Origin of the sequence: Paenibacillus sp. USDA918EY (genome assembly GCF_009870825.1) — a bacterium.
In the GTDB taxonomy this organism is placed as follows: Bacteria; Bacillota; Bacilli; order Paenibacillales; family Paenibacillaceae; genus Paenibacillus_AQ; species Paenibacillus_AQ albilobatus.
The window spans coordinates 286,021-489,711 of sequence record NZ_WTWY01000003.1; the positions used below are offsets into that span (position 1 = coordinate 286,021).

Annotated in this window: 167 protein-coding genes, 3 pseudogenes, 2 riboswitches and 1 other annotated feature (1 of these 173 only partly in view); of the genes and pseudogenes, 44 read left to right on the forward strand and 126 right to left on the reverse strand. The window is 53.4% G+C overall.

From position 1 onward, the window contains the following. The 4 genes from GQY55_RS09090 to GQY55_RS09105 form a co-directional block, all read right to left on the reverse strand. On the reverse strand, nt 1-345 hold the beginning of the coding sequence (locus GQY55_RS09090; protein ID WP_160040350.1) for a LacI family DNA-binding transcriptional regulator. The gene continues 660 nt to the left of window position 1, outside the view; 345 of the gene's 1,005 nt are visible here — the first part of the coding sequence; the start codon lies at nt 343-345; its stop codon lies beyond the left edge, outside the window. Between the two features lie 180 nt (nt 346-525). Beyond that, a complete protein-coding gene (locus GQY55_RS09095; RefSeq protein WP_160040353.1) occupies nt 526-1,095 on the reverse strand; it encodes a spore coat protein in 570 nt (189 codons plus the stop codon). A gap of 56 nt (nt 1,096-1,151) precedes the next feature. After that, complete coding sequence (locus tag GQY55_RS09100) at nt 1,152-1,508, reverse strand: hypothetical protein (RefSeq protein WP_236575504.1); 357 nt, start codon at nt 1,506-1,508, stop codon at nt 1,152-1,154. Continuing rightward, nucleotides 1,483-1,620 carry a hypothetical protein gene (locus tag GQY55_RS09105; protein ID WP_236575505.1) on the reverse strand — a complete coding sequence of 46 codons (138 nt, stop codon included), beginning with the start codon at nt 1,618-1,620 and terminating at the stop codon, nt 1,483-1,485. Before GQY55_RS09105 ends, GQY55_RS09100 begins: the two co-directional genes overlap by 26 nt. 277 nt (nt 1,621-1,897) lie before the next feature. On the opposite strand from GQY55_RS09105, the gene GQY55_RS09110 reads away from it, so the two are divergent. Beyond that, nucleotides 1,898-2,572, forward strand: a complete 675-nt coding sequence (locus GQY55_RS09110; protein ID WP_160040363.1) for a Crp/Fnr family transcriptional regulator — start codon at nt 1,898-1,900, stop codon at nt 2,570-2,572. An 83-nt stretch (nt 2,573-2,655) separates the two neighbouring features. After that, entirely contained in the window at nt 2,656-3,216 is a 561-nt protein-coding gene (locus GQY55_RS09115; RefSeq protein WP_160040366.1) for a peroxiredoxin family protein, read from the forward strand. Here GQY55_RS09115 and GQY55_RS09120 read toward each other — a convergent pair. Then, on the reverse strand, nt 3,158-3,856 hold the full coding sequence (locus tag GQY55_RS09120; protein ID WP_160040369.1) for an O-methyltransferase: 699 nt from the start codon (nt 3,854-3,856) through the stop codon (nt 3,158-3,160). The two genes, GQY55_RS09115 and GQY55_RS09120, sit on opposite strands and share 59 nt — an antisense overlap. Nucleotides 3,857-4,030: 174 nt before the next feature. Between GQY55_RS09120 and GQY55_RS09125 the strand changes: the two genes are divergently transcribed. After that, nucleotides 4,031-4,921: a LysR family transcriptional regulator gene (locus GQY55_RS09125; protein ID WP_160040372.1), complete on the forward strand. Its 891-nt coding sequence runs from the start codon at nt 4,031-4,033 to the stop codon at nt 4,919-4,921. A 49-nt stretch (nt 4,922-4,970) separates the two neighbouring features. Here the strand turns inward: GQY55_RS09125 and GQY55_RS09130 are convergent, their stop codons facing one another. From GQY55_RS09130 to GQY55_RS09140, 3 genes are all read right to left on the reverse strand, one after another. Next, nucleotides 4,971-6,203, reverse strand: a complete 1,233-nt coding sequence (locus GQY55_RS09130) for an MFS transporter (protein WP_160040375.1) — start codon at nt 6,201-6,203, stop codon at nt 4,971-4,973. 157 nt (nt 6,204-6,360) lie between these two features. Next, on the reverse strand, nt 6,361-8,025 hold the full coding sequence (locus GQY55_RS09135) for an FAD-dependent oxidoreductase (RefSeq protein ID WP_160040377.1): 1,665 nt from the start codon (nt 8,023-8,025) through the stop codon (nt 6,361-6,363). Between the two features lie 227 nt (nt 8,026-8,252). Next, nucleotides 8,253-9,167 (reverse strand): LysR family transcriptional regulator, encoded by a 915-nt coding sequence (locus tag GQY55_RS09140; RefSeq protein WP_160040380.1) that lies wholly within the window; start codon nt 9,165-9,167, stop codon nt 8,253-8,255. A 399-nt stretch (nt 9,168-9,566) separates the two neighbouring features. Between GQY55_RS09140 and GQY55_RS09145 the strand changes: the two genes are divergently transcribed. Further along, nucleotides 9,567-9,779, forward strand: a complete 213-nt coding sequence (locus GQY55_RS09145; protein WP_160040383.1) for a DUF2905 domain-containing protein — start codon at nt 9,567-9,569, stop codon at nt 9,777-9,779. Here GQY55_RS09145 and GQY55_RS09150 read toward each other — a convergent pair. Beyond that, nucleotides 9,776-11,392, reverse strand: coding sequence for a response regulator transcription factor (locus GQY55_RS09150; protein WP_160040386.1), 1,617 nt, complete (start codon nt 11,390-11,392; stop codon nt 9,776-9,778). The two genes, GQY55_RS09145 and GQY55_RS09150, sit on opposite strands and share 4 nt — an antisense overlap. Next, complete coding sequence (locus GQY55_RS09155) at nt 11,385-13,157, reverse strand: sensor histidine kinase (RefSeq protein ID WP_160040389.1); 1,773 nt, start codon at nt 13,155-13,157, stop codon at nt 11,385-11,387. Before GQY55_RS09155 ends, GQY55_RS09150 begins: the two co-directional genes overlap by 8 nt. A 239-nt stretch (nt 13,158-13,396) precedes the next feature. Between GQY55_RS09155 and GQY55_RS09160 the strand changes: the two genes are divergently transcribed. From GQY55_RS09160 to GQY55_RS09170, 3 genes are read left to right on the forward strand one after another with little or no spacing between them, the layout of a single operon-like run. Beyond that, complete coding sequence (locus tag GQY55_RS09160) at nt 13,397-14,338, forward strand: ABC transporter permease (protein ID WP_236575506.1); 942 nt, start codon at nt 13,397-13,399, stop codon at nt 14,336-14,338. Between the two features lie 15 nt (nt 14,339-14,353). Next, the gene (locus GQY55_RS09165; RefSeq protein ID WP_160040392.1) at nt 14,354-15,316 is read left to right on the forward strand and encodes a carbohydrate ABC transporter permease; all 963 of its coding nucleotides are present in this window, start codon (nt 14,354-14,356) and stop codon (nt 15,314-15,316) included. A gap of 56 nt (nt 15,317-15,372) precedes the next feature. Further along, nucleotides 15,373-16,872: an ABC transporter substrate-binding protein gene (locus GQY55_RS09170; RefSeq protein WP_160040395.1), complete on the forward strand. Its 1,500-nt coding sequence runs from the start codon at nt 15,373-15,375 to the stop codon at nt 16,870-16,872. Between the two features lie 250 nt (nt 16,873-17,122). Here GQY55_RS09170 and GQY55_RS09175 read toward each other — a convergent pair whose 3' ends face one another. From GQY55_RS09175 to GQY55_RS09195, 5 genes are all read right to left on the reverse strand, one after another. Beyond that, nucleotides 17,123-18,796 (reverse strand): glycoside hydrolase family 13 protein, encoded by a 1,674-nt coding sequence (locus GQY55_RS09175; protein ID WP_160040398.1) that lies wholly within the window; start codon nt 18,794-18,796, stop codon nt 17,123-17,125. Nucleotides 18,797-19,038: 242 nt separating this feature from the next. Then, nucleotides 19,039-20,049 carry a LacI family DNA-binding transcriptional regulator gene (locus GQY55_RS09180; protein ID WP_160040401.1) on the reverse strand — a complete coding sequence of 337 codons (1,011 nt, stop codon included), beginning with the start codon at nt 20,047-20,049 and terminating at the stop codon, nt 19,039-19,041. Between the two features lie 267 nt (nt 20,050-20,316). After that, nucleotides 20,317-20,940, reverse strand: a complete 624-nt coding sequence (locus GQY55_RS09185; protein WP_160040404.1) for a GyrI-like domain-containing protein — start codon at nt 20,938-20,940, stop codon at nt 20,317-20,319. Nucleotides 20,941-21,076: 136 nt separating this feature from the next. Further along, nucleotides 21,077-22,039 (reverse strand): helix-turn-helix transcriptional regulator, encoded by a 963-nt coding sequence (locus GQY55_RS09190; protein WP_160040407.1) that lies wholly within the window; start codon nt 22,037-22,039, stop codon nt 21,077-21,079. Continuing rightward, complete coding sequence (locus GQY55_RS09195) at nt 22,036-22,578, reverse strand: GNAT family N-acetyltransferase (protein WP_160040410.1); 543 nt, start codon at nt 22,576-22,578, stop codon at nt 22,036-22,038. Before GQY55_RS09195 ends, GQY55_RS09190 begins: the two co-directional genes overlap by 4 nt. Nucleotides 22,579-22,763: 185 nt before the next feature. Here GQY55_RS09195 and GQY55_RS09200 point away from each other — a divergent pair, with 185 nt between their 5' ends. Next, a complete protein-coding gene (locus tag GQY55_RS09200; RefSeq protein ID WP_160040413.1) occupies nt 22,764-23,933 on the forward strand; it encodes an oxalate decarboxylase family bicupin in 1,170 nt (389 codons plus the stop codon). Nucleotides 23,934-24,096: 163 nt separating this feature from the next. Here the strand turns inward: GQY55_RS09200 and GQY55_RS09205 are convergent, their stop codons facing one another. From GQY55_RS09205 to GQY55_RS09275, 15 genes are all read right to left on the reverse strand, one after another. Continuing rightward, a complete protein-coding gene (locus GQY55_RS09205; protein WP_236575507.1) occupies nt 24,097-25,548 on the reverse strand; it encodes an MATE family efflux transporter in 1,452 nt (483 codons plus the stop codon). Next, complete coding sequence (locus tag GQY55_RS09210) at nt 25,505-26,527, reverse strand: LacI family DNA-binding transcriptional regulator (protein WP_160040419.1); 1,023 nt, start codon at nt 26,525-26,527, stop codon at nt 25,505-25,507. Before GQY55_RS09210 ends, GQY55_RS09205 begins: the two co-directional genes overlap by 44 nt. 21 nt (nt 26,528-26,548) lie before the next feature. After that, a complete protein-coding gene (locus GQY55_RS09215; RefSeq protein WP_160040421.1) occupies nt 26,549-27,271 on the reverse strand; it encodes a glycerophosphodiester phosphodiesterase in 723 nt (240 codons plus the stop codon). 61 nt (nt 27,272-27,332) lie between these two features. After that, nucleotides 27,333-28,331, reverse strand: coding sequence for a CehA/McbA family metallohydrolase (locus GQY55_RS09220; RefSeq protein WP_160040424.1), 999 nt, complete (start codon nt 28,329-28,331; stop codon nt 27,333-27,335). Next, nucleotides 28,312-28,794 (reverse strand): hypothetical protein, encoded by a 483-nt coding sequence (locus GQY55_RS09225; protein WP_160040427.1) that lies wholly within the window; start codon nt 28,792-28,794, stop codon nt 28,312-28,314. The genes GQY55_RS09220 and GQY55_RS09225 overlap by 20 nt, the downstream gene beginning before the upstream one ends. 17 nt (nt 28,795-28,811) lie before the next feature. Beyond that, a complete protein-coding gene (locus GQY55_RS09230) occupies nt 28,812-29,705 on the reverse strand; it encodes an ABC transporter permease (RefSeq protein WP_160040430.1) in 894 nt (297 codons plus the stop codon). Beyond that, nucleotides 29,702-30,892: an extracellular solute-binding protein gene (locus GQY55_RS09235; RefSeq protein ID WP_160040433.1), complete on the reverse strand. Its 1,191-nt coding sequence runs from the start codon at nt 30,890-30,892 to the stop codon at nt 29,702-29,704. The genes GQY55_RS09230 and GQY55_RS09235 overlap by 4 nt, the downstream gene beginning before the upstream one ends. 27 nt (nt 30,893-30,919) lie before the next feature. After that, nucleotides 30,920-31,960 carry an ABC transporter ATP-binding protein gene (locus tag GQY55_RS09240; protein ID WP_236575508.1) on the reverse strand — a complete coding sequence of 347 codons (1,041 nt, stop codon included), beginning with the start codon at nt 31,958-31,960 and terminating at the stop codon, nt 30,920-30,922. A 15-nt stretch (nt 31,961-31,975) separates the two neighbouring features. Beyond that, on the reverse strand, nt 31,976-32,800 hold the full coding sequence (locus tag GQY55_RS09245; protein WP_160040438.1) for an ABC transporter permease: 825 nt from the start codon (nt 32,798-32,800) through the stop codon (nt 31,976-31,978). Between the two features lie 395 nt (nt 32,801-33,195). Further along, entirely contained in the window at nt 33,196-35,031 is a 1,836-nt protein-coding gene (locus GQY55_RS09250) for a UbiD family decarboxylase (protein WP_160040441.1), read from the reverse strand. Nucleotides 35,032-35,278: 247 nt separating this feature from the next. Next, nucleotides 35,279-35,908 carry a nitroreductase family protein gene (locus GQY55_RS09255; protein WP_160040444.1) on the reverse strand — a complete coding sequence of 210 codons (630 nt, stop codon included), beginning with the start codon at nt 35,906-35,908 and terminating at the stop codon, nt 35,279-35,281. Between the two features lie 184 nt (nt 35,909-36,092). Next, on the reverse strand, nt 36,093-36,710 hold the full coding sequence (locus tag GQY55_RS09260; protein ID WP_160040447.1) for a LysE/ArgO family amino acid transporter: 618 nt from the start codon (nt 36,708-36,710) through the stop codon (nt 36,093-36,095). Between the two features lie 192 nt (nt 36,711-36,902). Next, nucleotides 36,903-38,096, reverse strand: a complete 1,194-nt coding sequence (locus GQY55_RS09265) for an acyl-CoA dehydrogenase family protein (protein WP_160040450.1) — start codon at nt 38,094-38,096, stop codon at nt 36,903-36,905. A gap of 289 nt (nt 38,097-38,385) precedes the next feature. Further along, a complete protein-coding gene (locus tag GQY55_RS09270; protein ID WP_160040453.1) occupies nt 38,386-39,618 on the reverse strand; it encodes an amidohydrolase in 1,233 nt (410 codons plus the stop codon). Between the two features lie 49 nt (nt 39,619-39,667). Continuing rightward, nucleotides 39,668-40,903: an amidohydrolase gene (locus GQY55_RS09275; protein ID WP_160040456.1), complete on the reverse strand. Its 1,236-nt coding sequence runs from the start codon at nt 40,901-40,903 to the stop codon at nt 39,668-39,670. 176 nt (nt 40,904-41,079) lie between these two features. Here GQY55_RS09275 and GQY55_RS09280 point away from each other — a divergent pair, with 176 nt between their 5' ends. Next, nucleotides 41,080-41,961: a LysR family transcriptional regulator gene (locus tag GQY55_RS09280; RefSeq protein ID WP_160040460.1), complete on the forward strand. Its 882-nt coding sequence runs from the start codon at nt 41,080-41,082 to the stop codon at nt 41,959-41,961. Between the two features lie 192 nt (nt 41,962-42,153). On the opposite strand, the gene GQY55_RS09285 is transcribed toward GQY55_RS09280, so the two are convergent. From GQY55_RS09285 to GQY55_RS09355, 15 genes are all read right to left on the reverse strand, one after another. After that, complete coding sequence (locus tag GQY55_RS09285; protein WP_160040463.1) at nt 42,154-42,711, reverse strand: NADPH-dependent FMN reductase; 558 nt, start codon at nt 42,709-42,711, stop codon at nt 42,154-42,156. 72 nt (nt 42,712-42,783) lie between these two features. Beyond that, nucleotides 42,784-44,190 (reverse strand): MFS transporter, encoded by a 1,407-nt coding sequence (locus GQY55_RS09290; protein ID WP_160040466.1) that lies wholly within the window; start codon nt 44,188-44,190, stop codon nt 42,784-42,786. A 140-nt stretch (nt 44,191-44,330) separates the two neighbouring features. Continuing rightward, nucleotides 44,331-44,885, reverse strand: a complete 555-nt coding sequence (locus GQY55_RS09295) for a TetR/AcrR family transcriptional regulator (RefSeq protein ID WP_160040784.1) — start codon at nt 44,883-44,885, stop codon at nt 44,331-44,333. 198 nt (nt 44,886-45,083) lie between these two features. Then, a complete protein-coding gene (locus GQY55_RS09300) occupies nt 45,084-46,457 on the reverse strand; it encodes a sulfatase-like hydrolase/transferase (RefSeq protein WP_236575509.1) in 1,374 nt (457 codons plus the stop codon). A gap of 87 nt (nt 46,458-46,544) precedes the next feature. Then, complete coding sequence (locus GQY55_RS09305; RefSeq protein WP_160040469.1) at nt 46,545-48,845, reverse strand: glycoside hydrolase family 3 N-terminal domain-containing protein; 2,301 nt, start codon at nt 48,843-48,845, stop codon at nt 46,545-46,547. Nucleotides 48,846-48,972: 127 nt separating this feature from the next. Continuing rightward, complete coding sequence (locus GQY55_RS09310; protein WP_160040472.1) at nt 48,973-50,586, reverse strand: extracellular solute-binding protein; 1,614 nt, start codon at nt 50,584-50,586, stop codon at nt 48,973-48,975. A gap of 46 nt (nt 50,587-50,632) precedes the next feature. Continuing rightward, nucleotides 50,633-51,541, reverse strand: coding sequence for a carbohydrate ABC transporter permease (locus tag GQY55_RS09315; protein ID WP_160040475.1), 909 nt, complete (start codon nt 51,539-51,541; stop codon nt 50,633-50,635). A 15-nt stretch (nt 51,542-51,556) separates the two neighbouring features. Beyond that, on the reverse strand, nt 51,557-52,519 hold the full coding sequence (locus tag GQY55_RS09320; RefSeq protein ID WP_160040478.1) for an ABC transporter permease: 963 nt from the start codon (nt 52,517-52,519) through the stop codon (nt 51,557-51,559). A gap of 415 nt (nt 52,520-52,934) precedes the next feature. Continuing rightward, complete coding sequence (locus tag GQY55_RS09325) at nt 52,935-53,762, reverse strand: C40 family peptidase (RefSeq protein WP_160040481.1); 828 nt, start codon at nt 53,760-53,762, stop codon at nt 52,935-52,937. A 372-nt stretch (nt 53,763-54,134) separates the two neighbouring features. After that, nucleotides 54,135-55,721, reverse strand: coding sequence for a glycoside hydrolase family 43 protein (locus tag GQY55_RS09330; RefSeq protein WP_160040483.1), 1,587 nt, complete (start codon nt 55,719-55,721; stop codon nt 54,135-54,137). Then, entirely contained in the window at nt 55,694-56,692 is a 999-nt protein-coding gene (locus tag GQY55_RS09335; protein ID WP_160040486.1) for a pectinesterase family protein, read from the reverse strand. Before GQY55_RS09335 ends, GQY55_RS09330 begins: the two co-directional genes overlap by 28 nt. A gap of 79 nt (nt 56,693-56,771) precedes the next feature. After that, nucleotides 56,772-58,142, reverse strand: a complete 1,371-nt coding sequence (locus GQY55_RS09340; RefSeq protein WP_160040788.1) for a glycoside hydrolase family 28 protein — start codon at nt 58,140-58,142, stop codon at nt 56,772-56,774. A 67-nt stretch (nt 58,143-58,209) separates the two neighbouring features. Then, nucleotides 58,210-59,328, reverse strand: coding sequence for a glycoside hydrolase family 88/105 protein (locus GQY55_RS09345; RefSeq protein WP_160040489.1), 1,119 nt, complete (start codon nt 59,326-59,328; stop codon nt 58,210-58,212). 156 nt (nt 59,329-59,484) lie between these two features. Next, nucleotides 59,485-61,002, reverse strand: a complete 1,518-nt coding sequence (locus GQY55_RS09350) for an extracellular solute-binding protein (protein ID WP_160040492.1) — start codon at nt 61,000-61,002, stop codon at nt 59,485-59,487. 47 nt (nt 61,003-61,049) lie between these two features. Then, entirely contained in the window at nt 61,050-62,018 is a 969-nt protein-coding gene (locus GQY55_RS09355) for an ABC transporter permease (protein WP_442953609.1), read from the reverse strand. A 292-nt stretch (nt 62,019-62,310) separates the two neighbouring features. Between GQY55_RS09355 and GQY55_RS09360 the strand changes: the two genes are divergently transcribed. Beyond that, on the forward strand, nt 62,311-63,195 hold the full coding sequence (locus tag GQY55_RS09360; protein WP_160040495.1) for a carbohydrate ABC transporter permease: 885 nt from the start codon (nt 62,311-62,313) through the stop codon (nt 63,193-63,195). A gap of 80 nt (nt 63,196-63,275) precedes the next feature. Here the strand turns inward: GQY55_RS09360 and GQY55_RS09365 are convergent, their stop codons facing one another. Further along, on the reverse strand, nt 63,276-65,519 hold the full coding sequence (locus tag GQY55_RS09365) for a helix-turn-helix domain-containing protein (protein WP_160040498.1): 2,244 nt from the start codon (nt 65,517-65,519) through the stop codon (nt 63,276-63,278). 162 nt (nt 65,520-65,681) lie between these two features. On the opposite strand from GQY55_RS09365, the gene GQY55_RS09370 reads away from it, so the two are divergent. From GQY55_RS09370 to GQY55_RS31280, 6 genes are all read left to right on the forward strand, one after another. Further along, the gene (locus tag GQY55_RS09370) at nt 65,682-66,677 is read left to right on the forward strand and encodes a LacI family DNA-binding transcriptional regulator (protein ID WP_160040501.1); all 996 of its coding nucleotides are present in this window, start codon (nt 65,682-65,684) and stop codon (nt 66,675-66,677) included. A 44-nt stretch (nt 66,678-66,721) separates the two neighbouring features. After that, on the forward strand, nt 66,722-68,170 hold the full coding sequence (locus tag GQY55_RS09375; RefSeq protein ID WP_328803732.1) for a tagaturonate reductase: 1,449 nt from the start codon (nt 66,722-66,724) through the stop codon (nt 68,168-68,170). 10 nt (nt 68,171-68,180) lie between these two features. Continuing rightward, the gene (locus GQY55_RS09380) at nt 68,181-69,668 is read left to right on the forward strand and encodes a UxaA family hydrolase (RefSeq protein WP_160040507.1); all 1,488 of its coding nucleotides are present in this window, start codon (nt 68,181-68,183) and stop codon (nt 69,666-69,668) included. A gap of 224 nt (nt 69,669-69,892) precedes the next feature. Next, nucleotides 69,893-71,302 (forward strand): glucuronate isomerase, encoded by a 1,410-nt coding sequence (gene uxaC, locus GQY55_RS09385; RefSeq protein WP_160040510.1) that lies wholly within the window; start codon nt 69,893-69,895, stop codon nt 71,300-71,302. 13 nt (nt 71,303-71,315) lie between these two features. Beyond that, entirely contained in the window at nt 71,316-72,092 is a 777-nt protein-coding gene (locus GQY55_RS31275) for an alpha/beta hydrolase (RefSeq protein ID WP_236575510.1), read from the forward strand. After that, the gene (locus tag GQY55_RS31280; protein WP_236575511.1) at nt 72,082-72,798 is read left to right on the forward strand and encodes a rhamnogalacturonan acetylesterase; all 717 of its coding nucleotides are present in this window, start codon (nt 72,082-72,084) and stop codon (nt 72,796-72,798) included. Before GQY55_RS31275 ends, GQY55_RS31280 begins: the two co-directional genes overlap by 11 nt. Before the next feature lie 413 nt (nt 72,799-73,211). On the opposite strand, the gene GQY55_RS09395 is transcribed toward GQY55_RS31280, so the two are convergent. The 6 genes from GQY55_RS09395 to GQY55_RS09420 all read right to left on the reverse strand — a co-directional run bounded on the left by GQY55_RS09395 (nt 73,212) and on the right by GQY55_RS09420 (nt 82,786). Beyond that, nucleotides 73,212-75,620: a penicillin acylase family protein gene (locus GQY55_RS09395; RefSeq protein WP_160040513.1), complete on the reverse strand. Its 2,409-nt coding sequence runs from the start codon at nt 75,618-75,620 to the stop codon at nt 73,212-73,214. Between the two features lie 233 nt (nt 75,621-75,853). Beyond that, the gene (locus tag GQY55_RS09400) at nt 75,854-77,920 is read right to left on the reverse strand and encodes a HelD family protein (RefSeq protein WP_160040516.1); all 2,067 of its coding nucleotides are present in this window, start codon (nt 77,918-77,920) and stop codon (nt 75,854-75,856) included. 463 nt (nt 77,921-78,383) lie between these two features. Beyond that, on the reverse strand, nt 78,384-79,565 hold the full coding sequence (locus tag GQY55_RS09405) for a NupC/NupG family nucleoside CNT transporter (RefSeq protein ID WP_160040519.1): 1,182 nt from the start codon (nt 79,563-79,565) through the stop codon (nt 78,384-78,386). 54 nt (nt 79,566-79,619) lie between these two features. Continuing rightward, the gene (gene deoD, locus GQY55_RS09410) at nt 79,620-80,330 is read right to left on the reverse strand and encodes a purine-nucleoside phosphorylase (RefSeq protein ID WP_160040522.1); all 711 of its coding nucleotides are present in this window, start codon (nt 80,328-80,330) and stop codon (nt 79,620-79,622) included. Nucleotides 80,331-80,462: 132 nt separating this feature from the next. After that, entirely contained in the window at nt 80,463-81,902 is a 1,440-nt protein-coding gene (locus GQY55_RS09415) for a helix-turn-helix domain-containing protein (protein WP_160040525.1), read from the reverse strand. A gap of 59 nt (nt 81,903-81,961) precedes the next feature. Then, the gene (locus GQY55_RS09420) at nt 81,962-82,786 is read right to left on the reverse strand and encodes an alpha/beta fold hydrolase (RefSeq protein ID WP_160040528.1); all 825 of its coding nucleotides are present in this window, start codon (nt 82,784-82,786) and stop codon (nt 81,962-81,964) included. A 160-nt stretch (nt 82,787-82,946) separates the two neighbouring features. Next, a riboswitch (cyclic di-AMP (ydaO/yuaA leader) is annotated at nt 82,947-83,108 on the reverse strand. A 74-nt stretch (nt 83,109-83,182) separates the two neighbouring features. Beyond that, nucleotides 83,183-83,368, reverse strand: a riboswitch (cyclic di-AMP (ydaO/yuaA leader). Between the two features lie 449 nt (nt 83,369-83,817). Here GQY55_RS09420 and GQY55_RS09425 point away from each other — a divergent pair. The 4 genes from GQY55_RS09425 (at nt 83,818) to GQY55_RS09440 (ending at nt 89,653) form a co-directional block, all read left to right on the forward strand. Continuing rightward, complete coding sequence (locus GQY55_RS09425) at nt 83,818-84,669, forward strand: ABC transporter permease subunit (protein WP_236575523.1); 852 nt, start codon at nt 83,818-83,820, stop codon at nt 84,667-84,669. Between the two features lie 12 nt (nt 84,670-84,681). Next, nucleotides 84,682-85,548 carry a carbohydrate ABC transporter permease gene (locus GQY55_RS09430; RefSeq protein WP_160040533.1) on the forward strand — a complete coding sequence of 289 codons (867 nt, stop codon included), beginning with the start codon at nt 84,682-84,684 and terminating at the stop codon, nt 85,546-85,548. 31 nt (nt 85,549-85,579) lie between these two features. Continuing rightward, nucleotides 85,580-87,133: an extracellular solute-binding protein gene (locus tag GQY55_RS09435; RefSeq protein ID WP_160040536.1), complete on the forward strand. Its 1,554-nt coding sequence runs from the start codon at nt 85,580-85,582 to the stop codon at nt 87,131-87,133. 312 nt (nt 87,134-87,445) lie between these two features. Continuing rightward, nucleotides 87,446-89,653 carry an AraC family transcriptional regulator gene (locus GQY55_RS09440; protein WP_236575512.1) on the forward strand — a complete coding sequence of 736 codons (2,208 nt, stop codon included), beginning with the start codon at nt 87,446-87,448 and terminating at the stop codon, nt 89,651-89,653. A gap of 105 nt (nt 89,654-89,758) precedes the next feature. Here GQY55_RS09440 and GQY55_RS09445 read toward each other — a convergent pair whose 3' ends face one another. The 4 genes from GQY55_RS09445 to GQY55_RS09460 form a co-directional block, all read right to left on the reverse strand. Further along, nucleotides 89,759-91,999: a helix-turn-helix transcriptional regulator gene (locus tag GQY55_RS09445; RefSeq protein WP_160040539.1), complete on the reverse strand. Its 2,241-nt coding sequence runs from the start codon at nt 91,997-91,999 to the stop codon at nt 89,759-89,761. A gap of 119 nt (nt 92,000-92,118) precedes the next feature. Beyond that, a complete protein-coding gene (locus tag GQY55_RS09450; RefSeq protein ID WP_160040542.1) occupies nt 92,119-93,774 on the reverse strand; it encodes an extracellular solute-binding protein in 1,656 nt (551 codons plus the stop codon). 29 nt (nt 93,775-93,803) lie between these two features. After that, the gene (locus tag GQY55_RS09455; protein ID WP_160040545.1) at nt 93,804-94,715 is read right to left on the reverse strand and encodes a carbohydrate ABC transporter permease; all 912 of its coding nucleotides are present in this window, start codon (nt 94,713-94,715) and stop codon (nt 93,804-93,806) included. Nucleotides 94,716-94,726: 11 nt separating this feature from the next. Then, nucleotides 94,727-95,659, reverse strand: a complete 933-nt coding sequence (locus tag GQY55_RS09460) for an ABC transporter permease (protein WP_160040548.1) — start codon at nt 95,657-95,659, stop codon at nt 94,727-94,729. Between the two features lie 528 nt (nt 95,660-96,187). On the opposite strand from GQY55_RS09460, the gene GQY55_RS09465 reads away from it, so the two are divergent. The 7 genes from GQY55_RS09465 (at nt 96,188) to GQY55_RS09495 (ending at nt 103,275) form a co-directional block, all read left to right on the forward strand. Further along, nucleotides 96,188-96,535, forward strand: coding sequence for a DUF2294 domain-containing protein (locus GQY55_RS09465; protein WP_160040551.1), 348 nt, complete (start codon nt 96,188-96,190; stop codon nt 96,533-96,535). A 176-nt stretch (nt 96,536-96,711) separates the two neighbouring features. Continuing rightward, the gene (locus GQY55_RS09470) at nt 96,712-97,782 is read left to right on the forward strand and encodes an ABC transporter substrate-binding protein (protein WP_160040554.1); all 1,071 of its coding nucleotides are present in this window, start codon (nt 96,712-96,714) and stop codon (nt 97,780-97,782) included. 112 nt (nt 97,783-97,894) lie between these two features. Next, entirely contained in the window at nt 97,895-98,827 is a 933-nt protein-coding gene (locus GQY55_RS09475; protein ID WP_160040557.1) for a nucleoside hydrolase, read from the forward strand. A 25-nt stretch (nt 98,828-98,852) separates the two neighbouring features. Continuing rightward, a complete protein-coding gene (locus tag GQY55_RS09480; RefSeq protein ID WP_160040560.1) occupies nt 98,853-99,674 on the forward strand; it encodes an ABC transporter permease in 822 nt (273 codons plus the stop codon). Between the two features lie 6 nt (nt 99,675-99,680). Continuing rightward, on the forward strand, nt 99,681-100,469 hold the full coding sequence (locus GQY55_RS09485) for an ABC transporter permease (protein WP_160040563.1): 789 nt from the start codon (nt 99,681-99,683) through the stop codon (nt 100,467-100,469). A gap of 16 nt (nt 100,470-100,485) precedes the next feature. After that, complete coding sequence (locus tag GQY55_RS09490) at nt 100,486-101,541, forward strand: ABC transporter ATP-binding protein (protein WP_160040566.1); 1,056 nt, start codon at nt 100,486-100,488, stop codon at nt 101,539-101,541. A gap of 18 nt (nt 101,542-101,559) precedes the next feature. After that, nucleotides 101,560-103,275 carry an adenine deaminase C-terminal domain-containing protein gene (locus tag GQY55_RS09495; protein ID WP_160040569.1) on the forward strand — a complete coding sequence of 572 codons (1,716 nt, stop codon included), beginning with the start codon at nt 101,560-101,562 and terminating at the stop codon, nt 103,273-103,275. A 122-nt stretch (nt 103,276-103,397) separates the two neighbouring features. On the opposite strand, the gene GQY55_RS09500 is transcribed toward GQY55_RS09495, so the two are convergent. The 10 genes from GQY55_RS09500 to GQY55_RS09540 all read right to left on the reverse strand — a co-directional run bounded on the left by GQY55_RS09500 (nt 103,398) and on the right by GQY55_RS09540 (nt 115,546). Continuing rightward, a complete protein-coding gene (locus tag GQY55_RS09500) occupies nt 103,398-104,192 on the reverse strand; it encodes a DUF2935 domain-containing protein (protein WP_160040572.1) in 795 nt (264 codons plus the stop codon). 142 nt (nt 104,193-104,334) lie between these two features. Continuing rightward, complete coding sequence (locus tag GQY55_RS09505; RefSeq protein WP_160040575.1) at nt 104,335-105,405, reverse strand: bifunctional 3-deoxy-7-phosphoheptulonate synthase/chorismate mutase; 1,071 nt, start codon at nt 105,403-105,405, stop codon at nt 104,335-104,337. Nucleotides 105,406-105,837: 432 nt separating this feature from the next. Next, on the reverse strand, nt 105,838-106,026 hold the full coding sequence (locus GQY55_RS09510; protein ID WP_160040578.1) for an aspartyl-phosphate phosphatase Spo0E family protein: 189 nt from the start codon (nt 106,024-106,026) through the stop codon (nt 105,838-105,840). Between the two features lie 538 nt (nt 106,027-106,564). Continuing rightward, nucleotides 106,565-107,413, reverse strand: coding sequence for a carbohydrate ABC transporter permease (locus tag GQY55_RS09515; protein WP_160040581.1), 849 nt, complete (start codon nt 107,411-107,413; stop codon nt 106,565-106,567). A 24-nt stretch (nt 107,414-107,437) separates the two neighbouring features. Continuing rightward, nucleotides 107,438-108,295: a carbohydrate ABC transporter permease gene (locus GQY55_RS09520; RefSeq protein ID WP_160040584.1), complete on the reverse strand. Its 858-nt coding sequence runs from the start codon at nt 108,293-108,295 to the stop codon at nt 107,438-107,440. Nucleotides 108,296-108,439: 144 nt separating this feature from the next. Further along, nucleotides 108,440-109,777: an ABC transporter substrate-binding protein gene (locus tag GQY55_RS09525; RefSeq protein ID WP_160040587.1), complete on the reverse strand. Its 1,338-nt coding sequence runs from the start codon at nt 109,775-109,777 to the stop codon at nt 108,440-108,442. A 231-nt stretch (nt 109,778-110,008) separates the two neighbouring features. Continuing rightward, the gene (locus tag GQY55_RS31285; protein ID WP_236575513.1) at nt 110,009-110,317 is read right to left on the reverse strand and encodes a hypothetical protein; all 309 of its coding nucleotides are present in this window, start codon (nt 110,315-110,317) and stop codon (nt 110,009-110,011) included. A 29-nt stretch (nt 110,318-110,346) separates the two neighbouring features. Then, the gene (locus GQY55_RS09530) at nt 110,347-111,567 is read right to left on the reverse strand and encodes an acyltransferase (RefSeq protein WP_160040590.1); all 1,221 of its coding nucleotides are present in this window, start codon (nt 111,565-111,567) and stop codon (nt 110,347-110,349) included. Nucleotides 111,568-111,768: 201 nt separating this feature from the next. Continuing rightward, a complete protein-coding gene (locus tag GQY55_RS09535) occupies nt 111,769-112,248 on the reverse strand; it encodes a GlcG/HbpS family heme-binding protein (RefSeq protein WP_160040592.1) in 480 nt (159 codons plus the stop codon). A gap of 109 nt (nt 112,249-112,357) precedes the next feature. Next, complete coding sequence (locus tag GQY55_RS09540; protein WP_236575514.1) at nt 112,358-115,546, reverse strand: polysaccharide lyase family 8 super-sandwich domain-containing protein; 3,189 nt, start codon at nt 115,544-115,546, stop codon at nt 112,358-112,360. 605 nt (nt 115,547-116,151) lie between these two features. Between GQY55_RS09540 and pdxR the strand changes: the two genes are divergently transcribed. Further along, nucleotides 116,152-117,588: a MocR-like pyridoxine biosynthesis transcription factor PdxR gene (gene pdxR, locus GQY55_RS09545; protein WP_160040598.1), complete on the forward strand. Its 1,437-nt coding sequence runs from the start codon at nt 116,152-116,154 to the stop codon at nt 117,586-117,588. Nucleotides 117,589-117,673: 85 nt separating this feature from the next. Here pdxR and GQY55_RS09550 read toward each other — a convergent pair whose 3' ends face one another. The 4 genes from GQY55_RS09550 to GQY55_RS09565 form a co-directional block, all read right to left on the reverse strand. Next, complete coding sequence (locus GQY55_RS09550; protein ID WP_160040601.1) at nt 117,674-117,880, reverse strand: hypothetical protein; 207 nt, start codon at nt 117,878-117,880, stop codon at nt 117,674-117,676. Nucleotides 117,881-117,981: 101 nt separating this feature from the next. Further along, complete coding sequence (locus GQY55_RS09555) at nt 117,982-118,644, reverse strand: L,D-transpeptidase family protein (protein ID WP_236575515.1); 663 nt, start codon at nt 118,642-118,644, stop codon at nt 117,982-117,984. Nucleotides 118,645-118,831: 187 nt separating this feature from the next. Next, nucleotides 118,832-120,091 (reverse strand): tyrosine--tRNA ligase, encoded by a 1,260-nt coding sequence (gene tyrS / locus GQY55_RS09560; protein ID WP_160040607.1) that lies wholly within the window; start codon nt 120,089-120,091, stop codon nt 118,832-118,834. A 92-nt stretch (nt 120,092-120,183) separates the two neighbouring features. Continuing rightward, nucleotides 120,184-120,416: a binding site (T-box leader), on the reverse strand. A gap of 74 nt (nt 120,417-120,490) precedes the next feature. Next, on the reverse strand, nt 120,491-121,372 hold the full coding sequence (locus GQY55_RS09565) for a helix-turn-helix domain-containing protein (protein ID WP_236575516.1): 882 nt from the start codon (nt 121,370-121,372) through the stop codon (nt 120,491-120,493). Between the two features lie 187 nt (nt 121,373-121,559). Here GQY55_RS09565 and GQY55_RS09570 point away from each other — a divergent pair, with 187 nt between their 5' ends. After that, nucleotides 121,560-123,167: a glycoside hydrolase family 43 protein gene (locus tag GQY55_RS09570; RefSeq protein ID WP_160040610.1), complete on the forward strand. Its 1,608-nt coding sequence runs from the start codon at nt 121,560-121,562 to the stop codon at nt 123,165-123,167. A 216-nt stretch (nt 123,168-123,383) separates the two neighbouring features. On the opposite strand, the gene GQY55_RS09575 is transcribed toward GQY55_RS09570, so the two are convergent. From GQY55_RS09575 to GQY55_RS09660, 18 genes are all read right to left on the reverse strand, one after another. Further along, complete coding sequence (locus GQY55_RS09575; protein WP_373309171.1) at nt 123,384-124,229, reverse strand: carbohydrate ABC transporter permease; 846 nt, start codon at nt 124,227-124,229, stop codon at nt 123,384-123,386. A 49-nt stretch (nt 124,230-124,278) separates the two neighbouring features. Then, nucleotides 124,279-125,160, reverse strand: coding sequence for a carbohydrate ABC transporter permease (locus tag GQY55_RS09580; RefSeq protein WP_160040616.1), 882 nt, complete (start codon nt 125,158-125,160; stop codon nt 124,279-124,281). Between the two features lie 102 nt (nt 125,161-125,262). Continuing rightward, nucleotides 125,263-126,588 carry an extracellular solute-binding protein gene (locus tag GQY55_RS09585; protein ID WP_160040619.1) on the reverse strand — a complete coding sequence of 442 codons (1,326 nt, stop codon included), beginning with the start codon at nt 126,586-126,588 and terminating at the stop codon, nt 125,263-125,265. A 111-nt stretch (nt 126,589-126,699) separates the two neighbouring features. Continuing rightward, entirely contained in the window at nt 126,700-127,488 is a 789-nt protein-coding gene (locus GQY55_RS09590; RefSeq protein WP_160040622.1) for a response regulator, read from the reverse strand. Further along, on the reverse strand, nt 127,485-129,182 hold the full coding sequence (locus tag GQY55_RS09595) for a cache domain-containing sensor histidine kinase (RefSeq protein ID WP_373309173.1): 1,698 nt from the start codon (nt 129,180-129,182) through the stop codon (nt 127,485-127,487). Before GQY55_RS09595 ends, GQY55_RS09590 begins: the two co-directional genes overlap by 4 nt. A gap of 50 nt (nt 129,183-129,232) precedes the next feature. Continuing rightward, on the reverse strand, nt 129,233-129,463 hold the full coding sequence (locus GQY55_RS09600; protein WP_160040625.1) for a hypothetical protein: 231 nt from the start codon (nt 129,461-129,463) through the stop codon (nt 129,233-129,235). Between the two features lie 65 nt (nt 129,464-129,528). Next, nucleotides 129,529-130,542: an endo-1,4-beta-xylanase gene (locus GQY55_RS09605; protein WP_160040628.1), complete on the reverse strand. Its 1,014-nt coding sequence runs from the start codon at nt 130,540-130,542 to the stop codon at nt 129,529-129,531. A gap of 26 nt (nt 130,543-130,568) precedes the next feature. Then, the gene (locus GQY55_RS09610) at nt 130,569-131,528 is read right to left on the reverse strand and encodes a carbohydrate ABC transporter permease (RefSeq protein ID WP_160040631.1); all 960 of its coding nucleotides are present in this window, start codon (nt 131,526-131,528) and stop codon (nt 130,569-130,571) included. Between the two features lie 2 nt (nt 131,529-131,530). Then, nucleotides 131,531-132,496, reverse strand: coding sequence for an ABC transporter permease (locus tag GQY55_RS09615; protein ID WP_160040634.1), 966 nt, complete (start codon nt 132,494-132,496; stop codon nt 131,531-131,533). An 84-nt stretch (nt 132,497-132,580) separates the two neighbouring features. Further along, nucleotides 132,581-134,278, reverse strand: coding sequence for an ABC transporter substrate-binding protein (locus GQY55_RS09620; RefSeq protein WP_160040637.1), 1,698 nt, complete (start codon nt 134,276-134,278; stop codon nt 132,581-132,583). Nucleotides 134,279-134,403: 125 nt separating this feature from the next. Further along, on the reverse strand, nt 134,404-135,945 hold the full coding sequence (locus GQY55_RS09625) for a response regulator transcription factor (protein ID WP_160040640.1): 1,542 nt from the start codon (nt 135,943-135,945) through the stop codon (nt 134,404-134,406). Between the two features lie 2 nt (nt 135,946-135,947). After that, a complete protein-coding gene (locus GQY55_RS09630; protein ID WP_160040643.1) occupies nt 135,948-137,765 on the reverse strand; it encodes a sensor histidine kinase in 1,818 nt (605 codons plus the stop codon). A gap of 15 nt (nt 137,766-137,780) precedes the next feature. Next, entirely contained in the window at nt 137,781-139,328 is a 1,548-nt protein-coding gene (locus GQY55_RS09635) for a response regulator transcription factor (RefSeq protein WP_160040645.1), read from the reverse strand. A gap of 470 nt (nt 139,329-139,798) precedes the next feature. After that, the gene (locus GQY55_RS09640; RefSeq protein WP_160040647.1) at nt 139,799-141,529 is read right to left on the reverse strand and encodes an ABC transporter ATP-binding protein; all 1,731 of its coding nucleotides are present in this window, start codon (nt 141,527-141,529) and stop codon (nt 139,799-139,801) included. Nucleotides 141,530-141,733: 204 nt separating this feature from the next. Beyond that, nucleotides 141,734-142,597, reverse strand: a complete 864-nt coding sequence (locus GQY55_RS09645; protein ID WP_160040649.1) for an RNA polymerase sigma-70 factor — start codon at nt 142,595-142,597, stop codon at nt 141,734-141,736. Beyond that, on the reverse strand, nt 142,566-143,876 hold the full coding sequence (locus GQY55_RS09650; protein ID WP_160040651.1) for a phytoene desaturase family protein: 1,311 nt from the start codon (nt 143,874-143,876) through the stop codon (nt 142,566-142,568). Before GQY55_RS09650 ends, GQY55_RS09645 begins: the two co-directional genes overlap by 32 nt. Before the next feature lie 126 nt (nt 143,877-144,002). Next, a complete protein-coding gene (locus tag GQY55_RS09655; protein WP_160040653.1) occupies nt 144,003-144,761 on the reverse strand; it encodes an arylamine N-acetyltransferase family protein in 759 nt (252 codons plus the stop codon). 129 nt (nt 144,762-144,890) lie between these two features. Further along, on the reverse strand, nt 144,891-146,375 hold the full coding sequence (locus GQY55_RS09660; RefSeq protein WP_160040655.1) for an alpha-N-arabinofuranosidase: 1,485 nt from the start codon (nt 146,373-146,375) through the stop codon (nt 144,891-144,893). A gap of 127 nt (nt 146,376-146,502) precedes the next feature. Between GQY55_RS09660 and GQY55_RS09665 the strand changes: the two genes are divergently transcribed. Beyond that, a complete protein-coding gene (locus GQY55_RS09665; RefSeq protein WP_160040657.1) occupies nt 146,503-147,282 on the forward strand; it encodes a helix-turn-helix domain-containing protein in 780 nt (259 codons plus the stop codon). A 7-nt stretch (nt 147,283-147,289) separates the two neighbouring features. Here the strand turns inward: GQY55_RS09665 and GQY55_RS09670 are convergent, their stop codons facing one another. Next, entirely contained in the window at nt 147,290-148,141 is an 852-nt protein-coding gene (locus GQY55_RS09670; RefSeq protein ID WP_160040659.1) for a helix-turn-helix domain-containing protein, read from the reverse strand. Between the two features lie 227 nt (nt 148,142-148,368). Here GQY55_RS09670 and GQY55_RS09675 point away from each other — a divergent pair, with 227 nt between their 5' ends. Then, nucleotides 148,369-150,642: a glycoside hydrolase family 127 protein gene (locus GQY55_RS09675; protein ID WP_236575517.1), complete on the forward strand. Its 2,274-nt coding sequence runs from the start codon at nt 148,369-148,371 to the stop codon at nt 150,640-150,642. A gap of 291 nt (nt 150,643-150,933) precedes the next feature. After that, nucleotides 150,934-152,001, forward strand: coding sequence for an acyltransferase family protein (locus GQY55_RS09680; protein WP_160040661.1), 1,068 nt, complete (start codon nt 150,934-150,936; stop codon nt 151,999-152,001). Between the two features lie 95 nt (nt 152,002-152,096). Here the strand turns inward: GQY55_RS09680 and GQY55_RS09685 are convergent, their stop codons facing one another. The 3 genes and pseudogenes from GQY55_RS09685 to GQY55_RS09695 form a co-directional block, all read right to left on the reverse strand. Continuing rightward, nucleotides 152,097-153,056 carry an NAD-dependent epimerase/dehydratase family protein gene (locus GQY55_RS09685; RefSeq protein WP_160040663.1) on the reverse strand — a complete coding sequence of 320 codons (960 nt, stop codon included), beginning with the start codon at nt 153,054-153,056 and terminating at the stop codon, nt 152,097-152,099. Nucleotides 153,057-153,179: 123 nt separating this feature from the next. Then, nucleotides 153,180-153,701, reverse strand: a complete 522-nt coding sequence (locus tag GQY55_RS09690; RefSeq protein ID WP_160040665.1) for a TetR/AcrR family transcriptional regulator — start codon at nt 153,699-153,701, stop codon at nt 153,180-153,182. A gap of 146 nt (nt 153,702-153,847) precedes the next feature. After that, nucleotides 153,848-153,958 (reverse strand): annotated as a pseudogene (locus GQY55_RS09695) (formylglycine-generating enzyme family protein); the annotation flags it as partial. Nucleotides 153,959-154,144: 186 nt separating this feature from the next. Here GQY55_RS09695 and GQY55_RS31915 point away from each other — a divergent pair. Beyond that, nucleotides 154,145-154,609 (forward strand): annotated as a pseudogene (locus tag GQY55_RS31915) (hypothetical protein). A 239-nt stretch (nt 154,610-154,848) separates the two neighbouring features. On the opposite strand, the gene GQY55_RS09705 reads toward GQY55_RS31915, so the two are convergent. Then, nucleotides 154,849-155,433 (reverse strand): LysE family transporter, encoded by a 585-nt coding sequence (locus tag GQY55_RS09705; RefSeq protein ID WP_160040669.1) that lies wholly within the window; start codon nt 155,431-155,433, stop codon nt 154,849-154,851. Nucleotides 155,434-155,594: 161 nt separating this feature from the next. Between GQY55_RS09705 and GQY55_RS09710 the strand changes: the two genes are divergently transcribed. Then, complete coding sequence (locus GQY55_RS09710; protein WP_160040671.1) at nt 155,595-156,158, forward strand: helix-turn-helix domain-containing protein; 564 nt, start codon at nt 155,595-155,597, stop codon at nt 156,156-156,158. 279 nt (nt 156,159-156,437) lie between these two features. Here the strand turns inward: GQY55_RS09710 and GQY55_RS09715 are convergent, their stop codons facing one another. From GQY55_RS09715 to GQY55_RS09730, 4 genes are all read right to left on the reverse strand, one after another. Then, a complete protein-coding gene (locus GQY55_RS09715) occupies nt 156,438-157,634 on the reverse strand; it encodes a DUF4179 domain-containing protein (protein ID WP_160040674.1) in 1,197 nt (398 codons plus the stop codon). After that, the gene (locus GQY55_RS09720) at nt 157,609-158,193 is read right to left on the reverse strand and encodes an RNA polymerase sigma factor (RefSeq protein ID WP_160040677.1); all 585 of its coding nucleotides are present in this window, start codon (nt 158,191-158,193) and stop codon (nt 157,609-157,611) included. Before GQY55_RS09720 ends, GQY55_RS09715 begins: the two co-directional genes overlap by 26 nt. 201 nt (nt 158,194-158,394) lie before the next feature. Beyond that, nucleotides 158,395-158,817 carry a VOC family protein gene (locus GQY55_RS09725; protein ID WP_160040680.1) on the reverse strand — a complete coding sequence of 141 codons (423 nt, stop codon included), beginning with the start codon at nt 158,815-158,817 and terminating at the stop codon, nt 158,395-158,397. Nucleotides 158,818-158,887: 70 nt separating this feature from the next. After that, nucleotides 158,888-159,718 (reverse strand): AraC family transcriptional regulator, encoded by an 831-nt coding sequence (locus GQY55_RS09730; RefSeq protein WP_160040683.1) that lies wholly within the window; start codon nt 159,716-159,718, stop codon nt 158,888-158,890. A 162-nt stretch (nt 159,719-159,880) separates the two neighbouring features. Here GQY55_RS09730 and GQY55_RS09735 point away from each other — a divergent pair, with 162 nt between their 5' ends. Further along, nucleotides 159,881-160,288, forward strand: a complete 408-nt coding sequence (locus tag GQY55_RS09735; protein WP_160040686.1) for a VOC family protein — start codon at nt 159,881-159,883, stop codon at nt 160,286-160,288. 117 nt (nt 160,289-160,405) lie between these two features. Here the strand turns inward: GQY55_RS09735 and GQY55_RS09740 are convergent, their stop codons facing one another. The 6 genes from GQY55_RS09740 to GQY55_RS09765 all read right to left on the reverse strand — a co-directional run bounded on the left by GQY55_RS09740 (nt 160,406) and on the right by GQY55_RS09765 (nt 167,219). After that, nucleotides 160,406-161,209, reverse strand: coding sequence for an AraC family transcriptional regulator (locus GQY55_RS09740; protein ID WP_160040689.1), 804 nt, complete (start codon nt 161,207-161,209; stop codon nt 160,406-160,408). 104 nt (nt 161,210-161,313) lie between these two features. Then, nucleotides 161,314-161,823, reverse strand: coding sequence for a DinB family protein (locus GQY55_RS09745; protein WP_160040692.1), 510 nt, complete (start codon nt 161,821-161,823; stop codon nt 161,314-161,316). 243 nt (nt 161,824-162,066) lie between these two features. Continuing rightward, nucleotides 162,067-163,074 carry a 4-hydroxythreonine-4-phosphate dehydrogenase PdxA gene (gene pdxA / locus GQY55_RS09750; protein ID WP_160040694.1) on the reverse strand — a complete coding sequence of 336 codons (1,008 nt, stop codon included), beginning with the start codon at nt 163,072-163,074 and terminating at the stop codon, nt 162,067-162,069. Between the two features lies 1 nt (nt 163,075). Beyond that, entirely contained in the window at nt 163,076-164,374 is a 1,299-nt protein-coding gene (locus GQY55_RS09755) for a four-carbon acid sugar kinase family protein (RefSeq protein ID WP_160040696.1), read from the reverse strand. Nucleotides 164,375-164,389: 15 nt separating this feature from the next. Next, complete coding sequence (locus GQY55_RS09760; protein WP_160040698.1) at nt 164,390-165,352, reverse strand: 2-keto-3-deoxygluconate permease; 963 nt, start codon at nt 165,350-165,352, stop codon at nt 164,390-164,392. 172 nt (nt 165,353-165,524) lie between these two features. Then, nucleotides 165,525-167,219 (reverse strand): sigma-54-dependent transcriptional regulator, encoded by a 1,695-nt coding sequence (locus GQY55_RS09765; protein ID WP_160040700.1) that lies wholly within the window; start codon nt 167,217-167,219, stop codon nt 165,525-165,527. A 268-nt stretch (nt 167,220-167,487) separates the two neighbouring features. Here GQY55_RS09765 and GQY55_RS09770 point away from each other — a divergent pair, with 268 nt between their 5' ends. Further along, entirely contained in the window at nt 167,488-169,059 is a 1,572-nt protein-coding gene (locus GQY55_RS09770) for an ATP-binding protein (protein WP_160040800.1), read from the forward strand. Nucleotides 169,060-169,247: 188 nt separating this feature from the next. Here GQY55_RS09770 and GQY55_RS09775 read toward each other — a convergent pair whose 3' ends face one another. The 11 genes from GQY55_RS09775 to GQY55_RS09825 all read right to left on the reverse strand — a co-directional run bounded on the left by GQY55_RS09775 (nt 169,248) and on the right by GQY55_RS09825 (nt 184,547). After that, nucleotides 169,248-170,330 carry a glycoside hydrolase family 172 protein gene (locus tag GQY55_RS09775; protein WP_160040702.1) on the reverse strand — a complete coding sequence of 361 codons (1,083 nt, stop codon included), beginning with the start codon at nt 170,328-170,330 and terminating at the stop codon, nt 169,248-169,250. A gap of 126 nt (nt 170,331-170,456) precedes the next feature. Then, on the reverse strand, nt 170,457-171,881 hold the full coding sequence (locus GQY55_RS09780) for a family 43 glycosylhydrolase (RefSeq protein WP_160040704.1): 1,425 nt from the start codon (nt 171,879-171,881) through the stop codon (nt 170,457-170,459). Nucleotides 171,882-171,930: 49 nt separating this feature from the next. After that, nucleotides 171,931-173,679, reverse strand: a complete 1,749-nt coding sequence (locus GQY55_RS09785) for a glycoside hydrolase family 2 protein (RefSeq protein WP_160040706.1) — start codon at nt 173,677-173,679, stop codon at nt 171,931-171,933. Between the two features lie 30 nt (nt 173,680-173,709). Continuing rightward, nucleotides 173,710-175,494 (reverse strand): glycoside hydrolase family 2 protein, encoded by a 1,785-nt coding sequence (locus GQY55_RS09790; RefSeq protein ID WP_160040708.1) that lies wholly within the window; start codon nt 175,492-175,494, stop codon nt 173,710-173,712. 338 nt (nt 175,495-175,832) lie between these two features. Then, nucleotides 175,833-176,735: a carbohydrate ABC transporter permease gene (locus tag GQY55_RS09795; RefSeq protein ID WP_160040710.1), complete on the reverse strand. Its 903-nt coding sequence runs from the start codon at nt 176,733-176,735 to the stop codon at nt 175,833-175,835. A 15-nt stretch (nt 176,736-176,750) separates the two neighbouring features. Further along, nucleotides 176,751-177,725 carry an ABC transporter permease gene (locus tag GQY55_RS09800; RefSeq protein WP_160040712.1) on the reverse strand — a complete coding sequence of 325 codons (975 nt, stop codon included), beginning with the start codon at nt 177,723-177,725 and terminating at the stop codon, nt 176,751-176,753. 186 nt (nt 177,726-177,911) lie between these two features. After that, nucleotides 177,912-179,642 carry an extracellular solute-binding protein gene (locus GQY55_RS09805; protein ID WP_160040714.1) on the reverse strand — a complete coding sequence of 577 codons (1,731 nt, stop codon included), beginning with the start codon at nt 179,640-179,642 and terminating at the stop codon, nt 177,912-177,914. A gap of 358 nt (nt 179,643-180,000) precedes the next feature. Then, nucleotides 180,001-180,954: a glycoside hydrolase family 43 protein gene (locus GQY55_RS09810; protein ID WP_160040716.1), complete on the reverse strand. Its 954-nt coding sequence runs from the start codon at nt 180,952-180,954 to the stop codon at nt 180,001-180,003. Nucleotides 180,955-181,187: 233 nt separating this feature from the next. Then, on the reverse strand, nt 181,188-182,021 hold the full coding sequence (locus tag GQY55_RS09815) for a helix-turn-helix transcriptional regulator (protein ID WP_236575518.1): 834 nt from the start codon (nt 182,019-182,021) through the stop codon (nt 181,188-181,190). Between the two features lie 51 nt (nt 182,022-182,072). Next, nucleotides 182,073-183,023, reverse strand: a complete 951-nt coding sequence (locus tag GQY55_RS09820; protein WP_160040720.1) for an ArsR/SmtB family transcription factor — start codon at nt 183,021-183,023, stop codon at nt 182,073-182,075. A gap of 90 nt (nt 183,024-183,113) precedes the next feature. After that, nucleotides 183,114-184,547 carry a PAS domain S-box protein gene (locus tag GQY55_RS09825; protein WP_160040722.1) on the reverse strand — a complete coding sequence of 478 codons (1,434 nt, stop codon included), beginning with the start codon at nt 184,545-184,547 and terminating at the stop codon, nt 183,114-183,116. 262 nt (nt 184,548-184,809) lie between these two features. On the opposite strand from GQY55_RS09825, the gene GQY55_RS09830 reads away from it, so the two are divergent. From GQY55_RS09830 to GQY55_RS09840, 3 genes are all read left to right on the forward strand, one after another. Next, on the forward strand, nt 184,810-185,553 hold the full coding sequence (locus tag GQY55_RS09830; RefSeq protein ID WP_160040724.1) for a GntR family transcriptional regulator: 744 nt from the start codon (nt 184,810-184,812) through the stop codon (nt 185,551-185,553). A 188-nt stretch (nt 185,554-185,741) separates the two neighbouring features. Beyond that, the gene (deoD, locus tag GQY55_RS09835; RefSeq protein WP_160040726.1) at nt 185,742-186,461 is read left to right on the forward strand and encodes a purine-nucleoside phosphorylase; all 720 of its coding nucleotides are present in this window, start codon (nt 185,742-185,744) and stop codon (nt 186,459-186,461) included. A 27-nt stretch (nt 186,462-186,488) separates the two neighbouring features. Continuing rightward, nucleotides 186,489-187,823: an MFS transporter gene (locus GQY55_RS09840; RefSeq protein ID WP_160040728.1), complete on the forward strand. Its 1,335-nt coding sequence runs from the start codon at nt 186,489-186,491 to the stop codon at nt 187,821-187,823. A gap of 110 nt (nt 187,824-187,933) precedes the next feature. On the opposite strand, the gene GQY55_RS09845 is transcribed toward GQY55_RS09840, so the two are convergent. Together GQY55_RS09845 and GQY55_RS09850 are read right to left on the reverse strand one after the other, a co-directional pair. After that, nucleotides 187,934-188,443 (reverse strand): SRPBCC domain-containing protein, encoded by a 510-nt coding sequence (locus tag GQY55_RS09845; protein WP_160040730.1) that lies wholly within the window; start codon nt 188,441-188,443, stop codon nt 187,934-187,936. Nucleotides 188,444-188,463: 20 nt separating this feature from the next. After that, nucleotides 188,464-188,796 (reverse strand): ArsR/SmtB family transcription factor, encoded by a 333-nt coding sequence (locus tag GQY55_RS09850; protein ID WP_160040732.1) that lies wholly within the window; start codon nt 188,794-188,796, stop codon nt 188,464-188,466. A gap of 324 nt (nt 188,797-189,120) precedes the next feature. On the opposite strand from GQY55_RS09850, the gene GQY55_RS09855 reads away from it, so the two are divergent. Next, complete coding sequence (locus GQY55_RS09855; protein WP_160040802.1) at nt 189,121-190,455, forward strand: catalase; 1,335 nt, start codon at nt 189,121-189,123, stop codon at nt 190,453-190,455. Between the two features lie 166 nt (nt 190,456-190,621). On the opposite strand, the gene GQY55_RS09860 is transcribed toward GQY55_RS09855, so the two are convergent. Together GQY55_RS09860 and GQY55_RS09865 are read right to left on the reverse strand one after the other, a co-directional pair. Then, nucleotides 190,622-191,851, reverse strand: coding sequence for an MFS transporter (locus GQY55_RS09860; RefSeq protein ID WP_236575519.1), 1,230 nt, complete (start codon nt 191,849-191,851; stop codon nt 190,622-190,624). A gap of 82 nt (nt 191,852-191,933) precedes the next feature. Then, complete coding sequence (locus GQY55_RS09865; RefSeq protein ID WP_160040734.1) at nt 191,934-192,593, reverse strand: GNAT family N-acetyltransferase; 660 nt, start codon at nt 192,591-192,593, stop codon at nt 191,934-191,936. Between the two features lie 194 nt (nt 192,594-192,787). Between GQY55_RS09865 and GQY55_RS09870 the strand changes: the two genes are divergently transcribed. Both GQY55_RS09870 and GQY55_RS09875 read left to right on the forward strand, forming a co-directional pair. Next, the gene (locus GQY55_RS09870; protein WP_201452126.1) at nt 192,788-193,546 is read left to right on the forward strand and encodes a 3-oxoacyl-ACP reductase family protein; all 759 of its coding nucleotides are present in this window, start codon (nt 192,788-192,790) and stop codon (nt 193,544-193,546) included. A 194-nt stretch (nt 193,547-193,740) separates the two neighbouring features. Beyond that, the gene (locus GQY55_RS09875) at nt 193,741-194,331 is read left to right on the forward strand and encodes a TetR/AcrR family transcriptional regulator (protein WP_160040736.1); all 591 of its coding nucleotides are present in this window, start codon (nt 193,741-193,743) and stop codon (nt 194,329-194,331) included. A 406-nt stretch (nt 194,332-194,737) separates the two neighbouring features. Here the strand turns inward: GQY55_RS09875 and GQY55_RS09880 are convergent, their stop codons facing one another. The 7 genes and pseudogenes from GQY55_RS09880 to GQY55_RS09910 form a co-directional block, all read right to left on the reverse strand. Further along, nucleotides 194,738-196,093 (reverse strand): hypothetical protein, encoded by a 1,356-nt coding sequence (locus tag GQY55_RS09880; protein ID WP_160040738.1) that lies wholly within the window; start codon nt 196,091-196,093, stop codon nt 194,738-194,740. A gap of 42 nt (nt 196,094-196,135) precedes the next feature. Further along, nucleotides 196,136-197,212 carry an LLM class flavin-dependent oxidoreductase gene (locus tag GQY55_RS09885; RefSeq protein ID WP_160040740.1) on the reverse strand — a complete coding sequence of 359 codons (1,077 nt, stop codon included), beginning with the start codon at nt 197,210-197,212 and terminating at the stop codon, nt 196,136-196,138. Nucleotides 197,213-197,304: 92 nt separating this feature from the next. Next, nucleotides 197,305-198,258, reverse strand: coding sequence for an aldo/keto reductase (locus GQY55_RS09890; RefSeq protein ID WP_160040742.1), 954 nt, complete (start codon nt 198,256-198,258; stop codon nt 197,305-197,307). 60 nt (nt 198,259-198,318) lie between these two features. Continuing rightward, entirely contained in the window at nt 198,319-199,515 is a 1,197-nt protein-coding gene (locus tag GQY55_RS09895; protein ID WP_160040744.1) for an MFS transporter, read from the reverse strand. 246 nt (nt 199,516-199,761) lie between these two features. Further along, entirely contained in the window at nt 199,762-200,334 is a 573-nt protein-coding gene (locus tag GQY55_RS09900) for a TetR family transcriptional regulator (RefSeq protein WP_160040746.1), read from the reverse strand. A 261-nt stretch (nt 200,335-200,595) separates the two neighbouring features. Next, the gene (locus GQY55_RS09905) at nt 200,596-200,757 is read right to left on the reverse strand and encodes a hypothetical protein (RefSeq protein WP_160040748.1); all 162 of its coding nucleotides are present in this window, start codon (nt 200,755-200,757) and stop codon (nt 200,596-200,598) included. Between the two features lie 154 nt (nt 200,758-200,911). After that, a pseudogene (locus GQY55_RS09910) lies at nt 200,912-201,457 on the reverse strand (IS110 family transposase); the annotation flags it as partial. A 275-nt stretch (nt 201,458-201,732) separates the two neighbouring features. Here GQY55_RS09910 and GQY55_RS09915 point away from each other — a divergent pair. Further along, complete coding sequence (locus tag GQY55_RS09915) at nt 201,733-202,731, forward strand: sigma-70 family RNA polymerase sigma factor (protein ID WP_268895001.1); 999 nt, start codon at nt 201,733-201,735, stop codon at nt 202,729-202,731. A gap of 75 nt (nt 202,732-202,806) precedes the next feature. After that, entirely contained in the window at nt 202,807-203,394 is a 588-nt protein-coding gene (locus GQY55_RS09920; protein ID WP_160040752.1) for a dihydrofolate reductase family protein, read from the forward strand. A 46-nt stretch (nt 203,395-203,440) separates the two neighbouring features. Here GQY55_RS09920 and GQY55_RS31290 read toward each other — a convergent pair. After that, the coding region (locus tag GQY55_RS31290; RefSeq protein WP_212957743.1) for a hypothetical protein at nt 203,441-203,691 on the reverse strand (251 nt) is incomplete at its 5' end.

The following is a 203,691-nucleotide window of genomic DNA, read 5'->3' on the forward strand; positions in this document are numbered from 1 at the left end:
CTTTTCGTGAAAAGCGTCGATGTACGACAGCAGCCGATGCCGGTCCCTGTCCGTGTTGCAGATCATCAGGCTGTACCCCAGCTTAATGCATGCATCCTGCATGCCCCGGATGATGCCGGTGTAGAATACGTTTTCGATATCCGGAATCAGCAGGCCGAAAGTAAAGGATTTGTTGTAAATCAGTCCGCGCGCAAACGAGTTCGGCTGATATTGAAGTTTCTCAATCGCCTCCAAAACGCGGATCCTTTTGCTCTCGTTGACCGACTCAGGCGCATTCATCACCCGGGAGACGGTGCTGATGGATACCGCCGCCATTTTGGCAACATCTCTAATTGTTGGCTTCATCGTCAAAACTTCCTTTACAAGAAAACCTTTTCAAGGCGATTATAGCAAGGGATTTTATCATTGGCAACACATTTTTTAAAGCGCTTACAACAATCGGGAGTCCTCTTCCCTCAAACGCAAAAAAGGCCCCGTATATGGGACCTTGGCATGACCGCCGTGAAAACACGCTGCGCAAATGCTTCAGCTATACAGCCGGCCCGGCTGATGTTCCGGCACCGATTTGTACATTTGCTGCATCGGCTGCAGCACATCCTGCGAAGCGGGAGCGGTCGCATAGTAACCTCTGGAAGCCATGTACTGCCATACTTCGAAGGCTTGATGCGAGCACATTTGGAACGCGCTTTCCAAAAACGAGCGGAGCTGCGGCGTGGAGCATTCGAAGGCGGACCAGGCATATTCACGGCCGGCGCGTTTTAACGTCAGCAGGTACGAAGTCGCGATCGCGCGGTCGTCCAGCTGATGAAGCTTGACCTGCGGCTGCAGCGGCGGATACGGCTGCGGATTCATCGTCGGCATCGGCGGATTCATCGGCATGGACGGAACGTTGAGCCGATCCGGCGAACTGAAGCGGTTTGCGTATTCGACCTTCATGTTATAGTCCTGGACATGCACGGCATAGTGGCGGGTAATCATGTTCCTTAACACGGGATCCGTCGCCTGATCGATGAAAAGCGCCATGCTTTGGATGGAATTCGTGCAGCTGAGAAGCAGCTCGTTGAGCTCATGGGCTTCGTGTGAACCTAAAGGCATCGTTTATTCTCCTTTGCAATTTCTGGATCGAGTTACCGTCCTATAAATTTCGCTTTTTATCCCGAAATTATGCATGGGATAGGCCACACCGTGGCCGAAGCCGCGCTGACAAGCAGCCCCATCAGGCTCGTGCCCGCAAAAAAATCCGTTCTCCGTACGTTGAGTCCCAAAGCAAACGGAAAGCTCTGCCCCTGAACGATCAAACTGCACACAAAAATATAAATATATATCGAAGAGATCCTGCCCGAAGTGATATTTTCTTCACCATGGGTTAATACGCCTATGAACAGGTTGACCACAAAGCTGAACAATAAAATGACCCACGGGATATAAATCCAACTCCATTTGTCCTTCCAATGCATTTTTTCATAACCCCTGCCATCCGGTTCATCCCAGTTCAGCCACCTTTCCATTCGTTTTGCCGTTCGTCAAATGAACAATAAGCTGCTGCAGCGATACGGAGACCAGTTCAATGCCTTGCGCTTCCGCCTGCCGCCGCTCCGCCGCGCTTACATTTCCCAGCACGGACACCGACGCCAGCCCGCCGATCGACTCCCGTTGTATGATCTGTTTCCCTGCCGCAAAAGCGCTGACGGCAGCTCGATGTATGCCAAAACCATCCTTTTGTCAACCGGGAAAATAAAAAAGGGCTGAGCCGCGTCAAAATTGACTTGGGCCAACCCACACATTTGTCTGCAGACAAAAATAATCATCAAGTTCGTCCTGCACGTCATGATATGATAGAAGCAAAGTTTACCGGCGCCATCCCGGATCATCCAAACAATCGAAAAGGTGGGAAAAGATGAGCATAGAGATAATAAAAGATACGAACCTGCTGGAGGTTTTCCCCTGCCTTGGCGGTCTTTCTCAGGAGGAATGGACAAAAGCGCAGCCGTTCGCAAAACGGTTCCCAGCGAAATCGAAAATATTCCAGCGGGAGGATGCGGCGGTGTACGGCATGTTTCTGCTCAGCGGAACGGCCCGGATTACGGTGATTCACGAAAACGGGGACGAATCGGTACTAAACAGGCTTTCTGCGGGAGAAATCTGTTCGCTGCTTGTGCTTAGCGGTCTGAGCGGGCGGGATTATCCCGGCTCTTTGATTGCCGAAACGGACGTGGACGCGCTGTTCGTACTTCGAAGCCGTTTCTTGCACTGGGTACAGTTCCACGAACCGTTCCGCAGCACCGTTTTCGGAGGTTTGCTCGAAGGTACGCTCCGGATGATCGACATGATGGGGGTAAAGGAGCGAATCCCCGTAGAAAAGCGGCTCGCCAGAGCGCTGTTGCGCGTTACCACGGATCAGGAGCCGCTCGTAGCCGCGACGCATCAGGAGTTGGCCGATGAAATCGGTTCGGCGCGCGAAGTCGTGTCCCGAACCCTGCTAAAGTTTGCACGCAGCGGCTGGATCGAAACCGGACGGGGCTGGGTGAAAATCATACAGAGAAACAAGCTCGACCATCATCTTTGTGACTAAGTCACAGAAGGAGCGGCAACTTCTTTGATAATTTTAGTGCACGGGCCAAACGCCTACAACCGATCATCAAGGAGGAATTCACGATGAACAATCAGCTCCGTCCAGGAGACGCCGCCCCATGGTTTGAAGCAGCGGATCAGAACGGCAATCCCATCACGCCGGGCACCTATTCGGGCCGCAAAATTTTGCTTGCCTTTTTCCGCAACTCCGCTTGCGCTTTATGCAATTTACGGGTACAGCAATTTATCCGGCGATATGAAACATGGAAGCGCCAAGGGATGAAGATCGTCGCCTTTTTCGAATCTCCGGAGGCAAACCTCCACAAATACGTGGGGCAACAAAATGCCCCTTTCCCGCTTATTGCCGATCCTCAAGCGGAAATCTACGCGCGGTATGGCGTCGAGTCTTCGGAAGCGAAAATGAAGGCAACGTTAGCGCAGCCGGACATTCACGAAATTACGGCCCGGGTTGAAGCAGCCGGATTCAAACTGATTCCGGAGGAAGGCTCCAACTTCAACCGGATTCCGGCCGAATTTCTGATCGATGAACAAGGGATCGTTCAGGTCGCCTACTACGGCAGTCTCATTACCGATCATTTGCCTTTTGAGGCGATTGACCGGTTTGCTGCACAATCCCGATCATAAAACCGTCATACCCTTTGCTGCCCACCGTCTGAATCGCGGTCGCCGATATGCGCGGGTCCCCGGCGATCATATCGAAAAACGTTCTTACCCCTTTCACCCGGGGATCGGTGCTGTGGCGGTTCGCAACTTCCCCGTCCCGGACGACGTTGTCCCCGAAGATGACGGTTCCGGGACGGGAGAAATGCAGCGCCCACTTCAAATATTGGGGGTTGCTCGGCTTATCCGCATCGATAAAAATGAAGTCGAAAGGCTCTTCGCCCGCTTGCGCCATTTTTTCCAACGAATCCAAAGCGTTTCCCGTCCGGACCTCGATGGTTTGCTCCAACCCCGCACGTTTAATATTGGCTTTTGCCACCTCGGCATGACGGGGCTCCAGCTCCAATGTGACGATTTTTCCGTCGTCAGGCAATCCTCTCGCCATCCAAATGGTGCTGTATGCGCCAAGCGTCCCGATCTCCAAAATGCGCTTCGCTCCCTTCATTTGCACGAGAAGCTGCAGCAGCTTCCCTTGGGTTCCCGTGACGTCGATCTCCGGCAAATCCGCATTTCGGTTTGCGACAAGCACGTCATCCAGCACATGATCGTTCGGGCACAGCAAATCCGTCATATACTCATCCACTTGCTCCCAGGTTTGTTTCATGTCCTAACTCCTCCTCGGGTATCGATTATTAGAAAAAGCCCCTCCTCTTCACCGCAAGATTGCCGTGAGGAATCGCTTTTGATTTTATTGTATCGGGAATATAATGATATGAATAATATATCTTTCTACCGTTCTCATATATTTAAGTTATGAATCATTCGAGGTGGAAATACGATGAATTTGCATGCCTTGCGTTTGTTCCATGAGATTGCCAAAACCGGCAGCGTCACCCGCGCCTCCGAGCTGCTGAACATCAGCCAGCCGGCGATTACGGCCCAGATCAAAAAATTCGAAAAAGAGCTGGCTTTAACGCTTCTGGTGCCGCAGGGCCGCGGCATCGCGTTGACCGATGCGGGGGAACAGGTCGCCGTTCTGGCCAAGCGCCTGTTTGCCGTCGAGCAGCAAATCGAGCAGTTTGCCAAAGATTACGGCCAGGGAACGTATGGGCAAATCCGTTTGGCGGCGACCTACCTCCCGGCACAATTCCTGCTTCCGTCCTGGCTCGCCAAATTCAAGCAGCAATACGAGCATGTCGAGATGTCCATTACGACGACCAATTCCAGCGGAGCGCTGAAGCAGCTGCTGAGCGTCGATGTGGATTTGGCGATTTACGGCGGGCTGCCGGAAGATTATCCGGATTCGGTGCACACCGAGGAATTGTTCGAGGACGAGCTGTGGTTCGTCGTGTCGCCGAGCCATAAATATGCCGGCCGCCGTGTCTCGCTTCATGAAATGATGAGGGAGCCTTTCGTGATGCGCGAGGAAGGAAGCTCCACCCGGGAAAGGCTGCTGGCATTATGCCGGACGTACAGCGCGCCCGCGCCCAAAATCGCCCTGCAGTTCAACGGGCTGCATGAAGCGATTACGGCCGTCATTGCCGGATACGGAGCCAACTTCGTATCTTCCTTGGTCGTTCGCGAGCATGTCGCGCGAGGCGAATTGTGCCGCGTCTATGTCGAAGGCATCGAGCTGAAAAACGTCATCGCGATCTGCACGCGCAAAAACGAGCCGCTAAACGCAGCGGCCCGTCATCTGGTGGAGCTGATTCGCAAAAATCCGCTGTAATCCCGTCCGGGAGCGAACTTGCGTTTTGAGCGAAGGATTATATACCGCCTCATCGGTCCTCCTCGGTGCTATTCGCATCCCTGCCGACACGATAAAGCGGAAGTACAGCCAAACAACCGGCCGCCAGGAGTAAGCCCGCGAACCCGTATACCGATTCAAGCGGGAACATGTTTTTGAAAACGCCCGACAATCCCGTCATAACAAGCATCGCTCCCGACATGAGCGGCGTGCGGATGCCCGTGACCCGGCCGATGTATTCGGCTTCGGTCTGCTGCATCACCAGCGTCTGATTGCCGATAAAAATCGCCGGCTGAAGCAGCGCGATGATGAATTGGGCGAGCATGGTGACCCATAACATGCCGGATAGACCGGTCAGGACAATGCCTGCGGCGTCGACCAGCAGTCCCAGCATCAGCAGCTTGCTCGGCGCAATCCGGCTCGCCACGGCAAAAGTGGCGATTCCGCCGACGATCTCGCCGATGCCGTAAGGAATGGACAGCCATTTCAAATTCGATGCCGGAAGGGCCAGTTTCTCCGTGACGACAAAAATGCCAAGCGGCGTAATCAAACCTACGCCCAATCCGACCAACAGGAAACAAACGCTGAGCATCAGGAGCGTTTTACGACCGGCGACATACCGAATGCCTGCTTTCAGGTCCTGAATCCATGACCCCGCAGCGGCGTTTGCCTGCGCATCATCGGGGCTGTCCGGCGGAATCCGCAGCAGCACCGCGGCCGACAGCAGGAATGATATGCCCGTGACCCCGATCGCCGCGTGGATCCCAAACGTCTGATATACCGCCGTGCCAACGACCGGCCCCATCACCATAAAGACGGCGAACAGCGCCTGCAAAAGAGACATCGCCGGCTGGGCCAACTCGTCGGCGACGTGGATTTTAAACCATTTCATCCCCGACGGCTGCGAAAACTGGGAAAGGACGGAGGACACAAGCGTCGCGAGGAACACCGCCTCCCAGATGCCGCTAAGGAGCGCAAGCCAAACGGCGCCCGCCGATGCCGCGCTCAGCAAATCGCAGCCGACGAGCGTTTTCCGGGGCTTCCACCGGTCGGCAAACACGCCGCCGATCAACGCAAAAATGAACATCGGCGCGTATTCGGCAACCGAAACAAGCGATACGTAAAGCGCATTTCCCTCCGTCTTGTCCATTACGTAAAGCAGGATCGCAAAATTCCGCACCCAGATGCCCAGCTGTGAAAAAACGTTGGAAATCAGGATGGTGCGGATAAAGCGATGACGAAACAACTTCAATGAAGATAACACAGGTTCGACTCCTCCCTTGCCGGATCTTAGGACTCCATCATGAGGCCTCCTCCAAGGTAAGAGTCAAATGAAAAAATGCCGGAATTGGACGGTAACCGTAAAAAAAACCTGATCCTACATCGAGGATCAAGGCTAAAAGGGCCGAATGCCCGCCTGTTTATGGCTTTTGTTCGGCAAGGTACGAAGCTGCAACATACCCAAACGTCATGGCCGGTCCAAGCGTTGCGCCCGGGCCGGGATACGTTTCGCCCATGACGGCGGCCGAGCAGTTGCCTGTCGCGAACAGCCCTCCGATCGGCGTGCCGTCCTCTTTGAGCACGCGCGCATATTCGTCGGTCACGAGCCCGCCTTTGGTTCCGATGTCGCCCGGTACGACGGGAACGGCATAAAACGGTGCCTTGGCGATCGGCGCCAGGCTCGGATTAAGCAGCGTCGGGTCGCCGTAATACCGGTCGTAAGCGCTTTGTCCGCGCCGGAAATCTTCGTCCACCCCTCTTTCGGCCATCCGGTTAAACCGCTCGAACGTCGCCGTCAGCTTGGCGGGATCCATGCCGATTTGCCCTGCAAGCTCGGCCGGGGTGCCGCCTTTTTTCACGAATCCGTTGTCCAGCCACCGTTTCGGAAACGGCTGGCCCGGGAACAAGCCGAGGAAGATGTAGCGATTTTTCGCCCGCTGGTCCAAAATCATCCACGATGGAGTAGTTGGGGCCTCCGGCTTGTTTTTGGCATACATCGTATCGACGAATTCATGATAAGGCACCGCTTCGTTGACGTACCGCTCTCCGGCTCCGTTTACGACCATCATGTTCGGAATGCCGCGGTCGGCCACGAGGAAAAACGGCTTTTCCCCGGGCGGAACCGCCGAAGGGGCTCCCCAAACGCGATCCATCAAATCGATGCCCGCTCCCAATCGAAGCGATGCGGCAAGAATGTCGCCGGTTTGGCCTTCGGCCGCCGACGTCCACTCCGCCGAGGTCGGATGGGGCAAATACCGTTCCCGGAGCGGCTGGCTGTGCGAAAATCCGCCCGCAGCCAGGATCACGCCCCGCTTGGCTTCGATCCTGACCGTTTTTCCGTTTCGTACCGCAAGCATGCCGGTGACGCGTCCCCCTTCGGTGACGTACTCCGAAAATGCGGTCGACAGCCATACGTCGCCTTTTGCCTCCATCAGCGACAGCCTCAACCTTCCGATCAAGGCCTCTCCCAAAGCGGCGGGACGGTATCCCGTAAAAATCGAGCGCATGAGCCGCATCCCGATTTTCAACGACGTTTTTTTGCCGATCCAGGTTCGGGTGATCATGTTGACTTTATGGAATTCGTACGCGTTCATGACCATGCCGTAGGTCGGAAGATTTGCGCGGCGCATGTTGTTACGCTCTTCCCCGAGCTTCTTCAGGTCAAACACGATCGGCTCCACCGACCTTCCTTGCGGAAAACCGCCGGGCGCTTCGGGATAATAATCCGAATAACCCGGAATGTATTTAAAGCGGACATGGTTTGTATGCTCATGCAAATATTTCACCATTTCGGGCCCGCGGGTCAAATAGGCGCGTTTTCTCGCTGCCGGCACCCGGTCGCCGACGGTCGCATCAATGTAGGCTTCCGCCTTTTCCATCGTATCCTTCAACCCGGCCTGTTCGAGATATACGTTGTTCGGAACCCAGATCGCTCCGCCGGACAAAGAACTGGACCCGCCGAACTTATTCGTTTTTTCGACCACAAGCGATGTAAGCCCTTTCAATCGTGCCGTCAACGCGGCCGTCAAACCGCCCGCCCCGGAACCGACAACCACGACATCGTAACTTGCATCCCATTTCTCCATTTCGCATCCCCCTTATCACGTTTTCTTCAAAATACGCGCAATCGTCCATGAAGCGATATGTACCTGTTTATTTTCTCAAACTTCGTTTTTTCCACACATCATTGTGTGTCTATTTCATGAATTTATGGTCACAATGTAAATATAACAAAAGACGATCGACAATGGAAGCAAAAAAGCCTTCAGCCCGGGAGGCTGAAGGCGGGATATGCGGCTGAAGACGTAATTTTCTAATCTTGATGATTATCCCCGATGGCTTCGTGAAGGGCGTCGATGTACGCCAAAGCCAGCTTGGAGAGAGCGGCGTTCTGGTGGCAGATCCAGCCCACGTTGATCGATTCCTCGCAGTCCAGCGGGACCGGGATGATTTCGTTGCCGTTTAAATCCGCGCTCAAGACGCCGGTTGAAATCGTGTAGCCGTTCAGCCCGATCAACAAATTGAACAAGGTCGCCCGGTCGTTGACGCGGATGCTTTTCGGATGCGACAGGGTGCTCAAAATTTCCTCCGAAAAATGGAACGAGTTGTATTCCCCCTGCTCGAACGACAAATACGGGTATTCCTCCAATTGATCGATCGTGACGATCGATTGTTTGGCGAGCGGGTTGTGGATGCTGATGAAAATATGCGGTTTTGCCGTGAACAGGCTCGTAAATTTCAAGCTCGCGTCTTTCAAAAGACGATTGATGACCTTGCTGTTGAATTCGTTTAAATACAAGATGCCGATTTCGCTGCGTTGGGTTTTGACGTCTTGAATGATTTCGTGGGTTTTCGTTTCCCTAAGCGCCAGCTCGTATTCCTCCTGCCCGTATTCCCGGACCAGGTTCACGAACGCGTTCACCGCAAACGCATAATGCTGCGTGGAGACGGAAAAATGCTGCGGCGCCGGTTTGGCATTCAAATATCTGCCCTCCAAAAGCTCGGCCTGCTCGATGACCTGGCGGGCGTAACCGAGAAATTCGGCCCCTTCCTTCGACAGCGTAATCCCTTTGTTGGTCCGCTCGAAAATGGTGATCCGAAGCTCCGTTTCCAGCTCCTTGATCGCATTGGACAGGCTGGGCTGGGAGATGAACAGCCGTTTGGCGGCTTCGTTCATGGAACCCCGGTTCGCGACCTCGATGACGTATTTCAACTGCTGCAGTGTCATGGATTATAATCCCTTTCCTGATATACTATAAGGGTAAAAATGCATAGCGAAATTTTTGCTTGGTTTTGGCTTAAGATCATAATAGTAATTTACAAAAAGCAAAAGTAGCGGAGGGGACGGAATCGATTCTTACGAAGCTAAAAGCTTTTTGAAAAAAAGCTACTTCGGAAGCATATGCAGCGGTCGCCTAAGAGCTTGCCGAAGGAAAGCTAGCATCGGAAGCATAATCTGTCTCCGAATTTCTACATACAAAAAAACTATGATCATGGAAATTTGGAGGCGGGCAGCGATCGGAAGAACGATCCGTAACTGCAGCGGCCACTTTGTACTCATGAAAAACAAATTATGATCTTAAGCAAATATTATACCAAAATGTACGTCTGTGAGGTGAATCCCGTCATGCCCAATGCATCCAAAATCCTGATTATCCTCGGCCTCGTCCTGATTGCGGCCGGCTTGATCTGGTGGCTGGTCGGACGCTGGCTCCCGCTCGGACGTCTGCCCGGGGACATCGTCTACGAAAAAGACAACGTCAAAGTTTATTTCCCGATCGTCACCTGCCTCATCATCAGCGTCGTCGGCTCGCTGCTTCTGATGCTGTTCCGCCGTTAGGCCTGCTCGTCGCGGCACGCCGACATTTTCACCATATTGCGGAATTCGGTCGGCGACATGCCGGCATATTTTTTGAATTGCCTGTAAAAATACCCCGGCTCCAAATAACCGACGCGCCGCGAAATTTCGCTCGTTTTCAGCAGGGTGTCGGTCAGCAGCGCCTTCGCCTGCTTGACGCGGTGCGAGTTCAGATAGTCGCTGAAGCTGACTCCCGTCTCCTTCTGAAACAGCTGCCCCAAATAAAACGGATGCACGTTAAATTCATGCGCAAGCGTCTTGAGCGACATTTCCTCCGCATATTTCGTGCGGATCTGATGCAGCACCTGCTTGATGACCGGACTGAATTCGTCCTCCTCGACCGACAAATAATCGATGGCCGCATGGGCGATGAATTTGACGTGCTGCGCCAGCCTGCCGAGCGTCTGGGCTTTGAACAGCGCCGTGAACAGCTGCTTGTATCCGCTCGTCGCCAAATCGTAATTCAGCTTGTTTTCCTTGACGACCTGCTTGGTGCAAAGCACCAGCTCGACGGCCAAGTTACGGATATGGACCGGGGATACCCGGTTTGATTGTCTCACGGCAAACAAATGATCGATATATTCGTCGACGGCCGCTTTGTTTCTAGCAAGCAGCCTTTTTTCGTATTCGAGCGTATCCGGCGCCGTGCAAGCCATGGCGTCGTCCGGCGGGGCCATGCGGCTTGCGGTAATGATTTCGCCTTCCTCGTCCGTCAGGAAAAATTCCTGCAGCCGTTTGGCCAGGGCGTAGCTTTGCGGCAATCCCTGATAACCGGATTCCATGCCGCCGAGCGTTATCATGACGCGGGTCCCCCGCTCCTTCAGGGCGGAACGCATTTGTTCCAGCTGCTCCAAAATCCCGGCCTGCAGCGTCTTTGGATCAGATCCGGAATAAACGATGATCACATCCCCCTCCAAATCGCAAAAACAAATGCCCGGCCTGCCGTTTCCCGCGCTTTCCGTCAGCTCCCTGCACAAGGCGTACACCTCGCGGTTATTTTGGCGCGCTTTGTACCACGGGGACTCGCCGGCAGGTTCCTCCATTTCGGCGATCTCCCTGACGACGGCGGCTGCGTAGCAGGACAAATCCGACGGTATGTCGAGGAAATCCAGCCGGTTTTTCAGCTCGGCCGGATCGATCCGTCCCGCTGCCCAGCGGTTCATGACGTTGTCCCGCAAAATGTCGAGCTCTTCCGCGTTCAAACAAGCCGAGCGCTCGGCGTTGTTTATTTTTTGGACGGTGCTTTGTATCGTCTCCGCAAGCTCCTTCATGTTGACCGGCTTCAGCAGGTAATTTTCGATGCCGAGCTTCATCCCTTCCTTGACGTAATTAAACTCGTTGTATCCGCTCAGCACGATAAATTTCATGCCCGGGTAAAGCGGTTTCAACTTCCGGATCAGCTCCAGGCCGTCCATTTCGCGCATCATGATGTCGGTAATCAGTATGTCGCACCCGGTTTCCCGAAGCTGCTCGTAAGCCTCCTTGCCGTCGTACGCCTTGCCGCACAGCGTCGTCCCCAGCTCCTCCCATTCGACTGCGTTGTTTAAGCCTTCGAGTATAAACGGCTCATCGTCCACAATAAACACGCTACGCATACAATCGTCCTCCTTGCACCCTAGATGGCAGTTTCATGGTGATGACCGTTCCCTGCCGGTTTTCCTCCGAAAGCTCCAGCCCATAACGGTCACCAAAGCAGATTTTGATCCGTTCATGCGTATTGATCAGCCCGATCGAGGCCGAAGGCTCGGCCGGCGCCCCTTGCAGACGCCGCCTGATCTCCTCCCGTTTCTCCGGCGGGATGCCTCTGCCGTTATCCTGTAAGGTAATGACCAGATCGCCTTCCCGAAGCTCGGCCTGGATCGAAATCCGGTTATCCGATCGCGACATGACCAAACCGTGGACGATATAGTTTTCAATAAGCGGCTGGATGGACAGCTTCAGGACCGGCATATTCATCAGTTCGGGCTCCGCATCGATTTCGTACGCAAAATTGTTCACGTACCGGATGCGGAACAGATCCAGATACAGGCTGCAGTATTCGAGCTCATCGGCCAGCGTAACGACCGTATCGCTTTTGACCGAATACCGGAACAGCGTGGATAAAATATAAATCATCTCGCCGACGTCATCCGCTTTTTTCGAAAGGGCGCGCATGCGGATGGCTTCCAGCGTATTGTACAGGAAATGCGGCTTGATCTGCGCCTGGAACGCCACGAGCTCGGCCTGCTTCTGCTTGATCTCGGACACGTATACCCGGTCGATGTATTTCGTCAGATCCGCGCACATCTGGTTGAAACGGTCGGAAATTTCATACAGCTCATCTTCCTTTTCCACCGGAATCCGCACCGACAAGTCCCCGTTTCTCGCCTTTTCAAGCGCCTTCATAATCGATCTCGTCCGCCGGGAAAAGTTGACGATCGTAAACCGGGTGAGCACCATCGCCCCGACGATGCATATGCCCGTCACCAAAAACAGCGTATTCCGAAGCCCTCTCAGGCTTTTCGCGATTTCGGCTTTGGGAATGACCCCGATCACGTAATAGCCGAAACGGTTCGACACCTGAACGTTCGTATAGGAAGGCTCTTCAAAGTTCTGAACGTCGGACGAAGAAGAAAGCCTGGACAGATAGGGATATTTTTGACCGTAATAACGGCTGGACGAATCAAACAGGACTTCTCCCCCGGGCGTGACCACCGCAACGTATCCTTTCAAGCCGCCCCAATCCGTCACGTATTCGCCGTACATGCCGCTCAGATCATAATCGATGATCAGGTTGCCGATGCTCTCCTGCTGGGTGAGGCTGTTGATGTTGCTGACGGTCGTGAAGCTTTTGTCGGAAATGACGTACTGCTTCAGCGCCGACTGCAGGTCTCCGTTCACGTAGTAATAGTTTTGGGTATCCCGGGTCAGGAGCAAAATGAATTTTTGGTTTTCGCTGTACAGCGCGACCATGCGGATATCCGGGTAGTTGTTCAGCTGCAGCCGCAAATAGGACATGATGTCCCGCCTCCGGACACCGGTTTCGCCGTATTTTTCGAGCCGGTCGTCCAAATACTCGGCAAAATCGCTCCGCAGGAACGAATAAACGTCCTCCAGCAGCGTTCCCGATTCATCCCGGTAGATTTGCTGCACGATCTGCTGCGAGGTGGCGTACCGCATGTCCAGGTATTTGCTGATGTTCGACAATATGCGGTTGTTGAATTCCAGCTCCTTGGTCGCCTGCACCTTCAGCTGGTACATGTAGACGAAGCCGGACAAGCTGGCCAGCGACATCACGGTGATGATCGAGTAGATAAACACGATTTTGTTGAACAGTTTTTTCCTGAAATGTATTTTATAAAAATCCACCAGCTTCTTCATGCCGAAAACATCCTTTTCCTTGAAGTGTCCGTTTTATTGAATGCGCTTTCAACAAGGCGATGGTTCCCGTTTCGCTTCATCTATTAACTTACCATAACTTGGTCGCGATCGGCTCATGCCCACCGAACTAATCTTTGCTTTGTGCATCATATGTTTGTTTTTTTCACTTTAGGGAGCGCTTACACCTGCGGTAGATTAGGGTTATCAACCAACTCACATCAAAGACAGGAGGAGCTCTCATGGAAAAGGGGCCGATGCGCTGGCTCAGGACGCTCAGCCGCAACAAAGCGCTGCTGCTCATGGTGCTTCCGGGAACGGTATGGTTCATTCTCTTCTGCTACCTGCCCATGCCTGGCGCGGTCATCGCTTTCAAGGACTACCAGTACGACACCGACGGTTTTTTGGCGAGCATACTGCACAGCGACTGGGTCGGGTTCAAAAATTTTGAATATTTGTTCAAAACGGAAGACGCCTTCATCATCGTTCGGAACACTTTGCTTTACAACGCCGTCTTTATCGTGCTCGGGACGGTTCTCTCGGTGCTGGTGGCCATATTGGTCAACGAGATCGCCAGCAAAAAAATGGCGAAGATCTATCAGACGGGCATGTTCCTCCCCCACTTCCTTTCGTGGGTTATCGTGAGCTATTTCGTGTTCAGCTTTTTAAGCGTGGACAAAGGCGTACTGAACCAACTGCTCAAATTTTTCGGCGCCGACCCGGTATTCTGGTACTCCGAAACGAAATACTGGCCGTACATTCTCGTCATCGTCAACCTGTGGAAAGGCGTCGGGTACGGAAGCGTCGTTTATTTGGCCGCCATCGTCGGCATCGACAAATCCTATTTTGAAGCCGCCATGATCGACGGCGCGAGCAAATGGCAGCAAATCCGCAAAATCATGATCCCGATGATCACGCCGATTATCGTCATTATGTTCATCCTCGCCATCGGCGGCATATTCCGGGCGGACTTCGGGCTGTTCTACCAGGTTCCGCGGGATACCGGCGCCTTGTATCCGGTCACGAACGTCATCGATACTTTCGTTTACCGCGGTTTGAAGGTGACCGGCAACATCGGGATGAGCACCGCCGCAGGTTTGTACCAATCGGTCGTCGGCTTCGTGCTCGTCATCGCCACGAATTTTATCGTTCGAAAAATCAACAAAGAACAGGCTTTGTTCTAAAAGGAGGCATGCCGCATGGAAAACAGCGTAATCTCCCGGCAGCCTGCAAGCAAGCCGGCCAACCGCTTCAAAAAAACCCGGGATTTCCACCGGCTCTCGCCGTTTTGGAACGCGGTGGCGCATCTGGTCATCGGGCTGTTCTCCCTCGCCTGCGTGTATCCGTTTCTGTTCGTGGTCGTCATCTCGCTGACGGACGAAAAAACGCTGGCGCTGAACGGGTACAGCATTTTCCCGGAAAAATGGTCGTTTGACGCGTACCATTATATTTTCAAAACGGGCGACCAGCTGCTCCGCTCTTACGGAGTTACGATTTTTATCACGATCGTCGGCACGCTGATAACGGTGGCGATCGTCTCGCTTTACGCTTACGCCATATCGAGGACATACTTTAAATTCCGCGGCATCTTTTCGTTTATCGCGTTTTTCACGATGCTGTTCGGAGGCGGCCTCGTCCCTTCCTACATCGTCGTTTCCCAGGTGCTGCACCTGAAGGATACGATCTGGGCCTTGATTTTGCCGATGAGCGTCAGCGCGTTTTCGATCCTGATCATGAGGACGTTTTTCAAAACGATGGTTCCCGACGCGATCATCGAATCCGGTAAGATCGACGGGGCAGGCGAGTTTCGCGTATTCTTGCATCTGGTCCTGCCGATTTCCCTGCCCGGACTCGCCACGATCGGCCTGTTTGCGGCGCTCGGATATTGGAACGACTGGTTCAACGCGCTGCTCTACATCGATAACGCCAAGCTGCTGCCGCTGCAGTCGCTGCTCATGAAAATCGAAACCAACATCCAGTTTATTTTGCAAAATTCCGCGATCGGCAGCGGCACGGACCGTTCGGCCATCGCCCAAAGCATGCCGGCGGAAACGACCCGCATGGCCATGGTCGTGCTTGCGACGCTGCCGATCATTTTCGCGTATCCGTTCTTCCAGCGCTATTTCGTGCAAGGGCTGACGATTGGCTCTGTGAAGGAATAGTCATCACATAGATCCACTTTTTAAAAACACTATCGAAACAAGGGGATGAAAAAGAAATGAAAAAAAGAAGAGGATTGACGCTGCTGCTCAGCCTGTTTCTTCTGACCTCCATGGCCCTCGCCGGCTGCGGCGGCAAGGATAACGGCGGCTCCGGGACGGCAGGCACCAAAACCGAAACCGGCGGCGAAACGAAAAGCACCGAAAAAGAAAAACCCGTCAAGCTGATCTGGTACACCATCAGCGGACCGCAAAAGGATCAGGACAAAGTCATGGCCGAAGTCAACAAATACGTCGGCGAAAAAATCAATGCCGAAATCGACCTGCGCCTGATCGATTGGGGCGACTACTCCCAGAAAATGCAGGTCATCGCCGCTTCCGGCGAACCGTTCGACATCGCCTTTACCTCCTCCTGGGCGTTCAATTACGTAGAAAGCGCAAGAAAAGGTTATTTTTACGAGCTCGACGATCTGCTGGCGAAATACGGCCAAGGCATCACCAAAGCGCTGAACCCCGCTTTCCTGGAAGGTTCGAAAGTCAATGGACACAACTACGCCATTCCGACGAACAAGGAGCTGCCGGCTCAGGCCGTATGGCGCTTCAACAAAGTGCTCGTCGACAAATACAAGCTCGACGTTTCGAAAGCGAACACGCTCGAAAGCCTGGAGCCGATGCTGAAAACGGTAAAAGACAACGAGCCGGACGTATACCCGATCCCTTCCAACATCGGGCCTTACCTGCCGTATGACTTCGCGCTCGAAGGCCTGCCGGTCGGCGTGTCGATCGACGCAAAGGATTTTAAGGTCGTCAACGTATGGGATACGCCGGAAGCGAAGCAGGTATTCGATACGATGCACAAATATTACCAAGCAGGCTACCTGCCGCCGGACGCCGCAACCAAACAGGGCAACGAGCATGAAAAAACCGGCAAATGGCTGGTCGATAAACAACATACCGTGCCTTTCGCCGACATTTTGTGGTCCGATTCCCTTGGTTATCCGATCGTTTCGTCGCCGATTCACGAGCCGATGGTCTTCAACTGGTCCGTCACCGGTTCGATGCAGGCCATTTCCGCCAAATCCAAACATCCGGAAAAGGCGATGGAGTTCCTGAACCTGCTGAACACCGACGCATACCTGCGCAACCTGATCAACTACGGCCTGGAAGGCGTTCATTACAAAAAGCTGTCCGAAGACACGTACGAGCCGATCCCGGATTCCGGTTATTCCATGCCTTCCTTCACCCTCGGCAACATGTTCCTGCTTTATAAGCTGAAGGAAGATCCGAAGGATAAATGGGAGCAGTACGAAAAATTCAATTCGTCCGCAACCAACGCGCCGCTGCTCGGCTTCCAGTTCGATCCGACGAACGTGCTGACCGAAATCGCCAACGTCAAAAACGCCGTGGACGAATACGGTCCGTCCCTGAACACCGGTTCCGTCGATCCGAACAAGGTGCTTCCGAAAGCGATCGAAAAGCTGAAAGCGCAAGGCATCGACAAAATCATCGCCGAGTGCCAGAAGCAGCTGGACGAATGGAGAGCGCAAAACAACAAGTAACATGCTGATGGATTCATGGGAAGCAAATTAACCCGTTAGGTTGGCCTCGGCTTCAAAGCCGATCCTGGTACTTCGCGGGGCCCTCCGGAAATTATGCATTGTTATAGATAAATAAAGCCAAGCGGCAAGGCAACTTCGCAGCCTGCGGAATGAAAGCATTCATTCTTTTCGGTGCGGACAGCCTGTGTCCCTTGGCTTTTCCTTCGATTAAAAACCAAATTTAATGTTTTCCGATCCCCCTATTGAATCGTTAATTCAATTTCAACACCTGGGCTTCAAACGGCCGCAGCTGCAAACGTCTTGGATCCGCTTCTTCCGGCCATGCATAGTTCCCGATCAATCTTTCATACGAGTCAAAAGCAACGGCCTCCGGGAGTTCGAACGTGACCGGATCGGCAAAAAAGTTAAGGACGATCAGCAGCCGCTCTTCTCCCAAGGTCCGTGTATACGCATAAATGCGCTCGTCTTCCTCCAGAAGGACGTCATACCGGCCGTATACGATCACCTCGTGCCGCTTGCGCAGCTCGATGAGCTGCCGGTAATAATGAAAGACGGAATCCGGATCGCGAAGCGCTTCTTCCGCGTTAATTTCCTTATAATTCGGATTGATCTTCAGCCATGGCGTCCCTGTCGTAAAACCGCCGTGCAAAGAGGCATCCCACTGCATCGGCGTACGCGCGTTGTCCCGGCCTTTGCTGTAAATCGAAGCCATGACGTCTTTTTCCGCACGCCCGGCTTCAAGATACTCCTTGTACATGTTGATCGTTTCGATGTCGCGGTACTCGTCGATGCCCGCGAACTTCACGTTGGTCATCCCGAGTTCCTCGCCCTGGTAAATATAAGGCGTTCCCTGAAGCGTATGCAGCAGCGTCGCGAGCATTTTGGCCGATTCCTTGCGGTATTCGCCGTCGTCGCCAAAACGGGAAACCATGCGCGGTTGGTCGTGGTTGTTCAGGTACAGGCTGTTCCAGCCTTTGCCGTCCAGCTCGACCTGCCATTTGCCCATGATCCGCTTGAAGTCGACGAGCTTCCAAGGCGTGACGTTCCACTTGCCTCCCGGCCCGGCATCGATGTCCATCAATTCAAACTGGAACACCATGTTCAGCTCGCCCCGATCCTCGCCCACATACAAGGACGCCTCCCCAGGCGAAACGCCCGGCGTTTCCCCGACGGTCATGATGTCGTATTTGGACAGCACTTCCCGGTTCATTTCCTGCAAAAACTCATGGATGCGCGGGCCGTTCATAAAAAATTCGCCGCCGAAGTTGTATTTGCCGTCGCCTTCCGCGTCCGGCAGTCCCTCCACCTTGCTGATCAGGTTGATGACGTCCATGCGGAAGCCGTCGACGCCTTTTTCCAGCCACCACGTCATCAAATCGTAAACTTCGCGGCGAACCTTCTCGTTTTCCCAATTCAAGTCGGGCTGCTTCGAAGAAAAAAGATGCAGGAAATACTGCCCAGTCGCTTCATCCCGCTTCCATGCCGATCCGCTGAAAAAAGACGCCCAGTTGTTCGGCTCTTTCCCGTCTTTGCCGTCCCGCCAAATATAATAGTCGCGATAAGCGTTGTCCTTGGATTTGCGGGATTCGACGAACCAAGGATGCTCATCGGAAGTATGGTTGACGACCAAATCCATGATCAGCTTCATCCCCCGGCCGTGCAGTTCCTGGAGAAGCCGTTCCCAGTCCCCGATCGTTCCGAATTCGTTCATGATCGCTTGATAATTGCTGATATCATATCCGTTGTCGTCGTTCGGCGATTCATAAACAGGACACAGCCAGATGACGTCCACGCCCAGCTGTTCCAAATAATCCAGGCGGGAGATGATGCCCGGAATGTCGCCGACGCCGTCGCCGTTGCTGTCCTGAAAGCTCCGAGGGTAAATTTGATAAACGACGCTTTCTTTCCACCAAGTTTTTTTCATGTTGATTCTCTCCTTTTTCCTATCATATTGTTCCGAATATGAAGCTGCAGCAAAACGTAACGTAAACGTTTACTACCCATCCAAAAGCAACTGCCGTTTCGTTTCCGGCAATCACCTCCTTTATGGAATTCGATTTTTGAAACAAAACGTTGGCAACTCGCCAATCGAAATTGTATTGATTCGTCATGCATTATTTCAATTTGCGTAAACGTTTACTAAGCCATTGAAAAAATCGGCCTCGTTTAAGGCCAATTCCGAACGGTTTGCCTTTCGACAAGGCGATGGCTGACAATGCGGCTGGACACTTGTCCCGCTCCTTCGATCAACGAAATCAGCATGTCGGAGGCAAGGCGCCCCATCTCCGTCAATGGCTGATGAATCGTTGTGAGCGGCGGAAAAATCATCCTCGCGATGCTCAAATCGTCGTAACCGATGACCGATATGTCCTCGGGAACCCGGATTCCCCGTTCAAGGGCAAGTCCCATCGCCCCGATGGCCATTTCGTCGCTGGCCGCAAACACCGCCGTAAACGGCGGCGCTTCGGCAAGCAGCTTCTCCATCGCCCGGCGTCCGCTGTCCAAGGCGAAATCGCCGTAGGCGACCCTCGACTCCGCAAAGCCGATGCCGTTGTCTTCCAATGCCTGCCGGTACCCCTCCAGGCGGGGAATCCCGGCAATTTTGTCCGTCTTGGTTCCGCCAATCATCGCGATTTGGCGATGTCCCTTCTGAATGAGGTAATCCGTGGCCTGATAGGCTGCCTGGCGGTCGTCCACCTTAACGAACGGGATTACGTGCTTCTGCGACTGCGTACTGACGAGCACGACGGGAACTCCCATCGCCTTGATCGCCTCGTAATACTCTTCCTTCAGAAATTCGCTCGTAAATACGATTCCGTCGACCTGCTTCTCGCGAAGCACCTGAAGATATTTCATCGTTCGCTTCCCGTCTTCGGCCGTATTGCAGACGATGACGCTGAACCCTTTATCGTTCGCCACATCTTCAATGCCGCGCAGCAAATCCGACGAGAAGCTGCTGGACACGTCCGGGAACAAAACCCCGATCGTCTGGGTGCGTTTGTTGACCAGCCCCCTGGCAATGGCATTCGGTTGATAACCGAGTTCTTCCACGGCCGCCAGCACCTTTTGTTTCGTTTTGTCCGAGTAGCCGGCAAGATTGTGCAGCACCCGGGACACGGTCGCGACCGACACGCCCGCCGCCTTGGCTACGTCTTTGATCGTTGGAGGATTCACCATGTTTTTATAACCTCCTTTGTCAAAATCCCGTTATGCAATAAAAACGTCTGTCGACGTACGTTGTCCGTAAACGTTTAACTAAAGCCAGTATACGAACCCTTTGGAACCTTGTCAACGTCCTTGCAACGGTTATTAAAGTTCCCCGGACTGGTGCGGAAATGCCCTGATGTTGATTTTTAGGCAAAAGAAAAACCACCTTGTAAGGCGGTTTATTCACATAAATCTTCCGTAAGCAGAAACACGCTGTCGAATTCAAAATTCCGGATCTCAGGCTTTGTTTACAGGGAATCTTAACACCGTTTTCATCTTTGAACGTTCAGTCTTGCGGGGATCCGACAAATAAATTTCCCGATGCATTTTGCTTGAACGGATAAATCCATGTTCGGTACAAAAGGCTTCCATCCGCGAAAAACTTTCCGGCTCATCGTCAAAGCTTCCCATATGCATCATCTGACAGCTCAATCCATCTTCCACATGCTCGAACCGGACTTTGTCAAGGAACGGATTTGGTTTTTTCCTTTTTGTCTGTTCCAAAAATCGCTCGAACATTTCTTCCGTCAAAAAATCGGGTTGGCGTATCATGATCGTATACTTCAAATTGTTTTTGTCCGTTGAGGGTTTGGACCGATCGAGCAAGTCCCATTCGCCTTCAAGCGGAAAAACCGTATATTCATAATATCCGGCGGGTACATCTCCGCTTTTGTAAGACATTCGCACGGCATAACTCATGCTGTACAAAGCTTCTGTCGCCTTCGCGAATTCTTCGCCGTTCGGATCCCCGGATCCGCTGACCATAAAAAACGGCATCTTCGGTACGACTACAATTTCCGGCACCGTTTTTGGCAGATAGAGCTCCTTATAATCTTTTTTGTAATCTACCTTCGTACTCATAACATGCATCTCCTTCTGAATATAATAAGCCGGCATTTCCCGATGCCATATGCCGCGGCAAACACCTGGGATGCTGGGATTCAGCCTTGCTCTAATATTACACAAACATCCCTGACAACAAGGCTGTCAGGGATGTTTAGGATGATCCGTAATATCGGGACAAGTCTGCCGCGAGCTCCGCCATAGCCTGCTTGAGACGGAGCGGTTCCATGACCTGAACCTGCCTGCCGTAGGACAGCAGCACATGCGGGAGCCACTCAAGCATCAAAGCTTCGGGCATCGCCATGTCGAGAAAATGATGTTCCCGCCCGATGCGGCACCCCTTTAAAAACCACAGGCCGGCAATGGAGTCCAGCACGTCGCTTTCGCCGCGCAACCGGACGGCGGCCTCCCGTTCTTCGGGCCGGGCCCGCATCGCAGCTTCTTCGATGTATTGCCGGATGGAGAAGCTTTCCGGTTTCGCAAAGCGCTGCCCGGTTTCGGCCGCCGCTTTGATCCGGTCGGCGCGAAAAATACGGATCGCCTGCCTTGCATGGCAATACGCGGCCAGATACCATCGGTTCGGACGGTAAAAAAGCCCGTAAGGGTCTATCCGCCGTTCTTCGCCGGAATCGCTGCTTTGCTTGACATACAACAGGGTCAGCGTCCGGTTGTCCGCAACGGCTTGTTCCAACGTCCGCAGCATCTTCTGCAGTTCGGGGGAGGGCTCGGCATGCTGAGCCGCAAATCCCGACGTATGGCGCCGCAAATCCTCCTGCTGGTATTCGTTCAAGCGCTGCTTGACTTTGCCGAGCGCCCGCTCCAAGGCATCCGCATAGGGATCTCCCGCCTGGCGGGCCAGCTCGACCCCATGCGCCATCGCCTTCAGCTCCGACAGGTCGAAAAACAGCGGCATGGCCAAAAACGAATCCGGCAGGCTGAAGCCTCCACCGTGCCCCGCCTCGGATATTAGAGGCACTCCGCTCAGGCCCAGCACGTCCATGTAACGGTAAACCGTCCGCACGCTGACCTCAAGCTCCGCGGCGATTTGTTCCGCGGTCAATTTTCCCTTTGTCCGAAGCAGCCATAAAACGGACAGTATGTAATCCAGCTTCGTCATGCCAACCCCCGGTCTCCCGGCAGGAGAGAATACGCATACGTATCATGCGATACGCCTGATTGGAACATGTAATGCCGAAGGAGGCCTTCTTCCCGAAAACCAAGCTTGATCAGCATCCGGCTTGAGGCCGCGTTTTCCGTATATACAACGGCACCGATGCGCGCCAGGTTCAAAGCTTCGAACCCATAGGCAAGGATGCATGCCACAGCCTCCGAAGCGTACCCCTTACGCCAATGATCCGGGTGGATCTCATACCCGATTTCCGCGCGCCGGTGCTTGGGCGACCAAGCATTAAAACCAACCGTGCCGATCAAGCCCGGAGCGTCTTTTCGCTCGATCCCCCACCGGATGCCGCGTTTTTCGCGGTAGCTGTCGGCGAAAAAACCGATAAGCCGCTCCGCTTGTTCGCGTTGTTCAAAAGCTTCCTGACCATAATAACGCATCGCTTCCCTGTCCGAGAAACACGCGAAGATGCTTTCCGTATCCTCTATCGTGATTTCCCTTAAAACCAACCTCTCCGTTTCAAGCATCGGAAACATGTTCTGCACATCCTTTATGAAAATGAGCGTATATTTACCGAATATGATGCCACTCCTCGGCAACTTTTGCAAAGGTTTTAAGGAGCGTGCACGCTTGTTCAGTCTCATAATGGCCGGGCCTTCGTCATACACATCTCACATCCAGGCATAGCGAAACCATGTACTTCCTCAGGAGGAATGGACCGATGAGAGACAACCCGGAACATCCGGCCGGCAATAACGGACAAATCCCCCAGCCCATTCGAAGCGATGGCGCGGGCGGACCGGACTGGGGACCCCGAGATGTGTTAAGGGATATGGAAAATCCCGATATGTTCGTCCCCCCGGCCACCGATGAAGGGCTTCTGCCGAACCTTAAGTTTTCCTTTTCCGATACCCATATGAAGCTGGATCAAGGCGGCTGGTCGCGGGAAGTGACCGAGCGGGATCTGCCCGTCGCCAAAACGCTTGCCGGCGTCAACATGTATCTTACGCCGGGCGGCGTCCGCGAAATGCACTGGCACCAGCAGGCCGAATGGGCTTACATGATCCTGGGCAGCGCCCGGGTGACGGCCGTCGACCAGAACGGCCGGAATTTCATCGCCGATATCGGCCCGGGCGATTTATGGTATTTTCCGGCCGGCCTGCCGCACTCCATTCAAGGGCTTGAGAAAGGCTGCGAATTTCTGCTTGTGTTCGATGACGGCAGCTTCTCCGAATTGAACACGCTCTCCATTTCGGATTGGATGGCCCATACGCCCAAAGACGTGCTTTCCGCCAATTTCGGCGTGCCCGAACATGCCTTTAACCGGCTTCCGGACGAACAGGTTTACATGTTCCAAGCCCCTGTCCCGGGATCCCTGGAAAGCCAACGCGTCGAATCCCCATACGGAACGGTGCCGCTCAGCTTTAAGCACCGGCTGCTCGCCCAACCGCCGATCGTGACTCCGGGAGGAAGCGTGCGGATCGTCGATTCCTCGAATTTCCCGGTATCCAAAACGATCGCGTCCGCCTTGGTCGAAATCAAACCCGGCTGCATGCGCGAGCTTCACTGGCATCCCAACCAGGATGAATGGCAGTATTATTTGACCGGGCAAGGAAGGATGACCGTATTTGCCGGCAACGGCGCGGCAAGAACCTTCAATTACAGGGCGGGTGACGTGGGCTACGTTCCTTTCGCCTTCGGGCACTACATCCAGAATACCGGCACCGAAAGCCTGTGGTTTCTGGAGATGTTCCGAAGCGACCGGTTCGAAGATGTGTCCCTGAACCAGTGGATGGCGCTGACGCCAAAGGAGCTTGTCGGCGAAAACCTGCATGCCGGCCCCGAGCTGCTTGATGCGCTGCGCAAGGAAAAATGGCCCGTCGTTAAATAACCGTCTGACCGGCATGTTCCAGCGCGGCCACCCTTTGCTTCTGCTGATGCAACATTTAAGACGATCGGCATTCCATGGCATTGGCGCAACTAAAACATCGCCGCCTTCGAAGCGGCGATGTTTTTGCGTTCGTTTCGCGGAGTCCGCAGCAGGCTGCCGGCAGTTACAGCGAAACCTCTCCGCTCACCACGGCATGCCGGATGCGCCGCCATTTCTGCGAACGCCAGCGCAGCACCATCGCCGCGCCGCGCAGCCATTCGTCGGCGATAAATGCCAGCCAAATGCCCGGAATGCCCAGACGGCAGACGATCCCAAACAGGTAAGCAAGCGGGATGCTGATGCCCCACATGGAGACAAGCCCGGCGTACACCGGGAATTTGACGTCGCCTGCGGCGTTGAGCGCACTGATCACGATGACGTTGCAGGCGCGTGCCGCCTCGAGAACCAGCGACAGCAGCAGCAGGGTTCGGCCGAGGCGGATCACCTCCGGATCGGCCGTAAACAAGCCCAGGAGCGGCTTGGAAAAGATGACGAGCAAGCTGCCGGCTCCGAACGCAATCAGCAGCCCGGTCCGCAAATGGCGGTAACAGACGCGATATGCATCATCCTGCCTGTTCCCGCCGATCAGCCGTCCGATCAGGATCGATGTCGCCTGTCCGATGGAAGCCGAAAACAGAAACACGAATGTCGTCATATTCTGCGTGTATATTTTCGTTGTAAGTGCGGATGCGCCGAGCATCGATACGAAATACGTGATGAAAATTTGCGAAACCTGATACGAAATGTTTTCCCCTGCCGACGGGATCCCGATGCGAAGCAAATCCTTGATCACGCTCCGGGGCATCCGGAGGGCGGCACGGAACGAAAGCGGATGCCGCAGCATTTTGACCAGCATGATGGCCGCGATGGCGACCCCGATCAACCGGCTGGCGTCCGTGGCGATGGCCACGCCGTGGACCCCAAGCACCGGTATGCCGAGCGGACCGTACAAAAATAAATAATTCCCGGCGATATTCAAGAAAATGACCGTGAAGGTCAGCAGCAGCATTTGTTTTACGTAACCGTGCATCCGCAAAATCGTATCCGCCGTGAGGATCAACGCGGGGGCGAAGGAGCACATGCCCGTCAGCGTCAGAAACGCGGCGCCGTCGGCCATCAGCTCGGACGGCAGCTTCAGCAGCTGCAGGAGCGGTTTCGCAAAAACGGGCAGGGCGACGCTGACGGCGATTCCGAGCCCCAGGTTCAGGCCGATCGATAACGATGCAAGTGTGGACGCCTCCCGCTCCTTGCCCGCCCCCAGCAGTTGGGAAATCAGGATGCCAAGGCCAAGCGTCACGAACCCGAACAGCAAATTCGCCGCGGCGATGATCTGATTGGCGACGCCGACCGCGGCCACCGCTTCGTCCGAATAGTTGCCCAGCATCAGCGTATCGATATTCAAAATGATAGCTTGCAAAAACTGTTCCAAAAAGATGGGCCAGGTGAGTCCCCATAACGTCAACGTTTGTTCTTGTTGTTTTTTCATACCGCCCGCCTTTTGTTTCTTGTCCTGCACGAATTTTTGGCGCTTCTCACGCTTCGATGCGGCGGCAGCTGCCCCGCTCCACCAGCTCATGGCCGAGGACGACCGTCTTCATCCGGTCCTTTCTCCATGACTCCCCTTCATCCTCGATCATCTCCAGCAGCAATTCGACGGTACGCTCACTGATTTGCTCCACGGGCTGGCGGATCGTCGTCAGCCTCGGCCTCACGATATCGGCGATTTGGCTGCCGTCAAAGCCGATGACGGAGATGTCGCCGGGGACATGAAGCCCATGGTCCCGGATGCAGTTCACGGCCCCTGCCGCCATGTCGTCGCTTGCCGCCAAGACGGCGGTGAATTCGCCGCGCGCTTCCCCAAGCAGTTCGGCCATTAACCGGTAGCCGGTGTCCAGCTTGTAATCGCCATGGCGGATCAAGGTTTCCTTCGACCCGATTCCGTGATCCCTGCACGCGGCCGTATATCCCTCCATCCGCCTCAACCCTGCGCACACATCTCTCGGATCGCCTGCGATCATCGCGATTTTTCGGTGTCCCTGGGCAATCAAATAAGAGGCTGCATCGTATCCCGCCTGAAAATCATCGATGATGACGGTCGGCAGATTCATGCCCAAATCGGCGTGAACCACGAGCGGGATATCCGTTTTGTTCAAAAAATTTTCGATGTCCCCGTTCAGTTTTTCATGCATGAGGACCATGCCGTCCACGCGCATCTCCTGATAAATGTTCAAATATTTCACGACCTTGCCGGTGTCCTCGACGATGTTGGACACGAGCAGGTTGTAACCCCGTCGGCCGGCTATCTCTTCGATCCGGCTCAAAATCATTGCCTGAAAATTGGACGTTATATCCGGTATGATGACGCCGATCAGATTGGTTTTGTTCCGCTTCAAGCTTTTGGCGATCAGGCTCGGCGAATAGTTCAGCTCTTCGATCGCCCGGCGCACTTTCTTCTCCAGCTTTTCGCTGACGTGTTCGCCGTTGTTCAGCACGCGGGAGACGCTGGTGACGGAAACGCCCGCCGCGCGCGCCACGTCTTTGATTTTTACAGCCATATCAACTTCTCCAATTGTTCATCATCGTAATTCCCGATCGGGAGCCCACTGCCTTCTTAGCGCAGAGGCACCCGATACGTCAAGCACGGACACCGCATCCACGCCCATGTCCGCAAAAGCCTTCATACTCCCGACGTCCTGCAGCGTATAAATCCACACCCGGAGGCCGTACTCATGGGCAATCCGCACAAGAGAATCGCGGCAGGAAGGGAAATCCGCGTTGATCCCGGCGCATCCGACCTGTTTCGCCCGGGTGCATATCTCTTCGGCGGCCGCCTCATAGACGGCAGAACCCAGCTCGCTTAAGCTTTCGGGCGTATTCCGCATCACCCGGGCATGAAAAGGCGTCTTCACAATCCGGTCCGTCGCGCCGGTAAAATAAATCTGCTCCCGCATGTCCAAGGTCTCAAGCAGCTTTACCGCAGGCAGGGCGGCCGCGTCATTTTTGATGTCCAGGTTAAACGATGCGGTCGTCCTTTTAAAGCGGACGAGCACATCCTCCAGTTTCACAAGACGTTTTCCCGCCTCTAGCCGAAGCGGATTTTCCTCCACCAACTCTTCATAAGTGCAGGACGCAAATGCGGGATGATCGTCATGATGCAACACGCATACGCCGTCTTTCGTCGCTTGAACGTCGACCTCCAGCACGTCGGCACCGGCATCCCATCCGGCAAGGCAGGATTCCAGCGTATTGTCCGGCGTGCCTTCGCACCCGGTATGCGCGATAATCAGCGGCACATTCATGAAACAGCCTCCTTTACATCCCCGCAAAGCGGGGCTTTTGCGCTGACGATGATTCAGGTACTTATTTAAAATAAACGGGATTTGTAAAAGCAATGGTCGCCAAGGCTCCGTTCAGCATGCCGGAAAGACGGATCCGCATCCACTTCAAGCCTTTGGCGCCGAAGGAACATCGAATTTCGTCCGCTTCTTCCTTGACCGGCAGCCGCAGCATTTCCCCGGCATCCGTTTCGACGATGATGACTCGTCCTTGCTCATCCGTGCCCAACCGGCGGCCCGGATGCGCCGCTGGGGTCACCCGCACCGTCAGCTCGCAGCTTGCATCCGCCCCGGCGTTTTCCGCGTCGACGACGTCACCGATTCCGTAACTGCCTTCGCCGCACGTCATCTGCAGCTCAAGCAGCGGCCCCATGCTCACGCAAATCCGGCCGGAGCGAATCGCGTCCACCACGTCCTCCGTGCCGGGCAGCCCGGCTTCACGGACTAGTCCGAGGAAGGTAAATGCCGGCGGATCATCCTCATCGGACGAACGGTGCCAATCCCGCCCCGCCGTCCCCGATATCCGGTACCCTTCGTTGAGCAGCCGGGTCCACATGTCGAACGCAGGCGCGTTATGGTTCCGCATCGGAGGCAGCGTTTCGTGCCATACCTCCATATAATCGATCCGGCTCCAATCCTGCACGGCATACTCCCAATGGCAGCCGGTGCAGATCGGGCTCCCCAGGCTGAACGGATGCGCAATGCCCACAATGCCTCCCTGCCGATGCACCCTGTCGATTCCTTTATGAATATCGGTCGGTCCCAAATCGCGCCATTCGGAATAAGGAACGCCAAGCGTCAGCATATGGCCGTAAAAGGTCGTCCACTCGAGCCCGGGAATCACGGCGACGCCCGTTTCTGCCGTGACCGCAGCCGCATCGGCCATGCCCGACGTGGTGTTATGGTCCGTCAGCGCAATGCCGCTTAGGCCGAGCTCCCGGGCTTTTGTGCACATTTCGAGCAGCGTATGCGTGCCATCGCTGTGTGGCGTATGGGTATGCAGCTCAAACGGAAGCCATTTCATGGTTCTCTCCCCCTTCCCAGATCCGGAGCCGATACCGGCATTCCGGCGTTACGACGCAGTGAACGCTGATCGTCACCTTCCACACGCCCTCCGCTACCTTTCCGGCGAAAAAACCGGGCGAAGCGGTTTGCGGCGACAACACGTGGCGCTGGTGGTTCGGATGACGGTGCGCCGATCCCCGGAATCCGTCCGGATCGTCGACGGAAAGCGTCAACAGGTTTTGCAGCGGATGGAATTTTTCCCACTGCGGCAAATAGATTTCTTGAAGCGCCGGAGCGACGTATTTCCGGATCGCTTCCTCGATCAGCGGTTTGGAGGTTTCCTTGTCATCCATTGTTTTCGGGTCATACGCGAAATCAATTTCCAGATTGTCGATTCCTTCGGGAATATACAGCTGGTACGTGATGTGCGTTTTGGAACTGAGAGGAGTCAAAGCCCCTTCAACCGCCAGCAACTCTCTCATGCTTGCTTTCCACCTTTCTACCTTTCTTCCTTCATCATATTGCGGATATAAAAATATCCGACCAAGGAACAAATCGCGAACATAAACACGGCGCAGGCGCTGGCAATGCCCGTTTCATAATAAACCGAAAACTGCTGCTGCATCGCCACGCCAAGCACCTGCGGCGCATTCGGCCCGATGAGGAATGGCGCAGTGAAGCTGCCGATGACGCCCATCACGACAAAGGTCGCGGCCACAAGCATCGATTTGAACGTCATCGGGAAAATAATCCGGAAAAAAATTTGCATTTTTCCCGCTCCGATATCCTTGGCGCTTTCGATGACCGAATTCGGCACGCCGGACAAAGCCGAGCTCAGCATCATCGTCGCAAACGGGATGTTAAACCATAAATTCGCCAGCAGCAGCCCTTTGTAGTCGTACAGTATTTTCATAAAAGGCGCGTCCGTGAAAAGCAGCAGGATGCGCGCCAGCCAGCCGTGATTCCCATACATATTGATCATCCCGTACGTGGCGATGACGGAAGGGATAAACATCGGGATGTAGTACAGCTTTTCGATCCATCCCGCGAGCCTGCCCGTCGAAAATCTTAAAAACACGGCCAGCATGTACGCAATGACGAGCACGATCACCGACGAGACCACGGTCAAATTCAAGGTATACAGAATATTGGCTTTCATGCCCGGATCGGTAAACAAATATTTGTAATTGTTCCACGTAAACGCGCCGTCGCTTCCGGTCAGGCTCTCCCGAATCGAGGTCGCGATCGGCACCACGATCATAAAAAGCAGCAGGAGAAACGAAGGAATCACCATGGCGAGGCCCAGCGCGGAGCGCTTGGCTCCGCGGCCGTTCCACGCCGTTTTCAGCGGTTTTCCCGTTTCGAGAGGCATGTTCAGTCCTTGCCCGCTCATTGTCCGGCGACTTCCCTTTGCCAGCGTTTCATCGCTTCGGACTCCAGCTCGCCGAGGTTAAAGGAACGGTAACTGACGGAAACGCCCTTGAATTTTTCCTGCAGCTCGCTTGGCATATGGGACCATTCGATGCCCGGGAAGCCGTAAATTTCGTTCACCACTTCCGCTTGGGCTTCCGGACTTAACACGAAATCGATGAAATCGTAAGCCGCTTCTTTATGCTTGGACATGCTTGGCACGGTCAAAAGCCCCGGTCCGCCCGTAAAGGCAGGTTCGATCTGGGCCAGCTTGGTCGTCTCCGGCAGCAGCTTTTTGTTGATCTGCTCAAGCGCCATATCGGACCAGGCCGGGATCATGTCGACTTCCCCGTTCGCAAGCAGGTCGAGCGTTCCCTGGTTTTTCTTCGGATAAACGCCCTTCTGATACATGTCTTTGCCAAGCGCCTTCAGCTGTTCGAATCCTTTGTCCCATTCCTTCATGATGTTGGGATCCTGATTGTGGATCGCGTCTTCCGGCAGGGACTTGTACAGCGTCGTCAGCACGAACGATTCGCCGGAGCCTCCCGTTGCCGGATCATTGTAGGCAAACCGCCCCGGATGCTCATGGATCCACGCGTACAAATCGTCGAGCGTTTTCGGCGGGGAAGGCACCTTCTCGCTGTTATAGGCCAGCAGGACCGAGGAGGAGCGGTAAGGAACGGCTTTATAGTTCAAATCCTTCATGTTCGCCGGGTTCATCAAGCCGAGGTTCGGAATCTGCTGCTCGCTCAGGCTTTCGAACACCCCGTCTTTTTTGTCGGCGGCCATGTCGGATCCCCCGTTGGCTTCGTACAAATCGACGTCGACGCTGTCTTTCCCCGCGCGTTTGGCGGCAACGATGCGGTTCATCGTCGCCTGCTCGCCTTGACCGGAAGGAATGTACACCAGCTTGACCTTCACCTTATCCTGCTTTTGTTCGTACATGTCCTTCAAATGTTCCCACAGCTCCTGCACGTTTTGCGAACCGCTGAAATAAAACGAAATTTCCGTCGGGCTGCCGGAGCCGCCGCCCGAAGCGCCCTCCGCTGCGGAGGCGTCCGCGCCGTTTTTGCCTGCTCCGGAAGAACAGCCGGCAAGTAGCGTCACGGCCGCCAAAGTTGCAAGAAGCATTGCTTTCCCTTTACGTTTGATTCCACGGTTCATACTCATCGTTAAAGTTCCTCCTAGTCAGCTCGTTTAATGGAATGTTTTTGCAAATGCCTTGCATTTGCCGAATGTCAAGGATACCGCTTGTCCGCCGGTCAGCCGTCCCGCTTCCTCGCGGGGCAGGAACATCCTCAGCATGCCGGACTCCGTCAGGAGCGTAATTTCCGCGTAATGTCCCAGAATCATCACCTGCTTGACCGCAGCGGCCAGACCGGGACGGGAAGGATCGTCCCACTTGACGTCTTCGGGACGGACCGCAACGACAACCTCTCCCCGCAATCCGTCCGGATTGGCGAGGCGGTACCGGTTCAGCCGGATGCCTTCCTCGTCCGCCATGCCGTCCAGCATGTTCATGCGGCCGATGAAATTGGCGACGAACAACGTCGCCGGCGCATCGTAAATATGCTGCGGGGACGCGGATTGTTCGATGTTTCCGCGATTCATGACGATGATCCGGTCGGACAGCGACAACGCCTCCTCCTGGTCATGCGTGACGAACATCATCGTCAGCTTGGCAATCGATTGGATTTCGCGCAGTTCCTCGCGCAGCTCGCTTCGCAGCTTCGCATCCAGCGCGGAAAAAGGTTCGTCGAGCAGCAGCACCGCAGGCTCGAGCAGCAGGGCGCGGGCGACGGCCACCCGCTGCTGTTGGCCGCCCGAAAGCTCGCCTGGCCGTTTCTTCTCCGTTCCCGGAAGCCGGACGAGGCGCAGCGCGCGGTCTACTGCTTCCCGGATTTGCTCTTCGCTTTGTTTCCTGATCTTCAAACCGAAGGCCAAATTTTCATAGACGGTCATATGCGGCCACAGATTGTAGCTCTGGAACACCATCGCCGTCGGGCGTTTTTCCGGCGGGAGGTGCAGCACGCTTTTGCCTGCGATTTGAATGTCCCCGGAGTCCGGCTCGAGAAATCCCCCGACGGAACGGAGCACCGTCGTTTTGCCGCAGCCGGAAGGTCCGAGCAGCGTCACAAGCTCCCCGCGGGCGATTTCGAGCGAAATCCCGCTTACGCCGTCGCCGGTTTTATAACGTTTCGTTAAATTTTGGATCGATAATTGAATCGGTGCAGTCACTTCCATCCCTCCCTGCTATTTCATGGTGAAGCCGCTGGACATGACGTCCGCGCTGACAAAGCGCCGCGAGACAAACAACAGAATGATCGTCGGCAGCGTGAGCAGGATCGAAAAAACGGCACCTGCGGTGGCCGGATAGTCCTGAACGGCTCCGTACATAATCAGCGGCATCGTTTTGTAATCGGGCATGCCGACCATAAACGTTCCTTGCGCTTCATCCAGCGAAGACAGAAACGTGAAGATCGACGCGACGATGATTCCCGGCATGGCCATCGGCAGCGTTACGCTCCGGAACACGCGCAGCGGACCCGCTCCCGCATCCCGCGCGGCCTCCTCCTGCGCTTGATGCACGCTTTTAAAGGAAGCGGACGGAATCCAGGTCATGTACATCAGCGTATTGACGATATGGATCAGCACGACGCCCGCGAACGTGTTCATGAGGCCGACCTTGAAAAAAAGCACCGCGATGGCGACGTACAGGCCCATCTTCGGAAACGCGTTGGTCAGCAGAAACGAAAACAAAAACCAGCGGCTGAGCGGAAACCGGATGCGCGCAAAAGCGTAAGCGGCCGGCACGCAGATGACGATGGACAACGCGGTAACCACGCTCGCAATGAGAAACGACAGACCGATCGATTTCAAAATTTCCGGCTGAGAGAGCACGTATTTCCACCAGGTCAACGACCAGCTTTGGGGGAGCGCCGCCGGAAACTGCCATTGCCCCGAGAAAGCGAGCAGCGCCAGATTGATCAGCGGCCCCAGAAAAAAGAATATGAACAGGGCGAATATGATGAATTCCAGCATTTTCCTTCGGCCCAGTTTTTTAAAGTACCAGCTCAAGAACGATCACCTCCAACAATTTTCAAATTGGTATCGATACCAATTTGAACAAACATAATCCGCATGTTTCGCTTTACCCTTTTCGCCGTCTGGCGGCGATTCCGGCATCGTGCAATGAACGAACGGCCGGGCGGATGCATCCGGCAAAACGTTGGGTTCGAACATTGGTATCGATACCAATTTCATCTTGGAACGTCTTCTCTTGTTGTCCCAGCCTCCTTGTCGCTTATTCCTCCTTAAGCTTAAGGACCGAATGTTAAATCCGTTCCGTATTCCTGTTAACGGGAAGGGCGATTTTTGTTCGGGCAACGTAAGAAACCGCCGAAACAAAAAAAAGATCCCACGGCTTTGCATCGCCATGGGATCTTATCTCCAAGTCATTTTTTAAGTCGATGTCATTTCAGTTTCACGTTTTCCAAGCTTGCGCCCTTCGCAAAAAAACGCTCGATGTTTTTTTCCACGCCCGGGTCGGGCACAAGCGGCGGCGCCTGATGCGGTTTGATGCGGGCGTCGATGATCATGTTGTCGCAGCCCCAATGCTTGTGCTCGAAGCCGCTGTTTACGCCGTGCATGTCGTGCGACGGGTTGCTGCGCGTAAACGTCACCCACAGGAAATTGGACAACGTGTCGGAAACGAACGTACTGTCGTCGCACAACACGATCATCGGGCAGCCTTCAAGCGGGCCTTGGGCCGCCAACGCTTCGCTCAAAGCTTTCATTTCCCGCTCCGCCTTGTCGTAACTCTCGAAAGCAGGGCCTTGAATCGCAACGACGCCCGGCATGACCAGACGCGGATTTTCATAGCCGCGCAAACCTTTTAGCCCATCGGGCGCTTCGCGGCATAATTCCCGCTTGGCATCCCCGTATGCCGCCAAAACCGCCTTGCTGCCCGTGTTTAAGCCGGTTCCCGAATAATCGAGCGTGTCGATCGTCGTATTCGTATAAAAATGAATGTCCCGGCGCAGATCGATCCGCTCCAAAATATAAGTCATAAATCCGACGATATCATGGGTATCGAGCGGGCGCTTTTCTTCGGCGGTAATAAACAGGTATTTGGCGAGGCTCAACTGTCCCGTTCCCAAAATCCGGTTCGCCAGCGTCAGCATCTCCGTCGGCTGCTTCACGCGCTGGAAAGGCGTATACCGCTCGCTGCCGATGGCCAACAAAAGCGGGTGAACCCCGGCCGCGTCGACGGCATGCACTTCCTTGACCCCCGGAATTTCCTGCTTGATCGCGTCGCCCGTCAGCTCGTGAATAAGCTCCCCGAACGCCGTATCCTCCTGGGGCGGACGCCCGACGACGGTGAACGGCCAAATCGCGTTTTGCTTCGCGTACACTTTATGGACCTTCATCACCGGAAACGGGTGCGTCAGGCTGTAATAGCCCAAATGGTCGCCGAACGGCCCTTCCGGTTTCGTGTCGTCCGGGTAAATGTCGCCGGTAATGACAAAATCGGCGTCATGGCTGATGCAATAGCCGTCGACGTAGCTGTACCGGAAACGGCGCCCGGACAAAAGACCCGCAAACAGCATTTCGCTCAAGCCTTCCGGCAAAGGCATGACCGCCGAAAGCGTATGGGCCGGAGGACCGCCGACAAAGATGCTCACTTTTAAAGGCTCTCCCTTTTTGCTTGCCTTTGCCTGATGAACGCCGATGCCGCGATGGATCTGGTAATGCAGGCCGATTTCGTGATCCGGTTCGTAGTCGTTGCCGCTGAGCTGAATCCGGTACATGCCCAAATTGGAGTTCATGAGCCCCGGCTTGTCCGGGTCTTCGGAATACACCTGCGGCAAGGTCACAAAAGCGCCCCCGTCCATCGGCCAGTGCCGGATCTGAGGCAGGTCCGAAATCCGGATTTCCCGAAAGCCGGCGGGGACGCCGCTTCCTTTTTTCATCGGCAAAGCCTTCAACGCTCCGATGCCGTTCCCGATATTTTGAAAGGGATGCTTCAGCGCCTTCATCGGGTCGTCGCGCAGGGCAATGATCTTTTGGGTGCGATCCCAGGTGCTCCGGAACATGAACTTGCTGCGCGCAATATCGCCGAACAGGTTGGAAACCGCCTTAAATGCCGAGCCTTTGACGTTTTCGAACAATAAAGCGGGGCCGCCCTCCTCGTATACCTTCAAATGAACGGCGGCCATCTCCAAATAAGGATCGATTTCTTCTTTGATCCGGACCAAATGTCCGTGTTTTTCAAGGTCAACGATGCATTCTTCCAAATTCCGATACAATGGTATGACTCCAATCTCCATGAGAGTTTGTTCCAGCTTATGACTGGTCGTGCGAAAATACGTTTATTTTAGTTAAAACAAAACTCAGGATGGATGTCAAACGATAACCGCACTTACCGATCTCCAAGGACGGCATGTTCATCATTTTGTAAAATCGGCGCCCGTCGAAGGGCTATTCATCGTCTTCAAAAATGTTCCTTTCGTTCAACATGCCTTTAGAAGCCGGTTCGCATGTCTTCCGGTCCCCTCATATTTCGTTATACGTCACGAATTCGCCAATCGGCTTGCGGTATCCGCGCGGCCTTTGCTTTTCCGTGTTTTCTTTTCCGATCGTAATCATCATAACGGGGACGTAACGGTCCGGAATGTTCAGACCCTGCCGCAGCCGTTCGGGATCAAAACCGATCATCGGGCACGTATCCCAGCCTTTGTCCTTGGCGATCAACATGAACAGCATGGCGGACAGGCTCGCGTTGCGGATCGCCTCATCCCGTTTGAACGTGTCGCCGCCCTCCTCGTACATGCGGGTAACGTCCGCAACCGCGGCGTCGAATTCGAATTGGTCGATGACACCCAGGTTCAACAATCCTTCGTTGATCTGCCCGACATTGCGGTAAGCTTCGAGATCCCCCAGCACGACGATGGCGGCGGAACTTGTCAGCACCTTGTGCTGCTTGTTTGCAGCCTCGTAAATGACGTTGTTTTTGATCCCGGGATCGGTAACCGCCAAATAATGCGTATGCTGCAAATTAAAAGCGGAAGGCGCAAATTTGACGAGATTAAACATGTCTTGAAGCTCCTGCTCGCTGATCCGGATATCCGGATGGAACGTATTGGCTGACCTTCTGGCCTGCACCAAATCTTGGAATTGGCTCATGTCAATGACTCCTCTATGTATATTTTCACTGACCAAATATTGCTTATTTTGTGTCACTAGCTTAATAAAAGTAAGTATTTAAGTCAAGGGGATAGCTTCCAGCCATCGGCTAAAAAAGCCACCCGCGAAATTCAAATGATTTCGGGATGGCTTTTGGGCATGGTTGCACAAAATCTTTTCAGTGTTAAACCAGCTTAAACAGCTTCAAAGCAATGTAAACGGCGACGCCCCAAATGACCAGGGCCGACAGCTTGTTGATAACGATTAACAACCGGCCGCCGGAATCCACCTTTCCGACCATTTTTCCCGCGATCGCCAAAGCGAAAAACCAGATCCAGGATACCGCTATCGTGGAGACGGTAAACAGCAGTTTGTCCAAGCCTGCATAACCGAGCGAGCTCGTCCCGATCACGCCGACCGTGTCGAGGATGGCATGAGGGTTCAGAAGGGATACCGACATCGCAAACATCATTTGCTTTTTGGGCGACATCGCCGCTTCACGCCGATCCAGGCCGGCAGGTTTGCTTTTCCAGATCGACCACCCCATGTATAGCAAAAAAGCGAGCCCGACGATGAAGATGGCCGTTTGCAGCACGGGAATCGTAAACACGACGACGGACACGCCGAGGACGGCAAGCAGGATAAGCAGCGTGTCGCAGCATGCGGCCGTAACGATGACCGGTATGGTTCCCCTTAGTTTCGGCTGCGATGCGCCTTGATTAAACACAAACACATTTTGCGCCCCAAGCGGAAGTATGAGCCCCAAAGCCAGCAGAAATCCATGAATGATTGCAGTAAGCATGCGGGCAACAATCCTCTTTCTGTCATAGTGTCAAAAATCATGTAACCTATATCCTATCACGCAATTCCCGATCTGTGTATAGCCGATTCGGATCAAACCGCATCGTCCGGATATCCGCTCTAGACTGTACCACAAGCCAAGGAAAAAAGCCCCGGCATTGTGCCGGCGGCTTTAGGGTGTATGATTCCGCGCTTAGGAGCGGTTTTCCGCATCCTGAATGGCGCGATGGGCGAGCATGGCCATGACGGAGTCGTCCATCGGCGGGTTATGCAGGCCGGCGCGGACGTCGCGGTACATCCGCTCGAGCGGCAGGCTGCGCGATAAACTCGAACCGCCCACGATCCGCATGGCCAAATCGACGATGCGGATCGCTGCATTCGTCGCCACTGTCTTCGCGAGGCCGAGCTCCGGCTTCATGGAAGCGCGCTCCCCGGGCAAGCGGTCCCAGCGGTCGGCGACGCTGTACAGCAGCGTACGGGCGGTGATCCGCTCCCGCTCCATCTCCCCGATTTTCTGCCGGATATGCGGCAGCTCCGCTATCGGTCCGGGCAGGCTGCTCGGCCGGTAGTCCGCGGCAAATTTCACCGCAAAGTCGCGCGCCGACCAAGCAATGCCCAAATAACAGGCGGGGATGTGCAGCAGTGCGCCGCCATGATCGGACGTTTCCGCCCCACCGTTCGGGACTCCTTCGCACGAGTCGATCCGTGCCTCCTCCGGCACGAACACCCCGTCCAGAAGCAGGTCATGGCTTCCGGTTCCCCTCATGCCAAGCGTATCCCACGTTTCGTCGATGCCGACGCCGGGACCTTTGCGGGCGAAAAACGTGCCGATCCTTTCCTCATCCTCGACGAAAGCGGTGACCGTAAACTGATCCAGCACCGGAATGAGCGAGCAGAACGTTTTGCGGCCGGTTAATACGTAACCGCCTTCGGTTTTTGTCGCCGCCGTTTGCGGGCGGCCGCCCCGGCTCGGGCTGCCCGTGGTTGGTTCGCTTGCGAACTGGTTGATCATCGCGCCCTTTTCCGCGACGCTTCGGCAAAAATCCTCGTACAGCTTCGGCGGCCACGACTGCTTGATTCTCATCTGCAGCACTTGGCTGACATGCCAGCCGACGGCCAGCGCCGTCGACCCGTCCCCTTTTGCCAGCCGCTCCTGCGCCAGCAGCATTTCATATAATGACGCTTCTTCCCCGCCGAACTCCTCCGGCAGCGTCAGCGCCAAATATCCCGCTTCCCGCAAATCGTCAAAGTTTTCAAAGGGAAACGAGCCGTCGCGGTCATGGACTGCGGCCCGTCCCGCAAAGACCGCCGCGAGCCGGTCAGACCTTTCGGCGATTTTTTCTTCGCGCTCATTTCTTACAAACGGATCCGATGACAAGGAATTCATGCGGCATTCTCCCCTCTGCTGCTTTCATTCCTTTTATTGTATACCCTTTTAGTCGGAATTTCCAAAGCCGATAAGGATTTTTCTCCGAAAACGTTTCGCTAGGCCGAAAGCTGCCCGTCGTCCGCCATCCGATCAGGACAGCGATGCGGATTCCGGCTCGTAAGCTACTTAACAAAATCACCCTGGGTCCCGACGGCGAAGAGTAAACAAAAGACCAAAAAGCCGCAAACACAGGACGTGTTTTGCGGCTTCTGACTTCTTTTGCCTTTATATGAGAAACATGAAGATTTTATCGATCCCGTTCCAATGAACCGGCCACGATAGTCCCTTTGTACAGCGTTGCCGCCCTTTTGGACCTTCTGGCGATGGCTTCGGCGGAGCAAGAGGCCTCCACCAGGACGAGGCTCGCTTCATCCCCTGCTTTCGGCCATGCCTGGACCCCGGTTTCGTCCAGCGGCGTCAAGCCTCCCGTAATGTACCCCAACGCCTGCCCGAGCGAACGCTCGTCCGACCAGCCCGAGATTTCGGCCAAGCGGCCAGCCCGTTCCATGATGTCCCCGTTTCCGAAGGGCGACCATATGTCGAATACGTTATCGCAGCCGACGGCAACCGAAACGCCGTGGTCATGCAGCAGGCGCACGGGCGGAAACTTTCGGCCCATCGGTACGCTCGTGATGATCGAAATCCCCGCTTCCGCCAGCATATCCGCCATTTCGGCCGCCTGAGAGGCGGGAATATCCCCCAAGCTGAATGCATGGCTGACGGCGACCTTTCCTTGAAGTCCGGCTTCAACGGTAAGCTCCGCCAGACGTTTGATCGTAAAGATGCCCAGGCGGTCCGGGTCATGCAGATGCAGGTCGATGCCCGCATGTTCCTCGGCGGCGATCGTCACCATTGCCTGGAGCGATTGTTCCAAGTCCCCGTCCACCGTCGCCGGGTCGACGCCGCCGACAAACGCGGCTCCGTTCCGCACCGCTTCCCTGACCAGCTTCTCGGCGCCGGAACGAAGCAGTCCCTGCTGCGGAAAAGCCACGATCTCGCAGGACAGCTTGTCCTTGTACAAGCCCAATGCGTGCTGAATCTCCTCCAAATGCGAAAGCCCGACCTCCGGAAAAATGTCCACATGCGTGCGGATATGCGTTGCGCCCGAGCGGAGCGAAACCTCCAAATAATTCGCCGCGCTTTCCCGGATCGCGATCGTACGCGATGGGTCAAAGCTTTTCTCCTCGTCCAGCCGCCCGATAATCGACTTCACCGGGGTCACCGCCCTCCATCGGCCGCCAAGCAGCGTTTTGTCCAGGTGGCAGTGTTTTTCAATGAAAGAAGGCAGCGCCAGACGGAAGCCTGCGTCCAGCTGCGGCAGCCGATCCTCGATCGGGTCGTCCGCGGAAGCGATTTTCGTTATTTTTCCGTCTTCGATCAGAAGATGCCCCACTTCCGTCTTCGTGCCTGCGACGGCGTTATCCTCAACCCGATAGCCGCACTCCAGGCGGACATTGATAAGCCAATAACGTTGTTCCATTGTCGATCATCCTTTCCGTGAGCCGCAGGGCTCCATAAATAAAATGGGTTTAACGAGCAGCGGGGATCGCCCCGGCAGCCAGACGGCCTTTAAAAAAGACCGCTACCCGCTGCGCCCTTCTGGCCACCGCTTCCGCCGAGCAGCTTGCATCCACGAACACGACGCTTGCTTCATCCCCGACGCGCGGCCACGTTTGCTCTCCGCCCCGGTTCAGCGGCGTGACGCCACCGGTAATGCAGCCCAGCGTTTGTCCGAGTTCCACTTCGTCCACGAAATGAAAACGTTCCGCCAAATTTCCCGCCTTTTCCAGCACGTCTCCCCTGCCGAACGGGGACCAATGGTCCGTAATGCTGTCGTCCCCAAGCCATACCTTCACGCCCCGCTCGTGGAGCAGCGGAATCGGGATCGTCCGCCCCAGCGGTACGGAAGAAGCGATCGAAATTCCCAAGCCGGCCAACCGTTCGGCGTGGGCCGCGGCTTTTTCCCGGGGGATATCGGCCAGCGCGAGCGCATGGCTGATGGTCACTCTCCCCTGCCAGCCGGCTTCTTCCGTCAAATCGGCCAGTCGCTGGAATGTAAAGAGGCCCAGATGCCCGCCGTCATGAATATGCAGATCGATGTCCGCATTCGCCTCCACCGCCAGCTCCATCGTGGTTTGCAGCGATTTTTCGACGTCGCCGTCCACGGTGGCCGGATCGACGCCGCCAACCAGCGACGCGCCGTTTCTGAGCGCTTCCCTCATGAGGGAAACCGATTGGCTGAGGAGCAGCCCGTGCTGCGGGAACGCCACGATTTCAATCTCCGCTTTTCCGATGAAGTCTTCCGCGGCTTGAAGCGTCGCTTCCAGGTTTTTCAGCCCGATGGAAGGGTCGACGTTGCAGTGGCTGCGGATCCGCGTCGTTCCGGCTTGCAGCAGCAGCTCGATCAGCTTGCCTGCGCGTTCCCGGGCCACCGGAAGCTGCCTTGGGAGCAGCGCCCTTTCCTCTTCGAACCGCGTAAAAATGCCGTTCCTCGCGATGCTCGGGGCCTTCCACGGCCCGCCGTAGTAGGTTTTGTCCAAATGGATGTGCATGTCCCGGAACGAAGGAAGCATCAGCTTGCCGTTCATATGCATTTTGGGCAGGTCGTCTTCGAAAACGAACGTTTCTTGTTCAATTTGCGCTATGGTTCCCTTCTCGACCCTGATGTGGTAGATGCCGGTTTCCGTCCCGGTTACCGCTCCGTTTTCCATTTGAAAGCCGGTTTCAAGACGGACGTGGGACAGCCAAAAATGGTCGCTTCGCATCGGTGTATCCTCCATTCTCTTCTAAGGAAGTTTGGATCCGTTAAAACTATCGGATTGCGTATAAACTATGCTAACATGGGGGGTAACTATATGAAAAATATTTATTAAATTGCGATGATTAACTTTTTTCATATATATTTTTAGCAGAATGGATGCGAAGCATGGAGGGGAAAGGGATGGACATCAGGCAGTTGAAATATTTTATCGCCATTGTGGAAGAGAGGAAAATATCCGCAGCCGCCCAAAGATTGCATATGTCCCAACCGCCGCTGAGCCAGCAGCTGAAGGCGATGGAAGACGAACTGGGAACGCGCCTCGTAGAAAGAAGCGGAAAAACGCTGGAGTTGACCGCCTCCGGAAAAGCGCTCTACCAATACGCCCTGCAAATGACGCAGCTGATGGACGAGGCCGTGTCGGAGGTCAAGGAGGTCGGCAGGGGCGCCAAAGGCAGCCTGAACATCGGGATCAACACGTTGTCATCCGTTGAATTGCCCGAACTGCTGCACCGATTCCAGGCCCGTCACCCGCATGTAACCTATAAAATCCAGCAAAACGAATCGTCCCGCCTGTGCGAACTGGTCAAAAGCCGGGTGCTGGAGCTTGCGATCATCCGCCTGCCCTTGGAGCTGGACGCTTTTTCGGTCATCCACCTGGCTACGGAGCCGTTTTATTTTCTCGCTTCAATGGAGAAGCCGGGAATCGGCCCGGAAATCGACCTCTCCGACCTGCGGGAGGAGCCGCTGATGCTTCCGAGCACGGAAGGGCTGGGCGTCCACTACACCATCCATATGGCGTTTACCGCCCGGCAAATCAAACCGAACATCGTCGCCGAATGCTCCGACATTCCGCTGCTGCTCAAGCTGGTATCTTCGGGTTTCGGCACGGCGATCGTGCCCGAAACGGTCGCCCGCCAGCTTGAAGGCCGGAATATCCGCGCAAGCAAAATAACGGATCCCCGGCTGTCCGCGGCGTCGGGTTTGATATGGCTTAAAGGGCATCATCTGTCCGCGACGGCCCAGCATTTTGTCGAGATGATGAAAGAACGGCATACGCATTGAAATGTACGGCGCATGAAATGAAACCTTCCTACAGGAGCGCAATCTCCTTTGGAATTCTGTAGCGGAAAAATAGCCGGCGCCAATCATTGACAAAACACCGTCAATGTCATTTTGAAGAAGGCTGGTCGCTTCCCGATATCCTAAAAAAGCGAAAACACGCCGCTGCCGGCGTGTTTTCGCTTTTTTCTGCATTTATCGGCGAAGCGTTCCGAGTGCGCCGCTCCAGGCTATCACCTGGTCCAGCATGGTATTCAGGACGCCTTCCTGATAAGGCGCAGGTTTAAAGACGGTGTAGTTTTCAAAATCCCCGTTAAAGGTCAAGCCGACCTGGGCGCGGACGACGGCCAGCATCAGCTCGCCGGCGATCAGGCGAAGGTTTTCGGCGGCGCGCACCCCGCCTCCTCCGCCGTATCCTACGATTCCCGCGGCCTTATTGTTCCATTCGTAATATAAGTAATCGATCGCGTTTTTGAGCGCGCCCGAGATTGCATGGTTGTATTCCGGCGTCAGAAACACGTACCCGTCAAAGGATTTGATTTTCTCCGACCAGGCGATCGTATGGGGTTTCGTGTATTGGCCCGATGCGGCCCCCATCGGCTCATCCAGCAGCGGCAGGTTGTAATCCGCGATGTCGACGATTTCGAATCTGGCGTCCTCCCGCCGCTTCGCGATCTCGTACACCCATTCCGCCACGGCCTTCCCGTTGCGCCCCGGGCGCGTGCTTCCAATGATAATGGCAATATTCAACATATGTTTTCTCCTCCTCGTTTGTATTGGATGATGCTTATGAATAAATAGGCGAATCGCCTTATCGAAACCGTTTCAGGCTTTTCCCTGCGGCTGCGCCGCCGCGCCGGCCGGCTTGATGCCGGGAAGGCTTCCTTTTTTCAAATACCAATGTCCCGCGATCAGCAGCACGACATGAACGGCCGCAAGCACCAGGAATATATTCGAATAAACATAAGCGCCGCCGGTGCTGAAGTTCAGCGGGTTCCAGGCGCCGCTCGCGCCCATGTCGATGATTTTGCCGTTAATGGCTACGGCGACGCTCCCCGAGATGAAATTCATCATGGAAAACATGCCCATACCGACGCCCGTTTGCGACTTCGGAAGCGTTTTGGACGCCGAGCTGGCGAGCACGATGTTCATGAAGGATTGACCGACGTTTCCCAGCACCAATATAAAGGCGATGGCGACCGGCGATGCCCCCGTGAAGACCGACATCAAGGCAAAGCAGGACAGCAGCATGACGGAGGCGATATGAAATACAAACGAAACGCCTTTCGTATCGGCGAGCGTGCCTCCTTTTTTCCCAAGCAGCGCCGAACATAAAGCTGCCGGAACAAGGGCGAGCCCGATCCAGCCGGACGACAGCCGCTGTTCTCCCGCCAGCAGCAGCGGGCTTAAAAAGATCAGCGAATACGATATGCCCGTGATCAGGAATGTGGCCGCCAAGTAAACCATATAGCTTTTATTCTTCAAAAGCTTCGGCTGAATGAAAGGTTCTTTGGCCAATCCGATCCGGAGGCCGAACAGGATAAACGCAGCAGCGCCTCCGGCCATAATCAGCCACGAATCTTCCGATAATCCGAACAGCAGCATGCCTACTCCCGCGCCCAGCAAAACGGCTCCCGGCCAATCGACCTGCCCCGCCGCTCCCGGCTCGTCGTTCAAAAATTTGCGGTACCAGGGCAGCAACAGCAGCGTCAGCAGCGGGATGCAAAACAACCAGCGCCAATCCGCCACGCTTGATACGAGCGCCGAAACGACGGGACTGAGCGCGTTGCCGATGGCCAGCCCTACGGCCGACATCCCGAGGGCGGTTCCCCTTTTCTCCACCGGAAAGTAACGGACGGGGATTAACGTCGCCGTTGCCGGGATAACCGCAGCACCAGCCGCCTGAAGCGCCCTGCCGAAGATAACCATGCCGAATGTCGTCGAGCAGAGCCCGAGCACGGAACCGGCGGCAAAAATGAACAGGCCGACGGTCAGCAGCTGCTTCAGCCTGTATTTATCCGCCAGCTTGCCGTAAATCACCGTCCCGATGGCATAAATGAGCGTATATACGGACGTCATCCAGCTGACCTGCGAAAGGGTCAAATGGAACTGCTCCCGGATTTGCGGAAGCACGACGTTGAACATCCCTGCGCTCATGACGGATATAATCAGGGTGCAGGCCAATAGGCGAATCAGTTTCATGGCCTGGGCTTGCTGCGCTTCATCTTGCATATCCACCATCCTCCTCGAATGAACGTCAGTACTGACTGACATTTAATGCAAAAGAAAAACGTCTTATTGACGTATTCTTATACTGCCTTGCTGCCTAACATTAATCTTGCATAAATTACCGGAATGCTTGCCGACCGGAATCAAGGGGCCAGCGCTTTCGCAAAAATCCGGACGCTTTCTTCGATAAACGCGTCCAAGGTCACGCCGGGGAAGTTTTCGTCTTTCTCCAGTTCATTCAAAAACGCGCCGAAATGCATCATCAAAAAGGACAACGCCTGGATTTCCGGATTTGTCCGGGCCATTTTCCCCTTCTCGGCCATCGCCACGAAATACTGCGTCAAAAACTCCATCAGCCGCAGCGGATGCTGCTGCGTTTGCTGCCGAATGCCGGGAAGATGCGCCTCGTCCTTGATGCTGATCAGAATCATTTTCCGGTTGCGGTTCATCGTCTCGTGGTATTTCCGCGCGATCAGCAGCAGATCGGCATGCAAATCCCATGTGATCTGTTCTTGAAAAAGATTCGCCATTTCCCCGGTGTAATGGAAACGTTCGAAAGCCTCGTCGATCAGCTTCCGCTTGCTGCCGAAATGGCGGAACAGCGTCTTTTCGCTGACGCCGGCAGCCGCGGCGATTTCTTGGGTGGTGACTCCCTTATACCCCTTCTCGGAGATCAAATCGATCGCGGACAGCAGCATTTTATCCCGGTTGCATAATGATTGCTCCACTACGGCTCATCTCCTTGCGAAAGTATGTCAGTGAGTACTGACAGTCATTATATTATGCCAGAAAATTCTAGATGTCAATGCCGCTGATAAAAAAATGTCCCCTACACCTCCCGGGTACGGTACCCAAAGATGGATGCAGAGGACAAAACTTCCGAACGTTATCCCTGTCTATGCCGGCAAAACGGGCACTTCCTTCATAATGTCGCCGCCCTCCTCCATCCAGCGCTGCAGTTCTCCCGCCAAACGCCTGATGTGAGGTTCGTTTGCCGGATCGTCCGACACGTCGCGCGTTTCCCATGGATCGGCTTCCAGATCGAACAGCTGGATCCGATCCGTTCCCGTATCGGTCACGGGCGAATGGTAATAACGGATCAGCTTCCATCTGCCGTCTTTAACCATCCGCTGCACGTCCCGGTAAGCGGTGCATACGACAGGGCGAAGCCGCTCCCGTCCTTCGAGGAGCGGAACGAAGCTGATTCCTCCCGCGCCGGAAGGCATCCGGAGTCCGCACAGCTCGGCGAGCGTCGGGAACATGTCGATGTTGCTTGCGGGCGCCGAAATCCGGAGCCCTTGCGGAACGCCCGGTCCCCGCATGATAAACGGAATCCGTATGCTGTGATCATACACGTTCTGCTTGCCCATCAATCCGTGCTGGCCGATCGCTATGCCGTGATCCGCCGTATAAACGATGATGGTCTCTTCGTATATCCCTTGATCCTTCAACGCGGAGACCACGCGTCCGATTTGGGCGTCCATATGGGTAATCATCGCGTAGTAGTCGGCTATATGGCGGCGGATTTCCGCTTCGCTCCGGGGAAGCCGCGCCAGCTTTTCGTCCCGGACCTCCATGTCCCCGGTGTCGAACGGATGGCGCTCCATGAAATTGGAAGGTAACGGAATCGCCTCCGGATCATACATCCCCGCATACGGCTCCGGTGCGGTGCGGGGATCATGCGGCGCGGTATAAGCCACATACAAATAAAACGGCCGTTCCCGATCATGATTCCGGATAAAGTCGACGGCAGCGTCGGTAAACAGCTCCGTCGAGAAAGCTTCGCTGATCCGCTCGCGTTCCTGGGGATAACGGCCTTCGGGATCAAACGGCTGCACCGGAACGCGGTCATGGTCGCTCATCCCGTAGAAAAACAGCTTGTCGCCGCCTGCAAAGCTCCGGGCGAAACTCCCCTTGTCATTATGCCACTTGCCTACGGCGTATGTATGGTAGCCGCCGTCTCGGAACGTTTGCGGCATGAGCGGAACGTCGGGACGAATGTTCACGGAATGCTCCCAAACGCTGACGTCGCTGCCGATCATCGACTCGAAGATGGGCCGGCCCGTGTTCACGCATGCCCGGCTGGGGGCGCAGACCGCCCCCGTCAGCCCTCCGAAGATGTGCATCCCTTCCAGCGCCGTGCCCTCCGCCGAGAGCGCGTCCAGCGTCGGCGTGCGAACGACGGCGTTGCCCGAGGAACGGATCGCCTCATATCGATGGTCATCCGCAATGATGAAGACGACATTAGGCTTTTTCATGCTGTATTTCATAATGCGGCACTCCCTTTTCATAACGAATTTCTAATGAAACCGCAACGGATGATTCCGGCCGGCCGTAAATCGCGGTTCGGCGCTTGCTTATACTCCTCTTACGCGTAATATTACGCTTTGAACATCCGCCGAATGGGGGCCGACCATGATGTCGAAATCGCCTTCTTCAACGGTCTCTTCCAAGTCCCTGCCGACAAAGGACAGCTGCTCCGCATCGATGTCGAACGTCACCTCCCGGGTTTCTCCCGGCTCCAGGAAAATCTTCGAGAATCCCTTAAGTTCCTTGGCCGGACGGGTGATGGAGCTGACTTTGTCCCCGATATAAAGCTGCACGGTTTCGGCGCCGGCCCGTTCGCCCTTATTCGTGACGCTCACCGTTGCGGAGACGCTCCCGTCGGACGTCATTTCAGGAGCCGAGAGGGAAAGCGCCCCGTATTCGAATTCGGTATAGCTGAGGCCGTACCCGAACGGATAGGCGGGCTGCATATCGGTTTCGAGGTAACGTTTGCCGACCGTTCTTTTGCCATTGTAACGAACCGGCAGCTGACCGACGGATTTAGGGATCGATACGGTCAGCCGTCCCGAAGGATTGGCGTCGCCAAACAACATGTCGGCCACGGCGTTTCCGCCCTCCTGTCCGGGATACCACGCCTCCAATACGGCGTCGGCATGCTCGTCGATCCACGGCTCCGCCACCGGCCGCCCGTTGATATAAACGACGACCAGCGGTTTGCCAAGCTTCGCGAGCTCTTCGGCAAGCTCCCTCTGCACGCCCGACAGCCCGAGCGTGGAACGGTCGATTCCTTCCCCGCAGTCCATGTCGCTGTGCGGGCTGTCCGTGACGACCGATGCGCCGGTACGGAGGTCGATCGTCCCTTCGCCGAAATCGCGTGCGCTCGAACCGCCCAGCACCAGCACGATGACGTCGGCTTTCCCCGCCGTCTCGACCGCCGTTTCGAAGCCTTCCCGGCTGTCATCCTTGATTCTGCACCCCGGGGCGTAAAGAACCCTTTCCGGGGCATGCGACAATTGGTTTCGGATGCCGTCGAGCACGGTCACGACGCTCCGGCGGGGCTGCGGCGACGTATAATCCCCAAGCTGGTTGTAAATGTTGTCCGCGTTCGGGCCGATGACGGCGATTTTACCGGCGCCATGTTTGCTTAAAGGCAGCGTACGGTCCTTATTTTTCAACAGCACGATGCCTTCAAGCGCGGCCTGCCGGGCCAAAGCGATATGCTCGCGGCTTCCGATGACCCGGGCCGCGCGTTCGGGATCGGCGTAAGGCCGCTCGAACAATCCGAGCTCGAATTTGATGCGCAAAATGCGGGATACCGCTTCGTCCAGCGTCTCCATGCCTACTCGCCCGTTCAACACTGCATGCTCCAGATGGGCCCGGAACATGTCGCCGGACATTTCCATATCCACGCCGGCGTTCAGCGAAGCCGCGGCCGCTTCCTCCGGATTTGAGGCCGTATCATGCCCCCACACCAGCATGTTGATCGCCCCGCAATCGGTAATGACAAAGCCGTCGAAACCCCACTGCTTCCGAAGCACATCCGTCAGCAAATACGGATCGGAGGTGCACGGAACGCCGTCGATTTCGTTGTACGCGGTCATCACCGATTTCGCCCCGGCCCGGACGGCCGCACGGAACGGCTTCAAATCCACCTCGTGCAGCTCGCGCAGCCCCATATGGACCGGCGCGCTGTTGCGCCCGCCTTCGGAGCTGCCGTATCCCGCAAAATGCTTCAGCGTGGCGATGACGCTGTCATCGGCGTCCAGCCGGCTACCCTGCAGGCCGCGGACGGCCGCTTCCGCCATGGCCGAGGCCAGGTACGGATCCTCGCCGTACGTTTCCTCGGTGCGTCCCCAGCGGGGATCGCGGACGACATCCAGCACCGGGGAATACGTCGCGGCCCCGCCTTGGCTGCGCGTCTCCAGCGCGATAGCCCGGCATACCTGCTCGTACAGCTCCCGGTTCCACATGCTGGCCAGCGACAAAGGCACCGGGAAGACGGTCGCCCCGATCGCCATATGGCCATGCGAGCATTCCTCCCCGAACAAAATCGGAATGCCGAGCCGCGAATGCTCCATTGCGTAACGCTGGATGGCGTTTATCGTTTCGGCTCCCTCCCGCGGAGAGAGTCCCGTCTCAAGGGTGACCTCCGTCCAAGGATCGGCGCGCAAAACGCCGTAAAGCGAACCGACCCTTCCTCGGGCCGCTTCCTCCTTGAACGCTTCGGCTAACCTGATTTCGCTTCCGTTTCGCTCGTACACCTTCCAGCCGAACAGCTGCACAAGCTGCCCGACTTTTTCTTCCAGCGTCATCAGCCGCAGCAGATGCTCCGTTCTTGCTTCGATGCTTAATGATGCGTCTTTGTAACTCATTGGCTGCGTTCCTCCTCCATCCCCCGCTTTTTCCTGTCATGCAATGTTTCCATGAAATTATAAAGGCAATAGCCAACCCCCGGCGAAAACGCCGGAGATGTTGGCTATTGCGGCTTGGAACGTCAGGTTATTTTCCGGTGTTCCAGCGGTCGTATGCTCCTTGGTACAACTCGACGATGCGGTCGGATCCCATTTTCTTGAGCTGGGCGATGTAGTTGTCCCAATCGGACAGCGGCACTTGCCCGGTCACGAATTTGGCTTCCATCTGCTGCACGTACGTATCCAGGTCGGAGAACAAAGCGGATGCTTCGGTTTGCTCTTCGTTTGTCAGATAGACGTTAGGGAAAGGCGTTTTGCCGATCGGCACCAATTTTTCTTTGTTTTCTTTGTCGATCCAATCGTCGAAGTCGGTCCGCAGCCCTTTCGATACTTCAGGATCGCCGATGCCCGGCGTCAAGATGCCGAAGTTAGGCGTGATCGTTCCGCGGTATTCCTCGCGGTCGCCGCCGCCCGGCACCGGCAGCCATTCCTTCACGTGGTTAGCCTTGTCTTTGTATTTCCACAGCGTGCCTTCAGGTCCCTGGTTGAACAAAGTGGAACCTTCATAGCCGTACAGGTAATCGATCCAACGCATCGTCGCTTCCGGGTTAGGGTTTTTGTTCGTGATCGCGAACGTGCCGTTGGCGGACATCCCCGGATGTTTGCCGTACACCGGCGTTCCCGGAATTTCGCTTTGCACCGGCGTCATGAGCGGGTTGTCCCCGCTTGGTTCGCCGCCGAGCGTGAAATACGGATAATAGTCGTTGAACAACGCGATCCGGTTGTCCTGCCCTTTCGCTTTTTTCTGGTCCGGCGTTTGCGAGAACGTTTCGTGATCCAGCAGGTCTTCCTTCCACAGCTTGTTCATGAACGTCAAGTATCCTTTGTAACCTTCCTCCTGAGGGGAGTAATGCACCTTGCCGTCTTTGTCGGCGTAAATTTTTTCGTCGTACATGCCCCAGAAGCCGAAGAAGTACATCCGCAGATCATCCAGTTTGACGGAAGTCAGCGGGATTTCGTCCTTTTTGCCGTTGCCGTTCGGATCTTCTTCTTTGACGCGTTTCAGGAACGTATACAATTCGTCGGTCGTTTTCGGCAGCTGCGTGACGTGAAGCGCCTTCAGGAACTTGCCGTTGTACCACATCGGGCTGCGGTACCAGACGGCGCCGGTATCGATGAACGGGAGCGCATACATATGTCCGTCAGGCGTCGTAAAGGATTTGCGGACATCCGGATGCTCGTCGAGAATTTTTTTGAGGTTTGGCGCGTAACCTTCGTCGATGTATTTTTCAAGCGGCAGCAAAATGCCCTGCGTACCGTAAGTCACCTGCTCCGCAGGCTTCAGGTCGGCTGCGTACAGCATATCCGGCAAGTCGCCGCTCGCGAACATCAGGTTTTTCTTCGTGGCGAAGCTGTCGATCGGCGAAAGCTGGGGTTCCAGGTGAATGCCGGTCAGTTTCTCCATCTCTTTGAGGACAGGCATCGTATTCCAGTCCGCTTTCCCCGCATCCTGCGACATCACTTTCAGCGTCAACGGCTTGTCGACGATCGGAAAGCCATCTTTCTTTACCCCTTCCGTCGTTGAAGAAGCCGACGATCCTTTGCTGCCCTCCCCATCCTTGGACGATCCGCATGCCGCCAACAAGCTGGCGGACACCGCGAGGCAGAGCAAAATGGATGAAGCCTTGCGAATCTTGTTCATGACAACAACTCCCTTTTGAATGTAAGTTATTGAATTTATGGCAAGATCAGCCCTTGACGGAACCGATCATGACACCTTGCACAAAGTAACGCTGAAGGAAAGGATAAATGACGATGACCGGCACGGTTGCCACGATGATGACCGCGTATTTGACCAGCGCCGCGATTTCCGCTTTGCTGTTCATCGCCGCCGCCGTCGACGCGTCGATCGCCCCGCCGCCTTGCGCCGCCATCTCCTGCAAAACGAGAATTTGGCGCAGCACCAGCTGCAGCGGATATTTGGCGGAATCATTCAAATAGATAAGCGCCGAGAAATAGCTGTTCCAGTTGCCCACGCCGTAAAACAAGGCCATGACCGCAATGATCGGCATCGACAGGGGCAGGATGATTTTGACGAACAGCCGCATATTGGTGCAACCGTCGATTTGGGCCGCTTCCTGGAGCTCCTTCGGAATCGAGCTTTGGAAGAACGTGCGGGAAACGATGATGTTCCAGATTGAAGCGGCCGACGGTATGACGATCGCCCACATCGTATTGATCATGCCGAGCTGTTTCACCAGCAGGTAGGTCGGCACCAGCCCGCCGCCAAAAAACATCGTCACCATGAACATGCCCATAAAGAAGTTGCGTCCGACGAAATCCCTGCGGCTCAGCGCATATGCCGCGGGCAGCGTTACCACGAGGTTGATGGCGGTCCCTACCGCCGTATATAAAATGGTGTTCGCGTATCCGGTCCAAATGTTCGAATTTTCAAACACCCGCTTGTAACCCTCCAAGGTGAACCCTTTCGGCCACAGCCACATTTCCCCGGAGCCCACGAACTTCGGATCGCTGATCGATGCGCTGATCATGTAGACGAGCGGATAAAACACGATCAGAAAAGCCAGGAAAACGTAAAGATAGTTGAAGACGAGAAACGCCTTGTCGCGTTTGGTTTCGCTTACGCCTGAAAGCATCCGTGCAGCCTCCTTTTACCACAAGCTGTTTTCGCTCGTCCGCCGTACGATTTGATTCACGACGATCAGCAGCACGCAGTTGATCACGGAATTGAACAAACCGATCGCCGTCGAAAAGCTGTACTGGGCATCCACGAGCCCCGAGCGGTAGACGAACGTTGAAATGACGTCGGAAGAACTCATATTTAACGGGTTTTGCAGCAGCAATATTTTTTCGAAGCCGACCCCGAGCAAACTTCCCATATTGAGAATCAGCAGGATCGTCATCGTCGGCACCAGCGTCGGAATATTAATGTGGCGAATGCGCTGGAACCGCGAGGCTCCGTCGATGATCGCCGCTTCGTGAAGTCCCGGATCCACGCCCGAAAGCGCCGCGAGGTAAATGATCGTCCCCCAGCCCGCGCTTTGCCATACGCCGGATAGCACGTACATCGTTTTGAACCATCTCGGATCCGTCAAAAAGTCCGGCGATTTGAACCCGAACCCTTCGATGATGTGCGTCACGATCCCAGTCGACGGGGACAGGAACGAAATGATCATCCCGGCCATGACCACGACGGAAATGAAGTGAGGCGCATACGTGACCGTCTGGGCAAGCTTTTTAAAGAAGCCGTTCCGGACTTCGTTAAACGCCAGCGCCAGAATGATCGGGATCGGAAATCCGACGGCGAGTTCGTACAAGCTGATGCTCAGCGTGTTCCATAACAAGTCCCAGAAATAATAAGAATGAAAAAAGCGAGTGAAATGGTCGAAGCCGACCCACGGGCTGCCCGTGATTCCTTTGGTAGGAATGAAGTTTTTGAACGCGATTTGAATGCCATACATCGGTCCGTAGGAGAAAATGAGAAAGTACAGAAACGCCGGCGCTATAAAGATGTAAAGCTCCCAGTTCTGAACTACCCTTTTCCAGACGCCTTTGCCGGTTTTTTTCGGTTTCGGCGCCGATCCTAGCGGAATGGCGGTTTTCGTATCCTGCATAGAACCACTCCCTCATCCACTGAACGTTCTTGCCGGCCGCAGCGCCCGGGTTTGGCCACCGGCACGCTGACAGCGCTTACAACCCAAAAGATATCCGACCGCGGGGAAACCGTAAATATGCCATTTTTGCAGACGCCTGAAAGCGGCTACAATCCTGAATGAAAACCATGCCAAAACATGTACGGCCAATCGCAAATATGTCATTTTTGCTGCGATTGTCGCCTATTTAACGCCCGCACCGCAAAAATGACAATCGGCGGACAACCCCTGCGGCGCCTTGTTTAAAGCTGACATCAAAAACGCCATGTATACGCTTACAACGAGATGTCGGGTATTTCATTGACGCGGCAGCGACAATCGCTTGTCCCGAAGCAAAAAACACGCCGTTTCCGGCGTGTCGGTTCGGGCTTGTTTTTTATTTCAATGCGCTGCCGCCGTATAAAAAGCGGTATTTCCACGAATTTGTAAAATCCGTCACGACGACGCCTCCCGCTTTTTGCGAATAGGTATGAAGGAGTTTGCCGTCCCCCAGGTACAACGCGACATGCGTGATCCGCTCTTTGGATTTGTTGATGCCTTGGTACGCGGCGCTGCTGGAACCCTTGTAGCTCATGAAAAAGAGGATATCGCCGCGCTTCAGTCCGCTCACGTCATAGACCGGCGTGCTGTTGTCTTGAATCCAGGTTCCCTGCTTGCGGGAATCGGCCGGAAGCACCAAACCGGCTCCTTCCTTGAAAATTTGGCGGATAAAATCCGAGCAATCGAAGGTCGTCGTCGTATTCCGGTCGGAGCCGAATTCATACGGCGTACCCAAGTATTTCATGCCCGTTTGGATGACCTTTTCGATCGCTGTGGACGCGTTTTGGGATGGCTTCGGCGCAGGCTCGTTTTGGGATGGCTTCGACGATCCTGCCGATCCCGCGCTCTCTTTGATGTATTGGCTGGAGGCGCTGATGTATCCGACCTTGCCGGACGACGTTTTCACTTTGTAGTAATAAGGCGTGCTCTGGGCCAAAATCGTTACCTGCTCCCCGCGCTTCAAGTAACCGAGCACCTGGCTGGACAGGGAGGGCTTGTCCCTTAATCGGACCGAGGCTTGAATCAAGCCTGTCTGAAGCTTTGCTGCCGATTGAACCGAAGCCGTCGCCGCAGCCGCATGGGACGGGGACGGAAGAATGAAGGCTGCCGATAGCGCCGCCGATGCCGCAAGAAAGCCGAGTATACTTTTCTTGATGTTGATCATGTTGTTTCCTCCTTGAAAAATTACATCTTTGTAACATTTAGGATATAATTCTGCCTCAGGCAGCGTATTTCTTGTGCTGTCCCCCATTATGTCAAAGCTCGGGTGAGGAGACATGGTCAATATTTCACAATAAAACTCTCCAAATTATGGTTAAATATAGGTCTTTTGTCCTTTTTAATCCTTAAAAATGGTTTATAAGGAATAATAAGGATTTGAAATTAAATATCCTTCAAAGTTGTAACCAATAAAGCAGCGCATCTATTGAGACATTAGTGGCGGGAACCCCTTGAATATACAAAAAAACGGCGCGCGATACGCGATCGCAAACGCCGTTTCCATGGCGCATGTCCGCAAGTGGCGGTTAGCGCGGTTTTATTCGTCTTTTCCTTCGTAGCGGAAGCAGGCAAAATCGGCATGGATGCCCTCAAACCGCTGCATGTCGTGAACGGCGACGGCTATAAAATTGCCGGTAAAACCTCCGCTCAAAAAGCCGATGTCGATCGTCTCATGCAGCGGCCGCCACTCCTCCCCGTTTCCGGCGCGGTAATAGAACCGCGCTGTTGTACCGTCCACAGCGACGGACAGATGGACCGGTTCCCCGTTCCCTGCCGGAACGACGACCGGAAGCAGCGTAAATTCGTCCGCCGCGCAGCGCATCATCCGCAGCACCTTGCCCTGTCCTTCTTCGTGGGTGGCATAAGCGTACAAATAATTGTCTTCGTTCAGGTACAGCAGCAGCCCCGCCATTTGTAAATAACTTTCAGGCGCAAACTCAAACGCGGTTTCGGCAAGGAAACGGACGTCCGTCTGCCGGATCGCCACCATATGCTGGCGAAACAGGCTTTGCGGCGACTCGCCGGCGCGGATCCGCAGGAAACCGGGGCGCTCGCGCAGGGAGCACCAGCTTTCATCCGCCAAAATCCGCAGCGTGTTCCACGTTTTGTCCAGCCGCTCGCCGTCGAATGCGTCTTCGAAAATATGCCGTTTCGCCTGCTTTGCCCTCTCCATGCCGAGCGGCGCAGGCACCTCCGTGCGCGGGTCGCTGCCGCCGCCGGTCAGGCGCAGCCAGCCTTCGTCATCCCAATACACGCTCTGCAGCGCCGTTTCCCGCCCCAAAATGGCGTATTGGCCCTCAACCGGACGCGTGCAAAGATGGGCCATGTACCATTCGCCTTGCGGCGTTTGCACCAGGCTGCCATGTCCCGCGCATTGGAGCGCAAGCTCCGGCCGCCCGCGCGAGGTCAGCATCGGATTGCGCGGATCGACTTCGTAGGCGCCGAGCAGCTCCTTCGAGCGCGCCACCGTCACCGCATGACCGGAGCCCGTTCCGCCTTCGGCCGTTATCAGGTAATAATATCCGCCCCGTTTGTAAATATGGGGAGCCTCCGTCTTTTTCAGCCACGTGCAATCGAACAGCTTATGCGGCTTTCCGACGAGCCTTCCCTTTGCCGGATCGTATTCCTGAATGACGATGCCGCTCGATTTGTTGCCTTCCGGAATGCGGTAATCCCACAAGGCGTTCAGCAGCCATTTGCGCCCGTCCTCGTCATGGAACAAAGACGGGTCGAAGCCGCTGCTGTTCAGATACACCGGTTCGGACCACGGCCCTTCAAGGGACTCCGCGGTGATCAAATAATTATGCGCATCCTTAAACGGGCGTTTCGTGCTTTTGACGTCGGTGTACACCAGGTAAAAAAGACCGTCGCAATAGCTGAGCTGCGGCGCCCATATGCTGCAGTTTTTCGGGTTGCCCCGCAAATCGACCTGGTCCGTCAGCAGATCGGTGAAATGCTCCCAGGAGGCCAAATCCCGGGACCGGTACACCCTTAGCCCCGGAAGCCATTCGAACGAAGACACCACGATGTAATACATGTCCTCCACGCGCAATATGCACGGGTCCGGATTAAATCCTTTCAAAATCGGGTTTTGGATCACGCCTCTTTCCGTCGTCGCTGCCATGTTCCGTTCTCTCCTCCCTGAATCCAGAAATCCGTGCCTTGGAACACGTCTTGTTTAGCCGGAGCCGCATCAAGCGAATCGGTGCAAAGCGCCCATGGAACCCGCCGCTCCCGCAGCGCTAGGGCGCCGGAAACGCCGAATTCCCGGTAACGGACCTTCGTTTCGTTGGCGGGATTGTCCCAGTTATGCCAACCTGCGGGAACGATATGCCCGCCCAGCTTGCAGCCGACGAAATCCGTTTTGGCATGTTCCCGCCAGGGACGGCCCAAATAAACGTCCGAAACGCCCTGCTCCGCCGTCAACAGGCAATCCCGGAACACGTAACCGTGTTCCGCTCCCGGCGGCGTCGAAGCCGCCGTCACATACCCGCTCCCCCGCTTCGCATGCCGCAAGCTGCGAATCTCGCACTGCTCGAAATAAGCGGTCGCTCCGCCGAAAATAAAATCGACGGTGCCTTCGATCCGGCAGTACCGGTACAGCTGGCGGCAGCGGTCATGATGCTCCCGAACCGGGATTCCGCCAAACGAACCTCCCTGCTTGGTCGCCGGGGGCAGCGGACCGGTAAAAAGCGTGTCCTGATGACCCTTGAAGGTGCAGCAGCGAAAAACCGCTTCGTCGCAATACGCGGATACCGCAACCGCCTGCCCGATGTCGTCCCCCTGCCCCGCCGCATTGGTCACGGTGAGGTTTTCCAGCATCAGCCGCCTGCCTCCCAAAAACAAGGTCGGCGTCGCAAAGGTTCCGATTTCCTCCCCCTTCTCGTCCTTTTGTTTCGCGTAACGGCTTCTCGTGATCTCCACGCGCCCGATGCCGACGATGCGCAAATTCGAGCGGTAGATGCGAACGGCCTCTTCATAAACGCCGGACATGATGTACAGCGTTTCCGGCTGCTCATTGGGCAGCCGTTCCAGGGCGTCCGCCGCTTCCCCGATCGTATGATAGTCGCAAAAGCTTTCCTTTCCAACCAGCATGCATGGCCGTCCTTTCTTCGCCCTCTTCAATCGAATTCAGCCGTCGATATCCAACCCTTCGGCAACCCCCCTTAAGGTTCTACGCTTCCGTCTCGCTAAGCTCTTCCACCGGCGGAGCCGCCGTAACCTGCTCCACCAGCTTTTCCGGCTTGCGCGTGTTTCGCGAGCGGCAGTCCACCACCTCGACGTCTTCCCCGTTTTCGATATAAAACGCAGGTCCCTCGTGATTTTCGATCGTGACGTGGCGGAACCGTACGTCCCGCACGTTACCGAGGTAAAACCCCCGGTTATTCATGTCCTCGATCCCGGCCATCATCGCCGGTTTACCCGGAACGGCCCGTTCGGCCATCGAAATGTCGATGTCCGCAAACGTCACCTCGGCAACGTACCGCTCGGCGAGTCCGTACAAAAAGCCGGCCGCCGCATGGACGTTCCGGGCCGTAACGTTGGCAAAATGAATCCGCCGGAACGTCGGCGTCTCCTCCGTTACCGGGTACGGGCGTTTATCCCATACGTATTTGTCTTTGCCGCGCGGGCCGCAAAAATAATACAGGTTCATAATAAACGGGCAAATCACGTCCTCCATCACGATATTGCTGACCCGTACATCTTCCACGGTTCCTCCGCGGCCCCGTCTCGACTTGAGCCGGATGCCGCGGTCGGTTTGCTTGAAGATGCAGTTCGCGATGGTCACGTTCCGAATGTCCCCGCTCATTTCGCTTCCCATCACCACGCCACCATGGCCGTGGATCATCGTGCAATTGGTGATCGCAATGTTTTCGCACGGAACGCGTTCTTTCGTGTCCTCGGTTCCGGACTTGATGGCGATGCAGTCGTCCCCGACGTCGATATGGCAGTTGCTGATGCGCACGTTGCTGCAGGATTCCGGGTCGATGCCGTCGGTGTTCGGCGAATCGGCCGGGTTCCAGATCGAGACGTTGTCGATCGTCACGTCGTTGCAGCGGATCGGGTTGATCGTCCAGCTCGGGGAATTCCGCAGCGTCACGTCCTTGACGGTGACCCGGGAGCAGCCGTCGAGGCTGATCAGCTTAGGCCGCGGATACTTCAGTTCTTGCCTCCGGTTGCGAAACAAATCCCACCACGCCTGGCCGTTGCCCTCAAGCGTCCCGCTGCCGGTAATCGACACGTTGACGACGTCTTTGCCGAAAATGCAGGAGGCGTGAACCGGACGCTGAACGCCTTCCCAGCGGGATTCCACGGCAGGATAATCGCCGGGATCCGTCGTAAAGGAAAGCACCGCCCCCGGGCTCAGCCGCAGCTCGATATGGTCCTTTAAAAAAATCGCTCCCGTCCGAAAGGTTCCCGCCGGGACGTATACGGTGCCGCCGCCGGCTTCGCTTGCCGCCGCGATGGCGGCATGGATCGCTTCCGTGGAAGGTTCGGGACTGTTGCGGCGCGCGCCGTAATCGATAATGTTATGCACTGGGATGCCAGCTCCTCTCCGTTAAGTTGAACTCCGGCCAACCATAATCATCGGGGCCGACGCCCGCAATTCCTTATGGGCGGGGCAGCGCTTCATATTCGGCGCACGCCTGCAAAAAAGCGCCCAGCCCTTTTTGATCGTTCGTTACGATCGGCTCGCTGATGTAATAGGCGTACGTGCCGTCCCGTTTGTCGGCGCCGCCGAGTCCGGCAACCTGGCAGTTTTTGTTCAGATTGACCCAGCCTTCCTTCGTTTCCAGCACGAATTCGGAAATCAGCCCGCGATACGCTTGATCGAGCGTTCCCCGCCAGCTTTCGTCCAGCGCGCCCAGACGGATTCCTTTGGCCATCGCATAGGTGAACATGCTGGAAGCGGAAGCCTCCAAATAATTGCCCTTCCGGGCTCCCTGATCCACCACCTGATACCAGACGCCGCTTTCGGCGTCCTGGAATTGGCGGATGGCCGCCAACGTATCGTTCAGGATGCGGACAATCTCGTCGTAATCGGCATGCTGCTTGGGCAAAATGGCCAGCACATCAACCAGCGCCATCACAAACCAGCCGAGGGAACGGCCCCAGAAGTTGGCGGACAGCCCGGTTTCGGGATCGCACCAAGGCTGCTCCCTTTTTTCGTCCCATGCATGGAACAAAAGCCCCGTCTTGTCATCCTTCGTATGCCGCTCGCACAGGATAAACTGCTTCGTGACGTCGCCGATGCCTTTCCCGTCCTCAAACGTGAGCAAATATTCGAGATAAAACGGGGAGCCCATGTACAAACCGTCGAGCCAGATTTGATAAGGATAAATTTGCTTGTGCCAGAACGCTCCCTCGGATGTGCGCGGATGCGTCTGCAGCTGCGTTCCGAGCAGCTCCGCCGCTTTTTTGTATTTATCCTGCTTCGTTTCGGCATACAGCACGAACAGCAGCTTCCCGTTATTGATATGATCGATGTTATATTCGTCGAGGCGGTACCCCCGGATCATGCCGTCTTCCTGAATAAATGCGTCCATGTTGTCCCGAATGTACTGAAAGTACGCGCGTTCTCCGGTTTGCCGCCAGAGCAGCTCGAAGCCTTTCAGCACCACGCCGTAATCATAAGACCATTTGCCGTGATATCCTTTGTCCTCATACAGTTTCGGGGTGCGCTCCATGATGGATTCGGCCGTTCGCCCGGCCCAGTTTGCCTGTTCCATGATGACCTCCTGCGGAATAAACAGGCCCTAACCCCGGGTTAGGCGGATAGGGCCTTATTTTTGATATGGGTTATATTGCTCCATACTGAAATTAGACGATGAATGCCAAGCAGCCGCTACGGTTACGGATCGTTAAGGATTGAAAACCGTTAGCCATTATTTTTTCGCTTCTTGGTAAGCGGCTTCGTATTCGGAAATGATTTTGCTGCCGCCGGATTTTTTCCAGTTCTCGACCGCGTCCTTAAAGCCGTTCAGGTCGATTTTGCCAAGAATGTATTTGTAAGTCGCGTCGGTAATGATTTTCTGCAGCTCGGAGCCCTGCGTGGAGAAGGTTTCCGATTCCAGCGAATAAGCAGGGTTCAGCACCGCGTAGTTCGCGTTTTCCTTGATCAGCTTGTCGGATTCGGCCTTCAGCGGATCGGAATCGTGGATTTTATAACCGGTTTCGTTCGGACGGGAAGACGCGAATGGCTGCACTTCCTGCTGCCACAAATCCTGGTTGATGATCGTGGCCGCATCGTTTTCGTCCACTTTGTAGTGAACGTCCTTGATGCCGTACGTCATCAGCGCGTACGTATCGTCATCCATCAAATCGTTGACGAATTTCAGCACCCGCTTCAGCTCCGCTTCGTCCTTCACTTCGGATTTCGGGAAGGCCAGCAGGCCGCCGATGCCGTTGTTTCCGGCCCAAATATGGCGCTCGGATTCGCTGCCGGTCGGCGTAATGTTGTTGACCAGCACGAGCTCCATGTTGTCCTGAACGCCTTTGGCCATGTTTTTCAGGTTTTTGCTGTCGAAGAGGGCTCCCACGTAAATGCCGGCTTTGCCCTGCGCGAATTTTTGCTGCTGGTCGGTTTTCGCCGTCACGGCAAAGTCCTGGTTGATGTAGCCGTTATCGTACAGCTTTTTCATGTAATCCATCGTTTTGACGTATTCCTCGGTATCGAACTCCGGCGTCATTTTGCCGTCTTCGCTTACTTTCCAATAGTTCGGGACGCCCATGTAGGAGCCCAGCGTTTTGAAGGCGCCGTAAACAAGATCGCTGCGGTCCATAAAGCCGGTCGTGTCTTTTTTGCCGTTGCCGTCCGGATCTTTTTCGGTAAACGCTTTGGCGACCTCCATCAGCTCATCCATCGTTTTCGGCACGGGCAGGCCGACCTTGTCCAGCCAATCCTTGCGAATGACGACGCCGTTGCGGGCCAAGTCCTTCTGGAACGGGATGCCGTACAATTTGCCGGCGATGGAAGCGGATCTGCGCGTATCCTCCGAAATTTTGGCCAGGTTCGGGAACTCGTTGAGATACGGCTCCACCTCCCAGAACACGCCCGATTTGAGCGCATTGCGGACGGAAGAGTTGTCAAGAATGGTCAGGGTAACGATATCCGCCAAAGAGTCCGAAGCAAGCGACGTATTGATGCGCTCTTCCTTGGAAGCGTCCGGAATCCAGGAGAACTTGACCTCCGCGTTCGTTTTTTCTTCGATCTTCTTGATGATCGTATCCGTCGGAGGCGACGCCGTATGCAGTATGTTGAGCCAGGTAATGGTGGTTTTTGCGTTCGGGTCGGCGCCGCTGCCGGTCGTCGTTCCCCCCGTTTTCGTCTTTTCGCCGCATGCCGTCAGCACCAGCGTGGAGCAAATCGCAAGCGCAGCCATGGTTTTGACCATCTTTCTCATCTTCATTTCCCCTTTGTAAAAAGATAGAGTGGATCTCATCCGCTTGCTTAATAGACGCCGTCTTCCCCGAATTTTTTGGCGAGCCGGTTGGACAGCATCACCAGGATCAGCCCTACGAGCCCTTTGAAAAGGCCTACGGTGGTGCTGAAGCTGAGCTGGCCGTTTTTCAGACCGGCGGTGTAAATGTAGGTGTCGAAAATTTCGGCGACCTCGCGGTTGAGGGAATTAAGCAGCAAGTACATATGTTCAAAGCCCAGATCGAGCGTGCTGCCGATTTTTAAAATCAGAAGCGTAATGATGACCGGACGGATGGCCGGCAGCGTCACATGCCATGTTTTGCGCAGCCTGCCCGCGCCGTCCATTTCAGCGGCCTCGTACAGTTGGGTGTCCACGACGGTGATTGCGGCCAAATAAATGATGGTGGACCAGCCGAGCTCCTTCCAAATGACTTGTCCGATGTATACGGTCCGCAGCCATTCGGGAGAGGTCAGGAAGCTGATTTTCGGCAGCCCGAGCGCGGCGAGCATTTCGTTGAACACTCCTCCGTCTACCGTGAGGAACACATACGTAATGGAGACGATGATGACCCACGACATAAAATGCGGAATGTAAATGATCGTTTGAACCGCGTTTTTGAACAGCTTGTGCCGGACTTCGTTCAGCATGAGCGCCAAAAGGATCGGCAGCGGAAAAAAGATGAGGATGTTCAGCGCAAACAAAATCAGCGTGTTGCTCAGCAGCATGAAAAACGTCGGCTCCGTAAACAAACGGATAAAATGCTTCCATCCGACCCACGGGCTGCCCGCGATGCCTTGGTAGGGCTGATAGTCCTGGAACGCGATCACCAGACCGCCCATCGGCAAATATTTGAAAATAATGAAGTAAAGCACGCCGGGCAAAATCATAAGGTACAGCAGTTTGTTGCGTTTCAGGCTTTCCAGGCGCATTCGCGCGGGCCGCTCCTTTTTTGCGGTTGCCATGTTCATGTTCACTGCGGCGGTACTTGAATCCTTCACCGAGTCGACCTCCTTGTCAGCGTGTTGACGTCTACGTTGTTCAGCTTAGGATCTTTTCGGCATTCCGTACATAATCATTTCATGACAGCGGTTGCAAAACCGCGTAACGACGCCTTTTCCCGCCGCTCCATCTCATCTGATGATCACGATGCAACATAATGATTATACGGCCCGTCCGGCCGAATTTGCCCGCGGTTTGACGCCCGCATCAGCATCTTAGCATTTGATTATATACGTAACTCTTCCGTCTTGGTACAGTGTCCATGAAACCGACTACAAGGAGGACAAACTTATGGCACGATCCCTTAGAAAAAAAGAATCCGCAGGCAGCATCGCATTTACGGTTGTAAACAGCACGTTATTGATTTTGATCGCGCTTGCCTGCCTGCTGCCTTTCGTGAACGTGATCGCCAGTTCGTTTGCATCGACGCAGGAAGTGGTGGCCAAAAAGTTCATTTTGTTCCCGACCACGTTCTCTTTGGATGCCTACCGTTACATCCTGTCGACGCCGACCATTTTTAAAAGCTTGGCCGTATCGATCGGCGTGACCCTCGTCGGCACGCTGGTGAGCATGGCCCTGACCGCGCTGATGGCGTACGGCCTGTCACGCAAATATTTATATGGAAGAAATGCGATCAACTTTATCGTCGTGTTTTCGATGCTGTTCAGCGGGGGCATGATTCCGACGTTCCTCGTCGTCAAAAGCCTTGGGCTGATCGATTCCTACTGGTCGCTCATTCTGCCGGTCGCAATCAACGCCTTCAACCTGATCATCATGCGGAACTTCTTTCAGGCGCTGCCGGACAGCCTGGAGGAATCGGCCAAAATGGACGGCTGCAACGACTTCGGGGTGTTCTTTAAAATCATGCTTCCGCTGGCGCTGCCCTCCATCGCCACCATTTCGCTCTTTTACGGCGTGGCATACTGGAATACGTACATGAACGCCATCCTGTACATTACCGATTCCGTCAAATGGCCGATCCAGGTGCTGCTGCGGCAGATCGTCATCGTTTCAAGCGGCATGCAGGCGGAAAGCACGTCCGTCGACGTCATTCCTCCCGCGCAGACGATCAAAATGGCCGTCATCGTGATCGCGACGGTGCCGATGCTGATCGCTTATCCGTTCGTGCAAAAACATTTCGTCAAAGGCGCGCTGCTCGGCTCGGTCAAAGGATAACCCCGTCTTAAAAACGAAGTCTTGCTTTCCCCGCAGCGTTGGAGATGCGTGAAAACAAGACTTCTTCGCTTACGCCCGAATTATTGCGCCTGCTTCAGCTTGCGGTACGACCCGGGGGTGACATGTTCTTTTTTGCGGAACGAACGGATGAAGTTTTGGGAATTGTGGTACTGCAGCCGCTCGGCGATGTCCTTGATCGTCATGTCCGTCTCCACCAGCCATTTTTTGGCCATTTCGAGCCGGTAATTCATCAAATATTCGCTGAACGTCATGCCGAATTCCTTTTTGAAAATGCTGCTCAGATAGTTCGGGTTGTAATGAAGCCGGTCGGCGATCCACTCGAGGGACAATTCCTGGTCGTATTCGGCCCGGACGATGGCGGCGATTTTTTCGGACAAGGAACGGAACTGCCGGTTCGTTTTTTCCTTCATGCTTTTGACCATCGGCAAAATGACTTCCTGCACCAAAATGCGTTCGATTTCTTCCGGATTCCGAATGTCGAGCAGGCGGTGGTACAGCGCGTGATTGTCCTGCGTCATCAGCACCTCGACGCCCAGCAGCTGCTCCAGCTGGATCAGGTTGTTCACGAATCGCACGAGCGCCACTTCGAAGTTCATCGATTGTTTGTTTTTTTTCATCATTTCCGCCAGCAGCGGATACAGGTAACGGGGAACCTGCTCTTCGTCGCCCAGCCGGATCGCGTCGAACAATTGGGATTCCAGCTCCGACGGATAATGAAGCAGCGCCGGTCCCGACACAAGCATGGCCATGTCTTCGTAGAAAATGATCGATTCCTTGCCGAGGTTGAGGCGATGATGCAGCGCCTGCTTGCTCATCTCGCACGCTTCCTTGCTTTCCCACAGCCGCCCGTACGTTTGGCTGATGCCGAAGCTGACCGACACCTTCAAATATTCGCGGACCGCTTTCATGATCGTTTTGGCGTAATCCAGCACCTGCTTCCGGATCTCCTGCTCGCCGGTTCCGTTAAACGCCAGAATCGTCGCTTGCGTTTTGTCGTTCAACATGATCGGCAAAAGCCTCGATTCCTTCGGCACGATTTCTTCGACCATTTTGTTGATGGCCAGCAGCAGCAAATCTTTGTCCGCCGCTTCCCGGCCTCCGTAGCTGTCCAGTTGGATCAGCATCGTGACGTAGCGCGGATCTTCGATCGGTTCGTATCCGAAACGAGGCATGATCCGCTCCAGCTCTTCCGGCGTAACCCTGTTGCGGAACAGGTTGAGGATCAGCTGCGTCTCCAGCTGCGGCATTTCGGCTTCGATCAGGTTTTCCAGATTTTCTTTTTCGGTAACGATCCGGTTGATGGAATGCAAAATCCATTCGACTTCGTTTTTGAAGGACGAATGCGGAGGTTTGGGCAGGCTCCGCTGGATTTGCTGCAGCGGCTTGTTGAAATACACGGCGATCATGTATGCGATGATAACGATAAATACGGTAATGACCAGGCCCATCATGATCAGGCCGAACTTGGTCGTCTTCAGCGCCGTGGAAATTTCCTTCTGGTCGAGCAGCGTTACGTAAATCCAGTTGTTGTACGTCGATCGGGCGTATATCGCTTTGACGGGTCCGGTGCTCGCGTTCGGTACCGTAACGATCCCGGTGCGGTGCTCCGTGCCGACGGATTCCACGATGTCCGCAAGCTGCTCCTTCGTCAGCCGCTTGTCTTCGGGACCTGTCTCATACATCAGCTCGCCCTGCTTGTTCAGAATGATGATCGGCGTGTTCTCTTCGGTTTTCAGCGTATTGTCCAAGGTGGCGAGCGAAATGTCGGACAAAGCGATCGCCTGCTTTTTGGTCGAAAAGGCGGGCAGCGTATTGACGAAGCGGATGCCGTTATCCGTCTTCATCCAAAAGAGTCCCCGGTCCTTGCCGTTAATGTAAGCGTCGTAGAGCGCCTTGCGGTCCTTCTCCGTTAAAGAGGTCAGTTTGCCGTTGGAAATTTTCCAATTCTGCACCAGGCTGATCAGCGAATATTCGGTGCCGTCCAGCCCCATCGTGGCAATATAGTTCAGCTGCGTGTTGACGTTCCGGTACGCCTCGAAATCCTTTTCCGTGATCGGGTTTTTGACGACGGATTCGAATGAGCTGGTCGTGCTGTATGTATTAAAGGCGTATTCGATCGTTTGGATTTTTTGCTCCAAGGAATTTTTCGTTTGGGAGATGAAGCTTTGCTTGCTGCTCGAGACCCTGTCCACGACCGAATGCGTCGTATTTACGTATATATAGGCTCCGAAGCTGACGACAAGCCCGACGCCAAGCACCAGAATCGGTATGAAGGTTTTGTAAAACATGCGGCCTTTTTTCATCGAAATGCTCCTTTACCTGCGTCTTTAGTTCCAATTATAGCGTTTACATCATGATATTGACAAACGATTTTTCACGTGTGCAATTTCTTGGATTTCCCTTGACTTCCCAATTTGTAGAACTTAAACTGAAAGCGTGAACAATAGAAATGACATGAGGTTCCAATGATAACGATAAAAGATATTGCGCGTGTCGCGGGCGTTTCCCACACCACCGTTTCCAGGGCGCTGAACGGAAGTTCCCTCATTAAAAAGGAAACCCGCGACAAAATCGAAAAAATCGCCGCCGAAATGAACTACATACCCAACTACAGCGCCAAAAGCCTCGTGATGAAAAAGTCGTACACGATCGGATTGTTTTTTTCGAGCATCGAACAGGGAACATCCGCCAGCTTTCTCGTCGACGCCATGAAAGGCATCCACCATGTCCTGGACGAGAACTACAATCTGACCGTGCACGGCATCGACGGCATCAAACATTTTGACGCCATTTTGCCGCAGCGCTTCGACGGCATCCTCGTCATGAGCCAAAGCGATGCGGACAACGCCTTCATTTATCACGTCAAAAAAATGGGCATCCCGCTTGTCGTGCTGAACCGGCAGCTGGAGGACCCCAGCATTATGAACGTCGTTGCGGGCGACCGCGAAGGCGTCAAGGAAGCGATCGATTACGCCGCGGCGCAGGGGCACCGGAAATTTGCGATCATCGAGGGAAAAGCGGGCTTCAAATCCGCGGCGGAACGCAAACAGGGATTCATCGACAGCCTGATTGCCAACCGGCTGCCATTAGTCCCCGAGTATTTCGCGTCGGGCGACTACGGCATCGAAAGCGGGTATGAGGCGATGGCTTTGCTGCTCTCCCTTCCGGATCCCCCTTCCATCGTTTTTTGCGCCAACGACGACATGGCGATCGGGGCGATGAACGCTTGTTACGCCAACGGAATTCCGGTTCCGGAGCGAATGTCGCTCATCGGCTTCGACAACATCGTCTTCTCCCGCTACACGAACCCGGCGCTGACGACGATCCACCGGCCCGTTGCCGAAATCAGCAAGCTCGGCACGACGAAACTGATCGAACTGATGGATCATCCCGGCGCCGAACCCGAGCGGATTTTCGTCAAAACGTCGCTGGTGGTGCGTCAAAGCGTGGCTTCTGTATAACATCTTCATCAGAAGCCATTCTTTTTTAACCAAAATGTTAACGTGTGCATAAACAAAACATCATGAACCAGGAGATGATTTTCATGGCGGAACAGCTTTCCAGAAGGCTTTTTCCGGATCTGCCGGCATATCCCGAACGCGTCATTCAGTTTGGCGCAGGCAATTTCATGCGCGCTTTTGTCGACTGGCAGCTGCAGCAGATGAACCGCCAGGGCCTTTTTCAAGGCAGCGCAATCGTCGTGCAGCCGACCCGAAACGGGCAAGCCGAAGCAATCAACAAGCAGGACGGGCTTTTTACCGTGCTGCAAAACGGCATTTACCAAGGGCAAACCGTCGATTCCCGGGAGATCGTCGCTAGCGTCAGCCGCGTCGTCAATCCGTATACGCAATTTGAAGATTTCCTCGCTTTGGCCGAAAACGACGCCTTGGAATTCATCACCTCGAATACGACCGAAGCCGGAATCGCCTATGACGCCGCGGACCGGGCCGGGGACGCGCCGCCCCTCAGCTTTCCGGGGAAATTGGCGGCCTTGCTGTTTAGGCGTTATACGCTTGGCAAAACAGGATTCGTCATCATCCCTTGCGAGCTTGTCGACCGCAACGGCGAGCAGCTGAAGCGGATCGTGCAGCGGTATGCGCGGGAGTGGCGGCTCGGCGACGGTTTCATGAAGTGGCTGGAAGAGGAAAATACCTTTTGCTGCAGCCTGGTGGACCGCATCGTTCCCGGGTATCCGCGCAGCAAAGCGGAAGAACTCGGGAATGAGCTCGGCTACAAGGACGAACTTATGGTTACCTCCGAACCTTATCTGCTGTGGGTCATCGAAGGCCCGGATTGGTTAGTCAATAAGCTGCCGCTTGACCGAGCGGGGCTGAACGTCGTCTTTACCGGCGACATGACGCCTTACCGCGAGCGCAAGGTCCATCTGCTGAACGGTCCGCATACGGCGATGGTGCCGCTGGGGCGGCTTGCCGGACTGGAAACGGTTGAAGAAGTCATGCGGGACGAATGTTTTTCCCGGTTCGTGCGGGAGCTGATGGAACGCGAAATCTCCCCCATGCTCGACCTGCCGCTTCCCGAAGTGTTAGCCTACGGCGAAGATATCCGGGAGCGGTTCCGCAATCCGTTTATCCGGCATGAACTGGCGTCCATATCGCTCAACAGCATCGCCAAGTTCAAAACGCGCCTGCTGCCGATCCTGAGCAAGTACCGGCATAAGAACGGAACGCTTCCTCCGCTTTTGACGCTTTCTTTTGCCGCACTCTTGCTGAGTTACCGGGACGACCGCATACCGCGCCAGGACCTGCCGGAGGTCGCGGCCGCTTTTGACGAGGCGTGGAGCCGGCCTGAAGCCTTTGCCGAAAACATCTTGAAGAACAAAAGCTTATGGGGAGAAGATTTGACGCGCATCCCGGACCTCGTTCCGGCCATAACGGAGCTTATCCGCGAATTGGAGCGTGCCGGCAGCCGTGCAGCGTTACAACAACTGGTATAGGAGGATCCCTATGAAACAATGGCTAAAATTGAACCCGCGGGACACGGTTGCCGTCGCCCTCCGCCCGATTGCCGCCGGCGAACCGATCATCGGCTTGGACCGGCCGCTGACCGCCTTTTCGGACATTCCCCAAGGCCATAAAATCGCCCTGGACCGTTTCGAACCGGGAGCGATGATTACGAAATACGGTTATCCGATCGGCCATGCCACCGCTGCCATCGAACCCGGCGAATGGGTCCATACCCATAACATCGCGACGAATCTGACCGCCGAGGAGGAATACGAATACGTGCCGGATCTGAACCCGGTCACCTTTCCGCAGCGCGGGCTGACCTTTCAGGGATATCGCCGCAAAAACGGCAGCGTCGGCATCCGTAACGATCTGTTTATCGTTCCGACGGTCGGCTGCGTAAACGGCATCGCCGAGCAGATGCTGCAGGAGTTCAAGGCGATGCATCCCGATTTGGGTCCGTTCGACAACGTCACCATCCTCAAGCATCCCTACGGCTGCTCCCAGCTTGGCGACGACCACCGGCAAACCCGCAGCATTTTGCTGGACGCGGTCAAACATCCGAACGCCGGAGGCGTCCTCGTGTTCGGACTGGGATGCGAAAACAACATCGTGGCCGAATTCCGCAGCCTGCTCGGCGATTATGACGGGGAACGCGTCAAATTTCTGGTGGCGCAGGAGGTCGGCGACGAGGTCGAAGCCGGGCTTGAGCTGCTGGAAGAGCTGTACGAGGCCGCAAAAACGGACCGCCGCGTGCCGGTGCCGATCGGCGAATTGAACGTAGGCTTGAAATGCGGGGGCTCCGACGGCTTTTCGGGCATTACGGCCAACCCGCTGCTCGGAGCTTTTTCCGATTTTCTGATCTCCCAAGGCGGATCGACGGTATTGACCGAGGTGCCCGAAATGTTCGGCGCCGAAAAAATGCTGATGGCCCGTGCGCAAAACGAAGAGGTTTATCGATCCATCGTCGAACTCATCCAAAATTTCAAACAGTATTTTTTGTCGTACGGAGAACCCGTATACGAAAACCCTTCCCCCGGCAACAAAGCGGGAGGCATCAGCACGCTCGAGGATAAATCGCTGGGCTGCACGCAAAAGGCCGGGACGGCGCCCGTCGCCGACGTGCTGCAATACGGCGAAAAGCTCAGGAAGAAAGGCTTGAGCCTGCTGCAGGCGCCGGGCAACGACCTTGTCGCCTCCTCGGCACTGGCGGCTTCGGACTGCCATCTCGTGCTGTTTACGACCGGGCGCGGCACGCCGTTCGGCAGCTTTGTGCCGACCGTGAAAATCGCCACCAACAACGAGCTGTTCGCCAAAAAAGGCCATTGGATGGACTTTAACGCCGGGCCGCTGCTGAACGTCCCGATGGCCGACATATTGGAGGAATTTATCGCATATGTCATTGATGTCGCCAGCGGCCGCAAAACCCGAAACGAGCAAAACGACGTGCGCGAGCTGGCTATTTTCAAAACCGGCGTCACGCTATAAGACACCCCGTAAAGTGAAGTTAATGCTTCGAAGCTTATTCCGATTACTTTACGGGGACCCCGGAAAAACAAAGACACCCCACAAAGTGAAGCCGATGCTTCGAAGCTTATTCCGATTACTTTGCGGGGACCCCGGAAAAACAAAGACACCCCACAAAGTGAAGCCGATGCTTCGGGGGGAATTCCGATGTTTCCATCACATCTACATAAAGGAGATGCGCTATCATGTTTTTAAACGATAACTTTTTGCTGACGACCGAAACCGCACGCACGCTGTTCCATCAACATGCCAAATCGATGCCGATCATCGATTACCACTGCCACCTCGACCCGAAGGAAATTTACGAAAACAAGCCGTTCCGCAACCTGACCGAAGCCTGGCTTTCCGGCGACCACTACAAATGGCGGCTGATGCGCGCCAACGGCATTCCCGAATCGCATATTACGGGGGATGCCCCGGATTACGACAAGTTTATGGCCTGGGCCGTCACCGTGCCCAAAACGGTGGGCAACCCGCTGTACAGCTGGACCCATCTGGAGCTTCGCCGCTTTTTCGGCATCGATGAGCTGCTGAACGAAGAATCGGCGCCGCGGATTTGGGAGGAAGTGAACCGTCAGCTGGCTACCCCGGCGTTTAAGCGCCGCAGCATCATCAAAAATTCGAACGTCAAAATCGTATGTACGACAGACGACCCGGCCGATTCCCTGGAATATCACCAACTGCTGAAAAAAGAGGAACAGGACTTCCAGGTGCTGCCTGCATTCCGACCGGATAAGGCGCTGAACATCGACGCGCCCGGCTTTATCGACTGGCTTCAGCGTTTGGAGCAGGCGGCGGGCGTGCAGGTTCGGTCTTATGGTGCGCTTGTGGAAGCGCTGAAGCAGCGCGTGGACTTTTTCCATGAGCAAGGCTGCCGCCTTTCCGACCATGCGCTTGACGTGCTGCGCTACGAAGCCGGCGACGCTGCGGCCGTGGAAAGCATTTTCGCCAAGCGGCTGGCCGGATCGGAGCTTAGCCAAGCCGAAATAACCGTGTACCGGACCGAGCTCCTGTCGGCATTGATCGGCATGTATCATGAAAAAAATTGGACGATGCAGCTGCATATTCACGCGTATCGCAACAACAACACACTCATGTTCAAGCGTCTCGGGCCGGACACCGGATACGACGGCTTAAACGATCTGCCGCTCACCGAATCGCTGTCCCGCCTTCTCGACCGGGCCGAAAGCGCACAGGGGCTGCCGAAAACGATCCTGTATTCGCTCAATCCGAACGATTATCCGTCCCTGCTCGCGCTGATGGGCTGCTACCAAAAAGATACGCCGGGCAAAATGCAGCTCGGCTCCGGTTGGTGGTACAACGATACGCGCAGCGGCATGCGCCATCAGCTGACGATGTTTGCCGACAACAGCCTGCTTTCCCGTTTCGTCGGCATGCTGACGGATTCCCGCAGCTTCCTGTCGTATACGCGCCACGAATATTTCCGCCGGGTATTGTGCGAGCTGATCGGCGAGTGGACGGAGCGCGGCGAGGCGCCGGACGACATGGCGCTGCTTGGGCAGATGGTCGAAGATATCGCCTATCATAATGCCGCGGCGTATTTCGGATTCCCGGCCGCAGTGGCCGCCGAATAAGGAGGATTCAGCCATGCTGCACATTCGCCATCATCTCGAAGGAGCAGCGGAGACCCAAACGTCTCCGGGCTCCTCTCTTTGGCTCTATCCGGTTGAAGAAGCATCCGGCCTTGAGCTTCCGTTTATGCTCGTCCTCCCTGGCGGCGGCTACCAGCATCTGGCCCAGCACGAAGGCGAAACGATCGCGAAGTGGTTCAACGCTCTTGGCATGCATGCCGGTGTGCTTCACTATCAGCTGGAGCCGATTAATCCGGCTTCATTAATACGGGACGTCGCTGAGGCGATCGACTGGGCCCGGAACACGGCCAAACCATTTCGTGTAACCCCGGATAAAATCGGCATGATCGGTTTTTCCGCAGGAGGACATTTGGCTTCGATCACGGCTACGACCGCTTCGTCCAAACCGGATCTTCTGATCCTGTCGTACCCGGTCATCACGTTCGAGGAGCCGTACACGCATCAGGGAAGCCGCCAGCGGTTTTTGGGAGCCGATCCTGCCCCCGAAACGGTTCAAAGAAACTCCTCCGACACCCGGGTAACCGCCGATACGCCGCCAACCTTCCTATGGACGACGGCGAATGACGCGGCCGTGCCGGTGGAGAACAGCCTGCGTTTTGCCGCGGCTTTGTCCAAAGCCGGCGTTCCTTTTGAACTGCATGTGTTCGAGGACGGACGCCACGGTCTCGGGCTGGCGGAGGATCATCCCCATTGCCGCCAGTGGGTCGAATGCTGCCAAAAGTGGCTGCAGCGGCATCATTTTGTTAAGGGAGATGAGCCGAATGGCGCCTAAACTGTTTATCGCCGGCGATTCAACGGCGGCGGCCAAGGATCCCTCCCAAAAGCCGATGGCCGGCTGGGGGGAATACCTTGGCCGTTTCTTGAAGCCGCCGCTCGTGATCGACAACCGCGCCGTCAACGGCCGCAGCACCAAATCTTTTCTTGACGAAGGCCGCTGGGCGGCCATCGAGCAGGATCTTCGGGCGGGCGATGCCGTGCTGATCCAGTTCGGCCATAACGACGAAAAAAAGGAAGACCCTTTACGCTATACCGATCCCGATACGGAATACCGCAGCAATTTGCGACATTTCATCGAATCTACCCGGGACCGGGGAGCGACGCCGGTTTTGCTTACCTCCGTCAGCCGTCGGCGTTTTACCGCCGATGGCCTTCCCGATCCGCTCGCGGTCGGTCCCTATCCGGCTGCGATGAGGGAAGTTGCGGCGGCAACCGGGACGCCGCTGCTTGACATTTTTGCCGCGTCCCAGCTTTTATACCGCGATTTGGGACCGGAAGCATCCACAACTTTGTTTTTGCACCTGCCCGCCAATCAGCATCCCAACTACCCCGAAGGAGTCGCGGACGATACCCATTTTTCGGAGGAAGGGGCGCGTCAAATCGCGAAACTCGTGGCTGACGCGATTGCGTGTTCCGACTCGCTCTCGAGCTTTCATCGGTATTGCGTAGGTTTGGATCGAGTCGGCGATTTAGAGGTATAACGTGAAAGTGTTCACATAATAGAAGTAAGATATTTACACATATGGTAACGGAAAAGAGGGTTTCTCCGTAGGTAAATCGGCCTAAAGGAACCCTCTTTCTTTATGATATAAGAAACTATAAATTTCGGAGCCTCCCTTCTTTATAACTCAAGAAAAATATCTGCTAACCTCGTTCTGCCTACTTTCAATGTACGTCGATGGACATTTCTTATGTTTCAACAAAAAAAGGATCGAATGCTTCGAATTATTTCCGGGGAAATTGTCGTTTCGCCATTGTTTCTTGTCGGAAGCGTTGAAGATGATATGGAATCGTTGCAAACTACGATGATTCGGTTTTCTTTTTTCGTATCCCCGCTTTTATTAAGACGCCCAAAAAGCAGCCCTTCCGGGCTGCTTACAATGACCTATATAGTTCACTCCGGAATGAGTTTCAGCTCGTTTCCGGCTTGGCGGTAAACCGCCGGATCGATGCTGGTGACGTGATAATTCCCGGTGGTCCAATCGCCTATCTGATTATGGTACCACTTGCTTAGCAGATGCCCCGATTGTCCCGGTCCGACCACGTTAACCGACTGCATCGGGTCGGAAAGGTCGATGACCGTCCGCCAGGCAGCGCCATGATCCACTTCCCCGGTTGCGGAATTCCAGCCGGCCGCCCCGACGGTAACGCGGCCCCCGCCCATGGCAACGGGTTTTGCGTTAAAAATGAGATTCAGCGGCTTTACCGCTCCAAGGGGATGGGCAAAATCGACTTGATGGAACTTGCCCCACCGCCACTTCGCCGGATTTTTGCCCTGAAGGGAGACCGCCTGATCCACTGCCAGCTGGAACGCCTGCAGCGCCGTCTTGCCGATGCCTCCTTTTTCGTCGATCCACGGTTCCTGTTCGCCGTGCAGCGTTTTTCGCAGCATTTCATCCTTGACGGTGGATTTGTTGTTAAAAAGCTTCATCAGGTCGTCGCCGATCTCGGGCTTGAATACCACGTCGTCGAATTTCTGGATCCACAGCTCGTAAATGAGGGGCGCGGCTTGATCCGGGTCGTTCACTTTGTTCCAAGACTCCAGCAGCGCCAACGCTTCCTTGTCCATCGGACGCAAATCGGCGGCGTTTTTCACAACCCCGGTCAGTCCGTCCAGAAACTCTTCCGCTTGAAGATTGTGGCGGTCGAACTGCAGCTTCTGCAAATCCTCCACGGTCAGCTTATCTTTGGCGGCCAGCACCTGCTGGATGCGCTTTTCCCGGTAAGGCTGAGCCCACGTATCGGTAATATGGTGGGGATAACCGTTGCCGATGACTTTATTGTTTGCCGTCGCAATAAACCCTTCCGAGGGATTTACCGTTGTCGGAAGTTCATCCCATGGAATATACCCTTCCCATTCGTATTCGTCCGTCCACCCCGGCACCGGAACGGAACCGTCTCCGTTTTTGCGGATCGGAATCCGCCCGTTGGCCCGGTACGCGATCGTCCCGTCTTCAGACGCAAACACGAAATTTTGCGCAGGCGCGTCGAAGTGCTCCAACGCTTTTTTGAATTCGTCCCAAGTCGCCGCTTTGGCGAACATCTGAATGGCTTCGAGCTCCGTCGTCGCCTCCAGCGCAGTCCAGCGCATCGCCAGCGCCGTGTCCTGCTGCTGATCTTCGGCGAACTCGGAAATGACCGGTCCGTGCCGGGTGACGACGACCTCATAAGGCACCGCCGCTTCGCCTTTGACTTTAATTTCTTCCTGATATATTTTGGCGTCTTCCCATTTTCCTTGGTATTCGAATTGCTGCGGGTTGTCAGGGTTTCGCTTTTCGATGTACAGGTCCTGCACATCCGGACCCAAATTGGTCACACCCCATGCGATATGCTCGTTATGTCCGAGAATGATCCCCGGCACGCCCGCAAAAATGACCCCGCTCACATTAAGAGCCGGCGCTTTGAGGTGAGTTTCATACCAAATCGCAGGCGTTGCCAGGCCCAAATGCGGGTCATTGGCCAGCATCGGTTTGCCGGATGCCGACTTGTCGCCGGATACGACCCAATTGTTGCTGCCGTTAAACGGATCGGGCGTAACCGCCGCCGCAGCGAGTGCCGTCAAATCCACCGGATGATCCTTTAATGCCTGGATAATGGTCGCCCCGTCTTTCGGGTACGTCGGCATCAACGACTCGAATTTTGCGGGAGAGAGCTGCTGCGCCATCGCGTACCGGAACGCCTGCCCTTCCCAACTGCCTGCAAGATCATAGGCCATATATTTTCCGATCGTCAAGGAATCGACAGGCTGCCATTCCGCGGGTTCATAACCCAAAATCGTAAATTCGACCGGCAGCGAATGGGATTGTTTCGCTTGTTTTATGTATTGGTTCACGCCATCCGCGTACCATTCCAGAACTTTTTTCGATTCTTCCGAATAGGCATCGAGCGAAACCTCCGCCGCACGCCACAGCCCGAAGGTCCGGAAAAATTTATCCCGGTCCAGCGCTTTCTCCCCGATGACTTCGCTTAACTGTCCGGAAGCCTGCCTTCGGCTCAAGTCCATCTGAAACATGCGATCCTGCGCGGTCACAAACCCTTGGGCGACGTAAAGATCATGTTCGTTGTCCGCCTCGATATGCGGCACGCCCGATTCGTCCCTCCATACGGTCACCGGCTTTTCCAATCCGGAAATTTGGAGTTCACCTTTGATGACGGGCAAACTTTTGTTCATGAGCCAATAGGCGTATCCCCCTGCGCAGGCAATCAAAAGCACGATCGCGAGAGCGACGATTCCGACCGCGCGCGGCCAGCGTTTTTTGCGCCGTTTCACGCTCGGAACGGTCACTGCGGCCAAAAGCTTCATGCAGGACTCCCCCCAGACATTATTTGGTTATATTTGGATTCCAATCCATTATAGGTCGTGAAGCGCTTTCATTCAAGACGGTCTTCCATGCTTTTCATTCCGAACCTGCCGTCATTTTTCGAACGCTGAACCCTGTACTTTATCGGCTCCGTAATGATGCTTTTCCGTGGATGTAAAAACCGCATGCCCGCCGGTGATTCCGGGGACATGCGGCATCTTTCTGTTTTATGCCGTTATTCGCCTGCTTGCTCCAAAAAAGGAGCGATCTCCCCCGTGTACGTCAGGCGCAGCCGGTGCATCGCCCTCGTGCAGGCCACGTACAGCAGACTCCGGTCCATTTCCGATCGATAGTTTTCACGGTCCGCGAACGGGACGATGACCTGGTCGAACTCGAGTCCCTTGGCCATATGGGCAAAAGTCACCGTGATGCCTTCATGAAAAGCGGCGCTGCTGAAGTCCAGCAAATGCACGTCCGTTTGCAGGTCTGCGATCGCCTGAGCGATCTGTTCCGCCTGCGCTTTGGTTTTGCACACGATCCCGAGGGAATGAAGCTTCGAATTCAAAAATTGCCGGCATAATTCGCGGATCCCGCCGATTTCTTCCTCCATGTTTTCATACCTTAACACCTCCGGCCGTTCCCCATGCCGCTCGATGGGAAGCAGCCGGCGATTCGGCTTGATCCGCAGCGCAAAATTCGTGATTTCCAGCGTGGAGCGGTAGCTTTTTAACAGTTCCATCGTTTCCGCCCGGGGAAACACCGCTTTGATGTCGGCAAGCGATGTCGACGAATACGGGTTCACCGATTGGGTGGCGTCGCCGAGAATCGTCTTTTTGCACGGAAAACGTTGGGCCAGCACGGCGTACTGTACAGGGGTGTAATCCTGCATTTCATCCACCAAGAGATGCTTTACGAGCTGCACCGGTTCCGCCCCCTCCACCAGCAGCTTCAAATAAATGAGCGGAAAAACATCCGCAAACTCGATCCATTTTTTCCCAAGCGGCTTGTACATCTCCGGTCTGCCGATATGATTGTAAAATTCCTTGTACAGGTTTAGCAGGTTGGGGATTTTGAACATTTTTTTGACGGCCGCTTTGATTCGTCTGACCGCATCCGGTGCCAGTCGCTCCCCGTCCTCGGTCCGGCTTTGCCCGCCGATGATTGCCGCCGCTTTGGCCAGCCGCTGCTGAAGAGGCATTCCCGTCGCGGCTTGGTAGCTGTCCAAAACAGCTTCTTTGGGGATAACCGTTCGCTCCAAAACAATATCCTCCGCCTCGAAAAAATGCGTCTCCGCATGTTTTAAATACGTTTCCAGCTCTCCAATCAAATCCAACCGCGCTTTGAACCGGATCCGCTCGGCAAATGCCTCGTCCCGCTCCTCCAGCAAAGCCGCCGACTGTTCATAAAACGTCTGAAATCGGCAGAGGTTCCCAAGCTCCTGTGCAGCGAATTCCTCCATGCTCGCTTCGAGAATCATTTCTTCCCCGAGTTCGGGCAGCACGTTCGAAATATAATCGGAAAACGCCTTATTGGGCGAAATGATCAGCACATTGCTGGACGTCAGCGTATCTTTAAACCGGTACAAAAGATAGGCGACAGAGTGCAAGGCGACCGACGTTTTGCCGGAGCCCGCCACCCCTTGAATAATCATCTCGCCTGCCGTTTCGTTGCGGATGATCCGGTTTTGCTCCTGCTGGATCGTTGCCACGATGTTTTTCATTTTTTCGTCCGAGCTGCCGCTGAGCTCTTTTTGCAGCACGTCGTCGTTAATGTTCATCGAGCTTTCGATCATGTAGTCCATGACGCCGTCTTTGATTTTATACTGTCTTTTCGCCGTCATTTCGCCTTTCACTTTGCCCATCGGGGCTTCATAGTGGGCTTTGCCGACTTGAAAATCATAAAACAGGCTCGCAATCGGCGAACGCCAGTCGTAAATCAGGTTGCGCTGGCTTTCCTCTTCGCTGAACGCGTGCACGCCGATGTAACAGGCGTCGGCTTCCGGCCGATCCCAAGCCTTGAAGTCCACCCGGCCGAAATAAGGCGAGCTGACCAGCTTGCCGATCCGCTGCCGCTTGGCGGCGGCTTTTTCCCCCGCATCGATCGATAACGAGATGTCCACCCGGTTTGCCGCGCGTTCCGCCGGGTCCAGCTGGGCCATATTCACCCAGAGATATTTTTTGGCTTCGATGATGTCCCGGTACGAATCCGACACTTTGTCCTCCATGGCCTGCAGCGCGGTTCGCAGCTTTTTGACAATGTCCTGCAAATGTTCCCGTTCCGCCGCTTCGCTTTCGTATAACATCGGTATCGCCTCTCCTCATCTTAAGAATGAATTTAAGTATAGGGAAAAACGAAAAAAAATATAGACTTATTCTTTCCGCTGTAGTATTATATTTTTATCGTGGGTCCAAAAATAGGCGTACGAAATATGTCGAATATTACATATAAAACCAGACTGCTTTTGCCGGCAGATCTGGTTTTTTTGCTTGCTTAGGCGGCTTTCCCCCCTATACACACAAAACCCCGGCAGCGACGAGGAGCTTTGCTGCCAGGGTTTTGAAATGCTTGCTTCTATATATATTTAGTTCAAAAAAGTGAAGTGAGTTAGCGGAGGGAAGCGGAATGGCTTCGAAGCATAGCTGTCTCCGGATTTTACCATTTGAAAATAGATTCAAAAAAATCTGGAGACAACAGCGATCGGGAGAAACCGTAACCATAGCGGTTGAACCAAATTTTTATTGAAACTAAATCATATCGGGCCCACCTTAAAACACGATACTAATAATCGTCGCCGACAAAAAGCTCACCAACGCCGCCCCATACAACAGCTTCAGGCCGAAGCCGGCCACCACATTGCCCTGCTTTTCGTTCAGGCCTTTTACGGCGCCGACGATCGTGCCGATCGAGCCGAAGTTCGCAAAGGAAATCAGGAAGACGGACACGATCGCTTTGGTGCGTTCGCTGAAATCCCCTTGGATTTTCACGAAATCGAGCATCGCCACAAACTCGTTGGCCACGATTTTCGTCGCCATAATGCTTCCGGCCTTGATTGCTTCATGCCACGGCACGCCCATAAGAAACGCAAACGGAGCGAGCGCGTAGCCGAGAATGTTTTGGAACGAAATGCCGAACACGCCGCTGAAAATGCCGTTGATCATGGAGATCAGGGCGACGAAGCCGACCAGCATCACGCCGACGATGACGACCACCTTAAAGCCGTCCATAATGTATTCGCCAAGCATCTCGAAAAACGTTTGTTTCCTTTCTTCCTGCACTTCGAGAATATCCTCTTCAGGCTCCACCTTGTAAGGGTTTACAATCGAGGAAATGATGAACCCGCCGAACAGGTTCAAGACAAGCGCAGCCACGACGTATTCCGGCTTGAGCATCGTCATGTACGAGCCGACGATCGACATCGACACGGTCGACATGGCGGACGCGCACAGCGTATACAGCCGCTGCCGCGGCAGCAGGCCGATTTGCTTTTTAAAGGAAATGAACACTTCGTTTTGTCCGAGAATGGCCGAAGCGACCGCGTTATACGATTCCAGCTTGCCCATTCCATTGATCTTGCTGAGCGCAAGCCCGATATACTTAATAATAAACGGCAGTATTTTATAATGCTGCAAAATCCCGATAAGCACCGACATAAACACGATCGGCATCAGCACGTGGAAGAAAAACGAATGGATGCCTTCGTTGACGATCCCGCCAAAAACAAAATCGGTGCCCTCATTGGCGAAGTTCAAAATTTTCGCAAAGCCGTCGGCAAAACCTCTGACCAGAAACTCCCCGATGCTTGTCTTCAGCAAAATAAGCCCCAGCACGATCTGCAGCGCAATCATGATGATGATCGGCCGGAATTTGATGTTCTTTTTATCCGAGCTGACGAGCCAGGCAAGCGCAAGGACGACGACAAGTCCAATCAGAGCGATCACATATTTCATGATGTCTCCCCCATTTTACGTGAAATGATTCACAATATTTTCGGATTCAAAACCTTACTCATCCGCGATGATGGTCTCGAGCGCGATTTTCGCCATTTGATTAAACGACTGCTCGCTGTCTTTATGCGCGGAACGCTCGTTCGTCAGCAGCTGGCTTCCCACCGTCAGGATGGACAATGCCCGAACTCCGTATTTTGCGGCCAGCGTATACAGCGCCGTGCTTTCCATCTCCACCGCCAGAACGCCGAACTCCATAAACTTATGGAGCCTTGCCAGCGTCTCCCTGTAAAACTCGTCGGAATTGTACACGTTCCCTACATGCACGTTTGCGCTGCGGCGAACGGACTCCTGATACGCCTTCAGCAGGAGGCCGAAATCGGCGGACGGCGCATAATTGCAGCCGAGGAAAATTTTCTCGGTCATGTTGCTGTCCGAAGAAACCGCCTGCGCAAGCACGATGTCCCGGATTTGCAGCTCCTTCTGCATCGCGCCGCATGTGCCGATCCGGATCAGCTTTTTCGCCCCGTAATCTTGAATCAACTCCGTGACGTAAATGCTTATCGACGGATTTCCCATGCCCGTCCCCTGCACCGAAACCGGCACTCCTTTATACAACCCGGTAAAGCCGTACATTCCCCTAACCTCGTTGTAACACCGAACGTCCTCCAGAAAATGTTCCGCCACGAATTTGGCGCGGAGCGGATCGCCCGGCAGCAGAACCCGTTCCGCGACGTCTCCGGCTTTGGCTCCCAGATGAATACTCATGCTGTATTTCCCCCTTGATTAAACTGGCGAGCGATTTCTGTTATCGCTTACAGTAGTCATCATAAAGGGATTCAGGCGCCGAAACTAGTCCAATTGCTGCCGTTGGAAACGGAAGAAAAAGGACCAGCCGTTTTACGCCATCAGCTCCTGGCGGATATTTTCCAGGTCCCTTTTCGTCGGTATCGTGGAAATGAGCACGACCGGCACGCTCGTCAACGAAACGGGCATCGTGCTGATCACGAAATCGATTTGCTGCTGCCTGATAATGTCATCGGTCAGCCCGTGCAAAATCGAGGTTTCGATCGTCAGGTCGTCGCCGATTTCCCGTTTGATCAAGTTTGCGACGTAATGCCGCACCGAAAATTCCTCGCCGATAATGAGAAATGCCTTTTTGCTTTTATACCGGAGGCTTGAACTGATCATAAACGTCAGCTTGGTCAAATGATAGTCATTGTACGCCAGCCCGGGAAAAAGCAGCTGCCACTCGCGCATGCATGCCGTTACCGCCGCGAAAATGGGCTGCTCGTTCTCCCGGATATACGCGGTCAGGTGGCTGTGCGAGACGGCCATCAGCTCGGGAATGGCGTTGTCGATGCGCAGCTTCTCCATGAATTCCCGGATTTCGGCCAAGAAACGGGGTCCGATGTTCAGCGCCGGGAAAGTTTCAGCCAAAATCGGAATTAGCAGGCCGGACATGCGGCTCTCTTCATCGTCTCCGCTTTCGGTTCCACCAGATTCTTCGTCCAGATGAGCAAAGCCGTCTTTGCCATGATACTGGCTCAAACTGAACATCGACTGTAAAAAATAAACCTCTTCGCGGGGGATAGCGACGCCGTACGTCTCCTCAAGCTTTTCCGACAGCTTCAAAACCGGATGAAAAAACGGATGCCGTTCCCACGCATAACCGCCGCTTTGCAGCGCGACCCGGTGCCCCTGCTTGACCCTTTCGAGCACGATCGCGATCAGGAAAGACAGGCTGCGTTTGGCATTCAAAAAATAAATCATGCCGTTTTCCCGCTCGAATGCCGAGACCCAGCCGTCGAGCCGTTCAAAATCGGCATTTGAAAAAGGCCATCCGGTGTAAGGACAAGCCTCGGTAAACAGTTTCCATAAAAAATACCGCACGTGGATTTCGTTTCCTTTCAGCGCCGGCGCGGAATACGTCATCCGAAGCTGAAACGGGCGCAGCTCCTCCCGGTTCAGATGGACGATCCATTTTTTGAAGGAAGAAAAGCTCATAAAAAGCTCTTCCGCGACCTCCTCCGCGGAGGTTTTGCCGTCATGCTCGAACAACAGCTGCATCAATCGAAAATAAGGCGTTTCCCGAAGCAGCGGTTCCAAAACTTCCTGAATGCTCGTGCCGTGCCGGTCCCGGCGGAACATGATGCCTTTTCCTCTGGATACCTCGATCCGCATGGACGGAGGCAGCAGGGAAACGGCCTCTTCGACGATTTTCCGGACGGATTTGCCGGATACGCCCAGCACGCTTTCCACCTCGGCGAACGTAAACCACCGCTCCTCCCGGTCCAGCAGCTTCAGCAGCGATTTCAGCTGCATATATTCTTTATTCATATCATCACCCTTACCGCCGATCATGCGTACCTTTTCATTGTTGCCGCCCAAGGCGGCTTTCAGCCCGAATGCTGCTGTTCCAACCGGAAAAGCTGCTGGTCGATCAAAAAATTAAGCAAAATGCGGTTAAACTCCAACGGCTGGCACAAATGGCTCGGATAAATCGCGTCCTCAATGACCGCTTTCTGGGCGCACGCGAACCATTCCACCGCTTTGTTCATCTGGTTGACGAACCATTCGCTTTGCCTGCCGGCCACGCATAAAACCGGCATCCGCAGCCGGGACAACCCGGAGTTGAAATCGGTCCGAAGCAAAGCCATCCGCTGTTTAACCGACTCGGTCGGCCGTTTATGAAACAGCTCGTTCCTCAATATGCTGTAGGCCGGAACCCACCGGTGATACGTTACGCGCAGCGACCGGAGAAAAAATTCGGCCGGTAGATAGTAGGAAATCCAACTGCAGGCCTCCAGCAGCTTCCAGATGCCGTTTTTTGTGCCGAAGGGTCCGCAAGGGCCGTAAAAATAACTGTCGACAAGCACCAGCGCGTTGACGCTGTCCGGGTAGGCTTCCGCAAACTTTTGCACAAGCAGGCTCCCGCTGGAACACCCGACAAGCGTCACTTTCGGAAGATTCAACTTATCCAGCAGCTCCTTCAAATCCCTGCATTGGGTGTCCACGATGTCCTCGACTTCAACATCTAATTTGCCCGAATTGCCGTAGCCCCTCAAATCAAGCACGATCACTTTCGCTCTTTTGCTGAAATATTCCACCTGCGGTTCGAACATATGATGGGATGAAAGATGACCGTGGATAAAAACGATCGGCACGCCGCTGCCATGCGTCTCGTAATAAAGCGATGTTCCGTTCACTTGTATGTTAGGCAACTTTCTTCTCCTCTCCGCGATCCGTTGTCTGACGATATCCTTCTCTATTCCAAACGAAATCTCGTTAATAATCGGCAAAACAAAAAAGCATGGAAAAGAGGAACCCTCTTTCCATGCTTCTTCAGGCAAGGCAAATAGACCTTGCTGCGCATGTATAAAAGCAGCCTCTCTTCTAACGCTTACGAGGTTAGCTGTCGGATTCGGACCCAAGAGTAGCCCTACTCGAATGCGATTTCGAGATTCACCCCATGTGACGAATGGCTGATCATCACGGCCGGTTCCCCCGTTTTCCGCCGAAACGGAAATTCAGCGAATCAAATGACGTTCAATTCGATTTTACGCACAGAAAAACACAGAGCAGGTACCCTGTGTTCGTTGACAACTCACAGTTTCACTCCTCTCTCATAGCGACGCTTACGAGGTTAGCTGTCGGATTCGGGCTGTGAGAGTTGCCCTACGGATTGGAATCTTTCCATCCGATTCACCCCAAGCATCCGGCTTCATCCCTTCATAAAGGATTGCATGCCGATGCCGATATGGTTCCCCCGCTTTTCGTGATTGAAAATTCAGCGTAATTCATCCATGAATCAAAGATATTACATAATGAATTGAATATACGCCTGAGCCGGCGAACTGTAAAGGTTGGTTACAATAGAATTCATGGCCTTTTTTATAGGTTTCGCTGGTTTCCGACCGCTAATCCTGCGTAATCATTCATTTACAACCGATAGCTTCTGTTTGCTTGGTTTATAATTCGTTCCTCTTTGTTATAACCAAGCGCTCTTCCGAGATCGATACAGAACTTGGCGGGAAAAATGAATACCTCCCCATCAGCCATATGAGAACTCCTTCGTACCAATCAGAACTATTCAAGGCTGTTGAACCGCTGCTACGATAATGGTGTCAAAGGGCATGTTCATCCAAATGGATCGCGGGGAGGTGAATGATTGAAACACTATCAAAGAGGGCAGCACGGATTTATTCATGAAGTCGTAAAGAACCGTTATCTGTATCTGCTTGCGCTTCCAGGCATGCTGTTCCTGCTTGTCTTTGCGTATACGCCGATGCTGGGACATTTGCTTGCCTTTCAGAATTACCGGCTTTCAGACGGTCTATTGGGAAGTCGATGGGTGGGATGGAGAAACTTCGAGTTTTTCTTTTCAACCAATGACTGGCTGCGCGTCACATGGAACACCGTATTTTTGAACGGGCTGTTTCTGGTGTTCGGTTTGGGGACGGCCGTCGTGCTCGCGGTGCTGCTGAATGAAGTCACGGTCAAATGGTTCAAAAAAACGGCACAGTCTTTCGTATTTTTGCCATACTTCATCTCTTGGCTGGTCGTTAGCATGATGGTGCAAACGATGTTCAGCTCATCCGAAGGGATGGTGAATCAGGCACTGGCCGCTCTCGGATTTAAAGGGGTGGATTGGTATCTGACTCCGGGGGTATGGCCCTATATTTTGACGTTCGTTTACGTGTGGAAAATAGCCGGCTACAATTCGATCATCTTTCTTGCTTCGATCACGGGCATTTCTTCCGAGTATTATGAAAGCGCCAAGCTGGAAGGGGCAAGCCGCTTTCAACAAATCCTATACATCACGCTTCCACTTTTGCGCCCCATTATCATCATTATGCTGCTTCTTGGGATCGGACGGATATTTTATGGAGACTTCGGCATGATCTATGCCCTGATCGGCGATGTCGGCGTCTTGTTCCCGACTACCGATGTGATCGATACGTATGCATACCGCGCACTACGGCAGATGGGCAACTTCAGCATGTCCTCCGCCATTGTTCTTTACCAGTCGTTTATGGGGCTCATCGCCGTTACGCTCTTCAATTGGCTGGCGCGTAAGATCGACCCGGACTCTAGATTGTTTTAAGGTGTGATAGAAATGCGAGAACGATTGTTTCTAGGTTTTGTGTATGTGCTGTTAAGCGGGTTTGCCCTGATTTGTTTCATCCCGTTTTGGATCGTATTGGTGAACTCCTTTGCCAATGAAACGTTCATTCAAACCTCCGGATATCAGCTGTTTCCGACTTCATTCAGCTTGAATGCCTACAAGATGCTCTTGTCGGGAGATCAGGTATTCCGAAGTTATGGCGTTACCTTGTTCGTTACGTTGACGGGAACGGTGCTTGGCGTTATTATTACGGCGTCCTATGCGTATGTTCTCAGCCACCCGAAGGTGAAATATCGGCATATCCTTTCCTTTTTAACCTTTTTCACGATGTTGTTTGGCGCAGGAATCGTTGGTTTTTACATACTCATCGCCAATTGGTTAAGCCTGAAGGATTCGTTGTGGGCGCTTGTCCTTCCGTATTTGCTGAATCCTTTTTATGCGTTCATTCTCGTATCTTATTTCCGTTCCTTGCCCTATGAACTCAATGAAGCGGCTACCGTGGACGGAGCGAATGATATTCGTATTTTCTTTCGCGTGATCTGGCCGATTTCGTTGCCCGTGATCGCCACGGTCGCATTGTTTTATGCGCTGCAATACTGGAATGACTGGTACCTGTCGCTTTTATTTATCGATAACTACAAGCTGCACCCGTTGCAAATGATGATCAGGCAGCTGATGTCCAACTTGAATGCGATGTCTTACGTCGGCGGCAGCCGGACGGAATATAACATTATCGTTCCGACGTACGGCATGCAGCTTGCCATTGTATGTATTACGATTGGTCCGATCGTATTCGTCTACCCGTTCGTGCAGAAGTATTTCATTAAAGGCATGACGCTGGGATCGGTTAAAGGTTAGGCCAGAATAATCATGTAGGGGGACCCGAAAAATGCGGTTGAAACGTTGGCTTTCGCTTTCATTCGTGCTGCTGTTGTCCTTATCTCTGATCATGGGCTGCTCGAAAGGGACAAATGAAACATCCGGCACGGACAACACAAAAGGAACTGAACCTGCAAGCACAAAATTGGAACCGGTTACGCTCAAAATCATGATCCCGGGCGACCGTCCGCCTGATATGGATCTTGTCATTGCAGAAGCCGAAAAACGGATGAAAGACACGATCAATGTCAAGCTGGATATCGTATTTGTGCCATGGGCCGACTTGGCGCAGAAGACGCAGGTAACGCTGGCTTCCGGGGAAAATATCGATCTGATCTTTGATGCGCCGTGGCTGCACATTAATCAAATGATTGCCGACGGTTACTACGAACCTCTCGACGACCTGCTCAAACAATATGGGAAAAATGTACTGGACAAACGTCCGCAGCAAATGTGGGAGGCAAACAAATACAGCGGTAAAATTATGGCTGTTCCGCTCGGGCTCTCTTATATGGAAGGCAACGCCTATATCATACGGAAAGACATTCGTGAGAAGTTAGGCATACCGCCGATCAAAACCTACAAGGATTTAATCGATTTTGCTTACAAGGTAAAGGAAAAGGAACCCGGCATTGCGCCGTTTATGGCAGCGGGAACGACGGGACAACAGACGTATTCCATCGTGGGTCTGCGAAGCCTGAACGATTATGATACCCATGTGCGCTTCACGCATGCGCTAGGAAGCAGCCTGGCCTTATACTACAAAAATAACGATGGCAAGGTTTACAACCTGTTCGAGGATCAGGAGCCGGTTTTGTCATGGATGAAGGATGCCAGACAGTTATACAAGGACGGGCTGGTATATAAGGACATCCTGGCCGCAAAAGACTTCATCCAGCCTTTTATGAGCGGGAAAGCGGCCATCGTTACGAAAGGTTCGTTTGGCACGGGGCTTTCCTTTGACCAACAGTTCAAGAGCAATGTTCCAAACGGCGATCTGGAAACCGTTACGTTCTTCAATCCGGCGAAAGGGGCCAATATTTCGAACTTCAAGCAGTGGAATTTCCTTGCGGTGCCGAAAGTCAGCAAAAACAAGGAACGTGCGGTCATGTTCCTGAACTGGGCCAATGAGAAGGAGAACTATGATCTGCTGTCCTACGGAATTCCAGGCAAGCATTGGGAGCCGGTTGGCGATAAGGAATATAAAATACTCGATACGAAGGGATATTCGCAGTTTGGGTATGTGTGGGTATGGAATCCCGTCGACGAGCGCTCGGATGCGGATGGAGACAAGACGTATGCGGACTTCGACGCCGTGCTCCGCGATGCCGACAGCTTTACGAAAGATATTTTGACCGGATTCGAATTCGATTCTTCCGCGGTTCAGAACGATCTAAGCCAATACAATACGGTCGAGGCCAAATATTATCCTGCACTCGTCAATGGCGTTCTTGATCCGGAGGAAACATTGAAGAAATTCGAAGCCGAAGCCGGCCCTTCCTTAAAACGCATCCAACAGGAATTGCAGAAACAAATCGATGCTTTCCTGGCGGCCAAAAAGTAGTTGCTGATTTTCCAACCATACACAAATGGAACCCTCCATAGAAGATGCGGGGATGATCCGCATGACCGGCACCTCTTCTTGCTGCCGAACGTCGCCAACCAAGCCGCCGGCACCAGCCGAAGAACCGCGCGTTCTTCCTGGTGTCGGCGGCTTTTATGGGATTCCCTCCCTTACATGCTCCCGTGGATCGGTCAAACGAGAACTAAAACAGGCAAACGAGAACTAGGCAGAAACTCAGGACTAAGCTATGATAAAACTCAAACCGAATGCAACTTTTCTTGGCGAAGTGGGAAGGGAGGCGACAATCGCGACATGAGACCGCTGTTCAAATCGACGTATGTGCGCATTTTTTTATGGAGCTGCATCTTGATTACCGTCATTATCATCCCGTTCTCGTTGTTCCTCGTTCAGCGATTTTCGGATTATGCCTCCTCGCAGATCGGATATATCAACCGGGACAGAATCGAAGAAACGTTGGACCGGACGGAATTCATCCTGGCGAAACTGAAATGGTACGGCTTGAACATGTACGAAGATCAGACCATCCAAAACTGGATTTATTCCAAGGGCGACGATCCACTGCTCGATGCCGCAGCCCTTCAAACTTTGTCGAAGTATTTATCGAAGGAATCTTTTTTTGAAGGCGCTTACCTTTTTAATATGCGCCGGGAAAAAGTGATGGATTTCAAAGTCGGCCTTCTTCCGTTCAGCGAGTTTTCCGATCAGGTCATATTGGAGCGGGTTAAACGGCAGGATCCTTTCCTGCTTCGCTACTTTCATTACGAATCGGGAGGAAAATCGTACATATCATTGGTGATCCCGCCATCATACGTCAAGAAGGAGCATTACGGATATTTGGTCGTGCTGTTGAACGCTCAAGTATTGCAGAACTATCTCCTATCAGGGGAAGGTTCGGAGGAAAGCGACACGGATTATCGGGTGACGCTCATCGACCGTTCCGGGCAGGCCGTTCTGGGGCAGACGGATGAAAACGTAATGGAAAGCGTTAGAGATGCGCGAACGGGGGCCAAAAAGGGCTCATACGAGCTGAAAGCGGACGGACAGACGTTATACGTGAACTATGCCGATTTGGATTCCCAAGATTGGACGCTGTACTCCTTGTCCGGGATGGAACAATTCCGCCAGCAAGTAACCCGCTTTCAAGAGACGATCGTGTTGGGATCGATCCTCCTCCTGATCGTGCTGCTGCTCGCCGTGCTTTGGAATTCGCATGTTTTTTTCAAACCTTTCCGGACTCTGGCCGCTCAAATCCATGGCAAGCACGGCGTTCAGGCCAAAAGCGATATGGACGCGATCCGGCAAAGCGTCGTTTTATTGCGGGATCATTCCCCGCTGATCAAGAGCGAATATTTGCGGCGATGGATTCTGCAGGGCAGGCTGGGCAACAGTGCATGGGAGACCCTTTCCCGCGAATCCGACATCCTCGAATTCGAATGGATCCGGATGGCCGTCGTCAAAATCGATGCTTTTTACGAAACGACGGAGCGTTACGATTTTGCCTCCCAGAGGCTTTTGAAATACGCCATCGGCAACATTGCGGAAGAAGTGTTAAGCGCTAAGGACCGCGCGATCGAGGTGGTCGATTTCGGCGACGATCACCTGCTTCTCCTTGTGGGCATGGCCGATCAAGCAGCTGACTTCATGGATGATTTGGGCCAACTGAGCCGGATGGTAAACAGGTTTATTCAGCTCAAAATTACCATTGCATGCAGTTCCGTCAGGCATGTCCGCGATGACCTGCGCACCGTTTACGACGATTTATGCGAATTGACGTTGCTTAAATTCTTAAGCGGCGACGACAAAATCTACACCGAACAAGAATATGAGCGCTACGCGGATTTGCCTTATCAGCCGGACGACACCTTGCTGGACCTCCTCATTCAGTCGATTCGCTCCGGCAAGGAGGAATCATCCTTCCAACTGCTGGAGCAGTGGTTTGCTCGTTTGCAGACGATGAAATATTCCGAATGTCAATTCCAATTGAAATTGATGTTTTTTTCCTTCGTCAAATCCTTTAGCAAACTCACTACCGTACATAACGTCAAGGGCATAGAAAATCATCTCAAAAAATTCGCGACGCTCGAAGACATCCATCTATGGATGAAAACCGAAATTTCCCGCATCATTTCCCTGCTCGGCGACCAGAAAAGCTTGAACCGCAAAGGAAAAGTCGTGGAGGAAATGATCGAGTATATTCGATACCACATTCACGATCCAAGACTATCCGTCGAAAGCATCGCCGATCACATCGAGTTGTCCGCCAAATACTCTCGTCAGTTGTTTCTCGACCATTACGGGATGTCGCTATCCAATTATATTTTGAATATGCGGATCGAAAAGGTAAAGGAATTGCTCACGAAGACCGACATGAGCGTTGCCGAAATCGCGCAGCAAGCCGGGTTTCAGACGAAAAGCCATTTTTTTACCGCCTTCAAAAAAGCGACCGGCATGACGCCGGCCCAATATCGTTGTCGGCGGATGGACGAGGTGAGCGGTTAGGCGGTTAGGGGGGAAAATAAAAACAACGCAAGGCCCTCCCCCAAAAGGGAGCGGCTTTGCGTCGTTTTTTTTTGCTAGCTCCAGCCTTCCTTTCTTATCGCCCGTTTACATCGCCGAATCCACGTATTCATCCGGCTTGATCCCTTCATACCGCGCGAAGGCGCGTTTGAACGAATAGACGTTTTCGTAGCCTACCCGGCGGGCGATGACGTCCATGCCGAATTTTTTCTCCCGCAGCAGCTCCTTGGCCGTTTCCATCCGAAGCCGGCACACATAATCGTAAAAGTTGATGCCGGACACCTCCTTGAATATTTTGGAGACGTTCGAAACCGACATGCCGCACATTTCCGCCAGCATCTTCAGCGAAAGATCGGGGCTCGTGTAGTTTTGGTTTACGAATTGCAGAAGCTCGCTGCCGACGGCAAGCGACGGGGACGTATTGGCATACCGCTTCCGCTCGCAGATCAACGTGCCGACCTCCAACACGCAGCTCCACATCTCCTCCATTTCTCCCGCTCCCGCCCTGCTTGCGAATTGTTTGGCGTAAATGCATGTATCCAGATTCAGCTCATGAAGGACCCTCAGCAGCGTTTCCATCAATAACGAGACCAGTTTGACCTCGCTTGATTCGGGCAGCTCCCGTTTTTTGTTTTCCGCAGCGATTTCATGCAAAATTTGCATCGTGGTATCCAGGTTTCCGATCTTCAGGTTATTGACCAGCTGGACTTCCCAATCCGTCGGGTAATAGTAATCGACACCCGCTTGAACCGCCTCCTCCTGCTGCACCGGAAGGTGCTCCCGCGAAAAAATCGTATACTGCAATCTTTCATTGGCCGCATAATACGATTTGCTGATGCCGACCACCCCCTTCTCCACCGTTCCGCAGAAGACATCCGGCCGAAAACCGCAAGCCTGCTCGATCTCCCCCGAGATTTCGGACGCGATCCGTTCCAGCAGACGATCGTCCCCGAACGGGTTTACGGAGGAAAGAATCAGCGCTTTATCCGCATTGGTCACCTCAAACAGCTCGTAATCCACACGATGACGCTTCATCGCCTGTTCAACGATCACGATCGTGATCATTTCGATTTTGCGGATTTTTTCCATGTCGGAAACATCGCGGATGGCGTAAAAGCTGACCAGCATCGTGCAATAATGCATGTCGTCGGTATACCCGATGCCGAATTTTTTCAATCCGTTCATCTGCTGATCGTCCGCAAAGTACCCTTTCAGCAGGCGAAGAAACAGGTTCGACCTCGCGGCGCTTTCGTAGTCCTGCATCGTTTGCTGAAGGTTTTTGTTTTCGAGCAGCAGCCGGTCAAACGATTTTTCGATATAGCTGTATTCCGATCCGGAAATTGAACCGCCGTTTTTGCCCTCTTCAAACCGGACCGCCGCGGAAAGCTTGTTCAGCAGGGCGCCGAGCGGACGGTAACTGACCTTGGCCAGCAAAAAGGCCGCCAAAGCCCCAAGACCGGCGGAAATGGCAATGGCAAGCAGCGAACCGAATAGATTGTTGATGCCGATCACGCCGGTATCCGCGTAAGTGATCGCATACCGCAAATCGCTTGCCCTGGAAGGCAAAACCAGCTCATAACTGCGCGAACGTTCCGGATGGCCGGCGGAGTCATTCCGCGTCTGACGGTAAAGCAGAGAGCCTTGCGACGAAATGGCGATGGCCTTCGATTCGATCCCTCCGAAACGATGCATATAGTCCGAGAAGTAAGCGCTATCAATAAAAAGGACCAAAACGGCGCGGGGATGGTTGACGACCTCCAGGCTTTGCAGTACGGGAATGACCCGCTTGCCGTTGCCCCATAATTTCATGTCCGCAGGCGGCATGATCTTGAAATACTGCTGCTGCGACAAAACATGCTGAAGTTTTTGCTTGGTATCTCCGTCGAAAACGGCGACGCCCTTAAAAAAGTCTTCTTCCGGATAGACGCCCCATTGCGTCAAGACCTGCCGTTTCTCCGGGAAAACGACCATGCCGAAGGAGAGGATGCCAAGCGAATTGAAGCCGTTATCCAAGCTTTTGCGAATCTCCAGCATCTTGAGCATGTCGAATTCCTGATCGTATACGTTCGTATTTTGCATCAGCTTTTTGACCCAGGCTTCGTTGCCCAGCATCTTGCCCATGTTTTTCAGCTCGTTCAGCTTACTGTCGACCAGATCCGCAATCCGTTTGGCGTCGGCCGCATGTTTTTGGTGCTGCTGTTGCTTTTCCTCCATCATGTTCCGCTGCACGTTGAGCGCGCTGAACACGATGATGGGAATGATCAGGATCGCGGTATACGACAAAAAGATGTTGCGGAACGTTCCGCTTCCGAAACCTTTATAGCGCAAAACAACCCCTCCTCCGGTTGGTATGACGCGAACGCAAAAAGCAAAAGCAGGAAAACGGCCGAACTTTTCGCGTTTTTGCGAAAAACCGCCATTTTCCCCGTTGGATGTTGCCGAAAACGTTACTGGATGCTGTTGTATCTGTCAAGCAGCTGCTGGTTGATTTCAATCAAATCATCCAGCCCGAGCTTCTTCAGCTCGGAAATATATTGATCCCAATTGTCGAGCGATTTTTGACCAAGAGCAAGCTTGGTCGCAAGCTCCTGCGAGTACGTTGTCAAGTTGGTCAAAATTTTCGTTTTCTTTTCGAGCTGCTGATCGTCCGGGATGGCCAAATACATGTCGTTCATGTTGACGAAATACGGCTTATAGTTCAGTATGTTTAACTCGTTTTCCGTTTTGTACTGAGGTTTGTCGATCAGCTCAAACTCGAGGTTGGCGAATTGGACGCGGGGGAAAACGGTGTCCCCAAACAGCTGACGGCCTGTGGCCTGCCCCATTTTGGCCAGCTCTTCTTCCGATACATTGTTGATATATACTTTTGCCCCGTTGCCGTCCTTTTTGTACGTTTGACCTTCAATTCCCCAATACAGAAGATCTGCGTATTTGTCCGAGTAGATCGTGTCGAAAAACTTGATCGCGGCTTCCACATCCTTGCAGTCTTTCGTAATCGCATATTTCTGCCATACGAGGAACGGCGGTTCCAATTGTGCCGCTGGTGTGATGTTGTCAACGGCTTGGAGCGGCATGAGCGGCAGGAATTCGCCGCCGCCATTGATCGTCGGCTCCTGATACGTTTCCAAATTGTAGTCGGTTAAGGAAGCGACCTGGTTTTCCGTCATCTTTTGCTGTTTTTGCTCCCCTGTCGCCCCGATCAGGCTCGTATCGAGAACGCCTTCTTTTACTAACTGCTGCAGGTAGCGGAAGTAATCCTTAATGCCGTCTTGATACCATGGGGATACCACTTTTTTGTTTTCGACGTCCACCGCCGTAATATCCGTGCCAAGCCCGAACCATTGAGCGATAGCGCCGTTAAACGCGCTTGGATCGTAAACGAGAACTTCGTCCGGCTTGCCGTCTCCGTTGGCATCCTTATCCCGGAATGCTTTTAAGGTTTGCAAATATTCCGCGGCAGTTGCAGGAACCGGGAGATTCAACTTATCCAGCCAGTCTTTGCGGAGCAGCATGGTCAAAGAAACGGGAGCCGGTGTATTTCCCTGGTATGTTTTTTTGTGAAGATTGCTAAACCAGTACATTTTGCCGTCAGGCGATGTCGTCGATTTTTTGGCGAACGGCATTTCCTCGTTGTACATTTTTTTGATGTTGCCGTTGCTGTACTTCTCGATGAGCGGATTCAGATCAAGCAATACGCCCTGCTTTGCCAAATTCAGCACCGTCGTGTTATCCAGAGCCGAGATATTCACGATGTCGGGAAGAGAGGAGCCGGAAGCCATCCGGGTTTGGATGGTCACTTTGTATTGCTCTGCCGGAACCAGCTCGTAATCCAATTGCAAACCGGCATCGGCGAGCATCTTGTCGACTTCTTTCCATACCGGATACTTCTCCCTGTCCTCGAATTTGATATATTTGTTCGATCCGGCTGGCCCGAGCAGTCGAAGCTTGCCGGTTTTCTGCCCGGTTTCGGCGTTGCCGCCGGCTTCCTCCTTTTTGCCGTCTGCGCCGCTGCCGTTACTGCCGCCGCCATTGCAAGCGGTTGCAGATGTGATTAAAACAACCGCCATCAGAGCGGATACGAATGGTTTTTTCCACTTTTTCAATGCGTTTTCCCCCTTTGAATGGTCTCAGCCTACTCTTTCAACGAGCCAAGAAGCGCTCCTTTGATGAAATACTTCTGGAAGAACGGATATGTGAAAATGACGGGCAGCGTGGTGAACACGATGATGGCGTATTTCAACTGGATGTTGGAGAGCATGTTGGCCACCGCATGTTTCGTATCCTCCAAGGATAACATTTTCAAATCCACCGATTGCTGCACGACGACGCGGTACAAATACATTTGCAGCGGATGCAGCTTTTCGTTCGGCAAATACACAAGCGCGTCAAACCAGCTGTTCCAAATGCCGACGACCGAATAAATGGCGATCACCGCCAAAATCGGTTTGGAAATGGGCAGAATTACGCGGAATAGCAGCTGCAAATGGGAAGCGCCGTCGATAAAAGCCGATTCCTTGAGTCCATCCGGAATGGTCGTGAAAAAGGTTCTGACGAGAATGATGTTCCAAATGCTGACCATGCCGGGGATGATCACCGCAAACATCGTATTGTACATTCCAAGCTTGTTGACAAGCAGATAGGAAGGAATCAACCCGCCTCCGAAATACATCGGGATGAGCAGAAAGGCGACCAGCCATTTCCGCCCTTTCAGCGTGCGCACCGTTAGCGGATATGCGCCTAATACAGCCGTAAGGCAGTTCAACAACGTCCCTGCGGCAACGTAGATGAGCGTATTCGAGTATGCCCACCACATTTTCGTATCGCTGACGATCAGTTTATAGGAATCGAGAAAAAATCCTTTCGGGTACCAAAACACGTTCATGGCCGCCACTTCCTTCGGCGAACTGATGGACATGATGATGACGAGATAAAAAGGATACAGCGTAATGATGCAAATGACGAGCGCAAGCGCATACAAAATAATGTCGACGGCAACAGAGCCCTGCTTGATCTTGTTCGGATTTCTTCTGACCGAGGCGGCCATCGTACTCCCCCTTACCATAAGGCGTAATCGGAATATTTGCGGCTGAGCGAATTGGCGATGTACAGCAGCGTGAAGTTAATGAGCGAAATAAACAGACCGACTGCGGTACCCGAGCTGAAATTTCCGCCCAGCAGGCCGTCGCGGTACAGATATGTGCCGATGACATCCGCCGTCTCGTATACCATCGGGTTGTAGATAAGCAGGATGAACTCGCTGTTTGCCGAAAGCAGATTGCCGATCGCGAAGATAAGCAAAATAAAAATCGTCGGCCGGATGGACGGCAGCGTAATATGGAGCATTTGCTTGAAACGGTTTGCGCCGTCCATTTTGGCCGCTTCATATAAATGAGGATCGACGGAGGACATGGCCGCCAAATACAAAATGCTGCTCCATCCGAACGACTTCCAAATGCTTGTGATCGTATAAATGGCCGGAAAATATCCCGGTTCCGTATTCAGCGCCACCGGCGTCCCGCCAAACAGCTTGACGATGGCATTGACGATCCCGTCCGTATTGATGAAGGACAGCACCATGCCCGCCACGACGACGTTCGAAATGAAGTGGGGCAAATAACTGGCCGTCTGCACGTATTTTTTGAATACGCCGCTCTTCAATTCGTTCAGCAGCAGGGCGAACAGAATCGGCACCCAGAAACCGAACACGAGGAAATAAAAGCTGAGCAAAAACGTGTTCCGCATCAGTCTGCCGAAATACGGGCCGTTAAAAAAATCGATGAAATGCTGAAAGCCCACCCAATCGGTTTCATGCAGCGAGAAAAAAGGTTTTCCCGGGTAATAATTTTGAAAAGCGATGATCACTCCGTACATCGGAATGTAGCTGAATATAAAAATATGGATCAGAACGGGAAGCATTATCAAGTACAGCTGCATATTGTCGCGCCATCGGAACGACATACGCTTGCCTGGTTGTCGGACGGCTTTCATGACCTTCCCCTTTCCCTTTCCCAAAGTCTCGCGGATGAAAGCGGGCCCGCCTTCCGCTGGATTCATCATAATTGGCCTTTTCAAACGAAGGCAAGCAACATTTTTTGATCGGGTTCGCAATATTTTCGCGGGTTTGGGCGGTGGGCCAGAAGATTGCAGGAATTCCCCGTTATTTCAAGGTTTGAGGGAGATTTTAACCATTGGTGTTTTTTTGAATGCCGCTCTATTCGCTCGTTGTCCAGGATCGATATTCCTTTGATAGATGCGCATGTCCCATGTTTTAAGAAGCCGTTCGCCAAAATAAATCTGAGACTCTCGCTATCTATCCGATGGCATTCATATCGGCATAAATAGCTTCCATTGCATGGAAAGTTCGTAATTGGAACATTTAAAGGGTGCTATTTGCCGAAAACAAGTGACATAATACATAAAATCCGAACAATACCTTGATAAATCCTCGTTTTTTTTGTATTATAAATCTCGTGAACTCCTTATCACCAAAAATAATTCAAAGTTTGAAGGTGACCGATGGTTCATTCCGATTCCAATGAATTCAAACAGAAGCTGAGCCAGGTATATAATGAAGTCTCAAAGGAATTGTTTGGCTTCGGAACTTCTTTATTGAAGACAAGCGTTCAACCCGAGGCGATCACGTTATATGCCCGGCATCGTCGCTCCCCCCGTTCCACTGTGCTTGAGGGCGAGGTTCCGGCTTTGAAATACGAAGTCGACTTTTACATGTCGATGATTTACAAGAAAAAGCTGAAAACCCGCTTGGAAGACGAGCTGGGATTGCGTATCGAAGTTTTGCTTCGGGATTACGATCCCGCCACGCAGTGGGCAGTCACGAACATACTTTTACAGACCGATTCATAACCGCGGCGCTTTCCTTTTGATTTATCTTAAGGACTGCCCGTTGCCTGGAAACGAAACGGATGCCGCTCTTTCTTTGTTTACAATGAAAAAGCGCTCTAGTTAGAGATTTTTTCTACCTAGGGCGCTTTTCTTTTTTATCATAACGCTTTTTTAAAAACACATGGGAGTGAATCATTGTGAAAAAAACATGGATCAAAGGTTTTCTCGCTTGCAGCCTGTCCGCGCTCGTGCTGGCCGGATGCGGAAGCAACGGCAAAAACGGGGCTGAAGGAGATTCGTCCGGCGCCAAGCAGCAAAAACTCGTCATTTCGACTTGGGGTTTCGCGGAAGACTTCTATAATAAGGAAGTTTATGAGCCGTTCGAAAAAGCGCACAACGTGAAAATCGTGCTGGAAACAGGCAATAACGCCGACCGCCTAAGCAAAATCCTTCAGGGAAGCTCCGACGTCGACGTGATTTACCTCTCGGATTATTATGCGCAGCAGGGCATCGAAGCAGGCGCCTTCGAAAAAATCGACCGCAGCCGCTTAAAAAACCTGGACAACGTGTATGACATCGCCAAAGCGCCAAACGGCGAAGACTACGGCCCTGCCTACACGATCGGCCAGCTGGGAATCGCTTACGATCCCAAAGCCGCCGGAACGAAAATCGAGGCCTGGAGCGACCTGTGGAAGCCCGAGCTGAAAGGCAAACTGACGATGCCGAGCATTACGTCCACCAGCGGTCCGATGATGGTCGACGCCGCATCGAAGGTGGCGGGCGCCGCGGAATTTAACGAAGATCAAGCGTTCGAACGGTTGACCGCACTGAATCCGGGCGTCGTGAAGTACTACAGCAAAACTTCCGAATTCGTCAACATGTTCACGCAAGGCGAGGCGTCCGCCGGCCCGATCATGCAGATGTATGTGGGCGACCTGCAAAAAGCCGTGCCGGGCATCGAATTCGTGACGCCGAAAGAAGGCGCTTATGCCATCATCAATACGCTGAACGTCGTCAAAGGAAGCAAAAACAAGGAACTGGCGGAAGAATTCATCGACTGGCAGCTCAGCCAAGAGGTACAGGAAAAAGCGGCAAAAGCCAAAGTCGACTCCCCTGCCAACAAAAACGTCAAACTGTCGACGAAAGAAGCCGTAGGCGTAACCTACGGGGCGGATGTCGTCGAGAAGCTGCAAAAGCTTGATATGGCGTTCGTCAACAGCCATCTCAAAGCATGGACCGACCGTTTTAACCGCGAGGTTACCCGCTAAGCGGCAAGCGGTTCAATTACGGGCAGCATATACCGGCAGGGGCTGCTTGCCCCTGCCTTTTTGAAGATATAAGGGAGCCATAAGTTTACCCGGTCCAGAAAGGGGAATCCATGTGAAAAAAACGATATTGGACGTCGATACCGGCATCGACGACGCGCTTGGCATCATGCTTGCGATCCGGAGCGGCGAGCTTGACGTGCTGGGCATTACAACGGTGAACGGCAACGTGTCGCTGGAGACGGCGACAAACAATACATGCAAAATTTTGGAGCTGATCGACGCCGCGCCCTCCATCTCCGTATACCCCGGGGCATCCCGTCCGCTCATGCGCGGCAGTCTGTTCGAACACCGGGTTCACGGGCAGGACGGGCTGGGCGGCGCTTTGGCCGAAATGCGCCCTGCCGATCGCGTCGACCGGAGCCTTTTCGGTCCCGATTTTATCATCGAGCAGGTCCGGCGTTTTCCGGGTGAGGTGACGCTGATCGCTACCGCGCCGCTGACCAACGTCGCGCTGGCATTGGCCAAATATCCGCCGCTTGTCCATGAACTGAAGGAAATCGTCGTGATGGGCGGCGCGGTTCAAACGTACGGCAATATCACGCCCGTGGCGGAATACAACATGCATGTCGATCCGGAGGCGGCCAAACTCGTCTTCCAGGCAGGGTTTCCGCGCCTGCTCATGGTCGGTCTGGACGTGACCCGGACAGCCCTGCTGACCCGCGAACATATCGACGCCATGGGAACTTCCGCAATAGCCGATTATGTCCGCGCCAGCACAGCGGATTACATGAAACGCTATTGTGAGCGAAACGGCGTCCAGGCATGCGCCATGCATGACCCGCTGGCCGTCGGGGCCGCCATCTGGCCCGAAATGGTTCGTTCCGCCCGGCATTATGTCGACGTGGAGACGAAAAGCGAGCTGTGCGACGGTCAGACGGTATGCGATTTTCAAAACCGTCTGCAGCGGGAGCCCAATGTTGACGTTTGCCTGGAGGCCGATTCGGATGAATTCATAAGCCGCTTTATCGACGTTCTCCGCGGCTGATTTTATAAAACAGGAGATTGCATTCATGAAAAAGCGATACTTGTACGTGCTATTGGCACCCGGCTTGGTATTTTTGACGTTGTTCATGATCGTTCCGCTCGTCCTGACGGTCGGCTCGACCTTGTTCCAAGACGGCGGCTTTACCGCCGGGATTTACACGCAATTTTTTAAAGACGCTTATTTCCTTGATATTTTGGGCACGACTTTGCTTGTTAGCGTCATGACCACCTTGCTGTGCGTCTTGATCGGTTTTCCGGTCGCTTACTATTTTTCCAAGCTTCCGCCGCGCAAAAAAGGCATCATGCTGGCGCTGGCGATTTTTCCGTTATTGACAAGTTCGGTCGTCCGCTCCTTCAGCTGGATGATCATCCTCGGCAAAAACGGCCTGGTAAACAATCTTATGACGGCCCTCGGCATCATCCATGAACCGCTTAGCATTCTGTACACGCCGGTCGCGATGATCATCGGGCTTGTCCACCTGTTCCTGCCGCTTATTCTCATTACGCTCGTCGGCGTCATGGAATCGATCGACCACGATTTGGTGCGGGCGGCCCAAAGCCTCGGAGCTTCCAAGCTGACGGCCTTCCGCAAAATCGTCGTCCCGCTCAGCATTCCGGGGCTGATCGTCGGCAGCATTCTCGTGTTTGTCGGCAGCCTGACCGCTTATACCACGCCTGCCCTGCTGGGCGGTAAAAAACGCGTCGTCGCGACGTTTCTGTACCAGAATGCGATCACGCTGAACGATTGGCAGGCGGCGTCGGCCATCGCTACCATCATGATGATCATCACGTTTATCGTCATCGGGCTGATGAACAAAGCGGCGGCTAAATTCAAACCGAAGGAGTAGATACGGATGAAAAACAAAAACCCGGGGCTTGCCCTCTTTACCTTTATCGTCTATTTGTTTCTGCTCGGGCCGCTCGTCATCATCGCCGTCACCTCCTTTGAACCGGGGACGGTCCTGAAGTTTCCGCCGACCGGATTTTCGCTGAAGTGGTACCAGAACATTTTTGATGTCGAAATGTTTATGAGCACGTTCAAGACGTCGATCCTGGTCTCCCTTTTGGGCAACGTGCTTGCCATTCTTCTCGGGATCCCGGCCGCATATGCGCTGAACCGCGCGACGTTCCGGGGCAAGGAGACGCTGAACGCGGTATTTCTGTCCCCGCTCCTCATTCCCGGCATCGTGCTCGGGTTTACGCTGCTGAAATATGTCGTCATCGCCTTTCACATTCCGATTTATGCGGCGCTGCTGATCGGGCATACGGTCATCATGCTGCCGTTTATTATCCGGGTCATCGGCTCGAGCCTTGCAGGATTCGATTTTGCGGTCGAGGAAGCCGCGCTGAGCCTCGGTTCAAGCCGGCTGGCCACCTTTTTCAAAGTCGTCCTGCCGAACATCAAATCCGGCATCATCGCATCGGTGCTGCTTGCGTTTCTGGAATCGTTCAACAACGTCGATATTTCGCTGTTCATGACCGGACCGGGCGTCAGCACGCTGCCGATTCAAATGCTGACTTACGTGGAGAACTATTTCGATCCGACCATCGCGGCGATTTCGGTGCTGCTGATGCTGATTACCGCGGGATTCATGTTCCTGATCGAAAGGCTGCTTGGACTCACCTATTTCACCAAACAATAAATGGAGGCATAAGACGATGTCTTTACTGCAATTGGATAACGTATCGGTCGCTTATGACCAGCAATACATTTTGAAGGACTTCAACCTCTCCGTCGAAAAAGGCCACCTGATTTCGCTGCTGGGTCCCAGCGGCTGCGGTAAAACGACCACGCTCCGGCTGATCGCCGGTTTTCTCGACGCTTCGGACGGCCGGTTTACGTTCGGGGGCTCGGATTATACCCGCGTTCCGATCAACAAACGGAATTTCGGGTTCGTGTTCCAGAGCTACGCGCTGTTCCCGCACATGTCCGTCTTCGATAACGTCGCGTTCGGATTGCGGCTGCGCAAGGTGAAAGAAGACGAAATCAAAAAACGGGTCATGCGAATGCTCGAAATCGTCAGCCTGGGCGGCTTCGAGAACCGTTTCCCGCAGGCGCTTTCCGGCGGGCAAAAACAGCGGGTCGCGATCGCCCGCGCGCTGGTGATCGAACCGGATCTGCTGTTGTTCGACGAGCCGCTGTCCAATCTGGACGCCAACCTCCGGATCAACATGCGCGTGGAAATCCGCCGCATCCAGCAGGAACTTGGCATCACCGCCGTGTACGTGTCGCATGACCAGGAGGAATGCTTCTCCATTTCCGACCGGGTGGCCGTCATGAATAAAGGGATTATCGAGCAGCTCGATCAGCCTTCGGTCATATTCCAATATCCCAAAACGGAATTCGTGGCCCGGTTTATCGGCTTCAACAATTTTATCGCCTTTGATGAACGCGAAGACGAAGGCTCCTTCTACAGCCTGCGCAGCGGGGAATACCATTTCCATGCCGCGAAGGCTCCCGGGATGCCCGTGACGATGAAAGGGGCGATCCGCCCGGACGACCTCATTGCGGGAACGCCGGCGGAAATTCAGCCCGGCGACAACGTGCTGACGGGCAAGGTGAAAGTCAGCACCTATCTCGGCCGCAGCTACCAATATGTCGTCGTCACTCCGCTTGGCGAATTTACGGTAAACAAGGAAATGCAGCAGCCCTATGCCAATGGGCAGGAAATCCGCCTGTTGTTTCCATCGGAGAAGCTTGTTCTTGTCGAATAACAATAGGGGGAATTGATCATGCAGCCAGATCTGCTTCTGCTCAAACCGAAAGTGTACAACAGTTATTTCAAGCAATGGACGGAAACCAACGTCGCCGTCAAAGACGGAAAATTTATGTATATCGGCCCGCGCGGAGAAGAGTCGTTCCAGGCTGGACGGGTGATCGACGCAAGCGGCCTGTACATGGTGCCAGGCTTTATCGACATCCATCTTCACATCGAGAGCACGATGGTGACGCCCGGCTCCTTCTCGCAAGGGCTGCTCCGAAACGGCGTCACGACGATCGTGCCGGAGCCCCATGAAATGGCCAACGTCTTTGGCCTCGACGGGGTTCTGGAAATGATCAACGCCAGCCGGGATTGCGAAGTGGACATGTTCTACGCGATTCCAAGCTCCGTGCCGGCGACCTCGCTGGAAACCTCGGGCGGCTCGATCGAAATCGAAGACATGGAAGCATTGCTTGCGACCGGCGACGTCATCTGCTTGGGCGAAATCATGAACTACGTGGATATCATTACCGATCCGGACTGCAAAACGAACCGGATCTTGAAGCATATGAAAGAACATCATCCGGAGCTCGTCATCGAAGGGCATGTGCCGAAGCTGCTTGACCTCGATCTGCAGCGCGTCATCTTCGCCGGCGTCGATTCCGACCACACGCATCAAACCGTCGAAGGACTCAAGGCAAGGATCGGCGCAGGCATGTTCATCGAAATCCAGGAGAAATCGATGACGCCGGAAATTATGGACTATCTCGTCAAGCATGACGTGTCCGAACACTTCTGCTTCGTAACCGATGACGTCATGGCCGATTCTTTCGAGGCACGGGGGCATTTGAACCACATCGTCCGCAAAGCGATCGGCATGGGCATGGCGCCGGAAAAGGCCATCTATGCGGCCACCTCCTCCCCTTCCCGCCGCATGCGGCTGTATGACCGGGGAACGATCGCGCCGGGGAAAACCGCAGACTTCCAGCTGATTTCCAGCCTCTCAGACCTGAAGCTCGAAGCGGTGTACAAAAACGGCAAGGAGGCCTATACGGCGGCCGCTCCATCGCAACCGAAGACGGCCGGATACCGGTTTCCGGATCATTTTTACCGGAGCGTGCAGCTTCACGAGCTAAGCGAAGCGGATTTCGCCGCTAAGGTTGGCGTGGAAGACGGCACCTATCTCTGCCGGGTAATGACCGTTCAGGATGGCTCGACGTTTACCCAGGAAAGCCGCGTCGAATTGCAGGCGGCGGACGGATGCCTGCAGTGGGAAGGCAGCGGCCTGGGCATGATCGCCACGTTCGAGCGTTACGGCAAGCATGGCGGCAAAGCCTTCGGCTTGATCGGCGGCGACACGATCCAAAAGGGTGCGGTCGCCACGACGTATTCCCATGACAACCACAACCTGCTTGTTGTAGGGCATAACGTCAAGGACATGCTTCTCGCCGCAAACACCGTCATCCGGCAGCAGGGCGGCTTCTGCGTCGTTTCGGACGGCGAAGTGACGGCCAACATGCATCTGCCCGTCGGAGGCATTCTGACAGAGGAGCCGCTCGAATCGGCCGCCGAATCGGTCAAGCGGCTGCGCGAGGCGATGCAGGCGCTCGGCTACAAGCACTACAACCCGATCATGTCCATCGCCACCCATTCGCTGCCCGTCAGCCCGTATTTAAAAATCACCGACCGCGGCCTCATCGACGTCAACGCCGGCCAGGTAGTGCCTCTGATTATCGAAAAAAGATAAATGTGTTCAATCGTTTGGATTCCACAAAACAACAGCCCCGTGAAGAGCAGCATGAGCTTCTGCATCACGGGGCTTTCTTATGTTCGCTACGACTTAACCTCTGCTTCAAACAGCGGCCCTGCCTACTCGATCCTCGGCTTTGCCGGATCGCACTTCGGCTGGGGCACTTCCCCGGACTGGGCAAGCTTCCCCAAATAATAACATTCTTCCCGGTACATATGGTCCGGCACGAGCTTATTCAGGCGGCTTAACAGCTCGGCGCTGATATCCAGCTCCTCCACCTCCAGCAGAAACGCCATAAATGCGGACATTTCCACATCAACGTCGCCGTGAAACTTCTTGATCGAAGGATACGTCGTTTTTAACGTCCGCAGATAGCCGACCAATTCCAACGCCTTCAAATAAAATTCGTTAAAATGCTGTTCGAACTCCTTGCTCCTGCGGATCAATCTTCTTTCGACCCCGTCCAGGTCGGACGCGATCGACGCGGAGTGGAAGACCGCATCCGGCAGCCACAGCAGGTCATGGTGCAGCGGATGATAACGCGGCACCGGTTTGCCGGCAAGCAGCTCCTTCAAAATCCTTTCGTATTCTTCCAGCTCGTTGAGCATATGGTTGATGAAGGTCGGAGACAGCCCGATGACGATTTGGCCGAGCAGCGCACGGTCCAGGAGGCTGAGCTTGAATGCGCGCAGCTCGACCGTAGCTTGGTAAGCCTGTTCGTTCAGCTGCCTTAAATCCTGATCGGGTCCCAAACTCCGCGACTGCGCAAGCAGCCCGTCGAACCATTGAATAAACCGGTTCGCCTTTTGAACGTCCTCCGCTTCCTTGGACGACAGCCCGTTAAAAATAAACCGTGCATGATCCCCTAAAATTTGCAGCCAAAACCTGTGTTCAAACAACGCCTCGCCGCTCATGCGAAAGCCCCCTTCACCCTCATATTCAGCCGGGCCTTTTGCATGCATCCGTTTAGCGTTCGGCGCTCTGAACGGATGGCCGCAAAAGGCTGAACCAGCTACAAATATATGCCGTCAGGGACCGCATTTATGCGGTTAAAAATTACAGCAGGCCGGACTTTAGAACTTCCGCGTAAAACGCCTCGAACTGAGGAATGTTGAGCTGCTGCGCCGCATCCGACAATGCCGTCGCCGGATCCGGATGCACCTCGACCATGACGCCGTCCGCTCCGGCGGCCAGCGCCGCTTTGGCGCAAGGCGCCAAGATGTCTTTACGCCCCGTCGAATGCGTCACGTCGACCAAAACCGGCAAATGGGTTTCCTGCTTCAAAATGGGCACCGCCGAAATATCGAGCGTATTGCGGGTCGCCTTTTCGTAGGTCCGGATGCCGCGTTCGATCAGCATCACCTGACTGTTGCCGCGGGACACGATATATTCGGCCGCATGGACGAATTCATCAAGCGTTGCCGCCAGTCCCCGTTTCAGGAGAATCGGCGTTTGAACATCGCCGGCCGCCTTGAGCAGCTCAAAGTTTTGCATGTTTCTGGCTCCGATCTGGATCACGTCGATATAGTCGCATGCCAGTTCGATATGCGCCGGGTCCACGATTTCGCTGATCGTTTTCAGGCCGAATTCGGCCGCGACCTCTTTCAAAATCTTCAAGCCTTCCACGCCTAACCCCTGGAAATCGTACGGGGAGGTTCTCGGCTTGAACGCGCCTCCGCGCATTACGGTAATCCCCGCCTCTTTCAGCGCCTTGGCGACCGTGCGCACCTGCTCGTAGCTTTCGACCGAACATGGACCCGCGATCATCACCGGCTTGCCGCCGCCGATCGTCACCTCGCCCAGTTGGATCAGCGTGTCCTCCTGCTTCTTTTTCCGGCTGACGAGCAGATGTTTTTTATGATCTACCTGCTGCAGCGACAACGAGGCTTGAAAAATTTGTTTGAAGAGATGCCGCACCGTCTCGTGATCAAACGGCCCTTCATTGTGTGCCACCAGCTTCTCCAGCATTTCCTTTTCACGCACCGGATCGAATTTGGGAACGCCCTGCTTCTCTTTTTCGACGCCCAGCTCCTGGGCGATTGTGGCGCGCTCCGACAGAAGCGCAAGCAGCTGCAGGTTGACTTCATCCAATTTCGTGCGCAATTGCTCCAATCTTCCTTGACTCATCCCATGTCCTCTCCTTTATCCCTTATGATCTTGAAAAACAAAAAGACCCCTGTCCGTCAAGGGACGAGGAGTCGTGGTACCACCCTTATTAGACATACCCTCAGCTTAGCGGCACGTCTCACTTCTGGCCTTTTAACGCAAGGTGTACGGGTAAGCCTACTTGCCTGCGGGAAAACAGACGTTCAGATACCGGCTCCGGAATGAACTTCGGCGGGTGCGGTGATTCGGGTGCTTTCAGTCTACCGGCACGCCGTCCCTGTCAACACGTTCTCCGCTTACTCTTTCCTTCATAGCCTGTAAGTCGCAAATGATTAAATTACATGCATTGTATTACAACCTGCACCGGGTGGCAAGCATTTTATTTAACGCATAATTGCTTCATTGCAGCGAAGAAAAACCATCCTGCCCGAAAAAGAACCGTAAAAACGCTCGTTACGCTATAGGCTGTTTTTCCGCTCGTTTATCCTTGATAGCCCTGTTGTAGCAGTTGATCAGCTCGTCGAGCACCATGGACTGCCTGATCACTTTGGGGTTCCATACGTCGCCGTACCGGTTTACCATCCGATATAACCTCTGCCTGGCCTCCTCGATGGAATTTTGCGTGGATTCCGTGCTATTCATGAATTGGTTTACCTCCCTAAAATTTGGCTCAACTTGATCTGTTCACCAATGCTTCAGCATGCTCGGCTCATCTATTCTCTTCACTGGTCCAACTCTTATTCGGGCGGTATTTCCCTCCCCCTGACATCAGGCGGCAAAAAGCTATGTATGAAGCAGCAGTCCTTCTGCATCGGGCTGTAAATTTTCGTCAGTAACTGCCGTTTGCCAGCGATTCCTCCGTTGGAAGAAAAATACATATTTTAGGATATTATCTGTATACAGATAATATTATGTTGGATTTTATACGCTGGTCAATAACAAAATGAGAATCTATGAAAATAAATTTTATTTTTTCAAATGTCGGGTGAAAACCTTGTCAAACGATGTATGGCGGATTGTCATTCCATGCAAAATCCTCCCGTAAAACCGCTGCCTGCAGCCCCGCCCCGTTCAGGTAAAACTTGGTCGACATGCAATTAGACGCGAAGAAAAAAACGACATTTCTGCCGTTTTATAGTTGATCCTTTGCAAATGCATATTCGTTTTTAACACGCCATGTTTAACCTTTGACTGCGCCTTCGGTCAACCCTTTTTCGATAAACTTGGAAATGAACAAATAAATGAGCAGGATCGGCATGACCGTCAGCGTAACTGCGGTTGCCATCAGGCCGAAGTCGGTTCCGTATTGCGAGCTGATCTCGCTGAGCAGCGCGACGATTGGACGCACCTTCTCCTTGCTTACGAAAATAAGCGCGGAGAACAAGTCGTTGTACGACCATAAAAATACGAAAATGCTAACCGATGCAAACGCCGGCCTTGAAACCGGCATGAAAATTTTCGTGAACATCTGCCACCGGTTGCAGCCGTCCATAAATGCCGCTTCTTCGAGTTCCTTGGCGATCGTTGACATATACCCGGCAATGACAAGCGTCGCAAAGGTCAGATTGCCGGCCGTTTGCGGCAAAATGAGTCCCCAGTATGTATTGACCAGGCTGGTCTTGATCAAAAATTCATATACCGGTACGACCGTCGCAAAGGCGGGCACCAGCAACGTCGCATACAAAATGGAATTGATGAACCGTTTGCCCCGAAACGTAAATCTGGATAACACGTAGGCGGCCAATCCCCCGAACAGAAGCACGCACAGCACCGTGCCTCCGGACATGATCAGGCTGTTCACGTAGCTTCTGCCGATGTTGATCCGATCAAATGCGGTCGTATAGTTTATGAACACGGGTTCCAGGGCGAGCGAAAAGGATTTGTTCATCACGTCCCGGGATTCTTTAAACGAGTTGTTGACGATCCAGAACAGCGGATAAATCGTCGTCATCGCCCAGGCCGAAAGTACGATGTACATCAGCGCCGTGCCGAGTTTGAAACGATTTTTGCTCTTCATAGCTGGCTGCATAACGATTACACCCCTAATAACAGCTTAATATGTGATTTCCTCGCTTTTTAACAAACGATTGGCTACCAAAGCGATCACGACCCCAAGCACGACCATGTAAATGGCGACCGTAGAGCCGTAACCGAAATTCTGGTCGACCATCGCCTTTTTGTACATGTAGGTCCCTAACACGTCGGTGCCGTTTTGCGCTCTGGAAATGACCCACACGAAATCGAATACTTTCAAGGTGCCGGTGATCGCGAGCGTAATGACGACCTTGATGTCGCTCAAAATGAGCGGAATGGTGAGCCTGACCATTTTTTTGAAGCCGGTAATGCCTTCGATTTTGCCGGCGTCGTAATAATCCTCGGGAATTTTGGACATCGCCGTCACGAACAGGACGAAATAAAAGCCGACGTAATGCCACACGGTCGGAATCGCGATTGCTTTCAGCGCGTTGTTCTCGCTGAGCCACAGCACTTTCTCGAAGCCCAAACCGGCCAATACGTTGTTGAGCAGCCCGAAATTGTAGTTATAGAACAAAACGAACAACAGCGAAATGGCTGTGCCGGAAATGACGACGGGAAAAAAGAAGACGGATCGGAAAAAACCTTTCAGCTTCGTAATGTTGTCTACCATAACCGCCAGCAGCAAGGCGATCCCCACTTGGAAAACAAGGACGTAAAGCATAATTTCAAGCGTGTGCAGCGTTGCAGCGCCCAGCAGCTTGTCGGAGAATAAACGTTCGTAGTTATCCCAGCCGATAAACTTTTTGTCGAAAAAACCTTTGGTCCGGTAAAAGCTGAAGTACAAGCTTTTGAAAAACGGATAATACAAAAATACGGTCAAAAACGCAGCCATCGGGAACAAAAAGATCCAGATATACTTTCGATCGCCCTTCATCTTTATCACCACTTGAGTTTTAATTTTCGAAGAAGCCGTCCAGCTGTAAACCTAAAAGATGACGCCGCCTCCGAGGAGGACGGCGTATCCGGATCAAGCTTTTGGGTCAAACGTTTGGTTCAAGCTGCTTGTTAGGCTAAGCTCTTACTTTTTATTCGCATCCTCAATTTCTTTCGCTTCCTTCAGCACTTCGGCCGGGGATTTTTTGCCCGTTACGACGGCTTGAACGCCGGCACGCAACGTCGAGAACGTCTCAGGTGCAACTACGTTGTCGATCGGTCTGCTTACCGAAGGTGCGCCGGCAGCCAAAGCAAAACCGTCATTGGCTACTTGGGTTGCGCCCTTGGTCTCTACGCCTGCAGCAGCCGGGAGACCGCCGTTGGCAAGAGAGATTTTTTCGATAACATCTTTAGAAGTCATGTGTTTCAGCAATTCGATCGCCGCGTCTTTCTTGTCCGCATTATCGTATGTTGCTTTGGAAAGATAGAATCCGCTTCCGTAACCGCCGATAATTTCTTTGCCCGTGCCGACTCCGCCTGGCATGGCCGGGAATGGAAGGATTGTCGTATTATCAATAACGGCAGGTTCTTTCCATGCTCCCGACGCCCACGAACCTTCAATGATCATTGCGGCTTTGCCTTCAGCGTAATAGTTGGAAGCCATGCTGAGATCAATGGTGGCCGCATCTTTAGGGAAAGCGCCCAGATCGTACAGTTCTTTCATTGCGGCATAGCCTTTCTCCCAGTTCGGATCGATGCCGTTGGCCAGACCGCTGTCATGCCCCTTCGCACCTGCGGCCGAGAGAATAAAATGTTCGATGACATAGTGCGATTGGTCAAACGGAGCCGCAAGCGGGATGATTCCTTTTTTGGAAAGGGTCGAAACGGCTGTTTTCAGCTTATCCCAGTCCGTCGGAAGCTCCAGGTTGTTATCGGCAAAAATCTTTTTATTTACGAACAAGCCTTCATAGTAGCCCGTTAACGGAATGGCGTAAATGTTGCCGTCCTGCATTCTTGTATTTTCGAGAGCCGTCGGGTTGAAACCCGCCTTCCATTCCGGATTCGCATCCAAAATGTCGTTCATCGAAACCACTTTGCCTGCGTCCACAAAGCCTTGCGCGTCGGCACCAACGAAGTAGAAAAGCAAGTCCGGTTCATTGCCGGAGTTCATGTCCGTGTTGACTTTCGTTCTGAAACCGTCGTCGTTGGCGGACATGGTATCGTTTTCAACTTTCACGTTCGGATTTTTCGATACGAAATCGTCGATTGCGGCCTGGAAAGCCTCGCGCGCCGCGTCGGTGCCGCCGAACGTCGAGAATACGCGGAGCTTCACGTCTTTTTTCGGCGCTTCTTCCTTCGGTTTTTCCGATCCCGTTTTCGGCTGTTCGGACGCCGTGTTCTTTTCCTCGGCTTTGCCGCATGCGGCCAGGAACATCGCGAAGACGACCATCATGCTCAAAAGAATCAATGAAGACCTTTTCACTTGCCAAATCCCCCTTAAAAAATAGTTTCATGTTTCGCACAGGCCCCATAAATCGGTTCTTGATGCAACGCAAGTTGGATGCTTTGGTCAGGTCGTCTTTCGAACATGCGCTCTCCAAATTTCGATTGGATTTTTCCTCCTTATGGAAAATTCGGAGATGGCAGCTGCTTCGGAACCCTTGTCCCCTTCGCTCCCCCTGCTGCTCTTCAAGTCCTAGTTACGATGTTGAACCTATGCGCTGTTTGGCTTTTGCTGCCTGTTCTTATCATACATTAGTTGCAAATTTTGTAAGGGGATACATTCCTCTAAACGACGGGGAAATATCGCTAACCGAAGGCGTTTTCCCATACGCGGGTGCTTTTCGCCGGGCTTTCGCCGCCAGATCGGGACGCCGGTTTTCCCTGTTTTTCGCGACAAAAAGCGCCACCGGAACAGCAGCGGCACGAATCTGAATAGGTATGCCGATGGCTGTTCCCGGAAGGCGCTGAATAAGCCTAAGCCGATGCATGTTTCAAAATGCGGCAGCAGCGCCGATAACATCGGCGACAGCTTCGCCCTGCAAGATTGCACTACCTGTTGTTCGCGCTGAGATAAGCGCGGGAGTCGGCGCGGACATCGCCGTTTTTGGCGCCTCCCCGCCGCAGCCTGTTCCGTCCGGCCCCTACGATCCAGCGGCCTCCCGGCATATGCGACAGCGTATAGCTGATGCCGAGCGAAGCCACAACCGTCAGCACAAACGTCAGCAGCGTAACCGATAGATGGCTCCCCGCAAGGTACAGGGGACGGGTAAAATAGGCGATCACATAAATGACCAAAGCATGCACGAGATATCCGCCGAACGAATAGGTGCCGATCCATGAAAGCAAACGCAAACAGGCTTTGTTCCGCTCCCGCAGGAGGATCAGCAGCCCGTACAACAACAGCATTTGCGCCACGATGATGATAAACGTCGAAGGTTTAAGGTACGTGGAAATGTTCAGGTTGACGGTTTCCCCCGATCCCCGGAGCACGTCATAACCGAGCCGGATATACATCCCGAGAAAAACAAGCCCGCTCCAAGGAAGCAGCTTCGTGCACCATGACCGCCAGTTCGCGATGCTTGCGGCGCATACCGCGCCAAGCACGAAATAAAACCCGTACATCAGAAACGAATAGCTGCGGTATTCCAGCAAAGCGGCCCACGGTCCGCCGAGGTTCGCAGCCCATGAGCCCATCCGGTAATACGAAACATACAGCAGCGCGATGTAACATGCGCCGGTAACGGCGAGCAGGGCAAAGACTCCTCTTGTCCGCGTCCGTCCTTCCAGAAGCTCGAAACCGCTGCGGGCTTGTCTATAAAGGGCGGCCAACAGCGGAAAAAACAGATAAAACTGAATGATCATGATAATAAACCATAATTGGTAACCGGTTTGCGGCGTAACCAGCTCGCGGAGCAGGCTCCTCCAATCTTGTCCGCCTTTTTGCCAAAACGACGGCGTGAACACGCGGACATACAGCCAATAAATAAACGTCCAGCAAAGAAAAGGAACGTAGACGGTTTCAAGCCTTTTGCGGATGAACGCGAAATAATGAAGCCGCCCGCTGTAGTTGTAAAACATCAGAACGGCGGACAAAAAAACAAAGGTCGGCGTTCCGAAACGGGTCAGATGGTACATCATCGTCAGCATCGTGGAGTCCGCTGGTTCAATATCGGCCCTGTAAATGTACTCAGCGATCGAATGCTGCATGACAATGGCGAAAAAAGCCAGTCCCCTCAGCTGCGTCCATTCCTCAATGCGCGGTTTGCCCATGAAAACTCCTCCTTCGTTTGCAATTACGCGCAAGTATACCGTTTGAATATTAAACGAACCTTAAAGCGGGCGATAGGAAATGGCTTTTGAATCGGGGAACCGCCGCCGTGGGAGCTTGTTTCCAAGCCATGCAAAAAAAACGTACAGTCCCGTCCAGGAAGGGACCGTACGTTGAAAATTGTCCGTTTCGAGCAGTCCGGATCACCAACCGGAACTTTCCTGAAATTGGACGCTGCCGATACGGGCATTGACGTTCGGGTTGGCGTTGCCCTGCATCGACTGGAATGCCTGCACCGCCGCTGCGGCGACTTCGGCATCCTGGACGCTGGTTCCCCCGCTGACGCCGATTCCGCCGACGATTTGCTCGCCGATTTGTAGCGGAATGCCGCCCCCGAGAATGACGACCCTGCCGCGATTGGTCGTGTTGATCCCGAAAGAAGGCCCGCCCGGCTGCGCCGCCTGCGTCAAATTGGCCGTCGGCATCTGCATGGCGACACTCGTCCAGGCTTTGTCTTTCGAAATCTCAATCCCGGCGATCCGGGCACGGTCCATCCGTTGAAACGCAATCAAATGGCCGCCGTCGTCCACGATGGCGATATTGCTTGCAAGCCCCATCTGCCGCGATTTTTGCTCCGCCACGGCGATTAGTTTTTTTGCCGTCTCCAAAGATAACTTCGTCAAGCGATCACTCCTTACCCTGTGCTGCTACAGGATATGCATGCAGCCGGGAAGCGTGATATTCGACTACGGCAAAATCAGGCACGGCGGCAAAGGATGGTTTCAATGCCGCTTAAGGCGAAACCGTTTTGAATTTCACCGTATGCGTCCTACCGATGGAACCCTGGACGTTCACCTGAATCGTCGTGACGCCGCCGCTTTGCGAAACCTGGACCGAATCGTCTTTCTGAGCAACGGATAATCCCGGCTGACGAAGCTCGACCGTGACCACACTCTGTTGTTGGGTCGGATCCGATACCGCCAGCAGAAGTTCCCCGCTTGTTTCCTTCACCATAACCGCCGCCGGATTTTTGGCGGTCATGGCGCCGATCGTGCCCGAACTCCAGAAGTTCGCGGCCGTGATGCCGAGGCGTTTGTGCTTGACGGCCTGCAGCGCCGCCGTATTGCTGAGAATCTCCACTTGAGGATTGCCGCCGTAACTTGCCGTTGCCGCCGCGTCTTTGCCGGGCAGCAGAACATACGAATACGCCGCATTGTTCGGAGTCGCACCGTGCTCGAACGCCAAACTTACGTAATTGCGGGTCAATGGCGTTTTCGACTCGCCGCTGTTGATTTCGCTCCAGGAACCGGTTCTGGATTCGCGCAAAGCATAGAGATCGGACGCCTCCGGAAAATAATAACCGATGTCCGAGCCGGGCACGTTGCCGGCAAGATGTGCCCATTTGACGCCCTTCAACGTTTCCGACCAGCCGACCGCGCCGGGCTGCTTGATGCCGTTGACCGTCAGGGCGTTGTCGCCCGCATCGTTTATTTTGCGGTTATCGACGATCGTTTCGACCGGTTTGGGCCCTGCAGCCGTTTTGGTGATCCCTGCGCCAAGCGCCACGATTTCGTCATCGAACATAAACCACGATTTTTTCCCCGCCAGGCTGCTGCCCGTGACCTGCGAGAGGGAGAAATCCATGCCGGCCGTGCTGTAAAGCCCGTCGACGGAGGTGCCGCCGACCCATGTTTTGGTGTTCATGTAGCTTTTCCATTCGCCCGGCGTCATGCCTTCCCCCGAACCGTCCGTGGTCGTTCCGGGAAGCCGGAACGCATTGACGGTCGGCCAAAAGCCGTTCCGATACTGAAGGAGGTCCTGGTTATACAGATAGGTCATGCCGATCCCCGTGTACCAACCCTTCAAATTTTCGTTATTCCCTTTTTCAAACGCGGAAATCCGGTTCGAAAACATGCTGAGTCCGAATCCGTAGCCCTCCCGCAAATGAACGACCCGGTCCATGCCGGCAAAAACCTGGCTATGAACCCATTCGCCGCGGGGCTGGATCGAGGCGTCGTTCATTAACCGCTTCACAAGGATCAGATCGTAAATGGACAAACCGGCGTAATAGTCGTCATAGGTGGTGTCTTTGCCGATCCATTCCTTGGACATGCTTTGGATGGAGGCGGCGACGTCGGCCGGCGCCCCTTCGGCCAGGCGAAGCAGCGTAACGATCGTACCCCGGGCGCTTCCCGACCCTTCCCGGGAAATCCCCCGCCCGTTTACCATATCCATATACAAGCCTTTATAAATGACGGGTTCAAACGTGTCCGTGACCCAGCGGTACACATTGTTTACGTTCGGATCGGTCACCGGCCATGGAGATCCGTTCAATAGATACGTCATGTCCGCGGCGCGGCTGAGCCAAACGGCGCCGTAGCCTGCCGTATAGGCGATGTTCGAATGCTGTACGAGCGAGCCGTCTTCGTATACGCCATCCCCATGGGTGGCATAAACGAACTCGGGGCCGATCGCGTCGCGTCCGAGCGTAATTTTGGCGCTGTTTTTGCCGATCACCCCGCGCACGGTAACGACCAGCGCTTTATCCAGCAGATTGGCCCCCGTCATTTTGGTGCCTTTGACGCCAAGCACCGTCCCTTTGGCCGGGTCGGGATCAAACGCATCCACGGCTTTCATGTAGTTGCCGATCTGCGCGGGCGTCAGCTGATCGTACATCAGCACGACGGCATCGTTCAAAATTTGCGGGGCGCCGATCTCCCAATCCCACCAGTTGCCGTAGGCGCTTTTTTTCTCGTTGTACCGGTTTGCGTACATCCAGTCCAATGCGCCGATAATGGCGTCGCGCAGCTCCGGGTTACGGTAAAACCGGGAGCCTTCGGTGGCATAGGCGACGGCCATCGTCCGGATTCTGCCGTAAGCGCTTGAAATTTGGGCGGAATCGGTCGCGCTTTGCAAATCGTTCCATAGGTACGTCCGGCCTTCCGTTTTGTTCAAAAGGTCCAAATATCCGCTGCCCGCATCGTTGGACACGCTGTTATCCGTCCGGCCAACCGCCGCCCGGATATCCGGGTCGTCAGACGTGGAGCGGCTGCCTCCCGTCAATTTCTCCGTCCATTTCAGGCGGAGATTGCGGTACGCTTCGGCCGTTTCGGCCGATTCCACGTTCACCAGACATTCGGCTTTGATCCCGTCGGGCGTTGCCGCCGCAATTGTTGCCGTGCCGGCCCCGGCCGCCGTCAGCACCCCGTTCGAATCCACCGCGACGACGTCGGGCCGGCTCGAGCTCCAAATGACCGTTTGATCCGCCGCATTGGCCGGCGTGATCGTCAGTCCCAGCGCCAAAGTTTCCCCGACTCCCAGCGAGACGGCCGTTTGATCGAGCGCAAGGCCCGTAATCCTTCCATACTCCTCCAGTCTCACGTCGTCAAACCACGCCTTCCCCGTCCCCGTTTCGAGAAAAGGCTCAATGACCAGCTTGGTCACCCCCGAGGGGATGGTCATGTAGACCTGCTGCAAAGTCCAATCGTTCGTCCCGAGCAGCTTGTTCGAAGCCGGCCCGTCCCCGACCTTGCTGGAGTTGTAATATTGCGTTCGGAAATACGCCCCGGTACCGGCCACGTTTTCGGTCTTCACCCACATGCTCAGTTTATAGGACTTGCCAGCGGCAATTTTGGTCGCCTTTTGGTTGACCGACACCCTGCTCGTTTGGAGAGCATCAAACGCCATGGACTGTTTCCCTTCATGATGTACGGCCGAATCGAGAAATACGTTTACGGTCTTGCCGGGATCCTTTCCGCTTCCCGACGGAATCCATACGGCCCAATCCGCCGGAGCCGGACTGGCGATGCCGTTCCAGCTGGCGTCCGGCGCGGACGCCGTCTGCTCGAAGCCGCCGTTGTCCATCAGGTTGGCCGTTTCAGCTGTTGCCTCCGGAATCGGCGGACCGTATCCCCCCGGTAAAACCATGGATAAAACCATGCTGGTTGCTGCAAGTAAACTTAACTTTTTCACCCTGCTCACCCCGTCCACGTGTTTTTTGAAAACAAATGCTCATGCTGTTCCGACGCGTACTGCTTTCAAAACCATGGTCCCTGCCTGTTGCTTCATGTTGATCGGAGGCGGCCGAAATCCGGGGACGAATGCGACAGTACAGAAAAGAAGATGATCACGCCGCCCGTATGTAAGCGCTATCAAATGATTTGGCGGACAGCCTGGGATTCTGCCCGGATCGGGAATTCCCAGGTTCGCCTCGATTTCTGCTTTCCAAAGCCGGGAGCGGAAGAACCGCCGTACGCTCCTAAAGCCACGGTTCTGGAGGGACATCCGCTCGGCCGCAAAACCTCCCGAAACGCCGAACCGATCTTCGTGTACATTATACATTTCCCCAAACGATTTGCGAAAGACGAAAAACGTGAAAAATGTTTACCTTTTTGAAGCGCCGGCTCCCATCTTTTCGGGAAGCGCTTGGAACGACCCATCCCGCGAACGGATACGTTTCCGCCGCGAATTCGGGGGTCGAACGCAATGCGATTGTCAACATAACGATAAAAACGGTTCTCTTATCGGGTTCGACGAATGGTATGATAAAATGACAGATGAATTTTGTCCTGGGAAGTGAATACATAATGTGGAAGCCCGACCGTCACAGCAAAAAACCGCTCTATGAACAAATCGCCGATCATCTGGAGCAGCGGATATCCTACGGCGAATTTCCGCCCGGCAGCCTGCTGCCGTCCGAAAGAAAGCTGGCCGAGCAGCTCGGGGTCAACCGGAGCACGGTCATTTTGGCTTTCGGAGAGCTGCGGTCGATGGGAATCATCGAGAGCCGTCCCGGCAGCGGCACGCACGTGAGCAAATACAAATGGGGAGCCGTGCCGAAACATACCCCCAATTGGAAGCGGTATGCCGAAGGCGGGAGCTTTTTGCCGAACCTGCCGTTTCTGCGCCGGATTCGCGAAGCGCTGCAGCAAAACCCGGATCTCATCGATTTCGCCAGCGGGGAGCTGTCCGCGGACTTGTCGCCGCTCGGGGAAATTACCGAACTGATGGGAGCGCAGCCCTCCCCTTCTTATTTGGGGTATGACCACCCGCAAGGGTACATGCCTTTAAGACAAGCCGTTGCCTCATACCTGGACCGGTATCGCGGGGTCCAGACGACGGAATCGTCCGTATTGATTACTTCGGGATCCCAGCAGTCGCTGTATTTGATCACGCAGTGCCTGTTGTCCCCCGGAGACGCGGTGGCGATCGAAGACCCGTCTTATCATTATTCGCTGCCGATGTTTCAGTCCGCGGGGCTGCGGATTTTCGGCCTGCCTGCCGACGAAGGCGGCATCCGGCCCGAGGAGATTCGTTCCTTGGTTAAAAAACACCGCATCAAAATGATCTTCGTCAACCCGAATTTTCAAAATCCGACGGGAGCGCTTCTGCCCGACGACAGGCGCGGCAAATTGCTGGAAATCGCAAGCGAGCTGGGCCTGCCGATCGTGGAGGATGACCCTTACAGCCTGACGGATTACGATGGTTTGGACCGTCCTTCGCTAAAGTCCATGGATCGCGTCGGTTCCGTCCTGTATATCGGCTCCTTGTCCAAAATCGCGGCATCCGGCCTGCGCGTCGGATGGATGGTTGCCCCGCATTCGATCGTGGAACGGCTTGCGGATGCAAGACAGCAGATGGACTTCGGCCTGAGCGTCATACCGCAGCAGGTGGCGGCCCGGTTTTTGGAATCGCCTTATTTTGAGCCGCATTTGGAGCGCTTGCGCATGCAGCTGCGCCTGAAGCGGGACCTGCTGATCGATGCGCTGCATCAAGCGCTTCCGAAGCTTATCCGTTTTCACGTTCCGCAAGGCGGAATCCATTTGTGGTGCCAACTCGTGCCCGAGGTGAACGATGCCAAGCTGCTGGAAGAAGCGATCAAAAAGGGCGTCGTGTTTGTGCCCGGGAGTGTGTACGGCTCGGATTCCGGGTACGTGCGGTTTACGTTCGGACGGGCAAAAGCCGAGAACATCGGGACGGGCATCGCCAAATTCGCCGAGGCCCTGCGGGCGTTGATCCGTTAATGGCCCGGATGTTTGGTACACGAACACGAAACGGACAACGGCCGCGCTATTCGAGCTGCGCGGCCGTTGTCCGTTTCGTTCTATTTTATTTGCCGGTCCCGATCATGATCATAATGACGGCCAGCACGACGATGCAGGCGACGTAAATCCCGCTGAGACGCCCCCACTTTTTGCCCGTTTGCTTGAAATAATTCGGGTCGCTGTCTTTGTTGCTTTTGGATTGCCCGATCATCATGGTGGCGATAAATCCACCGATCATCACGGCCACGGCGATTACCAATAACCAGAACATGTTTCCCCTCCTGCCATGGGTCCTTCCTTAACATGTCTCATTATAATAAAACGCCCGCCGATTGGCACCATCCATTTCTTCGGCGGATCGGACCATCCAGTTTACTCCCACAATCCGAACTCTTCATAGATTTTCCGCGAAACGACGCCGTCCTGCCGCATCTGATGATCTCGTTGGAATTTTCTGACGGCCGCGGACGTACCCGGACCGAATCTCCCGTCGCATGGGCCTTCAAAAAATCCGGCGCTTTTCAGGCGGGACTGGATCAGCTGCACGTCTCCGCCGATATCCCCTTCGGCAAGATCCCTCGGATTTTGCTGTGGTTCTCCCAATACGTGCCCGTAAATCGTGACCTTGGTGCCGAGCGGAATCATATCGTACAATTCCAAAACGTTGGCGTTGTTCATGCGGATGCAGCCATGGCTTGCATGCTGTCCGATGGAATAAGACCTGTTGGTGCCATGAATGCCGTAAATGCCCCAAGGAACGTTTAAGCCAAGCCATCTGGGGCCGAAAGCGGGTCCCCAATTTTTCCCTTTGTATACCACTTTATACTCCCCGATCGGGGTGGGTGTGGACGGGTTTCCGACCGCAACGGCATATTTTTTGATGATTTGGCCTTTTTTCTTGACGACAAGCCGGTGTTTGACCGGATAAACCTCAATGGCGTATTCCCCTTCGTCGGCGACGATGGGCAGCGACGGCTCGGCAAATGCGGCTGCCGTATGGCCGGTCCAGAAAAGCGCAAGACATAACGCCATCATGGAAAAGGCATATTTATGTATGTTCCGATCCAACATGGTCACCACTTTACCGTTAGGTCTTTTTTTAAGTTTGCGACCAAAACGGCTTTTTATGCAAAACCGTTCAAAGAATGCTGCCGTACTAGATCAGCAAAAAGCCTCCCTTGAAAAAATCAAGGAAGGCTTTGGGAAACGGCGGAAGCTTTTTTTACGATATTTTGACCAGGCTGTAGTTTTTCTTGCCTTTGCGGATAATGATGAAGCGCCCGCCGATCGCGTGCTCCGCGGTCACTTCCAGCGCCAAATCCGTCACGCGTTCGCCGTTCATCGAAATCGCGCCGTTGTTAATATCTTCGCGCGCCTGGCGTTTGGAAGGTTCGATGCCCAGGTCCACCAGCCAGTCGACGATGTTTTTCGATTCCTTCGTCGCTTCGAACGTCGGCATTTCTTTGAAGCCCTGCTCGATCTCATCGGCCGTCAGCGATTTGATGTCGCCGCTGAACAAAGCGGCCGTGATGCGTTTGGCTTGCTCCAGCATTTCTTCGCCGTGCACGAATCGGGTCATTTCTTCGGCGAGCGTTTTTTGCGCTTCGCGTTTATGCGGCTCGGTTTCCACCTTGCGCGCAAGCTCCCCGATTTCCTCTTGGGACAGGAACGTAAAGTATTTCAAGTATTTCACGACGTCGCGGTCGTCGGTATTCGCCCAGAACTGGTAGAATTCGAACGGCGTCGTTTTGTTCGGGTCCAGCCAGATAGCGCCTCCCGCGGTTTTGCCGAACTTCGTTCCGTCGGCTTTGAGCATGAGCGGAATCGTCAGACCGAACGCTTTCGCTTCCGATCCTTCCTTTTTACGGATCAGGTCCAGGCCGCTCGTAATGTTGCCCCATTGGTCGGAACCGCCGATTTGCAGCTGCACGTCCTCATGCTGGTACAAATGGAGGAAATCCAGCGACTGCAGGATTTGGTAGGAAAATTCCGTGAAGGAAATGCCGCTCTCGAGTCGGCTCGCTACGACGTCTTTGGCCAGCATCGCGTTGATGCTGAAGTTTTTGCCGTAGTCGCGCAAAAATTCGATGACGTTGATTTTATGCGTCCAGTCGTAGTTGTTGACGAACCGGATTTGATTGTCGCCTTCGGTCATAAACAATTTTTTCAGCTGCGCTGTCAGCGCGTCCACGTTGGCCTGGACTTGTTCCAGCGATTGCAGCGAACGCTCGGTTGTGCGCCCGCTCGGATCGCCGATCGTTCCGGTGGCTCCGCCGATCAAAATGACCGGACGATGGCCGGCAAGCTGGAACCGCTTCAGCACCATGAAAGGGATCAAGTGGCCGATATGCATGCTGTCCCCGGTCGGGTCCACCCCGCAGTATAACGAGATCGATTTTTGATTTGTCAATTCCCGGAGCCCTTCGGCGTCCGTCTGCTGATTGATGGCGTCGCGCCATTCAAGTTCGTCGATAATATTCAATGCAAAACACTCCCTTTAATTTCGTAATGCCCTTATAACGAACCATTTATTTCGCGTTGAAAAACAAAAATCGTCCCTTGTCTAATTCTAGACATAGGGACGATTGAATAACCGTGTTACCACCCACATTGCATCAATGGCTTTCGCGCTGCCGCGCGCCATTCATGCCGCTCTTTTTCGCGAAATATCGTTCGCGATTCCGCCCGGCATTACCCGGGATGCTCCAGAGTGTAATTCGCTAAGCTTCGTATGTACCGGGTTCCACCACCCCCGGCTTTCTGGAACAGGGACCAAGCTTGCTACTGGGCTCTTTCAACGCATGCCGTATATAAGATTATCAAAAGTATAGTGAAATCGGATGTTCATGTCAACTATTCCTTATCCTTGCCGGCCTCGCGCCTATTTGTAATACCGGCTGCGAAACCGGCTCGGGGACTCTCCGGTCCAACGCTTGAACTGCCTGCTGAAATGCGCGATGTTTTTATAGCCGAGCCGGGCCGAAATCGCTTCGACCGACAGCTCCGGATCCATTAGCATCAGCTTCGATTTTTTCAGCATCAGCGCCGATAAATACTGCCGGGGCGACATCCCGTAGACTTGGGCGAAAATCCGGTTGAGCGCCGACGGGCTGTAGCCGACCGCCGCGGCGGCGGACGCGATCGTGTCGCCGGAGTCCCGGGCGCCGCCCTCCCGCGTCTCCTCGACCTCCCGTTCCAGAAGCGACGCCGCCCGGGAAGCGATCTGGGAGTATCGAGAATGCGAAGCGTCCGTCTCCTGCCCGGAAAGCGTCCCGCTAATGCCTGCGAACAGCTCGAACAAAGCGGACAAAATTCTCATCCGCGAGTCCACGCGCGCGGCGGTTTCGTCCGAGGTCAACGCAAGCAGCCGGTCCAGCGCGGGACGTACCGCTTCCGACAGCGGACTGCCGGCTTTATGGAAACAGGCGTGGTTCCAGCAAAGCAGCTCGCGAAACGACGGTTCGTCCACGTCGAAATGAAGGCAATAATACGTCATGTCCTCCTCGCCGATCACCCGGCTTTCATGCGGATCGCCAGGATTGAGCAGCATCAGGTCGCCCGGCTTTTGGATATAACGTTTGCCGTTCACGCACATCTCCTGCGTTCCCTCCAGCACGAGATTCACTTCGAACAGCGGATGCCTGTGAATCGGATAGCTCCAATCCCCGGCGACCGTTCGCCAATGGGCGGCAAACACGCGAAAGGTCGAATCGATGTCGGGAAGCATCACTTCCTTGCGTATGCGGTCCATCGCAAATTCCACTTGCCACCAGCTCCTTCGCTTGATTCCATAGGTGATCAAAAATGTGATTGAAATGGGTAAAAACATGCAAGCCTTGGGCATGGGATCGCCCGAAAATCATTGATAAGATGTAGTCATTATAGCATAAACTCCAATCCGTTCTCTTTTTGAGAAGAATGGGTAATTTCATACCGCGAGGAGTGTTACGATGACCATCATTCAAAATCCGATCCTGACGGGGTTTAACCCCGATCCTTGCATTTGCCGGGCCGGCGAAGATTATTATATTGCCGTGTCGACGTTCGAGTGGTTCCCCGGCGTCGGGATTTACCATTCGAAAGACTTGAAGCATTGGCGTCTCGTATCCAGACCTCTCAACCGGCTCAGCCAGCTCAACATGACGGGCAATCCGGATTCGGGCGGCATTTGGGCACCCCAATTGTCTTATGCTGACGAACGGTTCTGGCTCATTTACACCGACGTCAAAGTGACGGAAGGACAATGGAAGGACTGCCATAACTATCTCGTCACCTGCGACACGATCGACGGCGAATGGTCCGAGCCGGTCCATATGAACAGCTCCGGGTTCGACCCGTCCCTGTTCCATGACGAGGACGGCAAAAAATATTTCATCAACATGATGTGGGACCAGCGCGTCGGCCATCATCCGTTTTACGGCATCGTGCTGCAGGAATACGACGCCGAGGCGCAAAAGCTCGTCGGAAAACCGGAAATCATTTTCAAAGGCACCGACATCAAGCTGACCGAAGCGCCGCATCTGTATAAAATCAATGGCTACTACTACCTGCTTACCGCCGAAGGCGGCACCCGTTACGACCATCAGGCGACGATCGCACGCTCCAGACAACTTCGCGGCCCTTACGAGGTGCACCCGGAAAATCCGCTGATTTCCTCCTGGTCCACGCCGCGCAATCCGCTGCAAAAAGCCGGACATGCCTCGATTGTGCAGACCCATACCGATGAATGGTTCCTCGTTCATCTGACGGGCCGGCCGCTGCCGCGGGAAGGCCAGCCGCTGCTCGATCCGCGCGGGTTTTGCCCGCTCGGCCGGGAGACGGCGATCCAGCGTCTGGAATGGCGGGGCGATTGGCCTTACGTCGTAGGCGGAAACTCCCCCGCGCTGGAAATCGAAGGCCCGAACATTCCGGAAGCGCCGTGGGAACCGGACATTCCGGAAAAAGACGACTTCAACGACGACGTGCTGAACCTGCATTTTCAAAATCTGCGCATTCCGTTAGGACCGGATACGGTGTCGCTCACCGACCGCCCCGGACATCTGCGCCTGTACGGCCGGGAATCGCTGACGTCCAAATTCACGCAGGCTTACGTGGCGCGGCGCTGGCAGCATTTCAAATTTACGGCCGAAACGAAGGTGGCCTTTCAGCCGCAAACCTTCCAGCAATCCGCAGGGCTCGTCAATTATTACAACACCCAAAACTGGACGTCCTGCCAGATCACCTGGAACGAAGAAAAGGGCCGCATTTTGGAGCTCGTTTCCTGCGATAATTTTGTCTTCGACCAACCTTTGAAGGGCCGGGAAATACCGGTTCCGGACGAGGTGGAATACGTATATTTACGCGTCGACGTCGATTACGGCGATTATCGTTATTCCTATTCGTTTGACGGTAAAACTTGGTCGGCTATTCCGGTGACGTTCGACTCCTACAAGCTGTCGGATGACTACATCCAGGGCGGCGGGTTCTTCACGGGCGCGTTCGTCGGGATGCAATGCCAGGACACGTCCGGACGGCGCCAACACGCCGATTTCGATTATTTCAGCTATATCACGCGGTAAGGAAGCCCCAACTGGTTCATCGAAGACGGTCTGCCCAGGCAGATCGTTTTTGCTTGGCAGATCCTCGGTCCCCCTTTACCGCCAGTCCTCCGTTATATACAATAAAGTCCCTTCCACGTGTTATTGGAAGGGACTTTTTATGCAAGCCGCCTGCCGGCAGCATAAAAGCTTGCCCGAAGACTATAACCAATCTTCGCGGCAAGCTTTTGTTTCTTTTTAACCTTTCACCGAACCGGCGGCGATGCCTTCCACGATCCGATCGCTCAGGAACAGGAACATGACCAGGATCGGCAAAATGCTGATCATCAGCGTCGCCCCGATCGAACCCCAGTCGGTCGTGTACTGGCCGATAAAGTTTTGCACCCCGACCGTCAGCGTCTTGTACGAATCCGAGCTGATAAACGTATTGACGAAAATAAATTCATTCCAATTGTAAATCATGTTGATAATGCCCGTTGTGGCGATAACCGAGCTGGTCATCGGCAGCACGATCCGGAAAAACAAGCGGTTGACGGAGCAGCCGTCCATCACCCCCGCCTCCTCCACCTCCCTCGGCAGCGCGTAATAAAAGCCGAGCATAATCATGATCGTGATCGGCATGTTAAACGCCACATAGGACAAAATCAGCGACAGCGGATTGTTCGTCAGCCCGGCCTTGTTGAACATGCTGAACAGCGGGATCAGCGTCGAATGGACGGGAATCATCATCGCCACCATAAACAGGCCGAGCACAAGGGAGCTTCCCTTCCATCTCATCCTCGTCATGGCGAACGTCGCCAGGCTTCCCAGCATGATCGTCAGCGCCGACGCGGCGATCGTGATCCAGACGCTGTTCAGAAAATATACGCTGATGTTGCCCGCGCTCCATACCTTTTCGTAGTTCTCCCAGCGGAAATGGGTCGGGAGCGAAAGCGGCGGCAGGTTGAACACTTCCTGGTTGTTTTTCAATGAGAAAAAAAACAGCCAGACGAGCGGCAGCAGCTGCAGGGCGGCAACGGCCGTCAAAACGATGTACAGGACGCCGTTACCGATTTTTTTGCCCGTCTTGGACTTCGGCGACATCTGCCGGGCAGGCGGCAACAAAGCTTCGGACGTCATATAGCGGCCCTCCTTAAGAATATTGGATCGTATCTTTTGTGGCGGTGAGCTTTCGGATGACCCAGGTCACGATGAGGCAGATCACCAGCAGGAAAAAGCCGATCGCGCTGCCGTAACCGAAATCGTAAGCCCGGAACGCCGTATGATACATGTAGGACGCCATCACTTCGCTGGAGCCGTTTGGCCCGCCGTCGGTCATGACGTAGATCAGGTCGAAATATTTCAAGGAACCGACCGCCGCCAGCACGATCGTCACCTTGATGACTTCCATCGCAAGCGGCAGCTTGATTCTCCAGGCAATCTGCCAGGAGTTCGCCCCGTCGATTTTCGCCGCTTCCTCGAGCGAGGACGGGATGTTTTTGAGCGCGGCGTAATAGATCAAAATATAGAAACCCGCATACTGCCACAAAATCGGAACGAAGAGGGCGAACAACACCAGCTTCGGCTCCGACAGCCATGCAGGGGGATTGGCGAAACCAAGCGATTCCAGCACGCTGTTCACGATGCCGTTCGACGGGTGGTAAATCCGCAGCCACAGCTGGGCAATGGCGACCGAGGACAGCAGCATCGGAATCAAATAAATTTTCCGGAACAGATTCGCGCCTTTGATCCGGGTTGCAAGCACCATCGCAATCGCCAGGTAAATGAGCAAGCTTGCGCAGGAAAAAACGGCAAGCAGCAGGGAATGCCAGGCGCTGTTCCAGAAGGTCCGGTCCGAAAGCAAAGCCGCGTAATTATCGAGCCCGATAAACTTCATCTTGCCGATCCCGTTCCACTGGTTTAATCCATAATAAGCGGTCAGCACGATCGGAATATAAACGATAGCCAGAATAAGCAGCAGCGCAGGCAGAACGTACAGGGCAATCATTTTTTTGTTGGACATCACTTTGTCCATCGTCTCCCACTCCTTTCATGATCAAGGCTTCCGGGAAAAACTTATCCGGCCTGGCGGCCGGATAAAGTGCATTTCTGCGTTTTCCCGTCTTTTCAGATCTCGTCAGTTGCCCTTCGCAATCGCCTTGTCATGCTCTTCCGAGAATTGTTCAGGGGAGACGGCTTTGCCGAACAGCGCCTGAATATTGTTCAGATGCGTCTCGGCCGCGTTCGCCGGCATCTGTACATCGGCAAACAGGGTGATGCTGCTCGCTTTGTTCATTTCGTTAAAGAGGTCAATGTACAATTGCGGCAAATCGAGGGAAGACGTATCCACCTTGGTCGCCGGAATGACGCCCGCGCCGGTGACCGATTGCTCGCCCCATTTTTTCACGAAATACTCGACGAACGCTTTTGCTTCCTCTTTCACTTCGGAATTTTGGGACACGAACAAACCAACGCCCGGTCCGCCTACCCAGCTGTCGATATTGCCTTTGCCGCCTTCCACCGTCGGGAATTTGAAGAAGCCGACGTTGTCGCGGAATTCTTTCGGAATGTCTTCATTGGTCGTATAGTTCGGCAGCTCCCACGTGCCCATCAAGTACATGGCCGCTTTGCCGTTCAAAAATTCGGATTTGCCTTCCTCGTTGGACAATCCGTTAAAGCCCTTGATAAACGCGTTGCTGTCCACCAGCGACTGCACTTCTTTCGCGGCCTGCACCAGGCCGGGATCCTTGAACGAGCCGGAACCTGCGATCGCGTCCGCAAGCGTTTTTTGTCCGGCGATGCGGTCGGCCAGGTACATGTACCAGAGCGAACCGGTCCAGCGGTCTTTGTTGCCGAGGGCGATCGGAGCGATGCCGTTGTCGGAAAGCGTTTTCGATAGCGCCTTAAATTGTTCGTAGGTTTGCGGGACTTCGAGGTTGTATTTCTTGAAAATCGCTTTGTTGTAATAAATCGGCGCAATGTTGAACTCGAGCGGAAGCGCGTACGTTTTTCCGTCGATGGCGTAAGCTTCGGTCGTGCCGGCCACGAATTTATCCTTCAGCTCGCCGCCCAGTAGGTCGTCCAGCGGAGCAAACAGGTTGCCTTCCACGTATGGCTTCAGGAAACCGGCCGCCCAGGTGACGCCGACGTCCGGCAGCTCGTTGGAAGCGGACAGCACCTTCAGCTTGTTTTTGTACTGCTCGTTGTCGAGAACTTCCTGCTTGATCGTGACGTTCGGATGCTCTTTTTGATAGTCGCCAATAATTTGGTTCACGATTTTGTTTTGCCCGGCGGATACGCCTTCAGGCCATAAATGCATAAACTTGATCGTTACTTTTTCGCCGGCTTTGTCGCCGCCTTCGGACGGGGATGCGCTTGAACCTCCATCCTTTTGGCCGCAGCCGGCCGCAAACAACGCCACGCACAGCGTCAACAGCAGAACGCCCCATTTTTTACCGAACATCTTTCACAGCCCCTTTTCTCATTATCTGCATCGGGTTGCAACCGCTTACCTAAAGTGTATCAGCGTGTCGGCTAAGCCGTAAGGTCAGAGAGATTGGGACTCATACCACTTTTATTGGATTTTCGCGTCCTGATCCAGCCACTGCTGACGATATTGCCCCGGGCTCACGCCTTCCAGGTCCCGGAATACCTTCACGAAATATTTGGGCGTCTGATATCCGGCATGCTCCGCCACTTCGGCGATGGAAAGCCGCGTGCCGGTCAGCAGCTCCTTCGCCCGCTGCACTCTCCTTCTCGTGACGTAGTCGCTGAACGTAAGGCCCGTCTGCTCCTTGAAATGAACGCTGAAATAACTGGCATTCATGTGCAGATGTTCGGCCGTTTCGCGCAGGGATACCGACTCCGCCAAATGCTCGTCGATATAGAGCAGCGCTTTTTGAACCTGAGGGCTATAAACCTTCTCTTCCCGAACCGTTTCCAGCAGCTTCGGATCCACCAGCTTCTGCATCCGTTCGATCTTATCGTTCAACTGCTCCCGCTGCAGCGCCGTTTCCACCGCCTGTACCAGCTTCGTTTTGTCCAGCGGCTTCAGCAAATAATCGACGACCCCGAATTTTAGCGCCGTGCGCGCGTATTCAAAGTCGGAATGGCCCGAAATAATAATGACGACCGGAGGATGGGGCATGCGGCCGATCCGTTCCACCAGTTCAAGCCCGTTGATCTCCGGCATCCGGATATCGGTCACCAGCAGGCTCGCTTCATGGCTCTCCAGCCAAGACAGCGCCTCCCCGCCGCTCGCGGCGATTTCGATCCGGTAACGACCCGAAGACCACATCTCCAACGTTTTGCGTATGCCTTCCCTTGTCCGCGGCTCATCGTCTACAACAAGAATGTTTTTCATTGGGATCTCCCCTTTCCGTCATCAGGTATTTCCAAGGAAACGACCGTGCCTTTCCCTTCCTGGCTGCAAATGACAAGTCCTTCCGCTTTATCCGCATAATACAGCCGGAGGCGCCGCTCCACGTTAACGATGCCGACGCCTTTCCCTTTGGAGGAACTCATGTAGCCTTCGCGCATCGCTTCGTAAATCGAGGATATTTTCTCGGGGGACATACCCGGGCCGTCATCCGTTACGGTGATCCGCGTGTACCCAGCCCGCTCCGACGGCTGTACCTGCAGCACGACCATGCCCGGACCGGTGCGCTGTTCCACGCCGTGCAGAATGGCGTTTTCGACGAGCGGCTGAATGAGCAGCTTCGGCAGCGGAACGTAGCGGCAGTCCTCATCGGCTTCAATGCGCCAAGATAGCCGGTCAAGCATGCGCATTTTCATGATCGTCAAATACCTGCCCGCATGATCGAGCTCATCCCCGATCGTCACCCATTCCTCGTCGTCGGACCGGTTAATGACATACCGGAACAAGCCGGACATGGCTACGACGATTTGGGCCAGCTCTTCCTCGCCTTGCTCCTCCAGCGCCCAATAGAACGCTTCCAACGTATTGAACAAAAAATGGGGATTGATTTGCGCCTGCAGCGCTTTCAATTCCGTCCGGCTTTGAATAATTTCTTTCTGGTACACGACCTCGATCAGCTCGTTGAGGGAATCCACCATCTGGTTATACGTATTGTTCAGCTCCTGCAGCTCCATCGTGGAGGAGGCGATCGTATTGCGCTTCAAATTGCCGAACCTCGACCCCCGCATCGCCTTGATCAGATTCAGAATCGGCCGGGTAATCATCGTCGACAGCGTGAAGCTTAAAATCAGGAAAAGCATCGCCCCGGCAAGGCCGGACACGATAATGACCGTGCGCAGCACCGAAATGCCTTCGGTCGTATAATTGACGGGCGTCAAAATGACGAGGTCCCAGCCGGTCTTTTTGGACTGCCTTTCGACGGCGATATAGGCTTTGCCCCCCAGTTCAATCGTCTCCCCGTCATGATGGAGCACCTGCTTGGAAAGGATGGCCGGTCCGAAGCTTGAAAATATTTTTCTGCCTGCTTCGTCGAACAACCCCATCGTCTCCTGGGTTTCCGTGGCGGAGCGGATATCCGAAAGCGCAAAATAACTTTTGTCGATCCGGACAAGCACATATCCGCCATGGGCGAAAGACTGGTCCATCAGCCTGACCTGCCGGATGGCGACAACCGTATCGGGATCCAGCGGATCGAGGCCGAGCCAGACCAGCTTGCCCCCGTTTTGGTTCACCCTTTGAATCCACGTGCCCGATACGCGGTCGGTCAATTCAAGATCGTACAAAGGCACAAGGCTCCGATAGTCCGTCGTATAGAGCTCCAGGGACCGGATGCCCGTCGTGTAAGCCTCGTATTTGCGCACCTCCTGCTGCAGCGATTGGCGCATGGCGAAGCTGACCCGCTCCCCGAGCACCTCCCTGCCCAGCAGCGACTGGATCGTCGCATCGGTCGCCACCTGCGTCGTCAGCATGTCGATCTGCTGCAGCAGCGCGTCCAGCTGCCCGGCGGCCTGCACCGCGGTCTGCTGAATATGCTTCTGGGCGTTGTTGCGCAGCAGCACCGAAACCCGATCGAACATAAAAAATCCGACAAGCGCCAAAATGATGCACATGACCAGCATGAATCCAAGAAAGATTTGGTTGCGCAGCGTGTTCCTTTTCCCCAAATGAATCAACAACTGACTTCTCCCCCTTGAAGATCCCGTGTCTGCCTGCATTGTACACCAAAAATGCGCCGGATGACGAGTCCGTGATCCCGGGCCGCGCGGCGAAGCGGCACCGCTATATGCGCTCCCGGACAACCGGCATTTGGCTTGCAGGGCGTTCTGCTTCGAACGGCCATCCCAAACCAATGGAAAAAGCGCTCCACGAAAGAGCGCTTCTCCCATCTGCTTTTTATCATCCCTTCGGGCCCTCCCCTGCTGCCGCCGGGACCACCGGCCAATTTCAGTGGCGAAGCGCTGGAATTTACATTTCCGCAAGTTGCGCCACGCGGTAATAGGCCGATTTCGGAAGATGCCGTTCATCGAATAGGAACGGCCAATTTTTCCTGCCGCGCACCGGAAAATCGTCCAGCCACGTATAGTCGTCCGCCGCGCCCCAGAACGTCACGGAACTGACCGTCCCGCGGTATTCCTTGAGCAGCCGGAACACCGCTTCGTACACCTCGGCCTGCCTTTCCAGCATGCCGGGTTCGGGTTCGAGCAGGTCCGTCCGCCGGTCGTCAAAACGGAAAACCGAGACGTCCAGCTCCGTCAGCTGCAGCTCCAGCCCCAAGGAAGCATACTTCTCGATCGCCGCGCGGATATCGTCAAGCGACGGGTCGAAAATGTTCCAGTGCGCCTGCAGGCCGATGCCGTGGATCGGAACGCCCTGATCCAGCAGCGACTTGACCAAGGCGTAGATTTTGTCGCGTTTATGCGGATGGGATTCATTATAGTCGTTGTAGAACAACCGGGCGGTTGGATCTGCTTCATGCGCAAATTCGAACGCCTTGGCGATAAAGTCGGGACCCGCGATCTCCAGCCACTTCGACGGCCGGAGCAGTTCGTCGCCCTCGTCGGCGACCGCTTCATTCACGACATCCCAGGCATAAATATCATCCTTGTACCGTCCGACAACGGTTTCAATATGGGAGCGAAGCCGCTCCAGCAGCACCCCCTTGCCGACGGGGCGTCCGTCCGCCTCCTGAAACAGCCAGTCGCTGGTTTGGTTATGCCACACCAGCGTATGTCCCCGCACAGCCATGCCGTGCCGGCGCGCAAAATCGACGATTGTGTCGGACTCGCCAAAGGCGTAAACGTCCTCCGACGGATGAATATTCTCGAATTTCATCTCGTTTTCGGCCGTCAAGCTGTTAAAATGCCGCGTCAGCAGGTTCTCTTGCGTCCGAATCGTGCCGGAGCTGACCGCCGCGCCGATCTTGAAGCCGTCCGCAAACACGTCTTTTAACGCAGCCTCGGCCGTCTTTGGTTGATTCATGAACTTTCCCCCCTTACACCCATCGCTTATTCTTTCACGCTTCCCACATTCAGTCCGACGACGAAATATTTTTGCATAAACGGATAGACGAGCAATATCGGCACGGAAGCCACGATCGTAACCGCGGCGCGGATCGACAGCGGCGTCACCATCGAAACGGCCGCTTCCTGCGTCATGCCTGCGCCGTTGGCCACCGCCGGGTTGCTGTTGGCGTTCATGCTGGAAGACAGCAGCTTCATCAGCTCGTATTGCAGCGTGCTGAGCTCTTGCCGCGACGACGTGAACAGGAAGGCGTCAAACCAGGAGTTCCACGCGCCTACGGCGACAAACAGCGCGATGGTGGCGAGCACCGGCTTGCAAAGCGGAAAAATAATCCGCCAAAAAATTTTGAATTCCCCCGCCCCGTCGATTTTCGCCGACTCCACCAAGCTTTCCGGGATCGTGCCGATATACGTCCGGATAACGATCATATTAAACGCGCTGATCATCGACGGAACGACGTAGACCCAGAACGTGTTGATCAGATGCAGGTCCTTCATCAGGAAATATCCCGGAATCAAACCGGCGTTAAAATACATCGTCAGCACAAAAATGAGCGTGATCGGCTTGCGGAATACATATTCCCTTCGGCTGAGCGTATAGGCGAGCATCGTCGTCAAGAAGATGTTCAGCACGGTGGAAAGCACCGTCCTCGCCACCGAGATCAGGAAAGCGTCGTAAATCGTTCCCGAGGCGAAAACCGCCTTGTAGTTTTGCAGCGTAAACTGCCGCGGCCACAAGTAAAGTCCGCCGCGAATCGTATCGTTCCCCGCATTAAACGAAACGACGATCGTGTTCAGGAAAGGATACAGCGTCACCACGACAAGCGCAATCATGAACAGCGCATTGAATGTATGAAAAAGGATCGGCTCGGTCCGGCTTTTTCCGTTCCGTTTATAGATTGCAGCAGCCGGCGCCGCCCCCGGGGTGATGGTTTGGTTTCCCATGTCTATAACAGCCTCTCTTCCCCTAGTCGTTTGGCAATCCAGTTGGCGAACAGCAGCATCGTGACGCTGACGACGGTTTTGAATATGCCGCCGGCCGTCGCCAACGAATAGTTGCCTTGGGCAATCCCGTATTTCAGCACAAAGATGTCGATCGTTTCCGCCCAATCGACGACAAGCCCGTTGCCCAGCAAATACTGCACCTCAAAACCCGCTTCCAGGATGTGGCCGATCGACATGATCAATAAAATGACGATGGTCGGCTTGATGCCCGGAAGCGTGACGTGGAACATTTTCTTGTACCGGCTGGCCCCGTCGATTTCGGCGGCTTCGTACAGCGCCGGATCGATGGAGGACATGGCGGCCAAATAAATGATCGTGTTCCAGCCGACTTCCTTCCAGACGTGGGAAGCGCCGACGACGCCCCAAAAATAATGGCCTTCGCTAAGCCACAGGATCGGCTCCTTAATCAAATGAAGCTTCATCAAAATGTCGTTGACGATGCCGTCCGAAGCCAAGGTTGTCGCCACGATGCCGGTGACGATGACCCAGGACAGAAAATGCGGCAAATAGGAAATGGTCTGTACCGCCCGTTTCCAAAATACTTTTTTGATTTCGTTCAGCAAAAGCGCCAAAACAATCGCCGTCACAAACCCCAATACCAGATTGATGACGCTCATGGCGAGCGTATTGCGCAATACGCGCAAAAAATTGTCGTCCAGAAACAAAAACTTGAAATGCTTGAATCCCACCCATTTTTGATCCGCAAAATCGAGGGCCGGCTTGTAATCCTGGAAAGCCATCGTCCAGCCCCAGATCGGCACGTAAGAAAACAAGATGATATACGCCAGCAAAGGGACCGACATCCAGATCAACTGCCGCTGGTTTTTGATCAAGGACCAGGTCACCGGCTGCCTTCTCCCTTTTTTCGGCTTGCGGACGAAAGGCTTTTTCGTTAAGGTCTCTTCCATCATTTTTTCTCCCCACCGAGCCTTGGATTTAAGAAAGCGGAAGGCCGCATTGGCGCCTCCCGCCTCCCGCTAGCTTCTGATGCCTTACTTCACCGACCAGTTCTCGATCCGCCATTGAAGAACTTCGTTGATCCGATCCTCGTAAGCTTTAATGTTCAGCTTGTGGATCTCGTTCGTATATTCGGTCCATACGCTGTCAAAATCGGACGGGTTCGCCAAGATCGCCTTCGGCAAAAATTTGGTCGACAAGTCGTTTTGCTTCGTATTGACGATTTTGGCTTCGGAACCTTCCACCAGATCGACGCTCCATGCCGGATAATAGATCGGATTCTCCGGCGCCGGGCTGAAGAAATCGACATAGCTCTTGAAGCCGTAGGCCTTCAGGAACTTTTTGTCGTATTCTTCGAGACCTGCCTGGTACTCTTCCGGCTGCGCCGCGCCATCCGTCGCGTTGCCGTCGCTGAAGAAACCTTGCATTTTCGGGCTGAAGCTGTACAGCGTGTCCGCTTTGTTCGCCAGCTTCCAAGTAGCGTCCGTGAATTTGTCGCGCTGCTCCTGCGTTTTCATGAAACGGCCTTTTTCGTTCACGATGTAGTCCTCGCCTTCGATCCCCCAGGAGAGGATCTTCTGCCAATCTTCCTGGATCAGGCGATCCCACAGCTTGAGTATTTTCACCGGATCCTTGGCGTTCACGCTGATGCCGAAGCCGTTGTTCAGGTTCAGCGCCGGGCGGTCCAAATAATAATCCCTCGTGCTCTCGTCGTACACGAGCGGCAGCCCTACATAGGTTCTTTCGTGCTTTTTCTGCGTGATCAGGGCGTTTTCGGCGTTTTGGAAATTCCAATGCTGGTCGAACATGCCCAACACCGTTCCGCTGGAAATTTTGGCAAGGTACTGATCGAAGTTTTGCGTAAACGTTTCTTTGTCGATCAGCCCTTTGGCGTTAATTTCGTTCAGCTTTTGATAGTAACGTTTCGCATAGTCCTTGTCCGCGAAAATTTCAGCCTTGCCGTCGTTCACGACCACGCTGCCGTCGTTCGGATGGCCGATCAAATGCTGCGGCGCGTTGAACAACCCCCAGTTTTTCCAGTCGTAGTTCAAAATTTCGAATCCGATCGTCGGCTTGCCGTCGATGTTCGGATGTTTTTCTTTATACTTGGCGATCAGGTCGAAGTATTCGTCAAGCGTCTTGACCTTCGGATATCCGGCTTCCTCGAGCACCGCCTTTTGAATCCAGAACGCCGGCCCGGAATACCATGTGGAGCTCACTTCCCCGTTGTAGGCCCCGTAGTTCGGCAAAATGTAAATATGTCCGTCATTCGGGTCCTTCATCATGTTCCAGTACTTCTCGTAATGTTTTTTCAAATTCGGAGCGTATTTTTCGATGAGGTCTTCCAGCGGAATGTATGCGCCTGCCGCCGTCAATTTTGTATTTCCGGTCATAATGTCCGGGTAATCGGAACCTGCGATCATGACGCCAAGCTTCTGATTGAGGTCGCCGGCCAGAAACTCGAATTTAAAGGTCGCGCCAAGCTCGTCTTTAATCTTTTTGTAAATTTTGTTGTCCGGCGTCGGCTGCTGGCCGGCTTCGCCGATGAACGCCGTAATTTCAAACGGTTCGACTTTCCCTTCGGCATTGCCTCCCGATGCGGCCTCGCTTCCGGCCTTCGCGTCTCCGGATGTGGCCGTCTTGTCGCTTCCCCCGCATCCCGCCAGAATGAAGCTGAACGACAGCAGCATAACCATGCCGAGCCGGAGCACTGATTTTGACTTGCCCCCCATGTATAGCACCTCCGTTAAAATTTGTCACCTAAGGGATTGGAAGCCCTTACAGGTAACTTATCCTTATTGTAAAATCGCTTTCAAAGCCGAACTATATCGCAATTAAAGCATTACCCCCAAAAAGTTTAGTTTTTGGCTTTGAATTCGTTGGGGCTCATGCCCATTCGTTTTTCGAAATGCTTCAAAAATTGCCCGTAATTGGCGTAGCCGACGCTTTCGGCGATCTCGCTGTTCTTCAGCCTGCCCTCCTTCAGGAGGACTGCGGCTTCTTCAATGCGAAAGTTGTGGACAAGCTCGTTAAAGCCGATCCCGTTCTTTCGAATCAGCAGCTGGCCCAAATAGACCGGATGCAAATAAAACAATTCGGCCAGCTTGCGGATCGTCAGCGGCTCGCGAAAATGGGCGCGGATGTATTCGTTGATCTCCTGAATGATGCCTTGCGATTTGAGCGCCTGCTCGCGGGATAAAAGCTCGATGGCGTCGTTGCCGCAAACCAGCAGGCAGTCCATCAGGTCGCCGAGATGGATGACGGCCTCCGACAGCCCGAACAAAAACGGGTGGTACTCATCCAAAACCCGTTTGCTCCGTTCATCGCCCAGTTCGCTCAAGTGATCCATCATTTGATACATCAGATGAATGACGGTATTTTTCACGGTTTCCGGCTCAACCATCGCTTGGCGAAAGCTTTCGGCCGCAGACGCCACGGCTTCGCAAAAACCTGCGGCATCCAGGACGTTTAACGCCCCCGTCATGCGATCGATCAGCCGAACCTGGTCGTAATGGTACTGACAGGACCGGGCCTGCACCGATTCATACTTCCGGATACGGCCGTAGCCGGAATCGTAAAAATTGTAGCGAATCGCTTCCTTGGCGGTTTGAAGGCATCTCTCCAGTTGAGTCAGCGAACGGGCTTCCAAGCCCGCAGACATAAAAACCCGATACGGAGAGTACGCTTCCGACAGCTGCTCAAGGACCTGCAGCGATTCATTTTCCGCCCCTTTCGAAGGCGTGACCCCGTACACGATGCCGAAGCTGTGCGTGCCGATGTCGACGAGATACATCGCTTCCCGGTCCCGCAGCACGGCTGCCGCGATCTCGCGCATCCGCGCATAGACCGGCGGATCGCACTGCACCAGGCAAAAGTTCCATGCCTCCTTTGCTGCGGACAAGCGGCCGAGCACGTCCAGCTCGTCTGAAGACAAAGGCTCGTTCAGCGCCGCCTTTTTGACCAAGGTCACCGTTTCTTCACGCGCGGCGATTCGGGTGATGCGCTGTTTTTCGCGTTCGCGGCACAGCTCCCGGTAGGCGGCTTCCAGCTCTTTTTCGGCCTCCTCCTGGTCCACCGGCTTCAGCAAAAAATGGGTGATTCCGTGCCGCATCGCCCGGCGGGCATATTCAAATTCGCTGTACCCGCTGACGATGGCGAACATCACGTTTCGATCCCCTTCTTTTTGCCATGCGTCGATCATTTCAAGTCCGTCGAGCAGCGGCATGTGAATGTCGGTTACGACCAGATCCGGCTTCAGCTCCCGGATTTTGTTCAATCCGTCGGCCCCGTTGCCGGAGGTTCCGCAAACGTCGAAGCCGAGCCGATCCCAATCGATCCACAGCTGCATGCCCTCCAAGGCGCCGGGTTCGTCATCGATCAGCAGCACTTTGTAACGCATGTTCATTCCCCCTCGGCGTGTTCGTTTTGTCTGTTCAGCAGTTTCATGGGAATTTCGAATAAAACCAGCGTTCCTTCCTGCCATTTGCTTTGGATATCGAAGCGCACCAAGTCGTTGTAGTAGAGCTCCAGCCGCCGGTAAACGTTGCGGATGCCGATGCTGTTGCCTGAAACGTTTTCGATCTGGACGGCCTTCATGATTTCATTGCGCTTTTCTGCCGTGATGCCTTTGCCGTTATCCGAAACGGACACGCACAGACGCTCTTCCTCGATCCGGGCGCTCACCGTGATGAGCCCTTGCCCGTCGACGGCCTGAATCCCGTGTTTGCAGGCATTTTCAACGAGCGGCTGGATGCTCATTTTCGGAATTTTGTAGCCTAAAACCTGTTCATCGACGTCAAAAACGTACTCGAATTTGTCTCTGAATCTAAACTTCTCGATTTTGAGATACATCTCCGTAAACCGAATTTCCTCCTCCAGCGTCACCAGATCCTCCTTCCAGCCGAGCAGCCTGCGCAGCAGCTTGGACAGGCTTTTGATAATGTCCGTCACCTCGGAATATTCGTATTTGGTACAGACGACGAGGATTGCGTTCAGCGTGTTAAACAGGAAATGGGGATTCATCTGGCTCTGGAGAAAATTAAGTTCGGCCCGCACCTGTTCCATCTCCAGGCTTTTTTTCTGGATTTCAAGCTTGTACACATTATTGATGAGCGAATTGATGCGTGATGTCATCATGTTGAAATTGCGGATCAATTCCCCGATCTCGTCCTTGCCTTCATCCATGCGGATCAGCTCGAATTTTTCATTCGTTACTTTGTGCATATGCCGGGACAGCCTTTTCACGCGATAATTGTAAGAACGAAGCATGATGTAGATGAAAACGGACGTAAATAACGTAATCACCGCCGCCAAAAGCCCGACGGACCACTGCATGTCGCGCATCGCCTGGCTCACCCGCGTTCCCCGGGTCATGCCGACCAGCTTCCAGCCTTTGACGTACTTGGCCGTGCCGATCGAAACGACATGAGCATCCTTGTTTTTTTCGATGCCCGAAAGGTTAAACACGGCGTAAGCGCCGCTGTCCTCATTTTGATAGCCGCTGTCCGCCGACATGATGATTTCGTTTTTTTCGTTCACCAGATACAGGTTCAAATAATCCCGTTCCCGGATGATCACGTCATAAATTTTCCGAAGGTCGATATCGATGCGCAGCAGCTTTTCGAACCGGTCGTAATAATTGTAATAATCCATTTTTTCGATCACGCTCAAATAAGGGGCGATCACGGACGGATTTGTCTCATCGGCCGCGCGGTAGGCAGCAACGAGGACCGGTTCGTTCGAATGTTCCCACAGCTTGTACCATTCGCTGTTTTTCACCTGGTCATTGATGATTCGGTAGTTTCCTCCCGACACGATGGTCGGATTATCCGTATATATGCCGATCCGCAAAATTTGGTTGTTTACCGGAATGTAGCTGCTTACCCGGTTGCGGAGCTGCTCGTCAAACGTTTCGTAAAAATCAAGCGGATTGGCGTACGTTCGGTCCAGCATCTCGTAAAGCGCTTTGTCCGTTTTCAGGGCATGGCTGACCGCCACGCCTCCGTCCACGAAATCGTGGATGTCCTTTCGGGCCCGCTCCAGCGACACCTCCAGGTTCTGCTCCTCCCGCTGCTTGATCAGTTCGGACATCCGGTCCATGAAAATCAGATGAATCACGGCGATGGGCAAAAGAACGCCAAGCAAATAAATCAAAATGAACTTGAAATTGATCGGAATGTCGTTGACGATTTTTCGGAGTCTGAATGTTTTTGTTCGCATGCGTGCACCATCCTGCTATTCTTCCGCCGGCCGGTTTTCCCATTGATGCTTGTAAACCGAGGGCAGCATTCCCGTATGGCTTTTGAACTTGCTGATAAAATAATCCGTTTTCGGGTATCCGACCTTCAGCGCCACCTCGGAGATTTTGATCTGCGTGCGCTTCAGCAGCTTTTTCGCTTCCTCGATCCTTCTTTCGTTCACGTATTCGTTAAACGGCTTGCCTGTCGTTTTCTTGAACAATTGTCCCAAATACGTCGCGTTCATGTGGAATTGCCTAGACAAATCCCGCAGCTGCAGCTTCGTGTGGAATTCCCGGTCCACAAATTGGATGACGTGAAAAATCGTATTATTTTCGTTTTGTTTGGCAAGAAGGGAAAGATCGGCCAAAGCCTCCAGGCAAAGGCCGCGAACGTACGATTGCAAAGCCGAATATTGCTTGATTTCGCCAAGGCTCCCGTGACGTTCCCGGATGCGTGCCATCCATGCGCCGGGATCCCCGTTCATCTCCGCAACCCGCCGGCAAAACGTCAGCTCCAGGTCCGCGATGCGGGCTTTGGCGAGCTCGATATCCGGCATCCCCGAGGCCAATGAGGCCATCAGTTCCTCGACCTGACAATCGATCGCCCCCGAATGACCGGCGCAAACGCTGTCGATAAGCCGCTTGATTTTTTGGTCGGCGTCCGCGCGGTGATCCGGCGTTTTTTTGCACCAGCTGTAAAAAAACAGCCCCTCCTTGCCCTGGCAGCGTTTGGACTTGCTCACCTCCAGCGACTGCAGATAAAGGGGACGGATGGAACCCATGCCGCGAAGCGGATCGCTTAACGCGATGATCACGGGCCGGATCAGGCTTCCGGACAAATCCCGGTGCATCGCAAGCCCGATCTCCTCAAGACGATCCGAAGAACATTCATCCGTCGGCACGAAAACGCCGACTCGCCCCGCACTGTCCTGAAAAGACCGATCCGTGACGTCCGGAAAATAAGCTTGGATCCGCTCCCGCAAATTTGCCGAGCCGATGTCCGTTTCCACCAGCAAGCATCGGAGTTCGGCATCGCCTTTCAAGTTCATCGCTTCCGCGGCCTGCCGCTCAAGCCCTTCGCCGCGTTCGCCCTGGATCAGCCTGTTGACAAGATTGTTCAAAAAAAAGGAGCGCATCCGGCGTTCCGCCAGCCGCTCTGCGGACTCGGCCCGGATCGATGCGCCGACCCGTTCCAGAATCGTTTCGAACTCCTCCTCGTCGATCGGCTTCAGCAAATATTCCGCCACCTTGTGCTTCATCGCGGTCAGAGCATAGTCAAAATGATCGTAACCGCTCAAGATGACGAATTTCGGAGGACGTTTCATCGTCTTCCTGGACTGCTCCACAAGCTCCAACCCGCTTAACGCGGGCATGTGAATATCCGTGACCACCAGCTCGGGCTGAAGCCGCTGGATGATGTTCAGCGCTTCGATGCCGCTGTGCGCCTCCGCGCATACTTGAAACCCGAAGTTTCCCCAATTGACCATCGTGCGCAGCCCTTCCAGAACCCACGGTTCGTCGTCGACCAACAGCACATTCATCATTTCACCAATTCACTCCCCGGACGTGCTTTTTTCGTGGATTTTCAAAATTACGCATGCATGAAAGCGTCTTAATCTTTATGCTACCAAACTTGCCGCAGTCCTGAAAATACCGAGCGAATGCAGCGCAGGCAGCCCCGTTTCTGCCGAAGCTGCCGCAAACCTTTCATTTACACAACTAGACGTTGTCTTTATAGACCTTGATTTGACCGGATGAATCGGGGCCGCAGATCAACTGCAGGCCGTACTCTTGATGGTGGATCTATCGATTCCGGCCAGCGCAAGCGATAAATCGGGGCGCCACCCGGACCGGGAGAAAAAACGCTTCCATTTCCAATTATAAAAAAAAAGCCCTCCGAAACGACTGCGCAAACTAAAGGTGTTACCCCGAAAATTTTAGATTTTGCAAAAAAAAAGAGAGCTGTCCCTTCATGCATGCCGCTTCCAACGGCTGCCGGACAACCCCCGATATTCTAGAACTGCTTGGCGTACAACTTCGCATACATGCCGTCAAAGGACATCAGCTCGTCATGGGTCCCCTGTTCCGCGATGCCGTCCTCCGTCAAGACGACGATTCGCTGCGCTTCGCGGATGGTGGAAAGCCGGTGGGCGATCACGATCGTCGTACGCCCTTGAGCCAGTGATTCGAGCGATTGTTTTACGACGCTTTCGCTTTCGTTGTCCAGCGCGCTTGTCGCTTCGTCCATAATGACGATCGGCGGATTTTTCAAAAACACGCGGGCGATGCTCAGCCTCTGCTTTTGCCCGCCCGAAAGCTTGACCCCGCGCTGCCCGATCTCGGAATGATATCCATGGGGCAAGCCCATGATAAACCCGTGCGCATTCGCTTTGACCGCTGCCGCGACAACGTCCTCATCCGCGGCCTCCGGATTTCCGTACCGGATGTTGTCCATGACCGTTCCGGCAAACAGATAAACGTCCTGCTGAACGACGCCGACGTTTTTCCGGAGCGATTCCAGATCGAGATCGCGGACGTCGATTCCGTCCACCCTCACTTCGCCTTCGGTGACATCGTAAAAACGGGGGATCAGCGAACAAAACGTCGTTTTTCCCGCGCCGGAAGGCCCCACCAGGGCAACGTATTCTCCGGGATGGATGCGCAGAGACAAATGTTTCAACACCCGCTGGGTATGTCCTTCGTAATGGAACGAAACCTGCCTGAACTCGATCTCTCCTTCCACGCTCGCGAGCGGGGCGGCATCCGGTTTGCTTGCGATGGACGGCTTCAAATTGATGATTTCCATAAACCGCTGAAATCCCGTGACTCCTTCCTGCAGCTGCGTGCTCATATGCGTCATCCGCTGGATCGGTTCGATCATGTAACCGATATAGAGCAAAAACGTGATCAAGTCCGATAAATCAAGCGTATGGCGGACGATGTGAGCGCTCCCCAATATAACGACCGTAATCGTGATTAGCTGGAGCAACATCTCAAAACTGTTGTAAAAAATCGCCTCCGCTTTATACGTCCCCTTCCGGCTGCCAAGAAACCGGGCGTTTTCGCGTTCGAATTTTTCGATTTCCATCCGCTCGCCGGTGAACGACTGAACGACGCGGATCCCCGACAAACTGTCCTCTACCTGGGCGTTGACGTCCGAAATCCGTTCTTTGTTTTTCATTAACGCCTTGTTCAGCATTTTGTTGAAGTAGAGGGCAAAAAAGACGAGCACCGGAAAAAAGCACAACACCGCAATCGTTAATGGCGGATGGATAAAAAACAAAATGGCAAGCGCTCCGAAAAAACGGGAAAGCGAACGGACGTAATCCTCGGGCCCGTGATGATAAAGCTCGGAAAGCAGCAGCAGGTCGTTCGTGATCCGGGACATCAGCCTGCCCGTTTTCTCCTTGTCGTAAAAATCGAAGGACAGCTTTTGCATATGGGCGAACAACTCGCTGCGCAAGTCGCTTTCCATGCGGGCCCCGACCTCATGTCCCTTGTAATCGACGAAATAGCTCCCGAGGTTCTGAAGGGCCGCCAACACAAGCATCAGCCCGCCGACCCAATACACCTTTCCAAGAGCCGCGGATAAATCTCCTTCCAGCACCTGCTTGGTGATATAACGAACAAGCAGCGGAAAGATCAGGGTGATGGCGGATACGAGCAGCGCGCAGGCCAGTACGGACATAAACTGCCCTTTATACGGCTTGTAATAAGATAAAAACTTTTTGATTGGAAAACGCATATTTTACCCCTTTATACGGTTTTTGGACGCGCATGCAAGGGGGGGTTGCCGTTTAGGCGTTAAGCGACAGTTCCGCCCTTGTATGCCGGGATCACTGCAACCGTCGTTTTTTTCATGATTATTTCCTCCCTTTTCGTTATTGTTTTTATTATATTTCGACCTATGACCGCAGATCGGGTAAAAGATATTTAAATTTGTTCTTTCCTACACATGCCGCAATTTATCCGGATTGCACATGTTGTAAATGGTTTCGATCCGGCCTTGTTTAAAAGCGAACGAATAAATATACTGCACCCCGTCCTCCATTCGTACCCGGACCCCCGGCAATCCATTGACGTTCAGAAAGGAAAGATCGTATTTCCCTTCATACATGGCAAGCAGATTACGGAAAAACCCGGTGACCCGCTCGAATCCAACGACCGGAATGCGCGCGGCCGTTACTTTTCCTCCGCCGTCGGAATAAAGGACGACGTTTTCGCTGAGCAGCTCCAGCAATTTGCCTGTATTCCCCTGCATCAAGGAGTTTACGAACGCTTTGATCCGCTCCTCCGCCACGTGAACCGCAGGAACCGATTCGGGATCGAAATGAATGCCGGCTTTAGCCCGGCGGTATATTTGACGGCAGTTTGCGACGCTTTTGCCGACCATATCGGCGATTTCGTCATACGAATAATGGAAAATTTCCCGCAGCAGGAAAACAGCCCTTTCCACCGCGTTCAGCTGCTGCAGCAGCAAAAGATACGCCATCGAAATCGATTCCCGCTGCAAATAGGCGGCGGAAGGTTCCTCTTCCGCCCCCGCCCGGCCGATCAATGGTTCCGGAAGCCACTGGCCGACGTAAAGCTCCCGTTTTTTGGCCGATGAACGCAGCAGGTCCAAACAACGGTTCGTGACGATTTTGTATAAAAACGCCCTTTCATTGCGAATGGAGCCGGGATCGGGCAGCTGATCGTACGCAAGAAAAGCTTCCTGCACGATATCCTCCGCATCCATGACGCTCCCCAGCATCCGGTAAGCCAATGAAAAAAGCTCGCTTTTATAAATTCGATACAGCGCCTCCGTACTCATCTTCAGGGATTCCCTCCGTTTCTGTGCGGGCCAAAATATGCCGAACGGCCCGTTTGGCGCTTGCCGTCGCGGCGTCCACCAGCAGTTCGCCGTGCGACGCCCAATCTCCTGCCACGTACAACCCCTCAATTTCGGGCACGGCAGGACCCGGGTTTTCCTTGCGCTTGATATGCATAAAATCATGGAACACCGTGATCTTCGGAAGATATTGTTTGGCCGCCAGTTCGTTCCGCCAGCCCGGCTGCACCAAGTCGAGCGTCTGTTCAAGCTCGAGCAAATCCTGTCTTGCATTCGTTTCCTCTCCCTGGTACTTCAGCAGCGAAATCACTTGGGACCCGTCTTCGCTTAAGTAAGCCGCGCGCGATTGGTTGGATAAAAAGACGGTTTGATCGATGCCGTACACAAATTGCTGCTTCGGTTTGGGCAGGCGCCGCAAAGCCACGTCCAGACAGGCGGCCGTAACCGGAATCGCTTGTTCCTTCCACGTATGGAGCGCGGTGCTCTCGGCCCGGGGAACCAGGCGGTACGCCTCTTCAAGCGGAGCCGCGACAATGATGCTGCCAGCGATGATTTTCAGTCCGTTATCGCATAAAACATGGTTCACCTTGCCTTGGTCATGGCCGATCGAAACCGCTTTGTTGTCCGTCAGACAAGCAACGCCCAAGCGGGAGGCCAATTGCCTTAATTCCTCTACGGTTTCGCCCCAGCCCCGATCCAAATAGAGCACGCCTTTCAAAGCGTTTTTGAGCTGCCCGAGCGCCGGACCCGCGGCTTGCAGATCGGGGGCGACCACATAGCTTGCCGTGCGCAGCAGGGAATAAAAAATATGCCGGACCATCGGGTCTTTAATCTGGCCTTCGATCCATTCGCGGAGGCTGACCCGATCATAAAGACGGGTATCCAACTTTCCTAATTTTGTCAGCCAGGCGGCAAATTCCATTTTCCCTTTCCAGGACACCAGCGGGGTGGCCAACAACGACCGGACGTTCGTCGGCAGCGTCTTTAATGTTCCTTTCCATATCCCGTAAGCATCGATCGACGGTTTGTTGCCCTGCAAACTTAATCCAAACCCTCGAAACGTCTCCCACGCATCACCGAAATACAAGGCATGCCCGCCCATATTGAAATACACTCCGTTTTTTTGGTTGGTGATCGCCCGGCCCCCCATCCGCACCTGCTTCTCGATGAGCACCGTTTGTTTGCCGGCTTTGGCCGCATAGACTGCAGCCGTCAAACCCGCAATACCTCCACCTACAATCGCCACGTCCGCTTTTTTCATCCGAAAATCCTCCCTTTCCGTTTGGTTACCCGTATGACGGGGAGGGGGGCCGAAACGTGACAAGAAAAACAACTTTTTTCGGGTAACGCAAAAAGCCCTTGATACCAAGGGCCCTTGCACAACCGCTTAAATTGAAATGATAATGCCGAAGCAATCTTTGAGCACGTGTTTGATCTCATCTGGTGATGTCAGGAGAGCTTCATTTTTCCGGCCTTTCTCGGTAATGATCAGCTTTTCGCCGGATAAAGTGATCCTTCCGTCTTCCGCAGCCAAAGAAACGATCGCTTTTTTCGTAAAATGCGATTTCGGCGACTGCTGCTGATATTTGCACATCTCATGGAAATCGCTCAACCGACGCGGAAGGTTTGTAAATGCAAACTCGCTTACCCATTGATTCCCCAAAAATTTTTGAAAGAAAAAACCGTCCGATTCATCCGGATTCTTCCGGATCCGATACGTGCCGCTGACATCGCTGACTTCTTCCCCAGACATCGGCAGGGGCGATCGGACAGAGTCGCCGAATCCGACATCTACGACGTAATCCTGATCCAAACGGACAAGGATCAACATATGATCAAATTCGGGCCCGTATGTATGGTCATCGGCAGCGACCCGACCGGAGAGCAGCTCCGCTTCATAACCAAGCTCCTGAAGGAGCCGATAAAACAATCCGTTCAGCTCATAACAGAAGCCTCCCCGGCGGTTATGGACGATTTTGGCAAACATCGAATCCGGATCAAGCGTAATTTCCGTTTTGTTCATCACGTCCAAGTTTTCAAAAGGAACGGTGAACATGTGCCGTTGCTGCAGCCGGGTCAGGAAATCCAGGTTAGGAGACGACTCGCCTTCGATGCCGATCCGTCGCAAGTACGCTTGTACGTCCATGATATTCCCCCTCTCAACCAAAAACCGAAATGGTTCGTAGAGGAAGTATATCATTATTTTTGCAACTTTTGTGCGGTCATTTTGCATTCATCCTTATCGGAGAAAGACCGGTCTCTTTCCGTTTCTCCTCTACGCCAGCTCGATGACCGTAACGGATTTCGACGGCAGCTCCAGCTCAAGGCGCGACCCCTCCAGCTTATAGGCATGGAACGGCTGCGGCGCGATCCGCTCCGGCTGATCGAACGTGTTATGCGCATCCAAGTTGTCGGAGGTGAGCGTCGAGCCCGTAATTGCGGGCGCGGATGTTCCTAAGCCGCGGAGGTCTATGCTTACGGACGACGAAGACGCATGGTTCAGGTTGCACAAACTGATATGTATGCGTCCGTTCGCATCCCGGGAAGCGGAAGCCGATACTTCCGGAATTTCCCGGCCAAAAGCGCTGTAGGTGCCGGACGACAGGTTCAGGTCCAGCAGCTCCGCATCCTGATGCACCTTGTACATATCGAATACGTGATAGGTAGGCGTCAGCACCATTTTTTCGCCTTCCGTCAAAATGACGGCTTGCAGCACGTTGACGGTTTGGGCGATGTTCGCCATGCGCACCCGGTCGCAATGCAGATTGAAAATGTTCAGCGTAAGCCCGGCGACAAGCGCATCCCGCAGCGAGTTTTGCTGATATAAAAATCCCGGGTTCGTTCCAGGCTCCACGTCGAACCAGGTTCCCCATTCGTCCACGATCAAACCGACCCGTTTTTCGGGATCGTATTTGTCCATGATGGCGCTGTGCCTCGCAATCAGCTCCTCCATGCGCAGCGCTTTTTCCATCGTCACGAACCAGTCCTGCTCGTTGAAGCCTGTAGCCGACCCTTTATGCGCCCAATCCCAAGGAACCGTATAATAATGCAGCGTGATGGAATCCATGTACCGGGCGGCCTGGCGCATCACCACGTCCATCCAGTTGTAGTCGCCGGCGTTCGGGCCGCAGGCGATCCGATGGATCCGGTTGTCCCCATAATTGCGGACATACGTCTGATAACGACGGTACAGGTCGGCGTAATATTCCGGCCGCATGTTGCCGCCGCAGCCCCAGTTTTCGTTGCCGACGCCGAAATAGGTGACCGACCAAGGCTCGTTACGGCCATTTTCCGCTCGCAGCGCCGACATCGGGGACTCCCCGCCGAAGGTCAGGTATTCCACCCATTCCGACATTTCCTGTACGGTACCGCTTCCAACATTGCCGTTGATGTAAGGCTCGCAGCCCAGTTGGGCGCATAATTCCATGAATTCATGCGTGCCGAAATGGTTGTTTTCCACGACGCCGCCCCAGTGGGTGTTGATCATCCGCTTGCGGTTTTCCCGCTTCCCGATGCCGTCTTTCCAATGGTATTCGTCGGCAAAACATCCCCCCGGCCAGCGGAGGACGGGAATGCGGATCCGTTTTAATGCTTCAACCACGTCGTTCCGGATGCCGTTTGTGTTCGCGATGGGCGAGTCTTCGCCAACCCAAATGCCTTCATAAATGCATCTGCCCAGATGCTCGGAAAAATGCCCGTAAATATTTTTGTTGATCTGCCCTTTGACGATGTCCGCGTTTAATACGCCGTTTTGAGTCATCGTATTCTCCTCCCGTTTCGTCATTGAATGGATTCACTCAAAGTATAGGAGCTTGATTTCCCCGGAACAATGAATTAAACTGCCCATTAACTGACCTATCGTGCTTTATCGGGAGGAGGGAAAGAACATGATCCGCGTCATCGGTTGCGGTCACAATTACATCCATCAGGAAGGCATTATGATCGAACGCCCGTCCGGAGCGGGCAATTACGCTTTCGTTTTTTTCCGGAGCCATGCGGAGATCGTCGTTCACGGCAGGCGCCTGTCCGCGGCCAAAAACTCCTATGTTCTGTTTCGGCCCTTCACCCCGCATGCATACCGCCACGTGGAGAAGCCGTTTGTCAACGACTGGTTCCACTGCGAAGGCTCCGAAATGGAAGCGCTTTTAAACCAGCTTGGTTTCGCCTGCGACGAACCCGTGAAAGCGGCTTTCCCCGCTTCCCTGACAAGGAGCATCATGGAGCTGCAGCACGTGAACCGGCTCGGCGGCCCGCTCCGCGACGACATCGTGGATCTGGATTTGCGCAGCCTGCTCCTGAAGCTCAGCAACTGGCAGCGGCTGCCCCCCTTGCCCGAAAAAACCGAAAGGCATTACCGGCAGCTGCTGGAAATCCGCAACGAATTGTACAGCTCCCCGCATACGGCGTATTCGGTAGATCAACTGGCCGCCAAAGTCAACCTCAGCAAATCCTATTTTCAGCATGTCTACAAGGAGCTGTTCGGATGTTCCGTATCGGCCGACATGATCAACGGACGGCTGGAGCAAGCTAAATATTTGCTCGACAACAGCTCCCTTTCCGTCGGCGCCATCGCCAAAATATGCGGTTACGAAAACGACACCCATTTCATGCGGCAGTTCAAAAAATTCGTCGGGGAGACGCCCAGCGGCTACAAAAAACGGCCGTAACGCTCCCTTATTCGTAAAACAGCAACCGGTTGGCATACGCGTTGCGGTAATCCGTCGGCGTCAAGCCGGTCATTTTTTTGAAGCTTTTCATAAACTGCTGGCCGTCCGGGTATCCGAGCTGGGCCGCGATCTCGCTGACGTTTTGGTTCGTGTCGGTCAAAAGCGATTTGGCCGCCTCCATTTTTTCCTGCAGCATGTATTGCTTCAAGGAAATGCCCGCGATGCCGGAAAACAACGTGGACAAATATTTCGCATTGTAACCGAAATCCTCCGCAAGCCGGGCGACTTTCAGGTTTTCGTGCCGGTGCCATTTAATATAATCGACGAGGTCGTTGTATAGCTGCCGCTGCTTCAGCTTCCGGCCGGCCTGGTTGCGGACGTAAAACAGCTGGTTGAACAACTCGCACAGGATCGTCGTGGCCATATAGCTGCCCAGCGTCAGTTCCCTGTAGCTCCGAACCGAATCCTGCAGCTGTTTCATGAGCACGATAAGCTTATCGGGGCTGCGCAGCGCGCCGGTTGCGGGAACGACGATCCTTCCCTGCTCATAGCCGTACTCCTCCAGGTCCTGCAAAAGCTCCCATCCGCCCGGCGCCGTAAAATGAAGCCAATAAAAGCTGCAGTCGGACTTCTCGTATCCATATTGCCGCACACCGGGAGGCATCAGCAGGAAATCCCCTTCCTTCAGTTCGTAACGCTCCCCGTCGGCGGCGATATACAGGCTTCCACGGGTTTGAATAAACAGCTCGAAATCCATTAACGTCCGCTGCATATGCATCCATTCCGGAGACGGAGCGACGAATTTGCCGGTCATGTTCAGCGTCAGCGGCGCATCCACCCTAAACTGATAATATTTCATCAAACTCCCCGTACCTTTCAAACTTTTTAACACCTTAACAAAAATAGAATATCAAAATAACCCCTTTTAAACTATGGATTTTTCCAGCATGTTCTTTCCGTCTTTTTCCTTTCCCATCAAACAACTGATCTTTTACCACCAATTCGAACCTTCCGCCATTTACGCCGAAACCGCGCTTGAACTAAGCTTGTCGTAGTCGTCTTATACGAAAGGATGGGTGTGCAAATATGATGAACACGCTGCTCGGAAACAAACCGCTGAAGGATTTTTCGCTCGACCAAGTGGTCTTAAGAAACGGCGATTACGTTAACGCGTTCGAAAAAGAAATCGATTATTTGAAAAAATTCGAAGCCGACCGCCTGCTAGCCGGTTTCCGCGAAACCGCCGGGCTTGCGCCAAAGGCCGCCAAATACCCGGGGTGGGAGGATACGGAAATCCGCGGGCATACGATGGGCCACTACTTGACCGCATGCTCCCAAGCTTTTGCCTACAGCAAAGACAGGGAACTGCACGCCCGTCTGGAATATATCGTGGCGGAGCTTGCGGAATGCCAGCGCCAAAACGGATATGTCTCCGCATTTCCCGACGTGCTGTTCGACAACGTGGAAAACAAAAAACCGGCATGGGTTCCTTGGTATACGATGCATAAAATCATCGCGGGGCTGGTTGCGGTGCATGAAGCCACCGGCCTGCAAAAGGCTTATGACGTCGTGAACAAGCTGGGGGATTGGGTCGCGGGCCGGACTTCCAAATGGACGCCCGAAATCCAAGCCACCGTACTCCGGGTCGAATACGGCGGCATGAACGACTGCCTGTATGACCTGTATAAATTAACGGGAAACCCGTTGCATTTGGAGGCGGCCCACAGCTTTGACGAAATCGGGCTGTTCGAGGCCATCCGGGAAGGCAAAGACGTTCTGCAGGGCAAACATGCCAATACGACGATCCCGAAATTCATCGGGGCGCTGAACCGGTATTTGACGCTGGGCGAAAGCGAGTCCGCATATCTCGAAGCCGCCGTTAAATTTTGGGACTTCGTCGTGTACCGCCACAGCTACGTGACGGGCGGCAACAGCGAATCCGAGCATTTCGGGGAGCCGGACGTGCTGAACGCCAAACGCTCCGATATTACGTGCGAAACCTGCAACAGCTACAACATGCTGAAGCTGACCCGGGAGCTGTTCAAGCTCACAGGCGACGTGAAATACGCCGACTTTTATGAAAGAAGCCATATCAATGCCATTCTTTCCTCCCAACACCCGGAGACGGGCATGACGATGTATTTTCAGCCGATGGCGACCGGTTATTTCAAGGTGTACAGCTCGCCGTTCGAGCATTTTTGGTGTTGTACCGGCACGGGCATGGAAAATTTCACGAAATTGAACGACAGCATCTATTTCCACCGCGGCGACCGCCTTGTCGTCAATCAATATGTCAGCTCCGAGCTGAACTGGGCGGACCGGAACATCCGAATCGTCCAGACGTCCGGATTTCCGAAGTCCGAGTGGGCCGAGCTGCGGGTGGAAACCGGAGGAAGGCAGACCCTAGCGGAGATCGGTCTGCGCGTGCCTTATTGGGCCGCCGGCGGCATGGACATATTCATTAACGGCGAAACCGCGGCTGCCCAGGTTCAAGACGGTTATGCGCTTGTTTCGCGCAAGTGGAACGACAACGATACGATCCGGGTGCGCATTCCGATGAAAATAGCTTACTCCGCCCTGCCCGATGCGCCGCATGTCGTCGCCTTCCAATACGGCCCCGTCGTGCTCAGCGCCGCCCTCGGCACCGAAGACATGACGGAATCGCGGACCGGCGTCATCGTCAGCGTCCCGACCAAACGGATGCCGGTCAAGGATTACTTGATACCGAAAGACATGAGCGCCACGGATTGGCTTGAGCGGTTAAACGAACATTTGGTCCGCCAACGGGATGAACTCGCCTTCACGCTCAAGAACACCGATGAGGATGAACGTTTGGTTTTCACGCCCCATTACAAGCAGCATCGGGAACGATACGGCATCTACTGGAGCATCCTTGAAGCCGATTCGCAGGAACTCGGGGATCATCTGGAAAAAAGCCGTCAGGAACGGCTTATCAAAGAAGCGACCGTCGACAGCGTGCAGGTCGGGAACGACCAATATGAGCTGAAGCATCATGTTCAGGGAGAGCGGACGCACGCAGGTACCTGGGAAGGGCTGAACGGAAGAAGGGCCGACGCCGGCGGATGGTTCAGCTATGAAATGAACGTGCTGCCGGGCGAAAAAAATGCGCTGCATGTGACGTTCTGCAAGCTCCATCACGGCGGCGCCTTGGACATATGGGTGAATGGGCGTCTGCTGGTCTCCGAGCCGTTTGCGGAGCGGCCGCAGCGCGCCTTTTACGAAAAAAGCTACGATCTTCCGGCCGATCTGACGTCGGAGCGGGATTCCGTTTCCGTCAAATTTGTCCCCCAAGGCGCAGTGAACGGGATTTACGGCGTGCTCCGGACGCTAAAGGGCTAAGTTCGGCATATTCCATTGTCAATCCATCGGTTTCGAGCGCAAAAAACGGCTTGCTCCCAAGGAGAGGAGCCGTTTTTCTTTTAACCTGCCCGATTCGTTTCGAATTTGCGACAGTCCTTGGTCCTCCGCCATCATGGCTTAAAAACCATCGCCGCGTTTAGAAATCTTTAGATTTGCTTAAACAATATTTTCAATCTTTTTAATTGATTGCGGGTATGCTTGGTTCAAGAAAGAAACGGATCGGAAGCATCCACCCGAATCCGGCAAACTTGAATCAAGGAGAACGAAATCATGACATCCAAACCTCAATACGGTGGACTGGACTGGCTGAAATTTGCGGCCGCCCTATTGGTCATCGCCAATCACACCAGCCCGCTTTCGACGTACAACGGCACCGCCGATTTTTTGCTGAGCGGCATCCTGACCCGCATTGCCGTCCCGATCTTTTTTATGACGGCCGGATTTTTCTTCTTCCGCAAGCTGACCGGCGATCCCCTCCGCGATAACAAAGTCCTATCCGGTTATTTGCGAAAAGTCGGGGCCTTATACGGCGCCGCCATCCTGCTGTACATTCCGCTGAATCTTTACACGGGATATTTTTCCGACGGCTTTACGGTCGGCTCCTTGCTGAAAGACCTGGTGTTTAACGGCACGTTTTATCATTTATGGTATTTGCCCGCACTGATGATCGGCATCACCTTGACCGCTTTCCTTTATCGCAAAACGCCGACCTGGATGCTTCCCGTCTCCATCACGCTGTATGTGATCGGGCTGCTCGGAGACAGCTATTACGGCTTCATCAAAGGCGTACCATGGCTAAGCGCATCGTATGGGGCGATGTTTCACCTGTTCGACTATACGCGCAACGGCTTGTTTTTTGCTCCCGTTTATCTCGCGCTGGGCGCCGCGGCGGCTAAAGGACAAGGGCGGGGGACAAGCCCTGTGCTCCATGCAAGCTTGTTTGCGGTGTCGCTTGGAGCGATGTTCGCGGAAGGGCTGCTTTTGCGTTCGGCGGGAATTCCGCGCCATGACAGCATGTACGTATTTGCGCTCCCTGCCGCTTATTGCTTGTTCCGGTGGGCATTGTCATGGAAAGGAACCTCGAATAAACGTTACCGGGAATGGCGGACATGGCTGTACATTTTGCATCCGTTGGCCATCGTGCTGGTGCGCGGCGCCGCCAAAGCGGTTCATTGGGAGGCGTGGCTGGTCCGGAACAGCCTCCTCCATTTTGCCGCGGTCTGCATCGTTTCGATTGCCATGTCGGCAGGAAGCGTCTACCTGTGGAAAACGGTGTTCAGAGGACGGGACCGCCGCTTGACCGGAAGGAGCCCTGCAAGCAGGTCGCAAATAAGCTGAGCGTCGTTCCAAGCGCGCTCCTTCGTTCCAAACATTTTGATATCGGCTAAAAAAGCAAGCGGCAAGTGATTGATCAATAACCACGAAGCCTTCGTTTATGATTTTCGGTTCATCCAGGCACGCATCGTTTCGGAGATCCCCTGCTCAAAACCGGTTGCCGGGATCGGGCCGATCCGTCTTCTGTATTTTTCGCCGCTAAGCTTCAAAGGCTCCTCCGTCAAATACAGCATTTCAACAATTTCCTTCATCACCGGTTGGAACAGCCCAAGAAGGGATAGACCTGCCCGGCCAAGCGGAATGACGGGCTTCGCGACGCCGCTTGCTTTTTGCGCAAAACGAACGATTTCCTTGCCCGATATGATCCCTGCGCCCGGGATGTTCCAATTTTCCCCGTAAGCATCGTCCCGGCCCGCAAGTTCAACGATCATCTTGGCCGCGTCAGGCAAATACACATACTCCCGCGGAACCCGCATGTTGCCGATGAAAAAGGCGGTTTTGCCCGCCGCGATCGCGGCAAGCGTCGATCCCAGATAGGAGGCATCATTGGCCGTGGGACCGTAATAATCCGGCAGCCGGACGATCATTTTCCGCACGCTGTCCCAGCGCTCCTCGAATAACATCCGTTCGAAAGCAAGCCTCGTTTTCCCCTTCCTGGTATGCGGCTGCTTCGGATGCTCTTCGGTCACTTCCTTCATCTGCCTTCTTCCGTATGGATAAATGCCGTCAACGGCGACCACCTTCAGGTTGAGCCCCTTGGCCGCTTCCATCACCGATTCTCCCAGCGGAACCAGCTTTTGGGCCATCTCGTTGTAGGGGACGTTCGCGCAATGGAACAACACCTCCGCTCCGCCGGCCGCCGCCGCAATGTCTCCGGGCCGGAAAGCATCGCCGGTGGACAGCCGCAAATGCTTCGGGTTTCCAAGCTGCCGGGCCAGCTGCTCCAGTTTCGCCCGGGATCTCCCGAATGCGACGGTTTCCACTCCTCGATGGACAAGTTCTGCCGTGATGGCCGCGCCCGTGCCTCCGGTTGCCCCTAAAACGATCGTCTTTTTCATAAATAAGTCATCTCCATTACGTTTTTAGTTAGTGATTGGTCAATCACTGCTTGCGATCATCATATTACGAAGTTAGTGATTAGTCAATAACCAATTTTGAAACTGGCGGTTTCTCGATCCCGCCTATTGTTCCATCAATTCCGGCATACCAAGCGCCATGGAAATGTTGCATAACATCCCTCTGGCCAAAAATAGGAGCGTGCGCTCCTCCGGATGCGGAATTCCGGCGTTGCGGAAGGCTTCCAAAACGATAAGCCGAACCGTCCGGAACCCTTTCCGCATCTCTTCCCGAACGACTTCCGAGGAAATGGTTTGAGCCTGCATTTGAAGCAGCATTTCATTCGCGCGGTCGGCCAGAATGTTCTCGTAAGCTTCGATCAGCGCGGGCTCCAGCTCCGACGGCGGCACGGATTCCACAACGCGCTTAAACGATTGGACGATCCTCCCCCAGGAAGCCTCCAGAGCCGCAACCAACAATGCTTCTTTGGTCGGGAAAAATTTAAAAATGTAAGGCTGCGAAATGCTTGCTCTTTCCGCCACCTGCGCCGTCGTAGCGCGATAATATCCGATCTCCGCGAAAGTTGCGATCGCCGCCGAAATGATTTCTTCCTTCCGATTGACCGATGGCGCTTCATTTTTGGACATCATGTTTCCGCCTTTCCAAGTCTGAGTGATGAATCAATTAACGTCCATTATACTGAAACCTTCCCGGCATCGCAATTCGCGAATTCGCGCTGCCGGAGCAGGGCTGGGATCCCGCCCCGGAAAGGAAGCAGCTTGGATTTCGTCCGTCAACGCGAACGGGCAAGACGGAAACCAAGGTCGTCGATGGAAAACGTCGGATGGCTCCGACGACGGCACGTAGCGCCGCAGCCTCTGGCTTCTTCCGCCCAGCTGCCTCCACTTAGATTGACATTGACACAGTGTCATACTTTAGAATCGGCTTCGAATCCAAATTTGAGGAGGCCATTCGAGTGAAAAATCAAGATCAACATGCATCAGAACCAACAATCATTGAGGCAGCTTCGGGAGAAGCTAGCGAGACCATGAATCCCCGCACGCCGGTGTCTGTCATCGGCCTTGGTTCGATGGGGCACGCTTTGGCCGCCAACGGTCCTTTTCTCAACGAGGATACGGGCGTTCCCACGTTATACGACCTGGCGATGCTCGCGCTGCTTTGGTCGACATCGGCAGGCTGGCTTCGCGCGTTTGCATTGATCGGTACGGCGGGTGTCGAGGCGGCGGCGTTTCAGCCCTATGCAGATTCGTGGTTTAAAAACGTCGTTGCGACGGATCGTTCCGATAAGCTGGCGGCACAAATCGACGCAGGATAGTACCCGGATACAGCCGGTTCGTCGCTCGGACTCAATGCGGCAGGCCTGGGCCTGCTTGTCCGCGCCAGCCGTGACGCCGGCGTTGACGCCGGCATGTTCGCGGCCGTCCAGGCTTTGGCGGATCGCAGAGTTGCCGACGGCCGAGGCGCCGATGGTTTCGCCAGCCTGATCGAGGCCATTAAACATCCGGCCTTTGCCGGCGAACAAACCAATCGCTGACGGTCGTGAACGGGCAAAGCCCTTGAGCGATGCAAGAGACGGGTTCCCCCCCCTTGTGATATTGGGTATGCTTTTATTTTTCACTGGGCACAGCTTGCAAAGCTTTGAACCGTTGCAAGCTGTGCCATCCAACGTAAAGCATGCTTAATTATGATCGAACATCATATGACGCCAGTCACTCCCTTATGCAGCCCGTTGCAAAGCAGGCAACAATGTTAGCAACATGATCCCGGAGTTTTTTAATATTTAAGAATCGTATACGCGCAATATATCAACAACAAAAACATCAACAGGTTAAAAGATTTCCTATGCTTCGTCAGGCATTTGTTAAAGACCGCCCCAAAAATACTCCAGCTAACCGTTCCCGCAAATCCGATCAAGCCGAGAAGAGCGGCAAGCAACCAGAGGCCGGCGGTCGAATTGTAATTTGGAATGACAAACACGGAGACTACAGACAAGCCGTATAAGATCACTTTGGGGTTAACTAACTGCATCAGCATGCCCGTAAAAAAACGCTTTTCCCCCTCCCCATTCTTTCGATCGCCTTCTTCTTTGCTCCGAATGATTTTTATCCCCAGATATACCATGTACGCTGAACCGATGATCGACATCCAGAACTCGATTTTGGGAATGAGATCTTGCAGCCAAAGACTGAAATAACAGCATAACAAAAGTATGACGTAAAAACCGGTCCCCACGCCTAAACAAAATGTTAACGCATGGCGAAAACCATGCTTCTTGGCCAAATACATGGCCATGATGTTATTCGGACCGGGCGTGAAACTGGAAATAAACGCATACAACAGCATGGAAGTGATCAGCATGTTTTCTCCCTCCTTCATCTTCCTTTTAGTCGTTATATAATACAAATTGTGCTTCATAACGACTATAATATTACAAGATGAACGTTATCTTGTAAATGGAGGGTTGTTCCCGAATCGTATGTTATACTTTTCTTAAAATAACCCTTGAGGAGCGTATTCCTATGGCAGAAGAAATTCATCTCGTCATTGCCAGAAATTTAAAGGACATCCGCGAGCGAAAAAAACTAAGCCTGGATAAAGTAGCGGAATTAACGGGAGTCAGCAAAACGATGATCGGGCAAATCGAAAGGGGAGAATCAAGCCCTACCATTACGACCATTTGGAAAATAGCGACGGGTTTGAAGGTATCTTTTACGTCATTAATCCACGAGCCGCAGCCGGATACAAAAATCGTGCTTCGGGATGAAATCAACGTTTTGTCGGAAGACAACGGAAACTATAGAGTTTACCCCTGCTTTCCTTATCACGAGGAGCAGCGGTTCGAGCTGTACTTTATCGAGATCGAAAAGGACGGATATCATCACGCCGATCCGCATATTGAAGGTACGGAAGAGTACGTCACCGTTTTTGACGGGGAAATGACCATCGAAGTCAATCAATCGAAGTTTACGATCAGGCGCGGCGATTCGATCCGATTCAAAGCGGACCGATCCCATTCCTACCGTAATTCGGGGGATACCTTGGTGCGGGCAAGCATGACGATATATTACCCTGAGACGCAATAGCCGATCTTTTGAAAAAGGGGTCATGATAACTTAGAGCGCTTGAGATTCGGCTTTCGGCGGCTGATTGCCGGCCGACTGCCATCTGCGCGCCAAAAAATAACGGGGCCGTCCCAAAAGATCTTAGATCTTGAGGGCGGCCCCATTTTGCTGTTAAGAGACGCTGCGGATACGAATCATTCCTCCCATCGCTCTTGCGCTCCAATTTCCTGAATTGTTTCTCGTCCACGGTAGAAATCGGTTCACAAAGGTTAGAGCTACGGGTTCATGACTGCCGCGCGTTTATTGCACCGGAATGGTCATTTCAAGATCCTTGTGGTACGTTTTGACCGGTTTCCCTTTTTCATCCTCGACGACGGACCAGTCCTTTTTGACTGTCATCGTATAAGGTTTGATGGTAATGGAGGTCGGTTTTTTGGCAAACGGGCTGTAGGTTTCATCCTCATGGTATTCGGTCTTCGGATTTTGATGGAAGTATCCGATCATTTTTTGATCCAGCGGTTTTCCGTCCTGGTCCACGATATCGTAGTACATTTTGGTGGCGCTGAATTCGCCCGACTGTTCCGGGGTAGACGGCACGCTGCCTTTGCTGTCCAAAATCAGTCGCGTCGTCACCGGCGTGATCTCGATGCTTTTCACGGTGTAGCTGAACGAACCGCTGCTCTGGGTTTGGTTTGGATGCAGCACCACGTTTCCTTTAGCGAGGTTTTTGACGGGCACTTGGAATTCGAACGGTTCCTTAAAACCGCTCACATTCATTTTTACCGTCATGTTGAACTCGTTTGGAAGTTGTTTCTCCGATAACCCGCTCGTAATTTCGTACATGGCCATATTGCGGATCAGCTTGCCGTCCTCCGTTTTGCCGACCGCGTCCGTGAACGAGCCGAAAAATCCCGTTTTCCCTTGGATCGTCACCTCCGGCATAAACATATACCCTTTTTTCTGCTGCTCCACAGGTACTTTCTTCGGCGCTTCGCCGGATACGTTTGTTGCTCCTTCCGGAAGGTAAGGAGACAGGACGGTATCGTCATCCATGCCCTGGCGTTCGATCATAAACGCAAGCCTTGTTCCGTCAAACATGACTTCCTTGATGCTCATCGTCAGCCCGTCCCGGGTCACGCTCAGATTCGGCGCGGTCGTCAGTCCCGAAACGCTGGCCTGTTTCAGACTGGGGTCAAAATTGTATTGAAACACGCTGCCGATATAAGGAACGTTTTTCAGCGCGTCCGCCATTACCGGGGACACAAAACCGCTTCCGAGCACGACGCCTCCGAGAACGGCCGCCGCCGATACGCTGATGGCCGCTTTTTTGGCCCATTTTCCTTTGCGATGAGTCGTTGTTCTGCTTCGTCTATCCATTTGTTCCATCCTCCCCATAATTCGATCCGCGTAGCTAACCTCAGGCATTTTCGTTTGTTTGACCGTCCGCCGGATCTGCATCATTTGCTCTTCCTCAGTTTGATCTAACCATGCGCTCATGGGTTAGCCCTCCTTCTTTTCTTTTTTGCTGAATGAGCTTTTTGCGTATGCGCTCGTATTTTTTGCGCAGAGTTGCAGGCTTAGAGTCCATAATCTCCGCGATTTCCTCGAAGCTGTATTGTTCCACGACCTTCAGCAGCATCAAATGCCGTTCCTCCGGCTTCAGATTCATCAGCAGTTCCTCCGCTGCGCGTTCGGCGTTCGTTTGCCGGTAATCGTCAAGCGGCTGCATCTCTTTTTGGTCATCGATAAGCTTCTTGCGGCGGCTTTTTTTTCGGAGCTGATCCAAACAATGGTAGTAGGCCACTTTATACAGCCAAGAGGAAAAGGAGACCTGCCTGTTGTATTTGGTTATCGACTGATACACTTTGATAAATATATCCTGCAGCGCATCCTCCGCTTCCTCGCGGTTTTTCAGGATGTAGTAGCAGTACGTGTACATCTGATGTTCGAATGCGCGTATGATAACGGCATAGGACTGCTTGTCTCCAGATTTGACTTTTTCCACGACGGCTTCGATATCGTCCGGCCCTCCGGCCCCGGGGCTGAACCGTTCCATGGAATCACCTCCTCTTGTCCGACTTCACCTATATAACGTTTGCCAAACCGACGAATGTGACACGAACCCGGCAAAAACGAAAAAAACCCTTCGGCAATCGATGTTTGCCTGAAGGGTTTTTTCGATTCACGTGCGGCTTTCCGGGCGAAACTCTTGATTTCGCAGGCTCCGCTTCCTGGTTCCCGCTATTTCCGGCAAAGACTACTCCTCAAGCTCCCATGCCGGATTCCAGACCACTTCCCACAGATGCCCGTCCGGATCCATAAAATGCCCGGAGTACCCTCCCCAGAAGGCTTCATGCGGCGGATCAATGATTTTGGCCCCCGCCTTGCGGGCTTGCTCCATCACTTGATCCACTTCTTCCTTGCTCGCCACATTATGGCCGATTGTCATTTCCGTCGAGCTTGGGGCAGACAGCGGAATCTTGGTTTCGTGAGCGAGATCCTTCCGGCTCCACAGAGCCAGCTTGACCCCTGACTGCAAATCGAAAAACGCGACCGCCCCATGCTCGAATTCTTTCCCAACGATCCCTTCCGTCGGCAATCCAAGCCCGTCCCGGTAAAAGGCGACCGCTTTTTCCAAGTCGTCCACGCCAAGCGTAAGCACAGAAATACGAGGTTTCATCGGATGTTTCATCCTCCTTCTTTGGTAGTAAAATCATAACCTCTTTATATCATCGCCGAATTTCATCTTTTTAGGATTGTAAAAAACGGACATCCTGCTTCAAAATCCGATGAGGCGTTAATCCGTAAAATCGTTTGAACATATGGATGAAATGGGGTTGGTCGAAATAACCGTATTTGGCGGCCAGATCGGATAAAGCGGACGAAGTCCCCTTGCGCAGCTCCTGCAAAAGGCTCTGGAATTGAACGATGTTGGCAAGCTCCTTGGGGGAAATCCCCAGCTCCTTCTGGAATCTTCTCCTTACGCTTCGTTCGCTGTAACAGAGCTTTTCCGCCAGCGTACGGACGGATAGCATCCCCCGGCCGGCATACAGATGCTGCAGACCCGACCGGATGAGCGGATCAACCGGGTATTCGTGGTGCCGCAACTTCTCCAAAAGCATGGATTCCACCAACCCGATGATCGCCTGTACGCTGCCCGCTTCTTGCACTTGCTCCACGGCCAAGCTTGCTTCGGCCCCCCATACGTCTTCCAGAAATACAGTGCGGCCGGTCAACTCCGAAATCGAATGTCCGATCCAGCGGCGGGCCTGCTCGACAAAAAAGCGGATGCCGAAAGAGGCGCGGCTCTCGGTTAAATAGATCGTTTCATACGAAGTCATGAACCCGGCGACCATGGCTCCTTTGGAAAAGGACGGGGCTTTCAGGTCAAAAATGATGTCCACGCACCCGTCCGGTATAATGCGGTGCAGCCTGCGGCCATAAGACGCATCGAATTCTACGGTCCAATAGCAGGCCACGTAAGGCTCCAGCGCCTTGCACGGCAAAAATTCGCGATACCGGTAAGAGGAGTCCTGCACAGGCTCCAGAATCGGCGGCTGCAGTGGCAGATAGATCCTCATGGCGGCCTCCTCCCATCCTGTTTAAGCTCATTCTACTATACTTCCGCCGTCACGCCAAAAGAAAAACCCGTGAAAGTGAGCAATCGATAAGAAACGCCGTAAACCGTCCGGTCGTATAATAAAGCTTGTACCATTCAAAAATACCGAAAGGATGGATGTACATTGGGGACGCTCAGACCCTTTCTTCAATCGGAGGATGCCAGAAGCCAAGCCGCTTTTTACGCCGAATCGCTCGGCGGCGAAATTCTATCGGTTATTACGTACGGACAAGCCGCGGGAGCGGAAGGCGAGCTTAAAGACAAAGTGATGCATTTATGCTTGACGGTGGCCGAAGGGAACTCCATTTTTATGGCGGATGCCGTAGAACCTTTCACGCAAGGCTCGGGCATCCTATTGGATGTATCGTACAAAACGAAATCCGAAGCCGAGAGCGCATTTGCCAAACTGTCGTCCGCCCCCGGCGGGCAAATAAAGCAGCCTTTTGCGCGGCAGCCGTACGGCCTGTATTACGGTGAACTCGTCGACCCGTACGGCGTGATCTGGATGATCACTTCCGATGATGCTTCGTAAGAATGCTTTCAAGCAGGGTATACGTTTCTTTCGAAAAGCGTAATATTAGCATGTTGAACAAAAAAAGACCTCCTTTTCCGTTTTTTCGGAACCGGCGGTCTATTTATTTTGACCCGGTTATGGGCATTTCTTTTCAAGAAAAAATCGCTGCCTCGCCATAAACCGCTGCATCAACAGCGGCAGCGATATTAAAATCGGGGGATCGCCCATGCTTGGCGGATACAACGCAACCTCCTTATCGATCCGCTGATGATGGGACGATACGACAATCGGCTCGTGAAACCGGGTGCGCAGCGTACGATGCGGCAGCAAAATGTCCGTGGACCGCATGTCGGACGATACCGACGTTGCCATCAAATAATACGTTCCCGGCTTGACGTTCGAAAACCGAAAGGGCCCCGGCGACGTCAACAACGTGCCGTAAGCGGGAATTGCATCCGGAATGGGCCTCAGAAATAAACCGATAAAAATGACGCCGTGAATCGGGGATTCGGCATTAACGCGGCCGGAAATGATTGCGCCATTCGGCCCGATTTCAGTGGAAAATGGCTCGCGGCTTTCCGACAGAACCGACTGTAAACCCGTTTCGGCAAGGATGTGTTGATCGCGGAAATGGGCCGGAGTCACGCCGACCTTGTCGGCAAAACGCGTGGTAAACGTCCCGATGCTTTGCTGCCCGATTTCCAGGGCGACGTCGCGCACGGTCAAATTCGTCTGGAGCAGCAATTCCTTGGCTTTCTGCAGCCTGGCAGACGAAATATAATATTGCGGCGTCAGGCCGGTTTGCGCTTTGAACAAGCGGATGAAATGATAAGGGCTGTACCCGACATGCCGGGCGATTTGCTTGAGCGAAAGGGGATCGCAAAGATGCGCATGGATAAACAAAATAGCTTCGTCGATTTCCGGTTTTGGCTGAATCATCAGAGCCTCCCGAGCCCGAACATAGGTTCTTTTTCTGCCATTTTACCATACATACCCATCTTATTTCCAATGCTTCCAGAAGAGAAGATCCATCCCATGTTTTGTTACGGGTTAGCGCACCCCGCTTTTTGTTCCAATTCTTTCTTCTGCCGCAGGTGATGACGCAAATGCATGTCATTCAGTTCAAACCACTCCCGTGCGTTCAGCCAGCCAAAACCGTCGTGTTTTACTTTGCGGCGAGGGTTGATCGAATCGATCCGGCCTTCCCATGCCTTCATTTTTTGCAGCACTTGATCCAGTCCGCGCAAAAGATCTTCCTTGCTTTCGGAATTGCTCGGGTTGTTTTCGGGGCCGTCCGGCAATCTGATTTTAACGGGCGGGAATCCGCCGAGTTCGAACAGCCGCTCGCCCGCTTCGGTTTTTCCGAGCCATTGTTCTTCGCCTTCGGCCGCGCAAAGCTCCACTTTGTCAAAATAATCGAGGGAAGCCAGGATCAAATGGTCCAGCATTTGCCCGAGAGACCAAACCTCCGGCGCGGATTGATGCCTGAGCTGGATTAACGAATACCTCTCCAAACCTGTTTTGTACGTTTCGATCAGCATGGCGCCGTTCATGGGAACACGCTCCTTTTCCGAACTGTTCGTTTCATCCTCGCAGCCAAATAACGCCTTCGTAATTCCCTTTTTATCTTATCACGCAGCCGATCCTATAAATGCTTAAGATTTGCGGTATACGTTAAACTTCCAAATAAAAAAAGCGCCGAAAACATGCTTCGGCGCTTTGGGCATCGGATGATTGCAAGGATCGGCTGCCCGTCTTTGGCGCAGGCATCCCCATGTATGTGTCGATCGTGCGTGTTATTGTCTTTTCGGCGCAAGCTCGACGGCTTGACGGATGGCCTCCATCATGCTTTTTTCTTCGACGATGCCTTTGCCCGCGATATCGAACGCGGTGCCGTGATCGACGCTGGTGCGGATGATCGGAAGGCCGACCGTAATATTGACTCCCGCATCGAGGCCGAGCACCTTCACCGGACCATGGCCCTGGTCATGATACATCGCCACAACGATGTCGAAATCGCCGCGCACGGTGCGGAAGAACAACGTATCCGCAGGCAGCGGGCCGACGACGTTGATGCCTTCCTCCTGCGCCTTTTTCACGCCGGGAACGACCTTCTCTTCTTCCTCGCCGTATCCGAACAGGCCGTTTTCGCCCGCGTGCGGATTGATGCCGCAGACGGCGATGCGCGGATTTTGGATGCCCGATTTGGTCAACGTGTCATGGGCCAGCCGGATGACGCGATATACCCGCTCCGGATTGATCATTTTCACCGCATCGATCAAACCGACATGCGTCGTGACATGGATGACCTTCAGGTTAGGCGCGGACAGCATCATCGAAAATTCGCTCGTGTTCGTCAGATCGGCCAAAATTTCGGTATGCCCCGGATATTGATGGCCGCCTTTATGCAGCGCTTCTTTGTTCAGCGGAGCGGTGCAAATCGCGTCGATTTGCTGCTTTTTGGCCAAATCGATCGCTTTGGCCAAATATTCGAACGCCGCATGGCCGGCTTCGGCGGACACTTGTCCGAGCGGCAAATCGGCCTTCAGCAGGTTTAGATCGAGGCAGTACACCGTTCCGAATTCATACGCAAGCTGATCCAGCTGATCCTCCGTCACCGTCCGGATCTGCAGGGTGCTGTTCACGTAAGATTTCGCGCGTTCCAAAATTTTGCTGTCGCCGATGACGAGCGGATCGCACAAATCGTAAATCTCGCGGTTTTTCAAGCTTTTCAAAATGATTTCCGGTCCAACCCCGGCTCCGTCTCCCATCGTAATGCCAATCACAGGTTTCTTTTGATTCATGTTACTCATCCTCTCCACTCATATATTTCAGCGCGTTGACCAAAGAATGCCGGTGCCCGAAGCCGCCGGCCTTGGTTACGGTCCAATACATGCCCGTATCCGCCGTATCTTTTAATATACCCAGCGGGAGACCGGTCTCGACCTCGGTATAAAGCTGCATCCGGTTCATGTTCAACCGGCTGCACACGGCTTTCGCCGTGTCGCCTCCGGTCAGGACCAACCCCCGGATATCGGGGAAGGCGCGAACGGTTTCGCGGGCGATGTTCCCGAGTTCACGGGAAATCGATTCGCTGATCTCCGTCTTGCTTAATGAGAGCTCCTCTCCCAGCCGGGTCGTGGCCTCCCTATTTTTCTCCGAGGAGTCCACGAATAATACGAAATGCTTTTTGTCCGGCGCTTCCGCCAACGTATCGATAATATCCTTCGCAACGTAGGTTTGGCGGACAAGGTCCGTCGGATCGACTTCCACGAAACGCGTATCTTCCATCCGCCGCACCTGCTCCAGCTGCTCTTTGGTCACGCGGGACAAACTTGCCGATACGGTCAGCGTGCGGCTTACGTTCGGGCGCCGATCCGTGCGTTCCGTTTTTTGCAGCTGCAGCGCCTCGGGCAAAAATTCGATCAATCCGGCCGATCCGGCCCAGACCGTATGTTTCTTCGCCTTGGCGAATGCGTCCGCGATGATTTTCAGGTCATGGTCGGTTTTGGCGTCGCATACGAACCAAGTCTGCCCTTGCTCCGCATGCCGGACGATCATATCCGTCAGCCGCTCCAACGGACCTGTCAGCAGTTCCTCTCCGATAAGGCAAATCCGTTCCGCATCCGCGTAACGGCCCAGCAAATTCGGAATATAGCTGTCTTTTACCGGCGTTTTCGGGTCTCTGCCAAACTCCGTTTCGGAGACCGGCCGCCCGTTTACGTATTGGGTACCTTCAATTGTTTGGCGCTTCATCTTCGGATAGGCCGGGGCAATGACGACGACTTCCGGCCGGTGGACCGAAACGACGGCCGCCAGCTCGGCGGCCACGTTTCCCCGCAGCGTCGAGTCCATCTTTTTGTAGGCATGGACATACCCGCGCTCCCGAAGAACTTCGCTTGCTTTTGCCACCCGCTCAAAGGCTTCCCGTTCGCCGGCCGCGCGGCTGTCCGTATCGATGATCGCCACGTCGCCAGCCTGCCCCGTCCAGGAATCCTCTTTCAAATCGAGATAGACGGTAGAGGCGATCCCGATTTTCGACAGCTGCACGCCGGCATCGTTTGCTCCCGTCAAATCGTCTGCAATGATGTAAAATGGCTGCATATCCTAAACGACTCCTTAAACTTGTGCTTTTCGGCGCTGCGCCCGTTTGGCGAACCACGTCGTCAGTAGCGGCGTCAAAATGGCCGTTACGATGACGGCGGCGGTCACTTGAAGCGTTGCCGTTGCCGCGATGCCGCTGTATCCGGTATATACGGCCGCTACCGCCATCGGCACGGCGGCCGCGTTGCCTGCCGTCGACGATGCCGCAATCCCCGCGACGCCGTCCCCGCCCGTCAGTCGGTCGATCAGGAACAGCATGCCGCCCGTGATCACGACGACGCCGAGGCCCAAAATAATGCCGGATGCGCCCGCTTTCACGACGTTGGCGAGGTTGATGCTTGCGCCGATCGCCAGCGAGAACAAAGGAATCATGACGTCTTGGCCTTTGCTTAAAAACTCGCGCATTTTTTCGTCCAGATTACCCAAGATCATGCCGATAAGCAGCGGCAAAATCGCAAAAACGAAAGCCATGATCGGAAAGCTGGCCAAACCTGCGACGCCGAGAATCAGCATCGTGAAGAACGGGCCGGATTCCAGCGACATGATGGAGTACGCGGCGACGTCTTCGGCTTTTTTGCCGAGCTGGCCCATCAGCGCCATGTACAACCCGCCGTTCGTGTCGGAAAAAGCGGCGATGATGGCCAAGGCGGACAAACCGAGGAACAGGTTGTTTTGGTCCGGGAAGATGGCTTTAATCAGCAGCGCGATAATAAACGTGGTGCCGATTTTGCCGATCCACAGGCTGACGCCTTTTTTCAAAATGTAACCGGTTGCCTGAAAGCGGATGGTCGACCCCAAACAGATATAAAAAGCTGCGAGCAGTGCGGAGGTTCCGGTCAGGAGCCCGCCCGTAAAGGAGCTTTTAAATTCAGGCAAGTCGAAGATTCCGGGAAAAAACGTACGGATGATGGCACCGATCAACAGCGGAATCAGCATCATCCCGCCGGGAATCTTGTCAATGGCTGCCTTGATTTTCATAACTGTCTCATCTCCTATGTTTTATTTTGCAACAATTTCTTTAAATGATTGCGTTTTCGTTCATTATATTAATCGCTTACAAAATAAAATGCAACAGTTTTCGACATGTTAATTTGTAACATATCAAAAACGTTGCATTTTTAAACAATCAAAGAGATGTTTTTGGAATATTTTAGTTTTTCAACTTGCGCCAAAGCGTCGAGCGGTTGATTTGCAGCCGCTTGGCGGCTTTCGTCTGGTTGAAGCCCTCTTCCTCCAGAACCTTTTCGATGATTTTCTTCTCGATTTGGTCAAGCGTACCGCTCAACAGGTCGGGGGAAGCTCCCGATTCTGCTCCTTTTCGGCTAAGCAGTTGGTCAACCAGCGGTTCATCGATCACGTACCCTTTTTCAAGGATGACCGCCTCCTGCAGCAGCGCTTTCAGTTCGGAGACGTTGCCGGGCCAGCGGTAATCCGCAAGCAGCCGCAAAGCTTTTTCCGACATGCGGATCGCCGAGGTGCCGAGCGTTTGGCTGAAATGCAGCAGCAGCGCCGTGACAAGCTCCTTCAAATCCGCTTTCCGCTCGGCGAGGGCAGGGACATGCACATGGATGATTTCATCTTCGTAAATCCTATTTTCCCCGGAAACCTCTTCCTCAGTCATGCCAAAAACGAGGGTCACGCCCCGCTTCCTCAGCTCCCTGATTGTTCGCCATTCGCCCTCCTGCCAGCCGCGCTCCAGGCGGTCAAAGGCATACACGTAAATAGTACGAACCTCCGCGGCAATCTCCTCCGGGCCAAGCTCAGGCAAATCCGCCGCCCTCACCGAAGCGAAATATCCGTCTCCTTGCGTTTTTTGATCATGCAAATACCGCGCCAGCATCTTTTTCCCCGTGCCTTTTCCGCCGATAAAAACAAACTGGTCGTACTTTAAGCTGCGGCCGAGCATCGTCAAACATGCATTCATGGCTTCGCTTTGGTGAATGATGAGCGGTGCCGGCTCCGTATGGACCTGCATGGCGTCCCCTGCCTCCAGATGAAGCGGCTGCCTGTAAAATTCGCAAAGCCAGTACGCGGTTTCGCCGATGACGGTTCGCGTTCTGACGATTTTGACGGGTTGCCCGTCCGGATCGGCGGCATGGATGACCTCCCGGCCTGCGCCATTGTTATCCGGGCTTTTTTCGATCGGAACGTTGATTTCAGGTCTGGCGCCGAACGCCTTCCACTGCTCATACACGACATCCCCGCTCTCCGACAGCACCATCAGGTCCTGCGCCGCAGCCTGCAAAACGCCTTTTAACCGCTCGATCTCCCGCCTGCTTTTCGACAGCCATCTGGATACCGTCGCCGCTTCCTTAAAAGCGTCAAAGATGGACTCCCTTCCGGATTGAATCAAAATCCCGAGCAAGCCAAGCCGCGATGCCGTCTCGAACGTGACCACGTCGCCCATGATCAGCTGATAGCCGTCTTCCTTCAACTGCCGCAAAAGGGCTTCCGTTTCGCTTTCGTCCCGGATCGTAAACATATCGATCGAAATATCGAGCAGATCGACGATGGCTTTGGCTCCTCCGGTTATCGCCGGAAATCCCACGATCGCCTTTTTCCGCGGAAAATCGTTGGCGAGCGTCAGCACCCGGAGCATATCGTAGCCGGACACGCGAACGTCGATGACAGGGATATCCACCGCTTCGCCGATCAGCTTCGCCGTTCCGCCCCGGCTGATGATACAATCGAAACCTTCGGCTTCGGCCTGCTTCGCCAGCTTGACGCCTTCCTGCAAATTGCCGGTGCGAACCGTCAGCTCGAGGTCCCGCTGCTGCTTCCCGCATTCTTCTATTAAATTCTCCATCGCCGCATAAGGGGCTACGAACAGAGCTTTGATCGTCATTTTTATCCACACCTATATCCATTCAAATTAGTCGCTTTCCCCCTAGCATATCATCCGGGACGGCACAACGGAAGCAAGCCCTGCGCAGGGTCCACCGGCTCGGCGGACGCCGCAAACCTTTCATGCATGCCGCTAAGAAGGCGGCTCGAAGCCCTGAATTATATTTTGTACCTTTGACTTTGAAGATATATTAAGATGATATCATGAACACTCGGCAAGAAAGGGCTGATAAACGGTGGAACGATACCATTCGCAGCAAAAAGAAGACATGCATTTGACACAATTGGCTTCCGTCGGACAAATCGCGGCCGGCATCGCTCACGAGGTGAAAAATCCTCTGACGGCCGTCAAAGGTTTCCTTCAACTTCTGAAGGAGAAAAACGACGAAAGCTACATCGACATCGCGCAATCCGAACTGGAAAATGCCATCGAAATCCTGCAAAACTTACTACAAGTATCCAAACCCGATTTGGAGAACGAGTCCACCGAACCGATTGATTTGACCGTGGAGCTGGAATCGATCATTCAGCTGTTTCAAGATCAGTTTTATCGGGTAGAAGTATTAATGGACCTCCGGGATCCGGGGAATTTTATTTCCGGCAGACGGAATCAGTTGAAGAAGATGTTTTTCAATTTGATCAAAAACGCGTTTGAAGCGATTCCCGATCAAGGCACCATTAAAATCGGCCATCATGCGTCCGAAGACGAAATATCCGTGTACATAGAAGATACCGGCAGCGGAATCCCCCAAGAAAAGCTGGACATGTTGGGCACTCCCTTTTTTTCCACGAAAGAAAACGGCACGGGCATGGGACTCACGCTCGTATTTTCCGTCGCCTATCAGCACAACGGGGTGGTGTCTGTAAAAAGCGAGGAAGGTGTCGGGACCCGGTTTACCATCGTTTTTCCGAAGGAGACAAGCACCAAAAGTAAAAAAGAGGTGAATCGTTTGGAACTGGATACGTTCAAGGGCGTCAATCTAACCGATTTTTTCCGGCATAACCGGGACATGTTCGAACAGCGGCTGCAGATCGAAGCGGTCACCGTCAAGGATAAAATCAACGAGATTCTCGAGATCGGAAATATCAACCTTCTGGACAACGCCCATAAACTGGTGTTGTACATCGTCGAAGGCAAAGAATACGAGGTGATTTCTTTCGCTAAAGCGGAGGGCATCACCTGGGCGAAACATTCGCTGACCCTCGCCTTCAAACTGGAGTGGATTCAGGCCGTACGCCGCGTCATGTGGGATTTTCTGTACAACTATGACCGTATCAACGGCAAAACGTCAAGCAAGGAAGATTTTTACGGTTTGGAAAAGCAGATCAACGAGCTGCTGGATCTTTTTCTCAGCCACTTCTTCATGAGTTATTCCCAATTCAAGGACAATTTGATCCGGAGCCAAAGGGAGATGGTTATGGAGCTGTCGGTACCTTTCATCCCGCTTAGCCAATCGATCTCAATTCTGCCGCTGATCGGCTCGATCGATAACATCCGCTCCGATATTATGGAAGAAAAGGTTATAGATCAAATCGGCAGGGAAAACATTCAGATGCTCATCATTGATTTGTCGGGCGTCATCGGGATTGAACCGGAGGTGATCCATCGGCTGATCAACCTGATCGACGGCATTAAAATGATGGGCTGCAAAACGATCATTACGGGGCTCCGGCCGGAAACCGTCAAAATGATGATCCGAAACGGCCTGTCCTTTGAAGCCAAAGCCGTGACCAAAGGAACCCTGCAGCAAGCGCTGGCTGATTACCTTGCGAATTCGATGCGGGACATTCATTCAAACCACGAGATGCTGCCGCCTTCAGGAACTGCACTGAGCATGTAGATGATTTCGTTCGTTTGAAGCATCATGCTTCGGGATGCCGTTGCCGGAACGAAACGGGCCTTTCAACCGCGTTCATGCGGCGTCGTTATTCCCGAACGCGGGAGGATTGGGGGGACAAAAAACCCGGCTCCATGGAGTCCGGGTTTTCCTTTGCTAGAAATCGAATCTATGCCGGGGAAGCGCACGCCTTAGACAACCTCCCGGCCGTCATTGTCCGGCAGCGGCGGAAAATCGTGATGCGGTTCGGATTGGTACCAGAACGCCGTGGAGGCAATGTCGCTTTGCTGCGGCAAATAACGGTGCCCGGAACGCCAGCCGAGATCTTGGATCGTGACCTTCAAATCCCGCTCGAAGCGGATCGGATCCATGACGTGCCAGCGGTACATGCCGAAGCGCTGCTGGCTGCGGTACAAGCCGTCGGGCTTGATGAGCTGGTGCATGCCGAGAAACGCCGTCGAATACGTGGAATATTGTCCGGCCGGATGCTCCCAGTTCCAGGCACCGCCGAAATAATCCTCCGTACCCGTTCCGCAAATGGTCGGAAACTCCCGGTCTCCGTCCATATAAAACTTGATTTCCCCTTCTCCCCACCAGCCGTTATTGTTGACCTGCCAAGCCAGGTAGGTTCCGACGTAATGCCCCTTCCCTTTGACGCCGTCGAGAATGGTATGCACTTCCCGATAAGGCACCGGGTTGCTTCTTCTCCACTGCGCATGGAAATACGCCATATCCTCAGGCACTTCGGTCAAGGTGTAATTGACTTGGTAATAAAGCACCGCTTTTTCCGCCGAGGCATTTTCCATCGTGATTTTCGCGGCTTTCCGAAACGGCATCATCCAATAGCTGTTCATGCCGCCGGCGGGATTGACGGCGACGGGAAACGAGTTCACGTTCGTCCGCTCCTGCCAACCGTTGCAAAAGAAATCGCCGACCGGCACCTCGACGGAGGGCTGGTCCTCATCATCCCAGTAAAAGCGGAATATGAGGTTGCGCCAAAACGTCGGAAAGCAGGTCAGCCATATATGCTGGATCGCTCCCGGCCCCTCGATGTCCGCCATCGTCAACGTCGACCCCGGCTCGATTTCGACCGACGGCGACACTTTCCAGCCGACGCCCAAATCGCGCGCGCAAGCCGCTCCCGTCCCTTCCGCCGCCATGCCCCCTTTGCCTTTGGCACCGGTAAAATTCTCGGGACTGATCGACCTTGTCCGGGCATCCGACAATTGCGGCAAACTCCCAAGCCCCATGCCAAGTCCGTTAAATCCGTGCATTCCGCATCCTCCTTTGAGTATGTTCGCCTCATCCCAGCCTATATGCCATATAAAGTTGAACCTATGATCGGCTCGAAAGAAGACAGCCGGGCGAAATGTTCTTTCATTCCTCCCTCCTGCCTATTCCTAATCCTTTTCTTTCGTACGACTGATTTCGTCGGCCGGTTGGATGTCGAAAAAGTCGATTTCCCCGTAACCTGCGCCTTTGGAAAAACGGATGCTGTTGCTGCCCGCTAGGAGCTGGATGCGCGCCGTGGACAGCCCCCAGTTCTCCCAGCCTTTATTCGCGATGGACAAAGGGCTCGGAATGCCGGAATTGACGGCCAGCCGAAAATGGGACCATCCCCCTCCGTCCGTTCCATTGGCGGTTCGCGCCATCAATATATATTCGCCCGCTTTCGGCACGTTAACGGCAAATTCCACGTAGCTGTCCGGCGTATCGATATGCCCGGCCTTCATGCCGCCCGATCCGTTCGGACTTTGCAAAGCGTATGCCGCTCCGCCGAACGTCCCTTGTTCTGCTTCGATGCGGATACGCGGCCCTTCGCCCGAAGGCAGCGGAATCGGAACGTTGGGATCGGCCGGTACGCCCAGATTCGGCGTATGGTCGGCATGCCATGTGAATTTCTGCATCCGGATCTCCCGGTTCCAGCCGGCGCCGCTGAATTTGGCCGTATGGTACACGATCCAGTCCTCGGTTCCGTCGGGATACTGGGTAAACGAATGATGTCCCGGACCGTAAAGCCCGCCTCCCGAAGCGAAAATCGGCCGGCTGCGTTTCGTCCAAGAGGCCGGATCCAGCAAATCGCTTGACACGTTGGCCGTAATGAGCCCGAGGCAATAGTCGTTCGTCCAGCTTCCGCTCGCCGAGTACACCAGGTTGATGACGCCGCCGCGTACGGCAACCTGCGGGCCTTCGTTGACATAAGGCGTGTGGTTGGTTTCCCACGGGTAAGTCGGCCTGGCGATTTCAACGCGGTCCGAGTCGATCGTCCACGGATTGCTCATATGGGCGATATACAAGTTTTGGCTAACATTGACATCCCCCTCCCAGCCCGACCATATAAAATAGAGCTGGCCGCCTGTCTGCAGCACGGTGCCGTCAATGGACCATTTATTCGTAGGGTCGGCGATCCGACCCTTATCCTGCCAGGTTCCCTGCGTCGGGTCCGCCGACGTATTTTCCATCACGTACATGCGGTGATTGGCGTTGTCGCCGTCATCCTTGGCGTAATAGATATACCAAGCCCCGTTGATATAATGAAGCTCGGGAGCCCATATATTGCAGCAGCCCGTGTTGACGACCCTCGTTGGCGCCGCGTCGATCGTCGTCAACCGGGACGATTTCCAGATCGTGACGTTGCCGCCCGTCGTTTTCGTGAAATAGTAAAAACCGTCCGTATGTTTGTAAACCCAGGGATCCGCTCCGTCCTGCATGACGACGTTATAGAAATCATTCCGGCTGGAATCCGGCTCCGCGACCTGCCCCATGGGAACGAGCAGCAGCATGCATGACGCCAGCAGCAGCGGATTGCGCACAGCGGCCTTCATGTTCAAGCATCCTCCTCTCGGGATGTAAGCTCAAACCGCGACGTTCGCCTTAGTCTTCAATGGCCGCTTTGCGGGAATTGATGCGGCGGATCACTTCCGGATCGAACTTTTGGCGTCTGTCGTAGGTATACAGCCCGTTCACTTCCTGCTCGACGTCATACAGCTGGGTATAACAAAATCCGAACATCATCGGGTGATCGAGCAGGGCGCTCGTCAATCCCTCGTACCGCTTGAGGAACGCATCGATGGATGTCGGCCGGTCGCCGTAACCCCATGCCTTGTCGTCCTTTTGGTCGGGGTTCCACCAAATGCCGCCGTATTCGCTGATGAAATAAGGCTGCCCGCCGTAGGTCTGCCGGTTCGGAAACGTGTTATACACTTCTCCGCCGGTTTTCATCGGTTCGTATCTGGCCCGGAACGTCTCCGGATTCTGATCGTAATCATGGAGATCAAAAATATCCGTCACGACATGGAAGTTGCCGCTGGTATCGATCACCGGACGCGTCGGGTCCAGCCGCTTCGTCGTCTCGTACACGATGCGCAGCACCTCGTCGTCCTGCTTGGCGCCGTCCCGGTCCCAAGTCTCGTTGAACGGGCACCAGCCGATGATCGCCGGGTGATTGAAATCCCGCTCCACGCCTTCCATCCATTCAGGCAAAAACCGCGATAAGCTTGCGGTCGTGGTAATATCCAGCCCCCAGTTGGCATGCTCTCCCCAAACGAGGTAACCGAGCCGGTCGGCCCAATACAAGAAGCGCGGCTCGAACATTTTTTCATGGAGTCTTGCGCCGTTGAATCCGAGACCCATCGAAATTTCGATATCCTTCCGCAAATCCTCGTCCGTCGGCGCGGTATAGACGCCGTCCGGGTAAAAGCCTTGATCCAGCACAAGCCGCTGGAACACCGACTTCTCATTGATCCGGAACGCCATGCCGTCCAGCCGCACCGTCCGCAGGCCAAAATACGAATCGACCGCGTCGACCGTCAGGCCCTCCCGGCCGAGCGTCAGCTTCAGGTCGTACAGCCGGCCGTTGCCCGCCTCCCACAAATGAACTTCCGATAAAGGCAAGGTCAACTTGACGCATGGCCCTTGCACCACGGCCGCTGCTTTCCCGACGGCTTTTCCGTCAAAAAAGGCGGAAGCCTTAAGCTGCGCGCCGGAGGCGCTGCCGCTGACCTTCACTTCCAGATGCACGCAGGCATTGGCCGGATCAGCCACCGCTTTCATGTCCGACAGATAGGCTTCAGGCACCTGCTCAAGCCATACGGTTTGCCAAATGCCCGTCGTGCGCGTATAGTCGCAGCCTTGCGAATGGAAGCTTCCGCTCTGCTTGCCGCGCGGCTGCCGTCCCGAGCGGACGTCGTCCTCCGCGCAGACGGTCACGATGTTGGCGCCTTCCTTGACATGCGGGGTAATATCGAAGCTGAACGAGGAATACCCGCCGCGATGCGTTCCGACGGAGGTTCCGTTCACCCACACCTCGGTTTCGTAGTCGACCGCGCCGAAATGAAGCAGGATCCTGCCGGTCATCCAATCCTTCGGCAAGGTGAATTCCCGCTTGTACCAAACCGCGGCCATGAAGTCTTTATACTCCACGCCGGACAGCTTGCTTTCCGGACAAAACGGGACGGTGATCGTTCCTTTGAGCGCATGCTCCGGCCGATGATAGCCGCGTTCCTTCCCGCTTTTGCCGTGATCGATTTCAAATTGCCAGGCGCCGTTCAAATTCAGCCAGCGGTCGCGCACCCATTGCGGACGCGGGTATTCGGGACGGGGGATCATGACGTTGGATTCCATTGAAAAAACTCCTTTTCGCATAGATTTATGTTATAAGTCAGCGTTGCCTTCCATAATGCGGCGGATCTCCTCCAGCGGCGCCTTCGGCCGCCTGTCGTAGGTGAGCAGGCCGTTGATCTCCTGCTCCACGTCCGTCAGCTGGGTATAGCAGTATCCCTGAATCACCGGGGATGAGAACATCGGAGCGACAACCGCCCGGAGCCTTTGCAGGAAATCCTCCTCATTTTCGGCGCCGGAATATCCCCAGCCATCCCAATCGCTTTTTTTGTAGGCGATGCCGCCGAATTCGGACACCAGGATCGGCTGGCCCTGATAGGACGCCCCGCCGACGAAAATCCGCCGTCGAGCCGGCATCGCTTCCACCGCGGCGGCCGCCGAAGCATATCGTTCCTCCAGCACTTCCCGGCGGCTCTCGTAATCATGGATCGTGACGAGATCCGTGGTCATATGCTCCCAGCCGTCGTTATAAATGACCGGCCTCGTGTCGTCGAGCGACTTCGTCAGATGGTACATTGCCAGACCGTGCTGCTGCTGGCGCCGATCGACCAGAACGTTCGGAATGCCCCAGCTTTCGTTCAGCGGAACCCAGGCCACGATGCACGGATGGTTGTAATCGCGGTCCATAATCTCCTGCCATTCCCGGGTGAAGCGGCGCACATACGCTGCCGAATAATCGTAAGCGTTCGCCGCCTCGCTCCACAGCAGCAGCCCGAGCTTGTCGCACCAATAAAGGAACCGGGGATCTTCGGTTTTCTGATGTTTTCTTGCGCCGTTGAAGCCCATCAATTTCGCGAGCTCGACGTCCCGCCGCAGCGCTTCGTCGGAAGGCGCGGTGAGGATTCCGTCCGGAAAATACCCTTGGTCCAGCACCAGCCTTTGAAAATATGGGCGGTTATTCAGGCACAGGATACCGTCCTGGATGGACACCTTCCGCATGCCGAAATAACTCGTCACGTCGTCCAGCACCTCTTCGCCCTGCATCAGGCGGAGCCGGATATCGTATAAATTCGGCTTCTCCGGGCTCCATAAACGCCCCTGCCCATGATCCATGAAATCGTTCAGCCCGATCGACCGCGTCTCCTCCGCATGGTTGACGAAGTACTGATCCTCCGCCACCGCCTCGCTTTGGAAAGTTATGGTCACCTGCAGCCTTAAATCGCCGGACGGCTTCCAGCCCTGCACGAAGGTGGATAACCGGATTTCATTGCGGTCGATGTCCGGCGTAAGCTTGATCTTGTCCAGATGGGCCGGCGCCAGCGGCTCCAGCCATACGCTTTGCCAGATGCCGGTCGTGCGCGTGTAAAAAATGCTTGCCGATTGCTCCTGCCAGTACTGCTTTCCCCTCGGCAGCGTCACGTCCCGGCTGAAATCCTCCGCTTTGACCACGAGGATGTTGCCATGATCGGCGAGCGCAGGCGTAATATCCGCTTGGAAAGGCGTATGGCCTCCCTCATGCACGGCCACCAGATGGCCGTTCACCCACACCTTCGCCGCATAATCCACGGCGCCGAAATGGAGCATGATCCGCCTTCCCCTCCAGTCCGCCGGAACGTCGAAGCCCCGCCGGTACCAGACGACATCATGGAATGACGGGTCGCCGATGCCGCTCAGTTCGCTTTGAAATGTAAAGGGGACCTGTATTTCCTTCGTAAACGAACCGGCTTTATTTTCCAAATACCATCGTTCGTCCTCCCCGACGACTGCATCGTCAAACTCGAATGCCCACGCTCCGTTCAAACTGACCCATTCCTGCCGCATAAATTGCGGTCTGGGATATTCCGGGCGCGGCGGCGCTTTGCTGCATTGTTCCCCCATGTGCCATTCGCTCCTTTGGTTAACTAGAAAGTTAATTAATTATTTTAGAATGAGTCACTGAATTCTCACGTAGATATTAAAATAAACGTGATATATAGTCAACGAAATTATTATTTGATTAATTAAATAGTTATCTAAATGATCCACGTCCGTTTCCTGCCGGAGGTGGATGAGCGGATTACCGGCGGCGCCTGCCTGTTCGGCAGGTAATTCGGCAGCGACGGACAGGGTATTCATGTCCCGCATCCGCATGAAGCAGCAGACATAGGCCAGACGGTCATGTTTTTCGGAACATGCCGTTTGGCCTGCGCCTCTGTTCTGAAGCTCTTTTCGCGCACCTAGCCTTTTATTGAGCCTACATATACACCTTTGACGAAATACTTTTGCAGGAACGGGTACACGAGCAGAATCGGGATCGTCGAGACCACGATCATGCAGTACTTCACGAGCTCCCGGTACGCGGTGGAGCTGCCCGCGCTGTCGATGACCACGCCGCCGGCGCTGCCCATCGTCGTTGCGGTCGAATCGTTCGCCACCAAAATTTCCTTCATCAGCAGCTGCAGCGGGAACAGGTTCCGGTCCTTCAGCAGCACCATGGCGTTAAACCATGAATTCCAGTTGCCGACCAGATAATAAAGGAAGATGACCGCCAGCGTAGCCTTCGACAGCGGCAGGATGACGTTCCAAAGAATCCGCGCCTGGCTCGCGCCGTCGATCGTCGCCGCCTCCTCCAGCTCCAGCGGAATCGCCTGGAATCCCGTCCGCAGAATAATCATGTTCCAGGTGCTGAGCGCCGTCGGCAGGATCATGGCCCATAAATTGTTGTACAAGCCGATATCCTTCATGAGCAGGAACCACGGAATCAGGCCGCCGCCGAAAAACATCGTCACCGTGATGACGATCATGATGATGTTTTTGAAATAGAGATCGCGGCGGGATAAAACATACGCGCCCAGAACGGTCATCACCATGTTGACGAGCGTGCCCAAGCCGACGTAAATCATCGTGTTTCTATATCCGACGAGCAGGCTGTTGTCCTTGAAAATCAGCTTGTAGCCGTCAAGCGTAAAGCCAAGCGGTTTCAGCAGCAGGCCTTTATGGGCGACAAGCTTGGCCGGATCGCTAAAGGACGCAAATATGATATGCAGGATCGGATATAGACAAGCCACCGTCAGCATGGTCAGCAGCACGTAGTTGACGACGTCGAATACCCGGTTCCCGAACGTTTTGCGCTTTCTCATTTTTTGGTCTCCTTCCTACCACAAGCTGACTTCGGAGTTTCGCCTTGCGATCCGGTTCGTCGCCCAGAGCAGGGCAAAGTTCACCACGGAGCTGAACAGCCCTACCGCCGTGGAATAGCTCAGGCTGGCCTCCCTTAAGCCCCGGCGGTACACATACGATGCGATGACGTCCGCCGTATCGTAGGTCAGCGGATTATAAAGAAGGATGATCTTTTCATAACCGGACGACATGAGCCCGCCGATGGCAAAAATAAACAAGATGACGATCACGGGACTGATCTGAGGCAGCGTGATATGCCACATCTTCTTTATTCTTCCGACGCCGTCGATCTCGGCCGCTTCGTACAGGGCCGGATCGATCGAACTCATCGCGGCCAGGTAAATGATGCTTTCCCAGCCGATGCTCTGCCAGATGCCCGAAAACGTATAGATCGCCCTGAACATGGACGAATATCCGAGCAGCGACGAGTAATCCTTGCCCGTGATAAACTGCAAAATCTGGGTGATGATGCCCTCGTCCGCCGTGAAGATATGAATCATGCCGCAAACGACCACGAGCGAAATGAAGTGAGGCATATAAGTAATGGTCTGCACCGTCTTTTTGAACTTGCCGTCCCGCGCCTCGTTCAGCATCAGCGCCAGAATGATCGGAGCGGTGAATCCGAACGCGATCCCCCACACGTTCAGCAGGAGCGTGTTTTTAACGATCCTCCAAAAATATGGCCCTTCAAAAAAATCGATAAAATGCTTTAAACCCACCCACGGACTGTCGGCGAACCCGAGCAGCGGCTTGTAATCCTTAAAGGCGATCAATATGCCCCACATCGGTCCATAGCAAAAGACCAGAAACCATGCGACCACGGGAACGGCGAGCATGTAGACGAACCAGTTCTTTCTGAAGTCCTTTTTGATCACATGCCCGGTCTTCCGTTTGGGGCTGGGCGCCGTCATGCCGCGGCCATGTTCCCTGTTTTTCCGTAAAACCACCATCGTTCTGCCCCTCCTTCGCATCTCTTCGTCTTCCTCTTTCTCCGATTCCAGCACAAGCGATTTCCTTCGGCGGACGGCCATTCCCTGATTGGACGGCGATGAAGGTCCGAGCCATCCGCGGCGACCGCAGACGGCTCGGCCTTGAGAGAAACCGGCGCACGCATGCACCGGCTTCCCTGCCCGTCGCTATCTCTGGTTATAGCGGTCAAGAGCGGCCTGATGGATGCTCAGGAACTCGTCCAAGCCCATTTTTTTGGCTTCACTCAAAAACTTGTCGTAAGCGTCAACCGGCAGCTCGCCCATGATGATTTTGGCGAAATATTCGCCCCGCAGCGTCGACAGCTGATTGCCCAGTTCCGCCTCGCGCGAAGCTTCCTCCTGCGTAAACGTGATCGGCGGCACGGCCATGCTCGTGTCCATGTTCTCCGTCCAATATTTCCGGATTTCGCCGGAATAACTTCCTTTGGCGACGATCAGCGGATTGGAGTTATGCTCGTCGCGGATATCCGGCCAGCTGTGCATGCGGTATTTGAGGAGCGTCGTCGCTACGGGCTGTCCGTCCGGATCTTTGTAAATATAGCTGTCCTCCGGGAAATACGGCTTGCCGTTTTCGTCGATCAAATGCATCGTGCCGTATTCGCCGTAGTTCAAGATCTCCCAGCCTTTTTTGCTGTAGTTGAAATCAAGCCACGCCATGGCTGCCTCGACGTCCTTGCACTTGGTCGTGATCGCGGCCGCGCGGCCGGTTCTTTTGAAATTTTTATACGTGGTCGCGGATTGATCCCCGGCATTCAAGACCGGATTCAGCGCCCCTACGAAATCGATGTTGTTTTGCTGCTTCCAGTAGCTCCACATCGTATCGGGAGAGTCCATCATGACCGCGGTTTTGCCCGAGATGGCGCTCGCCATGCGCTGGTTGAAGTCGGCGGTTGCCCAATCGCGGTTCAGGAGCCCTTCCTTGTTCCATTGCTGCATGGTGGCCAAATATTCCTTGGCCTTCGGCTGGGCCGGTCCCCACGCCACCTTTCCGTTGCCGTCAAGGAAGGTCCAATCCCACACGCCAAACGCCCCGTTGATGATGCCGGTGAAGATTTGGCCGTACGTCGATCCGTAGTTCAGCGGCTCGCTATAGCCGACTTCCTTGCATTTTTTCAAAAACGCATGCCATTCTTCGATCGTGTTCGGCACTTCCATCCCCGTCTTTTCGAGCGCTTCCTTCTTGATCAGCATCCCGAACCAAGTCCATTCCGAATAAGGGGCGATGCCGTAAAACCCAAGCAGCTTGCCGCTGTCCGTCACCGTCGTTTTCCTTCTCGTTTCGTCCGAATTCCGCCATGCGGTATAGTTCGGAGCGTATTTCTCCATTTTGTCCGTCAGATCCAAGTAAGCGCCGTCGTTGACGCCCGCTTCAAGTCCGCCCGGATAACGTTCGGGATTGATGATGATGTCCGGCAGCTCGCCGGAGGAAATCATGAGCGTAAATGCGTCCGCTTCCTGACCGACCGGCGGGGTAATGAAATTGACCTTGATGCCGGTCAGCTTTTCGACCTGCTTCTGCACCGCATGATTGTTCATGTCCGGGATTTGAGGATCGGCGGGCATCCAGACGTTCAGAGTAACGTCCTTTTTGTAGGGATAAGCCGAGTAGTCTTGAGGAATCTTCTGTTCGAACAAATCTCCCAAATACGTATCGTTCATGGTGTTATTGACTTCGTCTTTTTGCTCTTGCGTCGGCGTTTTGTTGCCCCGGATGTTCGTGCTGATGTCCTTGAACTCCACCTTCTCCTTGTTGGCGACCTCCGTCTCCGGCGTGGCCGTTTCCGCCGATTCGTCCTTGCTGCCGCTGCAAGCAGCGGTCGAAATGACGATCGACGACACCACCAGCAAACTTAAAAGCCGTTTCGTGATTTTCCCCATGCAAATCCCCCCGCATATCGATTTTGGAATAATACCCGACCTCTCGTATTGCCTCATTTTCCATTTCCTGTATGTTCACACAAAGTATAATTTTGCCGCGATGTACTGTCAACGCTTTCATTTTGATTTTTTGTAATAAAATATTTTGATAATTCAAATGCACTTCGAATAAAAAATATACGAGATAACATATTCCAGATGGATAAACCTTTGGTGAATAAGGCCAATTTAGCAAAGAAGAGTTTGTTTAAGCTAATGAAACATGCACAGATCACCCATTTAGAACTATATAAAAAAGTCTAACTGTTACAATTTTCTTGTAACTATAGGCCTGGCAAAACCCGCCCCTCCGCTTGTCCTATTCGCCTGAAGGGAGCGGGAGAGCGTGCTCATCGCTGGCGGGTATCCCAAAATCCGGCGTGCCGTCCGGTTTCCACCCGAATTTTTGAATGCGCGTCGCCCGTAAAGCGGTATCTTCCCCGGGTGCGGACAATGCATGATAGACGATCCAGTCCTCCCGGCCGTCCGGGGATGTCGTGAAGCTGTTATGCCCCGTGGCATACACCTTATTCTCCACGCTCTTGCGGAAAACGGGCTCCGGCGATTTGCTCCAGGAAGACGGAAGCATCGGATCGGCCCCTTCGTCCATGGTCAGCATGCCCAGCGCATAATCCTCGGACCAGGTCGTGCTTGCCGAGTAGACCAAAAACAGGCGTCCATTGCGCCGAAGCACGACCGGACCTTCGTTAATGGCCATGCCCCCCTGCTTCTCCCAGGCCAGTGTCGGCGCCGTCAGAAGCGCATGCCCGCCGGTCAACTCGGTCGGACCCGCCATGCGCATAATATAGACGGCCGAGCCGTAATCGGGAAAATGCCCGTATCCGGCATACAAAAAATAAAGTTCTCCCCCCAGCTTCATCACGGTGCCGTCCAGTCCCGGAACCGGCGTCTGCAACGCGCCGCGCCACACCCACTGTCCTTGCATGGGATTCGCGCTTTCGTTTTCCAGTACACAGATCCGCCGGGTCGCGTCGCCGCCTCCGCCGCTCGCCGTGAAATAGACGTACCATTTTTCGTTCAGATAGTGGATTTCCGGCGCCCATAGCTCATGGCTGTATGCCCCTCCCGGCTCAGGTATCCATATCACCGTTCGATCCCCCTTGGCGATTTCGCTCAGACGGGCCGATCGGCTCAGTTCCAACCGGTCTCCCCTAGTGCACATGAAATAATAAAATCCGTCCGCATGCTTGTACACCCAAGGATCGGCCGACCCGGCCGCCACCGGATTGCGGAATGTCGTGGAATCGGTCATCGCTTCCCCATCTCTCCTTTCTCTTCGTCCCATGTTCAGGCTGATCGCTAAAGCCGAGGCCTTTGGATCTCTTGATCAGGATCATGCCCCCCTTCCATTTCTATTATCCGGGTGGCCGCGAAGCCAATCAATTGCGATATCGATTTGATTTCCTGCAAAAAAAGAATCACCTTGAATCGATTTCGACGGTCGAAAAAAAGAACCGCCCCGGGACGGTTCTGGTTCATGTCTATTCAACGCGCCTGTACTCGCCATTCGAGCGGCGTCACGCCGACCGACTTCACGAAGGAATCGTAAAACCGGCTGGAGGAGGTGAATCCGACTTCGGAGGAAATGGTCTCGATCGCTTTGTCGGTATGACGCAGCAGCCGCTTCGCTTCCGTCAGCCGCATATTGATGATGTATTGCTTGGGCGAGACGCCCACGGCTTCGGTAAATTTTTTGCGGAGATTGCTTTCGGACAAGTAATGCCGCGCGGCAAGCTCGCTGACGGTCAGCGCGGTATAGTAACGGGAATGGATCTCCTTCAGCACTTCCTGAATGATGTTCCGGTCGTTTGCGCCGTTTGGTGCCGGCAGCTCTTCCGCCCGGCTTCGCTGAAAGAGCGTCAGCGTCGTCTCGAGCGCGAGCCGCATCAAATTATACGCATCCATTCCCGGCTCGCCTGACTTCCATTCCATTTCCAGCTGCGACAAGCACATATCCGCCCAGCGAAGCCGGTCTCCATTCAGATGGGCCCACTGAATTCGATGCGGATTGCTTTCACGGGCCGCAAACAAATGCCGGCAGTGCACCGGCAGCTTGTCATGGTTAAAGTGCACGGAAATGCCCTGCCAAGGCTCGGTGCTCACGAAACCGTGATGCAGACCGGGAGGAATCAGGATCAGGTCTCCCGCGGTTACCTTGATATTCTGTTCAGCCGAGCTGTAGAACCCCTCTCCTTCCAAAACAAGCGTCAACTCATCGCTTGCATGCGCATGCGACATAAAAAGGCCTTCTCCCTGCTCCAAATGAAACATATGGGGTTTGAAGCGCTCGATGCTGACAATGAACTGCAACTCATTCATATCCATCTCCCGCAATCCTTTCAGGCATGGCTTTGCTTGGCTGCTTTGGCTTCAGTTTTCTTCCTCCCGGCCTGAAGCCATCGCGTATTTGACGTACATCCGAATATGCTGCTCGTGATCCCCGAATTCGCGGCCGAACAGGTTGACGCCGCCCTGGTTTGCCGCGTCCGGACGAATCCCGATGCGCAGCCGCAGCTTGGGGCTTTCCGACAAATTCAACTGCCGCAGCGTGACGTCGGATACCTTCTCCATATCCAGCGTCGTTTTCTCATTGTCTACCCGCCAGGTTTTCAAAAGCCCGTACTTCGTTGACCAGTCATACCACCACTCCGGGTTCAGCTTGCCGGGGCGGTCGCCGAAATCGCCCGGGCTTGTCCACATCCCGATTTCGACGCCGTTGACCCAAACCGAAATATCGGACGGCCATTCATCGTTGTAGTTCGGAACCTCGGAGCACATCTCCATCGACAGCTCCAGCGACTCGATATAGGCGCCCTCGGGGATGTCCATCGGCAGCAGGTATTCCACGTACCCTTTGGCAAACCAAATGATCTGTGCGTCGATATGCTTCGGATGATAAAAGCTTGCCGGGTCGTCCTCCTTCAAAATCATGCTCTCGGCGCTGGCCATGCCGCAGGACGGCGCCACTTCGCAGTCGCTGTAATGGCCGATGGGCATTTCGACCTCGTAGTTGTTCATATCGCTCATGGACAGCGATTTGAAGCGGTTCAAAGCGATAAAAATGCCGTCATAATTGCGGCTGCAGACCTTCATGGCTCCGCGGGAAGCCGGCAGCATTTCCGTATGTATCAGCTTGGCCGCTTCCAGCACCTTCACGTGATTCGCCACGGTCGACACGGGCAAGTCCAGCGCTTCGGCGATTTCGATCACGTTGAGCTTTTTGGTATGCAGCAGCTGCAGAATGTCAATCCGGGAACGGGTCGACAAGGCATGGGTGACGCTCACCAGCCTTTCCGGATCGTTAAAGCTAAGTTCCAGCACGAGTCCGCTCTCCTTTATACAATTAAATTACAACAATTTTACTGAATAATCCGCGCCATGACAATGACGCGCGCCTGACGGGCAAAACCGTCATGAACCATCTGTTAGAGGCAGAATGATGTCGAACGTCGTTCCTTCGTGGAGGGCGCTGTTGATGTTGATTTCGCCTTTATGATCGCCGATGATTTTGTAGCACATCATCAGGCCAAGCCCCGTCCCCTTTTCCTTGGTGGTGAAAAACGGCTCGCCCAATCGCGGGAATTGGTTTTCGCCAATGCCGACGCCCTGATCGATAAATCGGATCAGGACGCCGCTTTCCTGCAAGAGGGCAATAATGCGGATCACGCCTCCGTGCGGCATCGCCTCAATGGCGTTTTTTAATACGTTTACGAATACCTGCTTGATTTCCATTTCCGAGCATTCGACCAAGGGAATGCGTGCTTCAACCTCCATCCTGATCTCGATGTTGTTCAGCGCGGCCTGAGCCTCCAGCAAGGTGACGACGCTTTGCAAAATACGGACGAGATTTTGTTTTTGGAAGCTGGTTTGGTACGGTCTCGCTATTACTAAAAATTCGTTCACGATGCTGTTGATCCGGTCGATTTCGGACAGCATGATGTCGAAATATTCCTCTTTGTTCACCCGCCCGGATTGCATGATTTGCAAAAATCCGCGCAGCGAGGTCAGCGGGTTCCGGATTTCGTGCGCAAGTCCCGCGGCCAATTGGCCGACGGCATTCAATTTATCGGCTTTCCGGTAAAAGTCCTCCGATTTTTTTTGTTCGGATATATCCCGGGTAATGCCGGTGATGGCGATGATGTCGTCCTTGGCGTCTTTGATGGGGGAAAGCGTCAAAAAAACATGAATGGTTTCGCCGTCTTTTCGCGGCCTCACGGTTTCAAAATGGATCACTTTCTCATTATGCAGATGCTTGAAAATTTCCTCGAACCGGTTCTCCAGATGGGCCGGAAACATGGGCGCCTGCTTCCCGAGCAGTTCGCCTTCCGACCAGCCGTAAATTTTCTCGAAAGCATGGTTTATCCGAATGACTTTGCCGTCGGTATCCATAATGCAAATGCCGTCGACGGAGCTTTCGTATAACGATTCCAGCAGTTCTTTCGTTTCCCGGAGCTCTTGTTCGCGGCTCTTCAGTTCCGTAATGTCGACGCAGGAGGCGATCACTTCGACGACCTTTCCGAATCTTTTGACGGGCTGCAGAGACACCAGATAAAATACGCCGTGAAACACGCTTTCGTAAATGATCCCTTCCTTCCCATGCCATGCATCCCGGTAAAATGATTCTTTGTGGGCGGCTATGTCGGCGGGATAGAAGTCCTTCAGCTCTTTTCCCGTGACCTCCTGAGGAGTCAAGCCAATTTTGGATAACAGCCGCCCGCTGCAAAACGTATGTATGAACCGTCCATCTATTTTTTTGACTTTAAACGTCATGCCCTGCTGCTCGGACAACATTTCGATCAGTTCCGCGGAAGAATACTCCAAGAATTCACACGGCGGTTTCCCCATCTGCATCCACTCCCATCGGCCAATAATAAAATATTTACACTTCATTCGACGGTCGAACACCGGCATCCTTCCGGAAAAAAATTTAAAAGCGGCGGGATTGCGGAAAAATGAACCGGCAGCGGAGGAAGGCGACCGATTTCAATTCGGCCCGGCCATGTTATAATAATCGCAAGGTTGGGTCGAGCTTGAAACGGCGCCATCATCGGCTGGGAATGCACCTGCAGAGAATGGCAGCACAATTAATCGTTATGGGTGTGAAAAAATGGAAGTCAACCAGGCAGGATTCAAAGAAAAAAAACCGTTATATATCAAGGTCTACGACGAATTATATAAACAGATCATGAACGGCACCTATCCTTGCGACAGCCAGCTGCCGACGGAAACGGAACTGGCCAAAACATTCAAAGTAAGCAGGATGACCCTGAGACAGGCCTTGGCCCTTTTGCAGGATGACGGATTGGTCAAGAGCGTTCATGGCAAAGGAAGTTTCGTCACCAGACATCGGCAAGCGAACCAAACGGCGGGTTTGGAGAAAATCGGGAATCCGATCCATAAATGCCTGTCCGAACCCATCGACCGGATCGAATTGGATTTCCGGCTGGATTTGGAGAGCGAATATACGCAGGAAATTTTGAACCGCAAGGCCGCCGCCGTCGTCGCCATCGAACGATGGTACAAAAGCAAAGGCATCGCCGTCGCTTTTGCCTTTACGTTCATGGCGATCGAGACCGTCTCGGAATTGAATTTGGATTTGCAGGACACCGACCAGCTCCTGGATTTTCTCGAAAATAAAGTGTACGAAACGGCCCACTCCGCTACGCTTGAAATCAAGCGTTCGAGTGCGATCAATTCCCCTTCGCAAAAATACATCATCGCCGGAGGAGCCGACCAGTGCGACTTGATCCTGGAAAGCCTGTACGTCAATGACCAGCATCATCCGGTCCTCTATAATAAGTTCTATATTCCCGAAGAGTCCAGCGTCATGAAAATCAACGCAACCAAATAAGCATTCATTCCGGTAACGGCATCTTCCTTTCAGGTTGATGCCGTTTTTTGTTCTTCTCCTTCCGGCACCGGCGCTTCGTCGCCGTAATTTTTAGTTGCTATCCAGGTCGTTTGTGTGGTATTTTATCAAAGTACAAATTAGACAACATACTATACAACTAAAAAAGTTGTTATAAGGAGAATGAGACCATGAACACGCAAGCACCTATCGAAACCCCTCATATCAAGCCGAACGGAGCCGAAATCGCCGAAACGATTCTCCTCCCGGGCGATCCTTTGCGAGCCAAATTCATCGCCGAGACCTACCTTGAGGATGTCGTCCAGTTCAACGAGGTCCGCGGTATGCTTGGTTTTACGGGCACGTATAACGGCAAACGGATATCCGTCATGGGGACGGGAATGGGTACGCCCAGCATGAGTTTGTATTCCTGGGAACTCATTCACGTGTTTGGCGTCAAAAACCTGATCCGGATCGGATCCGCCGGAGCCATTCAAGATCATCTGCATCTGAACGACATCGTTTTGGCCATGGGTTCTGCAACCGATTCCAATTACATGCATCAATTTCACCTTCCGGGGCATTATTCCATTACGGCATCTTTCGACTTGCTTGAAAAAGCCAAAAAGATCGCCGACGCAAAAGGCCAGCAGGTCCATGTCGGAAATGTTCTTTCAAGCGATATATTCTATAACGTCGATCCGACCGCACTGGAAAGATGGAGCAAGATGGGAATCCTCTGCGCCGAGATGGAATCGGCAGGCCTCTACCTGAATGCCGCCTACGCCGGCGTCAACGCCCTTTGCATACTGACCGTAAGCGACCACATCTTTAGACATGAGTTCCTGTCTGCCGAAGAAAGACAGACTTCTTTTACGAAAATGATGGAAATCGCCCTCGAACTGGCATAAATGTTGCGGGAAAGGAGATGTTGACCGATGAATACGACCGTGGATTTGCACGAAACCAAGGCTTCCTCCGCGAAGAAAGCGGTTCCCATTCTGCTCATATTTTTTGTTTTTTCCTTGATCATCGACAATTCGTTTAAACTGGTCTCCGTCGCGATTGCAAAAGATTTGGGCATTTCGACGACGGCCGTCAGCTGGCAGGCCACGTTGGCCGGTCTCGTGATCGGGATCGGCGCCGTGGTATACGCCTCCTTGGCCGACTCCGTCAGCATCCGCTCGCTGCTTGCCGCGGGCATCGCCTTCATAACCGCCGGATCCGTCATGGGGTTCGCGTTTCAGCATTCGTTCCCCATGCTGCTTGTATCCAGGGTCGTCCAAACCGCCGGGCTGGCTTCCGCGGAGACGCTTTACGTCATTTACGTCGCCAAGCATTTGCCTAAAGACGAGCAAAAAAGATTCCTTGGTTACAGCACCAGCAGCTATTCGTTGTCTCTTGTCATCGGCTCCCTTACAGGCGGGTTCGTCTCGACCTATCTGAACTGGGCGGCATTGTTTTTGATTCCTTTGCTGTCGCTTATTTTGCTGCCGCTGATCCTGAAGTATTTGCCGAAAGAAGAAACGAAGAAAAGCCGCGTCGACGTGATCGGGCTGCTTCTGATCGCTTTGATCGCCACCTCGGTCATGCTGTATATCACGGATTTCAACGGGTTGTATATCGTCATGCTGGCGGCCGCGGTCGTTTTGTTCCTTTTATATATCAGCAAAAGCAAAAACTCTTTCATCGACATAACCTTTTTCAAAAACAAACGATTCGTGTCGGTGCTGGCCGTCGCTTTCATTATTTATTCGGTGCAGCTGGGTTATATCTTCCTGTTCCCGTTCCTTCTTGAAAAGGTTTACGGTCTCCACCTGGACACGATATCGCTGCTGTTGATTCCGGGATACGTGACGGCGGTCCTCGTGGGCGCATCGGCCGGAACCATATCCAAATACCTCTCCAATAAGCAGGCGGTATCGGCAGCGATGATTATGATCGCGCTCAGCTTATTTCTACCGGCAATGCTGTACGGAGGGCCCGTGATCGTGTACGTCATCTCGATGATGCTCTTTTCCGGCTCCTTTGCCTTTATGTACGCGCCGTTGCTTGATACTTGTGTAAGCGCTCTACCATCGAGCCAATCGGGAACCGTGATCGGGTTTTATAACTTGACGTTAAACGTCGCCACCTCGATCGGGATCACGTATTCGGCGGCCATGATCGAATCGGTATCGTTCAAGATGATCTTGTCGGTCCTTGCCGTCATTACGGTTGCTGCGCTGCTCATTTACTGGCTTTTGATCGGAAGAACAAGAGAGACGGCATAAAGGCGGGCATTTATGTCCGCAGCGTTATATTCCAAACGAAAAAGAGGGCGAGGCGTATTCCAGCCTCTCCCTCTTTATTAATATAAGGAACTTCCGCGTGCCAATGACGATTATCGGTTCGCCTGCAAATATTCGTCCAAACGGTCCATCGTCTCCGTAAAACCTTGCTCCATCCCCATCTCGATGACCTTCTGAAGCGCCTCGGCGGATTCGTAAACGGCTCGGTTCACGAATTTCGTCTTGCCTTCGAATTCTTCAAAGGTCAACGTGATGACAGGTGCCGGCATTCCTTCCGCTTCATTGCCCTCCGCATCCGAGAAGTAATCGATGTACACGATTTTCTCGCCGTCAACGATCTCTTGGTAAACCGCTTTGCCCCACGATTCGAATCCATAAAAATCGCCCTGGTTTTTGTCGACGCATTTCATGCAATAATGCCAGCGGCCGCCCTCGCGAAAATCCACGTTGCATACGGTCACGTCCCAGCCGTGCGGTCCCCACCACGCCTTCAAATGTTCCGCTTGCGAAAACGCCTTGAACACCAGCTCGCGCGGGGCATCAAAAACACGCTCGACAGTAAGCACGTTGCCTTCCGCCTGAAAAGTCATTTGTCTCAACATCCTTGCATCCTCCCTTGGGTTTATCCATCCGATTTCTTCTCTTGGGACTTTAATTTCTGCAAATAAAGATCCAGTTGGTCAAGCCGCTCCTCCCACATTCGGCGGTAGTCGTCCAGCCACTCGTCCAACTCATGGAACGGCTCCGGACGAAGCCTGTAGTTCCGGCGGTTGGCGACAGCCTCGACTTCGACGAGCCCGGCTTCCAAAAGGACGCGCAAATGCTTCGAGGCCTGCGGCTGGCGAAGCTGCAGACGATCCGCAATTTCTCCTACGGTCAAAGGGCCGCCCTGCAGCAATTGAACGATATTCAATCGATTGGGTTCGGCTAATGCGCTAAATGTCTTGATTTCCATGATTCATGTTCCTTTTTTACTTTATGGGCCCAACGGAATTCATCCGCCTGCCGATTTCGGTCCTGCCCCCCGTTTCTATCCGTATTCCCTTGCTATGATCAAAATATACCACGATAGGAATATTCCTGTCAAGGAATAATGAAAATATTAAAACGGGATCGCATCCGTTTCCCCAAACGTCAGCGCCCTTGCGCCAATGACGAAAGGAAAGGTTTTTGGGGGACTTTATCGCCGCTTACCGCAATATACTGTGTGTAGCGATGATTGCATCGAACCCGATCCGCCGTAAAGCGGACGAAAACTTTGAACATGGGAGGCCGAATGATGCAAGAAAATAACGGTTGGTCAAAGGACATGCCGGCATCATTGCATTCGCAGACCGTCGGTGACCGGGGGCCCGTTTTGGAGCAGGACAACATGCTTCACGAGACGCTGGAAACCTTTATACATGCCAAAATTCCGGAAAGGCCCGTACACGTCAAAGGATACGGCGCATTCGGATATTTCCAGACGGTCCATTCCATGTCGGCGTATACCAAGCTTTGCTTTCTGCAAAATCCGGGCCAGCGGGTTCCCGTCACCGTGAGGCTTTCCTTTGCCGTCAGCACGAAAGGCACCCCGGACACATCCCGCAACGTCCGCGGATTTTCCACGAAATTTTATACGGAACAAGGCGTGTTCGATCTGCTCTGCAATCATATCCCCGTATTTTCCGTGCGGGATGCCATCCGCTTTCCGGAATTCATCGAAGCGTTCCTGCCCTCGCCGAAAAGCAATCTGACCGATCCCGAACGACTTTGGGACTTCGTCGCCGGGACGCCGGAAGCCACTCATTTTCTCGTCTGGCTCTATTCCGACATAGGCACGTTAAAAAACTTCCGTCACATGAAAAGCCATAGCGTAAATACTTACGTCTGGAAAAACGCGCAAGGCGCCCGCACCTATGTGAAATACCACTGGATCCCTTTTGCCGGCGAGAAGTACATCGATCGCCATGAAGCGGCCCGGCTGGCCGGCGAGGATCCCGATATTGCGGGCAAGGAACTCTATGAATCCATCGCGGCGGGACAAAACGTCGATTACGGGCTATACGTGCAGCTGATGAATCCCGACGACGCGGCAAATCTTCCTTACGATCCGCTGGATGCGACCAAACTCTGGGATGAGCGGCAATTTCCTTTGCAGCCGGTCGGCCGTCTGGTACTCGACCGCAATCCGGATAACTATAGGGAGCAGGTGGAGAAAATAGCCTTTTCCCCATCCAATCTTTTGGAAGGAGCCGAGCTGTCGGACGACAAGCTGCTGCAGGGGCGGGCCAACATTTATTGGGATTCGCAGCGCATGCGGCTCGGGCCCGAATTCCGCAATATCCCGGTCAACCACCAGAAAAACTGGACGCCCGCATCCTTGGTGACCAGCGGCAGCGGCAAATCGGTGGAAGGACGTCTCGAGCGGTCCGATCTGCCCAATCCGGACGATTTTACGCAAGCAGGCCAATTTTACAGCGCCCTTTCGGAGACGCAGCAGGACCATCTGGTGGATAACCTTGCCGCCGATCTGAAGGGCATATCCCCTGAAACGCAGCGCATCGTCCTCAGTCATCTAAGCCATGCATCACAGGAACTGGGCGAAAGAGTCGCCCGGCAAATCGAATCGTAGTTGCGGCCGTCGCAGCGGCATAACCTGGCTTCGGTTGGTTTTGCGCGCATAACCAAAAACAAAAACACCGGAAAAAAATCAAATCCGGTGTTTTTGTCATGCCAATACAAAGACACTCTTTCTATTTTTCTCGTTGTCCGATGCATGACACAACGGCATAAATTCATTAATGCATCGCCGCTGCCCGCTGCTTCAAATAGGCCGGAATCCATAACAACGCGAGCAGCAGAAACATGCCCGATACCCCGAAATAAAGATATTCGAAGCCATGCTCCTTGGCAATGAAAAAGTAGCTGAGCGTCGGGCCCAAGGCAGCGCCGATATCCTGAACCATGGAATAAAACGTCAGGAACGTCATGGATTCGGCGGATTTCGCGACATCGCCCGCCAAAGCGTCCATCAGGGTCGTCAAAGAAGTGGCGGCCGCCATGGATACAAGCGCAATGATGATCCAAGCGGCAAAAGAAAAATGAACGGAAAGAAAGGCATACGTCGCAAAAGCCGACAGCAGCGAATAAATCAGCAGCGGAATTCTCCCTTTGCCGCCGTCGGACCATTGCCCGATCCGGCTCGCCAAAAAAGGCTCCCATACCCACCGGACGGATTGCAGCAGACCGGATAAGGCCGTTACGCTGACAAGAACGCCCAACAAACCGATCGGATTGCCGAATTGATATTGGATCAGCGTGCTTAGGGTTGAAGGGAACACGCCCTGTATAAACATCGTGACAAAAAAACTGCTGATGACGATCATCCAGATGCGGCTTTTCGGCAGGGCCGACGGGCGTTTTCCGGCTATATCCCGTTCTTCGGCGCCAGACTGGCGAATGCCGTGGTTTGAAGCGCGCATGAGCAGCGGGATTCCGACTAAATTAGCTGCCCCGAACAAAACGGAAATGGCCTGCAGCCCGAATACCGGAGCCAAAATGCCTCCAAGCAGCATGCCTGCCAAGCTCCCCGTCCGATACAAGCCGTTGTAAATCCCCATCGCTTTGCCTTGGCCGTGTTCAGAGGAATGACGAACGACCGCCGCCAATCCTCCGATGCGAAAAAATGACCAGGCAATCCCCCACAAACACCGCAACAGCACCCACCCGGCAAAACCTTTAACGACGCCGTAACCGGCCGTTGTCAACGCACCCAAAATGATGGCGACGATCAGCCCGGTCCTTAAAGGTATTCGCCGGTATAACCAACCGACCACGGGATTGGCCGGCAAACGGATGAAACGGTTGATGGATAAAAGAAACCCGACCTCCCAAAGCGACGCAAGCCCGGCCTCCTTCCAAAAAATAGGCAAGGCAATGTACAGCATGGAATCGCCAAGCAAACTTAATGCCGTAACAATGGCAACGATCCGGATCGGATCCGGCTTGCGGCTTTCTTTTGTCTCCAAATTGGCTTCCTTCCCCCCATTCCCCTGTTTATTTAAAATCATTTTCACATAAGACCGAATTCATCATGAGGTACGGTCGTTCCTAATCATTATATATCTTATTTGGAAAAAAACAGCCCCCGGCACTTTGCCGGAGGCTCGGAAAATTCCGTGCTTTTTCATGCGGATGCCGTCTGTTTTTGTGCAGCAAGGAAAAAGCGTACAGCAAACAAAGCGGATGGAAATAATAACGATAATACTTAAAATCATGTCGCTCATTCATCATATGAATCAGCAAATTTTGTTCATCAACAAGCTGGAACCCGCAGTATTCAAGAACCTTTTGAGAAGGAATATTGTTGATCGCAGCTGTTCCAATGATATATGGAATATCGTACTTTTCCTGTATCCATCCAAGGGTTCCTTTTGCAGCCTCCTTAGCATATCCTTTCTCTCTGGCGTATGGGAGGATTCCATAGCCAAATTCAGGTTCATGCAGGTCATCATGTTCTTGTGCAGCAACCTGACCAAGAATTTCACCTGTTTCCTTTTCAAAAACACCTAAGCATATTGTTCCTGTTATAATATCCATCTTCTCATAATTAGAAAGGTGCCAATCAAAAAACTCTTTTGCTTTTGGCTTCTGCCTTTGCCAACCTCCATACAAATCCAAAAGCCTTTTAAATTGCTCAAAATCCTGTTCGCCAAAAGATCTGACGACCAGCCTTTCTGTCTCGATATAAACAGTGTTTAAATCACTCATTAATAAAACCTCTCTCAAAGTGTCTGTTTATTTAAAAGTATCCGCACTTACACGTTACCAAAAGTTTACGTTAATCCGCCCGTCAACGCAGCCGTAGTGCCAAAAGCCTAAAATTAATTCTTACCTTTCTGAACCGAATGGTTCATAATTATTTTGAACTTATCGGTTCATAATATAAGAAGAGGAGTTTTACTATGCAAACGACAAGCACAATGAATAAACCCTTAGCGGGCAGAAAGGCATTGGTCACCGGAGGAGCTCGAGGCATCGGCGCAGCAATCGTTAAACGGCTAGCAGGAGACGGTGCATCGGTTGCTTTTACTTATGTGAGTGCGCAAAGTAAGGCAGAGGAATTGGTACAAGAAATTAAAAGTGCAGGCGGCCAAGCTTTGGCGATTCGCGCGGACAGCGCTGATTTTGAGGCATTGAAAGGCGCCGTCGAAGAGACGATCCAATCATTTGGCGGTATTGATATTCTTGTAAATAATGCAGGCATTACAAGTTTAAAGCCCTACGACCAATTTACCTTGGAGGAATTCGATCAACTAGTTGCGGTTAACCTGAAGGCGGTATTCGTTGCCGTTCAAGCGGCCGCTCCACAAATGAAACCAGGCGGTCGTGTCATCAATATTGGCAGTGTTGCCGCCGAATTCAATCCGTTCCCAGGAAACAGCCTGTATGTCTCGACCAAGGCCGCTGTAGCCGGATTGACACGGGCGTTGGCGCGCGATCTAGCACCTCAAGGTATTACAGTCAACAATATTCAACCGGGAATGATTGATACGGATATGAATCCGGAAAATGGCCCCTATGCTTCAGGCGCACAAATGATTCCGTTAGGAAGATACGGAAAGGCATCCGAAATTGCAAGTATGGTGGCTTATATCTCTTCACCTGAGGCCGGCTATATTACAGGGGCAAGTCTGAATATTGACGGAGGCGGAAGCGTCTAACAGAAGTTAGTTTCCCAATGAAGGCTTGGTGAAAGAGGAACGATTTATGCAAGATAAAAGATCCAATCTGTCAGGAGGTCGGCTGCCGCCGATCTTCCCTAGCAGTTTGGATCTTTCTCATATTTCCGAAACCATGACAGATTTAAAACCATGTAGTAAAATAAATAATTATCTATTGAAAAGGGGAATTGGTTATGGCAGTCGGACGTCCTCGGGCCTTTGACATTAAACAAGCACTTGAATGTGCCCTGGAGATTTTTAGGGAAAAGGGGTATGAAGGGACATCATTGTCCGACCTGACCGAAGCCATGAAGATCAACCGTTCAAGCTTTTATGCGACCTTCGGAAGCAAAGAGAACCTGTTTCACATGGCGTTTGATTTATATATGAACGAAGGGCCGATTCAAGCTTCATTGGCTGCTTTAAACGAACCGACAGCCCGCTCGGTCATCGAGAAACTTCTTCGTGCAACCGCGGATTCGGTGGTCGATCCCGATCATTCTCCGGGCTGTTTAACGGTCAAAGGAGCCCTGGCGTGCAGTGAGGAATCTGACCCGATCAAACAATTGTTAACCAATCTACGCGTTGAAATTGAAAAAGCGCTCAGTACCCGGTTGGAGCAAGCCAAGAAAGTTGGGGATTTGCCCGAGCATACCGATCCTGTCGCTCTTTCCCGATATGTCGCAACTCTCGTGTATGGCATGTCGATTCAGGCCGCGAACGGGGCCAGCCGTGAAGATCTTGAAGACGTGATTACCATCACTTTGTCAGCATTGAATATATAAAAAATTTAAGCATCTTTTCAATAGGCAATCATTGAAAATGCTACTTGAGAGGGTTGTGACCGAGTAAGCGACTTAATTTGCACTATTTTTCAAAGTTCCAATTTGAAGGTTGTTGCAATCCTATAAAAACCCAGGATCGTCGAATAACCATTAAGGAAAGAAGCTGTAGATATCTCCGCTTGAATTTTTGTCCTTTATATGCCAGGAAAAATGCACCCCTTAGAATTCCATCGGATAACCTAAGGTTTTTTCCAATGTCTATTCTAAGGGATGCACTTCATAGTTTGATCAGTGGGTTATATAATTCAATTTTCTGGGGCGTTCATCGACGTATTCTTGTAATAACTTATTTTCGTTTTTGCTGGACTTTCATACCCCACTGTCAATCTCTCTTTGACTTAGGCAATTAACAGCTCAAAGTATCATTTATTGTATAAACCCCACCTTGTCCCTCTTCTACTAAATAAACATCAAAATCATTTGATCCCCACATGACAAATCTAAATTCCTTGCCCCGAGGAGCTCTCAAATGCACGGTTTTAAAAGGGCTTGCTGTATCGCTTAATTTGCCAAGTAAGGAAACTGTACGGTCTGCACCTGCTAATAGTAAACCTTTATCCAAACTTTCGGTATCGTTATAGAAATGAAGGATATGATGCGTATCAGCAGTATTGTCCGAAACGGCTCTGACGGATACACCGCCATCCACCGTGTTAGCAATGGTAAATCTTTTGCCATCCTTCAGTTCCAAGTAATGTTCATGCTCGGAAACATACCTTTCTACACGACCGCTTTCGAGGTTGTAAAATAAATCCGCTGATAGTGTATTGGGCCACATCCCATTAACCTCGGAACCATCCGCTAATGTCGCCTTCATGAAATATAGAATCGTGGTTTCGCTGGGCATTCTCCTTGTAGGTACCAGCTTTGCGGTAACATCGCTAATCCAGTTTTTTAATGCGCTGTCGTTTAGTTTCAAGTCCTCTGATCCCCACCCTAAACGAAGCAAAGCGATCTGAGCTTGAGATAAAGCATAATACATTCCTAGCTGAGGAATGATACGTTCAAATACCGTTATTGTTTTGGCAATGGCTGTAACCGTCTCGGATGCACCTACTGCCGTGTTTCCGTACATAGAACCGACTTCTGCTTTAAAATGAGAATCAAGGAACATAAGTGAACCTTCATTCTTGTTCAATGTAACTTTCAGTGTCGAGTATGCAGTTCCTTCATTAACAATCTCTAAAGCCCTGTTAAAGGCATAAGACTCTCTATACTTGCCTGTATCGGAAATTATACCGAATCGTCTCGTCAATAAATCATTTAAATTCTCAAGCAAAAGATCTTTATTAGCTTCATTGCTTATTGAAGCGGCGTCAAGACCCAATAGTCTGACAATCCCCTCAGGCTGGAAAGGGTCAACAGGATAGTTGATCGTTTTACCAAAGTGTTCTTTAAGTCGTTCAGATAATAATATCAGTTCTGACTTCAACAACAAATTGCAAAGAGATAACACATCCTCGTTCAAGTACATATATACGAAACTTTCATTTGCAATAATCGTTTCCAGAATATCCGCAAGAAACATATCGCCTACCAGAAAATCAGACCCTACTCGCAAAGCAAGACGACCATCATCAGAAAATCCAGCTCTAACAGGCGGAAGAGAAAGTTCAACATGATGATCTAACTTCAAAGCGATTCCAGGTTCCTTGGATGTATCATCATGTTTATCAATCGCTGACCTTAGTCTCATACTCATCTAAACTCCTTTATACATGACTCCTCTGTTGGGAAGGCTATTTCAAATGGTTGTTTGCTTGCTCTCTCGAGCAATCTCTCTTCGAACGATCGGTGCGACGCGGGTGCCAAACAACTCGATGGCGCGCAAGACTTCGCGATGCGGCAATGTGCCGATATTTAGATGTAAGAAGAAACGGTTCGTTCCTAGATTCTTTCGAACGAGAAGAATCTTCTCCGCGACATATTCAGGATCGCCAACATAAAGGGCTCCATCAATACTACGCGCAGCATCGTAAGATGTACGGCTGTATGGCGGCCATCCTAACACTTTGCCGAGTTCATTCATTTGAACCGACGTGTAAGGATAGTGTAACTCGGCAGCCTGCTTCGTTGTTTCTCCAACGAAGCCGTGTGAGTGTGTCGCAATTCTAAGTTTACTCGCATCGTGACCGGCCTCGGCGGCAGCTTGTTTATACAATTCGACTAACGGAGCAAATCTCTCCGGCATTCCGCCAATGATGGCGAAGACGATGGGCAGCCCCAGCGCTCCGGCTCGAATGGCCGATTCAGGGCGCCCACCGGTTCCGACCCACACCGGAAGCGGGTCTTGGACGGATCGCGGATAGACGCCAAGATTTTGGATCGCTGGTCGATGACCACCTCGCCATGTGACTTTTTCCGAAGCTCTAATCTTTAGAAGCAACTCAAGGTGTTCTTCAAACAATTCGCTGTAGTCATTCAAGCTATAGCCAAACAATGGGAACGAATCAATAAAGGATCCTCGACCTACCATAATCTCCGCCCTGCCGTTACTGATGCTATCCAACGTGGAAAAAGATTGGTATACGCGAACCGGATCATCCGAGGAAAGAACGGTAACGGCACTCGTGAGCCGAATTCGCTTGGTTAAAGCTGCAGCCGCTGCAAGAACTACGGCTGGCGATTCAGAGGCATAATCAAACCGTTGATGCTCTCCGATTCCAAACACATCAAGGCCGACTTGATCGGCAATAACGATCTCTTCGATCCCGTTCCGGATCCGCTCGGGATGGCTCATCCTCTTGCCCGTTACGGGATCCGGTGAGTTCTCTAGAAAAGTATTGATGCCTATTTCAAAGTTGTCTGTGAATTCAGCCATCGTTGATCCTCCTTCATTTCCTGCTGCAAATACCTTAAATGGGTTAATTGCTAATTGATGGTAAAAACTGCTGTAGATCGCAGGCAAAAATATTATCGATGTCCTGCAGCAACGTTTTTTGGCGCTACTTCATGGATACGTTTAAGATCCGATTCCGTAAGCTCAACCTGCAAGGCGCCAATATTCTCTTCTAAATATTTTCTTCTTTTCGTTCCCGGAATAGGCACGATATCGCTGCCTTGCATCAATATCCATTTCAACGCCAGTTGAGGGGCGGTGCATTCTTTTTCAGCAGCCATCTCTTGAATACGGGCGACGAATTGAAGGTTTTTCTGTAAGTTTTGTCCTTGAAATCTGGGGAAATTACGTCTAATATCGTCGTACCCCAAATCCTCGTATCGTTGAATTGTACCGGTTAGGAACCCACGTCCAAGCGGGCTGTAGGCTACAAAACCGATGCCTAGCTCTCTGAGGGTAGGGAGAACTTCGTCTTCAATGTCTCGGGACCATAAGGAATATTCCGTTTGCACTGCCGATAATGGGTGAACTGCATGTGCTCTGCGTATCATATCTGGCGAGGCTTCTGAAAGGCCGATATAACGAACCTTCCCTTCCTTCACCAGATCAGCCATTGCCCCCACAGTCTCCTCGATTGGTGTATAGGGATCGATACGATGCAGATAATACAGGTCAATGTGGTCAACGCCTAATCTGCGCAAGCTTGCTTCGGCGGCAGTCTTAACATATTTCGCTCTTCCGTTATATTCCCACATCGGCCCTTTGTCGCGTACTACACCGAACTTGGTAGCCAAAGTGACTTCATGACGTCGATCTTTGATCGCTTTTCCCACCAGTTTTTCATTTTCGCCGACACCGTACATATCTGATGTATCCAAGAAGCCTACACCAAGTTCTAATGAACGATGAATCGTCCGTATGGATTCTTGTTCATCCCGGTCACTGCCGTAAAAATCGGACATAGTCATGCAGCCTAATCCCAGAGCAGATACTTCCAGCCCGCTTGACCCAAGCGCTCTTTTCTCCATAAAAAATCACTCCTCATGTTCAATGTTGAAATCACAATATGGTATGTTTTGCCCATTTTCTCATACGCTTTTGAGTTGTTCGGCTACATTCTGTTTATTTTTCAAAGCAATCGAAATTACTGCAAATACGGTTGCAAGCAATACGATTAGTCCTCCGACCCAACCAACCGATGATAGAGAGAGTTGTTCCACAACCACTCCACCTAGAACTGCTCCCAAGGCGACACCAAGATGGAATGCAGAGGAATTCAAACTCAAAATAATATCGGTTGATTGAGGAGCCATAGTAACCAGGTTAAACTGCTGTGCTGGGGCCGTTGTCCAAGCTCCAAGCATCCAAAGAGCTAGTATGAACAAGGCGCCTGCAAAGGTAACGGCAGCAACCGGGAGAAAGAACAGGGCAATCACATGGAGGAGCAGACTTGCAATCAATGTACGAGCAATTCCCCATTTATCGGCTCCGTATCCTCCTATACGTGCTCCTACTACAGCCATAAGTCCCATACCTAGCAAGACAAGGCTGATTGTGTTGGAGTTAAGACCTGCGTTTTCACGCAGCAATGGCGCTAGATACGTAGAAACAACAGAATAACCTGTAATAAAGAATAAAGAAGTTAACAAGCCACTTATGACTTTGAATTCTTTGAGTACGGCCAGTTGTTTAGATAGCGAAATCGCTTCTTGACCGGATAACTTAGGAACGGCTTTTGCGATGGGAACAGTCGTTATTATGGTAATTACGCCAAGTATGGCGAAGATCCATCTCCATCCCATATACTCTCCGATCAAAGTGCCTAAAGGAAGTCCGATGACGAGTGAAAGACTTGTTCCCATTAAGACAGTACCGATCGCACTTCCTCTTCGCTCCGGCGGAGCTATTTGTGCGGCTACACCCAAGGCAACTACGGCGAAAATACCTGCGCTCACTCCCAAGACAGCCCGGGAAGCCATAAGCAATGCATAATTAGGACTTAGAACAGCAATGATATTGCCAATAACGAAAGTACATAGTGCTGCCAGTAATAGCACTTTTCGATCTATTTTTGATGTAATTGCGATCAAAATCGGCGTACCCACTGCGTAGGCAATGGAATACACAGTAACTAATTGTCCTGCAAGACCTATGGATACGTTTATATCTGAGGCAAGCATGTCAAGAATTCCAGTAATAATCGATTCGGCCGTACCGACCACGGTCGCTCCTAATGCAAGAAAATAAATAATCAAATTGTAGCTCTTCATGTTGTAGTCCTTCATAAATGCTTCATTTCCCCCGTTTTCCTAATATAAAATGGATATTGAATCTAAATGAATAAAAACAATTCCTCAACAAGTTTTCCTACACATCCGGATGCCCTTGTCCTTTGTTTGAAAGCATACGATGTTCACCTCCTTTCAATCGAACGATCGATCAATTTACTTTAAAAAAATATCGACTGTTCGATCGGTATATCCCAAAATTTATCGAACGTTCGATCAAATTACTTCAAAAAAATGGGCTGCTTATGCTTTAATAGCATCCCAGCTCATTTGAATCATTTTATCGATATTAGCAGAACTGAATTCATATTCGCCATTTATATACTCTTTCCCCATTTGGACAAATGGCAGACAGGAGTAGGTAACCAAAAGATTGGTCTCCAAATCCTTGAATAGTCCTTCTCTGATCCCCCTCTCGAATAGAGCATACATCGGCTTGAACACACCACCGTTTTGATCTTTACAGCTTTTACGTATAAACGGAGAGTCAAGAAACTGTTCCATTAACAAAAAGTTAGCTTTATTATTCACAATATAATTGGAATAATTACGCAAGATCTTCTCAAAACCATCCTTGACTGACATATCCGCCGTTACACCTCTAAACATCATCTGATGCATTTGATCCTTGAGGTTAAAATATAGTTTAATCAGCAAGTCTTCTTTACTTTCAAAATAAAAGTAAATGGATGATGAAGAGATGCTTGCCCTCTTCGCAATTTTGGACATGGATATATCGGATAGCCCTATTTCGTTGAGAAGTTCAATGGTTGTCTGATAGATAAGTTCCATTTTGTTTTCGGATTTGTTTTTCATGAACCGATTATAATCGATCGTTCGTTCAAAATCAAACTTTTTTCACTGATCAACCCCAATGACTTGCAATCTCTCCCCATGTAAAATGGCCCTCCTCTACAATGCCCACATGTAAAGTCGGATGGAACGCTCGGATCTCGACTTTTCATTCGGACGGACTCCTGCAGCAGTCCACAGACTTCTACGAAAATTTCTTAAGTGATTCGCTATTATCCTAACTTCATTTTCGCAGATTGAAATCGACCTGAATCTCCGCGCCGCCTAGCTCACGTCCTTCGTCTCCAGGCGAAGCATCGACAGCCAGGCAATCCACAAGCCGACGGCTCCAAGCAACAGGTGGATCGCCAAGTTGGAGTTAATGGATACCAGCGGTCCGTTAAAGCCGGAACATACGATGAGCACCAGCAGGATGGAGGAGACCATCGTGGCCGTAACCGAATGCTTGCGCATGCCGAATAACAAAGGAATCAGCGCCATCGCGGCAGCCGACAGCGAACTGACAGTGTACTCGATCAGCAGCACTCTTATCTGTTCCATCGTCAGCGAATCCGCAATGAATGGATAGAAGCGATCCACGTAGGAACTCGGGAAAGTAGCGGTCCAGCCAGTTATGCATCCGCCCTTGCACCACGCGCAGGTCGGTCGACAGATGGTCGCGAATCTTCGTTGCCTCTCGTAGTTCGGCGTAAACGCCCTGCGGAAGGCTAGGTACAGCATACCGGCCGTCTTTGACCAGTTGGGCAATGACGCGTGCATCCTTGACGTCATTCTTCGTCGGCGAATTGTCGTCCAGCTCTTTCGTTCGCTTCACGTGCAGTGGATTTACCACGCCGCACGCGATATCTTGTTGTTTCAAATAATGAACGAGATTCAGCCAGTAATGGCCCGTTGGTTCCATCCCGACGATGACGTCTTCATATCCTTGCTCAGCCATGAGCTTTTGAAACCACGAGGTGAACTGCTCGAAGCCTGACAGCGTGTTGTCGAAAGTTACCGGCTTTCCAACTTCGACTCCCCGGAAGTCCTGGGCCCGAGCCACGTGTTTAGACTTGGCGATATCCACCCCGACGATGAGAGTCGTTGATGTGATTTGAGTTATTCGCTCGTTTTGGGTAGAATTCATGTTGTATTCTCCTTGGTTTTGTTTTAGAATCCGTTCGCTGGCCAGCTACCGGGATCCCAAAACAATTTTACCAAGGAGTCTTTTTCATTCTCAAACCTGATATTTCTGCTTTATAGGAATGCTGCCCGTTAGCTTAATCAAGCTCGGGTTGATTATGTTCTTTCCTCCATAATGTAGCCACATTTGTGTCAAAATCCTACAATGGGGTCACAATTGTGTCATTAGACATTAAAGACGAATAATCGGCTTATTAAATAGAGACGACCGCTGTGGTCGTGTGTGAAAAAGGTGTTTTCGCCCGTCGAAAGGAGGCCGAGATGAACGAAACAGCGTTAGAGCTTCAATTATTTGAGAACTTAAAGCCTGAGTTAACATCGTTCTGTTACAGAATGCTAGGATCCATCGATGACGCGGACGATGCTGTTCAGGAAACCTTTATCCGCGTTTGGCAAAATTGGCATTCATTCAGGCAGGACTCCTCGTTCAAAACATGGGTTTATCGTATTGCATCAAACTTATGCCTGGACAAGCTACGACAAGCCAAACGCCGCACGCGTCCGGTTGACCTATCCGACCCGGCGGTACCTGTCGCCGAACTCCGCGAAAAGTTTCCCGACTCAGCTTGGATTTGGCCTGCCCCTGATTTCTCGGGAAGTCCGGAAGATATTTTCATTCGCAAAGATACCCTTGAACTCTGTTTTATTGCACTCTTGCAGACCTTGCCCCCCCGTCAACGTGCGGTTCTTATTTTGAAGGATGTATTCGAATGGTCCTCAAAACAGATCGCAGAAACTTTAGGCATATCGCCGGCAGCGGTTAACAGCGCCCTGCAAAGAGCCAGAGAAACGATGGACCGAGCGAAACTTCATTCTGAAGAGTTTAGCATGATGGATGTCGAACCTGATCGTGAGCTGCTGTCACGGTATGTGGAAGCCTTCGAACAATTTGATATCCATGCGCTGGTAGCGTTGTTTCATGAGGAAGGCCGTCTGTCAATGCCGCCTTTCGCAATGTGGGTACGCGGCAAAGACGATTTGTTCAAGTTTTTTTCGCTTACGCGCTGGCATTGTGAAGGATCCCGGTTTTTGCGGATTACGGCGAATGGGGGGTGTCCTGCTTTCGCACAGTATGTGCCAAGCGGTGAAAACTCCTACTTGGTACCCTGGGGGATCCACATGATTGAAATAAAGGACAAGCAGATATACCACGTCCAAAATTTCATTAATGCAAAATTATTTTCGCGATTTGGGCTTCCTGCACAAATACACCGATGAATATCGTAATCTAATTTCGTCTAAATAAATGAGAAGCAAAATTACGATGATCAAGGATAGAAAGGACGATAGTTCATGCGAAAAATCATTCTATTCATTCACAGTACGATTAATGGTGTTGTCACCGGCGATCCAAGCGAGGACAAAACCAACTGGGCGGTCTGGAGAAATAGCGCTGGCATTGAGGAAGGTTCTCAGTATCTATTAAATATTTTTGAGACGGCGGATACCATTTTGCTTGGCCGCGGAACCTACGAAGACCTCTCTAGAAAGTGGCCGAATACTCGGGGTTCAAGCCTGGGTGATAAGATAAACGACGCCCACAAACTCGTTGTAACAAGCGCCCACCCGCCGGGCAAGCTGAAATGGGGAGAATTTGAAGCCCCAAAACCATTGACCGGCAGTAATATAGAAGAGCAAATTAAGAACTTAAAAAATGGCGACGGTGGCGACATTGTTATTTTCGGTAGTCCAACGCTTGTGCGATCACTTGCAAACGCAAATCTTATTGACGAATATCAGATCGTTATGCACCCGGTTGTGGTCAACGTAGGGGAGCATTTGTTTGACAATCTTAATGAGCAGAAAGAATTCCATCTCGTGGACGTCAAAACACTTAAGGTTGGTTCCCTCTTGCTAACCTACAGACCCGCTAAAGCCTAGCTAAACATCAAAACACGAACTTTCGCCCAATGAGCGATCGCGCATGTTATGAAAAAGATTGATGTGATGTCGTCGCAAGCTTTAGCCTTAGGGCTTCGCCACGCATTCCCAACTGCTTGTCAAGCCCTTTTTCTCTTTTTCGTTCAAAAAAGAGCGGGCTATCTTTTCGTGAAGTGCTCCCTGTCAAGTGGACAGTGTAAAAAAACAAAAATAGTTCATTTGGATCCCTCAGTTTGTTTAACGGAACTGAGGGATCTTCCTTATGCAACTCGCCTGTATTCGTTGGGTGACAAACCC

Coding starts and splice junctions, on each gene's coding strand:
- GQY55_RS09740 (WP_160040689.1), bottom strand. CDS start 161,209: ATGATTCAGCCAAAACCGGAAATCGACGAAGCTATTTTGTTTATCCAT.
- GQY55_RS09505 (WP_160040575.1), bottom strand. CDS start 105,405: ATGAGTCAAGGAAGATTGGAGCAATTGCGCACGAAATTGGATGAAGTC.
- GQY55_RS09530 (WP_160040590.1), bottom strand. CDS start 111,567: ATGGGCAAACCGCGCATTGAGGAATGGACGCAGCTGAGGGGACTGGCT.
- GQY55_RS09575 (WP_373309171.1), bottom strand. CDS start 124,229: ATGTCGCCGAAGTCCAAGACGGGCAAAAAAATCGGTAACGGCGTCCTG.
- GQY55_RS09845 (WP_160040730.1), bottom strand. CDS start 188,443: ATGTTGAGACAAATGACTTTTCAGGCGGAAGGCAACGTGCTTACTGTC.
- GQY55_RS09490 (WP_160040566.1), top strand. CDS start 100,486: ATGTCTTTACTGCAATTGGATAACGTATCGGTCGCTTATGACCAGCAA.
- GQY55_RS09370 (WP_160040501.1), top strand. CDS start 65,682: ATGATAACGATAAAAGATATTGCGCGTGTCGCGGGCGTTTCCCACACC.
- GQY55_RS09125 (WP_160040372.1), top strand. CDS start 4,031: ATGAATTTGCATGCCTTGCGTTTGTTCCATGAGATTGCCAAAACCGGC.
- GQY55_RS09730 (WP_160040683.1), bottom strand. CDS start 159,718: ATGAGGATCTATCTGCCACTGCAGCCGCCGATTCTGGAGCCTGTGCAG.
- GQY55_RS09880 (WP_160040738.1), bottom strand. CDS start 196,093: ATGAGTATGAGACTAAGGTCAGCGATTGATAAACATGATGATACATCC.
- GQY55_RS09890 (WP_160040742.1), bottom strand. CDS start 198,258: ATGGAGAAAAGAGCGCTTGGGTCAAGCGGGCTGGAAGTATCTGCTCTG.
- GQY55_RS09685 (WP_160040663.1), bottom strand. CDS start 153,056: ATGAAAAAGACGATCGTTTTAGGGGCAACCGGAGGCACGGGCGCGGCC.
- GQY55_RS09630 (WP_160040643.1), bottom strand. CDS start 137,765: ATGCGAACAAAAACATTCAGACTCCGAAAAATCGTCAACGACATTCCG.
- GQY55_RS09840 (WP_160040728.1), top strand. CDS start 186,489: ATGAATACGACCGTGGATTTGCACGAAACCAAGGCTTCCTCCGCGAAG.
- GQY55_RS09200 (WP_160040413.1), top strand. CDS start 22,764: ATGAGAGACAACCCGGAACATCCGGCCGGCAATAACGGACAAATCCCC.
- GQY55_RS09275 (WP_160040456.1), bottom strand. CDS start 40,903: ATGCGAAGCGACCATTTTTGGCTGTCCCACGTCCGTCTTGAAACCGGC.
- GQY55_RS09555 (WP_236575515.1), bottom strand. CDS start 118,644: ATGATGGCGTTATGTCTTGCGCTTTTCTGGACCGGCCATACGGCAGCC.
- GQY55_RS09285 (WP_160040463.1), bottom strand. CDS start 42,711: ATGTTGAATATTGCCATTATCATTGGAAGCACGCGCCCGGGGCGCAAC.
- GQY55_RS09435 (WP_160040536.1), top strand. CDS start 85,580: ATGCGGTTGAAACGTTGGCTTTCGCTTTCATTCGTGCTGCTGTTGTCC.
- GQY55_RS09725 (WP_160040680.1), bottom strand. CDS start 158,817: ATGAAACCTCGTATTTCTGTGCTTACGCTTGGCGTGGACGACTTGGAA.
- GQY55_RS09405 (WP_160040519.1), bottom strand. CDS start 79,565: ATGAAATATGTGATCGCTCTGATTGGACTTGTCGTCGTCCTTGCGCTT.
- GQY55_RS31285 (WP_236575513.1), bottom strand. CDS start 110,317: ATGTTATCGGCGCTGCTGCCGCATTTTGAAACATGCATCGGCTTAGGC.
- GQY55_RS09825 (WP_160040722.1), bottom strand. CDS start 184,547: ATGGGGAAACCGCCGTGTGAATTCTTGGAGTATTCTTCCGCGGAACTG.
- GQY55_RS09255 (WP_160040444.1), bottom strand. CDS start 35,908: ATGAGCCAATTCCAAGATTTGGTGCAGGCCAGAAGGTCAGCCAATACG.
- GQY55_RS09115 (WP_160040366.1), top strand. CDS start 2,656: ATGAACAATCAGCTCCGTCCAGGAGACGCCGCCCCATGGTTTGAAGCA.
- GQY55_RS09380 (WP_160040507.1), top strand. CDS start 68,181: ATGAAACAATGGCTAAAATTGAACCCGCGGGACACGGTTGCCGTCGCC.
- GQY55_RS09580 (WP_160040616.1), bottom strand. CDS start 125,160: ATGGACAAAGTGATGTCCAACAAAAAAATGATTGCCCTGTACGTTCTG.
- GQY55_RS09680 (WP_160040661.1), top strand. CDS start 150,934: ATGACATCCAAACCTCAATACGGTGGACTGGACTGGCTGAAATTTGCG.
- GQY55_RS09440 (WP_236575512.1), top strand. CDS start 87,446: ATGAGACCGCTGTTCAAATCGACGTATGTGCGCATTTTTTTATGGAGC.
- GQY55_RS31275 (WP_236575510.1), top strand. CDS start 71,316: ATGCTGCACATTCGCCATCATCTCGAAGGAGCAGCGGAGACCCAAACG.
- GQY55_RS09365 (WP_160040498.1), bottom strand. CDS start 65,519: ATGAAAAAAGGCCGCATGTTTTACAAAACCTTCATACCGATTCTGGTG.
- pdxR (WP_160040598.1), top strand. CDS start 116,152: ATGTGGAAGCCCGACCGTCACAGCAAAAAACCGCTCTATGAACAAATC.
- GQY55_RS09160 (WP_236575506.1), top strand. CDS start 13,397: ATGGAAAAGGGGCCGATGCGCTGGCTCAGGACGCTCAGCCGCAACAAA.
- uxaC (WP_160040510.1), top strand. CDS start 69,893: ATGTTTTTAAACGATAACTTTTTGCTGACGACCGAAACCGCACGCACG.
- GQY55_RS09180 (WP_160040401.1), bottom strand. CDS start 20,049: ATGGTGAATCCTCCAACGATCAAAGACGTAGCCAAGGCGGCGGGCGTG.
- GQY55_RS09480 (WP_160040560.1), top strand. CDS start 98,853: ATGAAAAAGCGATACTTGTACGTGCTATTGGCACCCGGCTTGGTATTT.
- GQY55_RS09515 (WP_160040581.1), bottom strand. CDS start 107,413: ATGCAGCCAGCTATGAAGAGCAAAAATCGTTTCAAACTCGGCACGGCG.
- GQY55_RS09655 (WP_160040653.1), bottom strand. CDS start 144,761: ATGGACGTACAAGCGTACTTGCGACGGATCGGCATCGAAGGCGAGTCG.
- GQY55_RS09100 (WP_236575504.1), bottom strand. CDS start 1,508: ATGGAAAGGTGGCTGAACTGGGATGAACCGGATGGCAGGGGTTATGAA.
- GQY55_RS09290 (WP_160040466.1), bottom strand. CDS start 44,190: ATGCAAGATGAAGCGCAGCAAGCCCAGGCCATGAAACTGATTCGCCTA.
- GQY55_RS09460 (WP_160040548.1), bottom strand. CDS start 95,659: ATGAAAGCCGTCCGACAACCAGGCAAGCGTATGTCGTTCCGATGGCGC.
- GQY55_RS09895 (WP_160040744.1), bottom strand. CDS start 199,515: ATGAAGGACTACAACATGAAGAGCTACAATTTGATTATTTATTTTCTT.
- GQY55_RS09805 (WP_160040714.1), bottom strand. CDS start 179,642: ATGGGGAAAATCACGAAACGGCTTTTAAGTTTGCTGGTGGTGTCGTCG.
- deoD (WP_160040726.1), top strand. CDS start 185,742: ATGAACACGCAAGCACCTATCGAAACCCCTCATATCAAGCCGAACGGA.
- GQY55_RS09205 (WP_236575507.1), bottom strand. CDS start 25,548: ATGAGCTGGTGGAGCGGGGCAGCTGCCGCCGCATCGAAGCGTGAGAAG.
- GQY55_RS09610 (WP_160040631.1), bottom strand. CDS start 131,528: ATGGGAAACCAAACCATCACCCCGGGGGCGGCGCCGGCTGCTGCAATC.
- GQY55_RS09320 (WP_160040478.1), bottom strand. CDS start 52,519: ATGCAGGATACGAAAACCGCCATTCCGCTAGGATCGGCGCCGAAACCG.
- GQY55_RS09785 (WP_160040706.1), bottom strand. CDS start 173,679: ATGGAATCCAACGTCATGATCCCCCGTCCCGAATACCCGCGTCCGCAA.
- GQY55_RS09645 (WP_160040649.1), bottom strand. CDS start 142,597: ATGAGTACGGAGGCGCTGTATCGAATTTATAAAAGCGAGCTTTTTTCA.
- GQY55_RS09270 (WP_160040453.1), bottom strand. CDS start 39,618: ATGGAACAACGTTATTGGCTTATCAATGTCCGCCTGGAGTGCGGCTAT.
- GQY55_RS09865 (WP_160040734.1), bottom strand. CDS start 192,593: ATGAGTGATTTAAACACTGTTTATATCGAGACAGAAAGGCTGGTCGTC.
- GQY55_RS09715 (WP_160040674.1), bottom strand. CDS start 157,634: ATGAGCGCATGGTTAGATCAAACTGAGGAAGAGCAAATGATGCAGATC.
- GQY55_RS09765 (WP_160040700.1), bottom strand. CDS start 167,219: ATGACGATCAAAGCTCTGTTCGTAGCCCCTTATGCGGCGATGGAGAAT.
- GQY55_RS09135 (WP_160040377.1), bottom strand. CDS start 8,025: ATGGAGAAATGGGATGCAAGTTACGATGTCGTGGTTGTCGGTTCCGGG.
- GQY55_RS09430 (WP_160040533.1), top strand. CDS start 84,682: ATGCGAGAACGATTGTTTCTAGGTTTTGTGTATGTGCTGTTAAGCGGG.
- GQY55_RS09280 (WP_160040460.1), top strand. CDS start 41,080: ATGGACATCAGGCAGTTGAAATATTTTATCGCCATTGTGGAAGAGAGG.
- GQY55_RS09400 (WP_160040516.1), bottom strand. CDS start 77,920: ATGTTATACGAAAGCGAAGCGGCGGAACGGGAACATTTGCAGGACATT.
- GQY55_RS09330 (WP_160040483.1), bottom strand. CDS start 55,721: ATGGCAGCGACGACGGAAAGAGGCGTGATCCAAAACCCGATTTTGAAA.
- GQY55_RS09425 (WP_236575523.1), top strand. CDS start 83,818: ATGCTGTTCCTGCTTGTCTTTGCGTATACGCCGATGCTGGGACATTTG.
- GQY55_RS09260 (WP_160040447.1), bottom strand. CDS start 36,710: ATGCTTACTGCAATCATTCATGGATTTCTGCTGGCTTTGGGGCTCATA.
- GQY55_RS09640 (WP_160040647.1), bottom strand. CDS start 141,529: ATGCGTTTTCCAATCAAAAAGTTTTTATCTTATTACAAGCCGTATAAA.
- GQY55_RS09635 (WP_160040645.1), bottom strand. CDS start 139,328: ATGATGAATGTGCTGTTGGTCGACGACGAACCGTGGGTTCTGGAAGGG.
- GQY55_RS09760 (WP_160040698.1), bottom strand. CDS start 165,352: ATGAAAATCAAGGCAGCCATTGACAAGATTCCCGGCGGGATGATGCTG.
- GQY55_RS09145 (WP_160040383.1), top strand. CDS start 9,567: ATGCCCAATGCATCCAAAATCCTGATTATCCTCGGCCTCGTCCTGATT.
- GQY55_RS09705 (WP_160040669.1), bottom strand. CDS start 155,433: ATGCTGATCACTTCCATGCTGTTGTATGCGTTTATTTCCAGTTTCACG.
- GQY55_RS09625 (WP_160040640.1), bottom strand. CDS start 135,945: ATGCGTTACAAAGTGCTGCTGATCGATGACGAACCCGGCGCCTTGGAG.
- GQY55_RS09605 (WP_160040628.1), bottom strand. CDS start 130,542: ATGAATCAACCAAAGACGGCCGAGGCTGCGTTAAAAGACGTGTTTGCG.
- GQY55_RS09185 (WP_160040404.1), bottom strand. CDS start 20,940: ATGAGTACGAAGGTAGATTACAAAAAAGATTATAAGGAGCTCTATCTG.
- GQY55_RS09150 (WP_160040386.1), bottom strand. CDS start 11,392: ATGCGTAGCGTGTTTATTGTGGACGATGAGCCGTTTATACTCGAAGGC.
- GQY55_RS09830 (WP_160040724.1), top strand. CDS start 184,810: ATGGAAGTCAACCAGGCAGGATTCAAAGAAAAAAAACCGTTATATATC.
- GQY55_RS09855 (WP_160040802.1), top strand. CDS start 189,121: ATGCAAGAAAATAACGGTTGGTCAAAGGACATGCCGGCATCATTGCAT.
- GQY55_RS09310 (WP_160040472.1), bottom strand. CDS start 50,586: ATGAACAAGATTCGCAAGGCTTCATCCATTTTGCTCTGCCTCGCGGTG.
- deoD (WP_160040522.1), bottom strand. CDS start 80,330: ATGAGTATTCATCTGGGAGCCAAAGCCGGAGACGTCGCGGAACGGGTT.
- GQY55_RS09170 (WP_160040395.1), top strand. CDS start 15,373: ATGAAAAAAAGAAGAGGATTGACGCTGCTGCTCAGCCTGTTTCTTCTG.
- GQY55_RS09190 (WP_160040407.1), bottom strand. CDS start 22,039: ATGACGAAGCTGGATTACATACTGTCCGTTTTATGGCTGCTTCGGACA.
- GQY55_RS09775 (WP_160040702.1), bottom strand. CDS start 170,330: ATGCACGGATTTAACGGACTTGGCATGGGGCTTGGGAGTTTGCCGCAA.
- GQY55_RS09585 (WP_160040619.1), bottom strand. CDS start 126,588: ATGTTCGGTAAAAAATGGGGCGTTCTGCTGTTGACGCTGTGCGTGGCG.
- GQY55_RS09745 (WP_160040692.1), bottom strand. CDS start 161,823: ATGAACGGCGCCATGCTGATCGAAACGTACAAAACAGGTTTGGAGAGG.
- GQY55_RS09650 (WP_160040651.1), bottom strand. CDS start 143,876: ATGAAAAAAGCGGACGTGGCGATTGTAGGTGGAGGTATTGCGGGTTTG.
- GQY55_RS09295 (WP_160040784.1), bottom strand. CDS start 44,885: ATGCTGCTGTCCGCGATCGATTTGATCTCCGAGAAGGGGTATAAGGGA.
- GQY55_RS09920 (WP_160040752.1), top strand. CDS start 202,807: ATGCGAAAAATCATTCTATTCATTCACAGTACGATTAATGGTGTTGTC.
- GQY55_RS09485 (WP_160040563.1), top strand. CDS start 99,681: ATGAAAAACAAAAACCCGGGGCTTGCCCTCTTTACCTTTATCGTCTAT.
- GQY55_RS09345 (WP_160040489.1), bottom strand. CDS start 59,328: ATGGAACAGGCAAACTGGGCCGGGCGAACGGCCGAATCCATCATGGAG.
- GQY55_RS09325 (WP_160040481.1), bottom strand. CDS start 53,762: ATGATCAACATCAAGAAAAGTATACTCGGCTTTCTTGCGGCATCGGCG.
- GQY55_RS09510 (WP_160040578.1), bottom strand. CDS start 106,026: ATGAATAGCACGGAATCCACGCAAAATTCCATCGAGGAGGCCAGGCAG.
- GQY55_RS09225 (WP_160040427.1), bottom strand. CDS start 28,794: ATGAGAGAGTTGCTGGCGGTTGAAGGGGCTTTGACTCCTCTCAGTTCC.
- GQY55_RS09550 (WP_160040601.1), bottom strand. CDS start 117,880: ATGTTCTGGTTATTGGTAATCGCCGTGGCCGTGATGATCGGTGGATTT.
- GQY55_RS09620 (WP_160040637.1), bottom strand. CDS start 134,278: ATGGGGGGCAAGTCAAAATCAGTGCTCCGGCTCGGCATGGTTATGCTG.
- GQY55_RS09350 (WP_160040492.1), bottom strand. CDS start 61,002: ATGAGAAAGATGGTCAAAACCATGGCTGCGCTTGCGATTTGCTCCACG.
- GQY55_RS09230 (WP_160040430.1), bottom strand. CDS start 29,705: ATGAGCGGGCAAGGACTGAACATGCCTCTCGAAACGGGAAAACCGCTG.
- GQY55_RS09155 (WP_160040389.1), bottom strand. CDS start 13,157: ATGAAGAAGCTGGTGGATTTTTATAAAATACATTTCAGGAAAAAACTG.
- GQY55_RS09670 (WP_160040659.1), bottom strand. CDS start 148,141: ATGAAATATTATCAGTTTAGGGTGGATGCGCCGCTGACGCTGAACATG.
- GQY55_RS09110 (WP_160040363.1), top strand. CDS start 1,898: ATGAGCATAGAGATAATAAAAGATACGAACCTGCTGGAGGTTTTCCCC.
- GQY55_RS09305 (WP_160040469.1), bottom strand. CDS start 48,845: ATGAGTTACAAAGACGCATCATTAAGCATCGAAGCAAGAACGGAGCAT.
- GQY55_RS09210 (WP_160040419.1), bottom strand. CDS start 26,527: ATGGCTGTAAAAATCAAAGACGTGGCGCGCGCGGCGGGCGTTTCCGTC.
- GQY55_RS09780 (WP_160040704.1), bottom strand. CDS start 171,881: ATGAAGGCCGCTGTGCGCAATCCGCTGCTGCTGGCGTCATGCATGCTG.
- GQY55_RS09795 (WP_160040710.1), bottom strand. CDS start 176,735: ATGAGAAAGCGCAAAACGTTCGGGAACCGGGTATTCGACGTCGTCAAC.
- GQY55_RS09755 (WP_160040696.1), bottom strand. CDS start 164,374: ATGCAGCCATTTTACATCATTGCAGACGATTTGACGGGAGCAAACGAT.
- GQY55_RS09570 (WP_160040610.1), top strand. CDS start 121,560: ATGACCATCATTCAAAATCCGATCCTGACGGGGTTTAACCCCGATCCT.
- GQY55_RS09770 (WP_160040800.1), top strand. CDS start 167,488: ATGCATTTGACACAATTGGCTTCCGTCGGACAAATCGCGGCCGGCATC.
- GQY55_RS09900 (WP_160040746.1), bottom strand. CDS start 200,334: ATGAAAAACAAATCCGAAAACAAAATGGAACTTATCTATCAGACAACC.
- GQY55_RS09455 (WP_160040545.1), bottom strand. CDS start 94,715: ATGGCCGCCTCGGTCAGAAGAAATCCGAACAAGATCAAGCAGGGCTCT.
- GQY55_RS09885 (WP_160040740.1), bottom strand. CDS start 197,212: ATGGCTGAATTCACAGACAACTTTGAAATAGGCATCAATACTTTTCTA.
- GQY55_RS09175 (WP_160040398.1), bottom strand. CDS start 18,796: ATGAAAAAAACTTGGTGGAAAGAAAGCGTCGTTTATCAAATTTACCCT.
- GQY55_RS09520 (WP_160040584.1), bottom strand. CDS start 108,295: ATGAAGGGCGATCGAAAGTATATCTGGATCTTTTTGTTCCCGATGGCT.
- GQY55_RS09495 (WP_160040569.1), top strand. CDS start 101,560: ATGCAGCCAGATCTGCTTCTGCTCAAACCGAAAGTGTACAACAGTTAT.
- GQY55_RS09675 (WP_236575517.1), top strand. CDS start 148,369: ATGATGAACACGCTGCTCGGAAACAAACCGCTGAAGGATTTTTCGCTC.
- GQY55_RS09815 (WP_236575518.1), bottom strand. CDS start 182,021: ATGAATGAGTTGCAGTTCATTGTCAGCATCGAGCGCTTCAAACCCCAT.
- GQY55_RS09120 (WP_160040369.1), bottom strand. CDS start 3,856: ATGAAACAAACCTGGGAGCAAGTGGATGAGTATATGACGGATTTGCTG.
- GQY55_RS09165 (WP_160040392.1), top strand. CDS start 14,354: ATGGAAAACAGCGTAATCTCCCGGCAGCCTGCAAGCAAGCCGGCCAAC.
- GQY55_RS09235 (WP_160040433.1), bottom strand. CDS start 30,892: ATGAGTATGAACCGTGGAATCAAACGTAAAGGGAAAGCAATGCTTCTT.
- GQY55_RS09465 (WP_160040551.1), top strand. CDS start 96,188: ATGGTTCATTCCGATTCCAATGAATTCAAACAGAAGCTGAGCCAGGTA.
- GQY55_RS09415 (WP_160040525.1), bottom strand. CDS start 81,902: ATGAATAAAGAATATATGCAGCTGAAATCGCTGCTGAAGCTGCTGGAC.
- GQY55_RS09615 (WP_160040634.1), bottom strand. CDS start 132,496: ATGGAAGAGACCTTAACGAAAAAGCCTTTCGTCCGCAAGCCGAAAAAA.
- GQY55_RS09590 (WP_160040622.1), bottom strand. CDS start 127,488: ATGAAAAACATTCTTGTTGTAGACGATGAGCCGCGGACAAGGGAAGGC.
- GQY55_RS31280 (WP_236575511.1), top strand. CDS start 72,082: ATGGCGCCTAAACTGTTTATCGCCGGCGATTCAACGGCGGCGGCCAAG.
- GQY55_RS09875 (WP_160040736.1), top strand. CDS start 193,741: ATGGCAGTCGGACGTCCTCGGGCCTTTGACATTAAACAAGCACTTGAA.
- GQY55_RS09905 (WP_160040748.1), bottom strand. CDS start 200,757: ATGGTCTCCTCCATCCTGCTGGTGCTCATCGTATGTTCCGGCTTTAAC.
- GQY55_RS09315 (WP_160040475.1), bottom strand. CDS start 51,541: ATGCTTTCAGGCGTAAGCGAAACCAAACGCGACAAGGCGTTTCTCGTC.
- GQY55_RS09800 (WP_160040712.1), bottom strand. CDS start 177,725: ATGGTGGTTTTACGGAAAAACAGGGAACATGGCCGCGGCATGACGGCG.
- GQY55_RS09665 (WP_160040657.1), top strand. CDS start 146,503: ATGATCCGCGTCATCGGTTGCGGTCACAATTACATCCATCAGGAAGGC.
- GQY55_RS09850 (WP_160040732.1), bottom strand. CDS start 188,796: ATGGAAATCAAGACATTTAGCGCATTAGCCGAACCCAATCGATTGAAT.
- pdxA (WP_160040694.1), bottom strand. CDS start 163,074: ATGAATCAAAAGAAACCTGTGATTGGCATTACGATGGGAGACGGAGCC.
- GQY55_RS09660 (WP_160040655.1), bottom strand. CDS start 146,375: ATGACTCAAAACGGCGTATTAAACGCGGACATCGTCAAAGGGCAGATC.
- GQY55_RS09220 (WP_160040424.1), bottom strand. CDS start 28,331: ATGAAATGGCTTCCGTTTGAGCTGCATACCCATACGCCACACAGCGAT.
- GQY55_RS09265 (WP_160040450.1), bottom strand. CDS start 38,096: ATGAATTCCTTGTCATCGGATCCGTTTGTAAGAAATGAGCGCGAAGAA.
- GQY55_RS09195 (WP_160040410.1), bottom strand. CDS start 22,578: ATGTTTCCGATGCTTGAAACGGAGAGGTTGGTTTTAAGGGAAATCACG.
- GQY55_RS09720 (WP_160040677.1), bottom strand. CDS start 158,193: ATGGAACGGTTCAGCCCCGGGGCCGGAGGGCCGGACGATATCGAAGCC.
- GQY55_RS09810 (WP_160040716.1), bottom strand. CDS start 180,954: ATGACCGATTCCACGACATTCCGCAATCCGGTGGCGGCCGGGTCGGCC.
- GQY55_RS09710 (WP_160040671.1), top strand. CDS start 155,595: ATGGCAGAAGAAATTCATCTCGTCATTGCCAGAAATTTAAAGGACATC.
- GQY55_RS09360 (WP_160040495.1), top strand. CDS start 62,311: ATGGCACGATCCCTTAGAAAAAAAGAATCCGCAGGCAGCATCGCATTT.
- GQY55_RS09600 (WP_160040625.1), bottom strand. CDS start 129,463: ATGATAAAAAGCAGATGGGAGAAGCGCTCTTTCGTGGAGCGCTTTTTC.
- GQY55_RS09790 (WP_160040708.1), bottom strand. CDS start 175,494: ATGGGGGAACAATGCAGCAAAGCGCCGCCGCGCCCGGAATATCCCAGA.
- GQY55_RS09870 (WP_201452126.1), top strand. CDS start 192,788: ATGCAAACGACAAGCACAATGAATAAACCCTTAGCGGGCAGAAAGGCA.
- GQY55_RS09335 (WP_160040486.1), bottom strand. CDS start 56,692: ATGCTGGTTGGAAAGGAAAGCTTTTGCGACTATCATACGATCGGGGAA.
- GQY55_RS09500 (WP_160040572.1), bottom strand. CDS start 104,192: ATGAGCGGCGAGGCGTTGTTTGAACACAGGTTTTGGCTGCAAATTTTA.
- GQY55_RS09395 (WP_160040513.1), bottom strand. CDS start 75,620: ATGAAGCTTTTGGCCGCAGTGACCGTTCCGAGCGTGAAACGGCGCAAA.
- GQY55_RS09690 (WP_160040665.1), bottom strand. CDS start 153,701: ATGTCCAAAAATGAAGCGCCATCGGTCAATCGGAAGGAAGAAATCATT.
- GQY55_RS09140 (WP_160040380.1), bottom strand. CDS start 9,167: ATGACACTGCAGCAGTTGAAATACGTCATCGAGGTCGCGAACCGGGGT.
- GQY55_RS09095 (WP_160040353.1), bottom strand. CDS start 1,095: ATGCCTTTAGGTTCACACGAAGCCCATGAGCTCAACGAGCTGCTTCTC.
- GQY55_RS09595 (WP_373309173.1), bottom strand. CDS start 129,182: ATGCTGGTCATGTGCATCATTTTGGCGCTTGTCGGATTTTTTATGTTC.
- GQY55_RS09300 (WP_236575509.1), bottom strand. CDS start 46,457: ATGAAATACAGCATGAAAAAGCCTAATGTCGTCTTCATCATTGCGGAT.
- GQY55_RS09215 (WP_160040421.1), bottom strand. CDS start 27,271: ATGAATGTGCCGCTGATTATCGCGCATACCGGGTGCGAAGGCACGCCG.